The 205198-nt window shown below is 67.6% G+C and carries 166 protein-coding genes, 2 tRNA genes, 2 pseudogenes and 1 riboswitch; of the genes and pseudogenes, 95 read left to right on the top strand and 75 right to left on the bottom strand.

Annotated elements, in window-relative coordinates; all coding sequences use genetic code 11:
• Window positions 1–171 precede the first annotated feature (171 nt).
• The 3 genes from ACAH41_RS05795 to ACAH41_RS05805 form a co-directional block, all read right to left on the bottom strand.
• Window positions 172–1011, bottom strand: a complete 840-nt coding sequence (locus tag ACAH41_RS05795; RefSeq protein WP_370538227.1) for a ScpA family protein — start codon at window positions 1009–1011, stop codon at window positions 172–174.
• Between the two features lie 62 nt (window positions 1012–1073).
• On the bottom strand, window positions 1074–1280 hold the full coding sequence (locus ACAH41_RS05800) for a DUF3460 family protein (RefSeq protein ID WP_141288805.1): 207 nt from the start codon (window positions 1278–1280) through the stop codon (window positions 1074–1076).
• Between the two features lie 52 nt (window positions 1281–1332).
• Complete coding sequence (locus tag ACAH41_RS05805) at window positions 1333–2631, bottom strand: EAL domain-containing protein (RefSeq protein WP_325648719.1); 1299 nt, start codon at window positions 2629–2631, stop codon at window positions 1333–1335.
• Window positions 2632–2926: 295 nt separating this feature from the next.
• On the opposite strand from ACAH41_RS05805, the gene ACAH41_RS05810 reads away from it, so the two are divergent.
• The gene (locus tag ACAH41_RS05810) at window positions 2927–3232 is read left to right on the top strand and encodes a hypothetical protein (protein ID WP_370538212.1); all 306 of its coding nucleotides are present in this window, start codon (window positions 2927–2929) and stop codon (window positions 3230–3232) included.
• Between the two features lie 181 nt (window positions 3233–3413).
• Here ACAH41_RS05810 and metG read toward each other — a convergent pair whose 3' ends face one another.
• The gene (metG, locus tag ACAH41_RS05815) at window positions 3414–5480 is read right to left on the bottom strand and encodes a methionine--tRNA ligase (RefSeq protein ID WP_325648717.1); all 2067 of its coding nucleotides are present in this window, start codon (window positions 5478–5480) and stop codon (window positions 3414–3416) included.
• Between the two features lie 146 nt (window positions 5481–5626).
• Here metG and ACAH41_RS05820 point away from each other — a divergent pair, with 146 nt between their 5' ends.
• Entirely contained in the window at window positions 5627–6085 is a 459-nt protein-coding gene (locus ACAH41_RS05820) for a CYTH domain-containing protein (RefSeq protein WP_325648715.1), read from the top strand.
• A gap of 9 nt (window positions 6086–6094) precedes the next feature.
• Here ACAH41_RS05820 and ACAH41_RS05825 read toward each other — a convergent pair whose 3' ends face one another.
• Both ACAH41_RS05825 and ACAH41_RS05830 read right to left on the bottom strand, forming a co-directional pair.
• Window positions 6095–6655 (bottom strand): Mpo1-like protein, encoded by a 561-nt coding sequence (locus ACAH41_RS05825; protein WP_325648713.1) that lies wholly within the window; start codon window positions 6653–6655, stop codon window positions 6095–6097.
• 126 nt (window positions 6656–6781) lie between these two features.
• The gene (locus ACAH41_RS05830) at window positions 6782–7813 is read right to left on the bottom strand and encodes a 2-dehydropantoate 2-reductase (protein ID WP_325648712.1); all 1032 of its coding nucleotides are present in this window, start codon (window positions 7811–7813) and stop codon (window positions 6782–6784) included.
• 275 nt (window positions 7814–8088) lie between these two features.
• Here ACAH41_RS05830 and ACAH41_RS05835 point away from each other — a divergent pair, with 275 nt between their 5' ends.
• The 4 genes from ACAH41_RS05835 (at window position 8089) to ACAH41_RS05850 (ending at window position 11870) form a co-directional block, all read left to right on the top strand.
• On the top strand, window positions 8089–10170 hold the full coding sequence (locus ACAH41_RS05835) for a TonB-dependent siderophore receptor (protein WP_370538213.1): 2082 nt from the start codon (window positions 8089–8091) through the stop codon (window positions 10168–10170).
• 58 nt (window positions 10171–10228) lie between these two features.
• Window positions 10229–10774, top strand: a complete 546-nt coding sequence (locus ACAH41_RS05840) for a dCMP deaminase family protein (protein ID WP_325648709.1) — start codon at window positions 10229–10231, stop codon at window positions 10772–10774.
• Window positions 10775–10902: 128 nt separating this feature from the next.
• Entirely contained in the window at window positions 10903–11271 is a 369-nt protein-coding gene (locus tag ACAH41_RS05845) for a hypothetical protein (protein ID WP_325648708.1), read from the top strand.
• 164 nt (window positions 11272–11435) lie between these two features.
• A complete protein-coding gene (locus ACAH41_RS05850) occupies window positions 11436–11870 on the top strand; it encodes a DUF1801 domain-containing protein (protein WP_325648706.1) in 435 nt (144 codons plus the stop codon).
• 15 nt (window positions 11871–11885) lie between these two features.
• On the opposite strand, the gene ACAH41_RS05855 is transcribed toward ACAH41_RS05850, so the two are convergent.
• The 4 genes from ACAH41_RS05855 to ACAH41_RS05870 all read right to left on the bottom strand — a co-directional run bounded on the left by ACAH41_RS05855 (window position 11886) and on the right by ACAH41_RS05870 (window position 16641).
• Window positions 11886–13811, bottom strand: a complete 1926-nt coding sequence (locus ACAH41_RS05855; protein WP_370538214.1) for a diguanylate cyclase — start codon at window positions 13809–13811, stop codon at window positions 11886–11888.
• 96 nt (window positions 13812–13907) lie between these two features.
• Complete coding sequence (locus tag ACAH41_RS05860) at window positions 13908–15059, bottom strand: alpha-hydroxy acid oxidase (RefSeq protein ID WP_325648703.1); 1152 nt, start codon at window positions 15057–15059, stop codon at window positions 13908–13910.
• An 83-nt stretch (window positions 15060–15142) separates the two neighbouring features.
• On the bottom strand, window positions 15143–16108 hold the full coding sequence (locus ACAH41_RS05865; protein ID WP_325648701.1) for a LysR family transcriptional regulator: 966 nt from the start codon (window positions 16106–16108) through the stop codon (window positions 15143–15145).
• A gap of 23 nt (window positions 16109–16131) precedes the next feature.
• A complete protein-coding gene (locus tag ACAH41_RS05870) occupies window positions 16132–16641 on the bottom strand; it encodes a hemerythrin domain-containing protein (protein ID WP_325648699.1) in 510 nt (169 codons plus the stop codon).
• Window positions 16642–16799: 158 nt separating this feature from the next.
• Here ACAH41_RS05870 and ACAH41_RS05875 point away from each other — a divergent pair, with 158 nt between their 5' ends.
• Window positions 16800–17192, top strand: a complete 393-nt coding sequence (locus ACAH41_RS05875; RefSeq protein WP_325648697.1) for a YbaN family protein — start codon at window positions 16800–16802, stop codon at window positions 17190–17192.
• Between the two features lie 6 nt (window positions 17193–17198).
• On the opposite strand, the gene dinB is transcribed toward ACAH41_RS05875, so the two are convergent.
• A complete protein-coding gene (gene dinB / locus ACAH41_RS05880; RefSeq protein ID WP_325648696.1) occupies window positions 17199–18488 on the bottom strand; it encodes a DNA polymerase IV in 1290 nt (429 codons plus the stop codon).
• 215 nt (window positions 18489–18703) lie between these two features.
• Here dinB and ACAH41_RS05885 point away from each other — a divergent pair, with 215 nt between their 5' ends.
• The 4 genes from ACAH41_RS05885 (at window position 18704) to ACAH41_RS05900 (ending at window position 24380) form a co-directional block, all read left to right on the top strand.
• The gene (locus ACAH41_RS05885) at window positions 18704–21286 is read left to right on the top strand and encodes an ATP-binding protein (RefSeq protein ID WP_370538215.1); all 2583 of its coding nucleotides are present in this window, start codon (window positions 18704–18706) and stop codon (window positions 21284–21286) included.
• 230 nt (window positions 21287–21516) lie between these two features.
• On the top strand, window positions 21517–22407 hold the full coding sequence (locus tag ACAH41_RS05890; protein ID WP_325648694.1) for a DUF6502 family protein: 891 nt from the start codon (window positions 21517–21519) through the stop codon (window positions 22405–22407).
• Complete coding sequence (locus ACAH41_RS05895; protein ID WP_325648692.1) at window positions 22391–23593, top strand: DUF5666 domain-containing protein; 1203 nt, start codon at window positions 22391–22393, stop codon at window positions 23591–23593. Before ACAH41_RS05890 ends, ACAH41_RS05895 begins: the two co-directional genes overlap by 17 nt.
• Window positions 23594–23879: 286 nt before the next feature.
• Window positions 23880–24380: a hypothetical protein gene (locus ACAH41_RS05900; protein ID WP_325648691.1), complete on the top strand. Its 501-nt coding sequence runs from the start codon at window positions 23880–23882 to the stop codon at window positions 24378–24380.
• Between the two features lie 55 nt (window positions 24381–24435).
• Here the strand turns inward: ACAH41_RS05900 and argH are convergent, their stop codons facing one another.
• A complete protein-coding gene (argH, locus tag ACAH41_RS05905; protein ID WP_325648690.1) occupies window positions 24436–25869 on the bottom strand; it encodes an argininosuccinate lyase in 1434 nt (477 codons plus the stop codon).
• Window positions 25870–25993: 124 nt separating this feature from the next.
• Between argH and ACAH41_RS05910 the strand changes: the two genes are divergently transcribed.
• The 3 genes from ACAH41_RS05910 to ACAH41_RS05920 are packed head-to-tail and all read left to right on the top strand — an operon-like array spanning window position 25994 to window position 29217.
• A complete protein-coding gene (locus tag ACAH41_RS05910; RefSeq protein WP_370538216.1) occupies window positions 25994–27070 on the top strand; it encodes a sensor histidine kinase in 1077 nt (358 codons plus the stop codon).
• Between the two features lie 10 nt (window positions 27071–27080).
• Window positions 27081–27896, top strand: coding sequence for a LytTR family DNA-binding domain-containing protein (locus ACAH41_RS05915; RefSeq protein ID WP_325648688.1), 816 nt, complete (start codon window positions 27081–27083; stop codon window positions 27894–27896).
• A gap of 4 nt (window positions 27897–27900) precedes the next feature.
• Window positions 27901–29217, top strand: a complete 1317-nt coding sequence (locus ACAH41_RS05920; protein WP_325648687.1) for a hypothetical protein — start codon at window positions 27901–27903, stop codon at window positions 29215–29217.
• 61 nt (window positions 29218–29278) lie between these two features.
• Here the strand turns inward: ACAH41_RS05920 and ppc are convergent, their stop codons facing one another.
• Window positions 29279–32125: a phosphoenolpyruvate carboxylase gene (gene ppc / locus ACAH41_RS05925; protein WP_325648686.1), complete on the bottom strand. Its 2847-nt coding sequence runs from the start codon at window positions 32123–32125 to the stop codon at window positions 29279–29281.
• Between the two features lie 126 nt (window positions 32126–32251).
• Here ppc and hemC point away from each other — a divergent pair, with 126 nt between their 5' ends.
• The 12 genes from hemC to ACAH41_RS05985 all read left to right on the top strand — a co-directional run bounded on the left by hemC (window position 32252) and on the right by ACAH41_RS05985 (window position 43899).
• On the top strand, window positions 32252–33184 hold the full coding sequence (hemC, locus tag ACAH41_RS05930; RefSeq protein WP_325648749.1) for a hydroxymethylbilane synthase: 933 nt from the start codon (window positions 32252–32254) through the stop codon (window positions 33182–33184).
• The gene (locus ACAH41_RS05935) at window positions 33181–33954 is read left to right on the top strand and encodes a uroporphyrinogen-III synthase (protein ID WP_325648685.1); all 774 of its coding nucleotides are present in this window, start codon (window positions 33181–33183) and stop codon (window positions 33952–33954) included. Before hemC ends, ACAH41_RS05935 begins: the two co-directional genes overlap by 4 nt.
• A 123-nt stretch (window positions 33955–34077) precedes the next feature.
• On the top strand, window positions 34078–35226 hold the full coding sequence (locus ACAH41_RS05940) for a uroporphyrinogen-III C-methyltransferase (RefSeq protein WP_325648684.1): 1149 nt from the start codon (window positions 34078–34080) through the stop codon (window positions 35224–35226).
• 24 nt (window positions 35227–35250) lie between these two features.
• Window positions 35251–36486, top strand: a complete 1236-nt coding sequence (locus tag ACAH41_RS05945; RefSeq protein WP_325648683.1) for a heme biosynthesis HemY N-terminal domain-containing protein — start codon at window positions 35251–35253, stop codon at window positions 36484–36486.
• 33 nt (window positions 36487–36519) lie between these two features.
• Window positions 36520–36596: transfer RNA gene (locus tag ACAH41_RS05950), tRNA-Arg, on the top strand.
• 190 nt (window positions 36597–36786) lie between these two features.
• Window positions 36787–37722: an NAD(P)-dependent oxidoreductase gene (locus tag ACAH41_RS05955; RefSeq protein ID WP_325648682.1), complete on the top strand. Its 936-nt coding sequence runs from the start codon at window positions 36787–36789 to the stop codon at window positions 37720–37722.
• A gap of 148 nt (window positions 37723–37870) precedes the next feature.
• Window positions 37871–38926: a tripartite tricarboxylate transporter substrate binding protein gene (locus ACAH41_RS05960; RefSeq protein WP_325648680.1), complete on the top strand. Its 1056-nt coding sequence runs from the start codon at window positions 37871–37873 to the stop codon at window positions 38924–38926.
• 130 nt (window positions 38927–39056) lie between these two features.
• Window positions 39057–39133 (top strand) — tRNA-Arg (locus ACAH41_RS05965).
• Window positions 39134–39610: 477 nt separating this feature from the next.
• Entirely contained in the window at window positions 39611–40213 is a 603-nt protein-coding gene (locus ACAH41_RS05970) for a hypothetical protein (RefSeq protein ID WP_325648678.1), read from the top strand.
• 2 nt (window positions 40214–40215) lie between these two features.
• Window positions 40216–41382 carry an OmpA family protein gene (locus tag ACAH41_RS05975; protein ID WP_325648677.1) on the top strand — a complete coding sequence of 389 codons (1167 nt, stop codon included), beginning with the start codon at window positions 40216–40218 and terminating at the stop codon, window positions 41380–41382.
• Window positions 41379–43178: a hypothetical protein gene (locus ACAH41_RS05980; RefSeq protein ID WP_325648676.1), complete on the top strand. Its 1800-nt coding sequence runs from the start codon at window positions 41379–41381 to the stop codon at window positions 43176–43178. The genes ACAH41_RS05975 and ACAH41_RS05980 overlap by 4 nt, the downstream gene beginning before the upstream one ends.
• Window positions 43179–43341: 163 nt before the next feature.
• Window positions 43342–43899: an ECF-type sigma factor gene (locus ACAH41_RS05985; protein ID WP_325648675.1), complete on the top strand. Its 558-nt coding sequence runs from the start codon at window positions 43342–43344 to the stop codon at window positions 43897–43899.
• Window positions 43900–43965: 66 nt separating this feature from the next.
• Here ACAH41_RS05985 and ACAH41_RS05990 read toward each other — a convergent pair whose 3' ends face one another.
• Window positions 43966–44442: a hypothetical protein gene (locus ACAH41_RS05990; RefSeq protein WP_325648674.1), complete on the bottom strand. Its 477-nt coding sequence runs from the start codon at window positions 44440–44442 to the stop codon at window positions 43966–43968.
• A 334-nt stretch (window positions 44443–44776) separates the two neighbouring features.
• Between ACAH41_RS05990 and ACAH41_RS05995 the strand changes: the two genes are divergently transcribed.
• Window positions 44777–47470 (top strand): protein kinase, encoded by a 2694-nt coding sequence (locus tag ACAH41_RS05995; protein WP_325648672.1) that lies wholly within the window; start codon window positions 44777–44779, stop codon window positions 47468–47470.
• Between the two features lie 39 nt (window positions 47471–47509).
• Here ACAH41_RS05995 and ACAH41_RS06000 read toward each other — a convergent pair whose 3' ends face one another.
• Window positions 47510–47887: a hypothetical protein gene (locus tag ACAH41_RS06000; RefSeq protein WP_325648670.1), complete on the bottom strand. Its 378-nt coding sequence runs from the start codon at window positions 47885–47887 to the stop codon at window positions 47510–47512.
• A gap of 902 nt (window positions 47888–48789) precedes the next feature.
• Complete coding sequence (locus tag ACAH41_RS06005) at window positions 48790–50139, bottom strand: MFS transporter (RefSeq protein WP_325648668.1); 1350 nt, start codon at window positions 50137–50139, stop codon at window positions 48790–48792.
• A 195-nt stretch (window positions 50140–50334) separates the two neighbouring features.
• On the opposite strand from ACAH41_RS06005, the gene cyoA reads away from it, so the two are divergent.
• From cyoA to ACAH41_RS06040, 7 genes are all read left to right on the top strand, one after another.
• The gene (gene cyoA / locus ACAH41_RS06010) at window positions 50335–51375 is read left to right on the top strand and encodes a ubiquinol oxidase subunit II (RefSeq protein WP_325648666.1); all 1041 of its coding nucleotides are present in this window, start codon (window positions 50335–50337) and stop codon (window positions 51373–51375) included.
• 112 nt (window positions 51376–51487) lie between these two features.
• Window positions 51488–53491 (top strand): cytochrome o ubiquinol oxidase subunit I, encoded by a 2004-nt coding sequence (gene cyoB, locus ACAH41_RS06015; protein ID WP_370538217.1) that lies wholly within the window; start codon window positions 51488–51490, stop codon window positions 53489–53491.
• Window positions 53492–53523: 32 nt separating this feature from the next.
• Entirely contained in the window at window positions 53524–54150 is a 627-nt protein-coding gene (cyoC, locus tag ACAH41_RS06020; protein ID WP_325648663.1) for a cytochrome o ubiquinol oxidase subunit III, read from the top strand.
• On the top strand, window positions 54147–54569 hold the full coding sequence (gene cyoD, locus ACAH41_RS06025; protein WP_325648661.1) for a cytochrome o ubiquinol oxidase subunit IV: 423 nt from the start codon (window positions 54147–54149) through the stop codon (window positions 54567–54569). The genes cyoC and cyoD overlap by 4 nt, the downstream gene beginning before the upstream one ends.
• A 20-nt stretch (window positions 54570–54589) precedes the next feature.
• Window positions 54590–55417: an SURF1 family protein gene (locus tag ACAH41_RS06030; protein WP_325648660.1), complete on the top strand. Its 828-nt coding sequence runs from the start codon at window positions 54590–54592 to the stop codon at window positions 55415–55417.
• Window positions 55380–56744 (top strand): ATP-binding protein, encoded by a 1365-nt coding sequence (locus ACAH41_RS06035; RefSeq protein WP_325648658.1) that lies wholly within the window; start codon window positions 55380–55382, stop codon window positions 56742–56744. Before ACAH41_RS06030 ends, ACAH41_RS06035 begins: the two co-directional genes overlap by 38 nt.
• The gene (locus ACAH41_RS06040; RefSeq protein ID WP_325648656.1) at window positions 56734–57270 is read left to right on the top strand and encodes a response regulator transcription factor; all 537 of its coding nucleotides are present in this window, start codon (window positions 56734–56736) and stop codon (window positions 57268–57270) included. The genes ACAH41_RS06035 and ACAH41_RS06040 overlap by 11 nt, the downstream gene beginning before the upstream one ends.
• A gap of 18 nt (window positions 57271–57288) precedes the next feature.
• Here ACAH41_RS06040 and ACAH41_RS06045 read toward each other — a convergent pair whose 3' ends face one another.
• From ACAH41_RS06045 to ACAH41_RS06055, 3 genes are all read right to left on the bottom strand, one after another.
• Entirely contained in the window at window positions 57289–58572 is a 1284-nt protein-coding gene (locus ACAH41_RS06045; RefSeq protein ID WP_325648654.1) for a pitrilysin family protein, read from the bottom strand.
• Window positions 58573–58830: 258 nt separating this feature from the next.
• Window positions 58831–59430 carry an NADPH-dependent F420 reductase gene (locus ACAH41_RS06050; RefSeq protein ID WP_325648653.1) on the bottom strand — a complete coding sequence of 200 codons (600 nt, stop codon included), beginning with the start codon at window positions 59428–59430 and terminating at the stop codon, window positions 58831–58833.
• A 73-nt stretch (window positions 59431–59503) separates the two neighbouring features.
• A complete protein-coding gene (locus ACAH41_RS06055; protein ID WP_325648652.1) occupies window positions 59504–60238 on the bottom strand; it encodes an SDR family oxidoreductase in 735 nt (244 codons plus the stop codon).
• A 112-nt stretch (window positions 60239–60350) separates the two neighbouring features.
• Between ACAH41_RS06055 and ACAH41_RS06060 the strand changes: the two genes are divergently transcribed.
• A complete protein-coding gene (locus tag ACAH41_RS06060) occupies window positions 60351–60770 on the top strand; it encodes a helix-turn-helix domain-containing protein (protein WP_325648650.1) in 420 nt (139 codons plus the stop codon).
• 231 nt (window positions 60771–61001) lie between these two features.
• Here ACAH41_RS06060 and ACAH41_RS06065 read toward each other — a convergent pair whose 3' ends face one another.
• The 8 genes from ACAH41_RS06065 to ACAH41_RS06100 form a co-directional block, all read right to left on the bottom strand.
• Complete coding sequence (locus tag ACAH41_RS06065; protein ID WP_325648648.1) at window positions 61002–62195, bottom strand: PepSY-associated TM helix domain-containing protein; 1194 nt, start codon at window positions 62193–62195, stop codon at window positions 61002–61004.
• The gene (locus tag ACAH41_RS06070) at window positions 62195–64348 is read right to left on the bottom strand and encodes a TonB-dependent receptor plug domain-containing protein (protein ID WP_325648646.1); all 2154 of its coding nucleotides are present in this window, start codon (window positions 64346–64348) and stop codon (window positions 62195–62197) included. The genes ACAH41_RS06065 and ACAH41_RS06070 overlap by 1 nt, the downstream gene beginning before the upstream one ends.
• A gap of 154 nt (window positions 64349–64502) precedes the next feature.
• Window positions 64503–68126 carry an urea carboxylase gene (uca, locus tag ACAH41_RS06075; protein WP_325648644.1) on the bottom strand — a complete coding sequence of 1208 codons (3624 nt, stop codon included), beginning with the start codon at window positions 68124–68126 and terminating at the stop codon, window positions 64503–64505.
• A 356-nt stretch (window positions 68127–68482) separates the two neighbouring features.
• The gene (locus ACAH41_RS06080; protein WP_325648642.1) at window positions 68483–69151 is read right to left on the bottom strand and encodes an urea amidolyase associated protein UAAP2; all 669 of its coding nucleotides are present in this window, start codon (window positions 69149–69151) and stop codon (window positions 68483–68485) included.
• Between the two features lie 7 nt (window positions 69152–69158).
• Window positions 69159–69962: an urea amidolyase associated protein UAAP1 gene (locus ACAH41_RS06085; protein ID WP_325648641.1), complete on the bottom strand. Its 804-nt coding sequence runs from the start codon at window positions 69960–69962 to the stop codon at window positions 69159–69161.
• A gap of 25 nt (window positions 69963–69987) precedes the next feature.
• Complete coding sequence (locus ACAH41_RS06090; protein ID WP_325648639.1) at window positions 69988–70836, bottom strand: ABC transporter ATP-binding protein; 849 nt, start codon at window positions 70834–70836, stop codon at window positions 69988–69990.
• A 1-nt stretch (window position 70837) separates the two neighbouring features.
• The gene (locus ACAH41_RS06095) at window positions 70838–71629 is read right to left on the bottom strand and encodes an ABC transporter permease (RefSeq protein WP_325648638.1); all 792 of its coding nucleotides are present in this window, start codon (window positions 71627–71629) and stop codon (window positions 70838–70840) included.
• Between the two features lie 10 nt (window positions 71630–71639).
• Window positions 71640–72677, bottom strand: a complete 1038-nt coding sequence (locus ACAH41_RS06100; protein WP_325648637.1) for an ABC transporter substrate-binding protein — start codon at window positions 72675–72677, stop codon at window positions 71640–71642.
• Between the two features lie 57 nt (window positions 72678–72734).
• A riboswitch (guanidine-I (ykkC/yxkD leader) is annotated at window positions 72735–72836 on the bottom strand.
• 405 nt (window positions 72837–73241) lie between these two features.
• Here ACAH41_RS06100 and ACAH41_RS06105 point away from each other — a divergent pair.
• Window positions 73242–73532, top strand: a complete 291-nt coding sequence (locus tag ACAH41_RS06105) for a hypothetical protein (protein WP_325648635.1) — start codon at window positions 73242–73244, stop codon at window positions 73530–73532.
• Window positions 73533–73576: 44 nt separating this feature from the next.
• Here ACAH41_RS06105 and ACAH41_RS06110 read toward each other — a convergent pair whose 3' ends face one another.
• Both ACAH41_RS06110 and ACAH41_RS06115 read right to left on the bottom strand, forming a co-directional pair.
• A complete protein-coding gene (locus tag ACAH41_RS06110) occupies window positions 73577–74674 on the bottom strand; it encodes a flavodoxin family protein (RefSeq protein WP_325648634.1) in 1098 nt (365 codons plus the stop codon).
• A gap of 97 nt (window positions 74675–74771) precedes the next feature.
• Complete coding sequence (locus ACAH41_RS06115; protein ID WP_325648633.1) at window positions 74772–75329, bottom strand: hypothetical protein; 558 nt, start codon at window positions 75327–75329, stop codon at window positions 74772–74774.
• 294 nt (window positions 75330–75623) lie between these two features.
• Between ACAH41_RS06115 and ACAH41_RS06120 the strand changes: the two genes are divergently transcribed.
• The 4 genes from ACAH41_RS06120 to ACAH41_RS06135 are packed head-to-tail and all read left to right on the top strand — an operon-like array spanning window position 75624 to window position 81348.
• Entirely contained in the window at window positions 75624–78719 is a 3096-nt protein-coding gene (locus ACAH41_RS06120; protein WP_325648632.1) for a response regulator, read from the top strand.
• Entirely contained in the window at window positions 78716–79624 is a 909-nt protein-coding gene (locus tag ACAH41_RS06125; RefSeq protein WP_325648630.1) for a CheR family methyltransferase, read from the top strand. The genes ACAH41_RS06120 and ACAH41_RS06125 overlap by 4 nt, the downstream gene beginning before the upstream one ends.
• A gap of 9 nt (window positions 79625–79633) precedes the next feature.
• Complete coding sequence (locus ACAH41_RS06130) at window positions 79634–80260, top strand: chemotaxis protein CheB (protein ID WP_370538218.1); 627 nt, start codon at window positions 79634–79636, stop codon at window positions 80258–80260.
• Complete coding sequence (locus tag ACAH41_RS06135; RefSeq protein ID WP_325648627.1) at window positions 80260–81348, top strand: response regulator; 1089 nt, start codon at window positions 80260–80262, stop codon at window positions 81346–81348. The genes ACAH41_RS06130 and ACAH41_RS06135 overlap by 1 nt, the downstream gene beginning before the upstream one ends.
• Window positions 81349–81706: 358 nt before the next feature.
• On the opposite strand, the gene ACAH41_RS06140 is transcribed toward ACAH41_RS06135, so the two are convergent.
• A complete protein-coding gene (locus ACAH41_RS06140; protein ID WP_141288651.1) occupies window positions 81707–81883 on the bottom strand; it encodes a DUF1328 family protein in 177 nt (58 codons plus the stop codon).
• Window positions 81884–82223: 340 nt separating this feature from the next.
• Between ACAH41_RS06140 and egtD the strand changes: the two genes are divergently transcribed.
• The 5 genes from egtD to ACAH41_RS06165 all read left to right on the top strand — a co-directional run bounded on the left by egtD (window position 82224) and on the right by ACAH41_RS06165 (window position 87051).
• A complete protein-coding gene (gene egtD / locus ACAH41_RS06145) occupies window positions 82224–83228 on the top strand; it encodes an L-histidine N(alpha)-methyltransferase (RefSeq protein ID WP_325648625.1) in 1005 nt (334 codons plus the stop codon).
• Window positions 83229–83235: 7 nt separating this feature from the next.
• Window positions 83236–84597: an ergothioneine biosynthesis protein EgtB gene (gene egtB, locus ACAH41_RS06150; RefSeq protein ID WP_370538219.1), complete on the top strand. Its 1362-nt coding sequence runs from the start codon at window positions 83236–83238 to the stop codon at window positions 84595–84597.
• Between the two features lie 167 nt (window positions 84598–84764).
• Window positions 84765–85226: a hypothetical protein gene (locus ACAH41_RS06155; protein ID WP_325648623.1), complete on the top strand. Its 462-nt coding sequence runs from the start codon at window positions 84765–84767 to the stop codon at window positions 85224–85226.
• A gap of 33 nt (window positions 85227–85259) precedes the next feature.
• Window positions 85260–86195, top strand: a complete 936-nt coding sequence (locus ACAH41_RS06160; protein ID WP_325648622.1) for a hypothetical protein — start codon at window positions 85260–85262, stop codon at window positions 86193–86195.
• Between the two features lie 226 nt (window positions 86196–86421).
• Window positions 86422–87051, top strand: a complete 630-nt coding sequence (locus ACAH41_RS06165; protein WP_325648620.1) for a L,D-transpeptidase — start codon at window positions 86422–86424, stop codon at window positions 87049–87051.
• On the opposite strand, the gene ACAH41_RS06170 is transcribed toward ACAH41_RS06165, so the two are convergent.
• Window positions 87052–88677: a hypothetical protein gene (locus tag ACAH41_RS06170; RefSeq protein ID WP_325648618.1), complete on the bottom strand. Its 1626-nt coding sequence runs from the start codon at window positions 88675–88677 to the stop codon at window positions 87052–87054.
• A 189-nt stretch (window positions 88678–88866) separates the two neighbouring features.
• On the opposite strand from ACAH41_RS06170, the gene ACAH41_RS06175 reads away from it, so the two are divergent.
• The 12 genes from ACAH41_RS06175 to ACAH41_RS06230 all read left to right on the top strand — a co-directional run bounded on the left by ACAH41_RS06175 (window position 88867) and on the right by ACAH41_RS06230 (window position 115687).
• Complete coding sequence (locus tag ACAH41_RS06175) at window positions 88867–91134, top strand: winged helix-turn-helix domain-containing protein (RefSeq protein ID WP_325648616.1); 2268 nt, start codon at window positions 88867–88869, stop codon at window positions 91132–91134.
• Between the two features lie 622 nt (window positions 91135–91756).
• Window positions 91757–92665, top strand: coding sequence for a sulfotransferase (locus tag ACAH41_RS06180; RefSeq protein WP_325648612.1), 909 nt, complete (start codon window positions 91757–91759; stop codon window positions 92663–92665).
• Between the two features lie 33 nt (window positions 92666–92698).
• Window positions 92699–93115, top strand: a complete 417-nt coding sequence (locus ACAH41_RS06185; protein WP_141289691.1) for a hypothetical protein — start codon at window positions 92699–92701, stop codon at window positions 93113–93115.
• A gap of 83 nt (window positions 93116–93198) precedes the next feature.
• Window positions 93199–94692, top strand: a complete 1494-nt coding sequence (locus ACAH41_RS06190; protein ID WP_325648610.1) for an efflux transporter outer membrane subunit — start codon at window positions 93199–93201, stop codon at window positions 94690–94692.
• Between the two features lie 18 nt (window positions 94693–94710).
• Complete coding sequence (locus tag ACAH41_RS06195) at window positions 94711–97212, top strand: efflux RND transporter periplasmic adaptor subunit (RefSeq protein WP_325648609.1); 2502 nt, start codon at window positions 94711–94713, stop codon at window positions 97210–97212.
• 403 nt (window positions 97213–97615) lie between these two features.
• Entirely contained in the window at window positions 97616–97846 is a 231-nt protein-coding gene (locus tag ACAH41_RS06200) for a hypothetical protein (RefSeq protein WP_325648607.1), read from the top strand.
• Complete coding sequence (locus ACAH41_RS06205) at window positions 97812–106178, top strand: SDR family NAD(P)-dependent oxidoreductase (protein WP_325648605.1); 8367 nt, start codon at window positions 97812–97814, stop codon at window positions 106176–106178. Before ACAH41_RS06200 ends, ACAH41_RS06205 begins: the two co-directional genes overlap by 35 nt.
• Window positions 106179–106196: 18 nt before the next feature.
• Window positions 106197–111083, top strand: a complete 4887-nt coding sequence (locus tag ACAH41_RS06210) for a polyketide synthase (RefSeq protein ID WP_325648603.1) — start codon at window positions 106197–106199, stop codon at window positions 111081–111083.
• Window positions 111084–111386: 303 nt separating this feature from the next.
• Complete coding sequence (locus tag ACAH41_RS06215; RefSeq protein WP_325648601.1) at window positions 111387–112466, top strand: alpha/beta fold hydrolase; 1080 nt, start codon at window positions 111387–111389, stop codon at window positions 112464–112466.
• On the top strand, window positions 112450–113910 hold the full coding sequence (locus tag ACAH41_RS06220; RefSeq protein ID WP_325648599.1) for a hypothetical protein: 1461 nt from the start codon (window positions 112450–112452) through the stop codon (window positions 113908–113910). Before ACAH41_RS06215 ends, ACAH41_RS06220 begins: the two co-directional genes overlap by 17 nt.
• A 78-nt stretch (window positions 113911–113988) precedes the next feature.
• Window positions 113989–114948: an alpha/beta hydrolase gene (locus ACAH41_RS06225; RefSeq protein ID WP_325648596.1), complete on the top strand. Its 960-nt coding sequence runs from the start codon at window positions 113989–113991 to the stop codon at window positions 114946–114948.
• Between the two features lie 70 nt (window positions 114949–115018).
• The gene (locus ACAH41_RS06230) at window positions 115019–115687 is read left to right on the top strand and encodes a histidine phosphatase family protein (RefSeq protein ID WP_325648594.1); all 669 of its coding nucleotides are present in this window, start codon (window positions 115019–115021) and stop codon (window positions 115685–115687) included.
• 15 nt (window positions 115688–115702) lie between these two features.
• Here ACAH41_RS06230 and ACAH41_RS06235 read toward each other — a convergent pair whose 3' ends face one another.
• On the bottom strand, window positions 115703–116791 hold the full coding sequence (locus tag ACAH41_RS06235; protein WP_325648592.1) for a hypothetical protein: 1089 nt from the start codon (window positions 116789–116791) through the stop codon (window positions 115703–115705).
• A 244-nt stretch (window positions 116792–117035) separates the two neighbouring features.
• Between ACAH41_RS06235 and ACAH41_RS06240 the strand changes: the two genes are divergently transcribed.
• From ACAH41_RS06240 to greB, 5 genes are all read left to right on the top strand, one after another.
• On the top strand, window positions 117036–118022 hold the full coding sequence (locus tag ACAH41_RS06240; protein WP_325648590.1) for a WYL domain-containing protein: 987 nt from the start codon (window positions 117036–117038) through the stop codon (window positions 118020–118022).
• Between the two features lie 174 nt (window positions 118023–118196).
• A complete protein-coding gene (locus ACAH41_RS06245) occupies window positions 118197–119234 on the top strand; it encodes a branched-chain amino acid ABC transporter permease (RefSeq protein WP_325648588.1) in 1038 nt (345 codons plus the stop codon).
• 1 nt (window position 119235) lies between these two features.
• Window positions 119236–121047, top strand: coding sequence for an ATP-binding cassette domain-containing protein (locus ACAH41_RS06250; RefSeq protein WP_370538220.1), 1812 nt, complete (start codon window positions 119236–119238; stop codon window positions 121045–121047).
• Window positions 121047–121790: an ABC transporter ATP-binding protein gene (locus tag ACAH41_RS06255; protein WP_325648585.1), complete on the top strand. Its 744-nt coding sequence runs from the start codon at window positions 121047–121049 to the stop codon at window positions 121788–121790. Before ACAH41_RS06250 ends, ACAH41_RS06255 begins: the two co-directional genes overlap by 1 nt.
• Before the next feature lie 113 nt (window positions 121791–121903).
• Entirely contained in the window at window positions 121904–122470 is a 567-nt protein-coding gene (gene greB / locus ACAH41_RS06260) for a transcription elongation factor GreB (RefSeq protein WP_325648583.1), read from the top strand.
• Here the strand turns inward: greB and ACAH41_RS06265 are convergent.
• The 4 genes and pseudogenes from ACAH41_RS06265 to ACAH41_RS06280 all read right to left on the bottom strand — a co-directional run.
• Window positions 122467–124749 (bottom strand): bifunctional (p)ppGpp synthetase/guanosine-3',5'-bis(diphosphate) 3'-pyrophosphohydrolase, encoded by a 2283-nt coding sequence (locus ACAH41_RS06265; RefSeq protein WP_325648581.1) that lies wholly within the window; start codon window positions 124747–124749, stop codon window positions 122467–122469. The genes greB and ACAH41_RS06265 overlap by 4 nt on opposite strands.
• A gap of 170 nt (window positions 124750–124919) precedes the next feature.
• On the bottom strand, window positions 124920–125123 hold the full coding sequence (gene rpoZ, locus ACAH41_RS06270; protein WP_325648579.1) for a DNA-directed RNA polymerase subunit omega: 204 nt from the start codon (window positions 125121–125123) through the stop codon (window positions 124920–124922).
• 53 nt (window positions 125124–125176) lie between these two features.
• Window positions 125177–125797, bottom strand: coding sequence for a guanylate kinase (gene gmk / locus ACAH41_RS06275; RefSeq protein WP_141287370.1), 621 nt, complete (start codon window positions 125795–125797; stop codon window positions 125177–125179).
• A 527-nt stretch (window positions 125798–126324) separates the two neighbouring features.
• A pseudogene (locus ACAH41_RS06280) lies at window positions 126325–126504 on the bottom strand (uptake hydrogenase small subunit); the annotation flags it as partial.
• 54 nt (window positions 126505–126558) lie between these two features.
• On the opposite strand from ACAH41_RS06280, the gene ACAH41_RS06285 reads away from it, so the two are divergent.
• The 9 genes from ACAH41_RS06285 to ACAH41_RS06325 all read left to right on the top strand — a co-directional run bounded on the left by ACAH41_RS06285 (window position 126559) and on the right by ACAH41_RS06325 (window position 135370).
• Complete coding sequence (locus ACAH41_RS06285; protein WP_325648757.1) at window positions 126559–126687, top strand: hypothetical protein; 129 nt, start codon at window positions 126559–126561, stop codon at window positions 126685–126687.
• 107 nt (window positions 126688–126794) lie between these two features.
• Window positions 126795–127721: a LysR family transcriptional regulator gene (locus ACAH41_RS06290; protein ID WP_325648577.1), complete on the top strand. Its 927-nt coding sequence runs from the start codon at window positions 126795–126797 to the stop codon at window positions 127719–127721.
• A gap of 167 nt (window positions 127722–127888) precedes the next feature.
• The gene (gene pobA, locus ACAH41_RS06295) at window positions 127889–129067 is read left to right on the top strand and encodes a 4-hydroxybenzoate 3-monooxygenase (RefSeq protein ID WP_325648576.1); all 1179 of its coding nucleotides are present in this window, start codon (window positions 127889–127891) and stop codon (window positions 129065–129067) included.
• Between the two features lie 38 nt (window positions 129068–129105).
• Window positions 129106–130752: a tannase/feruloyl esterase family alpha/beta hydrolase gene (locus ACAH41_RS06300; RefSeq protein ID WP_325648575.1), complete on the top strand. Its 1647-nt coding sequence runs from the start codon at window positions 129106–129108 to the stop codon at window positions 130750–130752.
• Between the two features lie 54 nt (window positions 130753–130806).
• Window positions 130807–131994 (top strand): ABC transporter substrate-binding protein, encoded by a 1188-nt coding sequence (locus ACAH41_RS06305; protein WP_325648574.1) that lies wholly within the window; start codon window positions 130807–130809, stop codon window positions 131992–131994.
• Window positions 131995–132086: 92 nt separating this feature from the next.
• Window positions 132087–132950 (top strand): branched-chain amino acid ABC transporter permease, encoded by an 864-nt coding sequence (locus ACAH41_RS06310; protein ID WP_325648572.1) that lies wholly within the window; start codon window positions 132087–132089, stop codon window positions 132948–132950.
• The gene (locus tag ACAH41_RS06315) at window positions 132947–133915 is read left to right on the top strand and encodes a branched-chain amino acid ABC transporter permease (protein ID WP_325648570.1); all 969 of its coding nucleotides are present in this window, start codon (window positions 132947–132949) and stop codon (window positions 133913–133915) included. Before ACAH41_RS06310 ends, ACAH41_RS06315 begins: the two co-directional genes overlap by 4 nt.
• Complete coding sequence (locus ACAH41_RS06320; protein ID WP_325648568.1) at window positions 133912–134670, top strand: ABC transporter ATP-binding protein; 759 nt, start codon at window positions 133912–133914, stop codon at window positions 134668–134670. Before ACAH41_RS06315 ends, ACAH41_RS06320 begins: the two co-directional genes overlap by 4 nt.
• Window positions 134663–135370 carry an ABC transporter ATP-binding protein gene (locus tag ACAH41_RS06325; RefSeq protein WP_325648567.1) on the top strand — a complete coding sequence of 236 codons (708 nt, stop codon included), beginning with the start codon at window positions 134663–134665 and terminating at the stop codon, window positions 135368–135370. Before ACAH41_RS06320 ends, ACAH41_RS06325 begins: the two co-directional genes overlap by 8 nt.
• 67 nt (window positions 135371–135437) lie before the next feature.
• On the opposite strand, the pseudogene ACAH41_RS06330 reads toward ACAH41_RS06325, so the two are convergent.
• From ACAH41_RS06330 to ACAH41_RS06345, 4 genes and pseudogenes are all read right to left on the bottom strand, one after another.
• Window positions 135438–136170, bottom strand: a pseudogene (locus tag ACAH41_RS06330) (DUF1275 family protein).
• A gap of 73 nt (window positions 136171–136243) precedes the next feature.
• Window positions 136244–138196, bottom strand: coding sequence for an amidohydrolase (locus ACAH41_RS06335; RefSeq protein ID WP_325648565.1), 1953 nt, complete (start codon window positions 138194–138196; stop codon window positions 136244–136246).
• 296 nt (window positions 138197–138492) lie between these two features.
• The gene (locus ACAH41_RS06340) at window positions 138493–139176 is read right to left on the bottom strand and encodes a DUF6624 domain-containing protein (protein ID WP_325648564.1); all 684 of its coding nucleotides are present in this window, start codon (window positions 139174–139176) and stop codon (window positions 138493–138495) included.
• 227 nt (window positions 139177–139403) lie between these two features.
• Window positions 139404–140156, bottom strand: coding sequence for an SDR family oxidoreductase (locus tag ACAH41_RS06345; protein WP_325648563.1), 753 nt, complete (start codon window positions 140154–140156; stop codon window positions 139404–139406).
• A 110-nt stretch (window positions 140157–140266) separates the two neighbouring features.
• Here ACAH41_RS06345 and ACAH41_RS06350 point away from each other — a divergent pair, with 110 nt between their 5' ends.
• Complete coding sequence (locus ACAH41_RS06350) at window positions 140267–141178, top strand: LysR family transcriptional regulator (RefSeq protein ID WP_325648562.1); 912 nt, start codon at window positions 140267–140269, stop codon at window positions 141176–141178.
• A gap of 378 nt (window positions 141179–141556) precedes the next feature.
• Here ACAH41_RS06350 and ACAH41_RS06355 read toward each other — a convergent pair whose 3' ends face one another.
• The 3 genes from ACAH41_RS06355 to ACAH41_RS06365 form a co-directional block, all read right to left on the bottom strand.
• Complete coding sequence (locus ACAH41_RS06355; protein WP_325648561.1) at window positions 141557–142297, bottom strand: ABC transporter substrate-binding protein; 741 nt, start codon at window positions 142295–142297, stop codon at window positions 141557–141559.
• A 108-nt stretch (window positions 142298–142405) separates the two neighbouring features.
• The gene (locus ACAH41_RS06360) at window positions 142406–143452 is read right to left on the bottom strand and encodes an Ldh family oxidoreductase (RefSeq protein ID WP_325648560.1); all 1047 of its coding nucleotides are present in this window, start codon (window positions 143450–143452) and stop codon (window positions 142406–142408) included.
• 30 nt (window positions 143453–143482) lie between these two features.
• Window positions 143483–144487 (bottom strand): tripartite tricarboxylate transporter substrate binding protein, encoded by a 1005-nt coding sequence (locus ACAH41_RS06365; protein ID WP_325648558.1) that lies wholly within the window; start codon window positions 144485–144487, stop codon window positions 143483–143485.
• 109 nt (window positions 144488–144596) lie between these two features.
• On the opposite strand from ACAH41_RS06365, the gene ACAH41_RS06370 reads away from it, so the two are divergent.
• Window positions 144597–145559, top strand: a complete 963-nt coding sequence (locus ACAH41_RS06370; RefSeq protein WP_325648743.1) for a LysR family transcriptional regulator — start codon at window positions 144597–144599, stop codon at window positions 145557–145559.
• A 93-nt stretch (window positions 145560–145652) separates the two neighbouring features.
• On the opposite strand, the gene ACAH41_RS06375 is transcribed toward ACAH41_RS06370, so the two are convergent.
• The 17 genes from ACAH41_RS06375 to ACAH41_RS06455 form a co-directional block, all read right to left on the bottom strand.
• Entirely contained in the window at window positions 145653–145973 is a 321-nt protein-coding gene (locus ACAH41_RS06375; RefSeq protein ID WP_325648557.1) for a 2Fe-2S iron-sulfur cluster-binding protein, read from the bottom strand.
• Window positions 145974–145987: 14 nt separating this feature from the next.
• A complete protein-coding gene (locus ACAH41_RS06380; RefSeq protein WP_325648555.1) occupies window positions 145988–147439 on the bottom strand; it encodes a glutamine synthetase family protein in 1452 nt (483 codons plus the stop codon).
• On the bottom strand, window positions 147436–148821 hold the full coding sequence (locus tag ACAH41_RS06385; protein WP_325648554.1) for an aromatic ring-hydroxylating dioxygenase subunit alpha: 1386 nt from the start codon (window positions 148819–148821) through the stop codon (window positions 147436–147438). The genes ACAH41_RS06380 and ACAH41_RS06385 overlap by 4 nt, the downstream gene beginning before the upstream one ends.
• A 31-nt stretch (window positions 148822–148852) precedes the next feature.
• The gene (locus tag ACAH41_RS06390) at window positions 148853–149644 is read right to left on the bottom strand and encodes an SDR family NAD(P)-dependent oxidoreductase (protein WP_370538221.1); all 792 of its coding nucleotides are present in this window, start codon (window positions 149642–149644) and stop codon (window positions 148853–148855) included.
• 8 nt (window positions 149645–149652) lie between these two features.
• Window positions 149653–150525 carry a phytanoyl-CoA dioxygenase family protein gene (locus ACAH41_RS06395; protein WP_325648551.1) on the bottom strand — a complete coding sequence of 291 codons (873 nt, stop codon included), beginning with the start codon at window positions 150523–150525 and terminating at the stop codon, window positions 149653–149655.
• Complete coding sequence (locus ACAH41_RS06400; RefSeq protein WP_325648549.1) at window positions 150522–151352, bottom strand: D-glutamate cyclase family protein; 831 nt, start codon at window positions 151350–151352, stop codon at window positions 150522–150524. The genes ACAH41_RS06395 and ACAH41_RS06400 overlap by 4 nt, the downstream gene beginning before the upstream one ends.
• Entirely contained in the window at window positions 151349–152044 is a 696-nt protein-coding gene (locus ACAH41_RS06405; protein WP_325648548.1) for an energy transducer TonB, read from the bottom strand. Before ACAH41_RS06405 ends, ACAH41_RS06400 begins: the two co-directional genes overlap by 4 nt.
• Before the next feature lie 10 nt (window positions 152045–152054).
• Window positions 152055–152465, bottom strand: a complete 411-nt coding sequence (locus tag ACAH41_RS06410; RefSeq protein WP_325648547.1) for a biopolymer transporter ExbD — start codon at window positions 152463–152465, stop codon at window positions 152055–152057.
• A 13-nt stretch (window positions 152466–152478) separates the two neighbouring features.
• Window positions 152479–153075: a MotA/TolQ/ExbB proton channel family protein gene (locus ACAH41_RS06415; RefSeq protein WP_325648545.1), complete on the bottom strand. Its 597-nt coding sequence runs from the start codon at window positions 153073–153075 to the stop codon at window positions 152479–152481.
• 11 nt (window positions 153076–153086) lie between these two features.
• On the bottom strand, window positions 153087–155444 hold the full coding sequence (locus ACAH41_RS06420) for a TonB-dependent receptor domain-containing protein (RefSeq protein WP_325648544.1): 2358 nt from the start codon (window positions 155442–155444) through the stop codon (window positions 153087–153089).
• A gap of 341 nt (window positions 155445–155785) precedes the next feature.
• The gene (locus ACAH41_RS06425; RefSeq protein ID WP_325648542.1) at window positions 155786–157282 is read right to left on the bottom strand and encodes an aldehyde dehydrogenase family protein; all 1497 of its coding nucleotides are present in this window, start codon (window positions 157280–157282) and stop codon (window positions 155786–155788) included.
• A gap of 11 nt (window positions 157283–157293) precedes the next feature.
• Window positions 157294–158490, bottom strand: coding sequence for a cystathionine beta-lyase (gene metC, locus ACAH41_RS06430; protein ID WP_325648541.1), 1197 nt, complete (start codon window positions 158488–158490; stop codon window positions 157294–157296).
• A gap of 52 nt (window positions 158491–158542) precedes the next feature.
• Entirely contained in the window at window positions 158543–159346 is an 804-nt protein-coding gene (locus ACAH41_RS06435) for an SDR family oxidoreductase (protein WP_325648539.1), read from the bottom strand.
• Window positions 159346–160176, bottom strand: coding sequence for an ABC transporter permease (locus ACAH41_RS06440; protein ID WP_325648538.1), 831 nt, complete (start codon window positions 160174–160176; stop codon window positions 159346–159348). The genes ACAH41_RS06435 and ACAH41_RS06440 overlap by 1 nt, the downstream gene beginning before the upstream one ends.
• An 11-nt stretch (window positions 160177–160187) precedes the next feature.
• Window positions 160188–160940 (bottom strand): ABC transporter permease subunit, encoded by a 753-nt coding sequence (locus ACAH41_RS06445; RefSeq protein ID WP_325648536.1) that lies wholly within the window; start codon window positions 160938–160940, stop codon window positions 160188–160190.
• Window positions 160933–161730 (bottom strand): ABC transporter ATP-binding protein, encoded by a 798-nt coding sequence (locus tag ACAH41_RS06450; protein WP_325648535.1) that lies wholly within the window; start codon window positions 161728–161730, stop codon window positions 160933–160935. The genes ACAH41_RS06445 and ACAH41_RS06450 overlap by 8 nt, the downstream gene beginning before the upstream one ends.
• Before the next feature lie 121 nt (window positions 161731–161851).
• Window positions 161852–162931, bottom strand: a complete 1080-nt coding sequence (locus ACAH41_RS06455) for an ABC transporter substrate-binding protein (protein WP_325648533.1) — start codon at window positions 162929–162931, stop codon at window positions 161852–161854.
• A 155-nt stretch (window positions 162932–163086) separates the two neighbouring features.
• On the opposite strand from ACAH41_RS06455, the gene ACAH41_RS06460 reads away from it, so the two are divergent.
• The 3 genes from ACAH41_RS06460 to ACAH41_RS06470 are packed head-to-tail and all read left to right on the top strand — an operon-like array spanning window position 163087 to window position 167861.
• The gene (locus ACAH41_RS06460) at window positions 163087–164094 is read left to right on the top strand and encodes a 2OG-Fe(II) oxygenase family protein (RefSeq protein ID WP_325648531.1); all 1008 of its coding nucleotides are present in this window, start codon (window positions 163087–163089) and stop codon (window positions 164092–164094) included.
• 13 nt (window positions 164095–164107) lie between these two features.
• Entirely contained in the window at window positions 164108–166201 is a 2094-nt protein-coding gene (locus tag ACAH41_RS06465) for a hydantoinase/oxoprolinase family protein (protein WP_325648529.1), read from the top strand.
• Window positions 166202–166217: 16 nt separating this feature from the next.
• Complete coding sequence (locus tag ACAH41_RS06470) at window positions 166218–167861, top strand: hydantoinase B/oxoprolinase family protein (protein WP_325648527.1); 1644 nt, start codon at window positions 166218–166220, stop codon at window positions 167859–167861.
• 60 nt (window positions 167862–167921) lie between these two features.
• Here the strand turns inward: ACAH41_RS06470 and ACAH41_RS06475 are convergent, their stop codons facing one another.
• On the bottom strand, window positions 167922–171038 hold the full coding sequence (locus ACAH41_RS06475; RefSeq protein WP_325648524.1) for an amidohydrolase family protein: 3117 nt from the start codon (window positions 171036–171038) through the stop codon (window positions 167922–167924).
• Window positions 171039–171256: 218 nt separating this feature from the next.
• Complete coding sequence (locus tag ACAH41_RS06480; RefSeq protein ID WP_325648522.1) at window positions 171257–172237, bottom strand: LysR family transcriptional regulator; 981 nt, start codon at window positions 172235–172237, stop codon at window positions 171257–171259.
• A gap of 187 nt (window positions 172238–172424) precedes the next feature.
• Between ACAH41_RS06480 and ACAH41_RS06485 the strand changes: the two genes are divergently transcribed.
• From ACAH41_RS06485 to ACAH41_RS06515, 7 genes are all read left to right on the top strand, one after another.
• Complete coding sequence (locus tag ACAH41_RS06485) at window positions 172425–173216, top strand: SDR family NAD(P)-dependent oxidoreductase (protein ID WP_325648520.1); 792 nt, start codon at window positions 172425–172427, stop codon at window positions 173214–173216.
• 5 nt (window positions 173217–173221) lie between these two features.
• A complete protein-coding gene (locus ACAH41_RS06490; protein ID WP_325648518.1) occupies window positions 173222–174709 on the top strand; it encodes an amidohydrolase family protein in 1488 nt (495 codons plus the stop codon).
• The gene (locus ACAH41_RS06495; protein ID WP_325648516.1) at window positions 174700–175491 is read left to right on the top strand and encodes an SDR family NAD(P)-dependent oxidoreductase; all 792 of its coding nucleotides are present in this window, start codon (window positions 174700–174702) and stop codon (window positions 175489–175491) included. Before ACAH41_RS06490 ends, ACAH41_RS06495 begins: the two co-directional genes overlap by 10 nt.
• 58 nt (window positions 175492–175549) lie before the next feature.
• Window positions 175550–177007: an allantoinase AllB gene (allB, locus tag ACAH41_RS06500; protein ID WP_325648514.1), complete on the top strand. Its 1458-nt coding sequence runs from the start codon at window positions 175550–175552 to the stop codon at window positions 177005–177007.
• Window positions 177008–177039: 32 nt separating this feature from the next.
• Window positions 177040–177621 carry a TIGR00730 family Rossman fold protein gene (locus ACAH41_RS06505; protein ID WP_325648741.1) on the top strand — a complete coding sequence of 194 codons (582 nt, stop codon included), beginning with the start codon at window positions 177040–177042 and terminating at the stop codon, window positions 177619–177621.
• A 31-nt stretch (window positions 177622–177652) separates the two neighbouring features.
• Window positions 177653–178081, top strand: a complete 429-nt coding sequence (locus tag ACAH41_RS06510; protein WP_325648513.1) for a DUF3830 family protein — start codon at window positions 177653–177655, stop codon at window positions 178079–178081.
• Between the two features lie 98 nt (window positions 178082–178179).
• Window positions 178180–179346, top strand: coding sequence for a hypothetical protein (locus ACAH41_RS06515; RefSeq protein WP_325648511.1), 1167 nt, complete (start codon window positions 178180–178182; stop codon window positions 179344–179346).
• A gap of 215 nt (window positions 179347–179561) precedes the next feature.
• Here the strand turns inward: ACAH41_RS06515 and ACAH41_RS06520 are convergent, their stop codons facing one another.
• The 4 genes from ACAH41_RS06520 to ACAH41_RS06535 form a co-directional block, all read right to left on the bottom strand.
• Window positions 179562–180629 carry a nucleotidyl transferase AbiEii/AbiGii toxin family protein gene (locus tag ACAH41_RS06520; RefSeq protein ID WP_325648509.1) on the bottom strand — a complete coding sequence of 356 codons (1068 nt, stop codon included), beginning with the start codon at window positions 180627–180629 and terminating at the stop codon, window positions 179562–179564.
• Complete coding sequence (locus ACAH41_RS06525; RefSeq protein ID WP_325648507.1) at window positions 180527–181126, bottom strand: type IV toxin-antitoxin system AbiEi family antitoxin domain-containing protein; 600 nt, start codon at window positions 181124–181126, stop codon at window positions 180527–180529. The genes ACAH41_RS06520 and ACAH41_RS06525 overlap by 103 nt, the downstream gene beginning before the upstream one ends.
• Before the next feature lie 209 nt (window positions 181127–181335).
• Window positions 181336–182343, bottom strand: coding sequence for a site-specific integrase (locus tag ACAH41_RS06530; RefSeq protein ID WP_325648740.1), 1008 nt, complete (start codon window positions 182341–182343; stop codon window positions 181336–181338).
• Between the two features lie 113 nt (window positions 182344–182456).
• Window positions 182457–183368: a YicC/YloC family endoribonuclease gene (locus ACAH41_RS06535; protein ID WP_325648506.1), complete on the bottom strand. Its 912-nt coding sequence runs from the start codon at window positions 183366–183368 to the stop codon at window positions 182457–182459.
• Window positions 183369–183413: 45 nt separating this feature from the next.
• On the opposite strand from ACAH41_RS06535, the gene ACAH41_RS06540 reads away from it, so the two are divergent.
• The 5 genes from ACAH41_RS06540 (at window position 183414) to hemW (ending at window position 188070) form a co-directional block, all read left to right on the top strand.
• On the top strand, window positions 183414–184382 hold the full coding sequence (locus ACAH41_RS06540) for a serine/threonine-protein kinase (RefSeq protein ID WP_325648504.1): 969 nt from the start codon (window positions 183414–183416) through the stop codon (window positions 184380–184382).
• 32 nt (window positions 184383–184414) lie between these two features.
• Window positions 184415–185326: a PP2C family serine/threonine-protein phosphatase gene (locus ACAH41_RS06545; protein WP_141288371.1), complete on the top strand. Its 912-nt coding sequence runs from the start codon at window positions 184415–184417 to the stop codon at window positions 185324–185326.
• Window positions 185327–185401: 75 nt separating this feature from the next.
• A complete protein-coding gene (gene rph / locus ACAH41_RS06550) occupies window positions 185402–186142 on the top strand; it encodes a ribonuclease PH (RefSeq protein ID WP_325648503.1) in 741 nt (246 codons plus the stop codon).
• 22 nt (window positions 186143–186164) lie between these two features.
• A complete protein-coding gene (locus tag ACAH41_RS06555) occupies window positions 186165–186797 on the top strand; it encodes a non-canonical purine NTP pyrophosphatase (protein ID WP_325648502.1) in 633 nt (210 codons plus the stop codon).
• Between the two features lie 7 nt (window positions 186798–186804).
• The gene (gene hemW / locus ACAH41_RS06560; RefSeq protein ID WP_325648500.1) at window positions 186805–188070 is read left to right on the top strand and encodes a radical SAM family heme chaperone HemW; all 1266 of its coding nucleotides are present in this window, start codon (window positions 186805–186807) and stop codon (window positions 188068–188070) included.
• A gap of 135 nt (window positions 188071–188205) precedes the next feature.
• On the opposite strand, the gene ACAH41_RS06565 is transcribed toward hemW, so the two are convergent.
• The 6 genes from ACAH41_RS06565 to ACAH41_RS06590 form a co-directional block, all read right to left on the bottom strand.
• Window positions 188206–189105 carry a glycosyltransferase family 25 protein gene (locus tag ACAH41_RS06565; RefSeq protein ID WP_370538222.1) on the bottom strand — a complete coding sequence of 300 codons (900 nt, stop codon included), beginning with the start codon at window positions 189103–189105 and terminating at the stop codon, window positions 188206–188208.
• 20 nt (window positions 189106–189125) lie between these two features.
• Window positions 189126–189878, bottom strand: a complete 753-nt coding sequence (locus ACAH41_RS06570; RefSeq protein WP_325648497.1) for a sulfotransferase — start codon at window positions 189876–189878, stop codon at window positions 189126–189128.
• A gap of 16 nt (window positions 189879–189894) precedes the next feature.
• Window positions 189895–191463 carry a sulfotransferase family 2 domain-containing protein gene (locus tag ACAH41_RS06575; protein ID WP_325648496.1) on the bottom strand — a complete coding sequence of 523 codons (1569 nt, stop codon included), beginning with the start codon at window positions 191461–191463 and terminating at the stop codon, window positions 189895–189897.
• A 367-nt stretch (window positions 191464–191830) separates the two neighbouring features.
• Window positions 191831–192946, bottom strand: a complete 1116-nt coding sequence (locus tag ACAH41_RS06580; RefSeq protein WP_325648494.1) for a chemotaxis response regulator protein-glutamate methylesterase — start codon at window positions 192944–192946, stop codon at window positions 191831–191833.
• A 65-nt stretch (window positions 192947–193011) separates the two neighbouring features.
• Window positions 193012–193668, bottom strand: a complete 657-nt coding sequence (cheD, locus tag ACAH41_RS06585) for a chemoreceptor glutamine deamidase CheD (RefSeq protein ID WP_325648739.1) — start codon at window positions 193666–193668, stop codon at window positions 193012–193014.
• Between the two features lie 107 nt (window positions 193669–193775).
• On the bottom strand, window positions 193776–194645 hold the full coding sequence (locus tag ACAH41_RS06590) for a CheR family methyltransferase (protein ID WP_325648492.1): 870 nt from the start codon (window positions 194643–194645) through the stop codon (window positions 193776–193778).
• Window positions 194646–194871: 226 nt separating this feature from the next.
• On the opposite strand from ACAH41_RS06590, the gene ACAH41_RS06595 reads away from it, so the two are divergent.
• The 3 genes from ACAH41_RS06595 to ACAH41_RS06605 are packed head-to-tail and all read left to right on the top strand — an operon-like array spanning window position 194872 to window position 196837.
• Window positions 194872–195603 carry a GGDEF domain-containing protein gene (locus ACAH41_RS06595; RefSeq protein ID WP_370538223.1) on the top strand — a complete coding sequence of 244 codons (732 nt, stop codon included), beginning with the start codon at window positions 194872–194874 and terminating at the stop codon, window positions 195601–195603.
• Complete coding sequence (locus ACAH41_RS06600; protein WP_370538224.1) at window positions 195600–196415, top strand: MinD/ParA family protein; 816 nt, start codon at window positions 195600–195602, stop codon at window positions 196413–196415. Before ACAH41_RS06595 ends, ACAH41_RS06600 begins: the two co-directional genes overlap by 4 nt.
• 20 nt (window positions 196416–196435) lie before the next feature.
• The gene (locus ACAH41_RS06605; RefSeq protein WP_325648488.1) at window positions 196436–196837 is read left to right on the top strand and encodes a group II truncated hemoglobin; all 402 of its coding nucleotides are present in this window, start codon (window positions 196436–196438) and stop codon (window positions 196835–196837) included.
• Between the two features lie 111 nt (window positions 196838–196948).
• Here ACAH41_RS06605 and ACAH41_RS06610 read toward each other — a convergent pair whose 3' ends face one another.
• From ACAH41_RS06610 to radC, 3 genes are all read right to left on the bottom strand, one after another.
• Window positions 196949–197485 (bottom strand): redoxin domain-containing protein, encoded by a 537-nt coding sequence (locus ACAH41_RS06610; protein WP_325648486.1) that lies wholly within the window; start codon window positions 197483–197485, stop codon window positions 196949–196951.
• 57 nt (window positions 197486–197542) lie between these two features.
• The gene (locus ACAH41_RS06615) at window positions 197543–198268 is read right to left on the bottom strand and encodes a Smr/MutS family protein (protein WP_370538225.1); all 726 of its coding nucleotides are present in this window, start codon (window positions 198266–198268) and stop codon (window positions 197543–197545) included.
• A 112-nt stretch (window positions 198269–198380) separates the two neighbouring features.
• Entirely contained in the window at window positions 198381–199055 is a 675-nt protein-coding gene (gene radC / locus ACAH41_RS06620) for a DNA repair protein RadC (RefSeq protein WP_325648485.1), read from the bottom strand.
• Between the two features lie 120 nt (window positions 199056–199175).
• Here radC and ACAH41_RS06625 point away from each other — a divergent pair, with 120 nt between their 5' ends.
• The 4 genes from ACAH41_RS06625 to ACAH41_RS06640 form a co-directional block, all read left to right on the top strand.
• Entirely contained in the window at window positions 199176–199619 is a 444-nt protein-coding gene (locus ACAH41_RS06625; protein WP_325648483.1) for an FKBP-type peptidyl-prolyl cis-trans isomerase, read from the top strand.
• A gap of 8 nt (window positions 199620–199627) precedes the next feature.
• Complete coding sequence (ispH, locus tag ACAH41_RS06630; protein ID WP_325648481.1) at window positions 199628–200623, top strand: 4-hydroxy-3-methylbut-2-enyl diphosphate reductase; 996 nt, start codon at window positions 199628–199630, stop codon at window positions 200621–200623.
• Between the two features lie 109 nt (window positions 200624–200732).
• Complete coding sequence (gene serS, locus ACAH41_RS06635; RefSeq protein WP_325648479.1) at window positions 200733–202061, top strand: serine--tRNA ligase; 1329 nt, start codon at window positions 200733–200735, stop codon at window positions 202059–202061.
• 82 nt (window positions 202062–202143) lie between these two features.
• Window positions 202144–205198: SNF2-related protein (locus ACAH41_RS06640; protein WP_370538226.1), on the top strand; the 3055-nt coding region annotated here is incomplete at its 3' end.

A 205198-nucleotide genomic window follows, 5' to 3' on the forward strand; every position in this document is an offset into this window, starting at 1 on the left:
GCGATCTTCTCGCCGCGCGCGTGCATCTCGCGCAGCGTGTGCAGCGTGACGGGCTTGCGGGCACTCGGGGTGTCGGCGGGCGAGGAGTGGCTGCTCATGGTCGGGCTGCTGTCTTTCGACGCTGGGGCGGCGGATTCTGCCAGCATGCCGCCGGCCCGGCGCCCGGGGAATTCAGGACGGCTGGTAGGCGAGCCGGACGTACAAGGGCGCGAAGGCTTCGGCCTGCGTCAGCTCGATCAGGTGTTCGCGCGCCAGCTCCAGCATCGCGATGAACGTCACCACCATCACCTGAGGACCGCGCTGGGTCTCGAACAGGTCCTCGAATTCGACGAAACGGCGGCCCTGCAGGCGCCGCAGCACGAGGCTCATGTGCTCGCGCACCGACAGCTCCTCGCGCGTGATCTTGTGGTGCTGCACGAGCCGGGCGCGCTTGAGGATGTCGAGCCAGGCCTCGCGCAGTTCGTCGACGTTGACGTCGGGGAAGCGTGGCGTCAGCGACTGCTCGATGTGCACCTGCGCGCGCAGGAAGTCGCGGCCGAGCTGCGGCAGCTGGTCGAGCCGGGCGGCCGCGGCCTTGATCTGCTCGTACTCCAGCAGGCGGCGCACCAGCTCGGCGCGCGGGTCCTCGGCCTCCTTGCCCTCGTCGCTGCGCTTCGGGGGCAGCAGCATGCGCGACTTGATCTCGATCAGCATCGCCGCCATCAGCAGGTACTCGGCGGCCAGCTCGAGGTTGCGGTCGCGGATCTGGTCGACGTAGGCCAGGTACTGCCGCGTCACATCCGCCATCGGGATGTCGAGGATGTTGAAGTTCTGCTTGCGGATCAGGTAGAGCAGCAGGTCCAACGGGCCCTGGAACGCTTCCAGGAAGACCTCCAGCGCATCCGGCGGGATGTAGAGGTCGGTCGGCATCGCGAACAGCGGCTCGCCGTAGAGCCGCGCGACGGCAATGCCATCGACCACGCGGGGGCCTTCTGTCTCGGGCGCCACGGCGGCGGGCAGCTCGGCGGGCACGGTGCCGCGGCTTGGCAGGGAGGTGCTCACGGCGCGGCCGGCGGGCGCGTCAGGCCGGGCGCTTACAGGCTGCTGCCGGTCTGGTAGACGTAGGGTTGCTGCGCGACATGGGCGGCATCGAACTCGGCCGCGTCGTCACGGCTTTGCGGGCGGTCCCACAGCAGCGCCCGGCCGGCCCGTTGTTCGGCTTCCAGCGTCGGCTTCTTGGCCTTCAGCTCTTCGATGAACTGGGTGACTTCGGATTTGTAGGGTTTCCAGAACAGCGGCATGGCGGGCTTTCGGCAGGGAACAGGATCAACCGATGATTTTACAGGCCTGGGGTCAATGGTTCCAGGCCAGGTCGCCACAGACGACCAGCGTGCGGCCATCGACAAGCAGCGAGATCGAGACCGTGACACACAGGTGCGCGCCTTGCACCGACAGGTAGGGCCGCGTCAGCTGCACCGTGCCCGGTGCGTCCAGCGCGCGGCGGAAGTAAGGACGGCGGGCCCAGCAGGCCTGCGCGGTGTCGCGCATCGGCGCGAAGCGCTGCTCGCCGGTGGCGCTGTGCTGCGGTGCGACCAGGCTGGTGCCGTGCTGGATGCCGTCTTCGTCCAGCAGGTAGCAGAGCTGGGCGCCAGGCAACTGCAGGAAGGCGGCGCAGGCCTGCCGCATGGGCTGGCTGGCGGCCAGCGCCTGCGCGGCACCGGCGATCGCCAGGCTGTAGGGCGCAATGCGCTGCCGGTCGGCCTGGTTGTGGTGGCCGCTGCGCTGGCCAAGGCGCCGCCAGATCGAGCCGACCTGCGGCGAGGCATCCTGGTCCTGCAGCAAGGTGGCCTGCGGGCGGCCGAAGAAATAGCCTTGCACCAGGTCGGCGTCGCAGTCCAGCGCCAAGTGGGCTTCGTCGGCCGTCTCCACGCCTTCCATGAGCACCAGCGAGCCGCATTCGTGCAGCAGCGAGACCATTTGCGCGATGACGCGGGCGGCGCGCGGCTCGGTGGCGCCGCGCTGCACCAGGCTGCGGTCCAGCTTGACGATCTCGGGCTGCAGCCGCCAGACGCGGTCGAAGTTCGAATGCCCGGCGCCGAAATCGTCCAGCGCCAGCAGGCAGCCCAGCGCGCGGGCCTGGGCGGCACAGCCCTCGAAATCCATGTCGCGCGAAACGATCTCTTCGGTCACTTCCACCACCACCGGGCTGGCAGAACCGAGGCCGGGCGTCGGGTTGGCCGAAGCGTCGTTGCCAGCGGCGCGCAGCGCCTGGGCCAGCGCGGCCTGGCTGTCCAGCGTGCGCAGGAAGGAGGCCGGCCTCAGGTTGACGAACAGCCACAGCGGGCTTGGCGCAAGCACCGGTTCCTGTCGCTGGGCGGCGAAGTTGCGCAGGTGCAGCTCCAGTGCGGCCTCGTCCAGCGCCATCTGGCCGGCGGCGTCGCGAGCGGCAAACAGCTGCACCGGCGGCACGGCCTGGCCGCTGGCGTCCTGGCCACGCAGCAAGGCTTCATGGCCGACGATGCGGCGATGAGGCAGGCTCAGAATGGGCTGGAAAGCGCTGGCCAGGCGGAGGCCTGGCGGGCCAGCAGCTGCGACCGTGCGGGTGTTGGGGGCCGCGGTGGTCTGCGGTCCGGCCTGAAGGATGTCGTGCATGGCGATGTGGGACCTTCGCCGGAAATCCGGCGCAAAACGGCCGCCACGGGCCGTCACGCACGATCTTTTGGTAATGGTGCGGCGCAGCATGCCCGAAACAAGCTGTTAAAGCTGCGCTGATTTCGTAAACCTGATGAATAGTTCACAGGCATGTTGCGAAAGCACAGAGGCCGCGCGCCGGGCGCCGGACTCGGCGTTTGAGTTGGAACAACTGCCGGCGCGAATGTAGGGGGTGGTAGCCGGATACCGTGCAAGGATTGGTAAATACCCTTATCATTGAGCTAATGGTTTTCCCTTGGTGCTGCACAGCAAAGCGCATCTGGGCATCGGATTTTTTGAAGGAGCTCTCATGATTCGCACCCCCATCCTCGCTGTCACCCTGACGTTGCTCGGTAGCTTGGCCGCTCATGCCGCCGAAGAGGGCAAGCAAGTCGCAGCCCATGGCAACTATGACCATCCGGCCATTGCGGTGGCCCGCATGGCGAAGGTCCGCAGCATCGATCCCAACACCGCGCTGGTACAGCCGCCAGCATCGGTCACCTGGACGGTGCAGCCGGAAGCCAAGGTGATTGCCAGCGCCGCCCAGCCGGAACTGAAGTAAAACGAGCCGCTTTGGCGGCACGTCGGCGGCACCCCGGCGCCGCACGCCAGCGCAAGCGGCGCTCCCTCAGGTTTGAGGGGGCGCCATTTTTTTGGGGCGCCGTCCGTCCTTGTCCGTCCTTGCCTTCCAAGGCGCAAGAAGCCTCAGGCAGCCCGGGAGGGTTCTGGGGCGTGCTTGAGCTTCAGCGCACGCGCATGCCGGGCTGGGCGCCAGCGAAGGGCTCCAGCACGAAGATGCCCGGGTTGGCCTTTTCGTCGGCATGGCTGGCGGCCAGCACCATGCCTTCGCTGATGCCGAACTTCATCTTGCGCGGTGCCAGGTTGGCCACCATCACAGTGAGCTTGCCTGCCAGGTCTTCCGGCTTGTAGGCGCTCTTGATGCCGGAGAACACGTTGCGCGTTTTCCCTTCGCCCACGTCCAGCGTCAGGCGCAGCAGCTTGTCGGAGCCTTCCACAGCCTCGGCCTTGACGATCCTGGCGATGCGCAGGTCGACCTTGCTGAAGTCGTCAATCTTGATCTCGGGTGCCAAATCCTCGCCGCCGGGCACCACGGCCGGTGGAGCGGGCGGCGTCAGTAGTTCGTCGACCAGCTTCGGGTCCACGCGCTGCATCAGGTGCTTGTACTCGCCGATCTTGTGTGCGCCCAAGGCATTGGCCGCATCGGCGAACTGCAGCGGCGCCACGCCCAGGAAGGCTTCGACCTGCTTGGTCAGCGCCGGCAGCACCGGCTTGAGGTAGATGGTCAGCAGCCGGAAGGCTTCGATGCAGGTGCTGCAGACGTCCTGCAACGCCTGATCGGCGCCTTCCTTCTTGGCCAGTTCCCAGGGCTTGTGCGCGTCCACGTATTCGTTGACCTTGTCGGCCAGCGCCATGATCTCGCGCAGCGCCTTGCCGAACTCGCGTTCCTCGTAAAGCTCTTCCACCGCGGCGCGGTGCGCGCGCAGCGTCTCGAGCAGCGCATTGCCTTCCACGCCCAGGTCGCCAGAGAGCTGGCCGCCAAAGCGCTTGCTGAGGAAGCCGGCGGTGCGGGACGCAATGTTGATGTACTTGCCGACCAGGTCCGAGTTGACACGGGCGCTGAAGTCTTCGGGGTTGAAGTCGATGTCCTCGACCTTGCTGTTGAGCTTGGCGGCGATGTAGTAGCGCAGCCATTCCGGGTGCAGGCCCAGGTCCAGGTACTTCAGCGGGCTGATGCCGGTGCCGCGGCTCTTGCTCATCTTCTCGCCGCCGTTGACGGTGATGAAGCCATGCACGTTGACCTTGTCCGGCGTCTTGCGGCCGCTGAAGTGCAGCATCGCCGGCCAGAACAGCGTGTGGAAGTAGGTGATGTCCTTGCCGATGAAGTGCACCTGCTCCACCTCGGGGTCGGCGAGGAAGTCGTCGAATGAACGTGACTCGCCCTTGGCTCGGGGCCCGCCCTTGTCGAAGTAGTTCTTCAGCGAGGCCAGGTAGCCGACCGGCGCGTCCAGCCAGACATAGAAATACTTGCCCGGCGCGTCGGGGATCTCGATGCCGAAGTACGGCGCGTCGCGGCTGATGTCCCAGTCGCCGAGGCCACCGTTGCCTTCTTCATCCTTGTTGAACCACTCCTTGATCTTGTTCAGCACCTCGGGCTGCAAGCGGCCCGGCGTGTGGGTCCATTCCTGCAGGAACTCGACGCAGCGCGGGTCCGAGAGCTTGAAGAAGTAGTGGTCCGAAGTCTTCAGAACAGGCACCGCGCCCGACAGCGCCGAGTACGGGTTCTTCAGCTCGGTGGGCGCGTAGACCGCGCCGCAGACTTCGCAGGAGTCGCCGTACTGGTCCTTGGCGCCGCACTTCGGGCACTCGCCCTTGATGAAGCGGTCCGGCAGGAACATGGCCTTCTGCGGGTCGAAGAACTGTTCGATGGTCTTGACCTCGATCAGCTCGTTCTTGCGCAGCGCCAGGTACAGCGCCTGGGCCAGCGCGTGGTTCTCGGGGCCGTCGGTCGAGTGCCAGTTGTCGAAGGCAATGTGGAACCCGTCCAGGTACCTGGCCCGGCCGGCGGCTACTGCGCCCACGAAGGCCTGCGGCGTCTGCCCGGCCTTCTCGGCGGCGATCATGATGGGCGCGCCATGGGCGTCGTCGGCGCAGACGAAGTGCACCTCGGCGCCCTTCATGCGCTGGGCCCGCACCCAGATGTCGGCCTGGATGTACTCCATCATGTGCCCGATGTGGAACGGCGCGTTGGCGTAGGGCAGGGCGGTGGTGACGAAGAGTTTGCGGGTCATGGTGGTCGATCGCGAAATGCTGGTGGCGGGCGCGATGAATCAAGCGCGGAACCGACCATTTTAGGCGGCCTGAGGGATGCCTGCCTGAGACAAGGCCGTCGGCGGTGGGCGCGATGGTTCAATGGCATACAGGGGATAAAAGACAGATGGCCATCGAGATCGAACGCAAGTTTCTGGTGGTGGGCAAGGGCTGGCGCCAGCCGGACGCGCTGCACCTGAGCCAGGGGTACCTGAATCGGGACCCCGCACGCACGGTGCGCGTGCGCATCGCGGGTGACCAGGCCTTCTTGACCATCAAGGGTCGCAGCGAAGGCTTGAGCCGCGCCGAGTTCGAATACCCGCTGCCGCTGGCGGACGCCCAGGCGCTGCTGGCGCTGTGCGATGGGCCGCTGGTTGAGAAGCACCGCCACCGGGTGATGGTGGGCGGGTTGCTGTGGGAGGTCGACGAATTCCACGGCGCGAATGCGGGCCTGGTCGTCGCGGAGCTGGAGCTGCAGTCGGAGGACCAGCTGTTCACACGGCCGCACTGGCTGGGCAAGGAGGTCAGCGACGATGCGCGCTACTTCAACAGCCAGCTGTCCAGCCGGCCATTCAGCACCTGGTAAGCGCGGGCTCTAGCCCAGCGTGGGAGCAGCCAGATCGCGCAGGCGTGTGGGGCCGGCCTTTTCCTCGATGGTGTGCTTGAGCTGGCCCAGCAGGCCGATGGAAAACAGCGCCTCTGCAACGACGAATTCCGGGCCGACCAGCAAGCCGACCAGGTCGTCGGCAAACGCCGGCTTGCGGCCTTCGTAGTAGTGGCCGACAAACTGGAACACCCAGCCGACGACGAAGGTGCCCACGCCCCAGCCCAGCCAGTGACCGGTGCTGCCGGCTGCCAGCGGGGCGGCCAGTGCGATCAGCAGCCCGTTGAGCAGGCTGGTCGTCAGTCCCAGCGCGAACTGGCCGCGGGTCAGGTACCACAGCGTGGACGCCAGCCACAGCAGCAGGGCGGGGCTCAACACCAAGGTACCCAGCGGCGTGTCCAGGTCAGTCCAGGCCGGCCTTGCCGCCAGCACGCCAATGGCGAACACGATCATCGGAATGCCGATGAAGTGGGTGGTGATGTTGCGTGGGTCGCGGTGGTAGCGGGCGTACTGCACCAGCAGTTCGGTGGCGGGGCGAAATGGCGAGGGCATGGCGGGCGGCCTCCTGAAAATGGGTACTGCGCAAACATCGTAGCCCTGAGGCGGCTCGGCGGCCAATGGGGTGAGCCCGCGGGCTGCGACATTTGGCCGTTCATGCGGCGGTTTGGGCCTGCCTGGTCAGCCGCTGCCGGCCACCGCACGCCGCAGCTCGCCCGCCGGCCAGGGCTTGCGGCGCTGCGGCCAGGCTTCGACCAGGGCCAGCATGCGCGCGTTCAGCGGCGCAGCCACTCGGTGTTTCGCGGCCAGGCGGCAGACCTCGCCGCAGAGCGCGTCGATCTCGGTGCTGCGGCCCAGTGCCAGGTCGTCGGCCATGCTGGAGCGGGCTTTTTCGTCGATGTTCAGCATGCGCCCGGCCAGCCGCGTGAAGATCCAGTTCGGCAGCTGCATCACCCGCGGCAGCCGGTCCGGCGGCAGGCTGGCGACTTGCGCGGGCCGGATGCCGGCGGCACGCAGCACCTTCAACGCTTCGAGCTGCAGCGCGGCGAACAACCGGCGGTAGCCCACGTCCAGCAACTCGGCGCGCAGCGGCAGGCCGGACATCGCGTTGACCGGGTTGTTCAGGTTCAGCAGCAGCTTGCCCCACTGCACCGGCGCCAGGTCGGCATGCAGCTTCAACCCCAGGCCTGCGCGCTCGCAGGCCGGCTGCAGGCGCCGCAGCACCGGGTGGTCCTGCGCGGCCAGCTTGCCGCCGGTGCCGCGGTGCAGCCGGCCCGGGCCAAGCTCGGCAATGTTGTACGGCACCATGCCCGGCAACCAGCACAGGCCGGGCGCCAGCTGCGCGCCCAGCGCCGCGTTGCCAATGCCGTTCTGCAGCGACAGCACCGGCGTGCCGGGTGGCAGTGCCGCGGCGAGTTCGGCAGCGGCCTGGGCGGTGGCACCACTTTTCACCGCCAGCAGCACCAGTTCGGGTGGCGGGTCGTTGGCGGGCAGCGTGTCCAGGATCTGCAGCTCGGCAGCCGGCAGCGTCAGCCGCTGGCCCTGCAGGTCGGTCAGCACCAGGCCGTGTTCACGCAGCGCCTGCGCCATGCGTGGCCGCGCCACGAACTGCACCGGCACGCCTACGGCCTGCAGCGAGCCGCCGACAAAGCCGCCCACGCTGCCAGTGCCCATCACCAGCACCCGCGGGGGGTCGGCGCTCGCGGTCGTCATCGGGGAGGGGGCGGGCGGCGCGACGGCAGGCATGGGTGGCGGCTTCCTCTGGCTGGGGGAGATGCCTCGGCGCGCGGCCGAGGGCCTGGCGATGATGCCTTTGGCCAGCGAGGTTTTTGGCACCTGGCGCTCCGAGGAAACCCGGGCTGCGCCGAACCTGCTGTTTCGCAAAACCGACAGCATCGGCGGATTCAGGTATCTAACTGAGAACGATTCGTATTAGCTTGTAAACTGCCGGGTTGATGTTGGAGATGCAGATGAAGCAAAAATTCCTGATGACAACCTGTGCCATCGCGGCCTGCCTGGCGCTGGGCGATGCCCGCGCGCAGGACGCTGCCGCCCCCGCGCAGGAAGTCGCGCAGCAGCAAACCGTGGTGGTGAAGGGCAAGCGCGCCAACCGCGTTTCCAAGGGCGCGACCGGCCTGCCGATGGAGGTGAAGGACACCCCGCAGACCATCAGCACCATCGACAAGGACGAGATGGCCGACTTCGGCCTGACCGGCAGCAACGAAGCGCTGGCCCTGGCCACCGGCATCAACGTCGAGCAGTACGAGACCAACCGCGCGACCTTCAATGCGCGCGGCTTCGAGATCCAGCTGACCCAGGTCGACGGCCTGGGCATGACGAATTCCTGGGGCACCGTGGTCGGCCGCGAAGACACCTTCCTGTTCGAGCGCATCGAGCTGATCCGCGGCGCCAATGGCCTGCTGACCGGCGTGGGCAATGCCTCCGGCACGATCAACTACATCCGCAAGCGCCCAACCAACCAGGACGGTGGCGAAGTCACCGTGACCGGCGGCTCCTACGGCCTCAAGCGCATGGGCCTGGACTACAACAAGGTCCTGACCGAAGACGGCTCGTGGGCCGCGCGCGTGGTCGTCGCACACGAGGACAAGGACTCCTACCTGCGCGACCTGCACGACAAGCGCACCACTGTCTATGGCGTGATCGACGGCCAGATTGGCGACAACGGCGTGTTGACAATGGGCGTGACGGGCGTCAATGCGAAGCAAGACTCGCCGATGTGGGGCTCGCTGACGCTGCTGCGCTCGGACGGCACCCAGGCCGACTTCCCGGTCGGTTCGTCGACCTCGCAGGACTGGACCTACTGGAACACCAAGTCGGTGACCACCTTCGCCGAGTACGCGCATCGCTTGTCGCCCGACTGGGAAGCCAAGTTCACCATCAACCGGCGCCATGGCGACGAAGCCACGAAGCTGCTCTATGCCTACTCGAACACGGGCGTGCTGAACCCGGACGACACTGGCCTGATCGGCTGGCCGTACCACAGCATCAGCCACACCGACAGCCGGGTGCTGGATGCTAACCTCAGCGGCCAGTTCTCCGCCTTCGGCCGCAGCCACAGCCTGCTGCTTGGCATGAGCAACTCCAAGGAAACCACCGCCACCGACATCTACGCGGCGATGAGCAACAACTTCCTGCCGCTGCCCGCTTTCCCGTATGGCGGCGATGCCTATCCGGAACCCGAGTGGGGCGCGCGCGAACCCAGCACCAGTGGCGAGCAGACATTGACCCGCGTCTACGCCGCTTCGCGCCTCGCGTTGACCGATTCGCTCAAGACCATCGTCGGCGTGAATGCCGTGCGCCATTGGCGCGCCGGCGAATCCCGCTACGGCAGCGGCGGCCAGTTGCTGGACCCAACCACCAAGAAGCTCAGCCCCTACCTGGGCTTCACCTACGACTTCACGCCGAACGTGCTCGGCTACGTGTCGTACTCGGACATCTTCCTGCCCCAGGAACAGGCCGACGTGAAGGGCGACCTGCTGGCGCCGGTGAAGGGCACGAATGCCGAGGCGGGCGTGAAGGCGGAATGGCTGGACAAGCGCCTGCTGACCACCTTCGCCGTCTTCACTTCAAAGGAACAAGGCCTGGCGACCTACGCCGGCATCGACGCCAACCAGCAGTACTACTACGAGGCCAAGGACGTGAAGTCCAAAGGCTTCGAGACCGAAGTCACCGGGCGCATCAACAAGGACGCCAAGCTCACGCTGGGCTACACCCACCTGACGCTGACCGGCCCGGACGGCCACGGCATCTACGAATGGGTGCCGCGCAACACGCTCAATTTCCGCGTCGACAGCCGCATGCCTTTCCTGCCGGCGCTGCGCTTGGGCCTGGGCGGCCGTTGGCAGTCGGACGTCAGCAAGATCGGCAGCGCCGAGCAGCCCGCCTACATGGTGGCCAACATGTTCGCCGCCTACGAGGTGAACAAGGACGCCACGCTTCGCCTGAACATCAACAACCTGTTCGACAAGAAGTACATCGGCGGCCTGGCCTACGGCGCGATCTACGGCGCACCGCGCAACGGCGCGCTGACGCTGGAATACAAGCTCTGACGCAAGGGCCCTCGCTCGCTACACTGCGGCGATTGCCTTGTCCACGGCCGTCACACGCATGCAAAACACCCCGCTGATCCCCTGGCATTCCATGTTCATGGGCGTGGCGCTGCTTGCGGCGGCGCGCTCCAAGGACAGCCGAAAGCGCAACGGGGCCTGCATTGCCAGCCCGGACAACAAGATCATGGGCGTGGGCTACAACGGCCTGCCGCGCGGCTGCGACGACAACGACGAGACCTACTGGAGCGACGTCGACGAGGACCCGCTGCGCTCGCGGCACAGCTACATCGTGCATGCCGAGGTCAACGCGATCCTGAACTGCGTGGTGCTGCCGCTGACCGGCAGCACCATCTACGCGACCCAGTTTCCGTGCCCGCGTTGCGCCCAGTCCATCATCCAGGTCGGCATCCGGCGGGTGGTGTTCCTGGAGCAGAAGGCCCACCAGGCCGCGTCCATCCAGGCCGCGAACAAGATGCTGGCCGATGCAGGCGTGCAGGTGCTGAGCCTGGACGAACTGGAGCAGCCTTCGGCCGCATGGTGCGGCAAGCTGGACGAGTTCATCCGCCAGACCGGCCCGGTGGTGCACGGCGCGCCGCCCGCCTGAATCAAACAGCGGCAAAAACAGCGGCGCTTTCGCCCCTGTTTTTGCCGCTTCCTGCCGGTGGGCTGTCGCGCACCATGCGGTCATCGCGCCGGACTTTCGTCCGCGCGGCCAGCAACCAGGAGGCCGCCATGTCGTCGCAACACACCACTCCCCCCGTCCAGAACCCGCCGGCTTCGCCCGCGGTGACGCGGCTGTTGTCCGGCCTGGGCCTTGCTGCGGTGCCGGTCGCGGCCATGGTCGCACCCGAGGCCGGGCAACTCGACGATGCCGAGCTCTCGCGTCCGGTGGTGGCCGACGTGGGCATGGGCACGCTGCTGCGCTTCAAGTCGCTGATGGCGATCGAGGGGCAGACGGTGCATGTCGCCCGCATGTGCTACGACCGGCAGTACGCCTTCGAGCGCATTGCCAATGCCCACACCAGCGCCTTCGACCCGCTGCGGCGCGTCGCGCTGGCGCTGTTCCAGGCCTACCACCGCCGGGAAGAGGGCAGGCTCTGACGCTGGCGCGGCGGCTTCACCACTGTCGGCGGTGAGGTTGTCGTCCTAGCCAAGCCCGGGCAAAGTGCCCACAATGGCCGCAGTTCCGCTGCGCCCCAACCGGCCGGCGGCCGACGGACGATGCGCCCCGTCGAGGGGCGTGCCTGATGCAAGGGGCCGTTCCGATGAGAACTGCAGCCCGCCCCAAAGCCTTGGTGGCCGCCTGGTTCGACTTCCTGACCGAGCCGCAACGCGGGCTGGCCGAGCAGTTGCAGGCCGCCGTGCGACAGGCCGTGCCCGAGGCCACCGAAACCGTCAAATGGGGCAACCTGGTCTTTGGCGTGGATGACACGCTGCTGATGGCCATCGTCCCGTTCAAGGGCCATGTGAATTTGCAACTCTTCAACGGCAGCCAGCTGCCGCCAGGCATGGCGCCGCTGGACGGCAGTGGCCGCGGCTCGCGCAGCCTGCGCTGCCGGTTGGGCCTGCCCATCGACAGCGTGCAGGTGCAGATGCTGGTGCTGGCCAGCGTGGCGCTGGCGCGTCGGCACGCGGCAGAGCGGCATCAGGCCGAGCCGGCCCTGCCTGACGCCGACGCTTCCGGCCGTGACCTGAACTGAGGTGAGCTGGACGCTTCAGCCCGCATTCAGCGCGGGGTTGGCCTGCGTGGCAGGCATCGCCGCTTCGCCGCCCAGTTGCATCACCACCTGGTTGCGGCCGTTGCGCTTGGCGCGGTAGAGCGCCTCGTCGGTCGCCTTCAGCAGCAGCGCCAGGTCTTCCGGCTGGCGCGGCACCAGGCTGCACACGCCAATGCTGACGGTGATGCCGACCGCGCCAACCGAGGTCGGCACCGCCAGCGCCTGCACCGCCTGGCGCATGCGCTCAGCCACGGTCAGCGCGCCGTCCGGTCCGGCGTGCGGCATCACGACGCAGAACTCCTCGCCGCCAAAGCGCGCCACCAGGTCCTCGGTGCGGTGCGCCTGGCGCTGCAGTTCCAGTGCCACGACCTGCAGGCACTGGTCGCCGGCGAGGTGGCCATGGGTGTCGTTGAACTGCTTGAAATGGTCGACATCGATCAGCGCCAGCGACAGCGAGCGTTTGCTGCCGATGGCCTCGCCGATCAGGTGCTCCAGCGCCTGGTCCAGGAAGCGGCGGTTCGGGATGGCGGTCAGCCCGTCGGTCATGCTCAGCTCGGCCAGCCGGCGGTTGGCCAGCTCCAGCGCATGGGTGCGCTCGTTGACCCGGGCTTCCAGCAGCTCGCGGGCCTCTTGCTGGGTCATCAGCGCGTCGACCTGGGCCTTCACGCGCAACTCGCGCTCTTCGTTGAGCCGGCTCGCCAGGCCCAGCGAAATCATCAGGACTTCCATCGCGCTGCCCAGTTGCAGTGCGTTTTCGGTGAACACGCTGCGTGCCACCAGGCCGAACTTGTCCAGCGCCAGCAGCACGCCGCCCAGCAGCACCGAGCCAAAGGCCAGCAGGAAGATGCGGGCCGGCGCGTAGCCTTCGCGGGCCCGCAGCAGCGCCAGCACCGTGAGGATGAAGATGGCGACCACCGAGCTGGAGATCGCCGTGCGGATCGCCACGCTGTAGGGCAGCACCAGCGCGGCCGCGGCCACCAGCAGCGAGGCGGCGGTGGTGCAGTGGATGGCCCAGCGGCGCCAGCGCGGCCCGTTCGCCACGCGGATGAAATCGGCCGCGAAGGCTGAGCCTGAGGCGCCGGTCAGCGCCAGCAGCACGACGATGGCAGTGTCGTTCCACTGCGTGGCATGCGGCCAGAGGTACTGGAAGCTCAGGCCTTTCAGCGAGGTGATGCAGCCAGCTATCGAGATCACCCATAGGCCGTAGAGCAGGTAGCTGCGCTCGCGCACCGTGGCCCAGAGCATCAGGTTGTAGGCCAGCAGGCCGAACATCAGCCCGAGGTAGCCGCCCAGCAGCAGGTTGGTGTCTTCTGCATGCGGGTGGAAGGTTTCGGGTGTCCACAACAGCAGCGGGAATTGCACCGCGCTGCTGGTCGTCACGCGGGCCAGCACCTCCAGCTCGGCACCGGGCGGAATGTCCACCGGCACGACGAAATTGGCGTGCTGCACCGGCCGCCGCTCGAAGGCCTGCTTGTCGCCCAGCACCAGGTCGCTGCGCCAGGAAGGCGGCTGGCCGGCCGGGGTGACCTGCAGGTGCAGCTCGATGTGGTCCAGCACCGGGTAGGCAATCTCCAACAGGTGCTGGCTTGCGGTGCGCTCGCGCTGCAGCACGCGGGCGCGGAACCAGTAGCTTTTGTCTGAATAGCCCAGGCTGGCACCACCGGCCGGCGCCTGTCGCCAAGCCGATTCAGGCAAGCCGCGCACGGCGGCCAGGCTCAGCGGCTGCGCCCCGGGCGAACCGGGCTCGGCCAGGTAGTCCAGCGCCAGGGTTTCCTGGGCCCATGCGGGCTGCAGCGCAGCCAGGCCGGCCAGCAGGCACAGCAGCATCAGCAGCCGACGCAGCAATGCGGCCACCGGTGCGCTCGGGCGGCAAAGCGAGGGGCGGGGCGCAGCGGTGCAGATTGGCAGAGACGGCAAGGGCATGGGCAGGCGGGTGGCAGCCGGCCGCACTGCGCGGCCGGGATGCACCCACACGGCTTATCGGCTGCCGCAGGCCCGGCTGAAGCGCTGCAAGCCGGTTCAAACCGGGAAAGTGCCAGGCAGAAGAATGTCTTTTCCGACGTTCTGCAGCCGCGTGTGGCCGCAAAAGGCCATCGTCAGTTCCAGCTCGCGCTGGATGATCTCCAGCGAACGCGTCACACCGGCTTCGCCCATCGCACCCAGGCCGTAGAGGAAGGCGCGGCCGATCATCGTGCCGCGCGCGCCCAGCGCCCAGGCCTTCAGCACGTCCTGGCCGGAGCGGATGCCACCGTCCATCCAGACTTCGATGCGCGGGCCGACCGCGGCCACGATGGCCGGCAGCGCCTCGATGGACGACTGCGCGCCGTCCAGCTGTCGGCCGCCATGGTTGCTGACGATCAGCGCATCGGCGCCGGAGTCGGCCGCCAGGCGGGCATCTTCCACGTCCATGATGCCCTTGAGGATCAGCTTGCCGCCCCAGCGCTTCTTGATCCACTCGACGTCGCCCCAGTTCAGCTTCGGGTCGAACTGCTTGGCGGTCCATTCCGACAGCGACCCCATGTTCTCGACCCCGCTGACGTGGCCGACGATGTTGCCGAACTGGCGCCGCCGGGTCTGCGCCATGTGCCAGCACCAGCGCGGCTTGGTGGCCAGGTTGATCAGGTTCGGGATCGTCAGCCGGGGCGGTGCGGTGAGGCCGTTCTTCAGGTCCTTGTGGCGCTGGCCGAGGATCTGCAGGTCCAGCGTCAGCACCAGCGCCGAGCAGTTCGCGGCCTTGGCCCGGTCGATGAGGCGCTCGATGAAGCCGCGGTCCTTCATCACGTAGAGCTGGAACCAGAACGGCGCCTGCGTGGCCGCGGCAATGTCCTCGATCGAGCAGATGCTCATCGTGGACAGCGTGAACGGGATGCCAAAGCGCTTGGCGGCCAGCGCGCCCAGGATCTCGCCGTCGGCATGCTGCATGCCGGTCAGCCCGGTCGGCGCGATGGCCACCGGCATGGCCGCGTCGATGCCGATCATCTTCACCGCGGTGCTGCGGTTGTCCATGTCGACGGCCACGCGCTGGCGCAGCTTGATCTTCTGGAAGTCGGCCTCGTTGGCGCGGTAGGTGCCTTCGGTCCACGAGCCGGAGTCGGCGTAGTCGTAGAACATGCGGGGCACGCGGCGGCGGGCCAGGACCCTGAGGTCTTCGATGTTGGTGATGGTGGTCATGCGGTGGTGGTCATGCGGTCTCCTGCCGGGCGATGCTAGCCGCGGGGCCTCGCATCACCATGCGGGTTGGACCGGAAAAGATTTCAGGCCGGACCGGAAATCAGCGCCAAGCCTTCGGTGGCCGCCTGCGCGCAGGCCCGCCGCAGCCAGCTTGCGCCACTCGCCGCCAAGCCTTCGGCCGGCAGTGGCGACTGCAGCTGGTAGGCCCAGCGCGCCGCCACCCATGGCGTGCGGCCCAGGCCCAGCACCGGCAGCAGCCTGCCGCTGCGCAGCGCCTCGCGCGCCAGGCTGGGCCGCGCCAGCACCACGCCCTGGCCTTGCAGCGCAGCCTCCAGCGTCAGGCCGAGGTCGACCAGGCGCGGGCCCCGGTCCGGTTCCGGCCAGCCCAGGCCCACGGCTTCGAACCAGGTCGCCCAGGGTTCGATCGGCGTGCGCAGCAGCGGCAGCCGGGCCATGTCGGCCGGCTCGGCCAGCGGCCCGGCCTCGGCCAGCAGCGCAGGGCTGGCCAGCGGCAGCAGCACGTCGTGCATCAGCACCGCGGGGTCGTCAGCCGTGGCGGCGGCGTGGCGCACGTCGAGTTCGGCGTCGCTGCCGCCGGGGTCGATGAACGGGGCCGACAGCACGATCTCCAGCTCCACGCCCGGCTGCTCGGCGGCAAAGCCGGGCAGCGCGGGCACCAGGACCTGGCGCGCGAAGGTGGGCGGCGCGCACAGCCGCAGCCGCGGTCGCTGCTGGGCCGCGCGCTGGTGCAACGGCACGGCGGCCAGCAGTTCCAGCGCGCTGCGCACCGAGCCCAGGTATTCGCGCCCTGCGGCGCTGAGCAGCAGTGCCTTGCCGCCGCGCTGGAACAGCGCCACGCCCAGCAGTTCCTCCAGCGATGCAATGCGCTTGCCGACAGCGCCGGCCGTGATGTGCAGGGTCTCGGCGGCGCGCTCGAAGGTGCCCAGGCGCGCGGCCGCGTCAAATGCGCGCAGGGCGTCCAGCGAGGGCAGGCGCACGCCCGCCTCCGTTGAAAGCAGTGCGGGCGAGGCTTCGTGCGGCGCAACCATGCGCAGCACTTTAGATCAGCGGCTCAGGCGGCCACGGTTTGTGGCGCTGGCGTGCACTGGCTGCCGCCGCAGCCTGTGACCAGCGCATCGTCGGGTGCGGGCGGGCGCACCATGCCGCCGGTGGCGGGGTCGAAGCCGAGCGCGCGCAGGTGTGCGGCGAGTGCGGCGTCCATGCTTTGCACATGGCCGGCAAACCACTGCGCCAGCCCGGGCAGGCAGTCGCTCATCGGCCGGAAGTCGCCCAGGTCGGTCGCCAGCCGACCCACTTCTTCGAGCACCGTCAGCACCTGGGCGTGCTGGCGGCTGTGGCAGTTGTCGGGCGAGAAGCCAGTGGCCAGCATCCAGCGGTCCTCCTGGCCGAAGTGGCCGACCGTGTGCAGCACCAGCCCGCGCCAGTGGGCCAGTGCGGCCGGCTTGTCATTGGCCGTCAGCGCGCGTTCCGTCTGGCCCAGCAGGTCGATGAAGTCCTGGTGGGTGGCATCCATTTCGGGGTGGTCCAGCTGCAGCATGGGGGACCAGTCGAGCAAGGGCATGGTGGGCGGCCTGAGGGCAATGCAAAGGGTCGTCCGATTGTGGGCAGCGGCCTGCTGGCTGGCTTTGCGTTGGCGCAAAGGCGCTGACCGGCAGCGGCCAGCGCGACAATGCCGCGATGCCGCCGCCCGCTGTCCCGCCTGTCCCCACGCCATCGCCCATGTCCACGCGCCGCCTGGCCTGGCTGAAGCCGCTGTGGCTGCTCGCGGGCGCGGCGTCGCTGTTGCTGGGCGTGATCGGCATCTTCCTGCCGCTGCTGCCGACCACGCCGCTTGTGCTGCTGGCCGCCTGGTGTTTTTCCAAGGGCAGCGAGCGCTGGGAGCACTGGCTGGTGACGCATCGGTACCTGGGCCCCATCGTGCGGGACTGGCGGGCCACCCGCGCGGTGCCGTTGCGGGCCAAGCTGCTGGCCACGGTGATGATGAGTGGCAGTTCGCTGTGGGCCTGGTGGACGATTCCGTCGCCGGTCTGGCGCTGGACGCCTGGCATCACCTGCGCGTTGGTGGCGCTGTGGCTTTGGCATCTGCCGACCCGGCCGCCGCGCCGGGATTGAGGCACCTCAAGGCATCGTCTCGTCCGGCAGGTCGTCGAACAGCCCCGGCTCGCGGGCGGCCAGCACGGTGGCGGCCTCGGGTTTCAGGGCTGGCCGGCCAGGGCGGGCCGGTGCGCGCGCACTGCGGCGCGACGGCAGCTCGGGCAGATCCGCGCGGTGCAGGTTGCCCACGCGCACGCCCAGCAGCCTCAGCCGGCGGCGCAGGTCCACGCGCTTCAGGCACTGGCCTGCGGCCTGGCGGATGCTCGCGAAATCGGCGGTGTTGGCCGGCAGCGTCAGGTCGCGGGTGACGATCTTGAAGTCGTCGAAGCGCAGCTTGATGCCCACGGTGCGGCCGACATAGCCCTTGCGCTGCAGGTCCTCGGCCACGCGCTGGCACAGCTCGGTGAAGATGGCCGAGAGCTGGCTGCGGTCGCGCACCGCGTGCAGGTCGCGGTCGAAGGTGGTCTCGCGGCTCATCGAGACAGGTTCGCTGTCTGTCACCAGCGGGCGCTCGTCGCGGCCCCAGGCGGCGCGGTGCAGCCAGGCGCCGTAGCTTTGGCCGAAGCGCTCGATCAACCACTCGGGCTCGCATTGCGCCAGCTGGCCCAGCGTCTCCAGCCCCAGGCCCAGCAGCTTGGCGCCGGCCTTGGGGCCGATGCCGTTGAGCTTGCGCACCGCCAGCGGCCAGATGCGGGTGGGAATGTCGTCCAGCGTCAGCACCGTCAGGCCGTCGGGCTTGTCCAGCTCCGAGGCCAGCTTGGACAGCAGCTTGTTCGGCGTCACGCCGATGGAGCAGGTCAGGCCGGTGGCACGCTGCACGTTGTTCTTGATCTCGCGGGCCAGCGCTCGGGCGCCCCCCAACGGGTCGTGGCCGATGGTGTCCTGCGCGCCGGGCACGTCGGTCAGGTCGATGTAGATCTCGTCGATGCCGCGGTCCTCGATCACAGGCGCCAGTTCGGCCACGGCAGCCTTGAAGGCGCGCGAGCAGCGCTTGTAGAGATCGAAATCGGTCGGCAGCAAAACGGCCTGTGGCGCTAACGCGGCGGCTTTCATCAAGCCCATCGCCGAGTGCACGCCAAAGGCCCGGGCGGCGTAGGTGGCGGTGGTGACGACACCACGGCCGGCGTAGTCGGCCAGCCTGGCGTAGCGTCGCGTGCCGTCGGGCTGCAGCTCGGGCTGGTGGCGCCGGCCGCCGCCGATCACCACCGGCTCGCCGCGCAGTTCCGGGTAACGCAGCAGCTCGCAGGAGGCGTAGAACGCGTCCATGTCGAGATGGGCGATGAGCCGGCGTGGCGGGGCGGGAGCGCTTGGCATGGGGGCAGTAACTGGATGGATTATCAGTCTTTTGCCGGGCGGCAGACGTTTGCGTTGCCTGCCGCGGCGCGGCTCAAAACGCGGTGCCGTCTGACGACGGCGCGCCACCGGCTGCGGTATGGTCCTGCCTGCATTCCGCGCGCTGGCAGCGCTGCCAGCGCCGCAGGCCCATTCACATCTGCACGCTGCGGCAAGCGCAGCCCTGGGAGACGCCATTGGCTGGCCAGTTGGATTCGGGCGCACAAGCGCCGGCCTTTGACTTCCTGCCCGAAGCTGGCGAGATGGCCACCTTGCTGCGCAGCTTCGACTGGGCCGCCACGCCGCTGGGTCCGGTGGCCGGCTGGCCTCAGTCGCTGAAGACGCTGCTCGGGCTGCTGCTGGCGGCTCGCCAACCGATGTTCCTGGCCTGGGGGCCGGCGCGCACCTGGCTGTACAACGACGCCTTTGCGCCCATCCTGGGTCGCAAGCATCCGGCTGCGCTGGGCCAGCCAAGCGAGCAGGTCTGGCAGGAGGCATGGTCTGAACTGGGGCCGCTGTTCGACCAGGTGTTTGGCGGGGAAGCGGTGCTGATGGACGGCTTCGCCGTCGGCCTGAACCGCGATGGCGCGATCCGGCAGGCAAGCTTCGATTTTTCCTACACACCCGCCCGCGACGAAACCACGCAGGTGGCCGGCCTGTTTGGCGTCTGCACCGAAATCACCGCTCGACTTCAGGCGGTGCGGGCGCTGCGCAGCGGCGACGTGCGGCAGAACGTGCTGGTGGCGCTGGCCGAACGTTTTCGCGAGCTGGACGATCCTTCGGACCTGTCCTTCGCCGCCGCCGAAATCCTGGGCCGCGCGCTGGGCGTGAGCCGCGCGGGCTACGGAACGGTCAACAAGGCTGACGAGACGATCAGAATCGAGCGCGACTGGAATGCACCTGGCATCCAGAGCTTGGCCGGCCTGCTGCATTTCCGCGACTATGGCTCCTACATCGAGGACCTGAAGGCCGGCCGTACCGCGGTGGTCAGCAACGCCGATCTGGACCCGCGAACCGCTGCCACCGCCGGCGCGCTGAAGGCGATCAGCGCGCACGCGCTGGTCAACATGCCGGTGACCGAGCAGGGCGGGCTGGTGGCGCTGCTGTACCTCAACCATGCACAGCCTCGCGAGTGGGCCGAGGAGGAGCTGGCGTTGATTCGCGAGGTGGCCGAGCGCACGCGCAGCGCGGTGGAGCGGCGGCGGGCTGAGGAAGACCTGCGGCAATTGGCCGCCTCGCTGGAGCAACAGGTGGTGGCGCGCACCGAGGAGCGCGACCGGGTGTGGCGCAATTCGCGCGACCTGCTGGTGGTGATCGGGGCCGATGGCGTTTTCCGCGATGTCAATCCCGCATGGACGGCGATCCTGGGCTACCGGCCGGAGGAGGTCATCGGCCGCAACTTCCTGGCGTTCGTCTGGCCCGGGGACGCTGTCTTGGCCCAGGCTGCACTGGACACAGCGGTCAGCAAGCGCAACCTGACCGGCTTCGAGAACCGCTACCTGCACAAAGACGGCTCGCCCCGCTGTATTTCCTGGCACACCGCCACCGAGGGCGAGCTGGTGTTCGCCTACGGTCGTGACGTCACGGTCGAGAAACAGGCGCAAGCCGAACTCGCCGCGGCACACGAGGCCCTGCGGCAGTCGCAGAAGATGGAGGCAGTGGGCCAGTTGACCGGCGGCATCGCGCACGACTTCAACAACCTGCTGGCAGCCATCAGCGGCAGCCTGGAACTGCTGAGCCGGCGGCTGGCAGACGGCCGCTCCGCAGGCGTGGAACGATTCATCAACACCGCGCAGGGCGCGACTCGCCGCGCCGCCGCGCTGACGCACCGGCTGCTGGCCTTCTCGCGACAGCAGACGCTGGACCCGCGGCCCGTCGAGGTGAACCGGTTGATCGCCGGCATGGAAGAGCTGGTGCGCCGCAGCGTGGGCCCGAATGTCGAGTTGGAGGTCGTGGGCGCGGGGGGCGTGTGGATGATCAAGGTCGATCCCTCGCAGCTCGAAAACGCGGTGCTGAACCTGTGCATCAACGCGCGCGATGCGATGGCGCCAAATGGCGGCCGGCTGACCATCGAGACCGCCAACAAGTGGCTGGACGAGCGTGCCGCCAAGGAGCGCGAACTGCCGCCTGGCCAGTACGTGTCGATCTGCGTGACCGACACCGGCACCGGCATGGCGCCCGAGGTCGTGACCCGCGCCTTCGACCCGTTTTTCACCACCAAGCCGCTGGGCGAGGGCACCGGACTGGGCTTGTCCATGGTCTACGGCTTCGTGCGCCAGTCCGGCGGCCAGGTGCGCATCTATTCCGAGCCGGGCAAGGGCACGACGATGTGCCTGTACCTGCCGCGGCACACCGGCGACGAGCCGCCGACGCCGGAGCCCGAAGCCGAGGTGCATGCACAGGGTGCCGGCGAGACCGTGCTGGTGATCGACGATGAGCCATCCGTGCGCATGCTGATCGCCAGCGTGCTGCAGGAGGCCGGCTACGCGACGCTGGAGGCAGGCGAGGGCGCGGGCGGCCTGCGCATCCTGCAGTCCGACACGCCGATCGATCTGCTGATCACTGACGTCGGGCTGCCCGGCGGCATGAACGGCCGCCAGGTGGCCGACCAGGCCCGCGTGTTTCGGCCGGCGCTGAAGGTGCTGTTCATCACCGGCTTCGCGGAGAACGCGGTGGTCGGCAACGGTCACCTGGCCCCCGGCATGGAAGTGCTGACCAAGCCTTTCGACATCGAAGCGCTGGAAAACCGGGTGCGCGAGCTGATCGACCGCACGAACTGAGGCATCTGGCCAACTGCGCAAGACTTTGTGCGGCGATGGCCCAGATGGGCAAAGCCGATGAGCATCAGCTCACCTGCACATGGCTGTGAAAAAGCCGTGTCGGAACGGCGTCGGGACTTGTAAATGTGCAATTCACACATTTATCATCGGGTTGTGAGTTCGATGGCCTGTGCGCCTGCGGCATTCGACCGTGCGCCTATGCTGCCGGCCTCGCTTTCAGGCCTGTTGCCATGTCCGACCCCTCCACAGCCCCTCCTTCACCGTCGCCGGAACACAAAGCCTTGCTGGAAGCCATGCAGTCGCTGCTGGCCCCGCTGGGCCGCCTGGCCGTGGCGCAGGGCTTGCACTTCGACTCGCTGGAAGCGCTGTTGAAGCTGGCGATGGTGCAGGCCGCCCGCGAGGCGGCGCTGAAGGCCAAGCCGGAGGCGCTGCCGCACCGCCTGGTCAGCCGCATTGCCACGGCCACCGGCATCAACCGGCGCGAGGTCACGCGGCTGGTCGGCGAGTCGCTGGAAGCGCCACGGCCACGGCCATCGATGGCCCTGCGGCTGTTCTTCCGCTGGTCCACCGACCCCGCGCTGCCGCAGGACGAGGCCGGCCTGCCGCGCCAGGGCCAGGCGCCCAGTTTCGATGCGCTGGCCGCGCTGGTGACCCGCGACGTGCATCCGCGCAGCCTGCTGGACGACATGCTGCGGCTGAAGCTGGTGAACTGGCAGCAGGACAGCGACCGTGTCAGCCTGAACCGCGCCGCGCTGGTGCCCGACCGGGACCAGGCCCGGCTGCTGGGCCTGCTGGGCGGCAATGTGGGCGACCACCTCGCCGCCGCGGTCGACAACGTGGCCGGCGAGCAGCCGCGCCACTTCGAGCAGGCGATCTGGGCCAACGGGCTGTCGCTGGACTCGGCGCAGGGCGTGCGCGGCTTGGTCGAAAGCCATTGGCAGCAGCTGACGCAACAGCTGGTGCCCGAACTGCAGCGACGGATCGACCACGACGAAGCCGACGGCGCGCCCACTGACGCGGTGGTGCGCGTTGGCATGTTCATGTACTCGCAGCGCAGGCCGGCACCGACGGCCGAGCCCGCGCGCGATGAGGAGGATCTTCCCGATGGCGCGAATGACTGAACGGCCCGGCCGCCGCTGGCGAACGCCGTTTGCCCTGGCCTGCAGCCTGGCAGCGCTGCTGCTGGCCGCCTGCGGTGGCGTGGAAGGCGGCGGAACCGGGGCCAGCCCGCAGGGCTACGCCGAAGGCTCGGCCACCGGCCTGGGCGGCCTGATCGTCAATGGCGTGAACTACGAGCAGCGCAGCGCCCGCATTGCCGACGACCAGGGCCACCTGCTGGGCGCGGACACGCTGCGGCTGGGCATGGTGATGCGCATCGACAGCAGTGCGGTGGGCGGCGACGAGCCGTCCGCCGAGGCCTTGCAGGTCACGGTGTCCAGCGCGCTGACCGGCCCGGTCAGCGCCAGCGACCTGATGGCGCGTTCGCTCACGGTGCTGGGCCAGACGGTGCTGATTGACGGCGCCACCGCCTTCGACCCGGCCATCGCCGGCGGCCAGGCCGGCATTGCGCTGGGCGACGCGGTCGAGGTCCACGCGATCTATGACGCAGCGACCGGCCGCTACCTGGCGCGGCGCATCGAGCCGCGCAGCAGCCCGGCGTCCTACGGCCTGCAGGGCCGCGTGCAGGCGCTGGACCTGGCCACGCGCACGCTGCAGATGGGCGGCCAGCCGTTCCAGCTGTCGACCCGCATGTCCTTGCCCGCGGGGCTGACCGATGGCGCCTTCGTCAAGCTGTTGTTCGACACCCAGCCCGATGCCCATGGCCGCTGGCGGGTGCGCAGCGTGCTGATGCCGGCCCAGCGCGATGCGGCCACCGGCCCGGTGGCGCTGCAAGGCCTGATCGAGCAGCTCGACGGCAGCAGCCTGCGCGTGGGCGGCTTGCGCGTGGACCTGCGCCAGGCGCAGGTGCTGCCGGCTGGCAGCGTGCTGCAGACGGGCCTGCGCGTGCGGGTCGAAGGCAGCGCCAGCGATGGCGTGGTCCGGGCCAGCACGCTCACGGTCAAGCCGGTGGCCGAGGATGGCGACCGGGTCAACAAGCAGAACTTCAGCCTGGTCGGCCAGCTCTCGGCGCTGGACCTGGCAGCGCAGCGCTTCACGCTGCTGGGCACGCCGGTCTCGTTTGCCGACACCGTGCTCAGCCAGGGCACCGAATCGGCGCTGGCCAACGGCGTGCGCATCGAGGTGCGCGGCACCTTGTCGCTGGACGGCACCAGCCTGGTCGCCCAGGGCCTGAAGTTCGACCCATGACACCCGGCGCGCCCGGCCCGGCGCCAGTCCAGGCCTGACGCGCGCGCCGCTTCCCCTGTTCCCTTTCTTCGCCTCGGGCGCCCGGTTTCCGGACCGGACAGCGCCGCAGGCGGAGCCATGTCCGCGAGGCAGACGGCCGGCTGCCACGCGCTTTCTTCAACCCCTCGACCGGAGGGCCCCGCATCGATGCACTGACGTCTCTTCAACCCGGCATCCGGTGAATGGATGCGCGCTTCCTTCCCTCTCTTTCGTTTCTTTCCTGTTCCTCTTTTCGAAAGTCATTCGCATGTCTCTCTCTTTCTGGAAAAAGGCCGCGCTGGCGGCTGCCATGGGCTTCTGGGCCGCTGGCTCGGCCCTGGCGGCCGACACCGTGGAAGTCTTCTATCATCCGTACGTGGACAAGGCCCTGGACTACGGCCAGATGGGCTACACCAACAAGAAGGGCAAGTTCATCCCGCTGACGGGCCAGCAGATCCTCGGCACGCGGGTGGAAATCACCTTCAAGCCCGAGGCCCAGCACGACCTGAAGGTCTTCCATGTGGACATGGTCGTGCCGGTGTCCGGCTCGGTGAGCCAGTACATCTCGGTCGAAGGTTCGCAGTTGACCAAGATCGGCTCGCACAAGTACCAGTTCGAGCTGCCGTCATCGACCGACTACAACGGCGAGATCGTCGCCGGCCGCTTCTCGGTCGACTGCTACGGGCTGAACGAAAACGGCGATGTCGTGCCCATGGCGGGCACGCTGTCGGCCAAGTCCGGTTTCTACTTCACCGTGACCAAGCCTTGAGCATCTGGGAATGAGTGGCCAGGTTCGGCGGAGCCAGGGCCACTCTCCCTTCTTGTCACCGACCCAGGCGGGCCTGGTGACGCGCAATCTGCGCCAGCGCCTGCACCGGTGCGGTGCCGCCCAGCACATTGCGGGCGTTCAGCGAGCCGCGCAGCGTCAGCACCGCGAACACGTCGTCGGTGATGCGGGCATCGAAGCCTTGCAGCGTGGCCAGTGGCAGCTCGGCCAGGTCCACACCCTGCTTCAGGCCTTGCTTCACCGCATGCGCCACGACCTCGTGTGCATCGCGGAAAGGCAAGCCCTTCTTCACCAGGTAGTCGGCCAGGTCGGTCGCGGTCGCATAGCCGCGCAGCGCGGCGCGTTCCATCGCGTCGGCCTTGACCTTCAGGCCGCCGCTGCGTGAGCCGTCGGCAGCCACTTCGCCGCCCACCATCTCGGCCATGATGCGCAGCGTGTCCTTCACCGTGTCCACGGTGTCGAACAGCGGTTCCTTGTCTTCCTGGTTGTCCTTGTTGTAGGTCAGCGGCTGGCCTTTCATCAAGGTGATCAGGCCCATCAGGTGGCCCACCACGCGGCCGCTCTTGCCGCGCGCCAGCTCGGCCACGTCCGGGTTGCGCTTCTGCGGCATGATGGACGAGCCGGTGCAATACCGGTCCGACAGGTCGATGAAGCCGAAGTTCTGGCTCATCCACAGCACGATCTCCTCGGCCATGCGCGAGACATGGATCATCACCAGCGCGGCGAAGCTGCTGAACTCGATCGCGAAGTCGCGGTCGCTCACGGCGTCCAGGCTGTTCTGGCAGACGCCGTCGAAGCCCAGCGACTTTGCCACCGCCTCGCGGTCCAGCGGGTAGCTGGTGCCGGCCAATGCAGCCGCGCCCAGCGGCAGGCGGTTCACGCGCTTCCTCAGGTCGGCCAGGCGCTCGGCGTCGCGGGCGAACATTTCCACGTAGGCCAGCAGGTGGTGCGCAAAGCTCACCGGCTGGGCCACCTGCATGTGGGTGAAGCCGGGCATCACGGTTTCGGTGTGGTCCGCCGCCACGCTGACCAGCGCGCGCTGCATGTCGGCCAGCAGCTCGGCGATCTGGTCGATCTCGCTGCGCAGCCAGAGGCGCACGTCGGTGGCGACCTGGTCGTTGCGGCTGCGGCCGGTGTGCAGACGCTTGCCGGCGTCGCCCACCAGCTGGGTCAGGCGGGCCTCGATGTTCAGGTGCACGTCTTCGAGTTCCAGCTTCCACTCGAACTGGCCGGCTTCGATCTCGCCCTTGATCTGCGCCATGCCGCGCTGGATGTCGGCCAGGTCCTGCGCGCCGATGATGCCTTGCGCGGCCAGCATGCCGGCATGCGCCAGGCTGCCTTCGATGTCGGCCGCCCACAGGCGCTTGTCGAAGAAGACGCTGGAGGTGTAGCGCTTCACCAGCTCGCTCATCGGCTCGGAAAAGAGCGCGGACCAGGCCTGGGATTTCTTGTCGAGTTGGTTGGAGCTCATCGGGCAGCAGGCCGCCGCGGCCAAAAGGGCGCCGCTGCAGCGGAGTGGGGAGGGAAGCCGGGCATTTTAGGCGGTGCCCTGGCGCGGACGAGCGGGCATGGCCCCGGGGGCGACTTGGCCGAGAATGACCGCCGTGGCAAAACGCTCTGAAACCGGCACCAGCACCCTGTTCGACGACCTGCGTGAGGTCGTCACCGCGCCCGACGCGGTGCGCGCTGCTGCCTTGCCCGGTTGCGGCAGCGGCATGCTGCTGCGCGCGCTGGTGGGCGTGCACGGCGTGCTGGGCGTGGGGCTGCTGTTTGCGGCGCGCAACCTGGTCAGCTGGCTGGCGATGATGAGCGAGGCGGCGACGGTGGCGGTGCCGGCCACGCTGGCCTGGCTGCTGCTGGTCTGCCTGGGCCGGCCGCTGCTGGTGAAACTGGCGCCGGCGCTGCAGACAGCCGCGGTCGCCACGGTGGGCGCGCTGACCACGCTGGCCGCCTGGGTGCCGTTCAGCCGCATCGGCCTGATGAGCAACCCCGGCGCCAACGACGACTGGCCGTGGCTGGCCCCGGCGCTGGCCGGCGCGCTGCTGGCGGCGCTGCTGCAGCAGTCCGAACGCTGGCGCCAGCGCGCGCGGCTGCCGGCCGCCGCGGCGGCCCGGCTGGCCGACCTGCAGACCCGCATCCGCCCGCACTTCCTCTTCAACACGCTGAACACCGCGATTGCGCTGGTGCAGGTCGACCCGAAGCGCGCCGAGGAAGTGCTGGAAGACCTGGCCGAGCTGTTCCGCGCCGCTTTGGGCGGGCTGGACGAGGCCACCACGTTGGCCGCTGAAGTCGAACTGAGCCGGCGCTACCTGGACATCGAACAGCTGCGCTTTGGCGCCAGGTTGCGGGTGGACTGGCGGCTGGACCCGGCTGCGGACGAAACCCGGCTGCCACCGCTGCTGCTGCAGCCGCTGATCGAAAATGCGGTGCGCCACGGCGTGGAGCCCAGTGACCGAGGCGGCCGCATCGAGATCGTCACCCGCCGCCGGCGCGACCGGGTGCTGATCTCGGTCACCAACTCGGTGCCGCTGGGGCCGTCAAAGCGTGGCCACGGCATTGGCCTGGCCAGCGTGCGCGAGCGGCTGCGGCTGATGCACGACCTGGACGCCGACTTCCGCAGCGGCATCATCGAAGATGGCCGCTGGCGCGTCAGCGTCGGCGTGCCGGTTTAGGACTTGGACCATGGACACCGACAACGAACGCCTGCGCCTGCTGATCGTCGATGACGAGCCCTTGGCACGCATGCGGCTGCGCAGCCTGCTGGCCGATTGCGCGGCGCCTTCGGCCGAGGTCGTCGGCGAAGCGGGCAGTGCCTCCGAGGCGCTGCACCTGCTGGCGCGCCTGCCGGCCGACGCGGTGCTGCTGGACATCCACATGCCGGGCATTGACGGGCTGGAACTGGCGCGGCGGTTGCGCTCGCCGGCACCGGGCCAGTCGCCGCAGGCTTCGCCGGTGGTGGTGTTTGTCACAGCGCATGCCGAGCACGCGCTGCAGGCCTTCGAGATCGAGGCGGTGGACTACCTGACCAAGCCGGTGCGCCGCGCGCGCCTGCAGGAGGCCCTGGGTCGCATCGCACAGCGACTGGGCCGCGCACGCGTGGGCTCGTCGGCGGTGGCGAAGCCGGCGGTGGACGAGCCGGTGCTGGTCGTCAGCGACCGGGGGAGGGTGCTGCGCATTCCGGTGGGGGACGTGGTCTACCTGAGGGCCGAGATGAAGTACGTGACGCTGCGCACCCGCGAGCATCAGTACGTGCTGGACGATGCGCTGGCCGACCTGGAGCAGCGCCTGGGCGCACGGGTGGTGCGCATCCACCGCAATGCCGTGGTCGCCAAGACGGCGGTGCGGGCGCTGGAGCGCCGCGTGCTGCATGGCGACGAACAGGAAGACGGTGGTGGCGAGGCTTGGGCAGTGCGGCTGGCGCCGCATGACGAATGGCTGGCGGTCTCGCGCCGGCAACTGGCTGGCGTGCGCGAAGCGCTGGTCGGCGAAGGGCTGTGAGGGCGTGAGCTCGACCCGCGTCCCGCGGCCACTGGCCATTGCGGTCATCGGCGTGGCGCTGGCCGCGCTGCTGCTGCTGGCCTGGCGAGCCTGGACACCGGCCGCGCCGCAGGTGCGGGTCGTGGGCCGGGGCGCGGCGGCCGCCGAGTCTTCTGCCGCAGCGCCCCAGGCCTCGCCGGCCTCGGCCGAGGCGGTGCCCGCTTCCCAGCCGGCCAGCGAAGCCGAGGCCGGCAATGCGATGGCGGCCAATTGCGGCATTGGCCCGCTGCCGGAGGTCAACGGCCGCCGCCCGTCGAACGCCCGTTTGCAGCAGGCTGCACAGGACGCCGCGCTGCTGGCCCAGCGTGAGCTGGTGAACAGGCTGCGCAACTCGCCCGACGAACTCGCGCGCGCGGTCGGCCTGATGCTGGCGGCCAGCGATTTCACGCTGCCGCCGCCCGACCTGGACGCCTGCCTGTCCGGCAGCCCCGCCAACCGCAACAGCGCCCCCAACCCCGCCGCCGAAGCCGCCTGCATGGCCGAAGGCGAAAAGCGGCAGCGCGAGGTGGACCAGCAGCGGCGCACCGCGGCGGTGGACCTGGAGGCGCTGGTTGACCAGGCGCAGATGACACAGTCGCCGGCCGTCTATGCGCTGGCGCTGCAGGCCTGCAGCGGCGGGCGAGCCGCCACCGGCCGCTGCGCCGCGCTGAGCAATGCCCGCTGGGCCGAGCTGGACCCGGACAACGCTGCGCCCTGGCTGGCGCTGGCCCAGGACCTGGCCAACGATCCTGCAGCGCAGGACCAGGCGATGCTGCGCGCGGCCCAGGCCAGCCGGCACGACGGTGACCTCAGCTGGGTTTCGCAGCAAGTGATGCAGGCCTTGCCGCCGACGGTGCAAGGCCAGGTGAGGCTGCAGGTCGAAGTGGCGGCGATGGGGGTGAGCACCACGCACGTCTACGGTGGTTACCAGGCGCTGGGCCGCTGGTGCTCGGCCGAGGCCATGGCCGACCCCGCGCGGCGCGACACCTGCGGCCACTTCGGCGAATTGCTGTCCCAGCATGGCCGCTCGATGCTGGACCTGGGCATGGGCATGCGCCTGGGCGAACGGGCCGGCCAATCCCCCGAACGTGTTCAGGCGCTTGCCGCCCGCCGCCAGGCCTACACCGATGCACTCTCGCGCATTGCCACGCAGGAATGGCCGACCGTCGCCAACCAGGGCAGCACCTCGCAGGATCGCTCATGCGCCGCCGCGCTGCGCATGAGCGCCTACCTCAGCGAGGTCGCGCGCGATGGCGAGCTCGCCACGATCTCACGCTTCCTGAAGCAGGAGGCGCGCCGCTGACGCGGGCCTGCGCCGGGCCGCCCCAAGCGGCCTGCGCAACCCGCTCGGCGGGAGGTCTCACTCAACCCGTGTTGCGCAGGCCAGCGGCGACGCCGTTGATCGAGATGTGGATGCCGCGTTGCAGGCGCTCATTCGCCGGATCGCCTTCGCGCCGCTTGCGGTAGCGGCGCATCAGCTCCACCTGCAGGTGGTTCAGCGGGTCCAGGTACGGGAAGCGGTGTTCGATCGAACGGGCCAGGCTGGGGTTGGACTGCAGCGGCTGCTCGTCACCGGTGATGGTGGCCAGCGCCTGGCAGGTCAGGTCCCACTCGGCGCGGATGGCCGCGAAGATGCGCTTGCCCAGCCGCTTGTCTTCGACCAGTTCGACATAGCGCGAGGCAATGCGCAGATCGCTCTTGGCCAGCACCATGTCCAGGTTGGACAGCAGCGTGCGGAAGAACGGCCATTGGCGGTGCATGCGCTGCAACAATTCGAGCCGGGTGGCGCGCTGCTTCTTGTCCTCGCCGAGGAATTGCTCGACGGCCGAACCGAAGCCGCACCAGCCCGGCAGCGCCACGCGGCACTGGCCCCACGAGAAGCCCCAGGGAATGGCGCGCAGGTCCTCGATGGCGCGGGAGGCCTTGCGGGAGGCCGGGCGTGAGCCGATGTTCAGCTCGGCAATCTCGCGGATGGGCGTGGCGGAGAAGAAATAGTCGGTGAAGCCCGGCGTCTCGTAGACCAGCGCGCGGTAGGCCGCCATGCTGCCCTGGCTGAGTTGCTCTGCGGCTTCCAGGAAGGCCTTGGGCGCGGCCTTGGTCGGGTGCAGCAGTGTGGCTTCCAGTGTCGCGGCGACCAGCGTTTCCAGGTTGCGCCGGCCGATCTCGGGGTTGGCGTACTTGGAGTTGATGACCTCGCCTTGTTCGGTCAGCCGGATCTGCCCGCCCACCGTGCCGGGCGGCTGGGCCAGGATGGCCTGGTAGCTCGGGCCACCGCCCCGGCCCACGGTGCCGCCGCGGCCGTGGAACAGCCGCAGGCGGATGCCGTGCTGTTCCTCCAGCGGCGCGAACATCTCCACCAGCGCAATCTCGGCGCGATAGAGCTCCCAGTTGCTGGTGAAAAAGCCGCCGTCCTTGTTGCTGTCCGAATAGCCCAGCATCACGTCCTGCTCGCCGCCGCCGCGGGCCACCAGCGCGGCAATGCCGGGCAGCGCGTAGAACTGCTGCATGATGGTGCCGGCATTGCGCAGGTCACCAATCGTCTCGAACAGCGGCGACACGATCAGGTCGGCCTGCGCTTCTTCGCTGAGCAGCCCACGCATCAGGCCGCATTCCTTCTGCAGCAGCAGCACTTCCAGCAGGTCGGACACGTCTTCGGTGTGCGAGATGATGTAGTGGCGGATGGCCAGCTTGCCGTAGCGGCGCCGGCCTTCGACCGCGGCCTCGAAGATGGCCAGTTCCCGCTGCGCCCACTCGCTGTACTCGACGCCGCGCACGCGCAGGCTGCGGGCCTCGTTCAGCAGGCGCAGCAGCAGTTCGCGGCGGGCGGTTTCGTCCAGTGCGCTGTAGTCGGGTTCGATGCGCGCCACGCGCAGCAGCTCGCCGATCACGGCTTCGTGCTGGTCCGAGCTCTGGCGCAGGTCCACCGTGGCCAAGTGGAAGCCGAAGACCTGCACCGCACGCATCAGCGGCGCCAGGCGTGGGCCGATCAGCGCGCCGGCATGGTGGGAGCGCAGCGAACGCTCGATCACCCGCAGGTCGGCCAGGAATTCTTCCGGGGCGAGGTAGGGGCTCTGTGGCGCCACGGCATGGCGCAGCGCCTCGGTGCCGGTCAGTTCGTGCAGCGTGGCGGCCAGCCGGGCGTAGATGCCGGTCAGCGCGCGGCGGTAGGGCTCGTCTTCGCGGTGCGGGCTCTTGTCGGGCGAACTGTCGGCCAACGCGATCATCTCGACCGAGACCGGTGCCAGCATCTGCGAGATCGACAGCTCGGCGCCCAGCGTGTGCACTTCGGTCAGGTAGTGGCGCAGCGCGGTCTCGGACTGGCGCGACAAGGCCAGGCGCAGCGTTTCGGCGCTGACGTTCGGGTTGCCGTCGCGGTCGCCGCCAATCCAGTTGCCCATGCGGAAGAACGCTGCCACTTCATGGCCGGGCAGTGCTTCCTCGACCTCGGCATACATGCGCGGGATCTGGCGCAGGAAGGTGGCGTGGTAGTAGGACAGCGCGTTCTCGATCTCGTCGGCCACCGTCAGCTTGGCGTAGCGCAGCATGCGGGTCTGCCACAGCTGGGTCACGCGGGCGGTCAACAGCGCCTCGTTGAGCCGGCGCTCGCTGTCGGCGCGCAGTTCGTCGCGCTGGCTGATGAGCTCGGCAATGGCACGCTCGGCGTCCAGGATGCTCTTGCGCTGCACTTCGGTCGGATGGGCCGTCAGCACCGGCGAGATGTAGGCCTTGGCCAGCGTGCCGGCGATGTCGGCGGCGCGGTGGTCGGCCCGGGCCAGCTTCTCGAAGCAGTGGGCCAGCGAACCTTCCTGGTGGGTGCCTGCCGCCTCGTGGTGCATGCGCCGGCGCACGTGATGGCGGTCTTCGGCAATGTTGGCCAGGTGCGAGAAGTAGCTGAAGGCGCGGATCACGCTGACCGTCTGGTCGGCCGAGAGGTTTTTCAGCAACCGGTCCAGCACGCGGCCGGCGCTGGCGTCTTTCTTGATGCGGTAGGCCACCGAGAGCTGGCGCACGCGTTCGATGAGGTCGAAGGCCGGCCGGCCTTCCTGCTCGCGGATCACATCCCCAAGGATTCGGCCAAGTAACCGAATGTCCTCCACCAAAGGCTTGTTCTTCTCGGTGGCATCACTGGCAGATGGCTTTGCCACCTTGGAAGATGCGGTGCGCGGCGTGCGCGCGGAAGGGGTTTTGGCGGGGGCGGCAGCACGCGGCATCAAAAGTCTCCGGATGGTGTAACCAAATTACCAATCGGTAATCGTATCAGCTGCCGGCCGGGGCGCGATAATTTCGGCATGAATCAAACGCCTGCCGAGCCCGTCTTTCCGCCCGTGTCGGCGCCCATGCCGTCGCCGGTGGTCATCGCCACCCGCGAAAGCCGGTTGGCGCTGTGGCAGGCCGAACATGTGCGCGAGCGCCTGGCCACCGAGCTGGGCCTGCCGGCCAGCCTGCTGGGCATGACCACGCGCGGCGACCAGATCCTGGACCGCAGCCTGTCCAAGGTCGGTGGCAAGGGCTTGTTCGTCAAGGAGCTGGAGCTGGCCATGGTACGCGGCGAGGCGCACTTGGCGGTGCATTCGCTGAAAGACCTGCCGATGGAGCTGCCCGAAGGCTTTGTGCTGGCGGCCGTGCTGGAGCGCGAGGACCCGCGTGATGCGTTTGTGTCGAATCACTTTGCCGACCTGCAGGCCTTGCCGCAGGGCGCTTGTGTTGGCACCTCCAGCCTGCGCCGCGTGGTGCAGCTCCTGGCCTTGCGGCCGGACCTGCGCATCGAACCGCTGCGTGGCAACCTGGACACCCGGCTGCGCAAGCTGGACGACGGCGGTTATGACGCCATCGTGCTCGCCGCGGCCGGGCTGAAGCGCCTGGGCCTGGGCGAGCGCATCCGTTCGGTCTTCAGCGTCGAACAGATGATCCCGTGCGCCGGCCAGGGCGCGCTGGGGCTGGAGCTGCGCGAAAGCGCGGACGCGCTGGTCGGCGCAGTGGCGCAGCTGGGCCACGGGCCTACCTGGCTGGCAGCGCATGCCGAGCGGGCGGTGTCGCGGGCGCTGGGTGGCAGCTGCAGCGTACCGCTTGCGGCGCATGCGGTGGTCAGCGGCGGGCAGCTGACGATGAGCGTGGCGCTGGGCCATGCGGTGGACCCGCTGAAGCCTTTGCTGAAGGCCGCGGTGGACGGTGCCGTGCCCGACGTGGCCGCGGCCGAGGCGTTGGGCCAGCAGGCGGCGCAGTTGCTGCGGGATGCCGGTGGCGAGGCCTACCTGGCGATGCCGGCGTGAGCCAACCGGGCCGCGCCGTCTGCCGGGTGCTGGTCACCCGGCCTGAGCCTCAGGCTTCGGAATGGGTGGCGCAGTTGCGCGGCCATCAGGTCCAGGCCGAGGCCCTGCCTTTGATGGGCATTGCCGGCGCACCAGCGCCAGCGCGGGTGCGTGAAGTGTTTGCCGGGCTGCATGGTGGCGCCTTGCTGATGTTTGTCAGCCCGAACGCCGCATTGCAGTTTTTCGCCTGCCTGCCGCCTGGTGCGAGCTGGCCTGCCGGTGTGCAGGCAGCCGCCACCGGGCCGGGCACGGTCGCCGCGTTGCGGGCGGCGGGCGTGCCGGCGGGCGCCATCACTGCGCCAGACGAGGCGGCAGCGCAGTTCGACTCGGAAGCACTGTGGGAACAACTCCGCGCGCAGGACTGGCAGGGCCGGCCGGTCTGGGTGGTGCGCGGCGATGGCGGGCGCGACTGGTTTGCCGCCACCCTGGCGCAGGCTGGCGCCGAAGTCGGCTTTGTGCAGTCCTATGCCAGGCTGGCGCCGGACTGGAGCCCAGCCCAGCTGGCGGTTGCGCATCAGGCACTCGCCGAGCCGGCGCACGCGCGTTGGTTGCTCAGCAGCTCCGAAGGCATCGAGCATCTGGCGCGCCTGTTGCCGCAGGCGGATTGGGCCAAGGCCGTCGCCTTGGCCTCGCATCCCCGCATCGAGGCGCGGGCGCTGGCGCTGGGCTTTGGCACGGTGTTGCCGGTGCGGCCGGGCTGGCGGGCGGTGGTCGCGCAGGTGCTGGCGTGAACGGCATGGTTCCTTCAGTCGTGGGATGCCGCCGGGCTTTCTGCGGTCTTGGCTGTGGCGCCGCTGCGTCGCCGGCCCAGGGCGCGCAGGGTGCGTCTATACAATGATCTTCACATGGTGAACATGCCCGACACCCCCCCTTCCGAGGCGTCCGACGCGGCCGGCGTCGTGCTGCCGGCGCTGGTGCCCGCTGCTGCGCCCGTGCCCTTGTCCCGCACGCCCGGCTGGTTGCCGTGGCTGGTGCTGATCCTCGGCGGCACCGCTGCGGTCGGCCTGGGCCTGGCCTGGAACACCCAGCAACGCCTGAAGGCGCTGGAGCCCGAGCTCGTCAAGCGCCAGCAGGCCAGCCAGGAGCAGGTGACCGAGGCCAAGCTGCTGTCCAGGCAGGCGCACGACTCGGCGGTGGAAACCGCCAGCAAGCTCTCGCTGCTGGAGGCGCGCGTGGCCGAGTCCGCGCTGCAGCGCAGCCAGGTCGAGGAGCTGATTTCTTCGCTCTCGCGTTCGCGCGACGAAAGCGTGGTAGCCGACGTGGAAGCCGCGCTGCGCGTGGCCCAGCAGCAAGCCGCCATCACCGGCAGCGCCGAGCCGCTCGTCGCGGTCTTGAAGCAGGCCGACGAACGCCTGGCGCGCTACAACCAGCCGCGGCTGGAACGGGTGCGGCGCGCGGTGGCGCGTGACCTGGACCGGGTGCGCGCGGTGGCGCTGGTCGATCTGCCTTCGCTGTCGATCCGCCTGGACGAAGCGGTGCGCCTGGTCGACGAGCTGCCGCTGCTGTCAACTCCGGAACGCCGCTCGGCCACGCACCCGGTCGCGCCTGCTGCAGGCGGTTCGGCCGCTGCCGCTGGATCAGCGCCCGGGTCCGCCAGCGCCGCTGGCTTCGCGCTGCCCTGGGGCAATGCGCCTTGGTGGCAAGCCTGGGTGCGTGTGGGTGGGGACATCTGGGGTGAGGTGCGCGGGCTGGTGCGGGTCACGCAGATCAAGCAGCCCGAGGCGATGTTGATCGCGCCCGAGCAGGCCTTTTTCCTGCGCGAGAACCTGAAGCTGCGGTTGCTGAATGCGAGGCTGGCACTGCTGTCGCGCCAGTTCGACCAGGCGCAGACCGACCTGAACCAGGCCCAGCAGTCGCTGGACCGCTATTTCGACAGCAGCTCGCGCCGTGTGAACTCGGCGCAGGAGCTCGTGCGCCAAGTGGCCAGCCAGAGCCGGCAGGTCGTGCTGCCGCGGCCTGACGACACGCTCGCCGCGCTTGCCGCTGCGGCTGCGGGCCGCTGATCGCCGAACGGAAACGGAAGCTGCATGCGTTCGGTGATCTGGCTGGTATTGCTGTTTGTCGCTGCCGTCGTCGCGGCAGCCGCCTTGGGGCGCAATGACGCGCTGGTTTCGCTGTTCTATGGCGAGTGGCGGCTGGACATGTCGCTCAACCTGTTCCTGCTGGGCATGGCGGCGACGGTGTTCGTGCTGTTCGGCAGCTTGCAGGCGATCCAGTCGCTGCTCAGCCTGCCGTTGCGGGCTCGTGAGTGGCGGGCGCTGAAGCGCGAGCGGGCAGCGCAGTCCGCGCTGCGCGAGGCGCAGTCCGAGCTGTTTGCCGCGCGCTACGCCCGCGCGCACCGCGCCGCGCAGCGTGCGCTGGACCTGCAGGTTGACGTGCCTTCGCTGAAGGACGACCGCGAGTTCACCATCCTCGCGCACCTGCTGGCCGCCACTGGTCAGCACCATCTGCAGGACAAGAAGGGCCGGGACGGGCGCGTGACCGCCGCGCAGGCCCGAGCCAGCTCGGGCAGCGCGTCCGAAGGCATCCTGCTGCTGGCTGCCGAATGGGCGCTGGACGACCGCGACGCGGGCCGCGGCATGGCCTTGCTGGGCGAGCTGCCGCCTGGCGTGGCGCGCCGCACCCAGGCCCTGCGCCTGAAGCTGCAGGCCGCGCGCCAGCGCCGCAAGCCGCTGGAAGCGTTGCAGACCGCGCGCCTGCTGGCCAAGCACCAGGGCTTTTCGGCGGTCGCGGCCCAGTCGCTGCTGCGCTCGCTGGCCTTCGAGGCGCTGGACCAGGCCTTCGACGAGGGCCAGCTGAAACGCGTGTGGCAAGGCCTGGATGACGCCGACCGGCGCGATGCCTGGGTCGTGGCGCGCGCCGCCCAGCGCGCCGCCAAGCTGGGTCACCTGACGCTGGCCCAGTCCTGGCTGATGCCGGCCTGGGAACAGGCGCACAAGCTGGACGTGGAGGCGCGCGAACAATTGGCGCTGGCCCTGGTGTTCTGTGCCGACGGCCTGGGCAGCCAATGGTTGCCAACGGTGGAGGCTGTGCTGGCCCAGCATGGCCGCGAGCCGGCGGTGGTGGCTGCGGCCGGCATGGCCTTTGCGCAGCGCCAGCTGTGGGGCAAGGCACGCCGCCTGCTGGAGCAGACCGCCAGCGCCGAAAGCCTCAGCACGCCGGTGCGCCGCCTCGGCCTGCGCACGCTGGCCCGCATCGCACGCCAGGAGGGTGACGAATTGGTTGCCAGCAACTGCGACCAGCGCGCTGCTGCGCTGGATTGATGACTGAATATGTCATAATTTACCGAACTATCAGCGGCTGTAGCTCAGTTGGATAGAGTACTTGGCTACGAACCAAGGGGTCGTGGGTTCGAATCCTGCCAGCCGCACCAGAACTTCGGTTCAAGACCAACGGGTCAGTTGCGCCAAGCGACTGGCCCGTTTTTCTTCGTGGCTGGGCGCCGCCAGAATTCACCATTCGGATTCGTCAGATCGATAGCCTGATTTGTGCTGAAGGCGCATCGGCAGGCTGGCCATACTTCGGCGTTTGTCCAGGGCGGTTGTCCCGTTGTCATGATGCCGATGAAGATCCTGATTCCCGAGGCGATGCACGCCGACTCGGTGGCGCGCTTGCAAGCTGCGCACGAGGTCCGCTACGAACCCAGCCTGGTCGACCGCCCGGCCGACCTGCTGGCCGCCGCGCCCGAGGCCGATGCGCTGATCGTGCGCAATCGCACCCAGGTGCGCGGCCCGCTGCTGGCGGCGCTGTCGCGCTGCCGCGTGGTCGGCCGCCTGGGTGTGGGGCTGGACAACATCGACCTCGAGACCTGCCGCGCGCGTGGCATCGAGGTCATCCCGGCGATCGGCGCGAATGCGCGCTCGGTCGCCGAATACGTGCTGACCACCGCGATGATGCTGCGCCGCCTGGGCAGCTACACGGCCACGGCGGACGTGGCAGCCGGCCGCTGGCCGCGCGGCCCGGCCAGCCAGGGCCGCGAGATGGCCGGTGCGGTGATCGGCATCATCGGCTTCGGCTCCATCGGCCAGCTCACCGCGAGCCTGGCCCAAGGCATTGGCATGCGGGTGATCGCCTCGGCCACCGGCGCGCCGGACGAGCGCCTGCCCGAGTTGGCCGGTGTGCCGCTGCTGTCGCTGGACGAGATGCTGGCGCAAAGCGACGTGCTGAGCCTGCACCTGCCCTTGACACCCGAAACCTGTGGCCTGCTCGGCGCCGAGCAACTGGCCCGCATGAAGCCCGGCGCAGTACTGATCAATACCGCGCGCGGTGGCGTGGTGGACACCATCGCGCTGCTGGACGCACTGCGCGCCGGCCGGCTGCACGGCGCGGCGCTGGACGTGTTCGACACCGAACCGCTGCCCGCCGGCTCCGCCTTCGCCGAGCCGCCGCCAAACCTGCTGCTCACACCGCACATCGCCGGGCTGACCACCGACTCGGAGCGCCGCGTCTGCGAGCTGGTGACCGGCAAGGTGCTGGCACTGCTGGGCGGCGGGCGGTAAACCGGCCGCATCGCTGTCGCGCAACTTATCCGACCTACATCATGCGCAGGTCGCATGATGTAGGCGATAAAAATCAGTTCACCTGCGCGGTCACGCCCCGTAACGTGGCCCGGATTCCGCAGCTTTCGTCTGCGGCCGGAGTTGTTGCGTGAGTGCTGTTTCCCTGTTTCCTTCCCGTGCTGTTTCCGTGCCGGGGCCGCGCATGCCGCGTGGCCTGGCACTCCGGCAGGCGGCCCGGCTGGCCCTTGCCAGCGCGCTGGCGCTGCTGGCCTTCTGCATGCAACCTGCCGCGGCGCAGCCGGACGCGTGGCCGACCCGGCCGTTGCGCCTGATCGTGCCGTTTCCGCCGGGTGGCGCGGCCGACGTGATCGCCCGTGCGGTGGCCGCCAAGCTGGGCGAGCGCCTGGGGCAGGCGGTGGTGGTGGAAAACCGGCCGGGCGCCGGCACCATCGTCGCGGCGCAGGCTGTGGCCCAGGCCGCGCCGGATGGCTACACGCTGTCCCTGGCGACCAATGGCCAGCTCGCCATCAACCCGGCACTGCACGCCAAGCTGCCGTACGACCCGGTGAAGAGCTTTGCGCCTGTGGGCCTGGTCGCCTCGACCGCCTTCATCATCGCCGTCAACGCAGACTCGCCGATCCGCACGTTGCCGCAGCTGATCGCCGACGCCAAGCGCAACCCCGGCGGATTGGCCTTCACGTCTTGCGGCAATGGCACGACCTGCCACCTGACGGGGGAGTTGCTGAAGGCGCAGGCCGGCGTGGACATGCTGCATGTGCCGTTTGCCGGCAGCGTGCAGGCCGTCACGGCCTTGCTGGGCAACCAGGTGCAGGTGGCGTCCGACACGGTGGCCATCCTGGCGCCGCAGATCCGCGCGGGCAAGCTGCGCGGGCTGGTGGTCACCAGTGCTCAGCGCTCTGCGGTGACGCCGGACGTGCCGTCGGCTGTTGAGGCTGGCCTGCCCGACTTGCTGGCCGAGTCCTGGTTCGGCATCGTGGTGCCAGCCGCCACGCCGCCTGAGCTGGTGCAGCGGCTCAACCGCGAACTCGCGGCCATCACCCAGGGCAGCGATGTGCGCGATCAGTTCGCCAGGCTGGGCGTAGAGCCCTTGCAGAGCACGCCCGAGCAGTTCGCCAAGCTGATCGACTCGGACATCGTGAAGTGGGGCCGCGTGGTGCGCACCGCCAAGGTCACGGCGCAGTGAGGGTTCGTGGGCGCTGCCTCCGCACCGACCAGCGTCGCGGCAGTACGCTTCGAGGCGCCCAAATTTTCCGGCCGAACACTTGCGTGGCAAGTTCAATCTGGCATATACTGCTAGCTTCAGCGAACAGCAAGCGGCTGTAGCTCAGTTGGATAGAGTACTTGGCTACGAACCAAGGGGTCGTGGGTTCGAATCCTGCCAGCCGCACCAGAACTTCGGTTCAGATCAACGCCTCAGAGGTCATGCCTCTGAGGCGTTTTTCTTTCCTGGGGGACTTTTGGGGGAGTCGCCCCTCCCAGACCCTCTCGTTGTTCCGTTCCCTCTTCAGCATGGCCAGACTGCGGTTCCAGCGCCGCGTGGATTTTGACGATCTGCGCCACGCTGTAGTGCTGGGTCATGGATTGCTTGCTGTTCCCGAGTCGCATGCACCGCTCGCCGCATGCTGGGACGCGGCAGTACGCCTGAATCCACCGCTGAACGGCGTCGCGGGCCCCTCCTGCGCCATGTCGGCGACAGTGGTCACTGACCATCGATCCACCAAGGGCGGCCAATGCCGCTTCGGGAAGAAGCCCAGGTGCCGTCCGGCCATCGACAGGAAAGGCGCAGGGGATGTCCGGATCCGGCGCGCGGCCTCGTTTTACCCGGAGCCGGCATGCGACAGCATGCCCACCTCCAGGAACCACCACGATGACCGCACCGCTCTCCGTTCGACCTTGCCGCCTTGGCAAGGCCCAGGCCGCTCTCGAATCTGGCTGTCCGCGCCCGCAAAAAGCATCAATCCGGTCCCTGCGCCTGCCCGCCTTCAGTTTGGCCGTGCTGCTGTTCGCCGCGTGCTCCAGGCAGGACGCCGCACCGGCCCCGCCGTCTACCCCAGCCAAAGCGACTGCGAAGGCGCGTGCCAAGGCTTGCGATCTGGTCACTGCCGCAGAGATGTCCGCCATCCTCGACGGCCCGGTGACGGCTGCAGCCGGCAGCAACGAACGGCCGCCAGGCGCCACCGAGTGCGAGTACTCGCCTGTCAATGAGAACGGGCCTTCCGCCAGTCTTGAAGTCGACTGGGAACAGGGTGACCCCAAACAGCTCGACGCCCTCATGGGCCTGGCAGGTGGCATCTCCAAGGGCGGTACCAGTGAATTCGAAGGGCTGGGCGACTTGGCATGGAAGGTGACGACTTTCCAGGTGTTCGTCAGCACACGTGGTCACCTGATGATGATCCGCTTCACGCCCGGTGCGCCAGATGTCGCCGGCCGGGCCCGTCGCATCCATGCCGCCGCGCTGCCGAGGCTGTGACGATGCGACTCGCAATCGCGATCGCCATCGCGGTCGTCGTCACCTTGGGTGGCCCGTTTGCACTGCAAAACGCTGGCGCGGCGGAAACGGTGCCGCGCATCCCATTCGTCGCAGGGCTGTCCACGGTGCACGCCATCATCGAGACGCGTGGCGACTACGAAGCGATCGCAACGGTGCTGTCCGTGGACGATCATGGGTACCGCCTGGAGTTCTCGGCCGAAGTGCCCGCCGCGTCCGGGCACGGCACCAAGATGCTTCGCATCCTGCGCGCGGTGCCGACCGAGGATCGTCGTCATGCCCGCGCCATGCGGGCTTGGTTCCAGGAGGGCGACCCTGAGGTCTTCGATGGAACGACACCCGAGCTGTCCGCCGACGTCCTGCACGAGCTGCGTGACACCGGAGCGGCAGCGGTCAAGGTGATCGTTCCGCGCGAGTCGCCCGCAGCCGCCGCCGGCAACAGCCGACCCGGACCAGCACGGCTGCCGGGTTTGCCCAAGGAGCCGGACCTGTCACCGTTGCAAAACTTGCTTGCCGCCAATCCAACAGGCATGCGCCGGCTCAGCGGCACGCTGCGCCGCGTCGAACCGGGCTCGGTGCCCGTGTCGGTGCTGGTCAACGGCCGCCCGGTCGCACTGCCCACCATCCACGTCATCGGCCGGCTTTCGGACGCCGAGGGCGGTAGCGACTTCGAGATGCACATCCTTGACGACGAAGACAATCTGCTGATCCTGCGCTCGCGCAGAGCGGGCCTGGCGTCAGCCACCTTGCGGATCGATTTCCCGCTGCCGTTGGCCAGCCCGGACACCTTGGAGAACCGGCTCAAACGCAACGAGGTGGCGGAGGTCTACGGCATCTTTTTCGCATTCGGGAGCGACCAGATCCGCCCCGAGTCTGAACGCGCGCTCCAGGAGATCGCAGTCGCGATGAAGCAGCACAAAGACTGGACGCTGCAGGTCGATGGCCACACCGACAGCGTTGGTGGCAGCGACGCCAACCTCGGCCTCTCCAAGCGCCGCGCGGACGCAGTGCGCGCCGCCCTGGTCGCGCGGCATGGCATTGCAGCAGAGCGGCTGCGCACCGATGGCCGTGGCGCCAGCCAGCCCAAGGCGACCAACGCCACGCCTGAAGGACGGGCGCGCAACCGCCGTGTCGCACTGAGGCGCGCATGAAGGTCCTGCACGCCTTGCCGCTGGCGGCCTCCGAACAACGCACCTGCAGCGCCGCCCTGCCATGGGTGCTTGCCAGCGCCCTGGCGCTCATTCAGGCGGTATCGGCCGCGGCCGCCACTGCAGCGCCCGACCCCGTACCGGCCAAGGAATCGGACCCCTTCCCGATCACATTGCGCGTGACGCCTTCCATCGTGATGACCGGCAGCAAGACGGCGCTCACGCTGGCCGGCGAGACCTTGCCGGCCGGCCAGAAACCGGTGACGGTCACGCTGCGCTCCGACAAGGGCGTGGACGCCGGCACGCAACGCGCAGCGCCGGACGCCAAGGGTGCGTACCGCCTCACGCCGGCCCCGCCCGCCCAGGCCGGGCTCTACACGGTGACCGCAGTGGCCCCAGACGGGCGCGGAAGGGCCAATGCCACTTTTCGCGCGGTCGATGCCAACGGCGTTGGCGCCGAAGCGGAATCGGCGCTGAAAGAGGCGGTTGCCGGGGCCGAAGAAGGCGTTGCGGCTGCCGAAGCTCAGGTGGAGGCTCAGCCCAACTCGCCGGCCAAGGACAAAGCCAGAAAGAAGATCGCCGACGCCAAGCAGGCGCTCGGCACACTGCGCGCCCACAACGGCGGCGCGCCCATTCGCGGCCTCATCGGCGCCATTGCATCGAATGCGGCATTGCAGGAAAGCTTGCGGCCGCGGCTCGAAGGGCTGACCGCCGCCGTGGCCGACACATCACGCGAGACCGAGCGCGTGCGCACGCTCACGGCCACCATGTCGCATGCCGACGTCGGTTGCCATCAGTTGGCCTTCGTGACCGAGGTGTTCAAGGCCATCTCCGCGTTGCTCAACGTCAAGAAGAAGCTGCTGGACACCGGCATCGGCCTGGCCAAGGACATCCTGTCCGACGCGGCGGTCAACAGTGGCAAGCGCCAGGGCGACTCGGCTGCGACGGCGTTCCTCAAAGGGCAGGCCGTGAAGAAGCTGCCCGAGATGGGCGAGGCCAGCAAGCTGGCCGGCAATGCCGCGAGCATCCTGACAGACCTTGGCGCCTTGGTCAGCGACACGCTGTTCGGCGCCTACTGCGAGCAATTCACGGGGCCGCTGGAAGCCATCATGAACGCCCGCTTGTACTTCGCGTCGCCCAAAACGGGTGGCAGCCCCAGGCTGTACTGGACCTACAACTACAAGCTCAGCGGCCGCGTCGTCCTCTACTACCCAAAGAGCGCCATGGGCAACGCGTCGATCCGCCTGAACGGCCGCATCGAGGGCTACGCGCACGGCTTCGACACGCAGGAGGACGCGCTGACCGTGATGTTCCCTGGGTTGATGGCGGGCGCCATCCAGCGCAAGGTCAACTTCCCGCCCATCGAAGCCGGCGGCATGGCATCGAGCATCGCGAGCCAGGGCTCGGTGCCGATGTCGGCATATGTCGAGGGCTCCGCCGCGGGCCTGGCGCTGCCCAACAGCTTCCTGATCCCGGTCGAAGGCGTGCTCGAGAAGGATTCGATCACCATGCTGCTCGGCCCAGCCAAGGTCGACATCGATGCGGTGCACCGCGTTGCCGTCTTGATCGTCGCGCCGATGGTCGGCGGCCTTGGCCCACAAGTGACTTGGTATCCGCTCAGCTTCCAGAAGGTACGGCCCTTCCTTGTGAACGCGGCGGACGGCGAATCGCTGAAACTCAAGCTCAGCACGGTCGGCGACAAGATGCTGGCCGAGGGCGTCTTCGCCGGCAAGGTGGACAAGCCCAAGGCCAAGGCCGACTACACGCTGAAGATCAAAGCCTGCAATCCAGGGTGCTGAACGGCACCGGCCGGCGTGCCGGGTGGGCCAGGCCTTTTCCTTCGACATGGGCCGGACTTCAGCTGAGCACCACCAGCCGCCACCTGCGGCCACAGAAATCAGAGCCCTCCAGCAGGCGGGCCGGCCTCCATGCAATCATGCGGTCTGGACACTGATCGATTGCATGGGCGACATCACTGAAATCATCCGCCGTGCCAAGGACGGCAGCACTGACGCGTTGAACGACCTTTTTGAGGTCATCTACCCCGACCTTCGGCGCATCGCCCACGCCCGGCTGCGAGGCAAGATGGCCGACAGCGACCTGGGCACCACGGTGCTGGTCAATGAGTGCTATCTGAAGCTGCAGGCCGCGAGGCGCCTGGATGCGCCAGACCGGGGACGCTTCTTCGCCTACGTCGCGATGGCGATGCGGTCCATCATCATTGACATCGCACGCTCGCACGGCAGCCAGCGGCGGGGGGGCGGACTGCAGCATGTCGAGTTCGACGAACAGTCCGCTGCGGCTGAGGATGCCGACCATGCGCTGCAGATCGTGCGGGTGCACGAAGCCATCGACGACATTGCGGCGCACGACGAGCGGCTGGCCCGGCTGGTGGAGATGCGCTACTTCGGCGGCTACACCGACGAGGAGATCGCCCAGGCGCTGGACCTCTCCGCACGGACCGTGCGCCGCGACTGGCAGAAGGCCCGCATGTTGCTGGCCGCGGCGCTGCGCGACTGAGCACGGCTGCATGGCCGCAGGAAGGGCCACAGCCCATGCAGGCAATGCGCCACAGTCGACCTGAAATCAGCCTCGGGCGATGACGGTACACGTCACCGTGCCCTTGATGGCGACGCCGGGCTGCGGCTGCAAATCCAGTGTGACGCGCGCCTGCTTGCCATCCTCCTTGAGGAGTACCGTGCCCGTGCCGCCTTTGCGGCTCGGGTTGTTCTTGTCGGTGCCCGACATGTAGACCGTTGCCCCCTTGTTCATGAAGGGGCCGAAGTTGATGGTCGCCTCGAAGCCTGATGGTGGCGGGCTGCCGGGCCCGTCGGCGTCCGGAATGCGGATCAGCACGAAGCTGAGCTTCTTGGGGTCGTTGACGCCTTGCGAGCCGAAGTTCGAATTGAAGTACTTCGGCTTTCCGGGGCGGTGCACCACTTCGCAGCCGACGTCGTCGACCTTCAGCGTGTGCTGGCCTGCATGCGGCCCGCCCGTCACCGTCAGGTCGGCCTCGCTGTGGTTCGGTCCGTCGGCGATGGCATGCGCCGCTGCGGCGCCCAAAATGGCGGCAGTCACCGCGCGTTTCCAACGGCATGGATACTGTGTGCTCACGGCATGTCCTGTGGTCAGTGGAACACCAGCCTACCGAGACTTCGCGCGCGCTGCAGCGGTTTATTTCGCCGCACCATTGTCCGGTTTTGGCTTCAATCTTCGTTGTCCAAGGGCTGCATGTGACCGACGTTGGGGCCATGCACAGACCAGCGACCCGCGGCGCCTGCTCACCGTCGGCCGGCACGCCACGGAGGTGGCAGCCGCGTCGCCGCCTGTCGGACATGCGCGCGCAGCGGCGGTCGCTTTGTAAGCTATGGCATCGCGAGGAAAAGGTGCATTGCCCTTGATCGACCTGAAGACACTGCTCAACGACTGGTCTTCTCTGAGCGCCCTGCTGGACGAGGCTCTCGAACTCGAGCCCGGGCGCCGCGCTGCCTGGGTGGACGGCCTGGCAGAGGCGGAGCCGTTGAAGGCGGCGCTGCGGCAGATGCTGGCCGGCCTGGACACGCCTGGAACGTCGCCTTGCGACGCGCTGCCGTGCCTGAATGGCCTGCCCGATGGTTCCGACGCGCCATTTGGCGTCCTGGTACCCGACATGCGCATCGGCAGCTATCGCCTGCTGCGTGAACTTGGGCAGGGCGGCATGGGCGTGGTGTGGCTGGCGCAGCGCGACGACGGAGAACTGCAGCGCCAGGTGGCGCTGAAGCTGCCGCGCATCGACTGGAGCGAAGGCCTGCATGAACGGCTGCGGCGCGAGCGCGACGTCCTGGCCAGCCTGGCGCACCCTCACATTGCCGGCATTCACGATGCCGGTGTCGACAGCCAAGGCCGGCCCTACCTCGCGCTGGAGTACGTCGACGGCGAGCCGATCGACCGCTACTGCCAGCGGCGCCAGCTGCCGATCGCGCGGCGGCTGCGTCTGCTGCTTCAGGTGGCCGAGGCTGTCGCGCATGCGCACGCCAGGCTGGTTGTCCACCGCGACCTGAAGCCCGCCAACATCCTCGTCACCGCCGATGAACAGGCACGCCTGCTCGACTTCGGTATTGCCCAGCAGCTCGACGACGAGCGCGCCGTGGCCTCAGCGTTGACACAACGCGCTGGCCGTCCACTGACCGTGGACTACGCCAGCCCAGAGCAGCTGTGCGGTGGACCCATCGGCACCGCCAGCGACGTCTACAGCCTGGCCGTCGTCGCCTACGAGGTGCTCAGCGGCAACAAGCCGTATCGCCTGAAGCGGCAGACGCAGGCTGCACTGGAAGAAGCCATCGTCGCGTTGGAGGTGCCGCTGGCCAGCACGACAGTGAGCGATGCCGCGGTGCGACGTGCCTTGCGCGGCGATCTTGACGCCATCCTGAATCGCGCGATGAAGAAGGACCCGCGCGATCGCTACCCGAGCGTCGAGGCTTTCGCGCAGGACATCGAACGGCATCTGGCCAAGATGCCGGTGCAAGCCCGGCCCGACAGTGCCTGGTACCGGACGCTGCGCTTCCTGGCTCGCCGGGCCCTTCCTGTGGCGGCGGCCGGGGCAGTGTCGCTCGCCCTGGTGACCGGGACGGCCGTCGCGCTTTGGCAGGCGCGTGCTGCTCGGCTGGAGGCCGAGCGTGCAGAGCAGGTCAAGCGTTTTGCACTTTCCATCGTGAACGGCGCCGACATGGAGTCGGGCGCGAACAACGCGACCACCGCAGTTGACCTGCTGCAAGCCGCACGCCAGCGTGTGGAACAAGAACTGGCTGGCAGCCCCGCCAACGCCATCGAACTGATGACGGCGGTTGGCACCGGATTGCAATCCCAGGGCCAGGTCCAGGATGCGGCCGCTTTGCTGCTGACGACTCGCGACCGGGCCGTTCGCGAACTGGGTCCCGATCACCCGCTGACCCTGGCAGCCACCATCGCGCAGGGACTATCTCTCGTCAGCATCGACCGGCCCAAGGATGCGATCGCGGTCCTCGAGCCGGCATCACGGCAGGCTGCTCGCTTGGGCCAGGGGCAAGCGCAGGTGGAAGCGCTGGTGAATTTGAGTACCGCGCAGTTGGCCGCCGCCCAAGGGGAGGCTGGCGTTGCATCCGCACGCGCTGCCGTCGCTGCGGTGCAAGCCCAAGGCGAGGGCGCACGGCCAATCGACGCTTTCAACGCCTGGGGCCAGCTGGCCAATGCGCGGAATGCAACACAGGGGCCGGGGCTGGCAGACGCGGCGCGCCATGCCGTCGATGTGGCGCGACGGATCTACGGCAATCGGCTCACCGGCAACGTGATGGCCATCCGCCTGATGATGTCCCGCGGCCTGGACGCCGAGGGGCGTCATGCGCAGGCGCTGTCCGATTTGGAGGCGCTGTATGCAGATGCGCTGCGACTGTTCGGTGCCGACCAGCCGCGCGTGGAGCCGATTGCCGTTTACCTTGGAATCGCCCGCGCTGAGACAGGGGACCTCGACGGCGCGGTCGTAGCGTTTCGGGCTGCGCTGAATGTGAGCGAACGGGTCCGCGGCGGCACTGGCGGCAACCAGGGCATTGGCCGCTTCTTGCTTGGCCGCACGCTTGCGGCACAGCGCCGGGACAAAGAGGCGCTGGTGGAACTGCAGCGCAGCGTGGCGCTTCTCACCGCATCCGTCGGTGCAACGACCGCTCAAACGGCGCGCGCTCGCTCGGTGCTGGCATCGGTGCTGACGCGGCTGGGACGTGTGGACGAGGCCGACCGTGTCTTTGCCGATCTCGAGCAGGCGCGGTGGACGCCGCTCGAGAAGGCGCAGAGCGACGGCCGTCTGGCCCTGCTGCGCAGCCGGCAGGGCCGCCATGAAGAAGCCGTCGCACTTGCACAGGCATCGCGCCAGGCGCTCGCGCCGCACCCTTCAGAACTCGTGCGAGCCGACGCCGCGGCGACCCTGGGGCGCGTGCTGCTGGCGAGCGGTCAGGCCGGGCCGGCGCAGTCTTCGCTGCGCACGGCCGCAGACTTGTACAGCGCACGCCACACGCTTCCCACGCCGGACCGCGTCGATGTGGACACGGCACTTGCGACCGCGGTGCGGCTGGGCAAGCCATAAGGGCGTTGGCCCTTGGACAGCATCAACCGGCGGTGTTGCTCACCGCGTGGCATCCGGCAACCGGCGCTGCGGCAGCTGTGGCTGCAGATTCCGATTGCCAGAAGCCTGAGCAGGCTTGCCTCCGACGATGATGATTCCCTTCTCCTGTCCGTTCGGCCTGCTGGGCGCAAGGCGCCCTGACTTGGCGCTTGATTGTGGTGGCAACGGTTGGGGATTCAAGTCAGCGGCGCCTGACTTCAGGTGCTGGCCACCAGGCGCTGTCTTGGCTTTGGCAGCAGTTGGATACGACTGTGCGTGGGCCAGTCCAGCGCTCGCCAGCGCCAGCACGAACATGACGATGCGGGCATGGTTGCGCGACGGCAGACGTGCGAGGGCGACTGCCTCGACAGACTCGGGCAAGGTGTGGCGTGGCGACATGTGCGACTCCGGAGGAAGAGTGTTGAGGAATTGCGAGCCTGCCCAGGGCTTTCTGAAGGCGAGGCGTCGCGAGAGTGAAAACGGCAACGGCACGCACAAGCGGACATGGGTTGCGAAAGCTTTGGAGATCCACCGACGCATACAACCCGTACATCTCCTACAGCGACGAAAGCCTGTCGACCTCCGACAACGTCGCAGACCAGTGGGTCGGCGGTGCTTCGCTGGGCCTGACGTCGGTCGAAACGCTGGTGACCCCAGCGTCAAGGCGGCCAACAGCGCGGCTGTCAACGCCGTCGTCGCCAAGGCGAATGTTGTCTTCATATGCGCCAAGGAGATGCACGATGACAACTACCACCGATTCCCTGTTGCTGAAATTCGGCCCACGGACTCCGTCATTGGGGTCACCCGCAAGGCGGTCAAGGCCATGGCCACGCGCCTCGGAGTTCCTGAGACTGAGGTCGTTCACTTTGGGCTGGCAAGGCTCGCCGAGAGCACTTTGCCGAGCTACGAGGGATGGCGTGGCGGTCGAGGTCGCCTACGGGACTACGCAGCCGCACGATGTCGCTTCTAGCAGACGCTTAATCAGGCTTACGGGCAGACGCCGAAGTTGGGTTCGCTGCATGCGTCAATGAGTCGAGCGCTCAACGCGGCATACATTGCAATACGAAAATAAACTTCGCGGGTTTGCAACGGCTCACCTGCTCGAAAACGCGCGCCACAAAAAGAAATGGCACCGCGAGGGTGCCAAAGAGGCCGACTGAAAGGGAGGGAGGGAGGATGTCGGCCCCGTAGGAAGTCTAGCCCCCCGCGCGGCGTGGAGCTGTAGGACGAGACCTACTTTTGCAAGCGCAGGTGACAAGGCGGCCTTTTGGCTGCCCCACGAAGCTGGCGCATGCCATGGCTCACTCGCCGCTGTCGCGCATCATGCGGTTGAAGCGCAGCGCCAGCAGCGTGCAGGCTGCGGCAGACAGCAGGTAGACCGTGACCGATACCAAACCGAAGCGGGCAGACAGGCCGAGGGCGACCAGCGGCGCGAAAGCTGCGCCAATCAGCCAGGCCAGGTCGGCCGTCAGCGCGGCGCCGGTGTAGCGGAAGCGCGGCAGGAAGTTCGAGGTCACAGTGCCCGCGGCCTGCCCATAGGAAAGGCCCAGCAGCGCGAAGCCGATCAGCACGAACAGATCCTGCCCCGGCTTGCCCCCATTGAGCAGCAGCGGCACGAACAGGCTGAAGGCTGCGATCAACCCGGCCAGCAGTCCCAAAGTCCGGCGCCGGCCGATGCGATCGGCCAGGATGCCGGACAGCAGCATGGCCGCGCCCGCCAGCATTGCGCCGACGATCTGCAGCGACAGGAAGCTGCCGATGTTCTGTTGCGAATACAGCAGGATCCACGACAACGGGAAGATGGTCACGATGTGGAACAGCGCGTAGCTGGCCAGCGGGGCAAAGGCACCGATGAACAGGTTCGGTCCCTGCAGCCCCACCAAGTCAGCCACATTGCAGGGCTCCAGCTCCCGTGCCTGCAGTTCCTGCTCGTATTCATGGGTGACCACCAGGCGCAGCCGGGCGAACAGCGCGACGACATTGATCGCGAAGGCCGCAAAGAACGGGTAACGCCAGCCCCAGGTCAGGAAGTCCACCGTCGTCAGGCCGTTCCACAGGTAGGCGAACAGGCTGCAGGCGATCAGGAAGCCCAGCGGCGCACCCAACTGGCCCAGCATCGCGTACCAGCCGCGCCTGCCCTTGGGCGCGTTCATGGCCAGCAGCGAGGGCAAGCCGTCCCAGGATCCGCCCATGGCCAGACCCTGGCCGAGGCGGCACAGCGCCAGCAGCACGATGGCCATCGTGCCCGCCTGCTCGTAGCTGGGCAGCAAGGCCATCACGGCGGTGGACGAGCCCAGCAGGAACAGCGCGACCGTCAGCTTGGTGCTGCGGCCGAAGCGGCGCTGGATCTGCATGCCGATCAGCGTGCCTGCGGGCCGGACGACAAAAGCGGCTGCGAACAGCGCAAACGCCAGCAATGTGCCTTCCAGTCGACCCACAAACGGAAAAAACAGCGACGGAAACACCAGCACCGAGGCGATGCCGTAGACAAAGAAGTCGAAGTATTCCGAGGCGCGTCCGATGACCACACCGACCGCGATGTCGCCAGGGGCGACGCTCGGCTCGTTCTGGTGGTCCACCAGCGGCACATGGCCGCGGCTGGGCGTTGAAAGGCCTGGGTGCGACAGAGTTTGGGTAGGTGTGCTGCTCATGAGGCGTTATAGGTCGAAATCACTGCACCGGGCGCCTGGGGATACCCCGGGTCGCTACCACAAAAAGTACAGTCCGGCATTGCGGCAGGAAAGGTCATGGCTTGGACAAAACGTCCAATGGCTTGTTCTGCGCAATCCGCTTACATTCGGCCGCGCTGCACAACTGTCGTTTACCCGTTGGTCTGGTTTCTCCTGATGTTGTTCCCAAAGCCTAGAACCCTCGCCCGCTTGGCCGCAGCGCTTGCTGCGCTGCCCCTGACGGCCTGCAACCTGGTCGTGATGAAGCCCTCGGGCGACATTGCTGCCCAGCAAGCCCAGCTGGTGGTCACGTCCACGCTGCTGATGCTGATCATCATCATTCCGGTGATCGCATTGACCTTGCTGTTCGCGTGGCGCTATCGCCAGTCCAACCAGGAGGCAATCTACACGCCCGACTGGGACCACTCGACGAAGCTGGAGTTGTTGATCTGGGGCGCACCGCTGCTGATCATCATCGCGCTGGGCGCGCTGACCTGGATCAGCACCCACAAGCTGGACCCGTATCGCCCGCTGGATCGCATTGACGCCGCCCGCGCGCTGCCGGCCGACGTCAAGCCGCTGGAAGTCCAGGTCGTGGCGCTGGACTGGAAGTGGCTGTTCATCTATCCCGAGCAAGGCATTGCGACGGTCAACGAACTCGCTGCGCCGGTGGACCGCCCGATCCGCTTCCGGATCACCGCCTCCACGGTGATGAATTCGTTCTACGTGCCCGCGCTGGCTGGCCAGATCTACGCCATGCCCGGCATGGAAACCTCGCTGCACGCGGTGATCAACCAGGCCGGGGTGTACGACGGCTTCTCGGCCAACTACAGCGGCGCCGGCTTCTCGCACATGCGCTTCAAGTTCCAGGGCCTGTCGGACGCCGACTTCGCCAAGTGGGTCGACAGCAACAAGGCCCAGGGCACGCCGCTGGACCGCGCGGTCTACACCGAACTGGAAAAGCCCAGCGAGCGCGAGCCGGTGCGCCGCTACGCCAGCGTCGACAAGGCGCTGTACGACGCCATCCTGAACCGCTGCGTCGACGCCAACAAGATGTGCACCGGCCAGATGATGGCGATCGACGCCGCTGGCGGCCTGGGCAAGGGCAGCGTCACCGGCGTGGCCAGCCGCACCTGGCGCGAAGCCGACCAGACCTATGTCGCGGCCATCTGCACGCCGGAGAATCCGGACGGCCGGCCGCTGCTGGCCCGCCCTTGAGGCTGGCACGGCCGCACCTGAGGCCAGAGACCCCGCTTTTTCCCATCTGCCCGCCGCGCCACGGCCGTGACAATGCGCACGGCCGCCGCGGCACCAGTTTTCCGAGATCATGATGTCCGATCCACACGACCTCAGCACGCTCATCTTTGGTCGCCTCAGTCTTGAGGCGATTCCCTATCACGAGCCCATCCTGATAGGTACCTTCATCATGGTCGCGCTGGGCGGCCTGACCCTGCTGGCGCTGATGACGCGCTTCCGCGTCTGGGGGCCGCTGTGGCGCGACTGGGTGACCAGCATCGACCACAAGAAGATCGGCATCATGTACATCGTCATGGGCCTGATCATGCTGCTGCGCGGCTTTGCCGACGCGCTGATGATGCGGGCCCAGCAGGCGCTGGCCTTTGGCGACTCGGCCGGCTTCCTGCCGCCGCACCACTACGACCAGGTCTTCACCGCCCACGGCGTGATCATGATCTTCTTCGTGGCGATGCCGCTGGTGACCGGCTTCATGAACTACGTGGTGCCGCTGCAGATCGGCGCCCGTGACGTGGCCTTCCCGTTCCTGAACAACTTCAGCTTCTGGATGACCGCCAGCGGTGGTGCGCTGGTGATGGCCTCGCTGTTTGTCGGCGAGTTCGCCCGCACCGGCTGGCTGGCCTACCCGCCGCTGTCGGGCATCCTGGCAAGTCCTGACGTGGGGGTGGATTACTACATCTGGTCCCTGCAGATCGCGGGGGTGGGCACATCGCTGTCAGGCATCAACCTGATCGCCACCATCATCAAGATGCGCGCGCCCGGCATGACGATGATGAAGATGCCGGTCTTCACGTGGACCGCCCTGTGCACCAACGTGCTGATCGTCGCCGCTTTCCCCATCCTGACCGCCGTGCTGGTGCTGCTCAGCCTGGACCGCTACGTCGGCACCAACTTCTTCACGAACGATCTTGGCGGCAACGCGATGATGTACGTGAACCTGATCTGGATCTGGGGCCACCAGGAGGTCTACATCCTGGTGCTGCCGGTGTTCGGCATCTTCTCTGAAGTTGTCGCGACCTTCTCCAGCAAGCGCCTGTTCGGTTATGCCTCGATGGTCTACGCGACCGTCGTCATCACCATCCTGTCGTACCTCGTCTGGCTGCACCACTTCTTCACGATGGGCTCCGGCGCCAGCGTGAACTCGTTCTTCGGCATCACGACGATGATCATCTCGATCCCCACCGGGGCGAAGATCTTCAATTGGCTGTTCACGATGTACCGCGGCCGCATCCGCTTCGAGCTGCCGATGATGTGGACCATCGCGTTCATGATCACCTTCGTGATCGGCGGCATGACCGGCGTGCTGCTGGCGGTGCCCCCGGCCGACTTCGTGTTGCACAACAGCCTGTTCCTGATCGCCCACTTCCACAACGTCATCATCGGTGGCGTGGTGTTCGGTGCCTTCGCCGGCATCAGCTACTGGTTCCCCAAGGTCTTCGGCTTCAAGCTGGATCCGTTCTGGGGCAAGTGCTCGTTCTGGTTCTGGGTCATCGGCTTCTACTTCGCCTTCATGCCGCTGTATGTGCTGGGCCTGATGGGCGTGACCCGCCGCATGAGCCACTTCGACGATCCGTCGCTGCAGATCTGGTTTGTCATCGCCGCCTTCGGCGCGGTGCTGATCGCGCTGGGCATCGGCTCGTTCCTGATCCAGCTGCTGGTCAGCTACCTCAGGCGTGAACAGCTGCGCGACCTGACGGGCGACCCGTGGAATGCCCGCACGCTGGAATGGTCGACCTCGTCGCCGCCGCCGGACTACAACTTCGCCTTCACGCCGCTGGTGCACGACAACGACGCCTGGCACGACATGAAGCAGCGCGGCCACCAGCGCCCGACCAGCGGCTTCAAGGCCATCCACATGCCCAAGAACACGGCCGCCGGTTTCGTGATCTCGGTGATCGCCGCAGCCTTCGGTTTCGCGATGATCTGGCACATGTGGCTGCTCGCCGGCCTGTCGTTTGTTGCGATGCTGGTGGCCATCATCGTGCACACCTTCAACTACAAGCGCGACTTCCACATCCCGGCTGACGAGGTGACCCGCACCGAAGACGCCCGCACCAAGGCCCTGGCCGCGCTGGCTTGACCGAAGCCGACCGATCACCTGAGAAGTCCAACATGAGTTCTTCCCCCACGCTAGCCGCCGGCGCCGAAGCGCCGGTCTTCTACGACGACGGCCACCACCATCCCGAGCAGGGCACGCTGCTGGGCTTCTGGCTGTACCTGATGAGCGACTGCCTCATCTTCGCGGTGCTGTTCGGCTGCTACGCCGTGCTCGGTCGCAGCTATGCGGCCGGCCCGTCGGGCGCCGACCTGTTCGAGCTGCCGGTCGTCGCGGCCAACACCGCGATGCTGCTGTTCTCGTCCATCACCTACGGCTTCGCGATGCTGCAGATGCAGGCTGGCCGCAAGAACGGCGTGCTGCTCTGGCTGGGCATCACCGGCCTGTTCGGCCTGGCCTTCCTGGGCCTGGAGCTGACCGAGTTCGCGCACCTGATCCATGAAGGTGCCGGTCCGCAGCGCAGCGCCTTCCTGTCCTCGTTCTTCACGCTGGTCGGCACCCACGGCCTGCACGTCACCTTCGGCATCATCTGGCTGGTGACGCTGATGGTGCAGGTCAACCGGGGTGGCCTGATCCTTGAGAACAAGCGCCGCCTGGTCTGCCTGTCGATGTTCTGGCACTTCCTGGACGTCGTGTGGATTGGCGTCTTCACCTTTGTCTACCTGATGGGCACGCTGCCATGAGCGACCACCGCACCCACGTCGTCGAGACGAACTCCCACCTGCAAAAGCGCGGTCAGGGCCACCATGACCATGACGACCACCACGGCGACATTGCCTACCATGCCAGCTTCAAGGGCTACCTGGTCGGCTTCCTGCTGTCGGTCGTGCTCACCGCCATCCCGTTCTGGCTGGTGATGGCCAAGGTGCTGCCGTCCTCCGGCGTCACCGCTGCCGTGATCCTCGGCTTTGCCGCGGTGCAGATCGTCGTGCACATGGTGTACTTCCTGCACATGAACGCCAAGGTCGAAGGCGGCTGGTCCATGCTGGCGCTGATCTTCACCGGCGCCGTGGTCTTCATCATGCTGTCGGGTTCGATCTGGGTGATGTACCACCTGAACACCAACATGATGCCGATGCACGACATGCGCACTGCCCCGTAAGTCCAGCGCAGGCAGCAGGCATGACGAGCAGCGCTGACACCGCGCGCAAGCCGCGCGGGCGGCTGGCGCTGTTCGTGGCCCTGCTGGCCGGCGGGCTGGTGCTGGCCGGGCTGCTCGCACTGGGCACCTGGCAGGTCAAACGCCTGGCCTGGAAGCAAGACCTGATCGCCCGCGTGACGCGCCAGCAGGTTGCGCCACCGGTGGCCGCACCGGGCCAGGCCGACTGGCCGGCGCTGAACCGCAGTGCCGACGAATACCGCCGCCTGCAACTGCAGGGCGAGTTCGACCACAGCCGCGAAACCCTGGTGCGCGCCAGCACCGAATACGGCACCGGCTATTGGGTATTGACCCCGCTGCACAGCCGCCAGGGCTTCTGGCTGCTGGTCAACCGCGGCTACGTGCCGCCCGAGTTTCGCAGCCGCGAAAGCCGCCTGGCCACCGAGCCGCAAGGCCCGCAGGTGCTGACCGGCCTGCTGCGGCTCACCGAACCCAAGGGCAGCCTGCTGCAGGCCAATGAGCCGGCGGCAGGGCGCTGGTATTCGCGTGACGTGCGGGCCATTGCCGCTGCGCGCGGGCTGGGTGGCCCGGTTGCCCCGTATTTCGTTGACCAGGCCTTGCCGCCCGAGGCTGCCGGCGCTGACAGCACCCCCGAGACCTGGCCTCGCGCCGGCCTGACCGTGCTGAACTTCAGCAACAATCACCTGGTTTACGCCGTCACCTGGTTCACGCTGGCGGCCATGCTGGCCGCAGCGTTGATCTGGCTGTCCCGCCGGGCCTGGCAGCGGCAACTTCCTGCCGCCGCCTCCGCCCATGCCACTCCTGACCCCGCTGCCGATCGCCGAGGCTGACCCTCCGCGCCCCACTGCCGAAATCGGCCGTGCGCCCGAACGCCTGGCCGGCCGCAAGAACCTGCTGCAGCTGATCCAGCTGCGCTGGGTTGCCGTGGCAGGGCAGCTCGCCACCATCGGCACCGTGCAGCTGGTGCTGGACCTGGGGCTGCCGATCCGCGAAATGCTGGTCCTGCTGGCCTCGCTGGCTGTGTTCAACCTGGCCTGCGGCCTGCGTGCCCGCGCCAGCCGCGAGATCAGCCAGGCCGAGCTGTTCGCCGGCCTGCTGGTCGACGTGCTGGTGCTCACCGGCCAGCTGTTCTTCAGCGGCGGCATCACCAACCCCTTTGTCTTCCTCTACCTGCTGCAGGTGGTCGTCACCGCGGTGCTGTTGCGCACGCCGTTTGTCTGGGCCATGGTGGCCTTGACCTCGCTGTGCCTGGTGGCGCTGACCCAGTGGCATCACCCGCTGATCCTGCCCGACCTGGACGACTCGCCGCTGTCCATGCACTACATCGGCGGCCTGCTGATGTGCTTCCTGATCAACGCCGCGCTGCTGGTGATCTTCATCGGCCGCATCGGCAGCAACCTGCGCCAGCGAGACGCCCGCCTGGCCGACCTGCGCCAGCGCGCCGCCGAAGAGGGCCACATCGTGCGCATGGGCCTGCTGGCCACCGGCGCAGCGCACGAACTCGGCACGCCGCTGGCCACGCTGTCGGTCATCGTCGGCGACTGGTCGCGCATGGCGCCGTTTGCCGGCGACCCGGAGCTGCGCGAGGAGATCGAGGAAATGCAGGCCCAGCTCAAGCGCTGCAAGACCATCGTCAGCGGCATCCTGATGGCCGCCGGCGAGGCGCGCGGCGAATCACCGGTGCTGACCACGCTGCATGCCTTCCTGGACGAGCTCGCCACCGAATGGCAGCTCACGCGCCAGCCAGGGGACTTCGTCTACGAGCGCAGCAATACGCCCGACCTGCCCATCGTGTCGGACACTGCGCTCAAGCAGATGATCTGCAATGTGCTGGACAACGCATTGGAAGCCGCTCCGCAAGGCCGACTGCGCCTGCTTGCGAGTTGCGACGAGGACGACACGCTGGTGCTGCGCGTGCAGGACCAGGGCCCCGGCTTTGCCGAAGAGATGCTGGCCCATTTCGGCCAGCCTTACCAATCCACCAAGAACAAGCCCGGTCGCGGCCTGGGCCTGTTCCTGTCGGTCAACGTGGCCCGTTTGCTGGGCGGGCGCATCATCGCCCGCAACCCGGCCGAGGGCGGTGCCGAGGTCAGCGTGACGCTGCCGCTGGCCAGCCTGACGTTGCAGAAATCCGAAGGAACCCGCCATGGACACTGAACCGCAACTGCTGATCGTCGAGGACGACGACGCGTTCGCGCGCACGCTGGTCCGCTCCTTCGAGCGCCGCGGCTACGAAGTGCGCCGCGCCGCCAGCCTGGACGGCGTGCAGGCCTTGCTGCCGCTGCACAGCCCCGAATACGCCGTCGTCGACCTGAAGCTTGCCAACGGCTCTTCCGGACTGGCCTGCGTGCAGGTGCTGCTGGCGCACAACCCGGAGATGGTGGTGGTGGTGCTCACCGGCTACGCCAGCATCGCCACCGCGGTCGAGGCCATCAAGCTGGGCGCGCGCCACTACCTGGCCAAGCCTGCCAACACCGACGACATCATTGCCGCCTTCGACCGCAGCGAAGGCAATGCCGAAGTCGAGCTGACCGAGCGCACCACGTCCATCAAGACGCTGGAGTGGGAACACATCCACGACACGCTGGCCGCGACCAACTTCAACATCTCGGAGACCGCCCGCCGACTCGGCATGCACCGCCGCACGCTGGCGCGCAAGCTGGAGAAGCAGCGCGTCAAGTGACGCGGTGCGTCGGCGGGGTCAGAAGGCCCAGAGCGCCTGCGCCTGTTCGCGTAGTTTCGCCGGCACGCTGCCGCCCAGACCCACTGCTGCCGGCCGGGCCAGCATCTTCGCGAAAACTTCCTGTACCTGTTTCGGGCGGACGGCCAGCAGGCGCTCCAGCCCTTCGTTGGCGTCCCGCAGTTCGCCGAAGGTGAACAGCTCCTGCGCAGCCGCTTCCAGCCGACGGCCTGGCTGCTCCAGCCCGCGCAGGAAGCGCACCTGCATCTGCCGGCGCGCGCGCGCCAGGCCCACCTTGTCCGGGCCTTCGTCGGCCTGCCGGCGCAGCAGGCGCGCCACCTCGGTGAACAGCTCGGCCGCCTGCTTGGAAGCGGTGGCCGCTTCAATGACGAACTGCCCGGTCATCGGCAGCACATCGGCCGTGCAGGCCGCGTAGTAGGCCAGCCCGCGCCGCTCGCGGATCTCGTCCAGCAGCGGCGAGCTCATGCCTTCGCCCAGCAGCGCAGCGGCCAGCACATGGGCCACGTGTCGCTTGTCGGCCAGCGTCGGCGTCTCGAAGCCCAGCACCACCTGGCACTGCGAGCTGCCGGCCAGCCGGCATTGCTGGATGCCGCCGATCCACTCCGGCGGCGTGGCCAGGTTCGGTTCGCCGCGCGGCATGCCACCAAAGGCCGCTTCCACGGCGCGCATGAATGCATCAGGCTCGACCGGCCCGGCCGCGGCCACCACCACGTTGCACGCGCCGTACTGCGCCTGCACATAGCCCAGCAGTTCCTCGCGGCTGAAGCGCTCGATGTTCGCGCGCAGCCCGATCACCGGTCGGCCCGCGGCGTGGCGCCGGCCATAGCAGGCGCGGTCGAAGGCCTGGAAGGCGACGGCGGCCGGGTCTTCCTCCACCTCGGCCAGCTCGTGCAGGATGACCTGGCGCTCGCGCTCCAGCTCGTCGGCCGGGAAGCTGGGGTTCAGCACGATGTCGGCCAGCAGCGGCACGAAGCTCAGCAGGTCCTCGGCCAGGCCTTCGATGTGGAAGGCGGTGTGGTCCTTGTCGGTGTGCGCATTGACCTCGGCGCCCAGGCGCTCTGCATCCAGGTTGATGCGCTGGCAGTCCCGCGTGGCCGTGCCCTTGAAGGCCATGTGCTCGACCACGTGGCTGATGCCGGCCAGGCGTTGGCTCTCGTGCAGGCTGCCGGTGCGGATGTACACGCTCAGCGACACGGTGGATCGCCACGGCATGGGCAGCGCGACCACGCGCAGCCCGTTGGGCAAGGTGGCCAGATGAGGAGCGGGCAGGGCAGGCAGTGACACGGGCAAGGGCTCAGGGCGGACCAGATGTGGACAAGGGGCGCAGTGTCGCCGAGCCAGCATCGGTTTGCCTCAAACCCTTCAAAAGCCATGCGGGCGGCAACCTGTCCGACTGCAGGCGGCGGCGCCGCTGGGCATCGATCACCTGCTCAAGCGCCAGCCCGCAGCTGCTGTTGATGGACGAGCCGCTGGCCGCGCTGGACGCCGCCCGCCAAGCCGAAGCCCCGCACGCTGCGCCGGCGGGTGTGAAGGTGGTGCGCGTCAGTCGAACTTGACCAAGTCCTTGAAGATGAGGTGGCCCCAGCTGTTTCCGCGGGCCTGCACCAGCAATCCACCTTCCGAAAGCCCGCCAAGTTTGATCGGCGAGAAACCGAGTTTTCCCGCAAGCGCGCCAATCTCCGCTGCTGCGCCGTCATCGTCGCTTGCCAGGAACACGACTCTCCTGCCACCGTGTACGGCCGGATCCTTGTCGAGGACGGCCGCGACCAGATGATTGAAGCCCTTGACCAGTCTTCCACCCGCGAAGGCCTGCGCGACCACTTTGGATGAAGGCTGTCCTTCCAGTTGCTCAGGGGGCACGCCGTAGGCGTTGGTCACGTCGACGATGGTCTTCCCCTTCCAGGTGGGCAGCGCCTTCGCGACATCCGGGTGCGACTCGAAACGCACAGCCAAAAAGAGGACGTCCGCCTTGAGGGCGTCCGCCAATTTTTTGGGGATGACCGTGGGCCCGATCGCGGCCGCATCGGCTGCGAAGCTCTCCGGGTCGCGCGTGGTGGCAACGGACACCTCGATGCCGCTGCGCGCAAACGCCTTGGCAAGCGCTTGGCCGATATGGCCGAAGCCAATGATTGCGTAGCTCATGTGTTCTCCTTGGGTTTGAACACGCCCGGCCGGCTCCGAATAGCGAATGGGGCGACCGGCCGGGCGCAGTGCGTCAGAGTTGCGCCAGGCCGCCGTCGACGGCGACCTCGCTGGCGGTCATGAAACTGCTGTCCGACGACGCGAGAAAGGCAGCAGCCGCCCCGATCTCCGCCGGATCGGCCATGCGCTGCAGCGGTGTCATCGCGGCGTAGACCTTCTGGCCCTCTTCACCCAGCGCCTGCTTCGCGAGTTCGGTCGCAGTCGCCCCGGGCGACAGCACGTTGACCCGGATGCCGGTGCCTTTGAGGTCCTCCGCCCAGGTCCGCGCGAGGTTGCGCACTGCCGCCTTGCTCGCGCTGTAGGCGCTCATCCCGGGGGCGCCGGTGGTGCCGGCGCTCGATCCCGTCAGGATGATCGAACCACCCTTGCCCATCAGCGGCAGCGCCTTCTGGACCGTGAAGATCGTGCCCTTCACATTGGTGTCGAAGGTTTCGTCGATGTGCTTGGCGGTGATCTCGCCGAGGCGAGCCTGGCTTCCCGCGCCGGCATTGGCGACGACGATGTCGAGGGTTCCGCGCTCGGCCTTCACCGCCGCGTAGAGCCGGTCGAGGTCGGCCAGATCGGACACCGAGCCCTGCACCCCGCGGGCATTGGGCCCGAGCTTCGCTACAGCGGCGGCTAGCGATTCTTGTCGGCGGGCGTAGATGAAGACGAAGGCGCCTTCCTCGATGAAGCGCTTTGCCGCGGCGAAGCCGATGCCTGTCGCGCCGCCGGTGACAACAGCGGTCTTTCCATTCAGTCTGGTCATGTCATGAATCCTTGGTTGCGTATGCAGGAAAGCTGGGAAATGCTTGCCTGAAGACAACTATGGAGTTCTGATAACCTAAGGACAAGTATGCACTTTTTGGTAAGTATCAAAAATGACGACACCCCCTGAAATCTGCGATACCGGCTGCGGACTCAACGCGACGCTCCGCGTCATCTCGGGCAAATGGAAACCGCTCATCCTGTTTTTCCTGCGCGACGGCCCGAAGCGCTACGGCGAGCTCAAGCGCCTGACCCAGGGCGTCAGCGACAAGGTGCTGATCCAGCAGTTGAAGGACCTGGAGGCCGATTGCGTGTTGGCGCGGAACGACTACAAGGAGGTGCCGCCGCGTGTGGACTACGCGCTGACGCCGCTCGGTCGCAGCCTCGCCGCCGCGATCGTCCCGCTGTGCACCTGGGGGACCGAGAACGCGGCGGAGATGGCAAGCATCTTCGCCAGGCGCGACACACTGCCCGAGCTTGATACATTGGCATCGGAGCCTACGACCAGCTACTCCCCTGCAATTGGCCGTTGATTGGTGCCCATCGGCATCACACCGCGTCCAGGCGGCCGGCCCGCGAGGTGAGTAAGGCCAGCGTGGTGCAGGCGCACCAGCGCGCCATGCAGGCCACGCGCGGGATCAGCTCATCGACCAGCAGCGGGACTGGCCCGCCGCCGCCCAGGTCCGCGCGCTGATGTTCATGGCTCGTTTTTCCGAGGACTTGTGCGACCGGCAGGCCCGGTTGGACGCTGCTTCAGCGTGGCCTTAACCGCCAGCCGAGACAGATGTCGGCCGGCTGCGTGCGCGGCTGGCTGCGCTGGCCCGCTGGTGGCGCCACCACAGCCACAGCCCGGTGCCGAACAGCAGGGCAGGCAGCAGGCCGAACGCCGTCCACAGCAGCCGCGCGAGCAGCCCCAGGGCTTCGGCGCTGTGCAGCGGGAAGATCCAGTCCAGCAGCACATTGCCTGCTGGCGCGTTCAGCGGATCGGACTGGCTCAGCACCCGGCCGCCGGCGTCCAGTCGCACGCGGGTGTTGCCGGTGTCCACCCGCGGCTCGCCGGCCTGCAGCAGGCGAAGCTCGTAGGGCGCTCCGGCCTTGGCCGGCAGGCTCAGGCGGGACCAGGTGGCAGCGGGAAAGCGAGACTGCGCTCGCTGCACCAGCTCATCCAGCGGCACCGCTGGGCTGGGCAGAGATGGGCCTGCATCCTTGGCAGCCGTCATCGGCTTTGCCTGCCGCGGCTGCGTAGGCAGCACCGCAGCCACAACAGTTCGAGCGCTGTCGCTGAAGACCATCATCGCGCCAGTCAGTGGCAGCAGGAGCAGCAGCGGCGCCAGCCACAGGCCCAGCGCGCGGTGAGCGTCAAACCACAGGCGCACGGCCGAGGCATCGGTCTTGATGCTCAGCGTGCGGCGCCAGGCCTCGCGGCTGCTGCGCCGCGGCCAGGCCAGCACCACGCCGCTGATCGCCAGCGCCAGCAGCAGCAGGCCACCGCTGCCAATGATCAGGTGGCCGGTCTCGCCGGCCAGCAGCCGGCTGTGCAGTTCGTACAGCGCGGGCACGGCGTGGGCGCGGTCCATCACCCAGGCGCCACGGTCCCGCTGGCCCAGGTAGCGGCCACAGGCTGGGTCCACGAAGTGTTCGCGGCGCAGGCCGGTGCGCGGGTCCCGCGCTTCCCAGACCTGGTAGCTGGCGCCAGCGTGGGTGGGCGCCACGATGATGGCGGGGCGGACCTGCGGTGCCTCGCGGGCCAGCACGGCCAGCACTGTTGCCAACGGCTTTTCCGGCTGCGCCGCGGTGCCGGCCCGGGCGCAGGCGCTGGGGCCGAACCACTGCGGGTTCAGGGCAGCGTCGAGTTCCGCCTGCCAGACCATCACGCTGCCGGTGAGGCCCATCATCGCCATCAACAGGCCGGCCAGCAAGCCTACCCAGCGATGGCCCCATGTCCACCATTTGCGCATCAGAACTGCCGCTTCCAGCTGACGGTGAAGGTCCGGCCGCGACCTGCGTAGTAGTCGTCATTGCCGCCAGAGTAATTGGCCTGGCCGTAGTAGGTGAAGTATTGGCGGTCCAGCAGGTTCTCGACGCCCAGGCCCAGGTCGCCCCAGCTGGAACGCCAGGTGGTGGCGAGGTCCAGCACGGTGTAGCCGCTGAAGTGCTCCGCCAGGCGGGTGGTGCCGGAGAGCTTGTCTTCATTGGCAGTGCGCGGCCGGAAGTGCGAGAGGGTGAGGCGGCCGCTCATCTCCGGTGCAAAGTCCCATTGGCCGGCCATCACCAGCTTGTCCGGCCCTTGCGAGCGGGCACCGAGGTCCAGGTCCAGCGGCTGGCCGGCGGCGGCGGCGGTGCGGCCGCGGGTGAGCGCGTAGCTGGCATCCAGCTTCAGCGTGGGCAGCACGCGCCATTGGCCGCTGAACTCGAAGCCCTTGACCTGGATGGGCACCCGCTGCACGGTGCCGATGCCGTTGCTGACCACGATCTGGCTGCCCAGCGAGGAGCGCGAGTCATAGACCGAAGCGCTGAAGCTCGCACCGGCGCCGCGCCAGGCCAGGCCCAGCTCGCGGTTGTTGGTGACGATGGGCTGCAGGTCCACCAGGCTGTCCACCGACTGGCCCGCCGTCTTGATGGCCCGCAGGATCAGGCCCACGTCCGGCATGCCGAAGCCTTCGTTGTACGAGACGAAGCTGGACCAGCCGCTGTCGCCGAAGCGCCAGACGCCGCCCAGGCTCTTGACCAGCTTGGCCGAATCGCGCGTGCCGCCCTGCACCGCGCGGTTGCCGTAGAAAGCCAGTGTGGTGTAGCTGTCCACGTCCAGGTGGCTGTTCTCGTGGCGCAAGCCGGCGCGCAGGGTCAGGTCGTTCCAGGTGTATTCCAGCTGGGTGAACGGCGCCAGGCTGCGGTACTTGAGCGGCGGCACCCAGGTGCGGCCGGTCATGGTCAGCTTCTGCGAGGAAGTGTCGTGCAGCAGGTCCACGCCACCGGTGAACTCCAGGCCATGCAGCCCGAAGTCCGGCCGCACCCAGCTGCTGCGCAAGCCCCATTTGTCGGCATCGATCTGGCTCTGGTCCACCAGCGTGCCGGTGGGGGCGAGGCTGGCGTCCTGGAAGGTGGTGATCACGCCGCCGGTGTAGCGGGCGCTGAAGGTCTGCTTGAAGAGCTGCACCGAGGCCACGCCGCCGGCCAGGTCGCTGTCGCTCCATTCCAGGCTGGTCGAGCGCACCTGGTTGCGCGGTGCCTGCCAGTCCAACGTACCGTGTTGCGCCGAGGTGGGCAGGCCGGTGTCGCGGTCCCCGTCCACATCGACCCAGTCGTCAAAGCCGTCTGCGTGGAACTGGTTGAGCATCAACTGGAAGCGCTGCGTGCCGACCTGCTGGCCCAGCTTCAAGTAGGCATCCCTGGCCTGGTGCAGCGATTCGGTGGCCAGGTAGCGGCCGTCGCCGTCCACCCCAATGTCCTGCTCGCGCTTGCCCAGGTAGAGCAGCACGTCGTAAGGGTTCTCGCCTTCGCTCAGGTGCTCCAGCATGTAGCCTGCCTTCCAGCCCTGGCTGTTGCTGTGGCCCTGGGTGCTGTACTTCAGCTCCACCGTCTGATGGGTGCCGGGCGTCTGCGGCGTGCGGGTGATGGTGTTGACGATGCCGCCGGTGGCGCCCATGCCCTGCACCGCCGAAGCGCCGCTGACCACCTCGATGCGCTGCACGATCATCGGGTCGGCGAAATAGCCTTCGCGGCCGCCCAGCCGCAGCGGGTTGGTCTGCGGAATGCCGTCCAGCAGCAGCAGGGCATTGCGCCCGCGCAGGCCCTCGCCGAAGTTGCTCAGCTTCTGCCGAGAAGGTGCATAGCCCGGCACCTGGACAGCCAGCAGCGCGCTCGGGTCTTCGCTGATCAGGCCCTGGGCCTCGATCTCGCTGCGGCCGATCACGCTGACGGCACCGGGGATCTTCTCCACCGCCTTGCCGCCCCGCGTGGCGGTGACCACCACCTGTTCGGGCGGCGGGGGCGGGGTGACGGCTGGCGCATCGCCCGTCGTTTGGGCTTGGGCGCCCAGGCTCATCAGCGCGGCGGCCAAGGTGGTCAGCGCCAGATGCGGCGCAATGGAGACGGTGGAGTGATCGGGCATGAGGTGAGAAGCGGACTGCGGGAAAACCATGAATTCTATTGCGAATGATTCGCAACACACCTTGCGATGCTTGCTTCTGAACCCTTCGGAACCAGTGCGCCACTGCCCGGTTGGCACGCATGCGGATGCTTCTTCCGCTTTCGCAGGGCCTCGATCAGGCGGTCAGCCACACCACTTCCTGCCCCGCACCCACCGCGCCACCCTCGCGGCAAGCCACGCGCCAGACCTGGCCCGCGCAGGGCGCCACGACCGCGAACTCCATCTTCATGGACTCGACGATGACCAGTGTGTCGCCTTCGGCCACGGTGTCGCCTTCGTTGACCAGCACGCGCCAGACGCTGCCGGGCACTTGCGAGTGCACGGCGCGGGTGCCGGGGGGTCGTGGGTCGTCATCGCTCGGCGCGTCGGCCTCGGGTTCGCCGACGTATTCGGCCTGGCCGGCCTCGCGCCAGCGTTCGCGTTCGGCATCGAAGGCGGCTTGCTGGCGGGCCTTGTGGGCGACGATTTCGGCGGCGTGTTCGGCCAGCAGCGCGCGGTAGTCCTTGAGGCGGAACGTGCCTTCCTCGATGCGCAGGCGCAACCGGCCGGCGGGGAAGTCGCGGCGCATCTGCAGCAGTTCGTTTTCGCTGACCGGGTAGAAGCGGATCTGGTCGAAGAAGCGCAGCAGCCACGGCTTGCCGGCTTCGAATTCCAGCGCGCCGCTGCGTGCATCGCGCCAGCGGTTCCACATCTGCACCGTGCGGCCGACGAACTGGTAGCCGCCCGGGCCTTCCATGCCATAGACACAGAGGTAAGCGCCGCCAATGCCCACCGCGTTTTCGGGCGTCCAGGTGCGGGCCGGGTTGTACTTGGTGGTGACCAGGCGGTGGCGCGGGTCCACCGGCGTGGCCACTGGCGCGCCCAGGTACACATCGCCCAGGCCCATCACCAGGTAGCGTGCGTCGAACACCGTGCCGTAGACCTGCTGCACCGAATCCAGCCCATTGATGCGGCGGATGAACTCGATGTTGCTGGGGCACCAGGGCGCGTCCGGCCGCACCGACTGCATGTACTTCTTGATGGCGAGCTTCGTCGTCGGGTCGTCCCAGGACAGCGGCAGCCAGACGGTGCGCGAGGGCACTTCGAAGTCGTCGCTGCGTGGCAGCGCGTGGTCGGTGGCCAGCAGCAGTTGCAGCAGGGCCTCGCGGCTCAGGCGCGTCGGGTCGTGATGCACCTGCAGCGAGCGGATGCCCGGCGTGAGGTCGACGATGCCGGGCAGCTCGCCCGCGTCCCGCCTGGCCTGCAGCGCCAGCATCAGCGCATGCACCCGCATGCGAAGTTCCAGGTCCAGCACCTGCGGGCCGTATTCGACCAGCAGGTAGCGGTCCCCCGCCTGGCGCACCACCATCTCGGGCAGCTCGCCTTCGGCCGGGTCGCGCAGCAGCACCGGGCTGTGCAGCGCCGTGACCTGCTCGGCTGGCGTGCAATCGGGCAGCCGTGGCCACGGCGCGTCCAGCGACTCGACCAGCGCGTCTTCGGCGGTCTGCAACACCGCAGCTTGCTCGGCATTCAGGCACCGGAATCGGATGGTGTCGCCCGGACGCAGCTGGCCCAGCTTCCAGCGCTCGGCGGCCACCACCACGGCCGGGCAGACAAAGCCGCCCAGGCTGGGCCCGTCCGGCCCGAGGATGACCGGCATGTCGCCGGTGAAGTCGATGGCGCCGATGGCGTAGGCGTTGTCGTGCAGGTTGGACGGATGCAGCCCGGCTTCGCCGCCGTCCGGTCGCGCCCACTCGGGCTTGGGGCCGATCAGGCGCACGCCGGTGCGGCTGGAGTTGTAGTGGACCTGCCAGCCGGCCGCGAAGAAGGCTTCGATGTCGGCCGGCGTGAAGAAGTCTGGCGCGCCATGCGGGCCGTAGAGCACGCCAATGTCCCAGTGCTGCGCATAGGCAGGCGGCTGAAGCGCTTTGATGGGGGCCGGTGCGCTGGTCTTGTCGGCCAGATGCAGCAGGTCGCCGGTGCGCAGCGTGCGACCGCCATGGCCGCCGAACTGGCCCAGCGTGAAAGTGCTGCGGCTGCCGAGGTACTGCGGCAGGTCCAGCCCGCCACGTAGCGCCAGGTAGGCCCGCGCGCCTGCGCCTTGCACGGCGCCCAGGCGCAGCACGCTGCCGGCAGGCACGGCATGCGAGCGCCAAGGGGGAAGCGGCTGGCCGTCCAGCGTGGCGCCCATGTCGGCGCCGGTCAGTGCGATCACCGCGTCCGCATGGAAGCGCAGCGCCGGGCCGGCGAGGGTGCATTCTAGGGCGGCGGCATTGCTGGCATTGCCCACCAGCCGGTTGGCCAGGCGCATGGCCAGGCCGTCCATCGGGCCCGAAGGTGGCACACCCACGGCCCACAGGCCTTGCCGGCCCGGCCAGTCCTGCACGCTGGTCTGCACGCCGGCTTCCAGCACTTCGACGGCCCGCGGCGCCCAGCTGAACCGGCCGAGCGTGGCGGTGATGACACGGCCCTCGCGAAAGGTTTCGCTGCTGACCACCGCGCGCAGGTAGCGCAGGTTGGTTTCGATGCCGGCCAGGCGCGTGGCGTCCAGCGCGGCGGCCAGCTTGGCCACGGCCCCTTCGCGCGTGGCGGCGGTGACGATCAGCTTGGCCAACATCGGGTCGTAGTTCGGCGGCACCTCGGTACCGGCTTCGACCCAGCCGTCGACCCGCACGTCGTCTGGCCAGACCACTTCGGTGAGCAGCCCGGCGCAGGGCTGAAACTGGCGGGCCGGGTCTTCTGCGTACAGGCGCACCTGGATGGACGCGCCCTGCGGCGCCGGTGCGACCAGCGGGAAGGCCTCGCCGCGTGCGAGCTTCACCATCCACGCCACCAGGTCGATGCCGGTGACCTGCTCGGTCACGCCGTGCTCCACCTGCAGCCGGGTGTTGACCTCCAGGAAGTAGAAGGCGCCGGTGGCCGCGTCCAGCACGAATTCCACGGTGCCAGCCGAGCGGTAGTTCACCGCGCGGCCCAGGCGCAGCGCGGCGGCCTGCAGCGCCTCACGGGTTTCGCCTGGCAGGTGCGGGGCCGGCGTTTCTTCGATCACCTTCTGGTTGCGCCGCTGGGCCGAACAGTCCCGCTCGCCCAGCGCGACGACCTCGCCCCGGCCGTCGCCAAACAGCTGCACCTCGATGTGTCGCGCCTGCTCGACGAACTTCTCCAGGAACAGCCCCGCGTCCTTGAAATTGGCCCGTGCCAGGCGCGACACGGCCTCCCAGGCGGCCGCGAGTTCGGCCTCGTCGCGCACCAGCCGCATGCCGATGCCGCCGCCGCCCGCGGTGCTCTTGAGCATCACCGGGTAGCCGATGCGCGCGGCCTCGTGTCGCGCCTCTTCGGCGTCAACCAGCAGCCCGCTGCCGGGCAGCAGTGGCACGCCATGCGCCAGCGCCAGTTCACGCGCGCTGTGCTTCAGGCCGAAGGCACGCATCTGCGCTGGCGTGGGGCCGATGAAAGCGAAGCCTGCCGCTTCGCAGGCTTCGGCAAAACCGGGGTTCTCAGACAGGAAGCCGTAGCCGGGGTGGATCGCGCCGGCGCCGGTCTCGCGTGCCACGGCGAGGATGCGCTCGGCATTCAGGTAGCTCTGAGCGGCGGGTGCGGGGCCAATGCAGACCGCCTGGTCGGCCATTGCGACATGGCGCGCATCGGCGTCCGCCTCGGAGTAGACCGCCACGGCCTTCAGGCCCAGCGCATGCAACGTGCGGATGATGCGGCAGGCGATGGCGCCGCGGTTCGCGATGAGGACTGTATTGAAAGACATAGGACCTTCACCTGTGAGGTGAGGGCGGGCCGTCCCGCCGGGTCTTGGGCAGCGACTCAGGTCGTCCTGAGGCCGTGAAGAAGGCGACGCGCTTTCCCATCCGTTCGCACTGAGCTTGTCGAGGTGCCTGCGCGGCGGCACACGGCTTCGACAGGCTCAGCCCGAACGGGGGAGAGGGCTTAGACAGGCTCAGCCCGAACGGGGCACGGTGTCATGGGATTTTTCTTTCCGTTCGCACTGAGCTTGTCGAAGTGCCTGCGTGAAGGCACACGGCTTCGACAGGCTCAGCCCGAACGGGGCAGAGGGCTTTGACAGGCTCAGCCCGAACGGGGTGTTGTGTCGCGGCATTCGAAGACTCAACAGTCCCTGTCCCAGATCAAGACCTGGGCGGAGGTTGGGTCGTAGCCGTTGCAGGGGTTGTTCAGCTGTGGGCAGTTGGAGATCAGGAGCCACAGGTCGATCTCGGCGCGCAGTTCCACGTACTTGCCGGGTGCGGAGACGCCATCGTCGAACTTCAGCCCGCCTTCGGGGGTGACCGGCACGTTCATGAAGAAGTTGATGTTGGGCGCCAGGTCGCGCTTGCCCAGGCCGATGTCGGCGGCCAGCAGCGCGCTGAGGAAGTTGTCGCGGCAGGCGTGCATGTGGCGCTTGCCGAGCGCATAGCGCACCTGGTTGCTCTCGGTGGAGCAGGCGCCGCCCAGGGTGTCGTGGCGGCCGCAGGTGTCGGCCACGACGGTGGCCATCTTGCGGCCGGTGTTGCTCATCAGCACCGAGCCGGTGGTCAGGTAGATGCCGCCCTGGGCCAGCATGGTGTTGGTGGCGCTGTAGCGCTCGCCCAGCGGGGCCTGGGCGTAGAACAGCGCGTCGATGGCCTGGTTGCCTTCGAGGTCGACCAGGCGCAGCGTCTGGCCGGCCTGGATGGCCAGCAGGCAAGGCTCGCCTGCCGGCACGGTGTGGTCGTGCAAGGCGTCCGCCGGGTCCAGCGGGCTCTCCTGGATGCGGAATGCAGTGGCGTTGGCAGTCATCGCGGCCTCAGGCAAAAAGCAGTTCGGTGTTGTGCAAAGCACGGGCGTTTTCCGGGCGGAAGCTGCGGCAGAAATCCTCTGCCGGCGCAGTGCCGGAATGCCAGGCCGCCAGGCCAATGCGGCCGGGCGTGTAGACGGGCGCAGGGTCCAGCGCATGCGGCGCGCTGCTGTAGGCCAGCAGCAGGTCCATCTCGCAGCGCAGTTCCAGCGTGCTGCCGGGCTTGGCATGGCGCTCGGCGAACTGGAAGCGGCCTTCGAGGTCCACCTGCACCTTGCTGAAGGCATTCACCGGCGCGATCAGGTCGCGCGGCGCGAGGCCGAACTTGGCCAGTTCGACCTGCAGGCCTTCGCGGCCGGCGCGGGCCATATCGTTGCGGTGCGTGGCATAGCGCTGGGCTGGGTACTTGGCGGCGAGCAGGGCTTCGTCCAGCAGCGCGCCCAGCGGGTCATGCCAGCCCAGCGTGTCTTCGGTGATGCTGGCCATCGCGCGGCCCATGTCACTCATCAGCACGTGGCCGCGGGTCAGGTGGGCGGTGTGCTGGGCCTTCAGCGTGTCGGGCATGTTGTAGCGCTCCAGCAGGTCGACTGCGGCATACAGCACGAAGCTGAAGTTGGCCGAGGCGTCCAGCGCGACCATGCGCAGCGAAGTGCCGCGGCGCAGCAGGCGCGCGCCGTGGCAGCCGCCGGGCACGATGTCGGACCACAGCACTGCATCCGCCGGCAGCGTGGGCGCGAACTCGCGCCACAGCGCGGGCGTGTCCACCGGCGCGCTGGCCGGCGGGTTGTCCAGGGTGTGGACCAAGGTTTTCATGTCGGTCTCCAAAAGAGGTGCCGCTTTACGCGGCGGCCTGGCTGAGCTTTTCGAGCAGCTCCAGGTCGGTCTTCATGCCCGAGGTGTCGCGGATGCGTTCGAGGATCTCGCGCTTGAGCGCGAGGAACTCCGGGGCCAGCTTCATGTCCTGCTTGCGGCGGGCGGGCAGCGGCACCGGGTAGATGGTGTCGATGCGGCCGGGACGCGGCGCCATCAGCACCACGCGGTGGCCGAGGTACAGCGCCTCTTCCACGTCATGGGTGACGAACACGATGGTGCTGCGCTCCTGCCGGTGCACGTGGGCGATCAGGTCGTGCATGACCTCGCGGGTCTGCGCGTCCAGTGCGCCGAAAGGTTCGTCCATCAGCAGGATGGGCGGGCCGCTCATCAGTGCGCGGGCGATCGCCACGCGCTGCTGCATGCCGCCGGAGAGCTGGTTGGGGTAGGCGTCGCGCACGGCGTCCAATCCCATCAGCTGCAGCAGGGCATCGGCCCGGCCGCTGGCAGCCTCCACGTCGCTGCTGCTGCTGTCCCGGGTGTGGACGGAGAGCCGGCGCACGAAGCGGATGTTCTCGATCACCGTCAGCCACGGATAGAGGCTGTAGTGCTGGAACACCATGGCCCGGTCCGGCCCCGGCCCGGCAATCGGCTGGCCGCAGACGCGCAGCTCGCCCTGGTCGTGCCGCTCCAGCCCGGCCATGCAGCGCAGCAGCGTGGACTTGCCGCAGCCCGAGGCGCCGACGAGGGTGACGAACTCGTTCGGCGCAATGTCCAGGTTCACGTCCACCAGCGCCGGCTGCTTGCCGCCGGGGTAGGTCTTGCCCAGGGCCCGGCAGCAGAGGGACGGCATCACGTCCAATGTGGCGAGGGTCATCTCAGTGTCTCCCGTACATCCATGGGAAGGCCTTGCGGTGCAGCAGGCGGAACAGCTGGTCGATGGCCAGCCCGATCAGGCCGATCAGCAGGATGCCGGCGAAGATCTTGTCGGTCTGCAGGAAGCGCTGGGCCTTCAGGATGGCAAAGCCCAGCCCCGAGTTCGCGGCCACCAGCTCGGCCACCACCAGGTAGGTCCAGGCCCAGCCCATGGTCACGCGCAGCGTGTCCAGCAGGGCCGGCTTGGCAGACGGCACGATGACCTGCTCGACCACTTCGCGCCGGGTGGCGCCCATGGTCTGCGCGGCCTCGATCTGCGCCATCGGCACGCGGCGCACGTCCTCGGCCACCATCAACACCATCTGGAAGAAGGTGCCGATGAAGATGATGGCCACCTTCGCCCCTTCGCCAATGCCCACCCACAGCATGACCAGCGGCACGAAGGCGACGGCCGGCATGTAGCGGATGAAGTCCGTCAGCGGCTCCAGCAGCGCCTGCATGGCGCGCCAGCTGCCGATGAACAGGCCCAGCGGCAATGCCAGCAGCGCGGCCAGCGCCCAGCCGGCGACCACGCGCAGGATGCTGATGCCGGCGTCGCCCAGCAGGTCGTCCTCGGACCACCAGCTGGCGATGCGGCCCAGCACCTTTTGCGGCCCCGGCATGAACACCGACTCCACCTGGCCACTGGCTGCCAGCAGGGCCCAGCCGGCCAGCGGCAGGATCAACCCGGCCAGCGCCAGCGCGAGGTAGGTGCGGCGGCCGATGGCCTGCCGGATCTGCAGGATCTGTGACATGGGCGCCGCCTCACTTGGCAGCGGTGGCGGTGCCCAGGGCCTCTTGCAGCAGCGAGCCGTCCACGCCGGCCGCTGCGTCTGGCTTGCCGTCGATCAGCTTGTGCTCGGTGAGGAAGGCGGCGATGGTGGGTGCCACGGCGACCAGCGACTGCGGGTTCTTGGCGTCGAAGGCGGCCTTGTTGGTCGCGGCGTCGAAGAAGCGGGTGCCGGGCAGGAAGACCTGGTATTCGTCTGGCTTCATGCTGACGACCTTGGCCATGATCTTGGCGGCTTCGGCCGGCTGCTCGCGCACGAACTTCTCGACCTCGAACCACGCGCGGATCATGCCGACGAACTCCTTGCGCTTGGACGCGATGGCCTTCTCCTGCGCCACCAGCAGGTCGGGCACCAGGCCCGGCATGTCCTTGGAGGTGAACAGCGCGCGGCCCTTGCCGGACTGCTGGATCTGGTTGACCCACGGGTTCCAGACCACGGCGGCGTCCACACGCCCGGCCAGGAAGGCCGCGGCGGCGTCGCCGGCCGGCAGGTTGACGATCTTCACGTCGGCCGGCTTCATGCCGTTCTTGGCCAGCGCGGTGGCCAGCACGAAGTGCGAGATGCTGTACTGCTCCAGCGCGATGCTCTTGCCTTTCAGGTCGGCGTAGCCCTTGATCTTGGGCGAGACCATCAGCGCGTCGTTGCCGGCCGAGTTGTCGTTGACCAACACGGCCTTGAGCTTGATCCCCTTGGCCAGCGGGCCCAGCGTGTCGCTCCAGGTCTGGCTGTTGGCGTCCAGCTGGCCGGAGGAGAGGGCGGAGATCGAGTCGGTGTAGTTGGCGAACCAGACCAGCTTCACATCGGCGCCGTTTTTCTTGAAGTACCCCTTTTGGTCGGCGATGTACCAGGCGACCCAGCCCGGCCAGTCGGACAGCCCGACCTTGACCTCGGCTTGCGCCGCTTGAGGCGAGACGGCAGCGGCTGCGCAGCCGAGCAAGGCCACGGCAAAGGTGGCGCGGCGCAGGGCCGAACGGGCGGCGGCAAGGGCGGAAAATTTGGCAACGGAAGACATGGGCGGGGCACTCCGGCTGGGTTGGGACGAACGGCGAGAGGGACCTCTGACGAAGCCGCCTCCCGGGTTTTTGTCCCGCCGTGTAACGTGCCTTGCGGCCCGCCGGCAGCTCTCGGACCAGACACCGCCGAAGCGGTCGGAACCCTAGCCACCATTCAAAGAACGGCGCTGTCTCGGCCGTCCCTCTCGGGCGGAAGGACATGCAAGCGATGTGCCAGGGCGGTTGCAGGCCTTTGGCGTCGTTGCCGGCGGCCGCTGGGCCGCCGGAGCACCAAGCTGAAGCGCCTCGCGGTGCGCGCCGCCTCGGCGCGGGGCGAGGACGCACCACGAGGCCACGGTGTTGCTGGCGGTGTTGTTGGCGCGCCGCCAAATGCCTTGAAAGACCCGCGATGACGCCGGTGTTCCGGGCTTGGAAAGCAGCGGTCCTGGCTAAGATTCCGCCTGCACAGTGATCGCCGCCTGGCGCTTGCGCGCGCCGGTTCCGCACCGGGCGTGTTCGACTGTTGCCCGAATTTCCCGCCTTGCCGTCTTTTTCCCCGCAGCTTCTTTCCCGCAGGCCGACTCATGCAGATCCTGGGCATTCAATGGCGCAAGCCGACTTTCAAGGCCTTCACCGAAGCCTCGGTGGTGGGCCTCGGCCTGTGGCTGTGTGGCGTGGCCGCGATGCTGCAGGCCAACCCGCAGGTGGGCGCCGACGAGGTCGGCGCGCTGCTGCTGATGGTCTGGTGGTTCAGCCTGGGTGCGCGCATGGGGCTGGACCTGCGCACCGGCGTGCGGCCGCTGCTGGTCAACCTCGGCATCGCGGCGATCCTGCTGGGCTGCTACAGCGCGGCCTGGCACTGGCTGGCGATCTGAAGCCGGCCACCTGAAGTCGGCCACCTGAAGTCGGCATTTCCCGCTCACTTCATGCGGGGCGGCGTCAGCTTCGCATCCGGCTGCGGCAGCTTGCCTTCGCGCAGCAGGCCCACCGCCGCGGCCGCCGCGCGTGCCACGTTGCGCACTTCTTCCTGCACGGCCTCGTCGCGGTCCAGCGCCTGGTGGCTGTTCCAGTACGGTTCGCAGTAGCCGACGTAGCGGTCCAGCTGCGACTGGCGGCCGGCTTCGATCAGGCCCATCCAGTTCAGCCAGTCGGCCAGGTTGCGCCGCTGCGATTCGATGCCGGCGACGTCGCCATGCACCACCAGCCCGAAGACGCGGCCAGCCAGGTGCTTGGGATAGTCCCAACCCTTCTGCTCGATGGCCTTGGCTTCCTCCGGCTTCTTGCCATGCGTGCTGCTCGGGTCCGGGTTGCCGCCATCGGCACACACCAGGCGGTCGATCATCAGCTTCAGCGGGCTGGGCGACTGGTACCAGTAGGTGGGCGCGAGCAGGATCACGCCATGCGCGGCGACCCAGCGCTCGTAGATGTCGGCCATCCAGTCGTGGGACTGGCCCAGCGCGTGGTTGGGATAGCAACTGCACGGCCAGTGGCAAAGCGGCATCGCGGTGGATGCGCAGCCCTTGCAGGGGTGGATCTCGCGGCCGTATTCGGAGGTGAGTTCGCTAAGGTCCAGCAGGTCGGCTTCCAGCCCCTGCGCCTGCAGCACTTCCTTCGCCAGGCCGGCCAGGCGCCAGGTCTTGGAGACTTCGCCGGGGCAGGTGTTGTCGTTGCGGGCGCTGGCGTTGACCAGCAGCACGCGGGATGCCGTGGCCGGCTCGCGCTGGCGCGCCTCGGCTGCACGAAGCCGCTCACACGTGGCCAACCATTCCACCGAGGTCTCGTAGCCCGGGTCCGCAAAGCCGGGGCCTGCCGGGCGCGTGATGGGCGATTTGCGGCTGTCCTGCAGCGCCTGCCAGGCGATTTCCTCGATGCGGCCCAGCGCTTCGCGCTCGGCCTGGAAGGCGGGGTCGTAGAAGCGGCGCTGGAAGCGGATGCTGAACTCGGCCCGGCTCAGCGGTGGCTGGGCCTGGCCCTTGCGGACCTCTGGGGCATCGGGATGGCGAGGATCTGTGGCCACGGGGCCTCCGGTGACAACAAGGCGCGCATGAAAAAGGCGCCGACAGAGCGGCGCCTTCTGGCTGGCTGCGTCAGCCCGGAGGCATGACGCGATCAGTTCACCAGCTCTGGTTGTAGCGGGCCTTGGCAGAGGCCACGCAGGTGTCCTTGGCGTCGCCCGACAGGCCGTCGCACTTCTCCTTGGCCACCTTGTACTCGGCGGTCATCTTGGTGTCGAGCGCGTCCTGCTCGGCGTTGACGATCTTCTTGTGCGCCTTCAGGTCGGCCTTGGCGGAGTCATGTGCAGCCTTGGCTTCCTTCACGCAGACGTCCTTGGCGTTGCCGGCCAGGTCGTCGCACTTTTCCTTGGCCACCTCATAGCGGCCATCGGATTGCGCTTCGGCCAACCTGGCTTCATCGGTCGGCTTGCCGGTGTAGTTGAATTCCAGGCGAGCCTTGGCGACCTTCTCGTTGGCCTTGGCCTGTTCGACGCAGATGTCCTTGGCGTTGCCGGTCTGCTTGTCGCAGCTGTCCTTCTCGGCCTTGTAGGTGGTCTCGATGTCCTTCCTGGCGCCGTCGTAGGCACTCTTGCTGAAGTTGTTGGCCTGGGCCGCGCCGAAGCAGCAGAGCGCAGCAATGGCCACGAGAGATTTGTTCAGCAGCTTGGAGTTTTTCATGATGTTGTCCCTTGGAAAGGTTGGTTGCTTGATCGGCGGGTGAACCCGGGGACTGCCCCGGGCCCATGCAGTTGCCACACGTCCCGCCTTCTGTCCTTGCCTTGGCCCGGGGCTTCATCTGCTGTGGTGGATCAGGAGATGAGCCGGTCCTTTGGCGTGATCGAAGTGTCTGGCGCCGTGGTGGGTATTGCCAGCCGGTGGCCGCCGCGGCGACATGTAGGTTCCGGCCTACAGACTTCGCGCGGACCGTCGGCAAAAATTCCGCTGCGTCGCCCAAGCCTGCTGCCTGACTCCATGCCGTTTTCGTCGTACCAAACCGTAGACCGCCGTGATCACCTGGTACTGGCCGCGGCGCTGCTGTTTGAGCTGGGCCTGTTGCTGGTGGACGTGCTGACACCGCTGGGCTTTGCCGAGTGGGTGCTGTACCTGCTGCCGCTGTCGCTGTCGCTGTTGCAGCGGCGGCCCAGGGTGCCCTACCTGCTGCTGGGCGTGGCGCTGGTCTTCACTTACCTGGGGTTGATTTTTTCGCCGCCGGGATCGGCGTCGATTTTGCTGCTCCATGTGAATCGCGGCATGGGCGCGATGGCATTCGTCGTGATGGCGGTGGTGGTCTCGCGGGTGCTGCGACAGCGGGAAGCCATGCAGCGCCAGCTGTGGCTGCAGCAGGCGGAATCGGCGCTGGCGCAGCGCCTTGCCGGAGAGCTCACGATCGAGCAGGTGGGCGAGGCCTGCTGTGCGATGCTGTGCGGCTGGCTGACGCCTTCGGTGGCCGCGGCCTATCGGCGCGACGGCGAACGGCTGCTGCGATTTGGCAGTCACGCGGCCGACCTGGCCACGCTGCCGGCGACGCTCACGCTGCAGGACGGCCTGCTCGGCGAGGCCGCACGCCAGGACCGATTCAATGCGCTGAGCCCGGCGCCGGAGGGGCACCTGGGGCTGCAGTCCGCACTGGGCCGCAGCCTGCCCGAGCACCTGCTGCTGATGCCGCTGCATGCGGAGGGCCGCAACGTCGGCGTGATCGAACTCGGTGTAGCGCGTGCCACGCTGGACCTGCCGCTCTGCGAGGAGCTGGCGCTCCGTGTCAGCGAAGTTGCAGGCGTGGCCTTGCGCAGCGCCGTCTACCGGCTGGAGCGCCAGGCCATGCTGGAGGAAACCCAGCGCCAGGCCGAGGAACTGCAGGCCCAGCAGGAAGAGCTGCGCGTGTCGAACGAGGAGCTGGAGGAGCAGGGCCGCATCATGCGCGAGTCGCAGGCCGAGCTGGAGACGCAGCAGACCGAACTGGAGCGTGTCAACGGCCAGCTGGCGCTGCATGCGCGGGCCATGGCCGACAAGCAGCAGGAGCTGCTGCAGTCGCAGGCCGCGCTGCAGGCCAATGCCGAGGCGCTGGAGGCTGCCAGCCGCTACAAGTCCGAGTTCCTGGCCAACATGTCGCACGAGCTGCGAACGCCGCTGAACAGCTCGCTGATCCTCTCGCAGCTGCTGGCGGCCAACAAGGAAGGCCGGCTGAGCGAGGAGCAGGTGCGCTTCGCCCGCGCGATCTTCGATGCCAACAACGACCTGCTGGCATTGATCAACGACGTGCTGGACCTCTCCAAGATCGAGGCCGGCCATGCCGACCTGCAGCGTGAACGCGTGCCGCTGCGGGAACTGGCCACGCGGCTGCAGACGGTGTTTGCCGCGCTGGCCGAGAAGAAGGGCCTGGGCTTCGAGGTGGCGCTGGACCCGGGCCTGCCGGAGCACATCTTCAGCGACAGCCGGCGCCTGCAGCAGGTGCTGAAGAACCTGCTGGCCAATGCAGTGAAGTTCACCGTCAACGGCAAGGTGACGCTGGCGCTGCAGCCGCTGGCCGGTGGCGCGGTGCGCTTCGAGGTGCGCGACACCGGGGTGGGCATTCCGGCCGACAAGCACGAGGTCATCTTCGAGGCCTTCCGCCAGGCCGACGGCTCGACCAGCCGGCAGTTCGGCGGCACCGGGCTGGGCCTGTCGATCTCGCGCGAGCTGACGCAGCGCCTGGGCGGCACGCTGGCCTTGCACAGCACGCCGGGGCAGGGCAGCACCTTCACGGTGGACCTGCCGGCCGAGCTGCCCGAGCAGCCGGCGCCGGACGCGCCCCGCGCGCCCCATCCGGCAGCGCCGGCGTTGCCGCCCGCGGCCGGCCCGGCCGCACCCAAGGCGACGGCACCACCCATCGAGCTGCCGCCCGGCCTGGGCCGGGACAGGCGGGTGCTGCTCGCGGTGGAGGACGACAGCACCTTCGCCGCCACGCTGCGCACGCTGGTCGAGGAACTGGGTTTCGACTGCGTGGTGGCCAACAACGGCGAGCAGGCGCTGGCACTGGCGCGGGAGCTGCGGCCCAGCGGCGTGCTGCTGGACGTGGGGCTGCCGGACGTGTCGGGCCTGTCGGTGCTGGAGCGGCTCAAGCGCGACCCTGGCACGCGGCACATCCCGGTGCACGTGGTCTCGGGCCTGGAGCGCAGCCACGCGGCGCTGACCATGGGTGCCATCGGCCACCTGGTGAAGCCGGCGCTGCGCGAGCACCTGGTCGAGGCCATCGAGCGGCTGCGGCACCGGCTGGACCATCCGCTGCGCCGCGTGCTGGTGGTGGAGGACGACGCCGAGCTGCGGCAGAACCTGCAGCTGCTGCTGGCTGCGCCGCAGGTCGAGATCACGACGGTGGGCACGGTGGCCGACGCGCTGACGGCCCTGGGCGCGACCACCTTCGACTGCATGGTGACCGACCTGGCACTGCCGGACGGCAGCGGCTTCGACCTGCTCGAGCGCATGGCGCGCGGCGAGCGCGAAGGCTTTCCGCCCGTCATCGTCTACACCGGCCGGGCGCTGAGCCGCGACGAGGAAACGCTGCTGCGCCGCTACTCGCGCTCCATCATCGTCAAGGGTGCACGTTCGCCGGAGCGCTTGCTGGACGAGGTGACGCTGTTCCTGCACAGCGTGGAAGCGGCGCTGCCGGGCGAGCAGCAGCGCCTGCTGCAGGCCGCGCGCAGCCGCGACGCGGTGCTCGAAGGCCGGCAGATCCTGCTGGCCGAAGACGACGTGCGCAACATCTTCGCGCTCAGCAGCGTGCTGGAGCCGCTGGGCGTGCAACTGCAGATCGCCCGCAACGGCCGCGAAGCCCTGGAACGGCTGGACCGCCAGCCGCCGGTGGACCTGGTGCTGATGGACATCATGATGCCGGAGATGGACGGGCTGGAGGCCATGCGGCGCATCCGTGCCCGCCCCGATGGCGCCGACCTGCCCATCATCGCGCTGACCGCCAAGGCCATGGCCGACGACCGCCAGCAGTGCCTGGAGGCCGGTGCCAACGACTACCTGGCCAAGCCCATCGATGTCGACCGGCTGGTCTCTCTTTGCCGTGTCTGGATGCCCAAATGACAGGCCCGCGCCGCCCGCCTTCGCCGCCGGAACCGCCGGTGACCGACGCCGTGCAGCGCGAACGCAGCGAGGCCGTGGCACAGGCCGATGCGCTGTTCGACATCGAGATCAGGCTGTTGCTCGAAGCCGTCTTCCTGCGCTACCAGCACGACTTCCGCCATTACGCCCCCAGCTCGCTGCGCCGCCGCCTGCACCAGGCGCTGCAGGCCATGCGCTGCGAGCGGCTGGCGGAGCTGCAGGACAGGGTGCTGCGCGAGCCCGATGCCTTCTCGCAGCTGCTGCAGTTCCTCACCATCCAGGTCAGCGAGATGTTCCGCGACCCGGCCTACTTCCGCGTGCTGCGCCAGGAGGTGGTGCCGGAGCTGCGCACCTATCCGTCGCTCAAGCTGTGGGTGGCTGGCTGCAGCCATGGCGAGGAGCTGTGGTCGCTGGCCATCCTGCTGCACGAAGAAGGGCTGCTGGAACGCAGCATCCTCTACGCGACCGACATCAACCCGGTGGCGCTGCAGCGCGCCGAGGCCGGCATCTACCCGCGCGAGCGCATGCCGCTGTTCAGCCGCAACTACCTGGCCGCCGGCGGCAAGGCCTCGCTGGCCGACTACTGCACCGCCGCCTACGAAGGCGTGATGTTCGACCGTGCGCTCAAGCGCCAGGTGGTCTTCGCCGACCACAGCCTGTCGACCGATGCAGTGTTCTCCGAGGTGCACCTGGTGTCCTGCCGCAACGTGCTGATCTATTTCGACCGCGACCTGCAGGACCGCGCGGTGGGCCTGTTCCGCGAGGCGCTGGTGCGGCGCGGCTTCCTCGGGCTGGGCAGCCGCGAGTCGCTGCAGTTCGGCGCCCATGCGCATCTGTTCCAGCCTTTCCATCCGCAGCCCGATGTGCGGCTGTACCAACGTCTGTGACCCACGCTCGTGAGTGACCGCAGCATGCCCATGGACTGGCCCGGCCCGGCGCTCAAGGCGGTGGTGATCGGCGCTTCTGCCGGTGGCGTCGAGGCGCTGCTGGCGCTGACCGCAGCGCTGCCGGCCGATTTCCCGGCCCCGGTGCTGGTGGTGCTGCACCGGGCGCCGCAGCCCGAGGGCAAGCTGTCGCCCGCGGCGCTGCTGGCCAGGCGCTGCGCGCTGCCGGTCGAAGATGCCTGGGCCGGCCAGCCGCTGAAGCCGGGCCGGGTGCTGCTGGCACCGGCGGACTACCACCTGCTGGTCGACCCGGGGCCGGACGGGCCGGTGGCGGCGCTGTCGGTGGACGACGCGGTGCTGTGGTCGCGGCCGGCGATCGACCCGCTGTTCGAAAGCGCGGCGCATGAATACGGCGCCGGCCTGCTGGCCATCGTGCTGACGGGGGCCAGCGCCGACGGCGCGGCCGGCGCGCTGGCCGTTCGTGCGCACGGCGGCCGGCTTTGGGTGCAGGATCCGGCAGAGGCGGTGGTGCCGACCATGCCGCAGGCCGCGCTGGACCTGGCCGGCGCGGACCAGGTGATGAGCTTGAACATGATGTGTGATGCCCTGGGCCGGACCCGGGCGGGGGGAGAAAGATGATGGCTGCCAAACCTTTGAACATCCTGGTCGTCGACGATGTGCCGCAGAACCTGCTGGCGATGCGAGCGTTGCTCGCCGCAGACGATTGGCATGTGCTGACCGCCGACTCGGCCGATGCCGCGCTGGAGCTGCTGCTGCAGCACGACGTGGCGCTGGCGCTGCTGGACGTGCAGATGCCCGGCCTGGACGGCTACGCGCTGGCCGAGCTGATGCGCGGCGCAGAGCGCACCCGCCACGTGCCCATCATCTTCCTGACCGCTGGCTCGATGCAGGAGCAACGCAGCTTCCGTGGCTACGAGGCCGGCGCGGTGGACTTCCTCTACAAGCCCTTCGACGGCCGGGTGCTGCGCAGCAAGGTGGCGATCTTTGCCGACCTGCACCGCCAGAAAGCCACGCTGGCCGAGAACATGGCCGAGCTGCAGCGGCTGACGCGGCTCAACTCGACCATGCTGTCGGCACTGTCGCACGACATCCGGGCGCCGCTGGCCGCGCTGGCGCTGAATGCCGAGCTGCTGCTGCGCTCCGACAAGCCCGGCCCCGGCTCGGCCGGCGCCCGCATCAAGGCCGCCATCACCATGCTGAGCCGCCAGGTGGACCACCTGGTGAACCTGGCCCAGCTGCCCAGCGCCGAATTGCGCCCCAGCCCCGTCATGACGGACCTGGCCGCGCTGACGCAGGCGCGGCTGGAGATGGCCCAGGGCAATGGCTTGTTGAGCCAGATGCCGGCCTTCGAGGCGGTGGGCGACACCCAGGGGCTGATGGACCGGGCGATGCTGCAGCAGGCGCTGGACCACCTGCTGCTGCAGGCCACGAGCTACGCGGGCGAAGCCGGGCTGAAGATCGAACTGGATGGCGACCAGCGGCGCTTGCTGCTGCTGCGCATCAGCTTTGCCGGTGTGCTCAGCGACGCTGCCAGTCAGCACTTGTTTGGCGGCGGCGAGGCGGTGGAAGGCATGGCCGCGCCGCGTGTGGGGGCCGGGTTGTCGCTGCCGGAGCAGGTGGCGCGCGCGCATGGCGGCTCGCTGATCGGCCGCTCGCGCCTGCGCGACGGCACGCAATTCGAGTTGATGCTGCCGCGCGGGATCTGACGCGGCAGCCGCATAAAAAGGCGCCCGCCACGTCGCCGTGGCGGGCCACCAAAAAAACCAGCGTCATCGCCGGTCCTTCTCAAACGAAAAACAGGAATTGCAGGCAGCTCATTGCAGGTTCCGCGCCAGCCGCAGGCCATGGGGCCGGGCCGGCGCCCGGCATCCGCACCGCTGTCCCAGGGGAAGTGCGGTTTTGTGGGCCTCTTGTGCCGCGGTGAACGTTACAAACATTCACTTCCGGCCCTGCCTGGGCCGGCCCAGGGCGATATGAGTGACGCATTTGGTCGCCTCGGCCGCGACGTTTCACGGCGCTTGGCCGCAAATTGGCGGGCCACCGCTGTTGGCGGCCGACCCCCGGCTATTTCCTCAGCGCGCCAATGCCCAGCAAGGCCAGCACGACAAACAGCAGGCAGATGGCCAGGAACACGAAGAACAGCACTTTGGCAATGCCGGCGGCACCAGCGGCCACGCCGCCAAATCCCATCAGGCCGGCAATCACCGAGATCACCGCAAAAATAAGGGCCCACTTGAGCATGATGTTGTCCTGTTGATTTCACGAAGGGGCCACGAAGCTGTTCGCCGGGCGGGGCGCCGGCGAGCATTTCGGGGCATGGTGGGACTGTAGGAAACGGCGGCCTCCACAGCCGTCGGTGGCGGTGCAGGCGGCTTGTAGGACAGGGCCCTGAGCCGGGTGAGGCGGGTGAGCGCCAACTCGGGCGCTCGCGCATTGTTGATCGCCTGGTTCGTGTTTTGGTGTATTCCCTTGGGGCTGGCGCCCGCGCGCGTGTCAGGCTGAAAACGCGGCGCAGTCCTACACTGCGATGCGGGGGCGAGAGGCGATGCTGCGTCCGTCCACCGCAAGTCCAGGGAGAGCCATGCGCGCCGTGTTCGACTCGATTCCCACCCTCCGCGACGTGGTGTCGCGCACCCAGCCGCGAGGCCTCACGCCTGCGGATGCCGCCCCAGTGGATCCGGCGCACGCGGCCATCGTCGCCGCGCTGCTCAAGCCGGCGGCGAGCATTTCACCGAAGTACTTCTACGACGAGCAGGGCTCGGCACTGTTCGAGGCCATCACCGAGGTGCCCGAGTACTACGTGACCCGCACCGAGCGGGCGGTGATGGTGCGCCATCACGAGAGCATCGCCAGCGCAGTAGGGGCGTGCAGCAGCATCATCGAGCTGGGCGCCGGCAGCTGCAAGAAGGCCATGTCGCTGTGCGAGTTGCTGGATCCGGATCACCTGGTCGTGGTCGACATCAGTGGCGACTTCCTGGCCACGCATGCGCGGGCGCTGCAGGCCGGGCTGCCGTGGATGCAGGTGCACCAGGTGGTGGCCGACATCACCCGCCCATTCGAGCTGCCGCCGGAACTGCCAGCGCAGCGCCGGCTGGTGTTCTACCCGGGCTCGTCGATCGGCAATTTCGAGCCGGCCGAGGCCTGTGCATTGCTGGGCCGCGCCCGCGGGGTGAGCGGCGACGACGGTGCGCTGCTGCTGGGGGTCGACCTGGTCAAGGATCCGCAGATCCTGCAGGCCGCCTATGATGACCATGCCGGGGTCACCGCGGCGTTCAACCGCAATGTGCTCAAGCACCTGAACACGCTGATCGGCAGCGACTTCGAGCCCATGCAGTGGCGGCATGTGGCGCTGTTCAATGCGCAGCGCAGCCGCGTCGAGATGCACCTGGAGGCCACCCAGGAACTGGAGGTGCGATGGACGGGTGGCGGCCGGCGTTTTGCGGCCGGCGAGCGCATTCACACCGAGAACAGCTACAAGTACACGCCGGACCGGCTGCAGGACCTGCTGGCCACTGCTGGCTATTCGCGCGTGCGCTGCTGGACCGATGCCCGCGGCTGGTTCGCCGTGGTGTTGGCACAGCCTTGAGTTCGCGATGGGTGCCGCGATGCTGATCGATGAAGTGGTGGCGCCGGCTGGGCCCGTGCACGCGGCCGTGCCGCTGGCGCAGCGCTACCACGCGGTGCGCCAGCATTCGCTGGGGCTGGTCGCACCACTGTCTGCCGAGGATTGCTGCGCGCAGTCCATGCCGGATGCCAGCCCGGCCAAGTGGCACCTGGCCCACACCACCTGGTTTTTCGAGACCTTTGTGCTGGAACGCTGGGAGCCGGACTTCGCACCCTTCCACCCCGGCTTCCGCATGTTGTTCAATTCGTACTACGACAGCGTGGGCGAGCGCCATCCGCGGCCTGCGCGCGGGCTGCTGACCCGGCCTTCGCTGGCCGAGGTGCTGATCTACCGCCAGCAGGTCGATGCCCGCATGGGCGCGCTGCTGCAGCAACTGCATGCCAACGCCGAGGTGCAGTCACTGGTGACGCTGGGGCTGCAGCATGAACAGCAGCACCAGGAGCTGATGCTGACAGACCTGAAGCACCTGCTGTTTGCCAACCCGCTGCGGCCGGCCTATGTGGCCAGGCCGGCCCCGGGGGATGCAGCGGAGGTCGCGGGTGCGTCCAGCCCGGCCAGGCCATTGCGCTTCCAGCAGTTTGCCGGCGGCCTGGTGGAGATTGGTCACGCACCCGGATCGTCGGACGACGAGGCCGCGGCATTCGCGTTCGACAACGAGCTGCCACGACACCGCGTGTACCTGGCGCCGTATGCGATCGCGGATCGGCTGGTCTGCAATGGCGAGTACCGGGCGTTTGTCGAAGACGGGGGTTATGACGATCCGTTGCTGTGGCTTTCCGAAGGCTGGGCCTGGCGCCAGGCGGCTCAGCACCGGCACCCGCTGTACTGGCAGCCCGGCGCGCCTGGCGCATGGCTGGCCTTCACGCTGGGCGGGCTGCAGCCGCTGCGCGACGCCGAGCCTGTTGCCCACCTGAGCTACTTCGAGGCCGATGCCTTTGCCCGCTGGGCCGGTGCGCGGCTGCCGACCGAGGCTGAGTGGGAGCATGCCGCCAGCGCGGCGTGGGCCGAGGCGCGGCTTGGCTTGCCGCTGACCGAGCGCTTGCACCCTGAGCAGGCTGGGGAGGCCCAGGCGCAGTGGTTTGGCACGCTGTGGCAATGGACGCAGTCCAGCTACACGCCGTACCCTGGCTTCCAGGCCGCACCAGGTGCGGTGGGCGAGTACAACGGCAAGTTCATGGTCAACCAGTACGTGCTGCGTGGCAGCTCGTGCGCGACGCCGGCCGACCATGCCCGGCCGAGCTACCGCAACTTCTTCCCGGCCACGGCCTGCTGGCAGTTCAGCGGGCTGCGCCTGGCGAAAGACCTGCGCGACTTGCCGGCTGGTGGCTGACCGCGATGCCGCGGAGCGGTGGGCCAAGTCCTACAGGCCCCGTTGGCATCGCCTGACACCAGCGCCCGAGGGCGGGGCATAAGCTGACATTCATCCGGCCAACACCGGTTGTCACTTTCTTCCCAACGCACGGTTTTCACTGTGCGGCCCTCCCAAAGGAGTTCCCCATGAAGACGAACAAGACCCTGCTCTCCGCCATCACCGCTGCGACCGTGGCGGGTGCCCTGTCGATGGCCTACGCCCAGTCCGAACCGGCCCCGTCGCCGACCTCGGTGCAGGCTCCGACGACCGAGTCGTCGGCTCAGCTGCAGGCCATGCACGACCGCGAGCAGCAGCGTGAAAAGGCGCGGGAGATTGCCCGCCAGCAAGCGCTGGACGCAGCCGAAGCGCAGCGCGCCGCGAACGAGGCTGCGGTGGCGCAGCAAGCTGCGCCGACGACGCCGCCCGCTGCTGACACCAGTGGATCCATGAGCAGCGGCACCACCCCGGCTGCGCCGTCTGACCAGGGCTACAACAGCTCGACCACCACGACGCCGGACCAGAGCCAGGGCTACAACAGCAGCACCGACAGCAGCAGCATGAACAGCAGCTCGACCTCGATGCCGGCCCCGCAAGCCGATCGCAACTAAGCGACTCGTCCAGCCATCCCGGTCCTGGCCACCATGAACACGAACCCTGAGCACTCTTCGTCGCGCCGCCCTGAATCCGCTTCCGGGGCGCCGCGCGACAGCGCCTGGTTCGAAGGCATCCAACGGGGTCTGTGGATCGGGCTGGCGGCCGCGGCCGTCATCCTGCCGGTGCAGTACCAACTGCGCCAACACCGCCTGGCAGACCAGCGTGCGGCGGTGGCGATGGCGCCCAATGCTGAGCAAGCGCCCGCGGCCTTGCAACCGCAGGCGCCTGTCTCTGCCGTTCCGCCGCCAGTGCGCGCGATGGTGGTGGACTGGCACGGCGAATCGGCCTCCGAGCCGGCCCGCAAGCTGGCGCAATGGGTGGCGGCTTCGCACAACAACGAAGGCATGGATTTCGTGATCGTCGACAAGCACAACACCAAGGTGTTCGTGTTCGCCTCCGACGGCCAGCTCAAGGGCGCCACGCCTGTGCTGCTGGGCTCCAAGGTCGGCGATGACTCGGTGCCCGGCATTGGCCAGAAGCCGATTGCCGACGTACGCCCCGATGAGCGCACCACCCCTGCGGGCCGTTTTCTTGGCCAGCGCGGCATGAACGCGATCAACCAGGATGTCGTGTGGGTCGACTACGCCGCCGCCGTCTCGATGCACCGCGTGCGCACCACCAACGCCAGCGAGCGCCGGCTGGAACGCCTGGCCACACCGACCACCGCGGACAACCGCATCTCCTACGGTTGCATCAACATGCCGGTCGCCTTCTTCGAGCAGGTGCTGGCCCCCACTTTCGCCAGGCAGCGCGCGGTGGTCTATGTGTTGCCCGAAGTGAAAAGCCTGCAGACCGTGTTCGGCATTCCGGATCAGTTCGACGCGCCGCCCGTGACCGCCACGGCCGACGAAGCCCCGGTGATGCCGAAAAACAGGTCGCTGCGCGCGCCGCTGGCTGCCGCAGCGCTTGCCGCCAAGGGTTGAACACCCATAAACACTAGAAACTGCCAGTATTTGCCGCAACTCCTGCAAACCCTGCACTGCTAGCATTCCCGCCTGACACGACCGGACACGTTTGTCCGCGTCAGTGGTGTCGCTGGACATTGGCGAGGCGGGGTGCATGGGTTTGGTTGCTTGGCGTTGGCTGAAGGCTGCGGCCTCGGCATGGGTATTTCTGTGTGTTGCGTCTGGCGTCCAAGCCAGCGTGTCCGTGGCCACGCCCGGTCCCGCGCCGTCTGCCGACGCCGCGGACAGCCCGGACGCCTCCGGCGCCAGCGCTGACCAGCAGCGGCTGGTGCGCTGGATTGCAGACACCGGCGACAACCATGGCCACCCGTTTGTGCTCGTTGACAAACAAGCTGCGAGCCTGCGTGTCTACCGCGCCGACGGCAGCCTGGCCGGGGCCACCACGGTGTTGTTGGGCCGCACCCGTGGTGACTTGACACAACCGGGGGTTGGCGAGCGCACGCAGACCGGCCATCTGCTGCCCGAAGACCTGACCACGCCGGCCGGCCGTTTCGAATCCGCGCCCGGCCGCAATCGCGTGGGCGAAGACGTGGTCTGGGTCGACCATGCCGCTGCGCTGGCCATTCACCGCCTGCGCCCCGGCGCTTCGCAAGCTGAGCGGCTGCGCCGGCTTGCATCGGTCACGCCGGAAGACAACCGCGCCTCCGCAGGCTGCATGGTCGTGCCGGTGTCGTTTTACCTGAAAGTTGTCCAGCCTCTGCTGGGCCAACAGGACGGCGTGGTCTACATCCTGCCCGAGCGTGGCATGGGTGAAGGCACGCAGTGGGCCGACAACCTGTCGCCGACCCACCTGCCCGCTGTTGCGCTGAAGTGATCAGCGCTTGGCGCCGGGCACCGCTGGCGTGGGCGCCCGCTGCGCGCCGGTCGGCAGCGGCGGGCGTGGCACCACGATGACCCGGGTGACGCCATCGTCGCCGGTGCTCAGGGTGTAGTTGCCCAGCGAGAAATAGGCTTCGGCGTGCGCGATGTCGCTGGCCTGGGCAATGAACAGCCGCAGCCAGCCGGTCGAACCACCAGGCAGACCGGTCAAACCCAGCGCTTGTGTCACCACCTGGGTCTGTCCGGCCGGAAGGGTTACGGTGACCGGCAGGCCCAGTGCCTTGCCCTTCTTGCCAATGTCGTAAATCACGCTGCCGGCCTGTGACTCGCTTTGAAGCGCATTCAAGTACAGCCACAGCGAGACGGTCTGGTCCTGCGCCGTGGTGTTGCGCAGCGTGTAGGCCAGCTGGCAATCGCCCACCGGCGTGTCGCTGCAGCTCGCCACGTTGTCCAGGTCCACCACCACCTGCGGCATGGTCAGGGTCAGCGCGCTGGCGCTGGTGCTGGGGATGTCGAAGGTCTTGGAGAATTGCATGCCGTAGTGCGCATTGGCCAGCGCATGGATCTGGTAGCGGCCGGCTGCGAGCTTGGCCAGGTTCAGGTAGAACTTGCCATCGGCCGGTAGGGCCAGCCCGTCGCCCTCGATCCAGCGGCAGTATTCGTCGTCGGGCCGGTCGCAGCTCATCAGCCGGACCGAGGGCGCCAGTTCCAGCGGCAGCGCCGCGCCGGTGTCCGCCGCCAGCACCTGGCCGGACAGGAAGCTGAGCTTGGCGTCGGGCCGTGCGGCGGGTGTGCCGGCGGCGATCAGGCCCACGTGGCGCCGTGCACGCAAGGCGCGGGCTTGTTCGGCTGCGGCGGAGGTGGGGCGCAGCGTGCCGCTGCCCTCGGAGAACACGGTTGGCAGGCTTTCCCAGACCAGCGCCTGCTGCGGCAGGTCCTTGGGCGAGACGAGCAGCGAAATCGAGGCGTATGCGCCGCGCGGCAGTTGTTTGCCGACGTAGACTTTTTGCGTCAGCGTCTTCTGCTTGCCGGCGCCCAGGGTCAGCTGCACACGCTTGGTGTCGCCGTCGCCGTAGGTGTATTGCGACCAGCCGGCGGGCATGAAGGCGGTGGTGGAGTTGAGCACCCAGGCCTGCAACTGGCGGCTGGTGCTGCTGGTGTTGCGCAGCGTGTAGCTGACCGTGCAGAAGCCTTCGGCGTCCACCATGGTGCAGCTTTGCAACTGGCTGGCCTGCAGCGGCAGCAGGCCCAGCGGCATGTCCATGGTGTGGTCTTCGCTGCCGGTCACCGAGAACGGTGCCGAGTGGCTGTATTCGTGGTTCAGCGCGCTGCCCCAGAGCTGGTAGCGGCCGGGGCTGTCGAAGCTGCCGGCGGCAAAGCGGTAGCTGCCATCGGCCGCCGGTTCGGCGCCGGCCACGAACTCGGCGCACAGCGTGTCGCCGGGTGCGCCGCAGCGGTGCAGTTCGACGGACGGGTAGTCGTCGGCCACAAAGGGCTGCTGCGTGGCCGCGTCGAAAAGCCGGCCCCAGACGTCGGCATGCGCGGGCAGGGCGGCCAGGCCCAGCCAGGACAGGCACAGCGCCCATTTAGCGGGCGAGTGGAGGCAGCGGGAAAGGAACATCGGGACACTCCGGGAAAGATGGCGCAAAAGTGCTTGCAACGTGGCCTTGTGCCGCAATGCAGGGCTGTGCCGATTTGACGAGGCGACCTTGGCATCGACAATGCTCGCGCTGCCAAGCTTTTCTCGTATTTTTCTCACGAAAAGATTTTCCCTCGTGAAATCAAGCAGTTATGCGCCGGCTCCCGCGGCGTGCCCGGCACTGTGAACGCACCGGCCCCTGTTGAAGCGGCCGCCGCGGCCGTCCGTTTCTGGGCCATCGGCCGGTTTCGCCTCGACCTGGCAACCCGCAGCCTGAGCGCCGAGCTTGGTGCTGACGGGCTCGCGCTGAGCGAAAACCTGTCGGTCAAGACCGCAGCGGTATTGCAGCGCCTGGCCGAACGTGCTGGCGAGGTCGTGCCACGTGAGCGCCTGATCGCCGAAGTCTGGGAGGGCAACTCGTACACCGGTTCGCGCGCCTTGACGCAGGCCATCTGGCAGCTGCGCCGTGTGCTCGATGCGGCAGAAGCGGCCGGCGGCGAAAGCGCGATCAAGACGATCTCCAAAGCCGGCTACCAGCTGCTGCTGCCGGCCTCGCCCTGGGTTCCTGCACCTGGCGTGGCGCCTCCCGATGGGCCTGCGGACCCGCCGGCAGCCCCGTTGAACCAAACTGCGCCCGTGGCCCGCAAGCGCTGGCGCCGGGCAGCGATCTGGGGCCTGGCGCTGTTGCTGGCCTCGTGCTTGGGCATCGCCAGCCTGTGGCGAGCGCGCCCGGTGCTGGTGTCGACCACGACTGCGGTGCCGGCGCCGCCACTGCCGCTGACGATGCGGGATGGCATCGAGGAGTACCCGGCCTTCAGTGCCGACGGGCGCTGGATGGCCTACCTCTGGTCGCGCGCCGGCAGCCCGGCGCGGCTGCAGGTGATTGACCGGCATGCACCGGACGCGCCGCCGGTCGAGATACGCGACGAGGGCTACACGCTGGCGCGGCCGATGTGGTTGGGTCCGGACCGCCTGGCCTATGCCAGGGCGCGCGACGCGGCGGACTGCGAGGTGGTGGCCATCGACCTGGCGCAGCACGAACAGCCCGCCCGGCGGCTCGCCAGTTGTTTCTTCGAGCGCAACCAGGCGTTTGTCGATGCCTCGCCGGATGGCCAGTGGCTGGTGCTGGCCCGGCACCAGGGCGACGAGGCGGGCGTGGGCCTGGTGCTGCACCGGGTGGCCGACGGCCACGAGCGGCAGCTGACCCGTCCGGCTGGCGGGCTGGACGACGCCCAGATCAGCTTCTCTCGACACGGCGACCGGGTCGCCTTCATGCGCGGCACGGCCATCGTCGGCGACCTGCACGTGGTCGACATCCGGACCGGTGCCGAAACCCGGCTGACGCACGACCAGGCACCGGTGGGCGGCCTGACCTGGCTGTCGGACGACGCTGGCATCGTCTTCAACTCGGCCCGCGATGGCGCTTTTGCGACATGGCGCGTGGCGCCCACCGGCGGCGAGCCGACGCTGTTCGCCCGCGCCGACGCTGCCACCAACCTGGCCACACTGCCGGGCGAGCCGCAGGCGGTTGCCGCCAGCCTGCACCGCTTCTCCGACACCATCGAGCTGCGCTCGCTGGTCGACGGTCACCTGCTGTCGGCCATCGCGTCCAGCGGCCGCAACCTGTACGCCCAGGCCTGTCCGGACGCCGGGCGGGTGTTGTTCCTGTCGATGCGCAGCGGCCGAATTGCGTTGTGGACCGGCGACGGCCAGGGCCTGGCGGCGCGCCAGGTGGCACTGCCGCCCGGCACGCCGGACCCGCCAGGCTGCTCGGCCAGCGAGCCGCGATTCGCGACCAGCCTGCGTGCGCCCGGTGCGCAGCACGATGCGCTGGTCATCGGCCGGCTGGACCGCGACGAGCCGCTGCAGGTGCTGCCGCAGACGGGTGGCTACAACAGCGTCAGCTGGTCGCTGGATGGGCGCAGCCTGCTGGTGGCCAGCGACCGCGGTGGCGGCTGGGACCTGTGGCGTTTTGACCTGCAGCGCCACGACTTCCAGCGTCTGACCGATGACCGGGGCCACTTCGGCCGCGAGGTGCGCACCCGCAGCGGTCTTTGGCTCTATTACGCCCGGCTGGGCAAGCCGGGCCTTTGGCGGCGCCCTCTGGACGATGCTGGCCGCACCGGTGCACCTGCGCTTGTCACGGAAAGCCTGGGCTCGGAAGACTGGGCCAACTGGCAGTGGCATGACGGCGCGCTGTGGCTGGTGGAGCGCGGCCGCGAGCACGACCAGGTGGTGCAGCGGAACGAATTGGGCGCTGCGCCGCGGGTCGCTTTCACGTTGCCACCGGGTCAGCTTCGGCTGTACCGCTCGTTTGCGATCACGCCGCAGGGCGAGGTGGTGGCCAGCATGTCCGGCCCTCGCCAGGCCGACATCGTGCGGCTTGAGGGGCCTGCGCTGCCGCCTGCCTCTGGTCAAGCCACATCTGTGGGACGTTGACCGCATGTGCCGCCGCGGCCCTTTTCCAGATTGGTTGACCCCCTGCATTCGTGGGGTTCAAGCATATCTTTCGCATGAGCAGGCGTGCAAATTGCATAAGCCAACCCAGGTGAAAACCCGGTCTGAACGTCTATGGCCTCGTAGCACCCTGGCGCTGCTGACGGAGGATGGCGACGCGAGACCGATGTTGATTGCAGATGGCTTTGCTTCTAGGGGTTGCGTTGCTGGGGTGCCAAGAAGGTCCTCGGGCGAGGCACCAAGAGCGGGCATACTGCAATGGTCAACCCGACATCATGAGGCATTCCTGCCGGCCTTGCGCGGCAGCTCCGGGTATGTCCCATGAGCGTGCGCCGGGCTTGGGCTGGCAGGCATGGCGAAGGCTGTGCAGGCGGATGTGCAAGTGGCGGGAGAGTGTGGCTGGAGGGTCGTTACCTGACCTCCAGCGTGCCGTGTCGTCCTTCGGGCGGCCGGCGCAGGTAACGAACGGTTGAATACAGCGGGAGTTGAGGTCATGGTTTTGGACAAGGTGTACTTCCAGGTGGGCAGCGCTGGTGACGGCATGTGCCCCGCTGGCCGGGTCGTCGCCGAAGCGCGCGCGCCGTTCGCCTGACCGAGGCACGCCATGGCCGCCCCGTTGTTCCTGCTCGCCCCGCCGAGGTCGTACACGTCGCTGATGAACGCGATGATCGGCCAGCATCCCCAAACCTTCGGCCTGCCTGAGTTGTGCCTGTTCAACGTCGAGATGCTGATCCAGCTTTGGACGCGGACCAGCGACGAGATCGAGAACTTCTCCAAGACCCGCCAGGGCCTGCTGCGTGCCGTCGCCGAGATCTACGGCGGCGAGCAGACCACGGCCACCATCAAGATGGCCAACCACTGGTGCTTCGCGCGCCAGCACCGCAGCACGGCCGAGGTCTACCAGGAGCTGGTGCGCGACATCGATCCGCTGATCGCGGTGGAAAAGAGTCCGTCGTACACGATTTCGCTCAAGCGCATGCAGGCGATCTACCGGGCCTTCCCGGACGCCCGCTTCCTGCACCTGGTGCGGCACCCGGTGGCGACCTGCAAGTCCATCATGGCGCTCAACGACGGCGCGTTCGCGATGTACGTGAACTCGATCGACTTCCTGGAAGACCGCGCCATCGTCGACCCGCAGTTCGCCTGGCACGACCTGAACACCAACATCTTCAACTTCCTGCAGATGGTGCCGCCCGAGCAGCAGATCCGGGTGCGCGGCGAAGACATCATGCATGACCCGACCCACTTCCTGGGCGAGGTCTGCCGCTGGCTGGGCATCTGTGACGATGCCGAGGCGATCGACGCCATGATGCACCCGGAGCGCTCGCCCTTTGCCTGCTTCGGCCCCATCACCGCACTGTTCGGCAACGATCCCAACTTCCTCCGTGGCCCGGCCTTCCGCTCCCACAAGGTCAAGGTGCCGCCACTGGACAAGCCCTTGCCCTGGCGTCCCGATGGCAAGGGCCTGGACCCGCGCGTGATCGAGCTGGCGCATGAATTCGGCTACCGCTGACCGGCGGCGCCAGGACATGAGAAACAACCTCGCATGAGCGATCCAAACGAGCGTCCGCCGGGCAACCGGCCCAAGATCGGCCACATCGATGGCGATCCGGTGACCAGCCATCCGAAACTCGACACCTTGTCCGAGAACCAGCGCGCACTGCGGCTGGCGGTCATCAAGGAGTTCAAGGCCAAGAAGGTCAAGAAGTTCGTCGAGAAGCAGGTTCAGCACATCAACACGAACCAGCGCATCGCCGAAGGCATCAAGTTCCTCTTCGACGAGGAAGGGCGGCCGCCGCCCAACATGCCGATGGAGGACATCATCGCGGAGCGGCGCCACATCGAGTATGAGATCCGCTGGTTCGAGGCGATTCTTGAAGAGCTGCACAACCGACTGGTGCGCGTCAAGGAAATCGAGGACCACGCGCTCGACATGCTGGCCGACCGGTTCACCGAGGAATGAGCATGCACCGCAGCCATCCTCAACCGCATCTTGTGCAGAGCGCCCCGCCGGCAGACATGCCGCGCCGTGGCGAGGGAACGACCATGCGCCTACTTCCTGTCGCCGCCGCCGTGCTGGTGGCTGCCTTGTCCGGCTGCGCCGCCGTCGGCCCCGATTTCGAGCGCCCCACGGTGACCGAACCTGCCGGCTGGCGCACCACGCTGCCGGCCGCCAAGCCTGCCGCTGCGGCACCTGCCGCCGCGGCGCCTGTGGCAGCTGCCGACATGGCCAACCTGGCCTGGTGGAAGACCTTTGGTGACCCCAAGCTGGAAGCGCTGGTGCAGCTGGCGCTGGACAACAACAAGGACCTGAAGATTGCCGCCGGCCGTGTGCGTGAATACGCCGCCCGCCTGGACATCGCCAAGTCCCAGGAATTGCCCAGCGTCAGCGCCCGCGGCAGCTCCAACCGCGAGAAGATGAGCGAGGAGCGGCAGGTGCCGCTGTCCAACCGCACGCCGGTCAACAGCGCAGCCTACGAACTGCAGGCCCAGGTCAGCTGGGAGCTGGACATCTGGGGCCGGGTGCGCCGCACCAACGAAGCTTACCTGGCCGACCTCACGGCGATCGACGAAAACCGCCGTGCGCTGACGTTGACGGTGGTGGCCAATGTGGTTGCCAGCTATGTGCAACTGCTCGCATTGGACCAGCAGCTGGTGTTGCTGAAGCAGGAACTGGCCAGCCGCCAGGAGACGCTGCGCCTGACCGAGTCGCGCCAGGCCAAGGGCGGTTTCTCGATGCTGCCGGTGTTCCAGTCGCGCATGGTGATGGAAGAGACTGCGGCCTCGGTCCCGCCCAAGGAACGCGAGATTGCCGCGACCGAAAACGCGCTGTCCATCCTGCTGGGCGTCGAGCCTTCGGCGGTGGCGCGTGCGAGGGCGCTGAACGACCTGAAGGCGCCGCCGGTGCCGCAAGGCATTCCGTCGCAAGTGCTGGCGCAGCGGCCTGACGTGCGCATGGCCGAACAGAACCTGATCGCCGCCAACGCCCGCATCGGTGTGGCCAAGGCCGAATACTTCCCGGTGATTTCGCTGACCGGCCTGTTTGGCTATGCCAGCACCGACCTGTCCAAGCTGCTGACCGCACCGGCCAGTTTCGGCAGCGCCGGCACCCAGGTGCTGGCCAAGTTGTTCGATGGTGGTGCGCTGGACGCCAACGTGCGCCAGGCCGAAGCGGTGCAGGCCTTGCATGTCGAAGCCTACCGCAAGGCAGTGCAGAACGCCTTCTTCGAGGTCGAGGACGCGCTGCTGTTCTACCAGAAGACCCGCGAGCGCGCCGACGTGCTGACACGCCAGCTGAAGGCGGCGCAGGAAGGTGCGCGCTACGCCCGCAAGCGCTATGAAGGTGGCATGGGCACGGTCTTCGAGGCCCTGGAGGCCGAGCGCCAACTGACCTCGGCCGAGCGGCTGCAGGTCGATGTGCAACGCGACACGCAGCTCTCGCTGATCCAGGTCTACAAGGCCATGGGCGGTGGCTGGAAGGTGGCTGCACCGGACATCCTCGACAGCAATGCTGCAGTTGTCAGCAGCAGCACGAATTAACAGCAGAAAGATTCGGTCATGAGTGAGCAAACCAAGAAGGTGGCCTTGCCTGCCTACCTGCCGAAGCGGCTGGAGGCGTTCAAGATCTCCAAGGACGATCAGCCGAGCTACCTGCTGCGGGACAAGCTGCTGAACAAGGTCCACGACCTGGAGCCCTGGCAGTTCTTCCTGCTGGAGGTGCTGCCCGGCTGCGAGACCTATCCCAAGCTGCAATCGGTCTTCGAGGACCGGTTCGGCCGGCCGATCACGCAAAAGCAGATCGAGGAATTCTTCGCCAGCCTGGCCGACCGCCAGCTGCTGGACATGGAGAACCCGACGCACGAACTGCTGCAGCGTTTCCGCACCAAGGGCTACGACGTCAAGGACGGCACGGCGACGGTGAAGTCGCATGTGGCGAATGTGGCGGCCTCGCATGCCGAAGCAGCCTCTGTGGCCGCCGCAGCGGTAGCCTCTGCTGCCGGCCATGCCGCGCCGCCTGTGCCGCCGAAGGCGCCGGGTGCCGCAGCGGCCGCACCGGGGGGCGACCTGCCCGCCGGCGTCAACGATGCCGCTGGCTTCGATCCGCGCGCTACACGCTGGATGCTGAAGCTGTTCGATCCGCGGCCGATGCTGAAGCTGCTCGCGCCGGTGGTCGCGCCGCTGCGCTTCCTCGTCTACATCATGCCGCTGATGGCTCTCGCGGCGGTGTTGCTGTCGCTGGAATACAGCCACCTGATCCGCGAGGACCTGGCCAACCTGCACAACTACACCACGCTGTTCGAACACGTGCTGTTCAGCTTGTTCACGGTGAATCTCGCGGTGACGCTGACGCAGGCGTTCATCGCGCATGCCTACCGCGCCACGGTTGCGAAGTTCGGCATCTCGGTCTTCATGGGCTTCCTGCCGCGCTTCCTGAACGTTGTCACGCACACCGAGCAGATGACGCGCCGTGAGCGCATGTGGCTGAACGCCGGGCCTTTGCTGGTGCGCGTGTTCCTGTTCAGCCTGGGCATGCTGATCTGGTACAACACCCGCGACTCCGCGGGCACGGCGGCCAAGATCGGTCTGGCACTGGGCATCATCTGCGCGATCGACCTGGTGTTCGCCTCGGGCAACCCGCTGGTCAAGGGCAGCGGCTACCACTTGCTGTCGGCCTTCATGAACGAGCCGCGGCTGCGCGGCAAGTCGTACAAGACGCTGCTCAACCGCATGCGTGGCCAGACCTTCAAGGAATCTGATAACAGCGTGCTGGCGGCCTATGCACTGGCATCGACTGTCTACGCCTTTGTGCTGATCCTGATCTCGGCGATCATCGTCGGCGTGTACCTGCAGTCGGTGATGCTGGGCGGCACCGCGCTGTTCCTGGCCGCGCTGATGGCGATCTACCTGGGTCGTCGCTCGATCCGTCGCCTGCAGATGATCGAGGCCGCCTACGACCGCTCGGTGCAGTTCGACCGCTGGCGCAAGCGCACGCTGCCCGATGCGGTGGGTGAGGCCGAAGACACGCTGAAGCCGCGCAGCGCCTGGAGCCACTACGGCAAGATCGCTGCCGTCGTCACCTTGCTGCTGCTGTTGGTGATGCCGTATCCGTACGAGCCGGGTGGTCGCTTCCTGGTCTATCCGTTCCAGAAGCAGGTTATCACCTCCGACATCGGCGGCGTGATCCAGAAGGTCAACTTCGAAGGTGGCGAAAGCATCAAGAAGGGGGCCGTGCTGGCCACGCTGTCGACGCTGGACTACCAGTCCGAAGTCAGTGTCTACAACGCCCGCATCGCCGAGCAGCAGGCGGTTGTCGCCGACCTGAAGGCCCGGCCGAAGCCGGAAGAAGTGGAAGTGGCCTCGCGCCAGTTGCAGGTGGCTCAGGAGCATGAGCGCTTCACCAAGGACCGTGTGCCCCGCCTGGAGGCGATGTACAAGGACGGTACGGTGTCTTTCGAAGAGCTGGACTCCGCCCGTCGCGAATACCAGGTCGACGTTTCGCAGGTTGCCGAGAAGAAGGCATCGCTGGCCCTCGCCAAGACCGGTGCAACCAAGGACCAGATCGAAGCCGCTGTTGCCAAGCTGCAAAGCCTCAACGAAGAACGCGACATGTACCAGAGCAAGGTTGGCCGCGGTGAGCTGATCATGCCTTTCGATGGCAACCTGCTGACGCTGCACCTGCAGGATCGCACCAACAGCTACCTCGAGAAGGGGGCGCCATTTGCTTCGGTGGAGAACACCAATGACGTGACGGTTGAAGTTGAGGTGCCTGAAACCGACCTGGCGTTTGTCAAGGTCGGTACCAAGGTGCGCGTGCGCCCGGTGGCGTTCAGCGACCAGTTCTTCGATGGCGAGGTCATCACCATCGACCGCAATGTCACGCAGCAGTCGTTCGGGACGGTGGTGAAAGTGGTGGCCAAGGTCAAGAACCCGGATCAATCCCTGCGCACCGGCATGACCGGCTACGCGAAGATGGACGGCAACACCATGCCGGTATGGAAGGCGTTCTCGCTGGCGATCCAGCGCTTCCTGAACGTGCAGGTCTGGTCCTGGATCCCTTGATCAAGCCGGCGCGCGCCTTTTCGGCGCGCCTTGCCTGCCAGGCACTGTCCCTCTAACGCGCGACAGCACAACAGCCACCGTCCTTTGGACGGTGGCTTGTTTTTTTGTTAACGCAGGTTTCGCACTCGTTCCCAGGACATGCGTGAGAAAAGAGGAAATATTGGGTCTTTTTCGAGGATACGCACCATTCTGGGGACTTTGCGCGCGAAAATGCGCCGTAATCTGTCCGGTTGCTGGCATGGTGGTTGCAAAGTGCTTTATCAGCACATCTATGTGACTTTTCCCCCACGCATAAGTCGGCTTGAGTCGCCAACGTTCTTCAACGAGACAGGTTAGGGATAGTCGCTAGGTGGGCCTCCAAGTGACATTAGCGACAAGCGTCATTTGCTTAGAACCTGCGCGCATGAACCCGGTTGAAAAGCTGTCAAACCCGCGCCACTTGCCGGTGGTCAGATGGGTGGAGAAGACAAGGCTGGCGAAAGCTGGTCGGTATTGGATGGTGAAGCTGGGTGCCGCATCTGTGTTCGCAATGCGCACTGTCGTGTATGACGGGTCCGTGCTGTTCAAGGCGGTCTCGTTCCAAGTTTCCGGTGTCGTGAATGCCCACCACGAACGCCATGTCGCACGGGCTTGAAGACATGCAGCAGCCTTTGTTCACCCAGTTTGTGTTCACCCCCGCCGGCCAGGGCGACGCCAGTCTGGCGATTGCCGCCTGTCGTGCTGGCGCCGTAGGCGTTGTCAACGCCGAATGGCAGCCTGACAGCCAAGTCGTGCTGGCCATGCTGGCCCAGGTCGCGCGCCACGGTGGTGAAGGCTACGGCCTCAAGCTGGATCGGCTGGACCTGACGCTGGAAACCGCGCTGCAATCGCCAGCGCTGTCCGGCCTGGCCTGGCTGATTGTCGAGTCCCCGCTGGTCGAGGCCGCATGGCCGCTGATGACGCAGTTGCAGGCGCGCGGTGTGCGCCTGCTGGTGGAGGTTTGCCAGCCGGTGTTGCCGGCACTGCCTGCCGAAGGCGTGGTCGAAGGCTGGTTGCTGAAGGGCAACGAGGCCGGTGGCTTCGTCGGTGAAGACGCTTCGTTCATCCTGCTGCAGAAGTGGCGCAAGCTGAGCGCGCTGCCGCTGTACCTGCGCGGCGGCCTGACCCCGCACGTGGCCGCAGCCTGCAGCGCCATTGGCATGGCCGGTGGTGTACTCGATTCGCAAGTCCTGCTGCTTGAAGAGGCTGGCCCCAGCGACGCGCTGATTGCGATGCTGGGCAACCTGTCCGGCAACGAAGCCACGGCGATCGGCGATGGCGAGCATGGCGAATACGTTCGCGTGCTGGTCCGCCCAGGCCACACCTTCGCGCGGCAGCTGGCGGTGGACGGCGAAGGGCTGGGCTTTGCCAAGCTGGCCGAGCTGGTCAAGAACAAGGCCGATTGGCGCAACCTGCGCGCCGGCCTGCTGCCCCTGGGCCAGGACGTGTGCTTCGCCGGCACCTGGCGCAAGCAATACAAGCACCTCGCCGCCGTGCTGCGCGCGTTCGATGACGCGGTCGCCGGCCACCTGAAGGCTGCCGTCGCTGCCAATGCGATCAGCAAGGATGCGCCGCTGGCCGAAGCCCTGGGCATTCCGTTGCCGCTGGTGCAAGGCCCGATGACACGCGTGTCCGACAGCGCAGCTTTCGCGCAGGCCGTGGCCGAAGGCGGCGCACTGCCGATGCTGGCCTTTGCGCTGCTGAAGGGCACCGCGCTGCGCGATTTGCTGGAAGACTCCGCCCGCCGCATGGCCGACAAGCCATGGGGCATCGGCCTGCTCGGTTTTGCGCCGCAGGCCCTGCTGGACGAGCAGCTGTCGATGGCAGCTGAATACAAGCCGAGCTACGCGATCATTGCTGGCGGCCGGCCTGACCAGGCCGTCACGCTTGAACGCGCCGGCATCCCGACCTTCCTGCACGTGCCTTCGGCCAACCTGATCCCGATGTTCGTCGGTGAAGGCGCACGCCGCTTCATCTTCGAAGGCCGCGAATGCGGCGGCCACATCGGCCCGCTGAGCAGCTTCGTGCTGTGGAGCACCATGGTCGACAAGCTGCTGGCCGAACTGGCCAGCAGCAAGGTGCCGGCCGGCGACCTGCAGGTGCTGTTCGCTGGCGGCGTGCACGACGCCGTGTCGTCTGCCTTTGTGCAGACCATGATCGCCCCGCTGGCGGCCAAGGGCGTCAAGGTCGGCATCCTGATGGGCAGCGCCTACCTGTTCACCCGGGAAATCGTCGAGACCGGCGCCATCGTCGAGCACTTCCAGAAGGAAGTGATCGAGTGCGACCACACGGTGGCGCTCGAATCCGGCCCTGGCCACGCCAGCCGCTGCGGCTACACGCCATTCGCCGAAGAATTCTTCCGCAAGCGTGACGAATTGAAGGCCGCGAAAGTGCCTGCCGATGAAGCTCGTCACGTGCTGGATGACCTGATCCTGGGCCGCCTGCGCATGGCTTCCAAGGGCACGACCCGCGTCGGCCTGAACGGCAAGCTGGAGCACCTGACGCCTGAGCAGCAGCGTGCCGACGGCATGTACATGCTGGGCCAGGTGGCCACGCTGCGCAATGAAGTCACGCAGATCGACGAGTTGCACCGCCAGGTCACCGAAGACGCGGCCGCGATGATGGCCGAGCGCCTGGCTGGCATGGGTGACGCGCCGCGTGCCGCCGCGGTCGGTCCGGCCGACATTGCCATCGTCGGGCTGTCGACGCTCCTGCCCAAGGCCAACGACAGCCGCCAGTACTGGGACAACATCCTGGCCAAGGTCGACGCGATCACCGAGATCCCGTCGCACCGCTGGGACTGGCGCCTGTACTTCGACGAAAACCGCTACGCCAAGGACAAGATCTACTCCAAGTGGGGTGGCTTCCTGGACGACATGGCGTTCGATCCGACCCGCTTCGGCATGCCGCCGAAGTCCATCGAGGCGATCGATCCGATGCAGCTGATGGCGCTGGAAGTCGCGCAGCGCACGCTGGTCGATTCGGGCTATCACGAGAAGGCTTTCAACCGCGAGAGGTCCTCGGTCATCATCGGTGCCAGCGGTGGCACCGGCGACGTGGGCACCCAATACGGCCTGCGTTCCGAGCTGCCGCGCTTCCAGGGCCAACTGCCCGACGATGTGGCCGACCGCCTGCCCGAGTGGACGGAAGATTCCTTCGCCGGCATCCTGGTCAACGTGATTGCCGGCCGCATTGCCAACCGCCTGAACTTTGGCGGTGTGAACTACACCACCGATGCCGCTTGCGGCTCCTCGCTGGCTGCCGTGTACCAGGGCGTCAACGAACTGGTCGATGGCCGCAGCGACATGGTGCTGGCCGGCGGTGTCGACACGGTGCAGGGCCCGTTCGGCTACCTGTGCTTCAGCAAGACGCAGGCACTGTCGCCGCGTGGCCGTTGCTCGACCTTCGACCAGAACGGCGATGGCATCGCGATTTCCGAAGGCATCGCGATGATCGCGATGAAGCGCCTGGCCGATGCCGAGCGCGATGGTGACCGCATCTATGCCGTGATCAAGGGCGCGGGCGGCAGCAGCGACGGCAATGCCAAGGGCATGACCGCGCCGCTGCCGGCTGGCCAATTGCGCGCGATGCGCCGCGCCTATGCGCAAGCCGGTTTTGGCCCGTCCGACGTGGGCCTGTTCGAGGCCCATGGCACCGGCACGGTGGCTGGCGACACGGCCGAGCTGGAAAGCACCACGGCGCTGATGCGCGAAGAAAACGGCGCGCCGCACAGCGCGGTGGTCGGCTCGGTCAAGACCATGATCGGCCACACCAAGGCCACGGCCGGCGTGGCCGGCCTGATCAAGGCTGCGCTGTCGCTGCAGCACCGCGTGCTGCCGCCGCACCTGAACGTCAAGAAGCCGGTCGCCATCCTGCAGGCCGAGGATGCACCGCTGCACCTGCTGGAAGATGCGCAGCCCTGGCTGACGGTCGACGCCAAGCCGCGCCGCGCCGCCAGCAGCGCCTTTGGCTTTGGCGGCACCAACTTCCACGTCGTGATGGAGGAGTACACCCGCGAGTACCGCCCGTGGGTGCGCAGCGCGACCATGAGCCAATGGCCAGCCGAACTGATGCTGTTCAGCGCCGCCAGCAAGACCGAACTGGCCGACCGCGCGGCCGAGTTGTCGGCGCAGCTGCCGTCGTTGAGCGACCTGGTGCTGCGTGACCTGGCCGCCAGCCTGGCCCAGCAATGGGAAGCCGGCAGCGACACGCTGGCCATCGTCGCGAAGGACGCTGGTGACCTGGCCTCCAAGCTGGAGAAGGCTGCGGCCTTCCTGCGCGGCCAGGCGCCCATGCTGCCGCCGGGCGCGCACTTCGGTGCCGCCGGTGCGGACGCCGGCAAGGTGGCCGTGCTGTTCCCCGGCCAGGGCTCGCAGTACCCGATGATGGGCCGCGAACTGGCGGTGCTGTTCCCGGTCGTGGCCGACGCGCTGTCGCGTGCCAATGCCGCGTTGAAGGGCGCCTTCGAGACCCGCTTCGGCCGCGGTGCCAGCCTGGGTGGCTTCATCTTCCCGCGTGGCGCTTATGACGACGCTGCCAAGGACGCTGCCAAGCTCGCGCTGACCAGCACCGACGTGGCCCAGCCCGCGCTGGGCGCACTGGAAGTCGGCCTGCTGCGCCTGATGCAGGGCTTCGGCCTGAAGGCCGACATGGCGGCAGGCCACAGCTACGGCGAGTTCGTGGCGCACCATGCTGCAGGCGCCTATGACCTGGAAGCGCTGATGACGCTGTCGGCTGCCCGTGGCCGCTTCATCGTCGACGCCGCCAAGGCCGGTGGTGCCGAGTTGGGCACGATGGCGGCGGTGCAGGCGCAGCGCGCGGATGTCGAGAAGCACATCGCGGGACTGGACAGCGTGGTGATCGCCAACCACAACGCACCTTTGCAGACCATCATCTCCGGCACCCACGCTGGCGTGAAGGCTGCACTGGAGAAGCTGCAGGCCGCGGGTGTCGACGTGACGCCCATCCCGGTCGCAGCCGCATTCCACTCGGCCCTGGTCGCCCCAGCGCAAGCCCAGCTGGCCGAACTCATCGCGGCCACCGATTGGCACACCGGCTTGATGCCGGTCTACGCCAACGCCACCGGCAAGCCGCATGCGGACGATGTCGCAACGGTCAAGCGCCAGATGGCCGACCACCTGGTGCAATCGGTCGAGTTTGTGGCCGAGATCGAGGCGATGCATGCCGCTGGTGCACGCACCTTCATCGAGATCGGCCCGAAAGCCGTGCTGAGCAAGCTGACCGGCAAGATCCTGGCCGGCCAGCCGCACCGCGCCATTGCCATCGACGACGGCAGCGGCCTGCCTGGCCTGCTGAACGGCCTGGCACAGATGCTGTGCGCCGGCGTTGACCTGGACATTTCGCCGCTGTTCGAAAAGCGCGACTGCCGCATTGGCAACGCCACCCAGCCGGTCGCGCTGCAGCGCACCGTCACCGTGCCCAAGCACGCCTGGATGCTGAACGGCAGCGGTGCCCGCAAGGTCACCGAGCCGGTGCAGCAGATTGGTTTGACGCTGGAGCAGGCTGAGGTGCGCAACGCGGCTCTGGCTGCGCCTGCCGTTGCGCCGGTGGCTGCCGCCGCGCCGGTCGTTGCTGCGTCCCCTGTTCCGACCGCCGTCGCAGCCGCGCCGGTGGCCTATACCCCTGTTCAAGCAATCCCGCCCGTCACCCCCCCACGTTGGAGAAAAGAGTCCCGTATGGATGAACGACGTCCCCTGCCACCGGCAGGATCTTCCGGCGTCATGTCGGAATACTTCGAGACCATGCGTCAGTTCCTGGAGACCCAGGAACGCGTCATGGGCATGTTTGTCGGCCAAGGTGAGCCGATCGCGGCTCGCCCGGCAGCACCCCGTCTGCAGCGCGCTGCGCAGCCGATGGCCCTGCCGCGTGTGACGGAGTACGCCGCCCCCGCGCCGGTCGCTGCCGTGATGCCGCCGGTTGCCGCGCCGGCACCGGTGGTGGCTGCGCCGGCTCCGGTCGTCGCGATGCCGGCACCCGTGCCTGCACCGGTCGCCGTGCCTGCTCCGGTGGTGGCCAAGGCCGCCCCGGCGCCTGCACCGGCTGTCGCCGCTGTTGCTGCGCCGGCACCCGCCGCCGCAGGCGCTGCGATGAGCCGCGACCAGATGATCGACACGCTGCTGGCCATCGTCGAAGACAAGACTGGCTACCCACGCGACATGGTGGGCCTGGACCAGAACCTGGAATCCGACCTGGGCATCGACTCGATCAAGCGCATCGAAGTGGTCGGCGCCATGCTGCAGAAGCTTCCGGAAGGGCTGCGTGCCAGCCTGACCGAAAGCCGCAGCAAGCTGAACACCCAGCCGACCTTGAATGGCATGTTGGACATCCTGTCCTCGGCCAAAGCAGGAAGCGTGGTGGCAAGCCCTTTTGATGTTGCCGAGACGGGATCAAAGGTTGTCGCTGCCAGCAGCGACAACCACCCGCCTCGGCATGTCATGGTGCCTGCGCACGAAAGCATCGATGCCGATGCGCTGAAACAGCTGCAACCCGGCCTGTTCGTGATCACTGAAGATCTCGCAGGCCAGGCCAAGGCCCTGGCAGGCGCCCTGCGCGAGCAGGGTCGCGAGTCCGTCCTGGTCGGGCGGGCGGTGCTGGCCAGCGAATCGGCCTTGATTGAATGGGCTGCGGCCCTGCGCCAGCAGGCGCAGCCGCTGGCCGGTGTCATCCACCTGGCGGCATTGGGCGGGGAACTGCTCGCGCCGCAAGGTTCGGTGGCCGAATGGCGCCAGCAATTGCTGACGCATGAAAAGTCCTTGTTCCTGCTGTTGAAGGAACTCGCCTCCCGCCTGACCGAAGGCTCGCACGTGATGGCTGTCAGTGCGCTGGGTGGCCATTTCAACCGGGCGGGTGAACACACGCCTGCCGGCCTGTCGCTGCAGAGCGGCGCGGTTGGCATGCTGAAGTCCTTCCACGAAGAGCGGCCCGAGCTGCGCGTGAAGGCGGTGGACCTGGATCCGGGCCAGTCGGCCGCGGCACAGGTCCAGACGGTGATGTCGGAACTCGAGGTCGTGGGTGGCCGCCAGGAAGTTGGCTACCCGGCTGGCCAGCGCACGGTGTTCCGCACCGAAGCGGTGGTGGTGCCGACCGATCCGGCGAACCTTGAAAAGTTGAAGGGCATCGTGGTGCTGGCCACCGGCGGTGCCCGTGGCATCACGGCGGAAGTGCTGCGCGAGATCGCGCTGCCCGGCAACACGCTGGTGCTGACCGGTCGCGGCGCCTGGCCCGAAGCCGAGCCGGCCGACCAGGCCGCGCTGGGCAGCGAAGGCGCGCTGCGCGCCCACTTTATTGCCCTGGTGCGTGCCGGCAAGCTGAGCATGAAGCCGGCCGAGGTGCAGAAGAAGGTGCAGGCCGTGCTGGCCGCCCGCGAGATGCACGGCAACAAGGCCGACTTCGAGCAGCGCGGCGCGAAGGTGGAGTACCACCCGGTCGACGTGGGCAGCGATGACGGCATGAAGGCCTTGCTGGCCGACCTGTACACCCGCCACGGCGCGGTGCACGGCGTGCTGCACGGGGCAGGCGTGATCGAGGACAAGCTGCTGGTCGACAAGGCCTCGGACAGCTGGGACCGTGTGGTCGGCACCAAGGTGATGGGCCTGCTGCTGCTGCAGAAGTACCTGAAGCCGGAATCGTTGCGCTTCCTGAGCGTTTTCAGCTCGGTCGCTGGCCGTTACGGCAACAGTGGCCAGTCCGACTACGCGACTGCCAATGAATTGATGAACCGGCTGTGCTGCCAGCTGCAGCGCCGCTGGGAATACAAGGTCAACGTCAACGCCCTGTGCTGGGGTCCGTGGGGTCCGACGATGTTCGGCGCCGGCATGGTGACGGCCGAGACGGAGGCCAAGTTCGCCGAGAAGGGCGTCTACCTGGTGACCGCCGAGATGGGCCGCCGCCTGCTCAAGGACGAGTTGATGCGCAGCGGCGTGGACAACATCGAGATCATCTGCGGTGCTGGCCCGTGGGAAGCGCGTGAGGCCGATCTGGGCCGCATCCGCCGCCAAAATCCACCGGCACCCCGCGAGGTGCTGGGCTCGCTGCTCGGCCCGGCCGAGATGATGACGCTGCCGATGGGCGGCCAGGTCGTGACCTTCAATGTCGACGCCAACCACGTCTACCTGCAGGAGCACTGCATCGACAAGACGCCGGTGCTGCCGGCCGCCGCCGCGCTGGAGTTGCTGGCCCAGGCTGGCCGCGCGCTTTGGCCGGGCTGGCACGTGGTCGAGGTGCGTGACTTCCGCCTGATGAAGGGCGTGGAGCTGAAGGAAGCCACCCGCAAGTTCGACATCGTGATCAACCCGCCGCCGTATGGCAGCGCGGAAGGCTTCGAGGTCAACGCAACGCTGCAGTCCGAGCAGCAGGGCGGCAAGTCGGTGGTGCACTACAAGGCCCTGCTGCGGCTGGAGCAGCGCATGCCCGAAGGGTTCACCCGTGCGCCGCGGGCCCGCTTCGACAAGAAGCTGCCGGTCGCCCAGGCCTATGACGACTACCTGTTCCATGGCCCGCGCTTCCAGGTGATGAAGACGCTGAAGGGCCTGTCGGCAGATGCCGCGGCCGCCAGCGTCGCGCCGAGCAAGCCGGCCGAGTGGATGGGCCAGGTGCCGGCCGAGCAGGACCGTTGGGTGTTCGACCCGGCGCTGATTGATGCCGGCCCGCAACTGGCCATCGTCTGGGACCGCTTGTTCCGTGACGAGACCTGCCTGCCGACCCGCTTTGGCCGCGTGTCCCGCTACGTGGACCAACTGCCGGCGCAGATGACGATGGAAATCGAGATCGTGCCGCTGGAAGACAGCAGCCTGGTCGGCGCCAACGTCTATTACACCAACACCGCCGGCGAGGTGGTGATGATGATCGAGGACATGCAGTGCATCTCCAGCAACGCGCTGAACCGCCTCGGCGGCACGGCCCGGCTGGCAGCCAAGTCCTCCGTCTGAAGCTCCTGATTGCGCACCATGACTGAATCGACCCAAGGCGCCGCCGTGACTGGTGGCATGACCGGCAAGGGCGACACGCCCGCCGCCGTTGCCATCATCGGCATGGCCTGCATGTACCCGCAAGCGGGCAGCATGCACGCCTTCTGGCGCAACATCATCGGCGGGGTCGACGCGATCACCGAGCCGGTCGAGTCCTGGGACGCCCAGCGCTACCTCGACACCGGCCGCATCAAGACGCCGTTTGGCGGCTACCTGAAGGACCTCTACCGCTTCGATCCGCGCGAATTCGGCATCATGCCGAACTCGCTGGACGGCGGTGAGCCAGACCAGTTCCTGGCCTTGAAGGTCGCGGGCGATGCGCTTCGCGATGCCGGCGGCCGCTACGCCGACCCGAAGTACGACCACCGCGACACCGGCATCGTGCTGGGCCACAGCACCTACCTGCACCGCGGCCAGGGCACGCTGATCCAGAACCACATCGTGGTCGACCAGACGATCGAGATCCTGCGCGCCAGCTGCCCGCACATGACGGAAGAGCAGATCGAAGCCGTGCGCAGCATGCTGGCCAAGAAGCTGCCGGCCGCCAGTGCCGACATCGCGCCTGGCCTGGTGCCCAACGTGATGACCGGCCGCATTGCCAACCGGTTGAACCTCAAGGGGCCGAACTACCTGGTCGACGCGGCCTGCTCGTCTTCGCTGCTGGCCGTCAACGCCGCAATGGACGAACTGCGCCTGGGCCGCAGCAAGCTGATGCTGGCGGGCGGCGTGAACGCTTCGCTGCCAGCGGAAGTCTCGGTCATCTTCACCCAGCTCGGCGCCTTGAGCGGCCGCGGCAAGGTGCGTCCGTTCGAGAAGGGCAGTGACGGCACGCTGCTGGGCGAAGGCCTGGGCATCGTCGCGCTGAAGCTGCTGGACGAAGCGCTGGCCGATGGCGACCGCATCTACGCCGTGGTGCGTGGCGTGGGCCAGTCCAGCGATGGCCGTGGCACCGGCCTGCTGGCGCCGAGCATGGAGGGCGAGTCGCTGGCGATGAAGCGCGCTTACTCCGACTGCGGCGTGGACCCATCGACGATCAGCCTGATCGAGGCCCACGGCACCGGCATTCCGCTGGGCGACAAGACCGAGATCGGCGCGCTGAAGAGCATCTTCGGCGAGCGCACTGCGGAGCAAGGCACGATCGCGCTGGGCTCGGTCAAGTCCATGATAAGCCACACGATTCCGGCCGCCGGCATGGCAGGCCTGATCAAGAGCGCGCTGGCGTTGCACCACAAGGTGCTGCCGCCGATGCTGTGCGGCGAGATCAATCCGGATCTGGGCATTGACCAGACGCCGATGTACATCAACAACCAGACCGGGCCGTGGATCGCGCCGCAAGGCGCGCCGCGCCGCGCTGGTGTGAACTCTTTCGGCTTTGGCGGCATCAACACCCACGCCGTGTTGGAAGAAGCGCCAGCCGCTGCCTTGTCGCCGCAGCGTTTCATGCCGTGGTCGGCCGAGTTGTTCGTGCTGTCGGCCGATTCCGCCGAGGCGTTGAAGACCCGCGTGGCCGAGGTGCAGGCGCTGATCGATGCACGCCATGACCTGACGCTGTCCGACCTGGCAGGTTCGCTGGCGGCCGCGGATGCGCAAGCCGCCTGCCGCCTGGCACTGGTCGCGTCCGACAAGGCCAGCCTGTCCAAGCAGCTGACGCAAGCCGTGAAGAAGCTGAGCGACGGTAACCCGAACTGGGCCACCCGCAACGGCATGGTCTACAGCAGCCAGCCGATGCAGGGCAAGCTGGCCTTCATCTTCCCGGGTGAAGGTTCGCAGTACCCCGGCATGCTGGGTGATCTGGCGCTGTGCTTCGACGACGTGCGCAGCTGGCTGGACTTCTGGTGCAGCCTGTATCCGGATCAGCCGGGCGAGCGCCGCACCGACATTGCCTACCCGCCATCCACCGGCCTGAGCGCCGAGCGCCGGGCGATGCTCGAGCGCCGCATGAACGACATGGACGTCGGCTCCGAAGCCGTGTTCGTCGGCGGCCAGGCGCTGAACCAGCTGCTGGGCACGCTGGGCGTGCAGCCCGACGTGATGCTGGGCCACAGCTCTGGCGAATCGTCGGCGCTGGCCGCTTCGGGCGCGATTCCCGCCGCAACGCCGCAGGAACTCGCCGAATTCATCCGTGAGCTGAACAAGGTCTACCGCGCCGAACTGGCCGATGGCTCGATCCCGACCGGCGCGCTGCTGGCCGTGGGTGCGCTGCCGCGCGAACAGCTCGACGGCTTTGTCGCCGAAGCCGGTATCGGCGTGTTCGTTGCGATGGACAACTGTGCGAACCAGGTGATCCTGTACGGTTCGGCTGAAGCCATGACCGCGCTGCAGGCCAAGCTGACCCAGGTCGGCGCGATCTGCATGATGCTGCCGTTCGACCGCGGGTATCACACGCCTGCGTTCGACACCGTCACCAAGGCCTTCCTGAAGTACTACCGCGCGATCAAGCTCGGCGCGCCGCGCGTGCCGATGTATTCGTGCGCTTCGGCCGATCTGTTCCCCGAAGGCACGACCGCGCTGCGCCAGCAGGCGGCAGCGCAGTGGTCCACCACGGTGCGCTTCCGCGAAACGATCCTGAAGATGCACGATGACGGCGTGCGCTGGTTCATCGAGGTCGGCCCGTCGGCCAACCTGACGGCGTTCGTCAACGACATCCTGGCTGGCCGCGAATACACCGCCATTGCCACCAACCAGCGCCGCCGCAGCGGCATGGAGCAGCTGCTCAGCGTGCTGGGCCAGCTGTGGGTGCACCAGAAGCCGGTGGGCCTTGCGACGCTGTTCAATGGCCGCAAGCTCAACACCGTGGCACTCACGGATCTGACGGTGCCGGCGCCAAAGGGCGTGTTGCTCGACAACACCATGCCGCAGATGCACCTGAACGAAGGTGAACGCTGCCGCCTGCGTGACCTCGCGGCGCTGCCCGCTGAACCGGCCCCGGCACCGGTGGTGGCTGCCTTGCCGCCTGCGGTGCAAGCCCCGGTTGCGGCCGTAGCGGCGCCTGTTACAGCGCCAGCGCCGGTCGACGAACTGTCACCGCTGGACAGCGAGGCCGCGCTGCGTGGCCAGGTCATGGGCGAATACTTCGACGTGATGCGCGGCTTCCTGGAGCAGCAGCGCGCGGTGATGGATCGCCTGCCGATCGAGTCCGACTGGGACGCGCCTGCCGATGCTGTCGCCGCCCAGCAGGACCCGGTGGCGGCCGCGACGGGTTTCCTCGACGAGATCCTGGAGTTCGACGAAGAACACCTGGTGGCGCGTTCCGCGCTGAGCCTGGAGCGAGACAACTTCCTGCGCGACCATGTGCTGTCCGGCCGTGTCTCCGCGGACGACCCGCAGCTGGTCGGCCTGTCCTGCGTGCCGCTGATGGTGAGCCTGGAGATCATGGCCCAGGCGGCCGCGGCGCTGGCCGGCAGCGTCAACGTCTGCGTGATCGAGAACGTGCGTGCGTTCGACTGGATTGCGCTGGACGATGGCGAGATCGAGCTGAAGGTACAGGCCAAGGTGATGAACCGTGAGCAGCAGCGCTTCAGCGCCTTGCTGTCCGGGCCTTCCGGTCGCCTGGTGAGCGCGGAATTCCGCTTTGCACCGGTGTGGCAACTGCCTGCCGCCAGCAACCTGACGGAATGGCGCGGCTCGCTGTGGAACGATGAGGAGCTCTACACCTGCGGCATGTTCCATGGCCCGGTGTTCCACAGCATTGAGCACATCCACGGCTGGGATGACGCGGGCATTGATTGCGCGCTGTCGCCCGTCTCGTTGGACAGCTTCTTCACCCCGGGCCAGCAAGCCACGCTGGTGCTGAATCCGGTGCTGCTGGACGCGATGGGCCAGTTGGCGGCCTTTTGGATCGCCCAGTACGTGGGCACGGATTTCAACTGCTTCCCGTCGACCATCGACCGCATCGAGCTCTACACGCCGTGCCCGAACGCACAGCCTGGCATGCAGCTGCGCGCACGGCACTACTCGCTAGACGAGTCCAATAATGAGGTGTCGGCGCCACGGGCTTGGCAGTTCGAGTGCCTGGATGCCAACGGCCAGCCGCTGGTGCGCGTCAACAAGCTGGTCAACATCTTCTTCTCGGTGCCCAACCGCTTCTACCAGGTCCGCCGTGACCCGCTGAACGGCTGGCTGGGTCAACCGCTGGCGGCCGGTGCCGAAAAGGGCACCCTGCTGTGGCGCCTGGAACACCTGCCGGAAGACTTCTGCGCTCAGTCGGGCAACATCTTCCTGCGCATCCTGGCGCACATCTACCTGAGCGTCGAAGAGCGCGAGGAGTGGGCGGCGCTGACGGGCAGCGTGCGCCGCAAGCGGGAGTGGCTGCTGGGCCGTGCCTGCCTGAAGGAAGCCGTGCGCCAGTGGATCCAGTTGCAGACCGGCCAGCTGCTGTACTCGTCCGACATCCTGGTCGGCCATGACGAGTTGGGTGCCCCCTGGGTGGATGGTTGGTGGCGCGACCACCTGGTGCCGGCGCCGCAGGTGTCGCTGTCACACAACGAAGTCGGTTCGCTGGTGGCGGTGAATCACCCGGATGCACCGGTGGGCGTGGATGCGGAGCAACACGGCCGGATCCAGAACCCGGAGCTGTTTGCCACCTCGTTGACGGCTGCCGAGCAGGCTGCATTGGCGGCATTGCCTGCCGATCAGCAGCCCGGCCGGCTGCTGGCGCTGTGGTGCGCCAAGGAAGCTGCGGCCAAGTGCCTGGGCCTGGGCCTGCAAGGCCAGCCCGAAGCCTTCGCGGTGGAGTTTCTCGACGCAGCCGGGCTGCAAGCCCGTGTGAGCCATGCCCAGGCGCTGCTGGCGGTGACGATCTACCGCGACGAGGGCTCGCTGATCGCATTGGCCACAGAGAGCAGCGACCGGGTCGAGGTCCACTGAAGTGGGGACGCTGGTGGAAACGCTTGTAAGTGCCGTGGCCCAGGCGGGGTCGGAGCCGGCAGAATGCGTAACCATGCGTGACGGCAGGATCGCCGCGCCTTGTGTTTCAGCCGATTGCCGCTCAACCCGCGCCATGCGCGGGCCGGTGAAGTGGCGACGTGCAGGTGTGTTTATTGCTTCCAGCCTGAGCAGTCACGCATCAGCGTTCCTGGACCGTCGGCAACGTCGACCTCAGCGCGGCCTTGCCGCTTGCCAACGGTTCATGACGCGACCGCAGATGTTGAGCCTTTCGGAGTAATTGCCATGCCTGTCGCTCAAGTCAATGGAGCCCGGCTGAACTATGTTCAGATGGCGCCGGAAGATGCCACCGATGATGTCGAAGACCTCATCATGGTTCACGGATTGGCCACCAACATGGCCTTCTGGTACTTCCACTACGCGCCTGTTTTCTCTCAGCGTTTCCGTGTCACGCTGTTCGACCTGCGCGGCCATGGCCGTTCGGAGATGACCGAAAGCGGCTACCAGCCGCCCGATCTTGCGCAAGACCTGCTGGGCCTGATGGACCACCTGGGCATTCGCAAGGCGCATTTCCTGACCCACAGCTATGGCGGCGTCGTCTCGCTGAACGCCGCCTGCCTCGCGCCGCACCGCTTCAGCAGCTTGGTGCTGGCGGACACCCACATTGCCGCCGCGCGCCACGAGCACCATTGGGAGGCTGGCCAGTTCGGCACCAAGATGCAAGCCGTGCTGGACGAGCACGGCATCGCACTGGACACCCGCGACCCGTATTTCGGCTACAAGCTGCTGACCGAAGTGGCCCACCTGCAACTGCGCAGCGAGGAAGTCCCGGCGGTGCTGCAGGAGATGGTCAGCCCGTTCATCGGCAAATACGGCAACCGCACCGCCAGCCAGTGGATCCGCCTGATGGACCAGACCAAGGCCTGCACCGAACTGATGGGCGACGACGGGCTGCGGCTGGACGAATTGCGCAAGCTGCAGTTCCCCATCATGGCCATGTACGGCGACCATTCGCAGGCCCGGCTGACCGGCCGCGAATTGCTCGAAGTCTGGGGCCACGCGGTGTTCCGCCGCGTGCGCGATGGCGGGCATTTCTTCCCATCGTCCCGGCCGCAGGAACTGATCTCCGGCTGCAACCGCTTCTGGGGCGGTGAGTTCGGCGTGCGCCACGAGCTGCGTACCGGCGAGCCCAAGCGCAACTTCTTCCGCAGCGACCGCATCTTCCAGGCTGGCGAAGCCTGGTATTTCACGACCCGGGAGCATGCCCGTGTCGGCCCCGCGGCCAGCCGAGCCGAGGCCGAACAGGTCCTGGCTTCTTTCATTGCCGCGATGGCAACGGAACAACTCAGTGCAGTCTCGCAATAAGAACAAGCTCGGCGTTCATCCCGGACTCGGTCAACGCGATTTCAAACTGGTCGCCCACGGTGGCTTCGGCGACGGCCTGAATGCCTACGCGCATTCGATGGCCTGGTACAAGGACCGGCTGTACGTGGCGACCACGCGGGGCAACTTCCCGTTCATGAAGGCCCGCCTGCCGATCGGCATGGACATCTGGCCGGTGGAATGTCCCGAGAGCCCGTTCGACCTGGACATGGCCGCTGAGATCTGGTGCTACGACCCGCACGAAGGCGTGTGGGAAAAGCGCTTCAAGGCGCCGCTGATCGTGGGCAGCCACGGCAAACTGATTCCGCGTGAACTTGGCTTCCGCGGCATGGTGGTCTACACCCCGCCCGGCCGGCCGAATGAGCCCGAGCTCTACGTCAGCACCTGGTCGCCCGCACGTGGCCCCGGCCCGAACATCCTGCGCTCGACCGACGGCCACCACTTCGAGCCGACCTGCGAGCCGGGCCTGGGCCTGCCCGTCACGACGATCCGCACCATGGTGCCCTTCAAGGGCCGCATGTTCACGACGCCGGCCGGTTCGCGTGGCGGCAACCCGAACGTCTCCGGCCATTCGGTGGTCTACGAGAGCACCGACCCGGCCAGCGGCGAATGGGAGCCGGTGTCGGACTTCGGCTTCGGCGATTCGGGCAACAAGACGATCTTCGAGATGTGTGGCTTCGGCGACCATCTCTACATCGGCACCTTCAACCTCGAAGGCTTCCAGATCTGGCGCAGCAACGTGGAAGGCGAGAAGCCGTACCACTGGGAGCGCGTGATCGAGAAAGGCGCCTACCGCGGCCCGCTGAATCAGTGTGTGCTCAGCCTGTACCCGTTCAAGGGGCACCTCTATGTCGGCGGCGGCATCCAGGGCGGCGGCGTGGACACGCAGAACCGCATCGGCCCGGCACCGCCTGAGCTGCTGCGCATTGCGCCGGATGGCAGCTGGGACTTGTTGGTCGGCGAGACGCGCGACACACCGCTGGGCCGCAAGGAAGCGCTGTCTGGCTACCTGCCGGGCTTCGACAACTTCTTCAACGGCTACTTCTGGCGCATGTGCGTGCACGATGGCTGGCTGTACATGGGCACCTTCGAATGGAGCTCGGTGCTGGGTTATGCCAACCGGCGGCGCTGGCCGGAAGCCTTCACGACCATCATCAACAAGCTGACGCCGCAGTTCCTGCTGGACCATTCCTCGGGCTTCGACCTCTATCGGACCTGCGACGGCAAGAACTGGGTGCCGGTGACCACCGATGGCATGGGCAACCCCTACAACATGGGCCTGCGCACGCTGATCTCGACCCCCCACGGCATGTTCATCGGCACTGCGAATCCGTTTGGTCCGAAGATCATGCCGCTGAACGGTGACCGCTACATCCCCAACCCGCGAGGTGGCTGCGAGGTGTTCCTGGGCAGCCCACGCGACTGAAGCGAAACAGTTCGTCACCGTGTCAACCATCTTCGCCCGCTGGGACGTTGCCAGAGAAAGCTCCCTGGAGAACACACCATGTCCCTGGTCCGAAACCGATTCATCTTGCGCAGCGGCCTCGCCGCATTGGGCGCCTGCCTTCTGATGCCTGCCTTTGCTGGTCCCCTGAAGGACGCCATCGTCGACCGCATGCTCACGCGTAAGCTGGAGCAAGCCCAGGATGGGGGCGCTGCTGCGATGGAAGGGCAGATGCTGCCGGTGCCACTGCCGCCTGGCGCACGCCTTGAAAAGGACTTCAGCTACGGCAGCGATCCGGCGCAGAAGATGGACATCTACATCCCCCAGCACACGGGGCTGGCGCCGGTGATCTTCATGGTGCACGGTGGCGCCTGGATGGTGGGTGACAAGGGCATGTCCAAGGTCATCATCAACAAGGCCGCGCGCTGGCTGCCCAAGGGCTATGTGATCGTCTCGGTCAACTACCCGATGCTGCCGAATTCGCCGGTGGACCAGCAGGCACGCGACGTGGCCAAGGCCCTGTCCGTGGCCCAGGCCAATGCGGCCAGCTGGGGGGCAGATGCCTCACGCTTTGTGCTGATGGGCCATTCGGCCGGCGCGCACCTGGTGACCTTGATCTCGGCCGACCCGCAGATCGCCTACAGCGCCGGTGCCAAGCCTTGGCTGGGCACCGTGTCGCTTGACAGTGCGTCGATGGACGTGGTCAAGACCATGGAAGACAAGCACTACAGCTTCTATGACAAGGTCTTCGGCAGCGACCCGAACTTCTGGCGCCAGGTCTCGCCGTATCAGCGCCTGACCAAGGCGCCGCCCGGCCCGGTGCTGATGGTCTGCGGTACCGGCCGGGCTGACTCCTGCCCGCAGGCCCAGGCCTTTGCGCAGAAGGTCATCTCGCTGGGCGGCAAGGCCACGGTGCTGCCGCAGGGCATGAACCACGGCGACATCAACGGCAAGCTGGGCGAGCCTGGCGGCTACACCGATGCGGTCGAAAACTTCCTGCGCAGCCTTGGCGTGAGCTGAGCCGGCTTGTCCCCAGCGCAGGTCACCGGCGTGACAGCCGGCTGAGCGCACCGGGCGCACACTTGCCGGCATGGGAAGTGTCTACCTCGTCCGCCACGGCCAAGCCTCCTTTGGTGCGGCGGACTATGACCAATTGAGTCCCCTCGGCGAGCAGCAATGCGAACGCCTGGGGGCTTATTTCGCTGCACGAGGCCAGCGCTTCGACGCGGTCTACACCGGCACGTTGAAACGCCATGCGCAATCGCTGGCGGCCATCGCCAGGGGCATGGGTGTGGCGCTCCCGCCTCGCGTGCGGCCCGGGCTGGACGAATACCTGCCCGAAGCTTTGGTGCGTGCAGTGCACACTGGCGAACTGCCCAAGGCCGGTACGCCGGATGCCGTGCGCGCCCACTTCCGCCTGTTGCGGCAAGGCCTGTTGGCGTGGATGCGCGGCGAAAGCTCGCCCGAAGGCATGCCGACCTACAGCGGCTTTGTGGACGGCATCCAGCTCGCCTTGCGCGACGCCCAGACCCACCACGAAGGCCAGGTGCTGATCGTTTCCAGCGGCGGGCCGATTTCGGTCGCCGTTGGCCACCTGCTAGGCGCCTCTTCAGCCGCGATCGTCGAGCTGAACCTGCGCATCCGCAACAGCGCTGTCACCGAACTCGTCGCCGGCCATCGCGGCCATTTGCTGCTGAGCTTCAACACCCTGCCGCACCTGGATGACGCCGAAGGCCGCGCGCTGCAGACCTACGCCTGAGCAGGCAGCACTCTGTCAGTGCAGGGCCGCACCCGCGGCGGCCGGATGCCGCGCCGGACTTGGGCTTGCGCCGTCAGCGACGGATGCATGGTCCAGCACCTGCCAGCCTGGCAGCCGCAGCCGGCTCACCTGATTCAGCAGAGCCTCGGTTTGCGCCGCGCTCAGCTGTGACGCAAAGCGCTGCCATGCGGCCAACACCTTGCCATCCAACGCGGCATCTTCCAGCCGCTCGCGCCATTGCGCTGGCATGGTTGGGCGGCCACCTTCCCAGACGCGTGGCAGCAGGCGGTGCAGCCACAGGTGGAAGGCGCGGCGCAGCGCGGCATTGGGCAAAGCATCCACCAACCGGCCAACGCGCAGGCCCCAATCGGGCTGCGCCAGCTGCAGCATGGCCAGCGCTTGCAGGCCTTGCAGCGGGTTGGCCTGCATCACACGGTTTGGCGGCAACGCGGCCATCGGCATGTCGGCCAGTGCCGCCACTGGCAAGGGCGTGACCAGCGACATCAGCGTGGCCAGCCGGGTCCATTCGACAGCGCTCAGGCCCCCGGCCAAGCCGTCCACTGCAGCGCGGGCCTGGCCAATGTGCTGCTGAACCTGTGCCAGGCTGAGCTGGCCGCGTGCCTTGGCGGCCTCCGGGCTCAGCGCGACCAGTTGGCCGGCTGTGAAGCCACCGGCGGGTGCCAGCGGCGTGATGTGGGCTTCGGCCAGGCTCAGCGGCCGGCGTATGACCGGGCAGCGGCTGACGGCCAGTTGGCGCAGGTAGTGCGGTGTCAGCTGCAGCGTGTCGAAGGCTTGCTGGTGCTGCCAGGCGTGCAGGCGCAGCCGGAGCCACATGCGCACGGCTGGGTCAGCGCGGCGGGTGCGGCCGTCGAAAGCCGGCTGTGCCAGCGCCCAGCCTTGGCGCACCGGGTGGCCCGGCAGCAGATGCTGTGCAGGCGGCACCACGCCGTAGCGCGCATGTTCGCGGCCAATCTCGAAACCGGCGCCGAATTCGTCGGCTGAGGTGGCCAGGCTGCCGTGACGCGGCATTGGCGCGCGGCGTGTGGTTGCCAGGGGAACCGCGGGGGCGGCGGGGGCGTCGAAAGCGAAAGCGGTCTGGGCCATGGTGCAAAGCTCCTGGAAGTCGTTTCGGTCGGCGGTGCGGTCCGCCGGGCGTTAGGGCGCCAGGCCCCTGTTCGATGGATGCCAGTTTGTGCAGCGCCGGGCTCATGGGGTGAGCCAGCGAAACCACTGTGGATAAAAACAGACTGGGGAATGCGCTATGCTGAAGGCTCAGGCTGTGAGCCAGGCGTGCGCTAAGCGGATCCTGGCAGGCGGGTTCGCCAGTTCTCCACCGTGTGGTTGTCCGATGAACAAGACTGAACGCTTCTACAAGATCGAAGTGCTGATCCGCAGCCGCGGCGGCGTCAGCTTCGAAACGCTGCTGGACGAGCTGGAGGTCTCGCGCGCCACGCTCAAGCGCGATCTGCAATACCTGCGCGAACGCATGGACGCCCCCATCGTCTACGACCGCCACGACAACCTCTACCGCTTCGAAGACGGCGGCAGTGCGGGCGGCGAGGTGTCACACCAGTTGCCTGGCGTCTGGTTCAGCGAGACGGAGATCCACGCGCTGCTGACCATGCACCAGTTGATTGCCGGCCTGGACTCGGGCGGCGTGCTGGGGCGCCACCTGCAGCCGCTGCAGGACAAGCTCAACAGCATGCTGGGCACCGGAGAAAGCGCTTCGCGCGAACTGATGAAGCGCGTCAAGATCGTCAACCCGGCGCGGCGGGCCGTGCCTGGGCGCTGGTTCGAATCGGTCGGCAGCGCATTGCTGACGCGGCGCCGGCTGGACCTGAGCTACTTCAGCCGCGGCCGCAAGACCGAGTCGCAGCGCATCGTCTCGCCGCAGCGCCTGCTGCACTACCGCAACACCTGGTACCTGGACGCCTGGTGCCACAGCAGCGAAGGCCTGCGGCGCTTCGCGATGGACGCCGTGCGTTCGGCCAAGCTGCTGGACCAGCGCGCCAAGGACGTCAGCCTGAAGACGGTCGAGGCCGAACTGGATGGTGGCTACGGCATCTTCAGCGGGCACAAGCTCAGCTGGGCAACGCTGCTGTTCACACCTGACGCGGCGCGTTGGGTGGCGCAGGAAGAGTGGCACCCCAAGCAGGAGCAGCGCGAGATGGCCGACGGCAGCCTGCAGCTGAAGTTGCCGTATGCCGACGCGACCGAGCTGATCATGGACATCCTGCGCCACGGGCCGCAGGTCAAGGTGCTGTCGCCGGCCTCGCTGGTGAAGCAAGTCTCCGAGCAGCTGCGGGAAGCGGCGGCGCGCTACGACGCCGCCTGAGCCTTTCCTGCGGCCGCGACAACCCGCCAGCCTGGGAAAACCCGTGGCCGGATTCGCGCCGCTTGCGCATATCTTCATTCCCTGACCGACCGGTCGAACTATTCGGTTCGAGCATGGGTGGTCATGTGTCGTGAAGACGTGAAGGCCGGCAGGCCAGGAAAGGCAGCAGTACGCATGGATGGTTCGATCGCCAGCATCCTGGCCCTGGATGGCATTACCAACGGGGCCGTGTACGCCTTGTTGGCCCTGGCCATCGTGCTGCTGTTTGCCGTGACCCGCGTGATCTTCATCCCCCAGGGCGAGTTTGTTGCCTTTGGCGCGCTGACACTGGCGCTGCTGCAGACCGGCGCTGTGCCAGGCACCGTCTGGCTGCTGTTGCTGCTGGCCGCCGGCATGGCGCTTGGTGAACTGGGGAATGGTTGGCGCCAGCGCCGGCCGCTGAAGGCCTTGGTGCTTGGCGCGTTGCGCACGCTGGCCTGGCCGGTCGCCATCTCGCTGCTGACCATCTGGGCCGCGCCACGGCACTGGCCGCTGCTGGCCCAGGCCGCGCTGACGCTGGCCATCGTCACGCCCCTGGGCAGCCTGGTCTACCGAGCGGCCTACGAGTCGCTGGCAGACGCCAGCGTGCTGGTGCTGCTCATCGTGTCGGTTGGCGTGCACTTCGTGCTGACCGGCCTCGGCCTGTATTTCTTTGGCGCCGAGGGCTACCGCAACCCGCCGTTCTGGGACGAGCGCTTCAACGCCGGCCCGCTGATGCTCAGCGGCCAGACGCTGATCGTGCTGGCGGCATCCTTCGCGCTGATCGTCATGCTGTGGCTGTTCTTCGAGCGCAGCCTGTGGGGGAAAGCCTTGCGCGCGACCGCGGTGAACCGTCTGGGCGCGCGGCTGATGGGCATTTCCAGCAGCAGTGCAGGGCGCTTGTCGTTTTCGTTGGCGGCCTTCATCGGCGCGCTGTCCGGCCTGCTGATCGGGCCGACGACCACGGTGTTCTACGACTCCGGTTTCCTGATCGGCCTGAAAGGCTTTGTCGCGGCAGTGTTTGGCGGCCTGGCCAGCTACCCGCTGGCGCTGGTGGGCGCGTTGGGCGTGGGCCTGCTGGAAAGCTTTGGCTCGTTCTGGGCCAGCGCCTTCAAGGAGGTGATCGTGTTCTCGGCCATCCTGCCGGTGCTGCTGTGGCGCTCGCTGCGCGACCCGCATGGCGAGGAGCACTGAGATGGCGGTTTCCTCCACCCAAGCTGCCGCCAGCGCGCGGCGCCCGTCCCGCCTGCAGGCCTGGCGCCTGCCGGTGTTCTGCCTGTTGATGCTGGCCGCGCCGCTGCTGCCGCTGCCGGACTTCTGGATCACGCAGCTGAACTACATCGGCCTGGCATCCCTCGTCTCGCTGGGCCTGGTGCTGCTGACTGGCGTGGCCGGGCTGACCTCGTTTGGCCAGGCGGCGTTTGTCGGCGTCAGCGCCTACAGCACGGCATGGTTGACGCAGAACGCCGGCCTGTCGCCCTGGCTGACGCTGTTCATCGGCGTCGGCTTGGCAGTGCTGGTCGCGCTGGTGCTGGGGCTGATCACGCTGCGCATGTCGGGCCACTACCTGCCGCTGGCGACGATTGCCTGGGGCCTGGCGCTGAACTTCGGCATGGCCAACATGGCCTTCCTCGGCAAGTACGATGGGCTGCAAGGCATTGCGCCGCTGACCTTGTTCGGCCACAGCCTGGCCGATGGCCGCTCGATGTGCAGCCTGATCTGGCTGGTCGCGCTTGCCGCTGCAGTCGCGCTGAATCACCTGCTGGACTCGCGCCCTGGCCGTGCGCTGCGGGCGCTGAACGGTGGCGCGATGATGGCCGAGGCCATGGGCATCTCGACCTTCCGCTACAAGCTGATCGCCTTTGTGCTGGCCGCCGTGCTGGCCGCCCTGTCGGGCTGGCTGTTCGCCCACTTCCAGCGCAGCGTGAACCCGACGCCGTTTGGCCTCAACAAGGGCATCGAGTACCTGTTCATGGCGGTGCTGGGCGGCGTGGGCCAGGTCTGGGGCGCGTTCACCGGCGCGGCCATGGTCGTGCTGTTGACGGACAAGCTGCAGACCCTGCTGCCGGCGCTGCTGGGCAGCAGTGGCAACTTCGAGGTCATCGTGTTCGGCGTGGTGCTGGTGGCCACGCTGAAGTACGCGCCCAACGGCCTGTGGCCCTTCATCCAGCGCTGGTGGCCGCCGGCGCAGCGGGTACGGGACTGGGAGGGTGCACCGCCGCTGCCGTCCCGCCCCAAGCCGACCCCAGGCGAGCCGCTGCTGGAGGCCAGGGCGCTGCGCAAGCAGTTTGGCGGGCTGGTGGCGGTGAACGGCGTGAACTTCTCGCTGAAGGCCGGCGAGATCATGGGCCTGATCGGGCCGAACGGCGCCGGCAAGTCCACCACCTTCAACCTGGTCTCGGGCGTGCTGTCGCTGACCAGCGGCGAGGTGCTGTTCCGCGGCGAAGCGATTGCTGGCCTGAGTTCCCGCGCCATCGCACGGCGCGGCATGAGCCGCACCTTCCAGCACGTCAAGATGGTGCCGGACATGACGGTGCTGGAAAACGTCGCGCTGGGCGGCTACCTGCGCGGCCGCGGCGGCCTGCTGCGCGCCATGTTGCGGCTGGACCGCGCCGAGGAGCGCCAGTTGCTGGCCGAGGCCGAGCGCCAGTTGCAGCGCATCGGCATGGCCGATCTGATGTTCGAGCGCGCCGGCAACCTGGCGCTGGGCCCGCAGCGTTTGATGGAAATTGCCCGCGCGCTGTGCACCGACCCGTCGCTGCTGTTGCTGGACGAACCCGCCGCCGGCCTGCGGCTGAAGGAAAAGCAGGCGCTGGCCGAGGTGCTGCGTCAGCTGAAACAGGAGGGCCTGTCCATTCTCCTGGTGGAGCACGACATGGACTTCGTGATGGGACTGGTCGATCACCTCACCGTGATGGAGTTCGGCACTTGGCTGATGGCCGGCACGCCGGCCGAAGTGCAGGCGAGTCCAGCCGTGCGCGCGGCGTATCTCGGCACGGAGCATTGATGACGAGTCCCTCTTCTGAACCCATCCTCGCCGTGCGCGGGCTGCATGCCGGCTACGGCCGTGCCGAGGTCCTGTCAGGCCTGGACCTGCAGGTCGGCCGTGGCGCGGTGGTCACCGTCATTGGGCCCAACGGCGCCGGCAAGTCCACCACGCTGAATGCGCTGATGGGCGTGCTGCCCGCGCGCGGCAGCATCGTTTTCGATGGACTGGAGCTTGCGGGCAGCACGCTGGAAGAACGCGTGATGGCCGGCCTGGCGCTGGTGCCCGAGAAACGCGAGCTGTTTGGCACCATGCCGGTGGAAGACAACCTGGTGCTGGGCGGCTTTCGGCCGATGCGCCAGCGCGTGCCCGGCTGGCGCAGCACGCTGGACGAGGTCTACACGCTGTTCCCGCGGCTGAAGGAGCGTCGCCAGCAACTGGCCGGCACGCTCTCGGGTGGCGAGCGGCAGATGCTGGCCGTGGGCCGCGCGCTGATGAGCCGGCCCAAGCTGATGATGCTGGACGAGCCCAGCCTGGGTCTGGCGCCGCTGGTCGTGCGGGAGATCTTCCGCACCATCAGCGCGCTGCGCGCCACCGGCGTCAGCATCCTGCTGATCGAGCAGAACGCGCGCGCGGCGCTGGAGGTGGCTGACCATGGCTACGTGCTGGAAACCGGCGCGCTGGCCCTGCAAGGTCCGGCTGCCGAACTGGCGACCGATGCGCGTGTGATCGACACCTACCTCGGTGCTGCGCGCGCGAGTTGACTGCTCCCGGCATCTGCGTACCGATGCCACCCTCCGAGAGGGTGCTCAGGCCGCTTGGGGCGGCCCGGCGCTGGCCTGAGGCCGTCGCTTGGTCCTGGGCTAAAGTCTGGCGGATGAACAAGGCCTTCACCAAGGAGCCCGAGGGCGACGACGATGACGACGACGGCGGTGGCCTGCCGCCACTGCCCGCGGGCGACAAGAACTACATGACGCCGGCCGGTCACACGGCACTGCGCACCGAGCTGCTGCAACTCATCGACGAGGAGCGGCCGAAGATCGTCGAGATCGTGCACTGGGCCGCTTCAAACGGCGACCGCTCCGAGAATGGCGACTACATCTACGGCAAGAAGCGGCTGCGCGAAATCGACCGCCGCATCCGCTTCCTGACCAAGCGGCTGGACATCGCCGAGGTGGCCGATCCTTCAGCCCACCACGGCAGCGACCAGATCTTCTTCGGCGCGACGGTGACCTATGCCAACAGCAAGGGCGAGGAACGCACGATCACGATCAAGGGCATCGACGAGGTCGACCACCTCGCCGGTGAAGTCAGCTGGATCTCGCCGATCGCCCGTGCGCTGGTCAAGGCGCGCGAGGGCGACGAGGTCACGCTGATGACGCCCGGCGGCGCCGAGACGCTCGAAGTGCTGGAAGTGCGTTACCCGAAGCCGGAAAAAGGCTAGGGGCGTACGCGCTGCGCGCGAAGCACGGTCGGGTTGCGTTTCAACGTGCGCAACACATCGGCGAGGTGCAGGCGGTCGCGCACGCTGACCAGCAACCGCATCTCGGCCGTCTCGCCCACCGCTTCGTCACCCATGTCGATGTGCGTGATGTCGGCCTCGGCGCTGCTGACGGCTTGCGCGACCTGGGCCAGCACGCCCTTGCTGTTGCGCATCAGCACGGTGATGGCCGTTTCGAACGAGCGGGTCGGCTCTTCGGACCATTCCACCTGCATCCAGCGCTCCGGGTCACGCTCGTAGAGCCGCTTGCCGATCTGGCAGTCGGCGGTGTGCACCAGCAGGCCTTCACCGCGGCCCAGGTAGCCGACGATGTCGTCCCCCGGAATCGGCCGGCAGCAAGGCGCCAGCGAGACCGAAGCGCCTTCGGCACCGTCGATCACCACCAGGCCTTGCGCGGGGGTGTTTTCGTCATGGCCGTAGCGGCCCATGCTGAGCATCACCGCGTCAGGCTTCTGGCCCTGTTCGCGCAGCGACTGGGCCACGCGCTTGGCCACGATGGTCGCGATCTTCTTGCCCAGGCCGATGTCGATCAGCAGCTCCGCCTGCGTGCGGTTGCCGCTCCAGCGCAGCAGCGCCGGCCAGATCGAAGGCGGCTCGCCTGCGGCCGGCTCGCGCGCCGGCATCGTCAGGCCCTCGGCCCGCAGCGCCTGCGACAGCATCTTGTGCCCCAGCGCCTGCGATTCCTCCAGCTCCATGTTCTTCAGGTAATGGCGGATCTTCGAGCGCGCGCGGCCGGTGCGCACGAAGTTCAGCCAGGCCGGGTTGGGCCGCGCACCGGGGGCGGTCAGCACTTCCACCACATCGCCCGAGCGCAGCTCGGCGCGCAGCGTGGAGGCCTCGCCATTGATCTTCGCCGCCACGCAGTGGTCACCCACGTCCGAGTGGATCGCGTAGGCGAAGTCCACCGGCGTGGCGCCTCGCGGCAGCGCGAGGATCTTGCTCTTGGGCGTGAAGACGTAGACCGCGTCGGGCACCAGGTCGATCTTCACGTGCTCCAGGAACTCGGCCGCGTCGCGCGTCTCGTCCTGGATGTCCAGCAGGGACTTCAGCCACAGCGCGCCCAGGCGCTGCGCCACATCGCCGGGGTTGGCGTCCCGGCCGACCTTGTAGAGCCAGTGCGCGGCAATGCCGGCCTCGGCCACCGCGTGCATTTCTTCGGTGCGGATCTGGAACTCGACCGCCGTGCCCAGCGGGCTCACCAGCGTGGTGTGCAGTGACTTGTAGCCGTTGGGCTTGGGAATCGCGATGTAGTCCTTGAAGCGGCCCGGCACCGGTTTGTAGAGCTGGTGCAGCACGCCCAGCGCGAGGTAACACTCCGGCAGCGTGGGCACGACGATGCGAAAGCCGAAGATGTCGCTGACCTGCGCAAAGCCGGCATGCTTCTCGCGCATCTTGCGGTAGATCGAATAAACCGTCTTCTCGCGGCCGCTGACCTCGGCCTTCATCTTGTTGTGCACGAAGGCCTTGCCCACGTCGTCCTGCACGCGGGTCACGATGTCGCGCCGGTAGCCGCGGGCGCGCAGCACGGCCTTTTCCAGCGCCGCGTGGCGCCAGGGGTTGATGTGGGCGAACGACAGCTCCTGCAGCTCGCGGTAGGTCTGGTTCAGGCCCAGGCGGTGGGCAATGGGTGCGTAGATGTCCAGCGTCTCGCGGGCGATCCGGCTGCGCTTGTTGACCGCCATCGCGGCCATGGTGCGCATGTTGTGCAGCCGGTCGGCCAGCTTGATCAGGATGACGCGCACGTCGCGCGACATCGCCAACAGCATCTTGCGGAACGATTCAGCGTCACTTTCCGCGCGGGTCGAGAACTGCAGCTTGTCGAGCTTGGTCAGCCCGTCCACCAGCTCGGCGGTCGGCGCGCCAAAGCGTTCGATCAGCTCGACCTTGGTGATGCCGCAATCTTCCATCGCGTCGTGCATCAGCGCGGCCATGATGGCTTGCGCGTCCAGCTTCCAGTCGGCCACGAGGCTGGCCACTGCGATGGGGTGCGTGATGTAGGGCTGGCCACTGGCGCGGAACTGGCCCAGGTGGGCTTGGTCGGCGAACTTGTAGGCGTCGCGCACCTTTTTCAGGTCGGACTTGCCCAGGTAGCCCAGCTTGTCAGCCAACTCGGCAAAGGTGTTGACCTCGGCCGGGGTCTGGCCAGTGGTCACGGTGGGCAGCCGCGGCCGACCCTGCAGCGCGGAAGGCAGGAGGTCGGCGGCGAAGGAACGAATACCCATGGCTGGAATTTAGCCCATAACCCGCGCCTGCCACGGCGATGTGCAAGGGGCCGTACCCGGCCGCAGGGCTTTGCGGGCTTTCTTGCCGCCAGAAAGCAAAACGGGCACCAAGTGGCGCCCGTTCGGGATGGCAGGCCGGCGTTGCAGCCGGCTTGCGGTGAGCCGGAAGCTCAGGTCGGAACCTTGCGCAGCATTTCAATGCCAACTTCGCCAGCGGCGATTTCGCGCAGCGCGGTCACACCGGGCTTGTTCTTGGACTCGACCTTGGGCGTGTGGCCCTGGCTCAGCATGCGTGCCCGGTAGGTCGCGGCCAACACCAGCTGGAAGCGGTTGGGGATCTTGGCGAGGCAGTCTTCAACGGTGATGCGGGCCATGGGGTATCCAGGTCAGGAAAAGCAGGCAGTGAGCCCTGCGGGGGCCTGAAGCGTCAGCCCAAATCCAGTGCGGTGAACACGGCGGACTTGGCGCGGCGCTGTGCCGCGTACTTCAGGCGCTGCGAGTGCACCACGGTTTTCAAATCGAAAAGCGCGGTCTCGAACAAGCCGTTGATTATAACGTAGTTGAAATGCCGGGCCTGGGCCACCTCGTGGCGGGCGTTCACCATGCGCTGGGCGATCACCTCCGGCGGGTCCTCGCCGCGGCGAGCCAGCCGCTGCGCCAGCTCTTCCCAGCTGGGCGGCAGGATGAAGATCAGCACCGCGTACGGGAACAGCTGCTTGATCTGCAGCGCGCCTTGCCAGTCGATCTCCAGCACCACGTCTTCGCCGGACATCAGGCGCGACTCGATGCCGATGCGCGAGGTGCCGTAGCGGTTGCCGTGCACCTCGGCCCATTCGAAGAATTCGTCCCGCTCGACCATGCCCTGGAATTCATCCAGGCTGACGAACCAGTACTCGCGCCCATGCTGCTCCTGCCCGCGCGGCGCCCGCGTGGTGTGCGAGATCGACACCTTCAGGTGCGAGTCCAGCTCCAGTAGCGCCTTGACCAGGCTGGACTTGCCGGCGCCGCTGGGGGCGGCCACCACAAAAAGATTGCCAGGGGTTTCCATCGCGTCGTCCGGCTTTGCTCTCTACCAAATTCACCATTTTCGGCCATTTGGGTACTGTCTGCGCCCTCGAAGACGATTTGCCGCCGCTGACCAGGACCTGAATGCGGGCCGCAGCAGAAATATTGCGCGCCAAGTGCGAGAAACAAAGGCGTGAACACAGGCCGACCGAGGGCTGAGACGATGCGCGCCGTCACACACGGCGAGGCCATGCAAATGCCACGTCGGCACTCCAGCGCCACCTCCGCCCCGGCGGTCGAATTCCAGTTCGGCCATGGTGCGCCCGTCACAGGCTGTGTTCTGTGGCTGGGTGGAACGCGGTCGATCATTCTGCAAAAGGTTCATCAGTACCTGCTGCAACTGACCGGCGCTGCCGTTGGCCCCACAGGGCGGTCCGCTCTGCCAGTGCATCTCGAAGCCCGCGCCCGTGCCTTTGCGCACCCAGTGAATGGCACGCTCGATGACCTCGTTGAGATCCACGGGCGCGCGCGCCTCCGGGTCCATTGCCGAGAAGCGCCTGAGCCCGCCCACAATGTCTCTTCGAGGATGGCCTCGGCCTGGTGGCCGGCGGCGGCCATCAGCGTGTCGTCGTAGTCGAGCGAGATCATCGACAGCACCACGTCCTTGGCGAGCGGGTGCGCCGATCGGATGAAGCTCTCGGAGCAGCAGGTGCATTCCAGCCCGTGCAGCCACAGCACCGGCGTGCGCGGTGCCGGGAACTTCGGAGAGCATTTCGCGCAGGACTCCCCGCCAGGACGGCGTTGATGGCCGTCACGCGAAAGCCGATTGCGGGCCGGATTTTCGGCGACAAGGTGAGCGTGGCGGCACGGCGCAGCAAGCTGGCGGAACGCGCACAGGCGAAGCTCAGCAGCCTTGATGCGGGCAAGCCTTGATGCCCGCGTGCCGCCCGCCCAACGCACTGGAACCACCCGCTGAAATGCCTGGCGTTGGGCATCGCATAATTTGACGGGCGAGTCCGCAGTGGTCCGGAGGTGGTTGGTTGTCGTCCGAGAACAAGCTTGATCTGAATCTGCTTTCCGCAGTGGTGACCCTTCTGGACATGGGCAGCGTCACGCAGGCTGCCCTGAAGCTCGGGGTCAGCCAGCCGAGCATGAGTGCCGCGCTGGGCAAGCTGCGGGCGCATTTCGACGATCCGCTGTTTGTCCGATCAGCCACCGGCATGGCGCCCACCCCACGAGGGGCCGAGGTCGCCAGCGTCGCAAGAGAGATCCTGCGCCAAGTCGACGAGAGGCTGCAGCCCGAAGTGAAGTTCGACCCCTCGCGCCGCCATCGGCCGTTCGCGATCGCGATGTCGGACGTCGGCGAGGTCGTGTTCCTGCCTCGCATCGTCCGGGCGATCACCGCCGCCTCGCCTGACACACCGGTGCGCTCGGTCAGCATGCGACCCGCCCAGCTTGCGGCGGCGCTGGAAGACGGCGACGTCGATCTCGCGGTCGGCTACTTTCCAGATCTGAAGAAGGGTGACTTCTTTCAGCAGCGGCTGTTCATGCATCACTTCGTCTGCCTTCTGCGAAGCGATCACCCCATTCGCGGGACCCAGCTCAGCATGGGCGACTTCCTGAGCCTCCAGCATGTCGTTGTCCAGTCCGAAGGGCGCAGCCAGGAGATATTCGAGAGCTATCTCGAGAGCCAGGGCCTGGAGCGGCGCGTCGCCGTGTACACGCCGCATTTCCTCAGCATCCGCCGATTGATCGCGCAGTCCGACATGGTCACGACGGTGCCGCACGCGCTCGGCATTGAATACGGCACGGCCGCGTTCGGCCTCAAGTCGATGGAGCCGCCGTTCCCCTCACCGCGCATCGAGCTGCGCCAGCACTGGCACAGAAGGGTTCACAAGGACGCTCGCAGCATCTGGCTGCGAAAGCTGGTCAGCGGCCTCTTCAACGCGGCCACCGACGAGTGGTGATGGGACTCAGGTTTTCCCTTGCACCGTTCACTGGCGAGATGCCGTTCCACGAATGAAGTGCGCCGAGTATTTGCTTTTCTGATAACCGCCATCGGCCGGATCGCCTTGATCGGCGTCAATCCGATCGCGAGACTGCGCACTCATGCGATACAGAGCGGAGCATCTTCTTGGTCCATGAGCGAACACAGGTGGCGATCATTGGCGCCGGGCCTGCCGGACTGCTTCTGGGGGCGCTCCTCGCGCGTCACGACATCGACGCCGTCATCGTCGAGCACCGCAGCGCCGAGTACGTCCTGGCCCGAATCCGGGCCGGTGTGCTCGAGCAGACCACCCTCGACCTGCTTCGCGAGGCGGGCGTTGCAGACCGCTGCTTGAAGGAAGGCCTGACGCACGACGGCATCGAACTGTCATTCGATGGCGCGCTCCACCGTATCGACTTCCGGGCACTCACCGGAAAGCACGTGACCGTCTATGGCCAGACCGAGGTGACGCACGACCTGATGCAGTCGCGTGCGGTTGCGGGTCTGACCACCGACTACGAGGCCGAAGACGTCCAGATCGAAGGGTTCGACGGCGAGCACCCGGTGGTCCGGTACGTCAAGAACGGTGTTCCCCACGAGCTCGCCTGCGACTTCATCGCCGGGTGCGACGGCTACCACGGCATCTGCCGGGCCACCGTTCCGCGCGACGCGATCACGACCTACGAAAAGATCTACCCCTTCGGCTGGCTGGGCGTGCTGGCAGACGTGCCGCCGGTCAGGCACGAGCTGATCTACGCCAATCACGAGCGCGGATTCGCGCTGTGCAGTCAGCGCAGCAAGACACGCAGCCGCTACTACGTCCAGTGCTCGCTCGATGACCAGGCAGATCAGTGGAGCGACGACGCCTTCTGGGACGAGCTTCGTCGCCGCCTGCCCGTCGACATCGCCGAGGCCGTGACGACGGGGCCATCGATCGAAAAGAGCATCGCACCGCTGCGCAGTTTCGTGGCCGAGCCGATGCGATTCGGCCGGCTCTTCCTGGCTGGCGATGCGGCGCACATCGTGCCGCCCACCGGTGCCAAGGGATTGAACCTCGCCGCGACCGACGCCGGCTACCTGGCGCGGGGCCTCGCAGAGCACTGCCTCGAGCGCAGCAGTGCGGGCCTGGACCACTACTCGGCGCGCTGCCTGGCGCGGGTCTGGAAGGCCGAGCGCTTTTCATGGTGGTTCACATCACTGATGCATCGGTTCCCCGAGGCCGGGGCGTTCGGTTCTCGCCTCCAGCAGGCCGAACTGACGTACCTGGTCGGATCCCGCTCGGCCTCTACCGCGTTGGCAGAGAACTACGTCGGCCTGCCAATCTGACATCCAGACAAATCAATAGACCATAAGGAGACAGCACCATGTTCAAGAAATCGTTGCGCGATCAAATCAGTTGGGCAGCCGCGTTGACGTTCTCGTTGGGGCTCGCCGCGTGCGGCGGCAGCAGCAGCGATTCACCGGCTCCTGCCGCGCCCCCTCCACCAGCGCCTGCTCCAGCGCCCGCGCCGGTCAGCATCAGCGAGACCAAGCCCTGCTCGATGACGGGCGTGGGCGCAGCGGTGCTCAGTACCGACGCGCCGACGACGATTCTGGATGCTGCGCCGGGCACCATCGGATCTGTGTCGTACTGCCTGGTCAAGGTGGTCGTCGCACCGGCGGTCAACATCTGGGTCACGCTGCCCATGGGCGGTGCGTGGAACGGGGACTTGCGGTCTCAAGGCGGTGGGGTCTTCGCCGGCTCAGTCGGTGCCGAAACCGCCGCGGCGGAGGCCGGCTACATCGGCGTGCAGACCGACACCGGGCATTCCAGCTTCTTCCTCAGCGGTGCATTCGGAATGCTCTCGCCGGGCGTCCCGAACACACAGCTGCAAGAGGACTTCGCCTTTCGCTCGGAGCACCTGATGGCGGTCGTCGCCAAGCAGCTGGCACGTGTCTTCTACGGGCAGGAGCCGAACACCTCGTTCTGGTATGGCTGCTCGACCGGGGGTCGCCAAGGCATGATGATGGCGCAGCGTTATCCCGATGACTACGATGGGATCCTGGCAGGCGCTCCGGCCATTCACTGGGATCGCTTCCAGGCCCAGCAGATCTGGCCTCAGGTCGTGATGCGGCAGGATCTCGGCTACGCGATGTCGGCTGCGAAGCAGACGCTCGCCACAAGTGCCGCGATCGCTTCATGCGACGCCGCGGACGGCGTCACCGATGGACTGCTGAACGATCCGCGCCAGTGCACCTACAACCCGGCCAGCGACACGACGATCACGAAGGACACCTGCACCCAAGCAGACGACACCTGTCTGACGAGGGCGGAAGCGGGCGTGATGCAGAAGATCTGGGGCGGTGCCCGCAACGCGTCGGGTGTCCAACTCTGGCCGGGCACAGAGCGCGACGCGACGACGCTGCCGATGGCTGGCCCGGTTCCATTCCCCGTGCCCATCGAGCAGGGGAAGTACTTCGTGTACCTCGACCCGAACTGGGACTGGACCACGCTGAGCTACGCCAACTACGAGGCGTTCTTCAACAAGAACGTCGAAATGGTCGGCCCCGCTCTCGGCACCGACAACCCCGATCTCTCAGCCTTCAAAGCACATGGTGGGAAGCTGATCAACTATCACGGATGGGCTGACCCGCTGATCATGCCGGAAGGCACGACGCAGTACTATGAAGCGATGAACTCGAAGCTCGGCGGAGCGGCGGCGGTGAACACGTTCGCGCGGCTCTTCATGGTCCCTGGGATGGGTCACTGTGTCGGCGGCGACGGCCCCAACGCGTTCGGCCAGGATGGCGTACCGAAGGCCGATGCCGACCACGATGCCTTCAAGGCGCTCGTTAAATGGGTCAAGCAGGGGACTGCACCCGAGCAGATCATCGCGACCAAGTACACGGCCGACGATCCGACCCAGGCGGTGCTTCGCACCCGGCCCTTGTGCGTCTACCCGAAGGTGGCGAAATACAAGGGCAGTGGCAGCACGGACGACGCCGCCAGCTTCAGTTGCGAAGCGCCCTGAGCCCGATGCGGCACTTGCGGCTCGAATGAACTTGTATCGAGATGGAGAAGTAGCTTGAACAAAAAAAGACGACTCGTCGGGCAGGCCATCCTCGCTGCCTTGGCGTTTCCCAGCAGCGCCCTGGTGCAGGCCGCCGACACCGGTCCGATCAAGATCGGACTGATCCTGCCGATGACCGGCCAGTCGGCATCGACCGGGCGCCAGATCGATGCGGCCGTGAAACTGTGGGTTGCGCAGAACGGCAACAAGGTCGCCGGCCGCACGGTCGAGGTCATCCTGAAGGACGACGGCGCGGTGCCCGACGCGACCAAGCGCATTGCGCAGGAGCTGATCGTCAACGACAAGGTCTCGGTGATCGCCGGCTTCGGCATCACGCCGACCGCGCTCGCGACCGCGCCACTTGCCACGCAAAGCAAGACGCCGATGGTCGTGATGGCGGCGGCCACCTCGAGCATCACGCAGGCCTCCGACTTCATCGTGCGCACCAGCTTCACGCTGCCGCAGGTGGCGACGCCGATTGCCGACTGGGCTGCGAAGAACAAGATCAAGAGGGTCATCACGCTGGTGGCCGACTACGGCCCCGGCTTCGATGCCGAGAAGTTCTTCGACAGCCAGTTCCGCCTCGACGGCGGGCAGATCCTCGACAAGCTGCGCACGCCGCTGAAGGCGCCCGATTTCGCGCCGGTGCTGCAGAAGGTTGTCGACGCGAAGCCCGACGCGCTGTTCGTGTTCCTGCCGTCAGGGCAGGGCGCGGCCTTCATGAAGCAGTTCGCCGAGCGCGGCCTCGACAAGAGCGGCGTCAAGCTGATCTCGACCGGCGACGTGACCGACGATGACCAGCTCGCCGACATGGGCGATGTTGCGCTGGGCGTCGTCAACTCGCACCACTACTCGGCCGCGCACCCGTCGGCAGTGAACAAGAAGTTCGTCGAGGCCTTCCAGGCTGCCAACAAGGGCATGCGCCCGAACTTCATGGCGGTCGGCGGCTACGACGGCATGCGCGTGATCTACAAGGCGCTCGAGACCACCAAGGGCGAGGGCGGCGACAAGCTGCTGAACGCGATGAAGGGCCAGATCTTCGAGAGCCCTCGCGGCGCGGTGCTGATCGACGCGCAGACCCGCGACATCGTGCAGGACGTCTACATCCGCAAGGTCGAGCGCGTGCCGGCGATGGGCAACGGTCTGTACAACGTCGAGTTCGACGTGATCAAGGCGGTCAAGGATCCCGGCAAGCAGAAATGACGACCCCTTCGTCCGCGGCGTACCGCGGCCGTTTCGCCAAGGGGATGCGGGCCGGCGTTCGGCCCGCTGCCGCCTCAATGCACTGACCAAGAATGTTGACACTGCTGTTCGACGGCATCGCCTACGGCATGCTGCTGTTCGTCCTGGCCGCCGGGCTGGCGGTGACGCTCGGGTTGATGAACTTCATCAACCTCGCGCACGGCGCGTTCGCGATGGCCGGCGGCTACATCACGGTGCTGGCGATGAACCGCCTCGGGCTGCCGTTCCTCGCCTGCCTGCCTCTCGCGTTCGTCGGCGCGGCGCTGATTGGCGCAGTGCTGGAGCCGCTCCTGTACCGGCGCATGTACGCGAAGCCGCACCTCGACCAGGTGCTGTTCTCGATCGGCCTGGTCTTCATCGCGGTGACCAGCGTCGACTACTTCGTTGGTTCGATGCAGCAGAACATCCAGCTCCCGGCCTGGCTGCAGGGGCGCTTCGACATCTCGTGGGTCGGCATCGGCAAGTACCGGTTCTTCATCATCGTCGTCTGTGCCGTGCTGACGCTCGCGCTGCAATGGGTACTCGGCCGCACCCGCTTCGGCAGCCAGCTGCGCGCTTCGGTCGACGACCGGCGCGTGGCCGGCGGGCTCGGACTGAACGTCAACCGCATCTTCCTGCTGACCTTCGCGGTTGGCTCGGGCCTGGCCGGGCTCGGCGGCGCGCTCGGTGCCGAAGTGCTCGGCCTCGACCCGAGCTTTCCGCTCAAGTTCATGATCTATTTCCTGATCGTCTGCTCGGTCGGCGGCACCACCACCATTACCGGGCCGCTGCTGGCCGCGCTGCTGCTGGGCATCGCTGACGTGATGGGCAAATACTACGCCCCCAAGCTCGGCGCCTTCATCGTCTACACGCTGATGATCGTGATCCTGCTGCTGCGCCCTCAGGGATTGTTCGTGCGCGGCGGAGCCGGCAAATGAAGGGCGCGGCACAAGCCTTGAAGCACGGCGCGCGCTGGCGCTGGTGGGAGTTCGCGCTGCTGGCGGGCCTGCTGCTGTCGTGGCTGCTGCTGCCCGGCCACTCGCTGTTGCTCAACGAGATCGCGATCCTCGCGCTGTTCGCGCTCTCGCTCGACCTGATCCTCGGCTACTCGGGCATCGTCTCGCTCGGCCACGCGGCGTTCTTCGGCTTCGGCTCGTACGCGGCCGCGCTGTTCGCGAAGCTCGTGATGCCAGACCCATGGCTCGGCATGGTGGTTGCGGTCACGTTCGCGGCGCTCCTGGGCGCGCTCACCAGCGTGCTGATCCTGCGCGGCACCGACCTGACGCGGCTGATGGTGACGCTCGGCGTCGCCGCGATCCTCTACGAACTCGCGAACAAGCTCGACTGGCTGACCGGCGGCGCGGACGGGCTGCAGGGCGTCGTGATGGGGCCGCTGTGGACGCCGTTCGGGGCGTTCGAGTTCGACATCGCCGGCCGCACCGCCTATGCCTACACCTTGCTCGTGCTGATCGTCTGCCTGTTGATCGTCCGGCGCCTGGTGCACTCGCCGTTCGGCTACTCGCTGCAGGCGCTGCGCGACAACCGGCTGCGCGCCGCGAGCATCGGGCTGTCGGTGAATGCGCGGCTGGTCGCGGTCTACACGATCGCCGCGGCGATCGCTGGCGCCGCCGGCGCACTGCTCGCGCAGACCAGCGGCTTCTCGTCGCTTGACGTGTTCGACTTCCGTCGCAGCGCCGAGGTGCTGTTGGTGCTGGTGATCGGCGGCACCGGCTATCTGTACGGCGGCATCATCGGCGCGATCGTCTTCAAGCTGCTGCACGACCTGGTCTCGGCATGGACGCCGCAGTACTGGAACTTCTGGCTCGGGGTGTTCCTCGTCGCGCTCGTGCTGGTGGGCCGCGATCAGCTGACGAAACCCTGGACATGGTGGAAGCGTCGATGACGACAGTGCTCGAAACCCGCGGCCTGCTGAAGCGATTCGGCGGCATCACGCCGACCAACGACGTCTCGATCCAGGTCGAGAAGGGTGCCCGCCGTGCGCTGATCGGCCCGAATGGGGCCGGCAAGACCACGTTGATCAACCTCTTGACGGGCGTGCTCGAGCCGACCGCCGGCTCGATCTGGCTCGACGGCGCCGACATCACGCGGCTCGCGCCGCACCAGCGGGTGCGCCGCGGCATGGTGCGCACCTTCCAGATCAATCAGCTGTTCGGCGAACTCACGCCGCTGCAGTCGCTCGCGCTCAGCGTGTCGGCGCATCTCGGCATCTCGGCCCGGTGGTGGCAGCGGCTCGGCATCGATGCGCGGGTCGCGCCGCGCTGCGACACGCTGCTCCAGCAGTTCCACCTCGACGACGTGATGCACCTGCCGGTGAAGCACCTCGCCTACGGCAAGCGCCGCTTGCTGGAGATCGCGACCGCACTCGCCTGCGAGCCGCGCGTGCTGCTGCTCGATGAACCGGTCGCCGGCGTGCCCGAGGGCGAGCGCCAGGAGATCTTCGACATCATCAATGCGCTGCCCGCCGACGTGTCGGTACTGCTGATCGAGCACGACATGGACCTGGTCTTCAACTTCGCCAAGAGCGTGACCGTGCTGGTCAACGGCGCGGTATTTGCCGAGGGCGACGTGCAGACGGTCGCGAACGACCCGCGGGTGAAGGCCGTCTATCTCGGCGAGGGCGAGAACCACCATGGCTGAACTGCTCAAGCTGGAAGGGCTGAAGTCGGGCTACGGCCAGGCGGTCGTCGTGCAGGGCATCAGCCTCGTGCTCGAGCAGGGCCAGTCACTCGCGCTGCTCGGCCGCAACGGCACCGGCAAGACGACGCTCCTGAACACGCTGGTCGGCGTGACGCGGCGCCATGCCGGGCGCATCCGGCTTGCGGGTCAGGACATCACGCCGCTAGCGCCGCACGAACGCGCAGCCGCTGGCATCGGCTGGGTCCCACAGGAGCGCAACATCTTCAAGTCGCTGACCGTGCACGAGAACCTGACGGCGGTCGCCCGGCCCGGGCCGTGGACCGTGGAGCGCGCCTACGAAATGTTCCCGCGCCTGGCCGAGCGCCGCTCGAACATGGGCAACCAGCTTTCCGGCGGCGAGCAGCAGATGCTCGCGGTGGCGCGTGCGCTGGTGCTCAACCCGAAGCTGCTGCTGCTCGACGAGCCGCTCGAAGGGCTCGCGCCCATCCTCGTCGAGGAGCTGCTGCGCTCGATCGCGCGTGTGGTCCGCGACGAAGGCATGAGCGCGATCATCGTCGAGCAAAACCCGCGCATGATCCTGCCGATCACGCAGCGCGCCGTGGTGCTGGACCGCGGCAGCGTCGTGCATGAAGGCGCGAGCGCCGAGTTGATGGCCGACCGTGAGCGGCTGGATCGGTGGCTGGCGGTGGCGAAGCACTGAACGCGCGCGTGTTCTGCCGCACCACGTCACCATCGACCTGCCAGGGTGCAACCTGTGCGGCGACGGTTCATACCGAAGCCGGGCACGGACAGTCCACAAACGGCGCACCCGGCGCACCCGGCGCCGCCATCGACGCCGTCAGGGCGCGGCTGCGCGTTGCCTTCGCCAGAATGGGCACGAGCCCGAGCACGGGCGTGATCGCGAAGCACCACATGCTCAACTGGCTGTACAGGATGGCACCTGCCGCGCAGCCTGCTGCGAACGCCGCCACGTTGGCGAGCATCTTCGACAGGCGAGTGCTTGCCTCCTGCCTTTTTTCGCCCTCCAGCCCGCGAACCAGGTTCGCGATGTCGATCATGATTTGCGTCGTCGTACCGGTCATCAAGGTGGTTGGCGGGGCGCTGCCAAGGTGCAGGCGCGAGGCAGCGTTCTGAATGGCCATCGCGGCAACGAAGGACATGCCGGCCACGATGGTGAGGACGTCATCTCCCTTCTGCTGCGGCCCCACGAAGATCGCCAGCGCGGCCCCGAACAGGAGCAGCAGCACCTGCAGTGACAGCATCGTGCGCAGCACCGGCAACCCGGAAAGAGGCCAGGTGGGTCACGAGGATGACCGCGCAGAAAACGGGAAGCGCCAGCAATTTCGCCGTGGCTCCTGAGGTGCCGAGGACCAGGGCGGCGCCCAGCGTCACGAAGTTCCCGGTCACGTGCGCGGTGAACAGGCCCTGAAGAGCAAGAAAGCCCGCCGTGTCGATGTAGCCCGCTGTGAAGCTCATGAAGACAGGAACGCTCAGTTTCATTGGAAATTCCCTTGCCTTGTATCCTGGTCGAATCGAAGAGCGCCGCGCGCCATGGTACGGCCGCCGTCCACGCTCAAACGGCCCAGCATCCGCATCCAAACGCGCCCCAGAAGCCTTGTGCATCGCTCGTCGGCACATCGCGCCGAGCTGCGGCGGCATGGTCATGTCCGTGCACGCTGCAACCGGCGCTGCAGCCGCACATCGATGCCATGCGAGCGGCACCCGGTTGCCCCAGCCTGCGCTGCTGGTAGCCGCCGAATCGCTTCACTGGCGACCAGTCGGGCAGCACGGGGAGAGCGGGTGGGGCGAAGTCCGCAAAGTCGCCCTTGCCATGGACCACGCGGCCGCCCAGCAGGGTCATGACCGAGGAGAGTTGCGCGATGTCGCTCTCGGGCACCTGGAAGTAGTCTTCGGACAGCACGGCCAGGTCCGCCAGTTCGCCCACGGCGATCCGGCCCTTCTTGCCCTGTTCGTTCGAGAACCAGGTGTTGGCCTCGGTCCAGAGGCGCAGTGCGTGCTCGCGATCGAGGCGGTTGTTCGGCGGATAGAGCTGCGCGCCGCCAACAGTCTTGCCGGTGACCAGCCAGGCGAGCGAAACCCAGGGGTTGTAGCTGGCCACGCGCGTGGCGTCGGTGCCGGCCCCAACCGGCACGCCGGAGGCCAGCATCTTCGAGATCGGGGGGGTCGCCTCGGCGCTCTTCTGGCCATAGCGGTCGATGTAGTACTCGCCCTGGTAGGCCATGCGATGCTGGACAGCGATGCCGCCGCCCAGGGCCGCGATCCGATCGATGTTCTTCTGCGTGATCGTTTCGGCGTGATCGAAGAACCAGTGCAGGCCGTCGAACGGAATCTCCCGGTTGACCTTCTCGAAGACGTTCAATGCGCGATCGATGGTCTCGTTGTAGGTCGCGTGCAGGCGCCAGGGGAAGCGGTTCTGTGCCAGCAGGCGGACGACGCGCTCCAGGTCGCCCTCCATGTTGGGCGGCATCTCGGGCCGGGGTTCGCGAAAGTCCTCGAAGTCGGCGGCGGAATACACCAGCATCTCGCCTGCGCCGTTGACGCGGTAGGTGTCGTCGCCCTGTCCGGGTTTGACGCTCTTGGTCCAGCGCGAGAAGTCGTCGACCTCGCCGCCGGGCTTTTGCGTGAACAGGTTGTAGGCGATGCGAAGCGTCAGCTCGCCGTCTGCATGCAGCTTCTCGATGATCTCGTAGTCATCGGGGTAGTTCTGGAACCCGCCGCCCGCGTCCACCACGCTGGTCACGCCCAGGCTGTTCAGCTCGCGCATGAAGTGGCGCGTGGAGTTCAACTGGTATTCCGGCGGCAGCTTGGGTCCCTTGGCCAGCGTCGCGTACAGGATGGTGGCGTTCGGGCGTGCCATCAGGAGGCCGGTGGGCTCGCCCGCCCCGTCGCGCACGATCTCGCCGCCCGTAGGGTTGGGCGTGTCGCGCGTGTAGCCCACCGCGCGCAGCGCGGCCCGGTTGAGCAGGGCGCGGTCGTACAGGTGAAGAATGAACACCGGCGTGTCCGGGGCCACCGCGTTGAGCTCGTCGATGGTCGGCAGCCGCTTCTCGGCAAACTGGTGCTCCGTGAAGCCGCCCACCACGCGCACCCATTGCGGCGCCGGCGTGTTCTGGGCCTGCCTGCGCAGCATCTCCATGGCATCGGTCAGGGAGGGCACGCCATCCCAGCGAAGCTCCATGTTGTAGTTCAGCCCGCCGCGGATCACGTGGATGTGGCTGTCGATCAGGCCGGGAATGGCGCGCCTGTTGCAAAGGTCGATCAGCTTGGTGACCGGGCCACGCGTCGCGAGGATGTCCTTGGCATCGCCGACGGCGCTGAAGCGGCCGTTCGTGATGGCGACGGCCTGTGGATTTGGATTGGTGCGATCCAGCGTGGTGAACCGACCGTTGGTCAGGATGAGGTCGGGGTGCGCGAGCGGGCTGTCCTTGGCAGAAGAAGTGGCCGATGCCACCGGCCAGATCGCTGCACCACCAAGCGCCTGCAACACGTCGCGGCGGCGCGTCATGGCGCACTCCCTTCAAGCGCGGCCGCGTGGCGCGGGGTGTCGACGTGCTTGGTGAGGTGCGTCAGGCGCATGCTGCTTCTTCCTTGTGTCCGAATCACTGGAAGATAGGCGACGGGGCCTTGGGCAAACAGCCCCCGAATGGGCAACCTGAACTCGGCCTTTTGGAGATTGAACTTCGATGGCCCGACCCGATGGCTCGGCCGCGTGCTTACCGCGAGGAAGGCTTTGGAGTCTGATCGATTTGAGTCAGGCCTTGATCGCGGCCTGACCAATGCGCTGCTTGGGAGTGGATCGACTCATGTGACCCAACCGACATCGCGGCGCCAGAGACTGCCGGCGACTTGCTTGGATGCGTACTCCTCGTGCGAGGGGAGCGGGAGACCCCGGGCCCGGGACAAAACTTCGCTGACAGGCCCCAGACCTGCCTCCCTTCTCCACCTGTCGACTTGGCTCGGGTCTTCCAGTGCATTGAGCTCTGGCCCATCAGGTGTGAGATCGAACTGCGTACCGAAGCGCTGCGCTTTGCCTTCGAAGACACGAATTCGATCATCCAGGTAGGCAAACTGCCATCGTGGAACGAGCCCGATGCGGCTGGCTTCATCAATCAATGTGCGGCAGTGGCGCATGAAACCGGGTTCGGCAATCGAGTGCTGAAGCACCAGCCACGCTGCCTCTGCACCCTCCGGCCCCACCAAGGCCTCGCTCGGCCAACCGTGCTCCTCCATCAGCGCGCGTAGATCGGCCGCATTTGCGCGATGAACTGCCTCCATGCGCGGGTGGTAACCCTCGAGCAGGGTGCCCTCGGCTTGCAGCTCGGCACGGACGCGCTCGTCCCTGGAGGCCATGGCAAACAGTTGATTCCTGAGGATATTGTTCACTTGGGTGGTGGACTTCGATGCAAACGAATTCAGCGGACAAGACATCGCGAGGCGGTTTCTCGGTCCGCTGCATGGACCTTGCCCCTGGATGCCGTGTCCCATGGCTGCTCCACGCGCTGGCTTGCTTTGATTGATGGGCCAGCCAATTTTCCTCCAACTGCATCGGGCCTGGGGCTCATCGAGGCCGTGATGCCGTACCCGAGCGGCACGCCCCGGAAGTCCTGGCTGGCGTGTTGTCTGCCGCGGTCACTGTGGAAGATCAGTCCCGCTTCGCTCGATCGCGTTGCGGCTGCCTTCAAACCGCACGGCGATCGTCTGCCACGAAGCCGTCATACCTGCGTCATGCCACCGTCGGCGAACAGTTCGATGCCATTGACAAAGCTGCTGTCGTCAGAGGCAAGGAACACTGCCGCCTTGGCGATTTCGTCGGTCCTGCCGACGCGGCCCAACGGGATCGTCCGCGCCTGCATCTCGATGAAGCCTTCGAGTTGATCGCCCGTCAAGCCCAGCAGCTCATAGGCCGGCGTGGGCACCACGCCCGGGCTCAGCACGTTGACGCGAATGCCCGCATCTTTCAGGTCCAGCATCCAGCTTCGCGCCAAATTTCGCACCGCCGCCTTGCTGGCACTGTAGATGCTGAACCCAGGCGTGCCCTTGATGGAAGTCGTCGACGCATTCAGCACGATGGTGGCGCCCTTTGGCATGATCGGTATTGCCTTTTGCACGGTGAACACCAGGCCGCGCACATTGGTGTCAAAGATGCTGTCGAAGTGGGCTTCGGTGATCTGGCCCAGGGCCGCCACCTGACCGCCGCCCGCGTTGGCGAACAGCACATCAAGTCGGCCCTTTTCTTTCTGGATCGTGGCGAAAAGCTGATCGAGGTCCTGCAGGTTGGCAACGTCGCTGCGGACGCCCGTGACATTGCGACCGATGTCTGCGACTGCCGCATCAAGCTGCGCCTGCCGTCGGCCGGTAATGAAGACGTGGGCGCCTTCGGCGACGAAGCGCTTGGCGGTCGCCAGCCCGATGCCGCTGGTGCCGCCGGTCACGAGGGCGATCTTGTCGGTAAGTTTGTTGGTCATGGTGGAGTCCTTGCGTTGGCCTGAGATGCAACGCAGTTTGGGTGCGCATCCGAACCTGGCCAAGATCGCGGCGGGCACTTGTCCATTTCCGATCCGCTAATAATGGCCCGATGGACCAGATCACCGCCATGCGCGTCTTCGCCCGGGTGGTCGAGGCTGGCGCTTTCACGCGCGCAGCAGACCAGTTGCAGATGCCCAAGCCCAGCGTGACCAAGCTCGTACAACAGCTGGAAACGCACCTGAAGGTGAAGCTGCTGCAGCGCACCACCCGGCGCGTGACCGTCACCCCCGAGGGGGCGGCCTACTACGAGCGCACGGCACGCGTGCTGAGGGACATTGACGAGATCGAATCCGATCTGAGGCAGGATCGGACCGATCCCAAGGGCTGCATCCGTGTCGACGTCGGATCGGTCGTTGCCAATCTGATCGTGATGCCGCGGCTGCCCGGCTTCTACCAGCGCTTTCCTCACGTCCAACTCGCGCTGGGCGTCAGTGACCGACCGGTGGACCTGGTGGGTGAAGCGGTCGATTGCGTGATCCGCGGCGGCGCGTTGACCGACCAGTCATTGGTGGCCCGTCGCATTGCGCGGATGGCCTTCACGACCGTCGCCTCGCCAGCCTATCTGAAGCGGCATGGCGTGCCGGAAAGCCCGCAGGAACTGTTGGACGGCAGGCATGCGATGGCCAGTTTTTTCTCGGCCGGCACCGGCCGGATCGTTCCGGCCCCATACGTGCGCGGCGCAGAGCGCTTCGAGATCGCAGGCCAGGGCCCGATCTCCGTCAACGAAAGCACCGCGCACGTCAACGCTGCTTTGGCCGGCCTCGGTCTCGTGCAGACCTTCGGACCCATCGTGCAGCCGCACATCCAGAGTGGCGCTTTGGTCGAGGTGCTGGCTGAGTGGGCGCCTCCGCCCATGCCCTTCCATGTGGCTTATCGGCCCAACCGCCACCTGAGCGCCAAGCTGCGGGTCTTCGTCGACTGGGTCGTGGAAGTATTCGCACCCTACAACACCGCGCGCTGAGGCAGTGCAGCCCGCGCTGCGCCAGCGGCAACGACATGACCTTGTCACTGGAAACCGTTTCCCTTGCTGGATGATTCAATCCGAGCAAGGAGAAAAGTTGTAGCAGGCACCTCCCAGGAGGACGAGCATCGCCAGCCCGATGATGGTCAGGAGAGCGAAGGCTGCGATTGACCGCGTCTTGATCACGCGGCGGCACTGCGTAAAAACGTTGCTGGTAGAGATTGATGTCCCCTTTTGTGTTGCGCGCGGCCGGCGGCACATGGTCAATTGTCCAGCAGGCTGCTGAAACACCAGTCCCGTCCGCAATTGACTGCGCCCTGCGGTTTTTTGCAAGCTCCCGGGTTCGACGGCCCGCACCGCGTGCATTCGAGACCGTTGTCACTCCTGCCGCTGCGGGGCAACGACTGCGCCTTGGATGCGGTGTCGTTCCAATGCTTGCGTAACGAAACCCGAACGCTTCATGTCTTCAACGAAATCAATCATGAAAGCCGCCGCGTTGAGACCACGGCTCCGCGGGAGGCCCATGGCCTGCTGGATCACCATGAATCGTCCTGGCAGCACCCGGAGCCCGTCCAAACGCAAGGCATCGGCTTCGAGCTGTTGGCGCACGCCTGCGGCTACGTCGGTAGCCTGAGCAAGAAACTCGTCCACGACGGTTGGTGACGTCGGTGCACGCAAGATTTGCGCGTGCTTCAACTCGCGAGTCAGGTACAGGTCATAGGCACTGCCCCTTCCGACCATCACGCGAAGACCTGCTGCATCCACCTGGTCATTGGCGAGGAGCGGGGAGTCCATGCGCACCAGATAACTCCCCTCGATCAGAACGTAAGGCGCGGTGAAGTACAAGCCCTGAGATCTGAGCGGATCGAGGGCGAAGAATCCGACATCTGCGGCATCCTCGGTGACAGCTGCAACTGATTTTCCCGCCGCATCGAACACGACCAGCTGCAGCTTTGCCGCGAGCCTCTTCGCGAGCTCGGTCGCCAAATCAACGGAAACGCCCATGGCTTGCTGTGATTCGAGATCCCACCTTGCGAGGATCGGGTTGCCCAAGTTGATGGACGCACGCAAGACGCCGGTGGGCATCAACGCGGCGCGGATGTCGTGATCAACGGTCATCTTCGTGTCTCGTTTCTAAACGGGGGGTGTTCGGTGCCGCGGCCAAGCCGCCCGGGCATGACCCGCGCGAAGAATGACTGCCGGCGCTGCCGGGAGCCTGGTTGGAAACTAGGCCGCGACCGCACTCGCTTCGAGCAATGAGAGAACCGCAGGATCCAGGGCAAGTCCGTCACGGCGATGACGGGCAAGGCTGTTCAGCTCGATTTCTCCGGGGACCAACACGGGGCGAGCCGCGTCTGCAGCAGGGCTGCCATGAAGAATGGCAGCGAAGTCGTGCATTCGTCCAGCCAGCCAAGCGGTATCGCCGAGATGTCGCGTGTCGATGAGGATGAAGAAGTGCCCCAGGTTTTGCGGCTCGTCAGGCGCGTCCACCCACGACTTCACGTGCGTGAGGTAAGCAGCACCCGAGAGCAGGCCGGCAAACAGGTCCACCAGCAACGCCAAGCCGTAGCCCTTGTGCCCTCCGATGGGAAGCAGGAAGCCATCCAGTGCGGCTGCGGGATCTGTGGTGGTGCGTCCTGCCTTGTCGGTGGCCCATGTGTCGGGGATCTGCTCCCCCCGCTTGAGTGCGTTTCTGATCTTCGCGCGGGCGGCCACGCTGATGGCCATGTCGAGCAGAAACGGATGGCCCCCGGGGTTTGGCACCCCGAAGCCAATGGGACTGTTGCCGAGTCGTGCGTCACTACCGCCCCACGGCGCGATCGTCGTGGTCGAGTTGCTGCCGATGATGCTGGCAAAACCCGCCTCGGCGGCCATGAGGGAGTACGGCGAGACGGGACCGAAATGGTTGCTGCCCCGAGCAAACGCTACACCAACGCCCGTCTCACGCGCGGTGCCCATGGCAGCCGTCAACGCGCGCATTCCAACGAGCGGTCCGACACCGTTGTCGCCATCGACCGAGACAATGGCAGGCGCCAACTGCTTGACGGTGATGCGGGGCCGCGCATTGATCCCTCCCACCCTCAACCTTTCCCCATAGGATTCGATGCGGCTCAGCCCGTGCGTCGACAAGCCGAACATGTCGGCGGTGACCAGGACTTTCGCTACGTCAGAGGCATCCTCGCCCGTGAGGCCGAGCCCCTCGAAAGCTTTGCTTCCAAGCGTCAACAGTTGCGCCTCTGTGAGGACGCGCTTTTCCGCAGTGATGGTGTTCATGTCTTTTCCCGGATAGCGGTAGGTTTCGGTTCAGTCGGGTCGCAGATTGGCTTTGCGTACCACGGCGGACCAGCGTTCACGCTCGCCCTTGATGAACTTGCCGAATTCGACTGGGCCCAGCGGTGAAGCCGTGCTGCCGTCCTCCTCAAGGCGAGTGCGGATGGCGTCCACCGTCAGCGCCTTGACAGCGGCGGCGTGCAGGCGAGCGACGATTTCGGGAGATGTCTTGGCGGGCGCCAGGATGCCGAACCACTGCGAACTGTCGAACCCCGGATAGCCGGACTCGGCCACGGTGGGGACGTCGGGCAGCGCCGCGAGACGCTGCGGCGAGCCGCTCGCGAGGATCCTGATCTTGCCGGCCTTGGCTTGAGCCACGAAGCCTGGCGGCCCCGCCGCTGCCGCATCGGTATTGCCTGCCAGCAAGTCGGTCAGCTGCGCGCCGGTGCCCTTGTAGGGGATGTGCAGCAGATTGATGCCTGCGGCGGCTTTCAACATTTCGAACGCAAGATGTCCCGCGCTGCCGTTGCCCGCAGAGCCATAGCTGAGCTTGCCGGGTTGCGCTTTGGCAAGTGCCACAAATTGGCCAAGTGTCTGCGCGGGCAACTTGGTAGACACGGCAAACACCATCGGTACCTTGACCAGCAGTGCGACCGGAGCAAAGTCGCTGTCGCTGTACGGCAGCTTTGGAAACAGGGACGGATTGACCGCCAGCGTGCCGACATGTCCCAAAACGATGGTGTAGCCATCGGGCGTGGACCTCGCCACGTCCTGCATGGCGACGATGCCTGAGGCGCCTCCCTTGTTGTCGATGATCACCGTCTGCCCCAGCGACTTCGACATCTCGTTGCCCAGCAGCCTTGCAATCACGTCGGAGCTGCCACCCGGACCATACGGAACGACCAGTCGAATGGGCTTTTCGGGCCAGGCTGCATGAACCAAGGTGCTCCATGCAAGCAGGCCGCCGGCGGCGAGTCGACGCAACTTGCTCGACCTGCGGCGTTCGCGATCATTGCTCGAAAAATCTTGTCTCTTCATCGTTGCCTTTCGGTGTTGCCTCTCAGCACTGGAGAGACCGAAAGCGATGATCGACGACAGAGAAATCGGAGTAAATTGCAAATATTCGATCTATTGTTGCGTTGCCTGCATGAATTTTGATTTATCCGACTTGCGCGCTTTCCTGGCAGTTGCCGACTTCGGCAGCCTCCGGGCAGCGTCTGACAACCTGCACCTGTCTCAGTCGGCGTTGTCGCGGCGCATCGACAAACTTGAGGCTGCGCTGGGCGTGAAGCTGTTCAGCCGAACCACACGGAAAGTCGAACTCACGATGATCGGCAGGACTTTCGTGCCCAAAGCACGCAGCGTCATGCGCGAACTTCAGGATGCGCTTGTGGGCATCCAGGATGCATCCGAACGCATCTCAGGACAGGTCGCCCTGGCCTGCGTACCCTCCGCGGTAGGGTACTTTCTGCCGACGGCGATTCGACAGTTCCATGCGCAGTACCCCCGCGTGCGCATGCGTCTGATCGACGAAGCCACCGCGGACGTTCTCCTCGCCGTAGCCCGAGGAGACGCCGACTTCGGTGTCACCTACATCGGCAGCCAGGAGCCGGACATTGACTTCCAGCCGCTTTTGAAGGAGTCCTTTGTCGTCGCCTGCTCGGTCGGTCATCGACTCGCAAAGTACAAGCGGATCAAGTGGAAGGAACTGGCCGACGACGACTACATCACCCTTGCGCAAGGGAGCGGAAACAGGTTCTTGATCGACCAGGCGCTCAGCCAGGCCCCCGTCGGCCCGCGATGGTTCTGTGAAGTGCGCCATGTGCCCGCGCTGGTCAGCCTGGTCGAGGCTGGCCTGGGCATTGGCGTCGTACCCAGGCTGGCCATGCCGCCACGCGGCCATTCCACTCTTGTGAGCATTCCCCTTGAAGAGCCGGAAGTGACGAGAACCATTGGGCTGATCAAGCGCCGAGGACGAGAGCTTGTCCCTGCGGCGCAGCTGTTCTACGACATGTTGCTCGATGGCGCTGTCGGCCAACAGACCAAAGTGGCTGGCAAGCCCGGGGCCCGCGGTGTCCCCAGGAAGCACCCGCCTCGCGCAGCCGAATGATTCTAAGCAAGCCACGCCGGGGCGGCGTAGCCGCTATTCAGCGCTGCCCAGCTGGTTGGGACAATTCGTGGGACCCGACGGGGTCGCCGCGCGTCAGTGTGCAGGCACGTGCACCACGATGCCGTCCAGCGCGGGCGTCATGGCGATCTGGCAGCTCAGCCGGCTGCGCGGCGAATGCCCGAGGATGGCGCTGGCCAGCAGCGCGCGTTCCATGTCGTCAGGCGGCGGCAGCGCCGCCAGGAAGGCCTCCTCGACCTGCACATGGCAGGTGGCGCAGACACAGGCGCCGCCGCATTCCGCGTCGATGCCCGCCACGTTGAGCCACAAGGCGTTTTCCATGACGCTGCTGCCGGGCTGGGCGTCCGTGCAGCTGCAGCGGCTGCCGTCGCTCAGAAGGTAGTGAATGGTGAGCATGGGTCGGGAGGGGGTCAGAACATGTCGAAGTACTCGCGGTGTTCCCACTCGCTGACTTCGAGGTTGAAGCGGGCGATTTCCGCTTCCTTGATGTGGCAGTAGTAGTCCACGAAGCCCTGGCCGAGTTGCGCGCAGAGCCCGCTGTCCTGCCGCAGGCAGGCCAGCGCCTGCTCCAGCGAGCGCGGCAGCGGCTCGGCCGGCGTTTCGTAGGGCACGTCGGCCGAGGGGCCGGGGTCGAGCCGGCGTTGCAGGCCGTCCATCCCGGAGTAGAGCTGCGAGGCCAGGTACAGATAGGGGTTGGCCGCAGGCTCGCCCACGCGGTTCTCGATGCGTGTGCCGGCCTGCCCCGGCCCGCCCAGCACGCGCAGCATCGCGCCGCGGTTGTCACGGCCCCATAGCGCACGGTCTGGCGCCAGCGAATGCGGCCGGTAGCGGCGGTAGCCGTTGATGGTCGGGCAGGCCAGCACGGCGGCGCCGCGCGCATGGTGCTTCAGGCCCCCGAGGTAGTGCATGCCGAGTTCGCTCAGCGGCTGGCCGGCTGCTGCTTCGGGCATGAAGGCATTGCGACCGTCGCTCAGCCGCCGCAGCGACTGGTGCAGATGCCAGCCGCTGGACATCACGTTGGGAATGCGCGGCCGGCACATGAAGGTGGCGTGGTAGCCGTGGCGTTGGCAGATCTGCTTGATGGCGCTGCGCAGCAGCACCATGGTGTCGGCCGGCGTCACACCGGCCGTGGGGCCGAAGGTGAGCTCGAACTGGCTGGGCCCGTACTCAACCTCCAGCGAGCGCAGCGGCAAGCCCAGCGCGACCAACTGGCTGCGCAGCAGCTCCATCACCGGGTCCACGCGGTCGTAGCGCAGCTCGGTGAGGTATTGGTGGCCGTGGGACAGCAGCGAGACCCGCGGCGGCTCACCGGGCTGGCCTGAGTCGGCAAGGCCCAGGCGCGCGTCCTCCAGCTTGAAGACGTGGAACTCCACCTCCAGGCCAGCCAGGAACGCCAGGCCCAGGCCTTCGAGCTGCTGCACCGCGCGCTGCAGGATCTGCCGGGTGGCATAGGGGCAAGGGCTGCCGTCTGGCATGTAGGCATCGCACAGCAGCCAGCCGGTGCGCGGCGTCCACGGCAGCACCCGAAAGGTGGCCGGGTCGGCCACCAAGGTGACATCGGCACCGCCTTGCAGGCCAGGCACCGCGAAGCCGCCGCCGGCCGAAAAGACCGGAAACACCGACCGGTGCGAGCTGTCCTTGGCCAGCAGCGTCGAGGTGAGCTGCACGCCCTCCCACAACGCCGCGCGAGCCTCGCTGGCCACCAGCGTCTTGCCGCGCAGCAGGCCGTGCTGGTCGGCAAAGGCAAAGCGCACCACGTCCAGCTCGCCGCCATCGATGCGACGCACCAGCTCGCGCGCCTGGGCCTGCTGCTCGGCCGTCCACAGGCCGAAGCGCTCGACGAACGGCGCCGCGCCCGTCATGCCCGCTCCGCCGCGGCCAGCCGCGCGGCCGCCCATTCACAGCGCTGGCGGCGCTCCAGGTCGGCGGCCTGCCAATAGGCTTCGGTGTCCACCAACCCTGCTTCGGTGTCAACCGCCGAGGGCTCGCCCGCCGCTTTCGCGGAGGCATGGGCGATGCCATCGATCGAAGCGGGGCCGGTCAACTGCGCGGCCTGTGCCGCATCGACCAGCAAGGGTGCTGCCTCGCCCGCCGGCGTTCCCTTGATGGCTTTCACCAGCATCCGGCGGTAGGCGATGATGCCTTTGTCGGTGGTGCCCAGGTGCTCGCGGGTGCGGTCCTGGATGGCGCCCTGTGACTCGACGGCCCACTGGTCGTGCACATTGATGTCGTCGCCCATGCCGGTGTAGGTGGCCAGGCGCTGCTCTTCGATGTTGTAGCCGTAGTCGTTGCGCTTGTTGCGGCGCGAGGTGTAGTGCGGCAACTCGTAGAGCTGCAGTCGCTGCTCGCGCATCTGCTGCTTGTCCACCGGCCCGGTGAAGCTGGTGAAGATGGCGTACCAGTAGCAATGCGTGTCGTCCACCGGCACATGCCACTGCGAGATCGTCATCTCGGCGCTCATCGGGATCACGAACGCCTGCGGGAACAGCACGTTGGTCACCCGCACGTGGGTGCTGGCCTGCGAGAGTCGGCGCAGCGCCGTCAGGCGCAGGCCGTAATCGGTACTGGCCACGCTGATCTCCGGCCGGTCATGCTCGCGCAGCACCTGGGTGATGGGCATGCTGGAGTCGGCCGAGGCACCGCGGAACTGCTTGCCATAGCTGGCAGCGGTGTCCGCGTCCTCGAAGAAGCGGTGCAGGTAGGAGGCATGCGCGGGGTCAATGCCCACCTCCAGCGCCTGCAGCCAATTGCACTCGAACAAGCCCTTGAAGGCAAAGGTGTGGCTGTCCGGCGCCACAAAGCAGTCGAAGTCCGGAAAGGCCGGGGGCGTGCCCTCGCCGAGGTAGGCGAACAGCACCCCGCTCTTCTCCACCACCGGGTAAGCCGCCTGTCGGATGCGCGTGCACATCTTGCTCTCTGCCGGCTCGGCCGGCGTCTCCAGGCATTGGCCGGTGGCATCGAACAGCCAGCCGTGGAAGGGGCAGCGCAGGCCGCCGCCCTCCAGGCGACCGAAGGCCAGGTCGGCCCCGCGGTGCGGGCAGTCGCGGTCCAGCAAGGCGTGGCGGCCCTGCTCGTCGCGGAAGAGCACAAAGTCCTGCCCCATCAGCCGCACTGCCTTGACCGGGCGCGGCCCGGCCAACTCGTCGGTCAGCGCCACCGGCTGCCAATAGCGGCGCAGCAGGTTGCCGGCCGGCGTGCCGGGGCCCACGCGAGTGACAAATTCGTTCTGCTCGGCGCTCAGCATGGCGGCCTCCGTGAAACCAGGAATTTGCGGCTCATACGATCACCCCACCGTCGACCACAATCTCCTGGCCGGTGATGTTGCGGCCACCCTCGCCGACGAGAAAACGCACCGTGGCCACCACATCGGCGGTCTCGTTGGGCCGCTGCAGGGCCACGCCCAGCGACTGCACATAGCGCGCCAGCACCACCTCCTCGCCGACGCCTTCGGCAGCTGCCTGCTCGGCCCAGCGCTGGCGCATGCGGTCGACCGCGATCGCGCCGGGCGCCACCACGTTGGCCGTCACCCCGTGCGGGCCGGCTTCCAACGCGGCGCTGCGGGTCAGGCCGCGCAACGCCCATTTCGAGGTGGCATAGCTGGCCCTGCCGGCGCGTCCACGCATGCCGTGGTTGCCACCGATGTTGACGACCCGCCCCCGGCCCTGCCGGCACATCACCGGCAGCAGGTGCGACATGGTGAGAAACGGGCCCCGAAGGTTGGTGGCCATCACCACATCGAAGTCCGCCAGGGCCAGTTCGCCCACGGTGGCACCCAGCGGGCCAGGAATGCCGGCGGCATTCACCAGCACGTCGCTGCGGCCGCCGGACCAGGCCAGGAAGACCTCCACCGCCGAGGCCACTGCCCGCTCGTCGCAGACGTCGGCGGTCAGCACGCAGGCCCGCCGGCCCAGGGCGCGGATGCGCTGCGCCGTCTCCTCCAGCGCGGCGGTGCGCCGGCCCAGAATGCCGACGTCGCAGCCGTCCTCGGCCAGGGCGATGGCAATGTCGCGGCCGGTGCCGCTGCTCGCGCCGGTCACCAGGGCGACCGGAGATTCTGTGTGGGGCACGGGCGTGGTCATGCGGGAGTGGCCTTGTCGAAGTAGCGGGCCCGGGCGTGTGCCTGGGCCTTGTAGATGGAGCTGCCGGCGCGAGAAGGAAACGGCAGCTTGATGAAGTTGGACTCGGTGCGGACCTCACTGGTGGCCGGGCCGGTCAGCAGGCGCGAGTTGTATTCGTCCCAATCAACGTCGTAGAAGAGCGGATACGCGTCGCTGGCCGCGTACTCCAGGAACAGGATGCGTCGTTGCTGGCCGGAGTGGTTGGGGCCGGAACCGTGCAGGGTCATCGGGTGGTGCAGCGAAACCGTGCCGGCACGGCCGACCAGCGAGACCGCGTTCGACACGTCGACCTGCTGGGCGGCCAAGTCCACAGCTCCGACGAAGCCGAGCTGAGGATCGTGGTGCTCCAGCAGCGGCCCCAGGTGGCTGCCGGGCAGCACCTGCATGGCGCCGTTCTCGACCGTGACGTCGTCAATCATCACCGAGGCCACGCAGGTCGACATGTTGGAGTGCGGCGCAAAGGCCCAGTCCTGGTGCCACTCCAGCGAGGAACCGGCCCGCGCCGCCTTCATGTTGATCTTGCTGTGGCTCAGCCGCATGTTGTGGCCGCACAGGCGCTGCACCAGCGCGAAGATGGCCGGATGCCGGGCCAGCGAGAAGTACAGCGGGTCCACGCGATGCGGCTTCTTGATGCGCTGCACCAGCGGCGCCTGCGGCGTGTGGGCCGCCTCGAAGTCAAAGATGGGGCCTTCCTCCACCAGCCCCTGGGCCTGCGCGGCAATGCGGTCGGTGGTGGCCTGCAGCGTGCGGATCTCCTCTGCATTGAGGGCGCCGGGGATCAGCACATAGCCCTCGGCCTGGTACTGCCGGAGCATGGCGTCGATGTTCATGATGGGATTTCCTTCTTGTTCAGGGAGATGGCCCCGGAGGCGTGGACCGGCAGGTCGGTTACCACCATGTGGGCCTTGTAATGGGTGATGCACAGGGGCAGCCGCGCCTGCCGGGCGGCCAGCTGCGCAGTGGCGCCGCAGGCCCAGAACACCGGCAACTCGTCCTCATGCAACTGCGTGAGGCCATGGCCACCATAGGACTGCGCCAGATCGCCGATGCCGATCAGCCCGGGCTGGCCCAGGTGCACCGGCGCGCCGTGAAACTGCGGATAGCCCGCCGAGACGCTGATGGCGCGGATGGCATCGGCCGCGCGCAGCGCCCGCATGGAGACCACCAGCGGCCCGCCGAAAACGCCCGAGGGCTGGGTGGGCAGGCCGGTGACATACATCGCTGAGACCTGCCCCTCGTCAAGATGCCGCAGCCGCACGCCATGCTGCTGCAGCACGCCCTCGAACGAGAAGGAGCAGCCGAGCACGAAGGCCACCAGGTCGTCGCGCCACAGCTCGCTGATCTCGTGCGGCGTGTCGCTCAGCTCGCCATCGCGAAACACCATGTAGCCGCCCACGTCGGTGCGCAGGTCCAGGTCGGCGCCCAGCGCGGGAATGTGCGGCGAACCAGGCTCGCTGCGGCCCAGCACAGGCAAGGCCTGGGGATTGAGCGCGCAGTAAGCGGCGAAGTCGTCGGCCTGCGCGGCCGGCACGATCATCAGGTTGCCCTGCACGAAGCCGCTCGCCAGCCCGTTGGTGAAGCCGCGAAAGCGGCCGCTGCGGATGGCCTGGCGCACTGCGCGGGGCGACTCGGGGTTGAAGTCGAAGGCATTGCTCATGGCGATACGAACTGCACGGTGACGGTGAACACATGCACGCTGCTGCCGGGCCAGGCGTCCGCCGGCCAGGCCGGGTAGTGGCCACTGCGCACGATCTGCAGCGCCTGCTTGTCGAGGATGGGCGAGTTGGCGCTGCGCTCGATCTCCACCTGGCTGACCGTGCCGTCCCGCGTCAAAGTGAAGCGGACCACGCTGGCGCCCTCCGGCCGCAGCCGCCGCGCATCACCCGAGGTGGGGTACTCGGTGATGGAGCGGATGTAGCCGCGCAGCTTGCCGACGTAGCCGGTCTCGACGGCAGCGGTGTTCACCGGCGCAGGCGCTGGCGCTGGCGGCACCGGCACGGCGGGCGGCGGCACCGGTGCCGCCGGGGGAGGTGGTGGCAGCGGCGGCGGTGGCGGTGGCAGCGGTGCCGGTGCTGGCGCCGGTGACGGCACAGGGGCTGGCGCCGGCGCTGGCGGCTGTGGCTTGGGCGGCGGTGTCAGCGGCTTGGGTGGTGGCGGCGGCTGTGGCGGCGGTGGCAGCTCGGGCGGTGGGTCGGCCGCCTGCAGCATCACCGCCGGGGGCTCCTCCGGCGGTGGCGGGCTGGGGGCCAGCGCCGGCCGCGGGGCCAGCGCCATGGCCACCACCGCTGCCGCCGTGGCCACCAGCGCCACGCCATGGGAGGCACGCTCAAAGGGATCGCGAATCGTCACGGTCGCTCGCTCAGGGTTGGCGCTTGGTGATGATGGACGCGGCAGGCATGCCTGCGGCCTTGAGCTGGTCGAGCAGGTCGACCAGCGTCTGCAGCTTGGCGCTGGCATCGCCGGCAATGATCACCTTGGCCGGCTTGCTGGCGGCCAAGGCCTTGAGCTTGTCGGCCAGCTGCGCCATCGGCGTGGGCTGCCCGTCCACATAGACCGCACCATCGCGGTCCACAGTGAGGGTGATGCGCAGCGGCTCGTCCTTGATCGGATCGGGCTTGGCCGAGCCGGGCAGCGCGACGTTCAGGCCCAGCGCCGGCAGCACGTTGCTGCTGATCAGCACGAAGAACACCAGCAGGAACATCATCACGTCGATCATCGGGATGATCTCGATGCGTGCCTGGCGCTGCTTGCGTTGGGGGAAAGTTCTCATCGCGCGCTCCCGGTCACTTCGTGGTTTCGAGCAGGAAGCTCTTGAAGTCCTCGGTGATGCACTCGCCCATGCGGTGCAGCACGTTGTGACCCAGCAGCCCGTACAGCGCTGTACCGATGCCGATGGCGGTGGCGAACAGCGCCGAGCCGATGCCTCGGCTCACCGCCGAGGGGTCGGAGATGCCACCGGCCGACAGCGCCTGGAACGTGTCCATGATCCCGAGGATGGTGCCCAGCAGGCCCAGCAGCGGCGCGGCCGTGACGATGGTGTCCAGGATCCACAGCCCGCGGTTGACGCTGCCGTCCACCCGCAGGAAGAGCGCGGAGGAAAGGTCCTCGATGCGGTTGCGCGAGACCTGGCCCTTGCGCTGCGTGTCCACGTACTCCTGCATGGCCTGGGTCAGCACGTCGGTGCCGGCCGGCAGGTCCGGCAAGGGGCTGCTGGCATCCACCGCCACCGCCGCGGCAATGGCCTTGGCAATCGGCGCCCGGCGCCGGATCAGGTAGACGTAATAGACCAGGCGCTCGATGATCACAAAGGTCAGGATGACGATCGCCGCGTAGAGCAGGTTGATCGTCGCAGCATGCAGAAAGTCTTGGCTGATCGACATGTCAGGAATCCTCAGAAGCCAACGGCGAAGGTGAGCATCGCGGACACCGGGTTGGCCACCAGGTAGCTCGGCTGCGAAGCCGCGATGGTCTTGCCGTTGATCGCGGTGGTGGCCACCGCGTTGGTGGTAACGCTGTTGACGCCGGAGAGGTAGTGGCGGTCGGTGGCGTTCATCACATTCAGGCGCAGCTCGGGCTTGGTGAAGCCGGACGAGGGCGGCAGCGTGAAGCGGTAGCCCATGCCGAGGTCCAGCGTGGTGTAGGCCGGGATCTCCTGGTCGTTCATGAAGGTGGCGTATTGCCTGCCCACGTACTTCCAGCCCAGGTTGCCGAAGAAGCTGCCGTTGTCGTAATCCACCGCCAGCGCCGCCTGCACCTTGGGCGCGCGGACCGCCTGCTTGCCACTGGTGGCCAGGTAGTCGCCCGAGACCGGGATGTCGGACTCGATTCGTGTCTTCAAAAACTCCAGCGAGGCATAGGGCCGGAAGTTCATGAAGGGACGCAGGCCGGCCTCGAAATCCAGGCCGAAGGCGCGTTGCTTGCCCCCGTTGATGGGCGAGCTGACGCAGCCCGGGTCACAGACCTGGGCCGAAATCTGCCGGTTCTCGAAGGCGTAGTGGAAGGCCGACGTGGACAGGCTCACCAGCGGCCCCTGGTAGCGATAGCCCAGCTCGAAGGCGGTGGACTTCTCCGAGGCCTGGTCCGGGTTGGCCTGTGTGGTGACGGCGCCCGTCGACGCGCTGTAGCGCGGGTAAAGGGCGCCGGCCGGCAGGATGCGCACGCCGCGCGTCGCGCTGGCAAACACCGAGTTCACGTCGTCGAACTTATAGCGCAGGGCGGCCGTGGGCAGCAGCGGGTCGTTCTGCGCTTCGGTCCGCGTCACGTCGCTGGGCACGCGATTCTTGCCCACGCGCTCCAGCCACATCTTCTTCACGCCCAGGTCGATGGCCAGGCGGTCGTCCATCAGGCTGATGGTGTCGCCCAGGAACGCCGAGTAGAAGCTGTCGTGCGTGTCCTGGTTCCACTGGTTGACCACCTGGCCGCTGGCGGTGCGGATCAGCGACGAGCTGCCGTCCACATCCACCGGGGTGCCATCGGCGTTCATCAAGCTGTAGGGGCGATAGAGCTGGTCGCGCGAGCGCTGCATCCAGACACCGGCCACCAGCGCGTGGTTGTCGAGCTGGTAGTTGCCCTTGACTGTGATGCCGGTGCGCAGGTTCTTCTCGATGATGGGGTTGTAGTAGGTGACCCCGGTGTCGGTCGTGGTGCCGTTGCCGTTCAGGTCCACGGCCTGCACCGTGTTGCCGAAGCCCACCGAACTTTCATTGAGCGTGCCGGCCGAGCCTGAGCCTCCGAAGCCGTAGAACAGATAGGGCGTGACGTTCAGCGTGAGCTTGTCGTTCACCCGCAGGTCCGTGGGCACCGACAGCAGCAGGTTTTCCCAGGGGTTCTGCAGCATGCGGTAGTAGCTCAGGCTGCCGGCGGTATAGGTGGCGTCATAGTTGGTGCTCGCGCCATCCATGCCGTCGGCCTTCCACTGGGCCAGCGTGGGGTTCTTGTAGACGTCGCGCGCGATCTTCGAATAGGTCAGCGCCAGCTTGCTGCGGCTGCCGCCGCCCCATTCCTGCACCGCGCCCAGCGACAGGTGCTGCTTGCGGTCATGGCCCGGGCCGCGGAAGTGATCGGTCTCGATCTGCGAAATGGAGCCGAAGGCGCGAAAGCCGGTGTCACCGATCTCGCCGGTCTCGCCGCGCAGGAAGACGCGCCAGGCGTTGTCCGTGCCGACCGACATGGTCAGCAGCCCGCCGGGATGCTTGGAAGGCGTGTGCAGGAACAGGTCGACGATGCCGCCGGTGGCCGTCACATCGGGCGACGACAGGTCAGCCGATCCCTGGTTCAGCGTCACCACATCGGTGTTCTCGGTGTCGATGTACTGGCCGGGGAACACCGACCAGTTGGAGGCCACGCTCAGCGGCATGCCCTCGAAATTGAAGCCCATCTGGCCGCCATCCATGCCACGCACCGAAAGCACCCCGGGCGACAGGCCCCAGGCATCGCTGGGCGCCGCGTTGGCCCCGGGCGAGTACTTCAGCAGTTGGAACACGTCGGCCGAGGGCTGCTGCTTCTGGATGAAGTCGCGTGTCACCGAGCTCTTGGCCTTGGACACGTTCTCGTCGACCATCAGGCCGCCGGCGATTTCCTTGCGCGTCACGCCAGTGGCCGACGGGGTGTCCTGCGGGTTCGCGTTGGATGCACCGGAGGCGCTGACGCGGCCGATGTCGGTCTGCTGCGGATCGGCGGCGGGGCTGGTCTGTGCCATCGCTGCGGCCGCTGCTGTGGCCAGTACGGTGGCAATGAATTCGGTTTTCATGGTTGGCTTCCGATGGGGTGGAGAACGGTGCGGCGGCGTCTCTCCGGTGCCTGACCGCTGCAGTGCAAATTCAATTTATCGAGAAGCCTCGCCGTGAAGAATTGCTTTTTTCGTCGGGGTGTCATGCGCACATCGCTACGAGGCCCCTGCCAGGCCCCGCTGGCCCGGCAAGGCCGCTGCCGTTCCGGTTTTCGCGAGGGCGCGCGACAAAACGGCAACACCCCGGGGCGCGGGAATCGGTACGGATGCAACAGACCTGGGGCGGGCCGCGGCCTGCGGCTGAGCAAAAAAAAGCCGCGCATTGCTGCGCGGCCTGCTTTGCACCGAGCGCGCCAGGCGCCTCAGTCGTGCTGGATCCACAAGCCTTTCACGTTCAGGTACTCGTCGAGCTGCTGCGGCCCGGACTCCCTGCCGTAGCCGCTGAACTTCACGCCGCCAAAAGGCATGGACGGATCCATCTGGTTGTAGCAGTTGACCCACACCGAACCGGCCTGCAGGCGCCGTGCGATGGCGTGCGCGCGGCCGATGTCCCGCGTCCAGACGCCCGCGCCAAGGCCGAAGGGCGAGTCATTGGCGCGGCGCACCACCTCATCCAGGTCATCAAACGGCAGCACCGCGGCCACCGGCCCGAAGATCTCCTCGCGCGCGATGCGCATGCCGTCAGCCACGTCGGCAAACACCGTGGGCGCCATGAAGTGGCCCTGCGCATGCAGCGGCCCGCTCAGCCGCTCGCCCCCTGCGGCCAGGCGCGCACCCTGCGCGCGGCCGCTCTCCACATGGCCCAGCACGCGCTCGATCTGGCGCGCGGACACCAGCGGCCCGATGTCGCTCTCGGCGTCCAGGCCGGGGCCCACGCGCAGCGTGGCCGCCACCTCTGCCATGGCCTGCACCACCTGCGCATGGATCTCGCGCTGCACGAACACCCGCGTGCCGGCGCTGCAGATCTGACCGGCGTTGGCGAACACGCCGATGGCCGCGGCCTGCGCTGCCCGCGGTACATCGGCATCGGCAAACAGGATGTGTGGCGACTTGCCGCCCAGCTCCAGCGACAGTCGCTTGAGGTTGCCGGCCGAGGCCCGCACGATGGCCTGGCCGGTGGCCACCGAGCCGGTGAAGGAGACCTTGTCCACGCCCGGGTGGGCGGCCAGCGCGGCGCCCGCTTCGTGGCCGAAGCCGGTCACCACATTGAGCACGCCAGGCGGCACGCCAGCCTGCTCGGCCAGCTCGGCAAAGCGCAGCGGCGTCAGCGGCGCGTCCTCGGCCGGCTTGAGCACCAGGGTGCAGCCGCTGGCCAGCACCGGCGCGGTCTTGAAGATGGTGGCCCACAGCGGGCCATTCCACGGAATGATGGCGCCGACCACGCCCACCGGCTCCTTCAGCGTGGCGGCGAACATGTTGCCGTTGAGCGAGGTCTCGGCCGTCTGGCCGTGGATGCAGGTCGCCTGGCCAGCGAAGTAGCGCAGCATGCCCACCAGGTGACGCCGGGCACCCCGCGTGTGGCGGATGGGGGCGCCCATGTCCAGCGTGTCCAGCCAGGCCAGCTCTTCGTAATGTGTGTCCACCAGGTCGGCCAGCGCGTGCATCAACGCGGCCCGCTCGTCAGGCTTGAAGCGGCGCCAGGGGCCCTCGAAGGCCTGGCGCGCCGCGGCCACGGCCCGGTCCACATCCACCTGGCCGGCCTCGGCCACCTGGGCCAGCACGGTACCTGTCGCAGGGTTGCGGGTCTCGAAGGTCTTGCCCGAGGCGGCTGGCTGCCACTGGCCGCCGATCAGCAGGCGCTTGGCGCGGCCGTCCAGGAAGGGGTGGGAGGTGTTCGCCAGGGAGGAGCTTGCAGTCATCGCGTGGTGCCTCAGGCTGCGGCGGCCAGCCGCGCAAAGCCCCGCTCCAGGTCGCGGATCAGGTCGTCGGGGTCTTCCAGGCCGGCGTGCAGGCGCAGCGCCGGGCCCTTTTCCTGCCAGGGCCGTGTGCTGCGCAGGGCGGCCGGGTAGGTCGGCACCACCAGGCTCTCGAAGCCGCCCCAGGAGTAGCCCATCAGGAACAGGTCCATGTGGTCCAGCATGGCGGCGAATTGCCGCTCGCTGCAGGGCTTGAGCACGGCACCAAACAGGCCGCTGGCACCCTTGAAGTCGCGCTGCCAGATCGCATGGCCGGCGTCATCGGGCAGCGCCGGATACATCACGCGCGCGACCTCCGGCCGCCGCTGCAGCCAGCGGGCGATGGTGGTGGCGGTTTCCTGGTGCCGCTGCAGGCGCAGGCTGAGGGTGCGCAGGCCGCGCAAGGCCATGTAGATGTCGTCCGGGCCGCCACAGTAGCCCGAGGCCGAGGCCGTCTTCTTCACCGGGATGAAGGCCGCCTCGTTGCACACTGCGATGCCCAGCATCAGGTCGGAGTGGCCGGAGATGTATTTGGTGGCGGCGTGGATGGACACATCCACCCCGTGCGACAGCGGCTGGAAACACAGCGGCGTGGCCCAGGTGTTGTCCATGATGGTGGTGATGCCGCGCGCCCGCGCCGCCTGGGTGATGGCCGGCACGTCCGTCATCTCGAAGGTCAGCGAGCAGGGCGACTCCAGGTAGATCACCCGCGTGTTGGGCTGCACCAGGTGGGCGATGTCGGCCCCGATGAGCGGGTCGAAGTAGCTGACCTCGACGCCAAAACGCTTCAGGTACTCATCGCAGAACTGCCGCACCGGGCCGTACAGGCTGTCGACGATCAGCAGATGATCGCCGGCCGAGAGAAAGGCGGTGAGCGCAGCGCAAATGGCGCCCAGGCCGCAGGAGGTGACCACCGCGCGGTAGCCGCCCTCCAGCTGGGTCACGGCATCCTCCAGGGCGCGGGTGGTGGGCGTGCCTTCGCGGCCATAGGTGAACTGCTCGAAGGCTCCGCTGGCGCGGTCGCGGCGGGTCTCCAGCAGTTGGGCCACCGACTTGAAGATGAAGGTGGAGGCGTGGTAGACGGGCGGGTTGACGATGCCGTGGTTGGCCTGCGGATCGCGGCCAAGGTGGACGATCCGGGTGTCGAGGGCGAAGGCTTCGGAAGAGGTCATGCGCTTGGAAGGCAAAGAGGGAAGGCAGGCGTCACGGACGCCTGGGCCGTGTTCAGACCAGCGTGCCGGCATCGACCACCAGGTCCTGCCCGGTGATGAGGCGGCCGCCGTCGGAAAAGAGATGGATCACGGCCTGAGCCACGTCCTCGCCGCTGACCAGCCGGCCCAGCGCCGACTGTGCGGTGAAGCGCCGCAGCACGGTGTCATAAGGCAGGCCTTCGCGTTCGGCCGAGGCCTCGAACAGGCGCTTGAGCCGCGGCCCGGCGATGCCGCCGGGGGCCACGATGTTGGCGGTGACGTTGTGCGGCCCGCCTTCCAGCGCAGCCGACTTCACCAGCCCGCGCACCGCCCATTTGGAGGCGGCGTAGAGCGCCGCATTGGCCACACCCTTGTGGCCGTAGGTGCCGCCGATGACCACCACCCGCCCTTCGCCGCGCTCGATCAGCAGCGGCATCACGGCCCGCAGGCTGAGCATGACGCCCAGCACATTGATGTCGAAGCAGGCGCGGTAGTCCTCCGTGCTGCTCTGCCAGACCGGCTGGCGCGGGCTGCCGACACCGGCGCAGCAGAGCAGCCGGTCGACCCGTCCGAAGTAATCCTGCGTGCGCATTGCGGCGGCCTCCAGGGCCGCGCCGTCGGTCACATCGGCTTGCAGCACCAGCGCGTCGCTGCCGGCCTTGCGCACCGCTGCAGCCACCTCGTCACCGGCGGTCTTGTCGCGGCCAACAATGGCCACGTGCGCCCCCTGACGTGCCAGCGCCAGCGCCAGCTCGGCGCCCAGGCCCTTGGTGGCGCCAGTGACGAAGGCCACCTGGCCGTTCAGCAGATGAAGCGGGGAGGGGGCTCTCTCGGGCATCAGCGGCTCCTGTCCTGCACCAGCCGCTCCAGCGCGATGGCACAGGTGAAAAAGAGGTAAGACACCGTGGTGCCAACGGCCACCGCCGCCCACATCAGCGCGAACTGCTGGCGGGCGTTGGCGTCCAGGATCAGGCTGCCCAGGCCGGGGGCACCTGACAGCCATTCGGCGAACATCGCGCACAGGATGGCCGAGGCCGAGGCAATGCGCAGGCCGGTGAACAGATGCGTCAGCGCGCAGGGCAGGCGCAGCTTGATCAGGGTCTGCCAGAAGCCGGCGCCGCAGCAGTGCATCAGCTCCAGCATGTGACGGCTGGGCGCCTCGAAGCCCTTCTTGGCGGCCAGCATGATCTGGAAAAAGGACAACAGCGCCACCATGCCGACGCCGTTCCAGCGGTCACGGCCGAAGATCAGCACCAGCACCGGCGCAATCGCAATCATCGGTACTGTGCGCACCGCCACGATGAGCGGCATCAGGGCGGCGTCCACCCATCGCGAGGCGATGAACAGCATCGCCAACAGCAACGCCACGACCGTGGCCACGGCCAGCCCGATCAGCGTGGCCTGCAGCGTCAGCCCGGCCGCCTGGGCGATCTCCGGCCCGTGGGCCAGCATGGCCCGGGCCACCTCGGCCGGGCTGGGCATCAGGTAGGCCGGCACCGCCAGGGCCACGATCACGGCCTGCCACAGCGCGGCCACCACGGCCATCACCAGCAGGTAGCCGGCCAGGCGCTGCGCGGCCAGCCGCAACGCACCGCCCCAAGCGGATGCCGTTGCAGGCCGGCGCGGAATCGATCCTGGTTCGGCCGGCAGCGGAGAAGAGACTTGCATGGGCGCTCCGCTCATGTCGCCACCGACGCGCGGTCATGGCCAGCCACACGCTCGACCAGGCAGATGTAGGCATAGGCCAGCGAGGAGACGGCGCAGGCGATCACCACCGTGGCCCACAGCCGCTGCACCTGCAGGCCGAACATGGCATTGAGCATCACCACGCCCAGGCCGGTCTCGGCACCATTCCACTCGCCTATCAGTGCGCCCAGCACTGCCAGCGGTGCACTGATCTTCATGCCGACGAACAGCATCGGCACCGCGCTTGGCAACGCCAGCAGCCGAAAGCGCTGCCAGGGCGAGGCGGCCAGCACGGTGAACAGCTCCTGCTCGGCGGCCTTGTGCTCGTGCAGGCCCTGGACGGTGGCCACCAGCATGGGGAATAGGCAGATCACCACAGTGATCAGCACGCGGGTGCCGAGCGTCAAGCCCAGCCAGACGCTGAGGATGGGCGCGATGGCGATCATCGGCACGCTGCTGAGCACCGCCCCGACCGTCAGTACCGCGCCCTCGCTGCGCGGCGCAGCATAGACCGCAAAGCCCACCGCCAGGGCCAGCAGGCCGGCCAGCACAAAGCCATAGCCCGCCGTCAGCAAGGTCACGCCCAGCTGCTGCAGCAGGCTGGCGTGCTCGCGCCAGAGCAGCAGCAGCACGGCCGAGGGGCGCGGCAGCGTCATCGGTGCGGCGCCCGCCGTCACCCAGGCCTCGGCGGCCGCGAGCAGCGCGGCAAACAGCGCCAGCGGCAATAACCAGCGCACCTTAGACATCGAGGGCCTCATGGTCCAGCGCCTGCGGCAACTGGCCGAACAGCGCGCGGCGCACCTTGTCCACGATGGCGTTGAAGCGCGGGTCATGCAGCGTGGCAAGCCGGCGCGGGCGCGGCAGGTCGACATCCAGCGTCTCGATGATGCGGCCCGGCTTGGCCGCGAAGACGAAGATGCGGTCGGCCATCAGCACGGCTTCCTCGATGGAGTGGGTGACCATCAGCGCGGTGGTGCGGGTCTCGGCACGGATGCGCAGCAGCTCGAAGTTCATGCGGTAACGCATCACCTCGTCGAGTGCGCCGAAAGGCTCGTCCAGCAGCAGGATCTTGGGCGAAGCCACCAGCGCCCGCGCGATGGCGCAGCGCTGCTGCATGCCGCCGGAGAGTTGCGAGGGCCGGGCATGTTCGTAGCCGGCCAGGCCCACCAGGCGCACCAGTTCCTCTGGCGAGCGCGCCGGATGGCGGCCGGCCTTGCCCAGCACCTCCAGCGGCAGGCGCACGTTCTCGAGCACGCTGCGCCAGGGCAGCAGCGTGGCCTCCTGGAAGACGAAACCGATCTGATGCTCGCGCCGCGCCTGCTGCGGCGGCGCGCCGTCAATGGTGATCTCGCCAGCGCTGGGCGAGAAGACATCTGCCACCATGCGCAGCAGCGTGGACTTGCCGCAGCCCGAGGGGCCGATCAACGCGCCGAACTGCCCGGCTTCCAGCGACAGGCTGACATCCGCCAGCGCCGGCACGGCCTGGCCGGCCAGCGGGAAGGACTTGGAGACATGTTGGAGCGAAAGGCCGGACATGGGGTGAAGCGCTGGAAGGTGGCCTGGGCACAGCGGCGCCGCGCACAGGAAACAGCGGTCAGGCTACTGGAGCCACGGGCCGCGCGGGGTGCTGTTTGGGCGACGGGTGGATGCAGGAATGTCACCGCGGCGCATGGGCTGCGGCGACGATGTCCTGCGTGACCAGCCGCGTGATGTCGATCTGGGCATCGGCCGGCACGCTGCCGGCCTCGCGGCCCATGGCCACGGCCCGCTCGAACACCGCCGGGTCTATCCACAGCAGGCCGTGGGTGGTGGCATCGCCAGCGACGATGTAGTCGCGCATCATCTCGGCCTGCGCCTGCTGCTCGACCGGGTCGGTGCCCGGCGGCGCGAAGTCGCGCACGATGCGCTCGGCGGCCTCGGCCGGGTGGTCCACCACCCAGGCCCAGCCCTGGATCAGCGCGCGGGTGTAGCGCACCAGGGCCTCGTGGTGGCGGGCCAGGGTGTCGCGCCGGGCGATCAGCACCTGACCATAACCGGGCACGCCGAGTTCCGACACCGACAGCCAGTGCGGCTCGAAGCCGATCTTGCGCAGCGCCGGCACCGCCGTGGTCGACCAGCTGTAGTACCCGTCCACCTGGCCCGAAGCCAGCAGGGAAGGGTCGCTGCCCACCGGCACCAGGCGAATGCTGTCGGGGTCGATGCCGGCGTGGCGTATCAGCGGCAAGAGCTGCGCCCGCACGCTGCTGGGCACGCCCAGGGTCTTGCCCACCATGTCGTGCACCGAGCGGATCGGCCGGTCTGCCGGACTCATGATCGCGCCGGGGTCGCGCTGCATCACCGCTGCGAAAGCCACCAGCGGCTGGCCACGCAGCGCGCCGTCAATCATGCCGGCCACATTGCTCTCGCTGACCAGCGCCCGGCCACTCGACACCAGCGTGCGGTAGTCGGTGCCAGGGCCACCGGCAATGAAGTTCACGTCCAGCCCCTCCTCGGCCAGGTAGCCCAGCGACTGCGCCATCAGGTAGCCGCCGAACTGGATGCCTTTGACCCAGCCCAGCTGGTGATCGAAGCTCATGAGACCTTTCGCGGAAGAAGCATGGGCGCCGCTGGCCAGCACGCGGTAAGACAAGGCACCCAGGCCCAGCAGTGGCGCGGCGGCCAGCGCAGCCAGCGCGCTGCGCCGGCCCAGGCGCAGCGGCGACGGGCCGTTCACAGGCAGAGAGGGAGTCAGCGGCATGGGCTTCATCTTGCCCGCAGAACGGCGCCAAGCTTGTAGCCGTTTGCGCAAGCGGCCGTGACGCAAAAGGCACCCCGCCGCCCGCCGCCTGCCGCTACCGTGACGCTCCACAGGCCTCATTGCCGCCCCTTCCGTAGCCAAAGGACCCGCTTCCCATGAGCCGCAGCGCCGCAGGTGTCGAAGATCGCATCGTCGCCAAGACGGTGGACCTCGCCGAGATCCCCATCATCGATTTCTCCCCGTTCCGCCATGGCGGCGAGGCCGGCAAGCAGGCCGTGGCAGCCGAGATTGCCGACGCCTGCGCGCGCATCGGCTTCTTCTACCTCAAAGGCCACGATGTGCCGCCTCAGGTGCTGGCCGAAACCTTCGCCCAGTCCAAGGCGTTCTTCCAGCGTCCGGTCGAGGCGCGGCGCCAATCGGCCGCCACGCTGCAGTGGTACCGGGGCTGGATCCCCATGCCCAAGCGCGAAGGTGTGCTGGACCGCAACAGCCGCCTGTTCGAGCAGTACCGCATCCAGGCCGATTTCTCCGACCGCCCGGATCCCGACCCGGTGTTCGACAGGCCCAACCGCTGGCCCGAGGACATGCCGGACTTCCGCGCCGCCTGCGAGGCGCACTACGCGGCCATGCTGGGCCTCTCGCGCGACCTGCTGCACGCTTTCGCCATCGGTCTGGGCCAGCCCGAGGACTGCTTCGACGCCTGGTTCGATCGCCCCATCTGCCAGCTCAGCCTGCTGTACTACATCCCCATCCCCGAAGGCGCCGATGTCGAGGTCTCGAACACCGTCTCGCACACCGACGAAGGGCCGCTGACCATCCTGGCGCAGGACAGCGTGGGCGGGCTGGAGGTCAAGCGCCGGGACGGCAGCTGGATCTCGGCGCCGCCGGTGCCCGGGGCCTACACCATCAACATCGGCGACATGATGATGTGGTGGTCCAACGGCCGCTTCCTCTCCAACTACCACCGGGTGCGCAACAAGGCCGGCGTGGAGCGCTTCTCCATCCCCTTCTTCCTGAACCCTGACCAGCACACCGTGGTCGCGCCGCTGCCCGCGCTGGTGGCGCAGGATGGCGGGCAGGTCCGGTTCGAGCCGGTGCACGTGGGCAGCCATCTCAAGCGCTTTTACGCGCGGCTGGAAAAGTCGCCCGGCGACTTCCTCTGAGCCGAGGTTTCACGTGAACACAGCCAACCGCCCGGGCCAGGCCCGCATCGGCGCCGACATTGGTGGCACCTTCACCGACGTGGTGCTGGAAACGTCGACCCGCCGCCATTCCACCAAGCTGCTGACCACCTACGACGCGCCGGAACGGGCCCTGCTGGATGGCGTCACCCTGCTGCTGGCCGAGGCCGGCCTGGGCGCCTCCGACGTGGGCCTGGTGGTGCACGGCACGACGCTGGCCACCAACGCGCTGATCGAGCGGCGCGGGGCCCGCACCGCGCTGCTCACCACCGAGGGCTTTCGCGACGTGCTGGAGATGGGCACCGAGAGCCGCTTCGACCAGTACGACATCGCGATGGACAAGCCGCCGCCGCTGATCCCGCGCCCGCTGCGGCTGACGGTGCGCGAGCGCGTGGCCGCCGATGGCGCCGTGCTGCTGCCGCTGGACGAGGCCGGCGTGCTGGCGGCGGCCGAGGTCTTCCGCCGCGAAGCGGTGCAAAGCGTTGCGGTGGCCTTCTTGCACAGCTATGTGAACCCGGCGCACGAGCAGCGGGCCGCCGCGCTGCTGCGCGAGGCGCTGCCTGGCGTGATGGTGTCGCTCTCCTGCGAGGTCTCGCCGGAGATGCGCGAGTACGAGCGTTTTTCGACCACCGCCGCGAATGCCTATGTGCAACCCATCGTGGCCAGCTACCTGGGCCGGCTGGACGACAAGCTGCGCGCCCTGGGCTTTGGCTGCCCGCTGTTCCTGATGCTGTCTTCCGGCGGCCTGACCACCGTGGAAACGGCCGCCCGCTTCCCGGTGCGGCTGGTCGAGTCCGGCCCGGCAGGCGGCGCGCTCTTCGCTGCCGCCGTGGCCGCCGAACGCGGCATCGGCCAGATGCTGGCGCTGGACGTGGGCGGCACCACGGCCAAGATCTGCTACATCGACGACGGCCTGCCGCAAAGCTCGCAGGTCTTCGAGGTGGCGCGGGTGCACCGCTTCCGCAAGGGCAGCGGGCTGCCGCTGCGCATCCCGGTGGTGGAGATGGTGGAGATTGGCGCCGGTGGCGGCTCGATCGCGCGCATCGACGGCGCCGGCCGGCTGGCCGTGGGCCCGCGCAGCGCGGCCTCCGAGCCCGGGCCGGCCTGCTATGGCCGCGGCGGCAGCGAGCCTACCGTGACCGATGCCGACCTGGCGCTGGGCCGCATCGCCGCTGACAGCTTTGCCGGCGGCAAGATGCAGCTGGACGCCGCCGCCTGCGAGCGCGCCTTGCTCGCGCTGCCCGGCCTGCGCCAGACCGAGCCCGCCCTGCGCGCGCTGGGCATCAGCGAGATCGTGGACGAGGCCATGGCCAGTGCCGCCCGCGTGCATGCGGTGGAGCTGGGCCTGACGCTGGAGGGCCGCACGCTGGTGGCCTTCGGCGGCTGCGCGCCGCTGCATGCCGCGCGCGTGGCCGAGAAGCTGGGCATCGATGAGGTGGTGATCCCGCGCAGCGCGGGCGTGGGCTCGGCCGTGGGCTTTCTGCGCGCGCCCATTGCCTACGAGATCGCCCGCAGCCTGCACCAGCAGCTCGACGCGCTGGACACCACGGCGGTCAACGCCTTGCTGCAGGCCATGTCGGCCGAGGCCCATGCCATCGTGCGCCAGGGCGATGCCACGCAGGCGCGCACCGAACGCCGCACCGCCTTCGCGCGCTACCGCGGCCAGGGCTACGAGATCGCCATCGAGGTGCCGGTGCGCCCACTCACCGCCGAGGACGCGGCACTGCTGGCCCAGGCCTTCGAGCAGGCCTACCGCGCCCACTACGGCGGCCTGGCGGTGCGGCTGCCGATCGAGATCCTGACCTGGCGCGTGGCCGCGGCCACCGTGGCGCCGCCGGTCGAGCGCATGGCCACACCCACGCAAACCCAGGCCGCCAGGCCCGAGGGCCAGCGCGAGGTGCTGGACCCTGGCCTGGGCCAGGTCTGCCGCCACGCGCTGTACCACCGCAGCGCGCTGCGGCCTGGCGACACCTTGGCCGGCCCCGCGTTGATCGTCGAAGACGAGACCACCACCGTGGTCTCGCCCGCCTTCGACGCCCACATCGACGGGCACGGCTACATCGTGCTGACGCGGCGCGCCGCCGCCTGACCCTGGAACCCTTGCGATGAACTCTGCCGCCCCGCACGACACCCCGCATGACACCCTGCATGACCTGCGCCTGCAGGTCATGTGGACCCGCCTGATCTCGGTCGTCGAGGAAGCCGCACAGGCGCTGATGCGCACTGCTTTCTCGACCACGGTGCGGGATGCCGGCGACCTCTCGGCCGCGGTGTTCGACACCCAGGGCCGGCTGATCGCCGAGGCGGTGACGGGCACCCCCGGCCATGTCAACTCCATGGCCGAAGGCGTGAAGCACTTCCTGGCCCGCTTTCCGGCCGAAACCATGGCCGAAGGCGACCACTACATCACCAACGACCCCTGGCTGACGGCCGGCCACCTGCACGACATCACCGTGGTCAGCCCGGTGGTGATGGACGGCCGGGTGGTCGGCCTGCTGGGCTGCTGCTGCCACCAGCTTGACATCGGCGGCCTGGGCCAGGGGCCGGACGGCCGCTCCATCTTCGAGGAAGGCCTGCAGATTCCGCTGATGAAGCTGGCCTCGCACGGCCAGCTCAACCTGGACTTGATGGCCATCCTCAAGCAGAACGTGCGCACGCCGCTGCAGGTGGAAGGCGATGTACTTTCCTACATCGCCAGCAACGATACAGGCGCGCGCCGCCTCAAGGCCATGCTGCAGGAGTTCGGCCAGCCCAGCCTGGACGCGCTGGGCGACTACATCCTGCAGCAATCGCTGAGCGCCACGCGCGAGCGCATCGCCGCGTTGCCGCGCGGCTGCTGGCAGAGCGCGCTGACGATCGACGGCTACGACCACCCCATCACGCTACGCGCCACGCTGACGATTGCCGAAGACCGTGTCACGGTGGACTACGACGGCACCGACGGCGCGGTGCCGCAAGGCATCAACGTGGTGCTGAACTACTGCCGCGCCTACACAGTGTTCGGCCTCAAATGCCTGATCGCCCCCGAGGTGCCGAACAACCACGGCGCGCTGCTGCCCTTCGAGGTGAGCGCACCCGAGGGCAGCATCCTCAACGCCCAGCGGCCCTCGCCGGTGGCCGCGCGCCACGTCATCGGCCAGATGCTGCCGGACGTGGTGCTGGGCTGCCTGGCCCAGGCGATGCCGCAGCGCGTGCCGGCCGAAGGCTCCTCCTGCCTGTGGAGCGTGCAGCTGCGGGGCCGGGCGCCTGGTTCGGCCGCCGCCACCTTTGACACCGTGTTCTTCAACAGCGGCGGTGCCGGCGCCCGGCCCGGCCAGGACGGCCTGGATGCCACCGCCTTCCCCAGCGGCGTGCGGGCGATGCCGGTCGAGGTCAGCGAACACGGCGCGCCCATCGTGATCTGGAAGAAGGAGCTGCGCGAGGACAGCGGCGGCGCCGGCCAGTTCCGTGGCGGCCTGGGCCAGACGGTGGAGGTGGGCACGCGCGACGGCACCGCCTTTGAAGTGCTGGCCATGTACGAGCGGGTGGCCACCCCGGCCAAGGGCCGTTCGGGTGGCGGCGACGGGGCCGCTGGCGTGGTGCGCCTGAAGTCCGGCCCGCTGCTGCGCGCCAAGGGCCTCCAGACCATTCCCGCCGGTGACCGACTGGTGCTGGAATTGCCCGGCGGCGCCGGGCTGGGACCGGCCGAGGCGCGCAGCCCGGCTGCACTTGTCGCCGACGCCGCGGCCGGCCTGGTGGCCCCGCGCTGAACCCCGGTCCTGCATGGGGCCTGGACCGAAGCCCGACGCACGGGATCTCGGCCTGCCCCTTCAGACCATGGGCGAGCAGCAGTGGAGGCGCATCTCGGCGACCCAATGCGGGTCGTGCCACCAGGCCTCATCCGCCACCGGCTCGACTGCCGCGTGGGGCAGCTCGGCCGCAACAGGGGCCGCTGTAGGCACCGCCTCGAAAGGCGCCATCAAGGCCTCCAGCGTGTGGTCCACACCCCCCACCATCACCCGCCTCACCCGCATTGCGGCGCGGATGTCCTCCAGCGGGTCGCCCTCGACACAGACCAGATCGGCCAGTTGGCCACGTGCCAGCGTGCCCAGGTCGTGGCCCAGCACCTGGCCAGCGTTGCAGGTGGCAGTGCGCAGCGCCTGGACCGGGCGCATGCCGTGCTTGACCATGGCGCGCAAGTTCAGGTGCAGGCTGATGCCGGGGGCGACGATGGGGTAGTCACTGCCGCAGACGATGGTCACGCCGGCCGCCTGCTGAGCCAGCACCGTGGCCACCTGGCGGGCCACCATGCGCACCGGCTGGCTGGGTCCGCCACGCGCGGCCTTCTCCAGCGGCGCGCGCTCGGCGGGCGGGAACATGCGTTGCACCCGGGGGTCTTCCAGCACCTCCTCCGGCGCATCGCCGAGCAGACCCTCGGTGCCGAAAATCGTGGGGGTGCGAAAGCTGCGGGCGGCCCCGGCAATGGCGATCACGTCCTGGTAGCCCACGCCCAGCATGCTGCCGGTGCGGGAGTAGCCGAAGCGGCTGGTGCCGCCCATGTGCTCATGGCCCTGGGCGCCGAAGGCCACCGCAGGGAACAGGTAGTGCGAGGTGATGGGAATGCCCAGTTGGCGGGCCATTTGCGTGGCGCGGGCCTGCAGGTCAAGCGGCAGGCGCACGTAGCATTTGAGCAGGTCGTAGTCGAGCGCGCGGGCCCGCTCGAACTGGCGCAGCAGCTGAGCCTGATCGCGCAGCGGGTGCATGCCGTCCATGAACACCCGCGCACCCTCCAGCGCCTCGCCGGTACCGAAATGGCGCGGCCCCACGCGCAGGCCGGCGTCCACCGATTCCTTGTTCTCCAGCATCAGGTAGGCGTTGTCGCTCAGGCCGCGGGTGGTGGTGATGCCGTAGGCCAGGAAGATGCGCGGATCGCGCGTGCCCAGCTGGTTGCCCATCTCGCGGTGGGTGTGCATGTCGATCAGGCCCGGCATCACGGTGAGCTCACTGGCGTCCACCCAGCGCACGCCGGGCCGCCGCGCGCGATGCGGCTCGATGGCCGCAATGCGGTGGCCGTGGATCACGATGTCCACGTTCTCGCGCAGCGTGTCGGCCACCCCGTCCCACAGCCGGCCGGCGTGGACCACGGTGATGCCCTCGGGCCGGGCCAGCCGCCACTGCAGGCCCCAGGGCAGCTCGCGCACTTGCCCTGCCATCGGGCCGGCCAGGGTGCGCAGGCGCAGGCGGGCGTTCGAGAGGTAGAGCAAGGCGCTGCCATCGGCGCTCAGGCTGAGCGCATCGGCGGTGTCGTCACCCAGCGGCTCGGGCTCGCCCTGCAACGTGCCGTCGGCCGAGATCGGCGAGCGCCACAGGGTGCCGCCCAAGGTGTAGATGAAGTGGCGGCCATCGGGCGTCCACAGCGGGCCGTTGACGTTGCGCACATCGAGCGAGGCGCCTGTCCGGGGAGACTGGTAGCGCATGCGGCCGCTGGCCAGGTGCACGGTGAGGATGGCGTTCAGCCCCTCCCGGTAGCGCGCGCTGTAGGGCCGGATGGCGGCGAGCGCCAGGGACTGGCCATCGGGCGACCAACTCGGGCGACCTGACCAGACGGTTTGCTTGGCCACGCGGCGCAGCGCGCCGCTGTCGGGGTCGACCAGGCAGAGCCAGCCGTCTTCAGAGGCGCAGACCAGGGTCTTGCCGTCCGGCGACCAGGCGATCTGCTTGAGCGGCCGGTCCGCATGGGTGAGCTGGCGGGCGTCGCCGCTGTCCAGCGCCTGGCGCCAGAGCTGCAGCATGCCGCTGCGGTCGCAGGCATAGACCAGGTGGCGGCCATCGGGCGACCAGGCCGGCCCGAGCTTGGTGCTGGCGTCGTGGGTGAGCTGGCGCGGCTGGGGCTGGCCCACGGTCAGCAGCCAGAGCTGGCCCAGTGCGCTGAAGGCGACGCGATCAGCCTGCGGCGACAGGGCCGGAAACGAAATGCCCTTGACCTGGCGCGGGGCGCTGCTGTCCAGGTCGCGGCGGCGCAGCGGCGCGCGCTGCGCCGTCACGCGCACCTCGGCGCTGAAGGGCACCCGGCCGGTGATGCCGGGTGCCACAGCCGGGGCCAGCCGGCGCAGGCGAATCTCACCCTCGCTGGTGTAGAGCAGCTCGGTGGCGCTGCGCCATACGGCCGGCAGCGGGAACACATCTTCCAACTCGTCGCTCACGGCCTGACCGTCGACGAGCAAGCGGCTGGCCCGGATGTCGCGCGGCGTGCCCTCGACCACCCGCCAGCTCAAGCGCCCCTCGGGCGACCAGGCCGGCGCGCTGGCGCCGGGGCCGGCGCTGACCAGCACCGGCGCGGGCGCCTCCTCGGCCGGCGCAGCATCGACCACCAGGATGCGGCCACTGCTGGCAAAGGCCACCCGCCGGCCATCAGGCGACCAGGCCGGCTCCGCGTCCTCGCCCTCGGTGTCGACCAGCGGCCGGACCCGACCGGAGGCCCAGTCGAGCGCGTACAGCGCATAGCGCCCGCTGCGGTCGCTGGCGAAGGCGATCTCCCGGCCGTCGGGCGACCAGCAGGGCTCGCGACAGTCGAACTCGCCATGCGTGAGCTGGCGCAGGTCACCACCGTCCGGGGTAATCGTCCACAGCTGGAAGCTGCCGTCGCGATAGGACTGGAAGGCAATGCGCCGGCCATCGGGCGACCAGTGCGGCCGGGCCACGTCGTGCAGGTAGCCGGTCAGGCGGCGAGCCTGGCCACCGGCCACCGGCAGCGTCCACAGCAGGCCTTGCAGGTCCATTGCCAGAGTCTGCCCGTCGGGCGACAGCGCAATGGCCAGGTTGGTGCCCTGTGTCAGGGTGACGGCGGTATCGCCCCATTCGCCTTCTGCCAGCGGCGCGTTCAGCCCATCTGGCGCGACCGGCGCCGCCTGCGCGACGGGCAGCAGCCAGGGCTGGGCGGTGGCCACGGCGGAGGACGCGGCGAGTGAGACAAAGCTTCGGCGGCTCAGGCCGCCGGCGGGGCGGCAATGCAGGCAATACGGCGACACGGCACAGGCAAGGAGGTGACAGACCTGGCCATGCTAGGCAGCCGGGCCGCCAGCCGTGTCGCCATTTGCGCGCCTGGAGGCTGCGCTTTGGGCCACACCCCGACCTCCCTTCGCCCGCCAGGCACCACCGCGACCCGCTATTCAGCTTCCTCTTCAGTGTCGCGCACGTGCGCCGTGCGCTCGGCCTTGGCCGCGCATTCATCCATGGGCAGCGAGCGCATCGCATCCAGCCGGCGCGCCAGCTGCTCGCCAAAGCGCGCGGCCGGCAGCGGCAGCGTGCGGCCCTTGAGCTGGCCCAGCACCAGCGGGCCGTAGGCGCCGTCGACCTCGTCGATGGCGCGCACCGCGAGTTCAGGGTCCTTGCGCCAGTGGCCGGCCCCCACATCGACCTGGAAACTGATGATCTCGCTGCCCTTGACCATGTCGGCCAGCAGATCAAAGGAGTTGGACTCGATCACCGGATTGGGCTGCATCGAGCCGCGCGCCAGCACCTGATCGATCAGCTCACGCCCGGAGTAGCTGGGGTCCGGCAGCGCCAGGTCATACATCAGGCAGTCGCGCACCCGCAGCTTGGGCTTGCTGGCCAAGGGGTGGTCCTTGGCCATCACTGCCACCATGCCCTGCCCGATGGACATCAGCGGCTGAAGTTCGGCGGCATGCGAGGGCCGGAAGACGAGGATCAGGTCGGCCTCGTAGGCCAGCATCAGGCGCATGGCATTGGCATGGTCGCAGACGTTCACCGTCATCTTCACCAGCGGATGCTGGGCGCGGAAAGCTTTCATCTCGGTCAGCAGCAGGTCGCGCGCGACGGCCTGGCTGCAGGCGATGCGGATCTCGCCGCGGCGCAGGCCTGCAAGCGCCTCGATCTGCGAGTAAACGCGACGCAGGTCGGCATTCTGGTTCTTGATCCAGGCGATGAAGATCTCGCCCGCAGCCGTCAGCAACACACCGGAGGAAGTGCGCTCGAAAAGCGCCGCTCCCAGGTCGGACTCGACATCCTGAATTCGGCGCAAAAGGGCCGAGGGGGTCAGGTGCAGCTTCTCGGCCGCCTGCCTCACCGACCCGGTGCGGGCCACCTCTTCCAGATAGCGCCACACGCGCATGTTTCTAAGAGCCATCACTACTCCTCAGGCACGAAAGTCAACACACCCACGCGAATTTGGCACCTCACAAGTGCATGGCGATCCACTAACGTGAGCTCGCACCTTCATCACCGGAGACATCGCGCACTTTCGCGGCGTGCTGTGCAAGTGAAGTGCCAGCTGCAGGTAAAGCTGCACTGCATCAAGACAAACGGAGATTTGCATGGACTTGGGTTTGCAAGGAAAAGTCGTCATCGTCACCGGGCCAGCCAAAGGCCTGGGGCCTGCGATCACCCTGGCGTTTGCCAGGGAAGGCTGCCGATTGGTGTTGGCCAGCCGTGACCTGGAGGCCATCGAAGCGATCGCAATGAAGACAGAAGGGCTGGGCGGCCAGGCTTTGCCGGTGCGCTGCGATGTCACCAACCCGCAGGAGACCGACCGCATGGCCGAGCTGGCCGTGCAGCAGTTCGGCCAGATCGATGCGCTGATCAATGTGGCCAGCGACACGGGGCCGATTGGCGACGCCACCTGGAACACTTCGCCCAAGGAATTCGAGCACACCATGCAGGTCAATCTGCTGGGCTGCTTCAACACCATGCGGGCGGTGCTGCCACGCATGATCGCGCGCCGCTACGGCAAGATCATCAACGTCGGCGGCACCTACGGCATGCGCGGCAGGGCCGGCCGCATGGCCTACTCGGCCTCGAAGTGGGGGCTGCGTGGCGTCACCAAATCGGCCGCGCTGGAGGCCGGCCCGCACAACATCAACGTCAACTTCGTCGCCCCAGGCATGGTTGATGACGAGCGCTTCCGCAACAAGTGGATCCCGGAGGCGATGAGCCAGTTCGGCATCAACGCCGACCAGGCCGAGGAGCGCCACGCACAGGAATACGCGCTGCGCCGCATCAGCTCCGACATGGACGTGGCCAACGCCTGTCTGTTCCTCGCCTCCGATGTCTCGCGCCAGATCACCGGCGTGGACCTGCCGGTAGACGGAGGCTGGGCTGCGCTGTGAACCCGATGCGTGAGCCGACCCAGATCGACGTTGCGCAGGTCTACGCACGTCCAGGGGTGCAGCCGCCGCTGGGGCCTTCTCGGCTGCACCTGGCGGAAGGTCGAATCGCGCGCATCGAGCCGCTGCCCGCGCCCCCGGCAGCGGCCCGCCACCGCATCGCGCTGCCTGCGCCTTGCGATGCCCACGATCACGGCCGAGGCCTGCGCACGCTGGCCTTCGGCGCCCAGGACCAGGCGCTGGAAACCTGGCTGCCGGAGCTCGCTCGGGAGCCACACGTGGACCCGTACCTGCGCGCGGTGGTGGCCTTCGCCCGCATGGCCGAGGGTGGCATTGCCGCCGCCAACCATTGCCACAACACACAAGACGGCAAGGCCTTGCTGCAAGAGGCCCAGGGGGTGGCCCGCGCCGCCCGCGACGTGGGCCTGCGCATCGCTTTCGCCGTGCCTTTCGCGGGCCGCAACAACGTCGTCTACGGCCCGTTGTCGCCGCTGCTGGCGCACCTGCCACCGGCGGACCACGCGCGGCTGATCGCCCAGCGCCAGCCCAGCCGCACGCTGCAGGAGAACCTGGCGCTGGTTGACGAGATTGCCGAACTTTCCCACGAGGGCTTCAGCGTGCAGTACGGGCCGGTCGGCCCGCAGTGGGTGGACGACCAGGCCTTGGCCAGCATCGCCCAGGCCAGCGCCGACAGCGGAAGGCGCGTGCACATGCACCTGTTCGAGACACGGCAGCAACGGGCATGGGCCGATGCGAACCACCCTGGGGGCCTGCTGAAACACCTGGACGCCATCGGGTTGCTGTCGCCGCGCCTGACCGTGGCCCATGCGGTGTGGCTGGACCCAGCTGACTGCGCGTTGCTGGCCGAGCGAGGCGTGATGGTCAGTGCCAATGTCTCGTCGAACCTGCGGCTGCGCTCGGGCATGCCGCCGTGGCGCCGCTACCTGGACGCGGGCCTGCGCTTCGGCCTGGGGCTGGACGGCATGAGCCTGGACGACGACGAGGACATGCTGCGAGAGATGCGGCTGGCCTGGCACCAACTGAGCACCGTGGATGGCTGCGAACGCTTCAGCCTGGGCGACCTGTTCCAGGCCGTCTGCGGGCACGGGCGGGCGAGTATCACGGGCGAAACACCGGGCGATGTCGAACTGAAGCCCGGCGCGCCGGCCGACATCCTGGTGCTGGACCTGCGCCACCTCACGCGTGACCGGCTCGCCGAGGAACCTTCCGACCTGCTGGCACTGGTGGTGGCGCGCGCGACCAAACGCGACATCCAGCACCTGCTCGTCGCCGGCCGCACCGTGGTGCATGAAGCCCATTGCCGCAGCGTCAGCCTGCCTGCGCTGGAGGCGGCCCTGCTGGCCGAGGCGCGCGCAGCCCGCCAGCGCCATCCCGCGGATGACGCGGCCATCACCCGGCTGCAGGGCGCCCTGCGCGCGCATGCCGTCTGCGGCTGTGCCCCCTTTTTTTCCGAACGAGAAACACCATGGACCTGAAACTCAAAGACAAAGTCACCGTGATCACCGGTCCGGCCAAAGGCATGGGCCGCGCGGTGACGCTGGCCTTCGCACAGGAAGGTGCCCGGCTGGTGCTGGCCGGCCGCGACGTAGCCGCGATCGAGCCTGTCGCCGCCGAGGCTCGTGCACTCGGTGTGGCGGCCATTGTCGTGCCCTGCGACCTGACCGACAGCGCGCAGACCCAGGCCCTGGCTCAGGCCGCACTGGCCGAGTTCGGCCGCATCGACGTGCTCGTCAACGTGGCCGGTGGCTCCGGTCCCATCGGCAAGACTGGCTGGGAGACCACCCCGGAGGAGTTCGACGAGATCGTGGACCTCAACATGAAGGGCTGCTTCAACACCATGCGCGCGGTGCTGCCGGCCATGCTCGATCAGGCCGGTGGCAAGGTGGTCAACGTGGGTGGCACCTTCGGCATGCGCGGACGCGCCGGCCGCATGGCGTACTCGGCCTCCAAGTGGGGCTTGCGCGGCATCACCAAGAGCTTCGCGCTGGAAGCCGGCCCGTACAACGTCAACGTCAACTGCGTTGCACCCGGCATGGTGGATGGGCCCCGCTTTCGCGAGAAGGTCTGCGCCAACATGGCCGAGAAGCTGGGCATCACGCTGGAAGAGGCGATGCAACGCCATGCGGCCGATTACGCGCTGCGCCGCGTGACGCTGGACGACGACGTGGCCAACGCATGCTTGTTCCTGGCCAGCGACGTGTCGCGCCAGATCACTGGTGCGGACCTCGCGGTCGACGGCGGCTGGGCGGCCCTTTGAACGGCCCCAGACCTGCCGCTTCGCGCCAGGCCCCGAGGTTTCTTGAGAGAACATCCCCATGAAAAGCGCAGACCTTGTCATCCGCGGCGCCCGCGTGGTGTCGGCGGACCAGATCATCGAGGCCTCGGTGGCCATTGCCGGCGAACACATCGTGGCGGTCGGCCATGACGACCTGATGCCGCCAGCCGCGCAGGAGCTGTGCGCCGACGGCTTGTTCCTGCTGCCCGGCGCCATCGACAGCCATGTGCACTTCCGCGACCCGGGCTACCCGCACAAGGAAACCTGGAAGACCGGCTCGGCAGCGGCCGCCTGCGGCGGCGTGACCACCGTCTTCGAGATGCCCAACACCAACCCGCCGACCGGCACGCTGGAGGCCTTGCGCCTGAAGCAGAAGGCGGCGGAATCGTCGTATGTGGACTACGGCATCCACGGCCTGCTGGGCGACGACACCATCGAGCGGCTGGAGGCGCTGCTGGAGGCTGGCGTGACCAGCTTCAAGGCCTTCGTGGGCAACACCTTTGGCAACCTGCCGGCGCCCACCGATGGCGCGCTGCTGGAGGGCTTCGAGAAGCTCGCGCCGCTGGGCATCCGAACGGTGGTACATGCCGAAAATTCGTCCATCCTGCTGCGCCGCGAGCAGCGCATGCAGGCCGCCGGCCGCCAGGACGCGCTGGCCCACCTGGCCGCCAGGCCGGCGGTGGCCGAGGTGGAAGCCATCGGCCGCGTGCTGACGCTGGCCGAATGGACCGGCGCCCGGGTGCACATCGCCCACCACAGCGCCGCCGACTCGCTGTTCCTGCTGCGCGATGCCAAGCGGCGCGGCGTGGACGTGACCGCCGAGACCTGCCCCCAGTACCTGCTGCTCAACACCGACCACATGCGCAAGCTGGGCGGCATCATGCGGCTGAACCCGCCGATCCGCGAGGCGCGTCACAACCAGCCGCTGTGGGACGCGCTGATGGACGGCACGCTGGACATGATCGCCACCGACCACGCGCCCCACACGCCGGAAGAAAAGACGCGCGCCAACATCTGGGCCTGCGACTGCGGCTTCCCGGGTGTCGAGACCCAGATGCCCTTGATGCTGACCGAGGTGAACCGCGCCCGGGCCAGCCTGATGGACTACGTGCGCTGGAGCGCGGTGAACCCGGCGCGGGCTTGGGGCCTGTTTGGCACCAAGGGTGTGATCACGCCGGGCGCGCATGCCGACATCGCGGTGGTCGACATGGATCGCACCGGCGTGTTGTCCCAGAATCGCCTGCAGTCGATCAGCAAGATCTCGCCCTGGCATGGCCGCGCGGTGCAGGGCTACCCGCTGCACACCCTGGTGCGTGGTCGCTTTGTGATGCGCGATGGGCAGCTGGTGGCGGATGCCGCGGGCTGGGGCAGATCGGTCAAGAGCGTGCAGTGCATGCCCGCGCCACGGCCCCGCAACACCGAGCACTACCTCAGCGCGGTGCTGCAGACACCCGAAGGCGTGTCGCCCAGTGCCGCACCGCTGCAGGACCCGACATGAGCGCAGAGGGTCGTCCAGTGAGCTCGGTTCCGCTGAGCAGCATCGCAGTGTTCTGTGGGTCGAACTTCGGCAGCTCGCCTGTCTATGCCGACGCCGCGCGGGCGCTGGGTCAAGCCCTGGCACAGCGCGGCATCCGCCTGATCTACGGCGGCACCAACAAGGGGTTGATGGGTGTGCTGGCAGACGCCACGCTGGCCGCTGGAGGGGATGCCGTGGGCATCATCAACCGGCGGCTGCACGCCCGTGGCCACTTGCACCCGGCCCTGACAGAACATGAAGTCGTCGAGCACATGCGGGCGCGCAAGGCCCGCATGGCCGAACTCGCCGATGCCTTCATCGCCCTGCCCGGCGGGCTGGGCACGCTGGAGGAGCTGTTCGAGGCCGCCACGCTGACCCAGCTCGGCGACCAGGCCAAGGCCTGTGGTGCCCTGAGCGTGCGCGGCTTCTACGCCCCCATGCGGGCCATGCTGGACCATGCGGTGGCCGAAGGCTTCCTCAAGCCGGAGCACCGCGACATGGTGGTGATCGATGACGCCCCTGATCGCCTGCTGGACGCATTGCAGGCCTGGCAGCCGCCGCAGGTGTCCAAGTGGATAGGCCAGCCCGGCGCCTGAGCGCCGCCCAACCCCGCATTCCGCAGACCCCATGACACGCATCCGCATCACCGCCGGCGAGCAGACCTTCATCGCCGAAACCCACCCCGATGCGCCCCGCACCGTGGCGGCCTTTCTGCAGTTGCTGCCCTACCGGCAACAACTGATCCATGTGCGCTGGAGCGGCGAGGCCTGCTGGGTGCCGCTGGGCGACTTCCGCCTGGCAACTCAGGGCGAGCCGGTCGGTTTCGAGAACCACACCAGCCACCCTTCGGTGGGCGACATCCTGTTCTACCCCGGTGGCTACAGCGAGACGGAAATCATCCTCGCCTACGGCCCCTGCAGCTTCGCCAGCCGCATGGGCCCGCTGGCGGGCAACCACTTCCTGAGCATCGTGGAAGGTCGGGACCAACTTCGCGCGCTGGGTCACCAGGTGCTGTGGAAAGGCGCGCAGGACGTCCTGTTCGAACAGCTACCCTGAGGCGCGCACCTGCGCCCTATGGCGACGCCGCGCTATCCGCGGCGTGTTGATGTCGACCGAAAACTGAGCCAGCCAAGACGCGCGAGGCCGGACGCGTCGTGAGCGTGGCCGTCATCGTGCCGTGGGCGGTATTTCAGCAGCTTGCTGGCCAATGGGACACGATTGAAAGAAGCCCGCGACTGGAGCAAGGAGCGGCGATGCAGCGACTGCGCGTCGCTCGTGCCCAGCCCGGCGGTGGCGGCGTGGTCCACGATGACGCAGTACCCGCCGGGCTTCAGCCGCGCGTGTGTGTGGGGGGCCTATTTTTGGGTCCCGAGCGGGCGGTGGCCTCGTGGCAGCGGGGGGCGGGCGCGGTGACGGCGCGGACGTTGGGGGCGCTCCAGGTCGGCGCACTCCTGATCTCGGCCAGTTACGGCACTGGCCTGTTCGGTTCGGGCGAATACGCCCTGCGATTTGGCATGGCGGGTGCGGTCTATGGCGTTGCGACTGGGCTGGGGATGATTGCGATGGCTGCTGTCGCAGGCCGGCTGTGGCGGGCGGGTCGTCCGGTGTGGGATCTGCTTGGAGGTCAGTGCGGGGAGCGAGTGCGACGGCTGGTCGCACTGCTTTCTGTCGTCTGGATGGCGGGCGTGCTGGCCGCGCAGATCCATGGCGCGGTCGCCATCATCCGCCTGTTGGGTGTCAGCGCCGTGCCAGCACATGCCGCCGCCATTGCGCTGATCTTCGCGGCGTCTCGCGTCGAGTTGCGCGCGGCTTCTGTTGTCTTCGCCGGTTGCCTCGCGGCCGGCGCGATGGTCCTCTTGTTCGCACTGGTCACGAGCGGCGGTGTTGACCTCTACGTCGGATCATTGCCGGCATTCGCTCGGGCCTTGCCGTCGCTTGGCGTAGCGCAGACCTTCACGATCGCCATTGGCGTGGGCCCGCTCGTCTGCACCGGAGCGGACTACCACCAGTTCGTTCTTGCTGTGCGTGGACCAGGGGCAGCCATCTGTGGATGCCTGCTGGCTGGCGTGGGTCTGCTCTTCCTGGCCTTCCTTCCCCCTGCGGTCGTGCTGTCCACGATTGCCCAGCCGGGTTGGCCTGACATCGCGGATCCCAAGCAGGTCGTGCCACAGGCGCTGTCACTGGCAGCGAAGCATCTGGCGGTCGGTGCCGGCCCGACGATGCTTGGAGCGCTCGGCGTCGCAGCGCTGGGATCGGGGGCGCGGTGCTTCGCGCCATGGTTTCAGCGTTGCAGGCAGCGGAGCGTCGCCGCCTATCGGTGAGGCCTCTTGTTCCGGCGGTCATCGCAGTCAGCGCAGTCAGGCCTTGATCGTCAAACGCGCAGCCAAGGCCACGGGCCTGAGCCGGAGGAATTCTCAGGTCACAGCCTTCGCGCAGGCTACGTGACCACGGCGGCGATGGCATCGCTGCCCGCATGGCTCATCCGTGAGCAGACCGCGCACCGCAGCGATGCCGCCCGAAGCCGTTGCGGGTGGGGCTAGACCCAGCGCAGGGCTTCTGGGCGCCATGTGGCCGTCGCCTGACTGCCAGCAGCGGCGACCTCCGTTGGCGGCCACAGCAGGTCATCCAGCCGCCCCACGGTGTCACCCAGGCTGGCGGCTTCGATGCGGTTCTTGCTCAGGAAGGCCTGCCACTGGCGCAGCTTGGCAGTGTCTTCGCTGAACTGCTTGGTCAGAGCCAAGGGCTGCTCAGTGGGCAGCGCGGTCTGCCTCCGCAAAAAGGTGGCGGCGATGGCTGCGGCCAGCGTGGCGCCATCCAGTTCTGTGCGCCGTGCGATCACCGCGAGGTCGAAGAAGTCCTTCATGCGGCTGTTCGCTTGCCCCAGCATCACCATGGCCTGGTACTTCTCTGCAATCACGGTGTACACCGGATAGACCCGCAGCGTGGGAGCCGGGAAGTCACCCAGCAGGGTGGGATAGGCCACCGTCTGTGGCCCTGGCGTCACGGCATCACCGAAGCCCACATCGATCTGCAGCGCGCAGCGTGCGGAGCCGATACGTGCCACCAGCTTGATGCGGGTGCCGCCGTAGGTGTTGTTTTCGCGAATGGCATCCGCCTTCACCGAGTCAGGGTCAAACACAATGCCGTCGCCCAGGTCCATGGCAGCGACTTCCCTGAAAGTGGCGATCAGGTTCGCCTCATCGTCCGGGCCAAAGCCCAGCAAGTCGGCATCCCGAGTCGAGCGGTGCGGCGTGTCGTACCGCAGCGCAAAGAGCAGGGCGCCCTTGAGCAGGAAGCGGTCGGCATGTGCAGACACGCTGACGCGCGCCAGCAGGCGCTCCATGCCGAATCGGTTGAGCAGCAGGCTGTAGTCGTCGCCGCGCTGTTTGGCGAGGGTCAGAAGTCGAGCCAGGATGGATGCGGAGAGGTGGCTGGAGGATGTGTGACCTCCGCCCTCGCGGGCTGCAGTGCGAGCTTGCTTGGGGCGGCCCGGCGCTGCGCTCATTGCGTCACCGCCTCCAGGTAGGGCTGCATGACGCGCTCGACGCGGTTGATCCTGGCGAAGCGGCTCAGCTCGGCCATGCTGACCTTGCGGCTGCGCCAAGCATCCTTCAGCGCCTCCAGCGCCACATCCAGGCCAATCTTGTTGCGGAACTTGAAGCAGTCGGTCACCGTCTTGGCGGCGCTGTACACGCGGATGGGTGCGCCCTGGTCGGCCACGGTCTGGATACCGTCGCTGTACGCGGCACCGCGCAGGCGTGCGATGCGCAGCGGAGGGTAGCTCAGCGCCGGGGTCTGTGTCGCCTCGGGCAGTGCGATCCACACTTCGTGCGGCAGCTGCGTGCCGATCTCGTGGATTTGCAGCGCGCTCAGCAGGCAGAGCACGGCCTTTGGCACGCGCTGGCAAACCTCGATCAGCGTCTGGTGCTCGGTGGCTTCGGCGTCGGGCAGCCCGTACAGGCCGCGGGCGAATCGTTGCAGCTTGCCGGCCTGGTGCAGTCGGATCAGAAGCTGCGGTGACCAGCCGTGCTCGCGCACATCCGCTGCCCGTAGCACACGCCGGTGCCTGGCAAGTTCGAGGATGTGGCCAGACTGGTTCATGGGGGAAGTTTAATATCCGCATTACTTTTGTTCAAGTGATGCGGATTTCAATCGGCGAGGGGCTTTGGCCTCATGGCTCACCGGTCTTGCGCATGGCCGAGGTGGCTTGCCTTGCATCCGCTGCGCGCGTGTCGGCGCCGATCCAATATTGACCCACCGGCAATGTAGAAGTGCCGAAGACAGCTTCGCTGCTTGAATCGCTGGGCGAGTCAACCACCCGTCACCATGCCCACGGGTTTGGCCTTTCTCGTCGCTGTGCGGGGAGCAGCGGGCGGACTGGCAAGCACCTTTCCACTTTCGACGTCCGCAAGCAGCTCGGCCCAGGCGCCCAACGCAGTGGCGCGCTCGGCAAAGTAGTCGTGCCGGTCGTAAATGCCTTCGACGTTGCCCAGCTTGTGGTTGAGCGAGCGCTCTGCGACGAAACGGTCGACGCCGAGCTTGGCCAGATGCGTCCGCGCGGTACGGCGCATGTCGTGCACGGTGAAGTGCTCGATGTCGAGAATCTTCAGGCGCTGGAGCGCGACGTTGAGGGTGTCGGGTCCGACGTGCTCGTATCGATTCCTGCGAGCCACTCCCAAGCGCGAACGGACGAGCCGGCGGGCGGGAAAGACGTAGGGCTTGCCGAATGAAAAGACTCTGGCCTCCTTGAGCCATGCGATGACTGGTTCCGCCAGGGGAATGAGGATTGAAGAGCGGGTCTTTGTGCTCTCCTTGGCGAGTGTCCAGACACCCGCGTCGAGATCGAAGGCGTCCCAGCGAGCCGATAGCAACTCCATCTTGCGAACACACATCGCGAGGAGCAGCCAGATGGCCAGTTCATTCTCGCGGCCGAAATTCGGCGTTGTCCGCATTGCTCGGGCGAGCTGCTGCAGTTCTTCCATGGTCAGCCAGCGGTCGCGTGAGACCTCGTCGCCACCGGCATCCACTGAGTCGAAGTCGGCGGCCGGATTTCGTTCGATCCAGTGGTTACGCGCAGCCATCCGGAACATTCGGCTCATGTAGCGAAGGGCATCGTTTGCCACGGTCGGCGCACCGTTCGCAACGATTCGGGTCAGCACGCGGTCGACATGGGCTGGCTTCACGTCGAGCGGCGCGAGCGGCCCAATGACGGGATTGATGTGCTTGCGCAGCACGCGGGCCACGACGTCCGGATATTTGTAGCGCGGCTGGATGTACTTTGCGAACCAGACTTCGCCCAGCCGCTGCACCGTGGGCACTTCCAGCAACAGTGCCTTCTCCGCCTGCTTGGCTGCTGCAACGTCGATGCCGCGTTCGATCGCTGCGCGGTGGTTAGCTGGTTTCTGGGGATCGCCTGGGACCCCCCGAAACCTCACTCGATGTTTTGCACCTGCTCGCGCATCTGCTCTATCAGCACCTTCATTTCCACCGAGATGCCGGTCAGTTCCAGCGCTGCGGACTTGGCGCCCAGCGTGTTGGCTTCGCGGTGCAGTTCCTGGATCAGGAAGTCCAGTCGCTTGCCGAGTTCGCCTCCGGCTTTGAGCAGGCGCTCGATCTCGTCCAGGTGGGCGTTCAGGCGCGAGAGCTCTTCGGCCACGTCGATGCGGATCGCAAACGCAGCCGCCTCGTTCAGCGCCCGGTCGCGGGCTGACTCTGCCGACACGCTGGCGTTGCCGCCGGTGCTGCTGTCGGCGGCGGCCAGCGCTTCGGTCCAGCGCTCCAGGAAGCGCTGCTGCTGCTTCTGGACGACCGCAGGCACCAGCGGGCCGGCCTGGGCGGCCAGCCCGCGCAGCTTGACGATGCGCTCCATCAGGATGGCGACCAGCCGGTCGCCTTCACGAGCGCGGGCGTCCTTCAGGCTTTCGATGGCGGCGCGGGCGGCCTGCAGGGCCAACTCGTCCAGCCGGGCCGGGCCGGGGGCGCTGCTGCCGGCGCCGCGGCACCACTGCAAGGCCTCGTGCACGGACAGCGGTGGCGCCTTGGGCAACCAGGCCTGGACCGAGGTTTCGAGCCGGCTGAGCCGGTTCAACTGTTCGGGGCTGGGCTGAGGCAAGCCTTCTTCGGCAGCGCGGCCTTGCGCGGCGCGCAATTCCACCTTGCCTCGGCGCAAACCGGCCACCAGGAGCTCGCGCATCGCGGGCTCCAGTTGGCGCAATTCGTCCGGTAATCGAAAAGCAATGTCCAGGAAACGGCTGTTGACCGTGCGGATCTCCACGGTGATGCCGGGTAGGGCGGTTTCGAGGTCTGACACCGGGCTGGCACTCGCGCTAGCGAAGCCGGTCATGCTGTAAACTGCCATGAAGCTTTTGCAGGAAGCAAAACCCCGATTATGTCAAAGCCCAAGCCCTCCCCGTTGCCCGCGGGCACCGTGGTTGGTGGCTACCAGATCATCAAGAAGCTGGCGGCCGGCGGCTTTGGCGTGGTTTACCTCGCCGAAGACGACAGCCGCCACCTGGTGGCCCTGAAGGAATACCTGCCTGCTTCGCTCGCCGAACGCGCAGTGGGTGAGCTCATTCCGCGTGTCAAACCCGAGAAGCAGCCGCTCTACCGGCTGGGCCTGAAGAGCTTCTTCGAAGAAGGCCGCTCGCTGGCGCAGATCTCGCACCCCAGCGTGGTTTCGGTGCTGAATTTCTTCCGCGAAAACGAAACCGTGTACATGGTGATGAACTACCTGCAGGGCGACACGCTGCAGGACTTCATCGTCACCGCGCGCGACCTGAAGCGCGAGAAGGTGTTCCGCGAGTCCACCATCCGCAGCCTGTTCGACGAGATCCTGCGCGGCCTGCGCATCGTGCACCAGCACAAGATGCTGCACCTGGACATCAAGCCGGCCAACATCTTCATCACCAACGACAACAAGGCGGTACTGCTGGACTTTGGCGCCGCGCGCGAAGTGCTTTCGAAGGAAGGCAACTTCATCCGGCCGATGTACACGCCCGGCTTTGCCGCGCCCGAGATGTACCGCCGCGACGGCTCGCTGGGTCCGTGGACCGACATCTATGCGATTGGCGCCTGCATCTACGCCTGCATGCAGGGCTATCCGCCCAATGACGCGCCGCAGCGCATCGACAAGGACCGCCTGCCGCTGTCGCTCTCGCGCATGCGCAACACCTATTCCGACAACCTCATCGAGGTGACCGAATGGTGCATGTCGCTGGACCCGCTGTCGCGCCCGCAAAGCGTGTTCTCGCTGCAGAAAGAGCTCTCGCGTGAGACCGAGCGCCGCTACACCTCGCTGGGCTTCACCGAAAGGCTGAAGCTGCAGATTGAAAACCTCAAGACCGGTGCCAGACCGTGAGCCGCAGCGTCTACACAGGATCCGGAAGCCCGATGCGCTTTTCTGTCTACCAGATCAGCCGCAAGGGAGGCCGCGAGAAGAACGAAGACCGCATGGGCTACTGCTACACGCGGGATTCCGGGCTGTTTGCTCTGGCCGATGGCATGGGCGGCCACCCCGAAGGGGAAGTGGCCTCGCAGCTCGCGCTGCAGACCCTGGCTGCCGCCTTCCAGCGCGAGGCCAAGCCTTCGCTGAAGAACCCGCTGCGCTTCCTGCAGGACGCATTGCTGGCCGGCCATCACCAGTTGCTGCGCTACGCGACCGAACGTTCGCTTGTCGACACGCCGCGTACCACGGTCGTCGCCTGCGTGATCCAGGGCAATGCGGCTTACTGGGCGCACTGCGGCGACTCGCGGCTCTACCTGGTGCGCGGCGGCAAGCTGATGCAGCGCACCCGCGACCATTCCTACACCGAGCTGCAGGAAACGCTGGCCCACGTGGTGCCGATCGACGCGCGATTCAACCGCTCGGTGCTGTTCACCTGCCTGGGCAGTCCTGGCAAGCCGGTGGTCGACACCGCCGGTCCCATCATGCTGCAGCCGGGCGACCGCATCGTCGTCTGCTCGGACGGGCTGTGGAGCACCGTGACCGACGACGAGATCGTCAACATCCTGAGCAACCGGCCCTTGCAGGATGCCGTGCCCGAGATGGTCGAGCAGGCGCTGCGCAATGGCGGCACGCATGGTGACAATGTCACTGCGCTGGCGGTCGAATGGGAGGCGGTGGAAGACCGCGACACCACGGTGGGCATCTCCACGCGTTCGCTGGGCGAAGACGTGTTTGCCTCGACCATCCAGGCCACCCTCAGCGACAGCAACACCGGCGACCTTGATGAAGCCGAGATCGAACGCTCGATCCGCGAGATCAACGAGGCCATCCAGCGTTCATCGCGCAAGCCGCGCTGAGGCCGGGCCACACTGCACGCCGCTGCCGTCGCTTGCCGGCGGCGGCTTTTTGTTTTCTCCGACAGGTTTTTGCCCATGAGCTACGAACGTTCCAGCGGCCGCGCCGCCAATGCACTGCGCCCCGTGCGCATCACCCGCGGCTTCACCTGCCATGCCGAAGGCTCGGTGCTGATCGAGTTCGGCCGCACGCAGGTGCTGTGCACCGCATCGGTCGAAGAGCGTGTGCCGCCGCACAAGCGCGGCAGCGGCGAGGGCTGGGTGACAGCCGAATACGGCATGCTGCCGCGCGCCACCCACACCCGCAGCGACCGCGAAGCCGCACGTGGCAAGCAGAGCGGTCGCACGCAGGAAATCCAGCGCCTGATCGGCCGTTCGCTGCGCTGCGTGTTCGACCTGAAGGCACTGGGCGAACGCACCATCACGCTGGACTGCGACGTGCTTCAAGCTGACGGCGGCACCCGCACGGCGGCCATCACTGGCGCCTTTGTCGCCGCGCAAGACGCCGTCAACGTGCTGCTGGCCCAGGGCAAGCTGGCGACTTCGCCAATCCGCACCGCGGTCGCTGCGATCTCGGTTGGCATCGTCGAAGGCACGCCGCTGCTGGACCTGGAATACGTCGAAGACTCGGCCTGCGACACCGACATGAACGTCGTGATGACCGGCGTGGGCGGCTTCGTCGAGATCCAGGGCACGGCCGAAGGCGCTGCCTTCAGCCGCGCCGAGATGGACCAGCTGATGCAGCTGGCCGGCGACGGCATCGCCGAGCTGGTGCGCCTGCAGCAGGCCGCGCTGGCGGCGCCGCTGGCCAAGTGCTGAGCGCTAGGCAGAGGAGCGCGGCATGCGACTGGTGTTGGCATCCAACAATGCGAAGAAACTGAAGGAGCTCAGTGGCCTGTTCTCGCCGCTGGCGATCGAACTGGTCACCCAGGGCTCACTGGGCGTGAGCGAGGCCGAGGAGCCGCATCACACCTTCGTCGAAAACGCACTGGCCAAGGCGCGCCATGCGGCTGCGGCGACCGGGTGTGCGGCCATCTCCGATGATTCCGGCCTGTGCGTCGACGCGCTGGGCGGCCGCCCCGGCGTGCAGAGCGCCGTCTTTGCGCCGTTGAGCGTGCCGCCTGGCACCGAGCGCGAGACACTGCGCGCCTTGCAGGACGCTGCGAACAACCAGTTGCTGCTGCAGCGCCTGCACAGCGTGACCGGACGCCGCGCCCGCTTCGTCTGCGCGCTGGTCGCACTGCGCTCGGCCGATGACCCCGAGCCGCTGATCGCCTTCGGCCGCTGGGAAGGCGAAATCCTGGACACGCCGCAGGGCGAGGGCGGTTTTGGCTATGACCCGCTGATGTTCATCCCGGCGCTGGGCCGCAGCGTGGCCACGCTGGACGCAAGCGTCAAGAATGCCCACAGCCACCGTGCGCTGGCCGCCGAGCAGATGCTGGCGCTGATGCGCAGCGCCTGGCAACCGGGCTGAGCTTGCCATGTCCTTGCCGCCGATCAAGTCCGCGGAAAGCCAGGGGCCTGTGCCCGACGGCGCCAGCGCCGCACAGCGCTTTCTTCGCCCCGGCACGCTGCAGCTCGGCGCGCCGCCGCCGCTGTCCATCTACGTGCACCTGCCGTGGTGCCTGAAGAAGTGCCCTTACTGCGACTTCAATTCCCACGAGTTCAAAAGCGACGGCAGCGCAAGTGCACGCGACTTCCCCGAAGCCCAGTACCTGAATGCCTTGCGTGCCGACCTCGAAGCCAGCCTGCCGCTGGTCTGGGGCCGCAGCGTGCATTCCATCTTCATTGGCGGCGGCACGCCCAGCCTGTTTTCGCCCGAAGCCATTGCCCGCCTGCTGAGCGACCTGCGCCAGTTGCTGCCGCTGCAGCCCGGCTGCGAGATCACGATGGAGGCCAATCCTGGCACCTTCGAGAAGGACCGCTTCCGCGCTTTCCATCAGGCTGGCGTCACGCGTTTGTCCATCGGTGTGCAGAGTTTCAATGACGAGAAGCTGAAGGCCCTGGGCCGGGTGCACGACAGCGCGCAGGCGCTGGCCGCAGCCGAGGAAGCCGCGGCCACCTTCGACACCTTCAACCTCGACCTGATGTATGCGTTGCCCGGCCAGACGCAGGCCGAACTGGCGGCCGACCTGCGCACCGCGCTGCAGTTCAACCCGCCGCACCTGTCGCTCTATCACCTGACGCTGGAACCGAACACCGTCTTTGCCAGCCGCCCGCCGGTGCTGCCGGACGACGACACCAGCGCGGCGATGCTGGACCAGGTGACCGACACACTGGCCGCCGCCGGCATGGACCGCTACGAAGTCTCGGCCTACGCCCGTCCCGGCCACCGCTGCACACACAACCTGAACTACTGGCAGTTCGGCGACTACCTCGGCCTGGGCGCCGGCGCCCACGGCAAGCTCAGCTTTCCGCACCGTGTCGTGCGCCAGGTGAAGTGGCGTGAGCCGGCGGCCTACATGCGCGAAGCGCTGGCCGGCCGCGCGGTGTCGAACGAAGAAGAGGTCAGCCGCAAGGCGCTGCCCTTCGAGTTCATGCTGAACCTGCTGCGCCTGCGCCACGGCTTCGAGCCCGCGCTGTTCAGCGAGCGCACCGGCCTGCCCCCGTCAGCCATCGCCGCTGGCTTGCAGCAGGCCAAGGCCAAAGGTCTGCTGGAGCAGGTGCAGACCGAGACGGGCACACTTCTACGGCCAACCCCTCTGGGCTTCGACTTTCTCAGCGACCTGCAGAGCCTGTTTCTCTGAGGCGGCGCAAGGCGGCTCATGTGTGCACCACAAGCTTACGAGGGCCGCACCAACTTGCAGCAATGCTTTCAGGGGGCCGTCTCAAGTCTGAAGTGCAACACCCGGCATAGATTGAGAGGGTTGCTGAGGGATTACTTAAGCCAAACCAATTTTGGCCGTAATATTGTGCTGAATTGTGCTGGGGAAATTCGTCTGCAAATCAGTCTTGACCAGCCACTGAGGCGTGTATATGTAGGTCTGCAAGCCCATGGCTTGTGCATCATTTCGAGCCAACCACGCGCGCTCCCGAAGCACGAAGTTTCTGCAAAACGTTGGCATTATCTCAAGTTGACTTTTTGTTGCATTCTGAACAAAGTCAGGCGTCAATCCGTGCAGCACCATCGCATAGTCCACCCCCATGCGAATCTTGCGCGAATGCAACATCGCCGTCAGGCGTCGAGCCCCAGCTTTTGAGATCAAATAGCCATCGCCGCCTGTTGCAAAGAAGCTGTCCCCGTAATAATTCGCAGAGAAGAGCCTCTCCAAAACGGTTGCAACCCGATAGAACGTTGGTATGTCTGGCAAAGGTCGAGTATTCTGCTCCATGGTTCGGTCCATCCAGCGATCGGCGTTGGCTATTGCGCTGTAATCAGGCAACCATTCTGCAGCGATCGCCAACTTATGCATGCGGCTATTGACAAACACGACATCAGCATCAGGTGGAACTGCCAGCAACGGGAAATTTGCAATTCCGGACTCGTTCAAGACGATATCGTCCTCTAGCACCAAGCCATAAGGTTCTGCGCCACTCCCGATCCGCTCCCAGGCCATGGCGTGGCTCAAAAAACAAGCAAACGCACCAGGCTTGAAGGTCCCGCCACGCAAGTCGGGCGCCAGCAAGTCGGCGTATGTTTCAATGGAAAAATCTACCGCATGTCCGTCGCAAGCCGGTATGAACTCGGTCAAGGGTGCGAGTCTGCCCAACTGTCCTTCCACGGACGCGCGCCGGTCGGTCGCCCGTTCCAAATTGATGACGTAGAGCCGCATACTCTGCATCTGAAGTTCCCCTTGTTGTGTCACAAATAGCCGTAGTGCCGCATTCCGGCGCTGCAGCGATTGCGCACCCGTAGCAGCTCAGCGTCGTTCAATACGTCACTGTCCTGGTGGCTGCTTAGCTTCAACGCGGTGCCGGCAAACCATGCAGGGTCAAAGGGCTCGCCAACAAAGTCCAAGACTCGCTTAAGGGCCGCCTCCGGTTGTGTCGTCAGGTCTTCATAGCGCAGTTCAAGCAATCGCTCAGGACAGGCTTGGCGGAGCAGGCTGATGATTTCGATGGCTTCTGTCCAGTAGTTGCATGCACCCATCAAGCGCTTGACCTTGATGACCGCGCCGATGCGCAAGCTGGCCACGACATTGACCGGGTTGCGCACGATGTGGACAAAGCGCACGGACGGCATGCTACTGGCAATCAAGGCGGCACCATAGACGTTCTGAGGTGTCTTGTCGAACCAGCGGCTCGCGGCCGGTTTGTTGCGCGCCACATAGATTTGCATGTAGCGCTCGCACAAGTCGGCCCTGGAGTGCGCGTGCTCCAAAATCTGTTCAAACTCTTCTTCAGAGATTCCGTCGATTTGACGGTGCCGCTGCAGCACTTCATTGTTGCGCTGCATGCGACCGAAGGCAGACCCGCCAAAGGGCTCGGCCCAACGGAAAAAATGGGTTTCCTCCGGACAGGCCAAATGGGGATGCTGACGCAGTAGGTTGCGCAAAAGCGTAGTACCCGAACGCACGCATCCAAGAATGAAAAACGGTGGATTGAAGCTCGTCATTGACTTCAGGCCATGCTCAAGGTGGAGTATAGAAATCGGCCAGCAATTGATAATCCTCAGCGTAGATCTTCTTGAGGGTGACAATGGATTCCGGCGTCAGGGATGCCAAGGACATCTTGGGCCCCCCTCGCTGCGTGTGCGGCAACGCGATCGATTGGCCCGTGCGTTCGCTCAAATCTCGGCACAGTTGATCCAATTCCTCAAAGGCGTAGACCCGGTCAAATGAAGCCAAGGGGGCAAGGAACTCGCTGATCGGCTGGAAGTGATGATCGATCGACGGAATGCGCCGGTAGAACTCAAAATTGGCGATGAACTGATTCACATTCGGGTCAAACGGGAACTCTTCGATGTTCAACGGAGGATCTACAGATTGACGACTGACGTAGCTGCGAGACAGCTCTTTATGGTGCAGCACTCGGTTGCTGAAACCTGACAAGAATCGCTTGATCGGATCCCGAACCACCACAAAGCGCCAACCAGCATGGCTGATGTCCTGCTCACGGATGTCAAAGTATTGGTGCACGTGCGCCGCGCCCGCGTTGACACCCGGGCTGAATTTCTCGCCCACCACAAGTTGGAAAAGCACCTCCTTGATGGAGGTGCAGGCAACCTTGGGCAGCGGTCGGTATCCGATGGACCAGCGTGCGAGAAAGATGCCCAGGATCCGGTCTCGGTCCAGAGGCTGGAACTGAATCTCAGCCGCAGTCACTGAGTCGGGCCGAGGTTCGTCGCGGCGCAGCAGCAATTGCGTTGGTTGCATGCGTAGCGCTGGCAAATTGACGGGCTTGAAGCGCGCTTCAGCCGCATTGGCCGCACCGGGGAACTGTGCTGCAAGCGCGGGTGACGGTTGATGCCAGGTCAGGCGACGCCAGTGGCGGCCCTGGCGCATCACCAGGCGCCACTCCGCACCCAGGCCCTGCACCACCACAGAACCCCCCAGCGTCCACTCGTCACCCTCGTGCAACAAAGGAGGGAGCTCGCTGGTCATGACATGCAGAACACTGCCGTCGGGCGAGGCTTGGCTGTGCAGGACAGGCTGCAAGAAGGACGGCGGCTGGTCCAGCCTTGTACGCCACTCCGCCTCTTGCGCCAGCAGCGCCTGCAGCCCGGGCCGCAGCCCTTGCAAAGGTCTCGGCCAGGCTGACACCTCGTCCAGTGGCTGGATGTGGTGAGGCAATCCTCCAACCCGCAGACCCGCCAGCACGCGCGACAGTCGCAGGTGGGCTCGCCGATCCTGGCGCAGCAACTGCATCAGTTGCTCAACCACATCAGGGCGTTCAGTGTCGAGAAATTTTCGATCCAAGGCCAGGGCCGCCAAGCGCTGCAGCGGCGCATGCCAGCCAAGCAGGCATTGCGTCATGCCGGCGTTACCCGCAGCTTGAACCAAGCCTTGATGGAAATCTTCACCGCCTTGGGTCGTCGACACCACCACATCCGCGTTCGATGCGACCAAGCTTTGCAAATGGGCCACCAGCGCCCGCCGCAAGCCGCTGCGCAACCAAGGCTTGTCCCAGCCTTCCAGCCAGCCAGAAGCCGGCCCTTGCGCCTGTGTTGGCGACACCAACGGAAGCACCTCGGTGCCCATCAAAGCGGGTAGACGGGTCATCCCTTGAGGGGTCAGCGTGCCCGGCCCGACCCAGATCAAGCGAGGGAGACTGGCGGCGAGGGGGGCGCCTGGCGCGGAAGTGGTAGAGGCACTCGTCATGTTCAAAGGCAAAAGTGAGGGAGCGTCGACCGCATTGCCAAGAGTATCCCCAACTTTGGCACCTGCTCTGGAACAACATAACGCTTCGTTCCAGGACGCTCCAGCCCTCGTTCGCCCTACCGCACCTAGCCTCGTCCCGACACACCAACCTGGCTTACGAGCAACGGCCCGAGTTTGGAGCGTTGCTGGCCGCCTGCCCGTCACGCAGCGCCGACTGGTGAACCTGGCTGCCCCGAGTTGCCAGCGCTTAGACCCGGTGAAGCAGCGCTCCGTGCGTCTGCCGCAGCTTGTCCATCAAGTGCGAGGCAATCTGGTTCAGCGGCAGGATTTCGTCGGCGGCTCCGTGGTTGATGGCTTCGCGGGGCATGCCGAAGACCACGCAGGTGGCTTCGTCCTGGCAGATGTTGAAGCTGCCGGCGTCGCGCATGGTTTTCATGGCCCGGGCACCGTCGGCACCCATGCCGGTCAGCATGATGCCGAAGGCGTTTTGGCCGACGACGCGGGCGGCCGATTCGAACAGCACTTCGACCGAAGGCTTGTGGCGGTTGACCGGCTCGCCGTCGCGCACGCGGGCGATGTAGTTGGCCCCTGAGCGTTCGACGCTGAGGTGCAGGCCGCCGGGCGCGATGTAGGCGTGGCCGGGCAGGATGCGTTCGCCGTCCGCCGCTTCCTTGACGCGGATCTTGCACAGGCCGTCCAGCCGCGCCGCGTAGCTGCGCGTGAAGCCGGGCGGCATGTGCTGGGTGATGACCACGGCCGGCGAGTCCGGCGGCAGGTTGACCAGCACTTCCTTGGTGGCCTCGGTGCCGCCGGTGGAAGCGCCGATGAAGATCAGCTTCTCGGTCGACAGCCGGCCCAGCAGCGGCGTAGGCGGGCGCGGTGCAGCGGCCAGGGCGCCGGCACCACCTGTGGCGAGCGCGCCGGCGGGGGCGGCAGGCGGCGGTGTCACCAGGCGCTTGATGTGGGCCTTGGCGGCGATGCGCACTTTGTCGGTGATCTCTTCGGCGAGTTGCTTCAGGCCGTCGGCAATGCCGATCTTGGGCTTGGCGACAAAGTCGATCGCGCCCAGTTCCAGCGCCTTCAGCGTGACCTCGGCGCCGCGTTCGGTCAGCGTGGAAACCATCACCACCGGCATCGGCCGCAGGCGCATCAGCTTGGACAGGAAGTCCAGCCCGTCCATGCGCGGCATTTCCACGTCCAGCGTGATGACGTCGGGGTTCAGCGCGCGGATCATTTCGCGGGCGGCGAACGGGTCTGCCGCCGAGCCGACGCATTCCATGTCGGTCTGGCGGTTGATGATTTCGGTGAGCAGGCTGCGCACCAGGGCGGAATCGTCTACCACCACCACTCGGGTCTTTGTCATTCATCGTCTCCAGGAACGGCCATTCGGGTTGGCCTGCTGCCTTGTCTTGTGGGTGCGTGCGTCGTTCAGAACAGGTCGACCGAGCCGCCGCCTGTGGTGGCCGGTGCGGCTTTTTGCGCCGCCATGCGGTCCTGTGCCACCAGCGCCTCGGCATTCGCCGGCGCCAGGCGCTTGACCATGGCCTTGCCGCTGTAGGGCAGGAAGCAGACTTTGCGCGGGTAGATGTCCATCACGTCCTTGGAAACGATGGGAATGCGCTCGGTCGCGAGGAAGTCGATGACGAACTTGGTGTTGCGCTCGCCGACGTTGATCGAGTTCATGCCGCTGATCACCGCGCCGCCGCCGAAGACCTTGGCCTCCATCGTCAGCCGCGAAGCGCCGCGCTTCATCATCTCGTTGATCAGCAGTTCCATCGCGTAGCTGCCGTAGCGGCCGGAGTCGCCGGCACCGTCGGGCAGCATGAAGTGGTTCATGCCGCCCACCTTGGCGTTGCGGTCCCACAGGCAGGCGGCAATGCAGGAGCCCAGCGTGGTCATCACCAGCAGGTCTTCGTTGTCGACGAAGTATTCGCCCGGCAGGATCTTCACGGCTTCGTTCTTGAAGTGCGCGTCGTAGAAGAAGAACGAGGCTTCGCCCGGCTTGCGCGGCGCAGCCTTCAGCCGCTCCAGCCGGCTGGACTTGGAACCGATGCCGGCGCTCAGCAGGGAAGGCGGCGGCGGCATGCCGCGGGCACCGGCGAGGGAAGCAGAGGGCAGAGTGGCCATGGGCTGGGTTCCGTCAGTCGCAAAAATCAGAGGAGGCAAGGGTGCTGCTGCAAGCGCGGCAGGCGTCACACATGCTGGTAGATCGTCTTGCCGCGCAGCGTGAACAGGTCGCGCGCGTCGGTGAAGTTCTCGGAGTGGCCGACAAACAGCAGCCCGCCCGGTTTCATCACGCTGTGGATGCGCTCCAGCACCTTGCGCTGCGTGTCGTGGTCGAAATAGATCATCACGTTGCGGCAGAACACCATGTCGAACGGCTCGCCCATGGCCCAGCGCGGGGTCATCAGGTTGAAGGGTTTGAACTCGACCATCTGCGCCAGCTCGGGCTTGACGCGGATGAAGCCGCTGTTGGCGCCAGTGCCGCGCATGAAGTGGCGCTTGAGCCGCTCGGGCGAGAGGCCGCGCGCATCGGCCGCATACACGCCCTGGCGGGCGGTGGCCAGCACCTTGGTGTCGATGTCGCTGGCGGTCAGGCGCGCGCCGCTGCGCTCGCCCAGCGATTCGGCCAGCGTCATCAGGATGGAATACGGTTCTTCGCCGGTCGAGGCCGCGCAGCACCAGATGCGCGGCGCCTTGCCGTTCATCGTGCGCAGCGCCTCGGCCAGCGCATGGAAGTGATGCTCCTCGCGGAAAAACGAGGTCAGGTTGGTGGTCAGGCAGTTGATGAACTGCTGCCATTCCTCATCGCCGGACGGGCCGGTGGCACTCTCCAGCCACTGCAGGTAGTCCTTGAAGCTGCGGTGGCCGGTCTCGCGCAGCCGGCGCGACAGCCGGCTGTAGACCATTGCCCGCTTGCCCTCGTGCAGGCTGATGCCCGCCCGCTGGTAGATCAGCTTGCGCACCCGCTCGAAGTCGGCTGAGGCAAAGGTGAACTCCTGCTCCCCGAGGTCGGTCTCGCCACTGGCCGGGCTTCGCTGTGCTTCAAGGGATGCGTTCATGATGTCTCTGTGTGGCGGGTGCGGCCTGCGGTCCGCCCACGAGTGGCGTACCGCTGCCCCGCACGAATGGCCGCAGGTGTGGCGATGGCTGGCAGTCTTGCAAATTGCCCCCCGTCTGACAGCGGGAGTTGGCGGGCATTCGCATCCCTTTTTCGGCGTGTTGGTGTGGGTAGCGCACTGCTAGACTGATTCGAAATTCCACAGTGTCAGCAGTAATTCACACTCCGTGAGCGCTTTGCCCGAATCCCTCCCCCCCTCGGACCCCGCTGCCCTGCAGTTGGACCGGGCGCTGCAGTTGCTGCAGCAGTCGGGCCGCGACGCCTTGCCCGGCGCGCCGGGCAGTGCCGCATGGCTGCAAGCGGTGATCGACGGCCTGTGCGAGATCTCCAGCCGCGACGCACTCACCGGCCTGGCCAACCGCCGCGCCTTCGAGACTGCGCTGAACCGCGAGATTGACCGCGTGGCCCGCTCCGGCGAGCCGGCGCTGCTGCTGATGCTGGACATTGACCACTTCAAGCGCGTCAACGATCACCACGGCCACATCGTCGGCGACCAGGTCATCCGAGCGGTCGCCGAATGCCTGGCCGAATGCGTGCGGCCGATGGACTTGCCGGCCCGCATCGGCGGCGAGGAATTTGCCGTCATCCTGCCCAATTGCCCGCCCGCCTTCGGTCAGACCGTGGCCGAGCGGATACGCCAGCGCATCGAGCAGAAGGTCATCACGGCCGGGCTCTCGCTGCGCCTTGGCATCACCGTCAGCGTTGGCGGAGCGTATGCGCCGCAATGGGTGCGTTCCACGCCCGCGCTGTGGTCTGAACGTGCCGACCTGCAGCTCTACCGCGCCAAGTCCGAAGGCCGCAACCGAACCTGTCTGGAGCCCACGCCTGTGTCCACTGTCAGTGCCGAAGAGAAGGGCCTGCTGTTCGGGACCACCGTGCCAGGGGAGTTCCTCGAATGAGCACCCCTTCGTCCCACCCGTCGCCCATGAGTGACCTACCCACCGCAACCGGCACCCGCCGCGCTCGCATCACCGCCGTCACCAGTGGCAAAGGCGGCGTCGGCAAGACCTTCGTGTCAGCCAACCTGGCGGCTGCGCTGGTGCGCCGCGGCGAGAAAGTGCTGGTGCTGGACGCCGACCTCGGCCTGGCCAACCTCGACGTGGTGCTGAACCTGTTCCCGAAGATCACGCTGCACGATGTTTTCACCGGCAAGCACAAGCTCGAAGAAGCCGTGATGGCGGCGCCCGGCGGCTTCCACGTGCTGTTGGCCGGCTCCGGCATGGTCGAATACTCGCGGCTCACGCCCGAAGTGCGCGACCAGCTGGTCGAAGTGATCCAGCAAATGCGCCCACGCTTCGACCGCATCCTGCTGGACACCGGCGCCGGCATTTCCGACGTGGTGCTCTACACCGTTTCGCTGGCCGACGAGGTGCTGGTGGTCGCCACGCCCGAGCCCACCTCGCTGACCGACGCCTACGCCACCATCAAGGTGCTGGCCACCACCCAGGGCCGGCGCGACCTGAAGCTGCTGGTCAACCAGGTCACCCAGACCGGCGAAGGCCGCACCATCCGCGGCCAGTTGCAACAGGTGGTGGACCGCTATGTCACCCCCAGCCTCGAAGCGCCGCTGAAGCTGGAGTTCGTTGGCGAAATCCCGGTGGACGCCGCGGTGCGCGACGCCGTGCGGCGGCGCCAATTGATGCTGGAATGCTTTCCCGGCAGCGCCGCCTCGCAGGCCATCCTTGCCGTGGCAACGCGCATGACCAGCTGACGCTCCGCGATTTTCGAACCGTGACCGAAGACTCCTCCGACACCGCCACGCCTTTCACGCAACTCGGCGGCGAACCCGGCGTTCGCGCCCTGGTGGACCACTTCTATGACCTGATGGACATCGAGCCCGGCTTTGCCCGGTTGCGCGAAGTGCATGGCAGCACGCTGGACGACGCCCGCGACAAGCTGTTCTGGTTCCTCTGCGGCTGGCTCGGCGGCCCCAGCCACTACATCGAACGCTTCGGCCACCCGCGGCTGCGTGCCCGCCACCTGCCGTTCTCCATCGGCCAGGTCGAACGCGACCAGTGGCTGGCCTGCATGTTCCAGGCGATGGAAGACCAGGCGGTGCCGGCCGAACTGAAGGCCAGGCTGGAGCGTTCCTTGTTCGAAACTGCCGACTGGATGCGCAACCGAGCCGATTGATTGGGGCACCCGGTTCGCCGGGTACAGCGAACCACCCGACGAGCGGGTTGCGCAGCCGCCTTCGGGGCGGCCGTGCGGCGGCTGCAGTTGCGCGCCGCGGGGTTCGCCGGCTCAGGGCAGCAGGTCGGCGATCCGGTCCCAGGCATCGGCCGGAATCCGGCCTTCCCAGCTGTCGGCCACCCGGCCCTGGGTGTCCACCAGCACCGACAACGGCCAGTGTTGCGGCTCGCCGTGCAGGTTGTCGGCAAAGCCCGGTCCGTCGCGCCACAGCACCGGGCCCTGGCGCGCCTGTGGTTGCGCCTGCATCAGCACCTGCCAGTAGCGCTGCGCCTGCTCGCGCTGGTGGTCCACCTGCACCATCACCAGCGTGAACGGCCGGTTGCGCCAGCCGGTCACGTTGGCACGCAACTCGGGCAGCTTGTCCAGGCACACGGCGCAGCCGGTGTGCCAGTAGTACACCAGCACCACCTGGCCCCGCAGGCTGCTGAGCGAAAACGCCGGCCCGGCTTCCAGCGGCATGCCTTGCAACAGCAGCGGGCTGCCTGCCGGCGGCGCCACCGGCGAACTTGCCAGCGCCGAGCCCAGGCAGGTTGCCAGCAGCAGCGCGCCAAGCAGGCGGGCGAAAGGGACGGCGCGGCGGTGGAACATGGGGAGGCCTTCAAGAAGCAGCAGGGAAGCTGCTTTGTCGATCCAGGCGCCGCGAACTTACAGGCGCTGCCCGAAAACCCCTGGCGAGGGGTGCTGGGCCATGTCGTTTTCGGGCTGCGGGGCTCGCCGCTGTCCCGGCCGCTGGCCATCCCGGCTGCCCAGCAGCACGATCAGCGCGCCGGCACCACCCTGCGGCCCGGCGGCCTGGGCAAAGGCGATCACCTCGCGCCGCTGCGCCAGCCAGCGCTGCACCTTGGACTTCAGCACCGGTTCGCGGCCCGGTGAGCCGTGGCCCTTGCCGTGCACCACGCGCAGGCAGCGGCGACTGTGCTGGTGGGCCAGGCGAATGAAGTCGGACAGCGTGTCGCGCGCTTCGTCGCGCCGCATGCCGTGCAGGTCCAGCTCGCCCTGGATCGACCAGTGGCCCTTGCGCAGCTTGGCCAGCACGGCCTCGCTGACGTCCGGCCGGCGGTAGCTCAGCCCGTCGTCGGTCAGCAGCAGCGATTCCACGTCGACCTCGTCGGACAGCGCCTCGCGCAGCGCCGCCTGCTCGTCCAGCTCGCGCTGGCGCGGCTCCGGCGACGGCAGCGTGCGGCTGGGCTGGGCGCGGCCGCTGGGCTTCATCGGCCGCACGGGACCCACGCTGCTGGTGAACAGGTTGCGCTCGCGCTCGCGGCGGGCCCGCTCGGCATCCTGGCGCGCGCGCTCGGCGGCGGCCAGCGCCTCGGCCTCGCGCAAGGCGTCGCGCAGCCGCCCCAACTCCTTCAGGCCATTGACTTTCACGGCACATCCTCGCTGGCCAATCCGTTTGGCAGCCCATTCAGCGGCTGCTCACTGTTGCCAAGCCTACAACAGCCACGCTACCCGACTGTCCCGGCGGGTCAGCAGCAGCGGGTCAGATCAGCCCACGTTCCGCGAAGCTCACCACCTGGCCGGCACCCACCACAAGATGGTCCAGCACCCGCACGTCCACCATCTGCAGCGCAGCCTTCAGCGACTGCGTCAGGTACTCGTCTGCCTTGGACGGCTCGGCCAGGCCGGAAGGGTGGTTGTGCGCCAGGATCAGCGCGCCGGCATTCAGCGCCAGCGCCTGCTTGACGATCTCGCGCGGGTAGACGCTGGTCTGCGACAGCGTGCCATGGAACAGCTCGCGCCACTCGATCAGCCGGTGCTGGCTGTCCAGGAACAGCACCCCGAAGACCTCCTGTTCGCGGCGCGCGAGTTGCAGCGACACGAAGTCCTTGACGCGGCCGGGGCTGTCGAACACCGGGCCCCGCTGCATCGGCTGCAGCAGTGCGCGGCGGGCCATCTCCATCACCGCGGCCAGCTCGGCACGCTTGGCCGGGCCCAGTCCCTTGACGCGGCGGAAATCGTCCGCGCTGGCCTGCAGCAGGCCGCCGAAGCCATCGAAGCTGGCGAGCAGTTCGCCGGCCATCGCCAGCACGCCTTTGCCCTGGATGCCGGTGCGCAGCAGCAGTGCCAGCAGCTCGGTGTCGGCCAGCGCTGCGGGGCCTTGGGCCAGCAGTTTTTCGCGCGGCCGCAATGCAGCCGGCATGTCTTTCATGTCCATGGGCGCCCTCCCTGGGTGTGTGTTCGCACGCTGTGTGGTGCGGCTGTTGTGCGGCCAGCCCGTGCCCGTTCGGGGCGGCCCTTAAAATCGCGCCCAGATTACCAGTACAGGCAGCGCCTTGTGAACACCATCCAGCCGGGATCCTTCCTGACTTTGCACTACCGGCTCGCGGGCCCGGACGGCGCCGACGTCGTCACCACCTTCAACGACAAGCCCGCCACGCTGACGCTGGGCGCCGGCCAGCTGGCACCCGCCATCGAGGCGCGTTTGCTGAGCCTGGAGGAGGGCGTGCGCACGAGCTTCGTGCTCGAACCGGGCGAGGCCTTTGGCCCGCGTAACCCGGAGATGCTGCAGCGCGTCAAGCGCGGCCTGCTGGCCGAGCATGGCGACCCGCAGGCCGAGTACCATCTGGGCGATGTGGTCGAGTTCCCCACGCCGGACGGCACCGGCCGCTTTGCCGGCGTGATCCGCGAGCTGGGCGACGACTGGTTGCTGTTCGACTTCAACCACCCGCTGGCCGGCGCTGCCGTGACCTTCGAGGTGCAGGTGATTGGCGTGCTATGAACTCCCCTGTGAACGCCCTCTTGACGCCGGTGACCGAGGCCCAGCCCGGTGACATCCTGCTGGCCGAGCCGCGCGGCTTCTGCGCCGGCGTGGACCGTGCCATCGAGATCGTCGAGCGCGCGCTGGTCAAGTTCGGCGCGCCCATCTACGTGCGCCACGAGATCGTGCACAACACCTACGTGGTCAACGACCTCAAGCAGAAGGGCGCGATCTTCATCGAGGAACTGTCCGACGTGCCGCCTGGCGCCACGCTGATCTTCTCGGCCCACGGCGTGTCCAAGGCCGTGCAGCAGGAGGCTGCGGCGCGCGGTTTCCAGATCTACGATGCGACCTGCCCGCTGGTCACCAAGGTGCACGTCGAAGTGGCCAAGCTGGCCCGCGAAGGCTTCCAGTTCATCATGATCGGCCACAAGGGCCACCCCGAAGTCGAAGGCACGATGGGCCAGCTGATGGAAGGCATCTTTCTGGTCGAAGACGTGGCGGACGTGGCCACGGCGCCAGTCACCAAGCCGGACCAGCTCGCCGTCGTCACGCAGACCACGCTCAGCGTGGACGACGCGGCCGAGATCCTGGCCGCCGTGAAGGCGCGTTTCCCGAACGTGCGCGAGCCCAAGCAGCAGGACATCTGCTACGCCACCCAGAACCGCCAGGACGCCGTCAAGGTGCTGGCGCCCAAGGTGGACGTGGTGATCGTCGTCGGCAGTCCCACCAGTTCCAACAGCAACCGCCTGCGCGAGCTGGCCGAGCGCCTGGGCACGCCGGCCTACATGGTGGATTCAGCAGACGACCTGCAGCCCGGCTGGCTGGAAAACCGTCCGCGTGTGGGGCTGACGGCCGGCGCTTCGGCACCCGACGTGCTGGTGCAGCAGGTCATCGCCCGCCTGAAGGCGCTGGGCTCGGTGTCCGTTCGCCGTTTGCCTGGCGTGCAGGAAACCATTGAGTTCCCGCTGCCCAAGGGCCTCGGCGACAAATCCATGGCCGAGTTCGCGGCGTCGCGATCTTGAGCTGGCGCCTGCCCACCACCGTGCCGTTTCCTGCCGCGTGGCCGCTGGCCGCGCGCGACCCTTCTTGTTCCGGGCCCACCGGCCCCACCGCATTCGTAGAAAGCATCCCATGCTAGACATCAGCCTGCTGCGGCGCGACCTGCCCGCCGTCCTGGCCCGCCTCGCCACCCGCAAGGACCCGCAGCCCTTCCTCGACGAAACCCGCTTTGTCACCCTGGAAGCCGAGCGCAAGCAGCTGCAGATGCGGACCGAGGAACTGCAGGCCCGGCGCAACAGCCTGTCCAAGCAGATCGGCATGTTGAAGGGCAAGGCCGCCAAGGGCGAAGACACCGGCGCCCAGGTCACCGAGCTGATGAACGAAGTCAATGCCATCGGCGACGAGCAGAAGGCCGGCGCCGAGCGCCTGGAAGCGCTGCAAGGCGAGCTGGCGCTGATGCTGATGGGCGTGCCCAACCTGCCGCATGAATCGGTGCCAGTGGGCGTGGACGAAGGTGGCAACGTCGAAGTGCGCGCCTGGAGCCCGAACGGCGAAGGCCCACGCAGCTTCGACTTCCCGGTGCGCGACCACGTGGACCTGGGCGCCCCGCTGGGCCTGGACTTCGAGACCGGCGCCAAGCTCAGCGGCTCGCGCTTCACCTTCATGAAGGGCCCGGTCGCCCGGCTGCACCGCGCGCTTGCCCAGTTCATGCTGGACCAGCACACGCTGCACCACGGCTACACCGAGTGCTACACGCCGTACATCGTCAACCGCGAGATCCTTGAAGGCACCGGTCAGCTGCCGAAGTTCAAGGAAGACATGTTCTGGGTCAGCCGCGGCGGCGACGAAACCCAGGCCGAGCAGTACCTGATCTCGACCTCGGAAATCTCGCTGACCAACACCGTGCGCGAGCAGATCCTGGCGGCCGACCAGCTGCCGGTGAAGCTCACCGCGCACAGCCCGTGCTTCCGTTCGGAAGCCGGCTCGGCCGGCCGCGACACCCGCGGCCTGATCCGCCAGCACCAGTTCGACAAGGTCGAGATGGTGCAGGTCACCGCGCCCGACCAGAGCCAGGACGCGCTGGAGGCGATGACCCGCCACGCCGAAGCCATCCTGCAGAAGCTGGGCCTGCCGTACCGCGTGATGCTGCTGTGCAGCGGCGACATGGGCTTTGGCGCCACCAAGACCTATGACCTCGAAGTGTGGGTGCCGGCGCAGAACACCTACCGCGAGATCAGCTCCTGCTCGAACATGGGCGACTTCCAGGCCCGCCGCATGCAGGCCCGCTTCAAGAATGCCCAGGGCAAGACCGAGTTCGTGCACACGCTCAACGGCTCCGGCCTGGCGGTTGGCCGGGCGCTGGTGGCCGTGCTGGAAAACTACCAGCAGGCCGACGGCTCGGTGCTGGTGCCAGACGCATTGCAGCCCTACATGGGCGACCAGACGGTGCTGAAACCTTGAGGTTCCTCTGATCGCGCCGAACGACGACCTGCTGCCCGCAGGCGAGACCCGCTGGGACACGCTCCCGCCGCTGGCCCGTGAAGTGCTCACGGCGCTGGCGCTGGGCGCCGCGCCGCGCCCGCGCACCTGGGTCTTCGAGCTGCTGGCCGAGCCGACGCTGCGAAGCGAGTCCGGCCGTCGGCCCACGCAAGACGCGATCCGCCTGACGCTGCAAGGCCTGGCCAAGTCCGGCTGGGTCGAGCAGGACCTGCGCCGCACGGGATTCTGGACGCCCGCGCCGCAAGCGCTTGCCCCCGCCTGGTCCACCCTGCTGGACCTGCCGCTGGAAACCCTGCGCAGCACGCTGGCGATGGTCGATGGCTACCCGGCGATCAGCATCGGCCAGTCGCGCTACGACGGGCGCCTGCCGTCGGTCGAGGCCGCCGTGGCCCGCCTGCGCCTGGAGGCGCTCAGCGGCGCCGAGCTGGCGAAGCTGCGCCAACTGGAGCCGCGCCTGCCCTGGGGCTGCGACACGGTCGAGCAGCTGCTGCCTGCCGTGCTGGAAGGCTTGATGAGCGCGCCCTTGGTCGACTGGCTGCACGTCGAATTGCGTGCGCTGGCCCTGTTGGACCTGGTGATGGGCTGGACCCACAACTGGCGCCTGCCGGTCGGCATGGACCTGCCGGCCACGGTCACTGCACTGCTGCAGGAATCCGCCCGCCAGCCCAGCGAACCGGTGTCCACCAACCTGCTGCGCTGGTGCCTGGCCGAGGCCTTCTGCTGCACCGGTGAACTGTCCCAGCTGGACGAATTGCTGGCGCCCGCACTGCGCCCCGCGCCTGAAGGCCAGACCGATGCCACCCTGCCGGGCCGGCTGGCCATGCGGGAATGCCTGCGCGGCGTGGAGCTTGCCCATGCCGGCCAGTGGGCCGAGGCCGAAACCTGCTTCGAGGCCAGCCTGGCGGTGCTGCGCAAGATCAGCGGCAAGCGCAGTCGTTTTGTCTCGACCGTCATCGGCCCTTGGTATCCCATGGCGCTGCTGGCCCAGGCTGGCCCGGAGCAGCTGCGCAAAGCGCTGAAGTTCTGCCTGGCCGAAGGCGGCAAGCGCGAGCCGGTGCTGGACGGGCCGTACGGCTTCATTGCACTCGCCATCCAGATGCGGCTGGGCGACGTGCCGCGCGAGCTGGGGCCCTTCCGTCCCTACACGCTGGGCGGCAGGGTACAGACCTCGCCGCTGGACCTGTGGCGTTGGCTGATGCGCGCCTGGCTCAAGGAAGGCGCGCAGCCGGAGCCACTGTCCATCGACGAGATGGACGCCGCGCAGCGGCTGCAAGCCCAGCTTGATGGGGCAGGGTTGGCCTTCCTCGGCGGGCAACTGCGCGCTGCGCTGGACGTGCTGTCAGGCGAGCGGGTGCAGACGGTGTTTTTCATCCGCGGCGCACGCGAGCGCTGGGAAGTGGCGCTGGATGCGTTGCGTGCGGTCGTCGCGCCCGAGCCCGCCGCCGGGACGGCCTCGTCGGATGAGACCCAGTTGCTGTGGGTGTTGGAGCTGGGCCGCCAAGGCCAGGTGCTGGACCTCCAGGCCATGGAGCAGAAGCGCGGCGTGCGCGGTTGGGGCAAGCCCAAGGACGTGCCGTTGACGCGGCTGCAGCGCACGGCAGAGTCGCTGCCGCCGCACGACGCCCGCGTGGCCCGCACGCTCAAGCAGGAGGCCTACAGCCGCCAGGTGCGTTTCGAGCTGTCCGCCGCTGTCGCGGCGCTGGTCGGCCACCCAGGCCTGGTGTTCGACGACGCGCCGGAGATGAAGGTCGAGCTGACCGAAGCCGGCCCCGAACTGGACGTGACCCGTGAAGGCGAGCGCCTGCGCGTGCGCCTGTGGCCCACGCTGCAGGTGGTGGCAGACGAGGCCACGCCGCGCTGGTCCGGCAGCGCCGCCGAGCAGAAAGAGCTGGACCAGTTGCGCCTGATCACCGTGGTGCGAGACAGCCCGCAGCGCGCGCGGCTGATCCGCCTGACGCCGGCGCAAAAACGCGTGGCGCAGTTGCTCGGCCCTGAAGGCCTGGACATTCCGCAGCAAGGCGTGGCCCAGCTGCAGGAAGTGCTGACCGGCCTGGGCACGCATTTCCGCATCCACAGCGACGAAGCACAGAGCGCACAGGCCGCGCGCGAACTGACTGCCGACTCGCGGCTGCGCGCCGAACTGTCTCCCGTCGGCGATGGCCTGCAGCTGCGCCTGGTCGCTGCGCCGTTTGGCCCTGACCATGCCGACGACGGCCCGCGCCTGGTGCCGGGCGGTGGCCGCGCGCGCGTCGTCGCCGCGGTCAAAGGCGAAACCATCGGCGTGCAGCGCGACCTCGCGGCCGAGCGCGAGCATTTGGAGACCGTGCTGGATGCCTGCCCGATGCTGCCGCCGCTGCCCGCCGGTGCGCCCTGCGAATGGCTGCTGGACGAGGCCGAGCAGGCGCTGACGCTGGTCGAGCGCCTGCGCCCGCTGAACGCGCTGCAGGCGTTGGACTGGCCGCAGGGCAAAGCCTTGCGCGTGGACACCGCCGGTCTGGCTCAACTGGCGCTGCGGGTGCACACGCGCCAGGAATGGTTGGCGCTGGACGGTGACCTGGCCGTCGACGAAGCACTGGTGCTCAGCCTGCAGCAGCTGATGGGCCTGCACAGCGGCGCCAAGAGCCGCTTCGTGCCACTGGGCGACGGCCGCTATTTGGCGCTCACCCAAGAGCTGCGCGAGCGCCTGGCCGACCTGGCCGCGGTGGCCGAAGCCAAAGCCGGCAAGGACGACCTGAGCTCGCTGCGCCTGCCCAAGGTCGCGGCACCCTGGCTGCAGGATCTTGCCGAGGGCAGCCAGCTGACGGTCGACGACGCGTTTGCCCGTCGACTGGAAGAGCTGGACGAAGCCCGGCGCGTCGTGCCCGCCTTGCCGGCCACGCTGCAGGCCAGCCTGCGGCCGTACCAGGAAGAAGGCTTCGAGTGGGCCATGCGCCTGGCCTCGGCCGGCCTCGGTGCCTGCCTGGCCGACGACATGGGCCTGGGCAAGACGCTGCAGGCGCTGGCGGTGTTGCTGTCGCGCGCAGCCAAGGGCCCGGCGCTGGTGGTCGCGCCCACCTCGGTGGTCGGCAACTGGCGCGCCGAAGCGCGCCGCTTCGCGC

Origin of the sequence: Ideonella sp. (assembly GCF_041287625.1) — a bacterium.
Taxonomy (GTDB): domain Bacteria; phylum Pseudomonadota; class Gammaproteobacteria; order Burkholderiales; family Burkholderiaceae_C; genus Ideonella.

Excerpts from the sequence above, each read along its gene's own strand:
- ACAH41_RS05800 (WP_141288805.1), bottom strand. The coding sequence starts at position 1,280 with ATGCCGCTGTTCTGGAAACCCTACAAATCCGAAGTCACCCAGTTCATC.
- ACAH41_RS05805 (WP_325648719.1), bottom strand. The coding sequence starts at position 2,631 with ATGCACGACATCCTTCAGGCCGGACCGCAGACCACCGCGGCCCCCAAC.
- metG (WP_325648717.1), bottom strand. The coding sequence starts at position 5,480 with ATGACCCGCAAACTCTTCGTCACCACCGCCCTGCCCTACGCCAACGCG.
- ACAH41_RS05820 (WP_325648715.1), top strand. The coding sequence starts at position 5,627 with ATGGCCATCGAGATCGAACGCAAGTTTCTGGTGGTGGGCAAGGGCTGG.
- ACAH41_RS05825 (WP_325648713.1), bottom strand. The coding sequence starts at position 6,655 with ATGCCCTCGCCATTTCGCCCCGCCACCGAACTGCTGGTGCAGTACGCC.
- ACAH41_RS05830 (WP_325648712.1), bottom strand. The coding sequence starts at position 7,813 with ATGACGACCGCGAGCGCCGACCCCCCGCGGGTGCTGGTGATGGGCACT.
- ACAH41_RS05835 (WP_370538213.1), top strand. The coding sequence starts at position 8,089 with ATGACAACCTGTGCCATCGCGGCCTGCCTGGCGCTGGGCGATGCCCGC.
- ACAH41_RS05840 (WP_325648709.1), top strand. The coding sequence starts at position 10,229 with ATGCAAAACACCCCGCTGATCCCCTGGCATTCCATGTTCATGGGCGTG.
- ACAH41_RS05845 (WP_325648708.1), top strand. The coding sequence starts at position 10,903 with ATGTCGTCGCAACACACCACTCCCCCCGTCCAGAACCCGCCGGCTTCG.
- ACAH41_RS05850 (WP_325648706.1), top strand. The coding sequence starts at position 11,436 with ATGAGAACTGCAGCCCGCCCCAAAGCCTTGGTGGCCGCCTGGTTCGAC.
- ACAH41_RS05855 (WP_370538214.1), bottom strand. The coding sequence starts at position 13,811 with ATGCCCTTGCCGTCTCTGCCAATCTGCACCGCTGCGCCCCGCCCCTCG.
- ACAH41_RS05860 (WP_325648703.1), bottom strand. The coding sequence starts at position 15,059 with ATGACCACCATCACCAACATCGAAGACCTCAGGGTCCTGGCCCGCCGC.
- ACAH41_RS05865 (WP_325648701.1), bottom strand. The coding sequence starts at position 16,108 with ATGGTTGCGCCGCACGAAGCCTCGCCCGCACTGCTTTCAACGGAGGCG.
- ACAH41_RS05870 (WP_325648699.1), bottom strand. The coding sequence starts at position 16,641 with ATGCCCTTGCTCGACTGGTCCCCCATGCTGCAGCTGGACCACCCCGAA.
- ACAH41_RS05875 (WP_325648697.1), top strand. The coding sequence starts at position 16,800 with ATGTCCACGCGCCGCCTGGCCTGGCTGAAGCCGCTGTGGCTGCTCGCG.
- dinB (WP_325648696.1), bottom strand. The coding sequence starts at position 18,488 with ATGCCAAGCGCTCCCGCCCCGCCACGCCGGCTCATCGCCCATCTCGAC.
- ACAH41_RS05890 (WP_325648694.1), top strand. The coding sequence starts at position 21,517 with ATGTCCGACCCCTCCACAGCCCCTCCTTCACCGTCGCCGGAACACAAA.
- ACAH41_RS05895 (WP_325648692.1), top strand. The coding sequence starts at position 22,391 with ATGGCGCGAATGACTGAACGGCCCGGCCGCCGCTGGCGAACGCCGTTT.
- ACAH41_RS05900 (WP_325648691.1), top strand. The coding sequence starts at position 23,880 with ATGTCTCTCTCTTTCTGGAAAAAGGCCGCGCTGGCGGCTGCCATGGGC.
- argH (WP_325648690.1), bottom strand. The coding sequence starts at position 25,869 with ATGAGCTCCAACCAACTCGACAAGAAATCCCAGGCCTGGTCCGCGCTC.
- ACAH41_RS05910 (WP_370538216.1), top strand. The coding sequence starts at position 25,994 with ATGACCGCCGTGGCAAAACGCTCTGAAACCGGCACCAGCACCCTGTTC.
- ACAH41_RS05915 (WP_325648688.1), top strand. The coding sequence starts at position 27,081 with ATGGACACCGACAACGAACGCCTGCGCCTGCTGATCGTCGATGACGAG.
- ppc (WP_325648686.1), bottom strand. The coding sequence starts at position 32,125 with ATGCCGCGTGCTGCCGCCCCCGCCAAAACCCCTTCCGCGCGCACGCCG.
- hemC (WP_325648749.1), top strand. The coding sequence starts at position 32,252 with ATGCCGTCGCCGGTGGTCATCGCCACCCGCGAAAGCCGGTTGGCGCTG.
- ACAH41_RS05940 (WP_325648684.1), top strand. The coding sequence starts at position 34,078 with ATGCCCGACACCCCCCCTTCCGAGGCGTCCGACGCGGCCGGCGTCGTG.
- ACAH41_RS05945 (WP_325648683.1), top strand. The coding sequence starts at position 35,251 with ATGCGTTCGGTGATCTGGCTGGTATTGCTGTTTGTCGCTGCCGTCGTC.
- ACAH41_RS05955 (WP_325648682.1), top strand. The coding sequence starts at position 36,787 with ATGAAGATCCTGATTCCCGAGGCGATGCACGCCGACTCGGTGGCGCGC.
- ACAH41_RS05970 (WP_325648678.1), top strand. The coding sequence starts at position 39,611 with ATGACCGCACCGCTCTCCGTTCGACCTTGCCGCCTTGGCAAGGCCCAG.
- ACAH41_RS05975 (WP_325648677.1), top strand. The coding sequence starts at position 40,216 with ATGCGACTCGCAATCGCGATCGCCATCGCGGTCGTCGTCACCTTGGGT.
- ACAH41_RS05980 (WP_325648676.1), top strand. The coding sequence starts at position 41,379 with ATGAAGGTCCTGCACGCCTTGCCGCTGGCGGCCTCCGAACAACGCACC.
- ACAH41_RS05985 (WP_325648675.1), top strand. The coding sequence starts at position 43,342 with ATGGGCGACATCACTGAAATCATCCGCCGTGCCAAGGACGGCAGCACT.
- ACAH41_RS06000 (WP_325648670.1), bottom strand. The coding sequence starts at position 47,887 with ATGTCGCCACGCCACACCTTGCCCGAGTCTGTCGAGGCAGTCGCCCTC.
- ACAH41_RS06005 (WP_325648668.1), bottom strand. The coding sequence starts at position 50,139 with ATGAGCAGCACACCTACCCAAACTCTGTCGCACCCAGGCCTTTCAACG.
- cyoA (WP_325648666.1), top strand. The coding sequence starts at position 50,335 with ATGTTGTTCCCAAAGCCTAGAACCCTCGCCCGCTTGGCCGCAGCGCTT.
- cyoB (WP_370538217.1), top strand. The coding sequence starts at position 51,488 with ATGTCCGATCCACACGACCTCAGCACGCTCATCTTTGGTCGCCTCAGT.
- cyoC (WP_325648663.1), top strand. The coding sequence starts at position 53,524 with ATGAGTTCTTCCCCCACGCTAGCCGCCGGCGCCGAAGCGCCGGTCTTC.
- cyoD (WP_325648661.1), top strand. The coding sequence starts at position 54,147 with ATGAGCGACCACCGCACCCACGTCGTCGAGACGAACTCCCACCTGCAA.
- ACAH41_RS06030 (WP_325648660.1), top strand. The coding sequence starts at position 54,590 with ATGACGAGCAGCGCTGACACCGCGCGCAAGCCGCGCGGGCGGCTGGCG.
- ACAH41_RS06035 (WP_325648658.1), top strand. The coding sequence starts at position 55,380 with ATGCCACTCCTGACCCCGCTGCCGATCGCCGAGGCTGACCCTCCGCGC.
- ACAH41_RS06040 (WP_325648656.1), top strand. The coding sequence starts at position 56,734 with ATGGACACTGAACCGCAACTGCTGATCGTCGAGGACGACGACGCGTTC.
- ACAH41_RS06050 (WP_325648653.1), bottom strand. The coding sequence starts at position 59,430 with ATGAGCTACGCAATCATTGGCTTCGGCCATATCGGCCAAGCGCTTGCC.
- ACAH41_RS06055 (WP_325648652.1), bottom strand. The coding sequence starts at position 60,238 with ATGACCAGACTGAATGGAAAGACCGCTGTTGTCACCGGCGGCGCGACA.
- ACAH41_RS06060 (WP_325648650.1), top strand. The coding sequence starts at position 60,351 with ATGACGACACCCCCTGAAATCTGCGATACCGGCTGCGGACTCAACGCG.
- ACAH41_RS06065 (WP_325648648.1), bottom strand. The coding sequence starts at position 62,195 with ATGCGCAAATGGTGGACATGGGGCCATCGCTGGGTAGGCTTGCTGGCC.
- ACAH41_RS06070 (WP_325648646.1), bottom strand. The coding sequence starts at position 64,348 with ATGCCCGATCACTCCACCGTCTCCATTGCGCCGCATCTGGCGCTGACC.
- uca (WP_325648644.1), bottom strand. The coding sequence starts at position 68,126 with ATGTCTTTCAATACAGTCCTCATCGCGAACCGCGGCGCCATCGCCTGC.
- ACAH41_RS06080 (WP_325648642.1), bottom strand. The coding sequence starts at position 69,151 with ATGACTGCCAACGCCACTGCATTCCGCATCCAGGAGAGCCCGCTGGAC.
- ACAH41_RS06085 (WP_325648641.1), bottom strand. The coding sequence starts at position 69,962 with ATGAAAACCTTGGTCCACACCCTGGACAACCCGCCGGCCAGCGCGCCG.
- ACAH41_RS06090 (WP_325648639.1), bottom strand. The coding sequence starts at position 70,836 with ATGACCCTCGCCACATTGGACGTGATGCCGTCCCTCTGCTGCCGGGCC.
- ACAH41_RS06095 (WP_325648638.1), bottom strand. The coding sequence starts at position 71,629 with ATGTCACAGATCCTGCAGATCCGGCAGGCCATCGGCCGCCGCACCTAC.
- ACAH41_RS06100 (WP_325648637.1), bottom strand. The coding sequence starts at position 72,677 with ATGTCTTCCGTTGCCAAATTTTCCGCCCTTGCCGCCGCCCGTTCGGCC.
- ACAH41_RS06105 (WP_325648635.1), top strand. The coding sequence starts at position 73,242 with ATGCAGATCCTGGGCATTCAATGGCGCAAGCCGACTTTCAAGGCCTTC.
- ACAH41_RS06115 (WP_325648633.1), bottom strand. The coding sequence starts at position 75,329 with ATGAAAAACTCCAAGCTGCTGAACAAATCTCTCGTGGCCATTGCTGCG.
- ACAH41_RS06120 (WP_325648632.1), top strand. The coding sequence starts at position 75,624 with ATGCCGTTTTCGTCGTACCAAACCGTAGACCGCCGTGATCACCTGGTA.
- ACAH41_RS06125 (WP_325648630.1), top strand. The coding sequence starts at position 78,716 with ATGACAGGCCCGCGCCGCCCGCCTTCGCCGCCGGAACCGCCGGTGACC.
- ACAH41_RS06135 (WP_325648627.1), top strand. The coding sequence starts at position 80,260 with ATGGCTGCCAAACCTTTGAACATCCTGGTCGTCGACGATGTGCCGCAG.
- ACAH41_RS06140 (WP_141288651.1), bottom strand. The coding sequence starts at position 81,883 with ATGCTCAAGTGGGCCCTTATTTTTGCGGTGATCTCGGTGATTGCCGGC.
- egtD (WP_325648625.1), top strand. The coding sequence starts at position 82,224 with ATGCGCGCCGTGTTCGACTCGATTCCCACCCTCCGCGACGTGGTGTCG.
- egtB (WP_370538219.1), top strand. The coding sequence starts at position 83,236 with ATGGGTGCCGCGATGCTGATCGATGAAGTGGTGGCGCCGGCTGGGCCC.
- ACAH41_RS06155 (WP_325648623.1), top strand. The coding sequence starts at position 84,765 with ATGAAGACGAACAAGACCCTGCTCTCCGCCATCACCGCTGCGACCGTG.
- ACAH41_RS06160 (WP_325648622.1), top strand. The coding sequence starts at position 85,260 with ATGAACACGAACCCTGAGCACTCTTCGTCGCGCCGCCCTGAATCCGCT.
- ACAH41_RS06170 (WP_325648618.1), bottom strand. The coding sequence starts at position 88,677 with ATGTTCCTTTCCCGCTGCCTCCACTCGCCCGCTAAATGGGCGCTGTGC.
- ACAH41_RS06180 (WP_325648612.1), top strand. The coding sequence starts at position 91,757 with ATGGCCGCCCCGTTGTTCCTGCTCGCCCCGCCGAGGTCGTACACGTCG.
- ACAH41_RS06185 (WP_141289691.1), top strand. The coding sequence starts at position 92,699 with ATGAGCGATCCAAACGAGCGTCCGCCGGGCAACCGGCCCAAGATCGGC.
- ACAH41_RS06190 (WP_325648610.1), top strand. The coding sequence starts at position 93,199 with ATGCGCCTACTTCCTGTCGCCGCCGCCGTGCTGGTGGCTGCCTTGTCC.
- ACAH41_RS06195 (WP_325648609.1), top strand. The coding sequence starts at position 94,711 with ATGAGTGAGCAAACCAAGAAGGTGGCCTTGCCTGCCTACCTGCCGAAG.
- ACAH41_RS06200 (WP_325648607.1), top strand. The coding sequence starts at position 97,616 with ATGAACCCGGTTGAAAAGCTGTCAAACCCGCGCCACTTGCCGGTGGTC.
- ACAH41_RS06205 (WP_325648605.1), top strand. The coding sequence starts at position 97,812 with ATGCCCACCACGAACGCCATGTCGCACGGGCTTGAAGACATGCAGCAG.
- ACAH41_RS06210 (WP_325648603.1), top strand. The coding sequence starts at position 106,197 with ATGACTGAATCGACCCAAGGCGCCGCCGTGACTGGTGGCATGACCGGC.
- ACAH41_RS06215 (WP_325648601.1), top strand. The coding sequence starts at position 111,387 with ATGCCTGTCGCTCAAGTCAATGGAGCCCGGCTGAACTATGTTCAGATG.
- ACAH41_RS06225 (WP_325648596.1), top strand. The coding sequence starts at position 113,989 with ATGTCCCTGGTCCGAAACCGATTCATCTTGCGCAGCGGCCTCGCCGCA.
- ACAH41_RS06230 (WP_325648594.1), top strand. The coding sequence starts at position 115,019 with ATGGGAAGTGTCTACCTCGTCCGCCACGGCCAAGCCTCCTTTGGTGCG.
- ACAH41_RS06235 (WP_325648592.1), bottom strand. The coding sequence starts at position 116,791 with ATGGCCCAGACCGCTTTCGCTTTCGACGCCCCCGCCGCCCCCGCGGTT.
- ACAH41_RS06240 (WP_325648590.1), top strand. The coding sequence starts at position 117,036 with ATGAACAAGACTGAACGCTTCTACAAGATCGAAGTGCTGATCCGCAGC.
- ACAH41_RS06245 (WP_325648588.1), top strand. The coding sequence starts at position 118,197 with ATGGATGGTTCGATCGCCAGCATCCTGGCCCTGGATGGCATTACCAAC.
- ACAH41_RS06250 (WP_370538220.1), top strand. The coding sequence starts at position 119,236 with ATGGCGGTTTCCTCCACCCAAGCTGCCGCCAGCGCGCGGCGCCCGTCC.
- ACAH41_RS06255 (WP_325648585.1), top strand. The coding sequence starts at position 121,047 with ATGACGAGTCCCTCTTCTGAACCCATCCTCGCCGTGCGCGGGCTGCAT.
- greB (WP_325648583.1), top strand. The coding sequence starts at position 121,904 with ATGAACAAGGCCTTCACCAAGGAGCCCGAGGGCGACGACGATGACGAC.
- ACAH41_RS06265 (WP_325648581.1), bottom strand. The coding sequence starts at position 124,749 with ATGGGTATTCGTTCCTTCGCCGCCGACCTCCTGCCTTCCGCGCTGCAG.
- rpoZ (WP_325648579.1), bottom strand. The coding sequence starts at position 125,123 with ATGGCCCGCATCACCGTTGAAGACTGCCTCGCCAAGATCCCCAACCGC.
- gmk (WP_141287370.1), bottom strand. The coding sequence starts at position 125,797 with ATGGAAACCCCTGGCAATCTTTTTGTGGTGGCCGCCCCCAGCGGCGCC.
- ACAH41_RS06285 (WP_325648757.1), top strand. The coding sequence starts at position 126,559 with ATGGCCGTCACGCGAAAGCCGATTGCGGGCCGGATTTTCGGCGACAAG.
- ACAH41_RS06300 (WP_325648575.1), top strand. The coding sequence starts at position 129,106 with ATGTTCAAGAAATCGTTGCGCGATCAAATCAGTTGGGCAGCCGCGTTG.
- ACAH41_RS06310 (WP_325648572.1), top strand. The coding sequence starts at position 132,087 with ATGTTGACACTGCTGTTCGACGGCATCGCCTACGGCATGCTGCTGTTC.
- ACAH41_RS06315 (WP_325648570.1), top strand. The coding sequence starts at position 132,947 with ATGAAGGGCGCGGCACAAGCCTTGAAGCACGGCGCGCGCTGGCGCTGG.
- ACAH41_RS06320 (WP_325648568.1), top strand. The coding sequence starts at position 133,912 with ATGACGACAGTGCTCGAAACCCGCGGCCTGCTGAAGCGATTCGGCGGC.
- ACAH41_RS06325 (WP_325648567.1), top strand. The coding sequence starts at position 134,663 with ATGGCTGAACTGCTCAAGCTGGAAGGGCTGAAGTCGGGCTACGGCCAG.
- ACAH41_RS06335 (WP_325648565.1), bottom strand. The coding sequence starts at position 138,196 with ATGACGCGCCGCCGCGACGTGTTGCAGGCGCTTGGTGGTGCAGCGATC.
- ACAH41_RS06340 (WP_325648564.1), bottom strand. The coding sequence starts at position 139,176 with ATGGGACACGGCATCCAGGGGCAAGGTCCATGCAGCGGACCGAGAAAC.
- ACAH41_RS06345 (WP_325648563.1), bottom strand. The coding sequence starts at position 140,156 with ATGACCAACAAACTTACCGACAAGATCGCCCTCGTGACCGGCGGCACC.
- ACAH41_RS06350 (WP_325648562.1), top strand. The coding sequence starts at position 140,267 with ATGGACCAGATCACCGCCATGCGCGTCTTCGCCCGGGTGGTCGAGGCT.
- ACAH41_RS06355 (WP_325648561.1), bottom strand. The coding sequence starts at position 142,297 with ATGACCGTTGATCACGACATCCGCGCCGCGTTGATGCCCACCGGCGTC.
- ACAH41_RS06360 (WP_325648560.1), bottom strand. The coding sequence starts at position 143,452 with ATGAACACCATCACTGCGGAAAAGCGCGTCCTCACAGAGGCGCAACTG.
- ACAH41_RS06365 (WP_325648558.1), bottom strand. The coding sequence starts at position 144,487 with ATGAAGAGACAAGATTTTTCGAGCAATGATCGCGAACGCCGCAGGTCG.
- ACAH41_RS06370 (WP_325648743.1), top strand. The coding sequence starts at position 144,597 with ATGAATTTTGATTTATCCGACTTGCGCGCTTTCCTGGCAGTTGCCGAC.
- ACAH41_RS06375 (WP_325648557.1), bottom strand. The coding sequence starts at position 145,973 with ATGCTCACCATTCACTACCTTCTGAGCGACGGCAGCCGCTGCAGCTGC.
- ACAH41_RS06380 (WP_325648555.1), bottom strand. The coding sequence starts at position 147,439 with ATGACGGGCGCGGCGCCGTTCGTCGAGCGCTTCGGCCTGTGGACGGCC.
- ACAH41_RS06385 (WP_325648554.1), bottom strand. The coding sequence starts at position 148,821 with ATGCTGAGCGCCGAGCAGAACGAATTTGTCACTCGCGTGGGCCCCGGC.
- ACAH41_RS06395 (WP_325648551.1), bottom strand. The coding sequence starts at position 150,525 with ATGAACATCGACGCCATGCTCCGGCAGTACCAGGCCGAGGGCTATGTG.
- ACAH41_RS06400 (WP_325648549.1), bottom strand. The coding sequence starts at position 151,352 with ATGAGCAATGCCTTCGACTTCAACCCCGAGTCGCCCCGCGCAGTGCGC.
- ACAH41_RS06410 (WP_325648547.1), bottom strand. The coding sequence starts at position 152,465 with ATGAGAACTTTCCCCCAACGCAAGCAGCGCCAGGCACGCATCGAGATC.
- ACAH41_RS06415 (WP_325648545.1), bottom strand. The coding sequence starts at position 153,075 with ATGTCGATCAGCCAAGACTTTCTGCATGCTGCGACGATCAACCTGCTC.
- ACAH41_RS06420 (WP_325648544.1), bottom strand. The coding sequence starts at position 155,444 with ATGAAAACCGAATTCATTGCCACCGTACTGGCCACAGCAGCGGCCGCA.
- ACAH41_RS06425 (WP_325648542.1), bottom strand. The coding sequence starts at position 157,282 with ATGACTGCAAGCTCCTCCCTGGCGAACACCTCCCACCCCTTCCTGGAC.
- metC (WP_325648541.1), bottom strand. The coding sequence starts at position 158,490 with ATGACCTCTTCCGAAGCCTTCGCCCTCGACACCCGGATCGTCCACCTT.
- ACAH41_RS06435 (WP_325648539.1), bottom strand. The coding sequence starts at position 159,346 with ATGCCCGAGAGAGCCCCCTCCCCGCTTCATCTGCTGAACGGCCAGGTG.
- ACAH41_RS06440 (WP_325648538.1), bottom strand. The coding sequence starts at position 160,176 with ATGCAAGTCTCTTCTCCGCTGCCGGCCGAACCAGGATCGATTCCGCGC.
- ACAH41_RS06445 (WP_325648536.1), bottom strand. The coding sequence starts at position 160,940 with ATGTCTAAGGTGCGCTGGTTATTGCCGCTGGCGCTGTTTGCCGCGCTG.
- ACAH41_RS06450 (WP_325648535.1), bottom strand. The coding sequence starts at position 161,730 with ATGTCCGGCCTTTCGCTCCAACATGTCTCCAAGTCCTTCCCGCTGGCC.
- ACAH41_RS06455 (WP_325648533.1), bottom strand. The coding sequence starts at position 162,931 with ATGCCGCTGACTCCCTCTCTGCCTGTGAACGGCCCGTCGCCGCTGCGC.
- ACAH41_RS06460 (WP_325648531.1), top strand. The coding sequence starts at position 163,087 with ATGAGCCGCAGCGCCGCAGGTGTCGAAGATCGCATCGTCGCCAAGACG.
- ACAH41_RS06470 (WP_325648527.1), top strand. The coding sequence starts at position 166,218 with ATGAACTCTGCCGCCCCGCACGACACCCCGCATGACACCCTGCATGAC.
- ACAH41_RS06480 (WP_325648522.1), bottom strand. The coding sequence starts at position 172,237 with ATGGCTCTTAGAAACATGCGCGTGTGGCGCTATCTGGAAGAGGTGGCC.
- ACAH41_RS06485 (WP_325648520.1), top strand. The coding sequence starts at position 172,425 with ATGGACTTGGGTTTGCAAGGAAAAGTCGTCATCGTCACCGGGCCAGCC.
- ACAH41_RS06490 (WP_325648518.1), top strand. The coding sequence starts at position 173,222 with ATGCGTGAGCCGACCCAGATCGACGTTGCGCAGGTCTACGCACGTCCA.
- ACAH41_RS06495 (WP_325648516.1), top strand. The coding sequence starts at position 174,700 with ATGGACCTGAAACTCAAAGACAAAGTCACCGTGATCACCGGTCCGGCC.
- allB (WP_325648514.1), top strand. The coding sequence starts at position 175,550 with ATGAAAAGCGCAGACCTTGTCATCCGCGGCGCCCGCGTGGTGTCGGCG.
- ACAH41_RS06510 (WP_325648513.1), top strand. The coding sequence starts at position 177,653 with ATGACACGCATCCGCATCACCGCCGGCGAGCAGACCTTCATCGCCGAA.
- ACAH41_RS06525 (WP_325648507.1), bottom strand. The coding sequence starts at position 181,126 with ATGAACCAGTCTGGCCACATCCTCGAACTTGCCAGGCACCGGCGTGTG.
- ACAH41_RS06535 (WP_325648506.1), bottom strand. The coding sequence starts at position 183,368 with ATGACCGGCTTCGCTAGCGCGAGTGCCAGCCCGGTGTCAGACCTCGAA.
- ACAH41_RS06540 (WP_325648504.1), top strand. The coding sequence starts at position 183,414 with ATGTCAAAGCCCAAGCCCTCCCCGTTGCCCGCGGGCACCGTGGTTGGT.
- ACAH41_RS06545 (WP_141288371.1), top strand. The coding sequence starts at position 184,415 with ATGCGCTTTTCTGTCTACCAGATCAGCCGCAAGGGAGGCCGCGAGAAG.
- rph (WP_325648503.1), top strand. The coding sequence starts at position 185,402 with ATGAGCTACGAACGTTCCAGCGGCCGCGCCGCCAATGCACTGCGCCCC.
- ACAH41_RS06555 (WP_325648502.1), top strand. The coding sequence starts at position 186,165 with ATGCGACTGGTGTTGGCATCCAACAATGCGAAGAAACTGAAGGAGCTC.
- hemW (WP_325648500.1), top strand. The coding sequence starts at position 186,805 with ATGTCCTTGCCGCCGATCAAGTCCGCGGAAAGCCAGGGGCCTGTGCCC.
- ACAH41_RS06565 (WP_370538222.1), bottom strand. The coding sequence starts at position 189,105 with ATGCAGAGTATGCGGCTCTACGTCATCAATTTGGAACGGGCGACCGAC.
- ACAH41_RS06570 (WP_325648497.1), bottom strand. The coding sequence starts at position 189,878 with ATGACGAGCTTCAATCCACCGTTTTTCATTCTTGGATGCGTGCGTTCG.
- ACAH41_RS06575 (WP_325648496.1), bottom strand. The coding sequence starts at position 191,463 with ATGGGCACCGAGGTGCTTCCGTTGGTGTCGCCAACACAGGCGCAAGGG.
- ACAH41_RS06580 (WP_325648494.1), bottom strand. The coding sequence starts at position 192,946 with ATGACAAAGACCCGAGTGGTGGTGGTAGACGATTCCGCCCTGGTGCGC.
- cheD (WP_325648739.1), bottom strand. The coding sequence starts at position 193,668 with ATGCCGCCGCCGCCTTCCCTGCTGAGCGCCGGCATCGGTTCCAAGTCC.
- ACAH41_RS06590 (WP_325648492.1), bottom strand. The coding sequence starts at position 194,645 with ATGAACGCATCCCTTGAAGCACAGCGAAGCCCGGCCAGTGGCGAGACC.
- ACAH41_RS06600 (WP_370538224.1), top strand. The coding sequence starts at position 195,600 with ATGAGCACCCCTTCGTCCCACCCGTCGCCCATGAGTGACCTACCCACC.
- ACAH41_RS06610 (WP_325648486.1), bottom strand. The coding sequence starts at position 197,485 with ATGTTCCACCGCCGCGCCGTCCCTTTCGCCCGCCTGCTTGGCGCGCTG.
- radC (WP_325648485.1), bottom strand. The coding sequence starts at position 199,055 with ATGGACATGAAAGACATGCCGGCTGCATTGCGGCCGCGCGAAAAACTG.
- serS (WP_325648479.1), top strand. The coding sequence starts at position 200,733 with ATGCTAGACATCAGCCTGCTGCGGCGCGACCTGCCCGCCGTCCTGGCC.